Source organism: Mycobacterium ahvazicum (assembly GCF_900176255.2).
GTDB lineage: Bacteria > Actinomycetota > Actinomycetes > Mycobacteriales > Mycobacteriaceae > Mycobacterium > Mycobacterium ahvazicum.
Genome location: NZ_FXEG02000002.1, coordinates 1 through 224,346 on the forward strand (window position 1 = coordinate 1; position 224,346 = coordinate 224,346).

General features: G+C 67.3%; 222 protein-coding genes, 1 tRNA gene, 4 pseudogenes and 1 riboswitch (1 of these 228 only partly in view). Of the genes and pseudogenes, 128 read left to right on the forward strand and 99 right to left on the reverse strand.

Going from position 1 to position 224,346, the window contains the following annotated elements; translation table 11 throughout:
- Positions 1-311: 311 nt before the first annotated feature.
- Genes MAAFP003_RS02130 through MAAFP003_RS02145 form a run of 4 tightly spaced genes read right to left on the reverse strand, consistent with a single transcriptional unit; the run spans position 312 to position 5,273 of the window.
- Positions 312-2,486 carry an acyl-CoA dehydrogenase family protein gene (locus tag MAAFP003_RS02130; RefSeq protein WP_096284015.1) on the reverse strand — a complete coding sequence of 725 codons (2,175 nt, stop codon included), beginning with the start codon at positions 2,484-2,486 and terminating at the stop codon, positions 312-314.
- Positions 2,487-2,537: 51 nt separating this feature from the next.
- The gene (locus tag MAAFP003_RS02135; protein ID WP_243393740.1) at positions 2,538-3,521 is read right to left on the reverse strand and encodes a 2-hydroxyacid dehydrogenase; all 984 of its coding nucleotides are present in this window, start codon (positions 3,519-3,521) and stop codon (positions 2,538-2,540) included.
- Positions 3,497-4,630 (reverse strand): alpha/beta hydrolase, encoded by a 1,134-nt coding sequence (locus MAAFP003_RS02140; RefSeq protein ID WP_096284017.1) that lies wholly within the window; start codon positions 4,628-4,630, stop codon positions 3,497-3,499. The genes MAAFP003_RS02135 and MAAFP003_RS02140 overlap by 25 nt, the downstream gene beginning before the upstream one ends.
- Before the next feature lies 1 nt (position 4,631).
- Positions 4,632-5,273: a TetR/AcrR family transcriptional regulator gene (locus MAAFP003_RS02145; protein WP_423790877.1), complete on the reverse strand. Its 642-nt coding sequence runs from the start codon at positions 5,271-5,273 to the stop codon at positions 4,632-4,634.
- Between the two features lie 101 nt (positions 5,274-5,374).
- Here MAAFP003_RS02145 and MAAFP003_RS02150 point away from each other — a divergent pair, with 101 nt between their 5' ends.
- Both MAAFP003_RS02150 and MAAFP003_RS02155 read left to right on the forward strand, forming a co-directional pair.
- Entirely contained in the window at positions 5,375-5,956 is a 582-nt protein-coding gene (locus MAAFP003_RS02150; protein ID WP_096284021.1) for a VOC family protein, read from the forward strand.
- A 36-nt stretch (positions 5,957-5,992) separates the two neighbouring features.
- Positions 5,993-6,541 carry a hypothetical protein gene (locus tag MAAFP003_RS02155; RefSeq protein ID WP_096284023.1) on the forward strand — a complete coding sequence of 183 codons (549 nt, stop codon included), beginning with the start codon at positions 5,993-5,995 and terminating at the stop codon, positions 6,539-6,541.
- On the opposite strand, the gene MAAFP003_RS02160 is transcribed toward MAAFP003_RS02155, so the two are convergent.
- Entirely contained in the window at positions 6,474-7,178 is a 705-nt protein-coding gene (locus MAAFP003_RS02160) for a TetR/AcrR family transcriptional regulator (protein WP_096284025.1), read from the reverse strand. The two genes, MAAFP003_RS02155 and MAAFP003_RS02160, sit on opposite strands and share 68 nt — an antisense overlap.
- Positions 7,179-7,261: 83 nt before the next feature.
- Between MAAFP003_RS02160 and MAAFP003_RS02165 the strand changes: the two genes are divergently transcribed.
- The 15 genes and pseudogenes from MAAFP003_RS02165 (at position 7,262) to eccE (ending at position 26,797) form a co-directional block, all read left to right on the forward strand.
- Positions 7,262-8,170, forward strand: a complete 909-nt coding sequence (locus MAAFP003_RS02165; protein WP_096284027.1) for an oxygenase MpaB family protein — start codon at positions 7,262-7,264, stop codon at positions 8,168-8,170.
- A 165-nt stretch (positions 8,171-8,335) separates the two neighbouring features.
- Positions 8,336-8,821, forward strand: a pseudogene (locus MAAFP003_RS02170) (PPW family C-terminal domain-containing PPE protein); the annotation flags it as partial.
- A 130-nt stretch (positions 8,822-8,951) separates the two neighbouring features.
- Positions 8,952-9,857 carry a class I SAM-dependent methyltransferase gene (locus MAAFP003_RS02175; protein ID WP_096284031.1) on the forward strand — a complete coding sequence of 302 codons (906 nt, stop codon included), beginning with the start codon at positions 8,952-8,954 and terminating at the stop codon, positions 9,855-9,857.
- 209 nt (positions 9,858-10,066) lie between these two features.
- A complete protein-coding gene (locus MAAFP003_RS02180) occupies positions 10,067-11,566 on the forward strand; it encodes a PPE family protein (RefSeq protein WP_096284033.1) in 1,500 nt (499 codons plus the stop codon).
- Between the two features lie 536 nt (positions 11,567-12,102).
- Positions 12,103-13,956 (forward strand): type VII secretion AAA-ATPase EccA, encoded by a 1,854-nt coding sequence (eccA, locus tag MAAFP003_RS02185; protein WP_096284035.1) that lies wholly within the window; start codon positions 12,103-12,105, stop codon positions 13,954-13,956.
- Positions 13,953-15,554: a type VII secretion protein EccB gene (gene eccB, locus MAAFP003_RS02190; RefSeq protein ID WP_096284037.1), complete on the forward strand. Its 1,602-nt coding sequence runs from the start codon at positions 13,953-13,955 to the stop codon at positions 15,552-15,554. Before eccA ends, eccB begins: the two co-directional genes overlap by 4 nt.
- Positions 15,551-19,540, forward strand: a complete 3,990-nt coding sequence (gene eccCa, locus MAAFP003_RS02195) for a type VII secretion protein EccCa (RefSeq protein WP_096284039.1) — start codon at positions 15,551-15,553, stop codon at positions 19,538-19,540. Before eccB ends, eccCa begins: the two co-directional genes overlap by 4 nt.
- Before the next feature lie 34 nt (positions 19,541-19,574).
- Entirely contained in the window at positions 19,575-19,874 is a 300-nt protein-coding gene (locus tag MAAFP003_RS02200; RefSeq protein WP_096284041.1) for a PE family protein, read from the forward strand.
- A gap of 2 nt (positions 19,875-19,876) precedes the next feature.
- Positions 19,877-21,352, forward strand: coding sequence for a PPE family protein (locus MAAFP003_RS02205; RefSeq protein WP_096284043.1), 1,476 nt, complete (start codon positions 19,877-19,879; stop codon positions 21,350-21,352).
- A gap of 54 nt (positions 21,353-21,406) precedes the next feature.
- Complete coding sequence (gene esxG / locus MAAFP003_RS02210) at positions 21,407-21,700, forward strand: type VII secretion system protein EsxG (protein ID WP_096284045.1); 294 nt, start codon at positions 21,407-21,409, stop codon at positions 21,698-21,700.
- 32 nt (positions 21,701-21,732) lie between these two features.
- Positions 21,733-22,023, forward strand: a complete 291-nt coding sequence (locus tag MAAFP003_RS02215; RefSeq protein WP_025736523.1) for a WXG100 family type VII secretion target — start codon at positions 21,733-21,735, stop codon at positions 22,021-22,023.
- Positions 22,024-22,033: 10 nt separating this feature from the next.
- A complete protein-coding gene (locus tag MAAFP003_RS02220) occupies positions 22,034-22,903 on the forward strand; it encodes an ESX secretion-associated protein EspG (RefSeq protein WP_096284047.1) in 870 nt (289 codons plus the stop codon).
- Positions 22,904-22,974: 71 nt separating this feature from the next.
- Entirely contained in the window at positions 22,975-24,387 is a 1,413-nt protein-coding gene (eccD, locus tag MAAFP003_RS02225) for a type VII secretion integral membrane protein EccD (RefSeq protein WP_096284049.1), read from the forward strand.
- Positions 24,384-25,796 (forward strand): type VII secretion-associated serine protease mycosin, encoded by a 1,413-nt coding sequence (gene mycP, locus MAAFP003_RS02230; RefSeq protein ID WP_096284051.1) that lies wholly within the window; start codon positions 24,384-24,386, stop codon positions 25,794-25,796. Before eccD ends, mycP begins: the two co-directional genes overlap by 4 nt.
- On the forward strand, positions 25,793-26,797 hold the full coding sequence (eccE, locus tag MAAFP003_RS02235; protein WP_096284053.1) for a type VII secretion protein EccE: 1,005 nt from the start codon (positions 25,793-25,795) through the stop codon (positions 26,795-26,797). The genes mycP and eccE overlap by 4 nt, the downstream gene beginning before the upstream one ends.
- On the opposite strand, the gene MAAFP003_RS02240 is transcribed toward eccE, so the two are convergent.
- Positions 26,784-27,986: an alpha/beta hydrolase family protein gene (locus MAAFP003_RS02240; protein WP_243393741.1), complete on the reverse strand. Its 1,203-nt coding sequence runs from the start codon at positions 27,984-27,986 to the stop codon at positions 26,784-26,786. The genes eccE and MAAFP003_RS02240 overlap by 14 nt on opposite strands.
- A 144-nt stretch (positions 27,987-28,130) precedes the next feature.
- Here MAAFP003_RS02240 and MAAFP003_RS02245 point away from each other — a divergent pair, with 144 nt between their 5' ends.
- On the forward strand, positions 28,131-28,910 hold the full coding sequence (locus MAAFP003_RS02245; protein WP_096284058.1) for a trans-aconitate 2-methyltransferase: 780 nt from the start codon (positions 28,131-28,133) through the stop codon (positions 28,908-28,910).
- 7 nt (positions 28,911-28,917) lie between these two features.
- On the opposite strand, the gene MAAFP003_RS02250 is transcribed toward MAAFP003_RS02245, so the two are convergent.
- Positions 28,918-30,291, reverse strand: a complete 1,374-nt coding sequence (locus MAAFP003_RS02250) for a sulfatase family protein (RefSeq protein WP_243393742.1) — start codon at positions 30,289-30,291, stop codon at positions 28,918-28,920.
- Between the two features lie 172 nt (positions 30,292-30,463).
- Positions 30,464-31,210 carry a 5,6-dimethylbenzimidazole synthase gene (gene bluB, locus MAAFP003_RS02255; RefSeq protein WP_096284062.1) on the reverse strand — a complete coding sequence of 249 codons (747 nt, stop codon included), beginning with the start codon at positions 31,208-31,210 and terminating at the stop codon, positions 30,464-30,466.
- A gap of 49 nt (positions 31,211-31,259) precedes the next feature.
- Here bluB and MAAFP003_RS02260 point away from each other — a divergent pair, with 49 nt between their 5' ends.
- Entirely contained in the window at positions 31,260-31,544 is a 285-nt protein-coding gene (locus MAAFP003_RS02260; RefSeq protein ID WP_096284064.1) for a hypothetical protein, read from the forward strand.
- Here MAAFP003_RS02260 and MAAFP003_RS02265 read toward each other — a convergent pair.
- On the reverse strand, positions 31,528-32,010 hold the full coding sequence (locus tag MAAFP003_RS02265) for a hypothetical protein (RefSeq protein WP_096284065.1): 483 nt from the start codon (positions 32,008-32,010) through the stop codon (positions 31,528-31,530). The two genes, MAAFP003_RS02260 and MAAFP003_RS02265, sit on opposite strands and share 17 nt — an antisense overlap.
- A gap of 128 nt (positions 32,011-32,138) precedes the next feature.
- Here MAAFP003_RS02265 and MAAFP003_RS02270 point away from each other — a divergent pair, with 128 nt between their 5' ends.
- Positions 32,139-32,786, forward strand: a complete 648-nt coding sequence (locus MAAFP003_RS02270) for a phosphatase PAP2 family protein (RefSeq protein ID WP_096284067.1) — start codon at positions 32,139-32,141, stop codon at positions 32,784-32,786.
- Between the two features lie 74 nt (positions 32,787-32,860).
- The gene (locus MAAFP003_RS02275) at positions 32,861-33,541 is read left to right on the forward strand and encodes a L,D-transpeptidase family protein (protein ID WP_096290825.1); all 681 of its coding nucleotides are present in this window, start codon (positions 32,861-32,863) and stop codon (positions 33,539-33,541) included.
- A 3-nt stretch (positions 33,542-33,544) separates the two neighbouring features.
- Here MAAFP003_RS02275 and MAAFP003_RS02280 read toward each other — a convergent pair whose 3' ends face one another.
- Positions 33,545-34,024, reverse strand: a complete 480-nt coding sequence (locus MAAFP003_RS02280; RefSeq protein WP_207768440.1) for a nuclear transport factor 2 family protein — start codon at positions 34,022-34,024, stop codon at positions 33,545-33,547.
- A gap of 4 nt (positions 34,025-34,028) precedes the next feature.
- On the reverse strand, positions 34,029-34,649 hold the full coding sequence (locus MAAFP003_RS02285; RefSeq protein WP_096284071.1) for a TetR/AcrR family transcriptional regulator: 621 nt from the start codon (positions 34,647-34,649) through the stop codon (positions 34,029-34,031).
- A 38-nt stretch (positions 34,650-34,687) separates the two neighbouring features.
- Between MAAFP003_RS02285 and MAAFP003_RS02290 the strand changes: the two genes are divergently transcribed.
- The 4 genes from MAAFP003_RS02290 (at position 34,688) to MAAFP003_RS02305 (ending at position 41,481) form a co-directional block, all read left to right on the forward strand.
- Positions 34,688-35,917, forward strand: coding sequence for a hypothetical protein (locus MAAFP003_RS02290; RefSeq protein WP_096284073.1), 1,230 nt, complete (start codon positions 34,688-34,690; stop codon positions 35,915-35,917).
- A gap of 154 nt (positions 35,918-36,071) precedes the next feature.
- Positions 36,072-37,778 (forward strand): Hsp70 family protein, encoded by a 1,707-nt coding sequence (locus MAAFP003_RS02295; protein ID WP_096284075.1) that lies wholly within the window; start codon positions 36,072-36,074, stop codon positions 37,776-37,778.
- Positions 37,779-37,869: 91 nt separating this feature from the next.
- On the forward strand, positions 37,870-38,253 hold the full coding sequence (locus tag MAAFP003_RS02300) for a hypothetical protein (RefSeq protein ID WP_096284077.1): 384 nt from the start codon (positions 37,870-37,872) through the stop codon (positions 38,251-38,253).
- Between the two features lie 54 nt (positions 38,254-38,307).
- Entirely contained in the window at positions 38,308-41,481 is a 3,174-nt protein-coding gene (locus MAAFP003_RS02305; RefSeq protein WP_341477046.1) for an AAA family ATPase, read from the forward strand.
- Positions 41,482-41,485: 4 nt separating this feature from the next.
- Here MAAFP003_RS02305 and MAAFP003_RS02310 read toward each other — a convergent pair whose 3' ends face one another.
- On the reverse strand, positions 41,486-42,211 hold the full coding sequence (locus MAAFP003_RS02310) for a DUF3060 domain-containing protein (RefSeq protein ID WP_096284081.1): 726 nt from the start codon (positions 42,209-42,211) through the stop codon (positions 41,486-41,488).
- A gap of 66 nt (positions 42,212-42,277) precedes the next feature.
- On the opposite strand from MAAFP003_RS02310, the gene MAAFP003_RS02315 reads away from it, so the two are divergent.
- Positions 42,278-43,297, forward strand: coding sequence for an NADP-dependent oxidoreductase (locus tag MAAFP003_RS02315; protein WP_096284083.1), 1,020 nt, complete (start codon positions 42,278-42,280; stop codon positions 43,295-43,297).
- Between the two features lie 75 nt (positions 43,298-43,372).
- Here the strand turns inward: MAAFP003_RS02315 and MAAFP003_RS02320 are convergent, their stop codons facing one another.
- The gene (locus MAAFP003_RS02320; RefSeq protein WP_096284085.1) at positions 43,373-44,026 is read right to left on the reverse strand and encodes a hypothetical protein; all 654 of its coding nucleotides are present in this window, start codon (positions 44,024-44,026) and stop codon (positions 43,373-43,375) included.
- A 73-nt stretch (positions 44,027-44,099) separates the two neighbouring features.
- On the opposite strand from MAAFP003_RS02320, the gene MAAFP003_RS02325 reads away from it, so the two are divergent.
- From MAAFP003_RS02325 to MAAFP003_RS02335, 3 genes are all read left to right on the forward strand, one after another.
- The gene (locus MAAFP003_RS02325; RefSeq protein WP_096284086.1) at positions 44,100-44,306 is read left to right on the forward strand and encodes a hypothetical protein; all 207 of its coding nucleotides are present in this window, start codon (positions 44,100-44,102) and stop codon (positions 44,304-44,306) included.
- Entirely contained in the window at positions 44,287-45,141 is an 855-nt protein-coding gene (locus MAAFP003_RS02330; protein ID WP_096284088.1) for a glycoside hydrolase family 16 protein, read from the forward strand. Before MAAFP003_RS02325 ends, MAAFP003_RS02330 begins: the two co-directional genes overlap by 20 nt.
- A 121-nt stretch (positions 45,142-45,262) precedes the next feature.
- The gene (locus MAAFP003_RS02335) at positions 45,263-46,096 is read left to right on the forward strand and encodes a glycoside hydrolase family 16 protein (RefSeq protein ID WP_096284090.1); all 834 of its coding nucleotides are present in this window, start codon (positions 45,263-45,265) and stop codon (positions 46,094-46,096) included.
- Here the strand turns inward: MAAFP003_RS02335 and MAAFP003_RS02340 are convergent, their stop codons facing one another.
- Together MAAFP003_RS02340 and MAAFP003_RS02345 are read right to left on the reverse strand one after the other, a co-directional pair.
- Positions 46,097-47,599 (reverse strand): glycosyltransferase family 39 protein, encoded by a 1,503-nt coding sequence (locus tag MAAFP003_RS02340; protein ID WP_243393743.1) that lies wholly within the window; start codon positions 47,597-47,599, stop codon positions 46,097-46,099.
- A gap of 49 nt (positions 47,600-47,648) precedes the next feature.
- Positions 47,649-47,876, reverse strand: a complete 228-nt coding sequence (locus MAAFP003_RS02345; protein WP_096284094.1) for a hypothetical protein — start codon at positions 47,874-47,876, stop codon at positions 47,649-47,651.
- Positions 47,877-47,996: 120 nt separating this feature from the next.
- Between MAAFP003_RS02345 and MAAFP003_RS02350 the strand changes: the two genes are divergently transcribed.
- On the forward strand, positions 47,997-48,302 hold the full coding sequence (locus MAAFP003_RS02350) for a hypothetical protein (RefSeq protein WP_096284096.1): 306 nt from the start codon (positions 47,997-47,999) through the stop codon (positions 48,300-48,302).
- 12 nt (positions 48,303-48,314) lie between these two features.
- On the opposite strand, the gene MAAFP003_RS29020 is transcribed toward MAAFP003_RS02350, so the two are convergent.
- The gene (locus MAAFP003_RS29020) at positions 48,315-48,458 is read right to left on the reverse strand and encodes a hypothetical protein (protein ID WP_165796286.1); all 144 of its coding nucleotides are present in this window, start codon (positions 48,456-48,458) and stop codon (positions 48,315-48,317) included.
- A 115-nt stretch (positions 48,459-48,573) separates the two neighbouring features.
- Between MAAFP003_RS29020 and MAAFP003_RS02355 the strand changes: the two genes are divergently transcribed.
- Positions 48,574-49,266: a GAP family protein gene (locus MAAFP003_RS02355; protein WP_096284098.1), complete on the forward strand. Its 693-nt coding sequence runs from the start codon at positions 48,574-48,576 to the stop codon at positions 49,264-49,266.
- A 15-nt stretch (positions 49,267-49,281) separates the two neighbouring features.
- Here MAAFP003_RS02355 and MAAFP003_RS02360 read toward each other — a convergent pair whose 3' ends face one another.
- Positions 49,282-50,073: a hypothetical protein gene (locus MAAFP003_RS02360; protein ID WP_096284100.1), complete on the reverse strand. Its 792-nt coding sequence runs from the start codon at positions 50,071-50,073 to the stop codon at positions 49,282-49,284.
- A gap of 42 nt (positions 50,074-50,115) precedes the next feature.
- Here MAAFP003_RS02360 and MAAFP003_RS02365 point away from each other — a divergent pair, with 42 nt between their 5' ends.
- A complete protein-coding gene (locus tag MAAFP003_RS02365) occupies positions 50,116-51,606 on the forward strand; it encodes a bifunctional phosphatase PAP2/diacylglycerol kinase family protein (RefSeq protein WP_096284102.1) in 1,491 nt (496 codons plus the stop codon).
- 23 nt (positions 51,607-51,629) lie between these two features.
- Here MAAFP003_RS02365 and MAAFP003_RS02370 read toward each other — a convergent pair whose 3' ends face one another.
- The gene (locus tag MAAFP003_RS02370) at positions 51,630-52,418 is read right to left on the reverse strand and encodes an alpha/beta hydrolase family protein (RefSeq protein WP_096284104.1); all 789 of its coding nucleotides are present in this window, start codon (positions 52,416-52,418) and stop codon (positions 51,630-51,632) included.
- 145 nt (positions 52,419-52,563) lie between these two features.
- Here MAAFP003_RS02370 and MAAFP003_RS02375 point away from each other — a divergent pair, with 145 nt between their 5' ends.
- The 3 genes from MAAFP003_RS02375 (at position 52,564) to MAAFP003_RS02385 (ending at position 56,203) form a co-directional block, all read left to right on the forward strand.
- Positions 52,564-54,591, forward strand: coding sequence for a cyclic nucleotide-binding domain-containing protein (locus MAAFP003_RS02375; protein WP_096284106.1), 2,028 nt, complete (start codon positions 52,564-52,566; stop codon positions 54,589-54,591).
- A 47-nt stretch (positions 54,592-54,638) separates the two neighbouring features.
- Positions 54,639-55,481, forward strand: coding sequence for a carotenoid biosynthesis protein (locus tag MAAFP003_RS02380; protein ID WP_243393744.1), 843 nt, complete (start codon positions 54,639-54,641; stop codon positions 55,479-55,481).
- A gap of 188 nt (positions 55,482-55,669) precedes the next feature.
- Positions 55,670-56,203, forward strand: coding sequence for a hypothetical protein (locus MAAFP003_RS02385; protein WP_096284108.1), 534 nt, complete (start codon positions 55,670-55,672; stop codon positions 56,201-56,203).
- A 272-nt stretch (positions 56,204-56,475) separates the two neighbouring features.
- On the opposite strand, the gene MAAFP003_RS02390 is transcribed toward MAAFP003_RS02385, so the two are convergent.
- Positions 56,476-57,333, reverse strand: coding sequence for a L,D-transpeptidase (locus tag MAAFP003_RS02390; protein ID WP_096284110.1), 858 nt, complete (start codon positions 57,331-57,333; stop codon positions 56,476-56,478).
- A gap of 192 nt (positions 57,334-57,525) precedes the next feature.
- Between MAAFP003_RS02390 and MAAFP003_RS02395 the strand changes: the two genes are divergently transcribed.
- Entirely contained in the window at positions 57,526-58,167 is a 642-nt protein-coding gene (locus MAAFP003_RS02395; RefSeq protein WP_096284112.1) for a S1 family peptidase, read from the forward strand.
- A 22-nt stretch (positions 58,168-58,189) separates the two neighbouring features.
- Here the strand turns inward: MAAFP003_RS02395 and MAAFP003_RS02400 are convergent, their stop codons facing one another.
- The 3 genes from MAAFP003_RS02400 to MAAFP003_RS02410 all read right to left on the reverse strand — a co-directional run bounded on the left by MAAFP003_RS02400 (position 58,190) and on the right by MAAFP003_RS02410 (position 60,773).
- Positions 58,190-59,290, reverse strand: coding sequence for a ferritin-like domain-containing protein (locus tag MAAFP003_RS02400; protein WP_096284114.1), 1,101 nt, complete (start codon positions 59,288-59,290; stop codon positions 58,190-58,192).
- Positions 59,291-59,391: 101 nt separating this feature from the next.
- Positions 59,392-60,195: a mycofactocin-coupled SDR family oxidoreductase gene (locus tag MAAFP003_RS02405; RefSeq protein WP_096284116.1), complete on the reverse strand. Its 804-nt coding sequence runs from the start codon at positions 60,193-60,195 to the stop codon at positions 59,392-59,394.
- 95 nt (positions 60,196-60,290) lie between these two features.
- On the reverse strand, positions 60,291-60,773 hold the full coding sequence (locus MAAFP003_RS02410) for a MarR family winged helix-turn-helix transcriptional regulator (protein WP_096284118.1): 483 nt from the start codon (positions 60,771-60,773) through the stop codon (positions 60,291-60,293).
- Positions 60,774-60,870: 97 nt separating this feature from the next.
- Here MAAFP003_RS02410 and MAAFP003_RS02415 point away from each other — a divergent pair, with 97 nt between their 5' ends.
- Entirely contained in the window at positions 60,871-61,494 is a 624-nt protein-coding gene (locus tag MAAFP003_RS02415) for an NADPH-dependent F420 reductase (RefSeq protein ID WP_096284120.1), read from the forward strand.
- Here MAAFP003_RS02415 and MAAFP003_RS02420 read toward each other — a convergent pair whose 3' ends face one another.
- Positions 61,495-62,253, reverse strand: coding sequence for a class I SAM-dependent methyltransferase (locus MAAFP003_RS02420; RefSeq protein ID WP_096290827.1), 759 nt, complete (start codon positions 62,251-62,253; stop codon positions 61,495-61,497). It abuts the gene before it with no gap.
- Between the two features lie 131 nt (positions 62,254-62,384).
- On the opposite strand from MAAFP003_RS02420, the gene MAAFP003_RS02425 reads away from it, so the two are divergent.
- The 4 genes from MAAFP003_RS02425 to MAAFP003_RS02440 all read left to right on the forward strand — a co-directional run bounded on the left by MAAFP003_RS02425 (position 62,385) and on the right by MAAFP003_RS02440 (position 64,619).
- Positions 62,385-63,170: a Stf0 family sulfotransferase gene (locus MAAFP003_RS02425; protein WP_096284122.1), complete on the forward strand. Its 786-nt coding sequence runs from the start codon at positions 62,385-62,387 to the stop codon at positions 63,168-63,170.
- Positions 63,171-63,253: 83 nt separating this feature from the next.
- A complete protein-coding gene (locus tag MAAFP003_RS02430; protein ID WP_133160814.1) occupies positions 63,254-63,628 on the forward strand; it encodes a hypothetical protein in 375 nt (124 codons plus the stop codon).
- Between the two features lie 181 nt (positions 63,629-63,809).
- Positions 63,810-64,244 carry a tautomerase family protein gene (locus MAAFP003_RS02435; RefSeq protein WP_096284126.1) on the forward strand — a complete coding sequence of 145 codons (435 nt, stop codon included), beginning with the start codon at positions 63,810-63,812 and terminating at the stop codon, positions 64,242-64,244.
- 9 nt (positions 64,245-64,253) lie between these two features.
- Positions 64,254-64,619, forward strand: a complete 366-nt coding sequence (locus MAAFP003_RS02440; protein ID WP_096284128.1) for a winged helix-turn-helix transcriptional regulator — start codon at positions 64,254-64,256, stop codon at positions 64,617-64,619.
- An 82-nt stretch (positions 64,620-64,701) separates the two neighbouring features.
- On the opposite strand, the gene MAAFP003_RS02445 is transcribed toward MAAFP003_RS02440, so the two are convergent.
- A tRNA-Gly gene (locus tag MAAFP003_RS02445) sits at positions 64,702-64,775 on the reverse strand.
- 137 nt (positions 64,776-64,912) lie between these two features.
- Between MAAFP003_RS02445 and MAAFP003_RS02450 the strand changes: the two genes are divergently transcribed.
- The 8 genes from MAAFP003_RS02450 (at position 64,913) to rfbA (ending at position 73,739) form a co-directional block, all read left to right on the forward strand.
- Positions 64,913-65,560: a VldE C-terminal domain-containing protein gene (locus MAAFP003_RS02450; RefSeq protein ID WP_207768442.1), complete on the forward strand. Its 648-nt coding sequence runs from the start codon at positions 64,913-64,915 to the stop codon at positions 65,558-65,560.
- A 32-nt stretch (positions 65,561-65,592) separates the two neighbouring features.
- Positions 65,593-66,165 carry a dCTP deaminase gene (gene dcd, locus MAAFP003_RS02455; protein ID WP_096284132.1) on the forward strand — a complete coding sequence of 191 codons (573 nt, stop codon included), beginning with the start codon at positions 65,593-65,595 and terminating at the stop codon, positions 66,163-66,165.
- 108 nt (positions 66,166-66,273) lie between these two features.
- Positions 66,274-68,514, forward strand: coding sequence for a DUF7159 family protein (locus tag MAAFP003_RS02460; protein ID WP_165796288.1), 2,241 nt, complete (start codon positions 66,274-66,276; stop codon positions 68,512-68,514).
- 151 nt (positions 68,515-68,665) lie between these two features.
- Positions 68,666-70,252 (forward strand): DUF7159 family protein, encoded by a 1,587-nt coding sequence (locus tag MAAFP003_RS02470; RefSeq protein ID WP_423790848.1) that lies wholly within the window; start codon positions 68,666-68,668, stop codon positions 70,250-70,252.
- Positions 70,253-70,341: 89 nt separating this feature from the next.
- Positions 70,342-71,667 carry a UDP-glucose dehydrogenase family protein gene (locus tag MAAFP003_RS02475; protein WP_096284137.1) on the forward strand — a complete coding sequence of 442 codons (1,326 nt, stop codon included), beginning with the start codon at positions 70,342-70,344 and terminating at the stop codon, positions 71,665-71,667.
- Positions 71,668-71,696: 29 nt separating this feature from the next.
- Positions 71,697-72,452, forward strand: coding sequence for a maleylpyruvate isomerase family mycothiol-dependent enzyme (locus MAAFP003_RS02480; protein ID WP_096284139.1), 756 nt, complete (start codon positions 71,697-71,699; stop codon positions 72,450-72,452).
- Positions 72,453-72,504: 52 nt separating this feature from the next.
- Positions 72,505-72,855, forward strand: coding sequence for a nuclear transport factor 2 family protein (locus tag MAAFP003_RS02485; RefSeq protein ID WP_096284141.1), 351 nt, complete (start codon positions 72,505-72,507; stop codon positions 72,853-72,855).
- 17 nt (positions 72,856-72,872) lie between these two features.
- Positions 72,873-73,739: a glucose-1-phosphate thymidylyltransferase RfbA gene (gene rfbA / locus MAAFP003_RS02490; protein WP_096284142.1), complete on the forward strand. Its 867-nt coding sequence runs from the start codon at positions 72,873-72,875 to the stop codon at positions 73,737-73,739.
- Here rfbA and MAAFP003_RS02495 read toward each other — a convergent pair.
- From MAAFP003_RS02495 to iniR, 4 genes are all read right to left on the reverse strand, one after another.
- Positions 73,690-74,961: a YibE/F family protein gene (locus tag MAAFP003_RS02495; RefSeq protein WP_096290828.1), complete on the reverse strand. Its 1,272-nt coding sequence runs from the start codon at positions 74,959-74,961 to the stop codon at positions 73,690-73,692. The two genes, rfbA and MAAFP003_RS02495, sit on opposite strands and share 50 nt — an antisense overlap.
- Positions 74,962-74,982: 21 nt before the next feature.
- On the reverse strand, positions 74,983-76,272 hold the full coding sequence (locus MAAFP003_RS02500; protein ID WP_096284144.1) for a pyridoxal phosphate-dependent aminotransferase: 1,290 nt from the start codon (positions 76,270-76,272) through the stop codon (positions 74,983-74,985).
- 30 nt (positions 76,273-76,302) lie between these two features.
- Entirely contained in the window at positions 76,303-79,317 is a 3,015-nt protein-coding gene (locus MAAFP003_RS02505) for a (Fe-S)-binding protein (protein ID WP_096284146.1), read from the reverse strand.
- Between the two features lie 136 nt (positions 79,318-79,453).
- Positions 79,454-81,856 carry an isoniazid response ATPase/transcriptional regulator IniR gene (gene iniR / locus MAAFP003_RS02510; protein ID WP_096284148.1) on the reverse strand — a complete coding sequence of 801 codons (2,403 nt, stop codon included), beginning with the start codon at positions 81,854-81,856 and terminating at the stop codon, positions 79,454-79,456.
- 258 nt (positions 81,857-82,114) lie between these two features.
- Between iniR and MAAFP003_RS02515 the strand changes: the two genes are divergently transcribed.
- Positions 82,115-82,654: an Rv0340 family IniB-related protein gene (locus MAAFP003_RS02515; protein ID WP_096290829.1), complete on the forward strand. Its 540-nt coding sequence runs from the start codon at positions 82,115-82,117 to the stop codon at positions 82,652-82,654.
- A gap of 250 nt (positions 82,655-82,904) precedes the next feature.
- Entirely contained in the window at positions 82,905-83,750 is an 846-nt protein-coding gene (locus MAAFP003_RS02520) for an IniB N-terminal domain-containing protein (protein WP_096284150.1), read from the forward strand.
- Here the strand turns inward: MAAFP003_RS02520 and MAAFP003_RS29860 are convergent.
- Positions 83,747-85,156 (reverse strand): hypothetical protein, encoded by a 1,410-nt coding sequence (locus tag MAAFP003_RS29860; RefSeq protein ID WP_096284152.1) that lies wholly within the window; start codon positions 85,154-85,156, stop codon positions 83,747-83,749. The genes MAAFP003_RS02520 and MAAFP003_RS29860 overlap by 4 nt on opposite strands.
- A gap of 3 nt (positions 85,157-85,159) precedes the next feature.
- The gene (locus MAAFP003_RS29865) at positions 85,160-85,501 is read right to left on the reverse strand and encodes a hypothetical protein (RefSeq protein ID WP_096284154.1); all 342 of its coding nucleotides are present in this window, start codon (positions 85,499-85,501) and stop codon (positions 85,160-85,162) included.
- Between MAAFP003_RS29865 and MAAFP003_RS02535 the strand changes: the two genes are divergently transcribed.
- The 3 genes from MAAFP003_RS02535 to MAAFP003_RS02545 all read left to right on the forward strand — a co-directional run bounded on the left by MAAFP003_RS02535 (position 85,502) and on the right by MAAFP003_RS02545 (position 89,296).
- Positions 85,502-85,864 carry a hypothetical protein gene (locus tag MAAFP003_RS02535; RefSeq protein ID WP_096284156.1) on the forward strand — a complete coding sequence of 121 codons (363 nt, stop codon included), beginning with the start codon at positions 85,502-85,504 and terminating at the stop codon, positions 85,862-85,864. It begins immediately after the preceding gene.
- Positions 85,865-85,958: 94 nt separating this feature from the next.
- On the forward strand, positions 85,959-87,800 hold the full coding sequence (locus MAAFP003_RS02540) for a dynamin-like GTPase family protein (protein WP_096284158.1): 1,842 nt from the start codon (positions 85,959-85,961) through the stop codon (positions 87,798-87,800).
- A complete protein-coding gene (locus MAAFP003_RS02545; RefSeq protein WP_096284160.1) occupies positions 87,797-89,296 on the forward strand; it encodes a dynamin-like GTPase family protein in 1,500 nt (499 codons plus the stop codon). Before MAAFP003_RS02540 ends, MAAFP003_RS02545 begins: the two co-directional genes overlap by 4 nt.
- Here MAAFP003_RS02545 and MAAFP003_RS02550 read toward each other — a convergent pair.
- The 7 genes from MAAFP003_RS02550 to MAAFP003_RS02575 all read right to left on the reverse strand — a co-directional run bounded on the left by MAAFP003_RS02550 (position 89,290) and on the right by MAAFP003_RS02575 (position 96,526).
- Positions 89,290-90,942, reverse strand: coding sequence for an Hsp70 family protein (locus tag MAAFP003_RS02550; protein ID WP_096284162.1), 1,653 nt, complete (start codon positions 90,940-90,942; stop codon positions 89,290-89,292). The two genes, MAAFP003_RS02545 and MAAFP003_RS02550, sit on opposite strands and share 7 nt — an antisense overlap.
- Before the next feature lie 68 nt (positions 90,943-91,010).
- Positions 91,011-91,508 (reverse strand): oligopeptide transporter substrate-binding protein, encoded by a 498-nt coding sequence (locus MAAFP003_RS02555; protein WP_133160815.1) that lies wholly within the window; start codon positions 91,506-91,508, stop codon positions 91,011-91,013.
- A 97-nt stretch (positions 91,509-91,605) separates the two neighbouring features.
- Positions 91,606-92,100 (reverse strand): hypothetical protein, encoded by a 495-nt coding sequence (locus MAAFP003_RS28905; RefSeq protein WP_096284166.1) that lies wholly within the window; start codon positions 92,098-92,100, stop codon positions 91,606-91,608.
- A gap of 23 nt (positions 92,101-92,123) precedes the next feature.
- On the reverse strand, positions 92,124-92,630 hold the full coding sequence (locus tag MAAFP003_RS02560) for a hypothetical protein (RefSeq protein WP_423790878.1): 507 nt from the start codon (positions 92,628-92,630) through the stop codon (positions 92,124-92,126).
- Between the two features lie 179 nt (positions 92,631-92,809).
- Positions 92,810-93,319 carry a (2Fe-2S)-binding protein gene (locus MAAFP003_RS02565; RefSeq protein ID WP_096284170.1) on the reverse strand — a complete coding sequence of 170 codons (510 nt, stop codon included), beginning with the start codon at positions 93,317-93,319 and terminating at the stop codon, positions 92,810-92,812.
- Positions 93,312-94,196, reverse strand: a complete 885-nt coding sequence (locus MAAFP003_RS02570) for an FAD binding domain-containing protein (RefSeq protein ID WP_096284172.1) — start codon at positions 94,194-94,196, stop codon at positions 93,312-93,314. The genes MAAFP003_RS02565 and MAAFP003_RS02570 overlap by 8 nt, the downstream gene beginning before the upstream one ends.
- Entirely contained in the window at positions 94,193-96,526 is a 2,334-nt protein-coding gene (locus MAAFP003_RS02575; RefSeq protein ID WP_096284174.1) for a xanthine dehydrogenase family protein molybdopterin-binding subunit, read from the reverse strand. Before MAAFP003_RS02575 ends, MAAFP003_RS02570 begins: the two co-directional genes overlap by 4 nt.
- A gap of 52 nt (positions 96,527-96,578) precedes the next feature.
- Between MAAFP003_RS02575 and MAAFP003_RS02580 the strand changes: the two genes are divergently transcribed.
- Entirely contained in the window at positions 96,579-97,136 is a 558-nt protein-coding gene (locus tag MAAFP003_RS02580; protein WP_096284176.1) for a nucleotidyltransferase family protein, read from the forward strand.
- Position 97,137: 1 nt separating this feature from the next.
- Here MAAFP003_RS02580 and MAAFP003_RS02585 read toward each other — a convergent pair whose 3' ends face one another.
- Both MAAFP003_RS02585 and MAAFP003_RS02590 read right to left on the reverse strand, forming a co-directional pair.
- Complete coding sequence (locus MAAFP003_RS02585) at positions 97,138-98,088, reverse strand: amidohydrolase family protein (protein WP_096284178.1); 951 nt, start codon at positions 98,086-98,088, stop codon at positions 97,138-97,140.
- A 10-nt stretch (positions 98,089-98,098) separates the two neighbouring features.
- Positions 98,099-99,589, reverse strand: a complete 1,491-nt coding sequence (locus MAAFP003_RS02590) for an aldehyde dehydrogenase family protein (protein WP_096284179.1) — start codon at positions 99,587-99,589, stop codon at positions 98,099-98,101.
- A gap of 143 nt (positions 99,590-99,732) precedes the next feature.
- Here MAAFP003_RS02590 and MAAFP003_RS02595 point away from each other — a divergent pair, with 143 nt between their 5' ends.
- The gene (locus MAAFP003_RS02595) at positions 99,733-100,626 is read left to right on the forward strand and encodes a LysR family transcriptional regulator (protein ID WP_096284181.1); all 894 of its coding nucleotides are present in this window, start codon (positions 99,733-99,735) and stop codon (positions 100,624-100,626) included.
- A 1-nt stretch (position 100,627) separates the two neighbouring features.
- Here MAAFP003_RS02595 and MAAFP003_RS02600 read toward each other — a convergent pair whose 3' ends face one another.
- Positions 100,628-101,788 (reverse strand): sulfotransferase family protein, encoded by a 1,161-nt coding sequence (locus MAAFP003_RS02600; protein WP_096284183.1) that lies wholly within the window; start codon positions 101,786-101,788, stop codon positions 100,628-100,630.
- A 411-nt stretch (positions 101,789-102,199) separates the two neighbouring features.
- Here MAAFP003_RS02600 and dnaK point away from each other — a divergent pair, with 411 nt between their 5' ends.
- Genes dnaK through MAAFP003_RS02620 form a run of 4 tightly spaced genes read left to right on the forward strand, consistent with a single transcriptional unit; the run spans position 102,200 to position 106,363 of the window.
- Positions 102,200-104,062 carry a molecular chaperone DnaK gene (gene dnaK, locus MAAFP003_RS02605; protein ID WP_096284185.1) on the forward strand — a complete coding sequence of 621 codons (1,863 nt, stop codon included), beginning with the start codon at positions 102,200-102,202 and terminating at the stop codon, positions 104,060-104,062.
- Positions 104,059-104,736 carry a nucleotide exchange factor GrpE gene (grpE, locus tag MAAFP003_RS02610; RefSeq protein WP_096284187.1) on the forward strand — a complete coding sequence of 226 codons (678 nt, stop codon included), beginning with the start codon at positions 104,059-104,061 and terminating at the stop codon, positions 104,734-104,736. Before dnaK ends, grpE begins: the two co-directional genes overlap by 4 nt.
- Positions 104,737-104,789: 53 nt before the next feature.
- Positions 104,790-105,977: a molecular chaperone DnaJ gene (dnaJ, locus tag MAAFP003_RS02615; protein WP_096284189.1), complete on the forward strand. Its 1,188-nt coding sequence runs from the start codon at positions 104,790-104,792 to the stop codon at positions 105,975-105,977.
- Positions 105,977-106,363: a heat shock protein transcriptional repressor HspR gene (locus MAAFP003_RS02620; protein ID WP_096284191.1), complete on the forward strand. Its 387-nt coding sequence runs from the start codon at positions 105,977-105,979 to the stop codon at positions 106,361-106,363. The genes dnaJ and MAAFP003_RS02620 overlap by 1 nt, the downstream gene beginning before the upstream one ends.
- Here the strand turns inward: MAAFP003_RS02620 and MAAFP003_RS02625 are convergent.
- Positions 106,360-106,998: a HEAT repeat domain-containing protein gene (locus MAAFP003_RS02625; RefSeq protein WP_096284193.1), complete on the reverse strand. Its 639-nt coding sequence runs from the start codon at positions 106,996-106,998 to the stop codon at positions 106,360-106,362. The two genes, MAAFP003_RS02620 and MAAFP003_RS02625, sit on opposite strands and share 4 nt — an antisense overlap.
- Positions 106,995-108,311 (reverse strand): putative toxin, encoded by a 1,317-nt coding sequence (locus MAAFP003_RS02630; RefSeq protein WP_096284195.1) that lies wholly within the window; start codon positions 108,309-108,311, stop codon positions 106,995-106,997. The genes MAAFP003_RS02625 and MAAFP003_RS02630 overlap by 4 nt, the downstream gene beginning before the upstream one ends.
- 90 nt (positions 108,312-108,401) lie before the next feature.
- Here MAAFP003_RS02630 and MAAFP003_RS02635 point away from each other — a divergent pair, with 90 nt between their 5' ends.
- Positions 108,402-109,523 (forward strand): hypothetical protein, encoded by a 1,122-nt coding sequence (locus MAAFP003_RS02635; RefSeq protein WP_096284197.1) that lies wholly within the window; start codon positions 108,402-108,404, stop codon positions 109,521-109,523.
- Here MAAFP003_RS02635 and MAAFP003_RS02640 read toward each other — a convergent pair.
- A complete protein-coding gene (locus MAAFP003_RS02640; protein WP_165796289.1) occupies positions 109,498-109,788 on the reverse strand; it encodes a WXG100 family type VII secretion target in 291 nt (96 codons plus the stop codon). The genes MAAFP003_RS02635 and MAAFP003_RS02640 overlap by 26 nt on opposite strands.
- Positions 109,789-109,790: 2 nt before the next feature.
- Entirely contained in the window at positions 109,791-110,111 is a 321-nt protein-coding gene (locus tag MAAFP003_RS29030; protein WP_165796290.1) for a WXG100 family type VII secretion target, read from the reverse strand.
- Between the two features lie 48 nt (positions 110,112-110,159).
- Here MAAFP003_RS29030 and MAAFP003_RS29035 point away from each other — a divergent pair, with 48 nt between their 5' ends.
- Complete coding sequence (locus tag MAAFP003_RS29035; protein WP_165796291.1) at positions 110,160-110,597, forward strand: hypothetical protein; 438 nt, start codon at positions 110,160-110,162, stop codon at positions 110,595-110,597.
- Positions 110,598-110,601: 4 nt separating this feature from the next.
- Here MAAFP003_RS29035 and MAAFP003_RS02650 read toward each other — a convergent pair whose 3' ends face one another.
- The 4 genes from MAAFP003_RS02650 to MAAFP003_RS29495 are packed head-to-tail and all read right to left on the reverse strand — an operon-like array spanning position 110,602 to position 114,000.
- Positions 110,602-110,937 carry a YbaB/EbfC family nucleoid-associated protein gene (locus MAAFP003_RS02650; protein WP_096284202.1) on the reverse strand — a complete coding sequence of 112 codons (336 nt, stop codon included), beginning with the start codon at positions 110,935-110,937 and terminating at the stop codon, positions 110,602-110,604.
- A 5-nt stretch (positions 110,938-110,942) separates the two neighbouring features.
- Complete coding sequence (locus tag MAAFP003_RS02655; protein WP_096284204.1) at positions 110,943-111,833, reverse strand: aldose 1-epimerase; 891 nt, start codon at positions 111,831-111,833, stop codon at positions 110,943-110,945.
- Between the two features lie 16 nt (positions 111,834-111,849).
- A complete protein-coding gene (locus MAAFP003_RS02660) occupies positions 111,850-113,034 on the reverse strand; it encodes an FAD-binding oxidoreductase (protein WP_096284206.1) in 1,185 nt (394 codons plus the stop codon).
- A gap of 30 nt (positions 113,035-113,064) precedes the next feature.
- On the reverse strand, positions 113,065-114,000 hold the full coding sequence (locus MAAFP003_RS29495; RefSeq protein ID WP_243393746.1) for a DUF3060 domain-containing protein: 936 nt from the start codon (positions 113,998-114,000) through the stop codon (positions 113,065-113,067).
- Between the two features lie 122 nt (positions 114,001-114,122).
- On the opposite strand from MAAFP003_RS29495, the gene clpB reads away from it, so the two are divergent.
- A complete protein-coding gene (gene clpB / locus MAAFP003_RS02670; RefSeq protein ID WP_096290831.1) occupies positions 114,123-116,675 on the forward strand; it encodes an ATP-dependent chaperone ClpB in 2,553 nt (850 codons plus the stop codon).
- 82 nt (positions 116,676-116,757) lie between these two features.
- On the opposite strand, the gene MAAFP003_RS02675 is transcribed toward clpB, so the two are convergent.
- Together MAAFP003_RS02675 and MAAFP003_RS02680 are read right to left on the reverse strand one after the other, a co-directional pair.
- Positions 116,758-117,582 carry an enoyl-CoA hydratase/isomerase family protein gene (locus MAAFP003_RS02675; RefSeq protein ID WP_096284208.1) on the reverse strand — a complete coding sequence of 275 codons (825 nt, stop codon included), beginning with the start codon at positions 117,580-117,582 and terminating at the stop codon, positions 116,758-116,760.
- A 17-nt stretch (positions 117,583-117,599) separates the two neighbouring features.
- On the reverse strand, positions 117,600-118,031 hold the full coding sequence (locus MAAFP003_RS02680) for a DsrE family protein (RefSeq protein ID WP_207768443.1): 432 nt from the start codon (positions 118,029-118,031) through the stop codon (positions 117,600-117,602).
- Between the two features lie 118 nt (positions 118,032-118,149).
- Here MAAFP003_RS02680 and ttfA point away from each other — a divergent pair, with 118 nt between their 5' ends.
- Genes ttfA through MAAFP003_RS02700 form a run of 4 tightly spaced genes read left to right on the forward strand, consistent with a single transcriptional unit; the run spans position 118,150 to position 121,123 of the window.
- Positions 118,150-118,998 carry a trehalose monomycolate transport factor TtfA gene (gene ttfA / locus MAAFP003_RS02685; RefSeq protein ID WP_096284210.1) on the forward strand — a complete coding sequence of 283 codons (849 nt, stop codon included), beginning with the start codon at positions 118,150-118,152 and terminating at the stop codon, positions 118,996-118,998.
- 18 nt (positions 118,999-119,016) lie between these two features.
- Positions 119,017-119,550 (forward strand): orotate phosphoribosyltransferase, encoded by a 534-nt coding sequence (gene pyrE / locus MAAFP003_RS02690; protein ID WP_096284212.1) that lies wholly within the window; start codon positions 119,017-119,019, stop codon positions 119,548-119,550.
- 12 nt (positions 119,551-119,562) lie between these two features.
- Positions 119,563-120,462: a hypothetical protein gene (locus MAAFP003_RS02695; protein ID WP_096284214.1), complete on the forward strand. Its 900-nt coding sequence runs from the start codon at positions 119,563-119,565 to the stop codon at positions 120,460-120,462.
- 7 nt (positions 120,463-120,469) lie between these two features.
- On the forward strand, positions 120,470-121,123 hold the full coding sequence (locus MAAFP003_RS02700; RefSeq protein ID WP_096284216.1) for a TrmH family RNA methyltransferase: 654 nt from the start codon (positions 120,470-120,472) through the stop codon (positions 121,121-121,123).
- A gap of 82 nt (positions 121,124-121,205) precedes the next feature.
- Here the strand turns inward: MAAFP003_RS02700 and MAAFP003_RS02705 are convergent, their stop codons facing one another.
- Positions 121,206-122,171 carry a LysR family transcriptional regulator gene (locus MAAFP003_RS02705; RefSeq protein WP_096284218.1) on the reverse strand — a complete coding sequence of 322 codons (966 nt, stop codon included), beginning with the start codon at positions 122,169-122,171 and terminating at the stop codon, positions 121,206-121,208.
- A 24-nt stretch (positions 122,172-122,195) separates the two neighbouring features.
- Between MAAFP003_RS02705 and MAAFP003_RS02710 the strand changes: the two genes are divergently transcribed.
- The 8 genes and pseudogenes from MAAFP003_RS02710 to MAAFP003_RS02745 all read left to right on the forward strand — a co-directional run bounded on the left by MAAFP003_RS02710 (position 122,196) and on the right by MAAFP003_RS02745 (position 130,981).
- Entirely contained in the window at positions 122,196-123,365 is a 1,170-nt protein-coding gene (locus MAAFP003_RS02710; protein WP_207768444.1) for an XdhC family protein, read from the forward strand.
- 66 nt (positions 123,366-123,431) lie between these two features.
- On the forward strand, positions 123,432-124,310 hold the full coding sequence (locus MAAFP003_RS02715) for an FAD binding domain-containing protein (protein ID WP_096284220.1): 879 nt from the start codon (positions 123,432-123,434) through the stop codon (positions 124,308-124,310).
- A 59-nt stretch (positions 124,311-124,369) separates the two neighbouring features.
- Positions 124,370-124,858 carry a (2Fe-2S)-binding protein gene (locus MAAFP003_RS02720; protein WP_096284222.1) on the forward strand — a complete coding sequence of 163 codons (489 nt, stop codon included), beginning with the start codon at positions 124,370-124,372 and terminating at the stop codon, positions 124,856-124,858.
- On the forward strand, positions 124,855-127,263 hold the full coding sequence (locus MAAFP003_RS02725; protein WP_096284224.1) for an aerobic carbon-monoxide dehydrogenase large subunit: 2,409 nt from the start codon (positions 124,855-124,857) through the stop codon (positions 127,261-127,263). Before MAAFP003_RS02720 ends, MAAFP003_RS02725 begins: the two co-directional genes overlap by 4 nt.
- 61 nt (positions 127,264-127,324) lie before the next feature.
- Positions 127,325-128,023 (forward strand): annotated as a pseudogene (locus MAAFP003_RS02730) (XdhC family protein); the annotation flags it as partial.
- A 176-nt stretch (positions 128,024-128,199) separates the two neighbouring features.
- Positions 128,200-129,078 (forward strand): AAA family ATPase, encoded by an 879-nt coding sequence (locus tag MAAFP003_RS02735; RefSeq protein ID WP_096284229.1) that lies wholly within the window; start codon positions 128,200-128,202, stop codon positions 129,076-129,078.
- A gap of 13 nt (positions 129,079-129,091) precedes the next feature.
- The gene (locus MAAFP003_RS02740) at positions 129,092-129,784 is read left to right on the forward strand and encodes an SRPBCC family protein (RefSeq protein WP_096284231.1); all 693 of its coding nucleotides are present in this window, start codon (positions 129,092-129,094) and stop codon (positions 129,782-129,784) included.
- A gap of 6 nt (positions 129,785-129,790) precedes the next feature.
- Positions 129,791-130,981, forward strand: coding sequence for a vWA domain-containing protein (locus tag MAAFP003_RS02745; RefSeq protein WP_096284233.1), 1,191 nt, complete (start codon positions 129,791-129,793; stop codon positions 130,979-130,981).
- 13 nt (positions 130,982-130,994) lie between these two features.
- On the opposite strand, the gene MAAFP003_RS02750 is transcribed toward MAAFP003_RS02745, so the two are convergent.
- On the reverse strand, positions 130,995-131,876 hold the full coding sequence (locus MAAFP003_RS02750) for an SDR family oxidoreductase (protein WP_096284235.1): 882 nt from the start codon (positions 131,874-131,876) through the stop codon (positions 130,995-130,997).
- 85 nt (positions 131,877-131,961) lie between these two features.
- On the opposite strand from MAAFP003_RS02750, the gene MAAFP003_RS02755 reads away from it, so the two are divergent.
- Complete coding sequence (locus MAAFP003_RS02755; RefSeq protein WP_096284237.1) at positions 131,962-132,534, forward strand: TetR/AcrR family transcriptional regulator; 573 nt, start codon at positions 131,962-131,964, stop codon at positions 132,532-132,534.
- Here MAAFP003_RS02755 and eutC read toward each other — a convergent pair.
- Both eutC and MAAFP003_RS02765 read right to left on the reverse strand, forming a co-directional pair.
- Positions 132,505-133,245 carry an ethanolamine ammonia-lyase subunit EutC gene (gene eutC / locus MAAFP003_RS02760; protein ID WP_096284239.1) on the reverse strand — a complete coding sequence of 247 codons (741 nt, stop codon included), beginning with the start codon at positions 133,243-133,245 and terminating at the stop codon, positions 132,505-132,507. The genes MAAFP003_RS02755 and eutC overlap by 30 nt on opposite strands.
- Positions 133,245-134,651: an ethanolamine ammonia-lyase subunit EutB gene (locus MAAFP003_RS02765; protein WP_096284241.1), complete on the reverse strand. Its 1,407-nt coding sequence runs from the start codon at positions 134,649-134,651 to the stop codon at positions 133,245-133,247. The genes eutC and MAAFP003_RS02765 overlap by 1 nt, the downstream gene beginning before the upstream one ends.
- 181 nt (positions 134,652-134,832) lie before the next feature.
- On the opposite strand from MAAFP003_RS02765, the gene MAAFP003_RS02770 reads away from it, so the two are divergent.
- Positions 134,833-135,954 carry a glycoside hydrolase family 76 protein gene (locus tag MAAFP003_RS02770; RefSeq protein ID WP_096284243.1) on the forward strand — a complete coding sequence of 374 codons (1,122 nt, stop codon included), beginning with the start codon at positions 134,833-134,835 and terminating at the stop codon, positions 135,952-135,954.
- A 12-nt stretch (positions 135,955-135,966) separates the two neighbouring features.
- Entirely contained in the window at positions 135,967-137,313 is a 1,347-nt protein-coding gene (locus tag MAAFP003_RS29870) for a 3-oxoacid CoA-transferase (protein ID WP_096284245.1), read from the forward strand.
- Here the strand turns inward: MAAFP003_RS29870 and MAAFP003_RS02780 are convergent.
- Positions 137,248-137,961 (reverse strand): DedA family protein, encoded by a 714-nt coding sequence (locus tag MAAFP003_RS02780; protein ID WP_096284247.1) that lies wholly within the window; start codon positions 137,959-137,961, stop codon positions 137,248-137,250. The genes MAAFP003_RS29870 and MAAFP003_RS02780 overlap by 66 nt on opposite strands.
- On the opposite strand from MAAFP003_RS02780, the gene fbaA reads away from it, so the two are divergent.
- On the forward strand, positions 137,899-139,086 hold the full coding sequence (fbaA, locus tag MAAFP003_RS02785; protein ID WP_279304346.1) for a class II fructose-bisphosphate aldolase: 1,188 nt from the start codon (positions 137,899-137,901) through the stop codon (positions 139,084-139,086). The two genes, MAAFP003_RS02780 and fbaA, sit on opposite strands and share 63 nt — an antisense overlap.
- 81 nt (positions 139,087-139,167) lie before the next feature.
- On the opposite strand, the gene MAAFP003_RS02790 is transcribed toward fbaA, so the two are convergent.
- Positions 139,168-140,001 carry an Rv0361 family membrane protein gene (locus MAAFP003_RS02790; protein WP_096284251.1) on the reverse strand — a complete coding sequence of 278 codons (834 nt, stop codon included), beginning with the start codon at positions 139,999-140,001 and terminating at the stop codon, positions 139,168-139,170.
- Between the two features lie 45 nt (positions 140,002-140,046).
- Here MAAFP003_RS02790 and MAAFP003_RS02795 point away from each other — a divergent pair, with 45 nt between their 5' ends.
- A complete protein-coding gene (locus MAAFP003_RS02795; protein ID WP_096284253.1) occupies positions 140,047-140,460 on the forward strand; it encodes a DUF3151 domain-containing protein in 414 nt (137 codons plus the stop codon).
- Here the strand turns inward: MAAFP003_RS02795 and MAAFP003_RS02800 are convergent.
- Genes MAAFP003_RS02800 through MAAFP003_RS02810 form a run of 3 tightly spaced genes read right to left on the reverse strand, consistent with a single transcriptional unit; the run spans position 140,457 to position 142,830 of the window.
- On the reverse strand, positions 140,457-141,350 hold the full coding sequence (locus tag MAAFP003_RS02800) for a cation diffusion facilitator family transporter (RefSeq protein WP_096284255.1): 894 nt from the start codon (positions 141,348-141,350) through the stop codon (positions 140,457-140,459). The genes MAAFP003_RS02795 and MAAFP003_RS02800 overlap by 4 nt on opposite strands.
- Positions 141,351-141,390: 40 nt before the next feature.
- Positions 141,391-142,167, reverse strand: coding sequence for a site-2 protease family protein (locus MAAFP003_RS02805; protein WP_096284257.1), 777 nt, complete (start codon positions 142,165-142,167; stop codon positions 141,391-141,393).
- Positions 142,168-142,176: 9 nt separating this feature from the next.
- Positions 142,177-142,830, reverse strand: a complete 654-nt coding sequence (locus tag MAAFP003_RS02810) for a peptidase M50 (protein ID WP_207768445.1) — start codon at positions 142,828-142,830, stop codon at positions 142,177-142,179.
- A 138-nt stretch (positions 142,831-142,968) separates the two neighbouring features.
- Here MAAFP003_RS02810 and MAAFP003_RS02815 point away from each other — a divergent pair, with 138 nt between their 5' ends.
- Genes MAAFP003_RS02815 through MAAFP003_RS02835 form a run of 5 tightly spaced genes read left to right on the forward strand, consistent with a single transcriptional unit; the run spans position 142,969 to position 147,723 of the window.
- Positions 142,969-144,264 carry an adenylosuccinate synthase gene (locus MAAFP003_RS02815; RefSeq protein ID WP_096284259.1) on the forward strand — a complete coding sequence of 432 codons (1,296 nt, stop codon included), beginning with the start codon at positions 142,969-142,971 and terminating at the stop codon, positions 144,262-144,264.
- Entirely contained in the window at positions 144,264-144,905 is a 642-nt protein-coding gene (locus MAAFP003_RS02820; RefSeq protein ID WP_096284261.1) for a PaaI family thioesterase, read from the forward strand. Before MAAFP003_RS02815 ends, MAAFP003_RS02820 begins: the two co-directional genes overlap by 1 nt.
- 22 nt (positions 144,906-144,927) lie before the next feature.
- Positions 144,928-146,031, forward strand: coding sequence for an ATP-grasp domain-containing protein (locus MAAFP003_RS02825; RefSeq protein ID WP_243393747.1), 1,104 nt, complete (start codon positions 144,928-144,930; stop codon positions 146,029-146,031).
- A gap of 14 nt (positions 146,032-146,045) precedes the next feature.
- A complete protein-coding gene (locus MAAFP003_RS02830; protein ID WP_096284263.1) occupies positions 146,046-146,453 on the forward strand; it encodes a rhodanese-like domain-containing protein in 408 nt (135 codons plus the stop codon).
- Positions 146,454-146,505: 52 nt separating this feature from the next.
- Positions 146,506-147,723, forward strand: coding sequence for an O-succinylhomoserine sulfhydrylase (locus MAAFP003_RS02835; RefSeq protein WP_096284265.1), 1,218 nt, complete (start codon positions 146,506-146,508; stop codon positions 147,721-147,723).
- Here the strand turns inward: MAAFP003_RS02835 and MAAFP003_RS02840 are convergent.
- Entirely contained in the window at positions 147,720-149,093 is a 1,374-nt protein-coding gene (locus MAAFP003_RS02840) for an NAD(P)/FAD-dependent oxidoreductase (RefSeq protein ID WP_096284267.1), read from the reverse strand. The two genes, MAAFP003_RS02835 and MAAFP003_RS02840, sit on opposite strands and share 4 nt — an antisense overlap.
- Positions 149,094-149,320: 227 nt before the next feature.
- A complete protein-coding gene (locus MAAFP003_RS02845; RefSeq protein ID WP_096284269.1) occupies positions 149,321-149,518 on the reverse strand; it encodes a hypothetical protein in 198 nt (65 codons plus the stop codon).
- Positions 149,519-149,558: 40 nt separating this feature from the next.
- Here MAAFP003_RS02845 and MAAFP003_RS02850 point away from each other — a divergent pair, with 40 nt between their 5' ends.
- From MAAFP003_RS02850 to MAAFP003_RS02860, 3 genes are all read left to right on the forward strand, one after another.
- The gene (locus MAAFP003_RS02850; RefSeq protein ID WP_096284270.1) at positions 149,559-149,849 is read left to right on the forward strand and encodes a CDGP domain-containing protein; all 291 of its coding nucleotides are present in this window, start codon (positions 149,559-149,561) and stop codon (positions 149,847-149,849) included.
- Between the two features lie 125 nt (positions 149,850-149,974).
- The gene (locus tag MAAFP003_RS02855; protein ID WP_207768446.1) at positions 149,975-150,577 is read left to right on the forward strand and encodes a TetR/AcrR family transcriptional regulator; all 603 of its coding nucleotides are present in this window, start codon (positions 149,975-149,977) and stop codon (positions 150,575-150,577) included.
- Between the two features lie 75 nt (positions 150,578-150,652).
- Positions 150,653-151,054 carry a DUF4189 domain-containing protein gene (locus tag MAAFP003_RS02860; RefSeq protein ID WP_096284274.1) on the forward strand — a complete coding sequence of 134 codons (402 nt, stop codon included), beginning with the start codon at positions 150,653-150,655 and terminating at the stop codon, positions 151,052-151,054.
- Between the two features lie 9 nt (positions 151,055-151,063).
- On the opposite strand, the gene MAAFP003_RS02865 is transcribed toward MAAFP003_RS02860, so the two are convergent.
- The 3 genes from MAAFP003_RS02865 to MAAFP003_RS02875 are packed head-to-tail and all read right to left on the reverse strand — an operon-like array spanning position 151,064 to position 154,103.
- Positions 151,064-151,663, reverse strand: coding sequence for a hypothetical protein (locus MAAFP003_RS02865; protein ID WP_096284276.1), 600 nt, complete (start codon positions 151,661-151,663; stop codon positions 151,064-151,066).
- 17 nt (positions 151,664-151,680) lie between these two features.
- Positions 151,681-152,913, reverse strand: coding sequence for a serine hydrolase domain-containing protein (locus MAAFP003_RS02870; protein WP_243393748.1), 1,233 nt, complete (start codon positions 152,911-152,913; stop codon positions 151,681-151,683).
- A 5-nt stretch (positions 152,914-152,918) separates the two neighbouring features.
- On the reverse strand, positions 152,919-154,103 hold the full coding sequence (locus tag MAAFP003_RS02875; RefSeq protein WP_096284278.1) for an acyl-CoA dehydrogenase: 1,185 nt from the start codon (positions 154,101-154,103) through the stop codon (positions 152,919-152,921).
- Positions 154,104-154,170: 67 nt separating this feature from the next.
- On the opposite strand from MAAFP003_RS02875, the gene MAAFP003_RS02880 reads away from it, so the two are divergent.
- Genes MAAFP003_RS02880 through MAAFP003_RS02905 form a run of 6 tightly spaced genes read left to right on the forward strand, consistent with a single transcriptional unit; the run spans position 154,171 to position 159,562 of the window.
- Positions 154,171-154,542 carry a DUF3054 domain-containing protein gene (locus MAAFP003_RS02880; protein WP_096284279.1) on the forward strand — a complete coding sequence of 124 codons (372 nt, stop codon included), beginning with the start codon at positions 154,171-154,173 and terminating at the stop codon, positions 154,540-154,542.
- Positions 154,542-155,489 carry an SAM-dependent methyltransferase gene (locus MAAFP003_RS02885; protein WP_096284281.1) on the forward strand — a complete coding sequence of 316 codons (948 nt, stop codon included), beginning with the start codon at positions 154,542-154,544 and terminating at the stop codon, positions 155,487-155,489. The genes MAAFP003_RS02880 and MAAFP003_RS02885 overlap by 1 nt, the downstream gene beginning before the upstream one ends.
- A gap of 17 nt (positions 155,490-155,506) precedes the next feature.
- Positions 155,507-155,992 (forward strand): GNAT family N-acetyltransferase, encoded by a 486-nt coding sequence (locus tag MAAFP003_RS02890; RefSeq protein WP_096284283.1) that lies wholly within the window; start codon positions 155,507-155,509, stop codon positions 155,990-155,992.
- On the forward strand, positions 155,989-157,095 hold the full coding sequence (locus MAAFP003_RS02895) for an LLM class flavin-dependent oxidoreductase (protein ID WP_096284285.1): 1,107 nt from the start codon (positions 155,989-155,991) through the stop codon (positions 157,093-157,095). The genes MAAFP003_RS02890 and MAAFP003_RS02895 overlap by 4 nt, the downstream gene beginning before the upstream one ends.
- A complete protein-coding gene (locus MAAFP003_RS02900) occupies positions 157,092-158,210 on the forward strand; it encodes an LLM class flavin-dependent oxidoreductase (RefSeq protein ID WP_096284287.1) in 1,119 nt (372 codons plus the stop codon). Before MAAFP003_RS02895 ends, MAAFP003_RS02900 begins: the two co-directional genes overlap by 4 nt.
- Entirely contained in the window at positions 158,207-159,562 is a 1,356-nt protein-coding gene (locus MAAFP003_RS02905) for an NtaA/DmoA family FMN-dependent monooxygenase (protein ID WP_096284289.1), read from the forward strand. The genes MAAFP003_RS02900 and MAAFP003_RS02905 overlap by 4 nt, the downstream gene beginning before the upstream one ends.
- Here MAAFP003_RS02905 and MAAFP003_RS02910 read toward each other — a convergent pair.
- A complete protein-coding gene (locus tag MAAFP003_RS02910) occupies positions 159,537-159,872 on the reverse strand; it encodes a YnfA family protein (protein ID WP_096284290.1) in 336 nt (111 codons plus the stop codon). The genes MAAFP003_RS02905 and MAAFP003_RS02910 overlap by 26 nt on opposite strands.
- A complete protein-coding gene (locus tag MAAFP003_RS02915; protein WP_096284292.1) occupies positions 159,869-160,621 on the reverse strand; it encodes an MBL fold metallo-hydrolase in 753 nt (250 codons plus the stop codon). The genes MAAFP003_RS02910 and MAAFP003_RS02915 overlap by 4 nt, the downstream gene beginning before the upstream one ends.
- A gap of 29 nt (positions 160,622-160,650) precedes the next feature.
- Between MAAFP003_RS02915 and fgd the strand changes: the two genes are divergently transcribed.
- The 3 genes from fgd to MAAFP003_RS02930 are packed head-to-tail and all read left to right on the forward strand — an operon-like array spanning position 160,651 to position 164,939.
- Complete coding sequence (gene fgd, locus MAAFP003_RS02920; protein WP_096284294.1) at positions 160,651-161,661, forward strand: glucose-6-phosphate dehydrogenase (coenzyme-F420); 1,011 nt, start codon at positions 160,651-160,653, stop codon at positions 161,659-161,661.
- On the forward strand, positions 161,654-163,795 hold the full coding sequence (pta, locus tag MAAFP003_RS02925; protein ID WP_096284296.1) for a phosphate acetyltransferase: 2,142 nt from the start codon (positions 161,654-161,656) through the stop codon (positions 163,793-163,795). The genes fgd and pta overlap by 8 nt, the downstream gene beginning before the upstream one ends.
- Positions 163,788-164,939, forward strand: a complete 1,152-nt coding sequence (locus MAAFP003_RS02930) for an acetate kinase (RefSeq protein ID WP_096290836.1) — start codon at positions 163,788-163,790, stop codon at positions 164,937-164,939. The genes pta and MAAFP003_RS02930 overlap by 8 nt, the downstream gene beginning before the upstream one ends.
- Here MAAFP003_RS02930 and MAAFP003_RS02935 read toward each other — a convergent pair.
- Both MAAFP003_RS02935 and MAAFP003_RS02940 read right to left on the reverse strand, forming a co-directional pair.
- Positions 164,936-166,129 carry a DUF1501 domain-containing protein gene (locus MAAFP003_RS02935; RefSeq protein ID WP_096284298.1) on the reverse strand — a complete coding sequence of 398 codons (1,194 nt, stop codon included), beginning with the start codon at positions 166,127-166,129 and terminating at the stop codon, positions 164,936-164,938. The two genes, MAAFP003_RS02930 and MAAFP003_RS02935, sit on opposite strands and share 4 nt — an antisense overlap.
- A 10-nt stretch (positions 166,130-166,139) precedes the next feature.
- Entirely contained in the window at positions 166,140-167,456 is a 1,317-nt protein-coding gene (locus MAAFP003_RS02940; RefSeq protein WP_096284299.1) for a DUF1800 domain-containing protein, read from the reverse strand.
- 140 nt (positions 167,457-167,596) lie between these two features.
- Here MAAFP003_RS02940 and MAAFP003_RS02945 point away from each other — a divergent pair, with 140 nt between their 5' ends.
- A complete protein-coding gene (locus tag MAAFP003_RS02945) occupies positions 167,597-168,451 on the forward strand; it encodes an endonuclease domain-containing protein (RefSeq protein ID WP_207768448.1) in 855 nt (284 codons plus the stop codon).
- A gap of 90 nt (positions 168,452-168,541) precedes the next feature.
- Here the strand turns inward: MAAFP003_RS02945 and MAAFP003_RS02950 are convergent, their stop codons facing one another.
- The 3 genes from MAAFP003_RS02950 to glnX are packed head-to-tail and all read right to left on the reverse strand — an operon-like array spanning position 168,542 to position 173,117.
- On the reverse strand, positions 168,542-170,821 hold the full coding sequence (locus MAAFP003_RS02950) for a serine/threonine-protein kinase PknG (protein WP_096284301.1): 2,280 nt from the start codon (positions 170,819-170,821) through the stop codon (positions 168,542-168,544).
- Positions 170,821-171,798, reverse strand: coding sequence for a glutamate ABC transporter substrate-binding protein (locus MAAFP003_RS02955; protein WP_096284303.1), 978 nt, complete (start codon positions 171,796-171,798; stop codon positions 170,821-170,823). Before MAAFP003_RS02955 ends, MAAFP003_RS02950 begins: the two co-directional genes overlap by 1 nt.
- Entirely contained in the window at positions 171,798-173,117 is a 1,320-nt protein-coding gene (gene glnX / locus MAAFP003_RS02960; RefSeq protein WP_096284305.1) for a protein kinase G-activating protein GlnX, read from the reverse strand. Before glnX ends, MAAFP003_RS02955 begins: the two co-directional genes overlap by 1 nt.
- Positions 173,118-173,248: 131 nt before the next feature.
- Here glnX and MAAFP003_RS02965 point away from each other — a divergent pair, with 131 nt between their 5' ends.
- Positions 173,249-173,881, forward strand: coding sequence for an NUDIX hydrolase (locus MAAFP003_RS02965; protein WP_096284307.1), 633 nt, complete (start codon positions 173,249-173,251; stop codon positions 173,879-173,881).
- On the opposite strand, the gene thiE is transcribed toward MAAFP003_RS02965, so the two are convergent.
- A complete protein-coding gene (gene thiE, locus MAAFP003_RS02970; protein ID WP_096284309.1) occupies positions 173,853-174,536 on the reverse strand; it encodes a thiamine phosphate synthase in 684 nt (227 codons plus the stop codon). The genes MAAFP003_RS02965 and thiE overlap by 29 nt on opposite strands.
- A 154-nt stretch (positions 174,537-174,690) precedes the next feature.
- Here thiE and thiO point away from each other — a divergent pair, with 154 nt between their 5' ends.
- The 4 genes from thiO to MAAFP003_RS02990 are packed head-to-tail and all read left to right on the forward strand — an operon-like array spanning position 174,691 to position 177,517.
- Positions 174,691-175,707: a glycine oxidase ThiO gene (thiO, locus tag MAAFP003_RS02975; RefSeq protein WP_096290838.1), complete on the forward strand. Its 1,017-nt coding sequence runs from the start codon at positions 174,691-174,693 to the stop codon at positions 175,705-175,707.
- Positions 175,704-175,901: a sulfur carrier protein ThiS gene (thiS, locus tag MAAFP003_RS02980; RefSeq protein WP_096284311.1), complete on the forward strand. Its 198-nt coding sequence runs from the start codon at positions 175,704-175,706 to the stop codon at positions 175,899-175,901. Before thiO ends, thiS begins: the two co-directional genes overlap by 4 nt.
- Positions 175,894-176,703 carry a thiazole synthase gene (gene thiG / locus MAAFP003_RS02985; RefSeq protein ID WP_096284313.1) on the forward strand — a complete coding sequence of 270 codons (810 nt, stop codon included), beginning with the start codon at positions 175,894-175,896 and terminating at the stop codon, positions 176,701-176,703. Before thiS ends, thiG begins: the two co-directional genes overlap by 8 nt.
- Before the next feature lie 13 nt (positions 176,704-176,716).
- Positions 176,717-177,517, forward strand: coding sequence for an SGNH/GDSL hydrolase family protein (locus MAAFP003_RS02990; protein ID WP_243393749.1), 801 nt, complete (start codon positions 176,717-176,719; stop codon positions 177,515-177,517).
- Between the two features lie 3 nt (positions 177,518-177,520).
- On the opposite strand, the gene MAAFP003_RS02995 is transcribed toward MAAFP003_RS02990, so the two are convergent.
- Together MAAFP003_RS02995 and MAAFP003_RS03000 are read right to left on the reverse strand one after the other, a co-directional pair.
- Entirely contained in the window at positions 177,521-178,039 is a 519-nt protein-coding gene (locus MAAFP003_RS02995; protein ID WP_096284317.1) for a serine/threonine protein kinase, read from the reverse strand.
- A gap of 374 nt (positions 178,040-178,413) precedes the next feature.
- Positions 178,414-178,935 (reverse strand): serine/threonine protein kinase, encoded by a 522-nt coding sequence (locus MAAFP003_RS03000; protein ID WP_096284319.1) that lies wholly within the window; start codon positions 178,933-178,935, stop codon positions 178,414-178,416.
- Positions 178,936-179,272: 337 nt separating this feature from the next.
- Between MAAFP003_RS03000 and MAAFP003_RS03005 the strand changes: the two genes are divergently transcribed.
- The 6 genes from MAAFP003_RS03005 (at position 179,273) to MAAFP003_RS03030 (ending at position 185,212) form a co-directional block, all read left to right on the forward strand.
- Positions 179,273-179,602, forward strand: coding sequence for a CD225/dispanin family protein (locus tag MAAFP003_RS03005; protein ID WP_036466419.1), 330 nt, complete (start codon positions 179,273-179,275; stop codon positions 179,600-179,602).
- A gap of 61 nt (positions 179,603-179,663) precedes the next feature.
- Entirely contained in the window at positions 179,664-180,041 is a 378-nt protein-coding gene (locus tag MAAFP003_RS03010; RefSeq protein ID WP_096290839.1) for a DUF2752 domain-containing protein, read from the forward strand.
- A gap of 59 nt (positions 180,042-180,100) precedes the next feature.
- Positions 180,101-181,597: a M28 family metallopeptidase gene (locus tag MAAFP003_RS03015; RefSeq protein WP_096284321.1), complete on the forward strand. Its 1,497-nt coding sequence runs from the start codon at positions 180,101-180,103 to the stop codon at positions 181,595-181,597.
- Complete coding sequence (locus tag MAAFP003_RS03020) at positions 181,594-183,063, forward strand: M28 family peptidase (protein WP_096284323.1); 1,470 nt, start codon at positions 181,594-181,596, stop codon at positions 183,061-183,063. Before MAAFP003_RS03015 ends, MAAFP003_RS03020 begins: the two co-directional genes overlap by 4 nt.
- A gap of 103 nt (positions 183,064-183,166) precedes the next feature.
- A complete protein-coding gene (locus MAAFP003_RS03025; protein ID WP_096284325.1) occupies positions 183,167-184,663 on the forward strand; it encodes a neutral zinc metallopeptidase in 1,497 nt (498 codons plus the stop codon).
- Positions 184,664-184,705: 42 nt separating this feature from the next.
- On the forward strand, positions 184,706-185,212 hold the full coding sequence (locus MAAFP003_RS03030; RefSeq protein ID WP_243393750.1) for a DUF4190 domain-containing protein: 507 nt from the start codon (positions 184,706-184,708) through the stop codon (positions 185,210-185,212).
- 12 nt (positions 185,213-185,224) lie between these two features.
- On the opposite strand, the gene MAAFP003_RS03035 is transcribed toward MAAFP003_RS03030, so the two are convergent.
- The 3 genes from MAAFP003_RS03035 to MAAFP003_RS03045 all read right to left on the reverse strand — a co-directional run bounded on the left by MAAFP003_RS03035 (position 185,225) and on the right by MAAFP003_RS03045 (position 186,869).
- A complete protein-coding gene (locus MAAFP003_RS03035) occupies positions 185,225-186,097 on the reverse strand; it encodes an LLM class F420-dependent oxidoreductase (protein WP_096284329.1) in 873 nt (290 codons plus the stop codon).
- Positions 186,098-186,113: 16 nt separating this feature from the next.
- Complete coding sequence (locus tag MAAFP003_RS03040) at positions 186,114-186,551, reverse strand: MarR family winged helix-turn-helix transcriptional regulator (protein WP_096284331.1); 438 nt, start codon at positions 186,549-186,551, stop codon at positions 186,114-186,116.
- Between the two features lie 129 nt (positions 186,552-186,680).
- A complete protein-coding gene (locus tag MAAFP003_RS03045) occupies positions 186,681-186,869 on the reverse strand; it encodes a hypothetical protein (RefSeq protein ID WP_423790879.1) in 189 nt (62 codons plus the stop codon).
- A gap of 77 nt (positions 186,870-186,946) precedes the next feature.
- Between MAAFP003_RS03045 and MAAFP003_RS03050 the strand changes: the two genes are divergently transcribed.
- On the forward strand, positions 186,947-187,225 hold the full coding sequence (locus MAAFP003_RS03050) for a hypothetical protein (RefSeq protein WP_133160816.1): 279 nt from the start codon (positions 186,947-186,949) through the stop codon (positions 187,223-187,225).
- Positions 187,226-187,228: 3 nt separating this feature from the next.
- Here the strand turns inward: MAAFP003_RS03050 and MAAFP003_RS03055 are convergent, their stop codons facing one another.
- The 3 genes from MAAFP003_RS03055 to thiC all read right to left on the reverse strand — a co-directional run bounded on the left by MAAFP003_RS03055 (position 187,229) and on the right by thiC (position 190,363).
- Positions 187,229-187,849, reverse strand: a complete 621-nt coding sequence (locus tag MAAFP003_RS03055; protein ID WP_096284337.1) for an alpha/beta hydrolase family protein — start codon at positions 187,847-187,849, stop codon at positions 187,229-187,231.
- Complete coding sequence (thiD, locus tag MAAFP003_RS03060) at positions 187,846-188,673, reverse strand: bifunctional hydroxymethylpyrimidine kinase/phosphomethylpyrimidine kinase (protein ID WP_096284338.1); 828 nt, start codon at positions 188,671-188,673, stop codon at positions 187,846-187,848. Before thiD ends, MAAFP003_RS03055 begins: the two co-directional genes overlap by 4 nt.
- A gap of 37 nt (positions 188,674-188,710) precedes the next feature.
- Positions 188,711-190,363: a phosphomethylpyrimidine synthase ThiC gene (gene thiC / locus MAAFP003_RS03065; RefSeq protein WP_423790849.1), complete on the reverse strand. Its 1,653-nt coding sequence runs from the start codon at positions 190,361-190,363 to the stop codon at positions 188,711-188,713.
- Positions 190,356-190,466: riboswitch (TPP riboswitch) on the reverse strand. It overlaps the preceding gene by 8 nt.
- Before the next feature lie 255 nt (positions 190,467-190,721).
- Here thiC and MAAFP003_RS03070 point away from each other — a divergent pair.
- Positions 190,722-191,363 (forward strand): PAS and ANTAR domain-containing protein, encoded by a 642-nt coding sequence (locus MAAFP003_RS03070; RefSeq protein WP_243393906.1) that lies wholly within the window; start codon positions 190,722-190,724, stop codon positions 191,361-191,363.
- Here the strand turns inward: MAAFP003_RS03070 and MAAFP003_RS03075 are convergent.
- The gene (locus MAAFP003_RS03075) at positions 191,360-191,635 is read right to left on the reverse strand and encodes a hypothetical protein (RefSeq protein ID WP_096290842.1); all 276 of its coding nucleotides are present in this window, start codon (positions 191,633-191,635) and stop codon (positions 191,360-191,362) included. The genes MAAFP003_RS03070 and MAAFP003_RS03075 overlap by 4 nt on opposite strands.
- 62 nt (positions 191,636-191,697) lie before the next feature.
- Here MAAFP003_RS03075 and MAAFP003_RS03080 point away from each other — a divergent pair, with 62 nt between their 5' ends.
- The gene (locus tag MAAFP003_RS03080) at positions 191,698-191,952 is read left to right on the forward strand and encodes an Rv1535 domain-containing protein (RefSeq protein ID WP_090599496.1); all 255 of its coding nucleotides are present in this window, start codon (positions 191,698-191,700) and stop codon (positions 191,950-191,952) included.
- Between the two features lie 10 nt (positions 191,953-191,962).
- On the opposite strand, the gene MAAFP003_RS03085 is transcribed toward MAAFP003_RS03080, so the two are convergent.
- The 4 genes from MAAFP003_RS03085 to MAAFP003_RS03100 form a co-directional block, all read right to left on the reverse strand.
- Positions 191,963-192,400 (reverse strand): hypothetical protein, encoded by a 438-nt coding sequence (locus MAAFP003_RS03085; protein WP_096284340.1) that lies wholly within the window; start codon positions 192,398-192,400, stop codon positions 191,963-191,965.
- A gap of 170 nt (positions 192,401-192,570) precedes the next feature.
- Positions 192,571-193,377: an exodeoxyribonuclease III gene (locus tag MAAFP003_RS03090; RefSeq protein ID WP_096284342.1), complete on the reverse strand. Its 807-nt coding sequence runs from the start codon at positions 193,375-193,377 to the stop codon at positions 192,571-192,573.
- Positions 193,378-193,379: 2 nt separating this feature from the next.
- On the reverse strand, positions 193,380-194,150 hold the full coding sequence (locus tag MAAFP003_RS03095; RefSeq protein ID WP_096284344.1) for a GNAT family N-acetyltransferase, cg3035/Rv0428c family: 771 nt from the start codon (positions 194,148-194,150) through the stop codon (positions 193,380-193,382).
- Positions 194,150-194,743, reverse strand: coding sequence for a peptide deformylase (locus MAAFP003_RS03100; protein WP_096284346.1), 594 nt, complete (start codon positions 194,741-194,743; stop codon positions 194,150-194,152). The genes MAAFP003_RS03095 and MAAFP003_RS03100 overlap by 1 nt, the downstream gene beginning before the upstream one ends.
- A 233-nt stretch (positions 194,744-194,976) precedes the next feature.
- Here MAAFP003_RS03100 and MAAFP003_RS03105 point away from each other — a divergent pair, with 233 nt between their 5' ends.
- From MAAFP003_RS03105 to MAAFP003_RS03135, 7 genes are read left to right on the forward strand one after another with little or no spacing between them, the layout of a single operon-like run.
- The gene (locus MAAFP003_RS03105) at positions 194,977-195,285 is read left to right on the forward strand and encodes a nucleoid-associated protein NapA (RefSeq protein ID WP_096284348.1); all 309 of its coding nucleotides are present in this window, start codon (positions 194,977-194,979) and stop codon (positions 195,283-195,285) included.
- A gap of 19 nt (positions 195,286-195,304) precedes the next feature.
- Positions 195,305-195,787, forward strand: a complete 483-nt coding sequence (locus MAAFP003_RS03110) for a LytR C-terminal domain-containing protein (protein WP_096284350.1) — start codon at positions 195,305-195,307, stop codon at positions 195,785-195,787.
- Between the two features lie 32 nt (positions 195,788-195,819).
- Positions 195,820-196,515: a superoxide dismutase[Cu-Zn] gene (gene sodC / locus MAAFP003_RS03115; RefSeq protein WP_096284352.1), complete on the forward strand. Its 696-nt coding sequence runs from the start codon at positions 195,820-195,822 to the stop codon at positions 196,513-196,515.
- Positions 196,505-197,635, forward strand: a complete 1,131-nt coding sequence (locus MAAFP003_RS03120; protein WP_096284354.1) for a glutamate--cysteine ligase — start codon at positions 196,505-196,507, stop codon at positions 197,633-197,635. Before sodC ends, MAAFP003_RS03120 begins: the two co-directional genes overlap by 11 nt.
- Positions 197,635-198,258 (forward strand): LON peptidase substrate-binding domain-containing protein, encoded by a 624-nt coding sequence (locus MAAFP003_RS03125; protein ID WP_096284356.1) that lies wholly within the window; start codon positions 197,635-197,637, stop codon positions 198,256-198,258. The genes MAAFP003_RS03120 and MAAFP003_RS03125 overlap by 1 nt, the downstream gene beginning before the upstream one ends.
- Positions 198,259-198,305: 47 nt before the next feature.
- Positions 198,306-199,328, forward strand: coding sequence for a TIGR03617 family F420-dependent LLM class oxidoreductase (locus MAAFP003_RS03130; protein WP_096284358.1), 1,023 nt, complete (start codon positions 198,306-198,308; stop codon positions 199,326-199,328).
- The gene (locus tag MAAFP003_RS03135) at positions 199,325-200,143 is read left to right on the forward strand and encodes an enoyl-CoA hydratase-related protein (protein WP_096284360.1); all 819 of its coding nucleotides are present in this window, start codon (positions 199,325-199,327) and stop codon (positions 200,141-200,143) included. Before MAAFP003_RS03130 ends, MAAFP003_RS03135 begins: the two co-directional genes overlap by 4 nt.
- Positions 200,144-200,237: 94 nt before the next feature.
- Here the strand turns inward: MAAFP003_RS03135 and MAAFP003_RS03140 are convergent, their stop codons facing one another.
- The 3 genes from MAAFP003_RS03140 to MAAFP003_RS03150 all read right to left on the reverse strand — a co-directional run bounded on the left by MAAFP003_RS03140 (position 200,238) and on the right by MAAFP003_RS03150 (position 203,607).
- Positions 200,238-201,170, reverse strand: coding sequence for an SDR family NAD(P)-dependent oxidoreductase (locus MAAFP003_RS03140; RefSeq protein WP_096284362.1), 933 nt, complete (start codon positions 201,168-201,170; stop codon positions 200,238-200,240).
- Between the two features lie 37 nt (positions 201,171-201,207).
- Positions 201,208-202,629, reverse strand: a complete 1,422-nt coding sequence (locus MAAFP003_RS03145) for an MFS transporter (RefSeq protein ID WP_243393751.1) — start codon at positions 202,627-202,629, stop codon at positions 201,208-201,210.
- 162 nt (positions 202,630-202,791) lie between these two features.
- Positions 202,792-203,607: a DUF2867 domain-containing protein gene (locus MAAFP003_RS03150; RefSeq protein WP_096284364.1), complete on the reverse strand. Its 816-nt coding sequence runs from the start codon at positions 203,605-203,607 to the stop codon at positions 202,792-202,794.
- Between the two features lie 21 nt (positions 203,608-203,628).
- Here MAAFP003_RS03150 and MAAFP003_RS03155 point away from each other — a divergent pair, with 21 nt between their 5' ends.
- The gene (locus MAAFP003_RS03155; protein WP_096284366.1) at positions 203,629-204,225 is read left to right on the forward strand and encodes a TetR/AcrR family transcriptional regulator; all 597 of its coding nucleotides are present in this window, start codon (positions 203,629-203,631) and stop codon (positions 204,223-204,225) included.
- Here the strand turns inward: MAAFP003_RS03155 and MAAFP003_RS03160 are convergent.
- From MAAFP003_RS03160 to MAAFP003_RS03170, 3 genes are read right to left on the reverse strand one after another with little or no spacing between them, the layout of a single operon-like run.
- Positions 204,199-206,388: an AAA family ATPase gene (locus tag MAAFP003_RS03160; RefSeq protein ID WP_096284368.1), complete on the reverse strand. Its 2,190-nt coding sequence runs from the start codon at positions 206,386-206,388 to the stop codon at positions 204,199-204,201. The two genes, MAAFP003_RS03155 and MAAFP003_RS03160, sit on opposite strands and share 27 nt — an antisense overlap.
- On the reverse strand, positions 206,385-207,278 hold the full coding sequence (gene pssA, locus MAAFP003_RS03165; protein WP_096284370.1) for a CDP-diacylglycerol--serine O-phosphatidyltransferase: 894 nt from the start codon (positions 207,276-207,278) through the stop codon (positions 206,385-206,387). The genes MAAFP003_RS03160 and pssA overlap by 4 nt, the downstream gene beginning before the upstream one ends.
- Positions 207,275-208,006, reverse strand: a complete 732-nt coding sequence (locus tag MAAFP003_RS03170; protein WP_279304364.1) for a phosphatidylserine decarboxylase — start codon at positions 208,004-208,006, stop codon at positions 207,275-207,277. Before MAAFP003_RS03170 ends, pssA begins: the two co-directional genes overlap by 4 nt.
- Positions 208,007-208,139: 133 nt before the next feature.
- On the opposite strand from MAAFP003_RS03170, the gene MAAFP003_RS03175 reads away from it, so the two are divergent.
- The gene (locus MAAFP003_RS03175) at positions 208,140-209,297 is read left to right on the forward strand and encodes an MFS transporter (RefSeq protein ID WP_096284374.1); all 1,158 of its coding nucleotides are present in this window, start codon (positions 208,140-208,142) and stop codon (positions 209,295-209,297) included.
- Here MAAFP003_RS03175 and moeA read toward each other — a convergent pair.
- Positions 209,294-210,499: a molybdopterin molybdotransferase MoeA gene (moeA, locus tag MAAFP003_RS03180; protein WP_096284376.1), complete on the reverse strand. Its 1,206-nt coding sequence runs from the start codon at positions 210,497-210,499 to the stop codon at positions 209,294-209,296. The genes MAAFP003_RS03175 and moeA overlap by 4 nt on opposite strands.
- 77 nt (positions 210,500-210,576) lie before the next feature.
- Between moeA and MAAFP003_RS03185 the strand changes: the two genes are divergently transcribed.
- Both MAAFP003_RS03185 and MAAFP003_RS03190 read left to right on the forward strand, forming a co-directional pair.
- Entirely contained in the window at positions 210,577-211,056 is a 480-nt protein-coding gene (locus tag MAAFP003_RS03185; RefSeq protein ID WP_096284378.1) for a VOC family protein, read from the forward strand.
- Positions 211,047-212,489 (forward strand): flavin-containing monooxygenase, encoded by a 1,443-nt coding sequence (locus MAAFP003_RS03190; RefSeq protein WP_096284380.1) that lies wholly within the window; start codon positions 211,047-211,049, stop codon positions 212,487-212,489. Before MAAFP003_RS03185 ends, MAAFP003_RS03190 begins: the two co-directional genes overlap by 10 nt.
- Here MAAFP003_RS03190 and MAAFP003_RS03195 read toward each other — a convergent pair.
- Both MAAFP003_RS03195 and MAAFP003_RS03200 read right to left on the reverse strand, forming a co-directional pair.
- Positions 212,471-214,237 carry a CocE/NonD family hydrolase gene (locus MAAFP003_RS03195; protein ID WP_243393752.1) on the reverse strand — a complete coding sequence of 589 codons (1,767 nt, stop codon included), beginning with the start codon at positions 214,235-214,237 and terminating at the stop codon, positions 212,471-212,473. The two genes, MAAFP003_RS03190 and MAAFP003_RS03195, sit on opposite strands and share 19 nt — an antisense overlap.
- A 129-nt stretch (positions 214,238-214,366) precedes the next feature.
- Positions 214,367-214,858: a cupin domain-containing protein gene (locus tag MAAFP003_RS03200; RefSeq protein WP_096284384.1), complete on the reverse strand. Its 492-nt coding sequence runs from the start codon at positions 214,856-214,858 to the stop codon at positions 214,367-214,369.
- Here MAAFP003_RS03200 and MAAFP003_RS03205 point away from each other — a divergent pair.
- Positions 214,857-215,595 (forward strand): annotated as a pseudogene (locus MAAFP003_RS03205) (M24 family metallopeptidase). The gene MAAFP003_RS03200 and the pseudogene MAAFP003_RS03205 sit on opposite strands and share 2 nt — an antisense overlap.
- Here the strand turns inward: MAAFP003_RS03205 and MAAFP003_RS03210 are convergent.
- Positions 215,592-216,506 carry an SDR family NAD(P)-dependent oxidoreductase gene (locus tag MAAFP003_RS03210; protein ID WP_096284386.1) on the reverse strand — a complete coding sequence of 305 codons (915 nt, stop codon included), beginning with the start codon at positions 216,504-216,506 and terminating at the stop codon, positions 215,592-215,594. The pseudogene MAAFP003_RS03205 and the gene MAAFP003_RS03210 overlap by 4 nt on opposite strands.
- Before the next feature lie 102 nt (positions 216,507-216,608).
- On the opposite strand from MAAFP003_RS03210, the gene MAAFP003_RS03215 reads away from it, so the two are divergent.
- The 4 genes and pseudogenes from MAAFP003_RS03215 to MAAFP003_RS03230 form a co-directional block, all read left to right on the forward strand.
- On the forward strand, positions 216,609-217,175 hold the full coding sequence (locus tag MAAFP003_RS03215; protein ID WP_096284388.1) for a TetR/AcrR family transcriptional regulator: 567 nt from the start codon (positions 216,609-216,611) through the stop codon (positions 217,173-217,175).
- Between the two features lie 210 nt (positions 217,176-217,385).
- The gene (groL, locus tag MAAFP003_RS03220) at positions 217,386-219,011 is read left to right on the forward strand and encodes a chaperonin GroEL (protein ID WP_096284390.1); all 1,626 of its coding nucleotides are present in this window, start codon (positions 217,386-217,388) and stop codon (positions 219,009-219,011) included.
- A 231-nt stretch (positions 219,012-219,242) separates the two neighbouring features.
- A complete protein-coding gene (locus tag MAAFP003_RS03225; RefSeq protein ID WP_096284392.1) occupies positions 219,243-220,109 on the forward strand; it encodes an endonuclease domain-containing protein in 867 nt (288 codons plus the stop codon).
- 29 nt (positions 220,110-220,138) lie between these two features.
- Positions 220,139-220,939: pseudogene (locus MAAFP003_RS03230) on the forward strand (SDR family NAD(P)-dependent oxidoreductase); the annotation flags it as partial.
- Here the strand turns inward: MAAFP003_RS03230 and MAAFP003_RS03235 are convergent.
- The 4 genes in view from MAAFP003_RS03235 to MAAFP003_RS03250 are tightly spaced (at most 38 nt apart) and all read right to left on the reverse strand, a layout consistent with a single transcriptional unit that may run on beyond the window.
- Positions 220,928-221,488 (reverse strand): carboxymuconolactone decarboxylase family protein, encoded by a 561-nt coding sequence (locus MAAFP003_RS03235; protein ID WP_096284396.1) that lies wholly within the window; start codon positions 221,486-221,488, stop codon positions 220,928-220,930. The pseudogene MAAFP003_RS03230 and the gene MAAFP003_RS03235 overlap by 12 nt on opposite strands.
- 18 nt (positions 221,489-221,506) lie before the next feature.
- Positions 221,507-221,905, reverse strand: a complete 399-nt coding sequence (locus tag MAAFP003_RS03240; RefSeq protein WP_096284398.1) for a hypothetical protein — start codon at positions 221,903-221,905, stop codon at positions 221,507-221,509.
- Between the two features lie 31 nt (positions 221,906-221,936).
- Positions 221,937-222,776, reverse strand: coding sequence for a PPE family protein (locus tag MAAFP003_RS03245; RefSeq protein ID WP_096284400.1), 840 nt, complete (start codon positions 222,774-222,776; stop codon positions 221,937-221,939).
- A 38-nt stretch (positions 222,777-222,814) separates the two neighbouring features.
- Positions 222,815-224,346, reverse strand: partial view of an N-acyl-D-amino-acid deacylase family protein gene (locus MAAFP003_RS03250; protein WP_096284402.1) — the 3' portion only. Its footprint extends 199 nt past the window's final position; the window shows 1,532 of its 1,731 coding nt (coding positions 200-1,731); its start codon lies beyond the right edge, outside the window — the gene reads right to left on this strand; it ends in the stop codon at positions 222,815-222,817.

The following is a 224,346-nucleotide window of genomic DNA, read 5'->3' on the forward strand; positions in this document are numbered from 1 at the left end:
CCGCATGAATGCCCACAACCACACACACACGCCACCTCCACACTCAGTGATTTTATTTTTTTTAATCATCCCACCCACACAGAGCTCACCACACGGAGTCTCTTCGGCAGCGTCAGATGCTTATAAGCCCCTGGTGGTGAACCGCCGCGATCGCGGGGCCGGCCAGCCTCGTCCTGCCAGATACACAGGCAGGCCGACCCGCACGTAGGGGGGAACCCACGCCGGTCTGACGACCTCAGACCGGCGTGGCCCCCAAATCAATAGACGTCCATGCCGAACCGGGACCGGCCCCGGTTCGGCATGGATTTTCTTTACGGGTCGCGCGGCAGGCCCAGCAGCCGCTCGGCGATGATGTTGAGCTGCACCTCCGAGGTGCCGCCGTAGATCGTCGTCGCCCGGCTGGCCAACAGGTACTCGCCCCACTTGCCCGCCAGCTCATCGGGGTCGCCGATCGCACCGTCGGTACCGAACGAGGACACCGCGAATTCGGCGTAGCCCTGGCCCGTGCGCATCGACAACAGCTTGGAGATCGCCGCCGACGGCATCGCGTCACCGCCGGCCAGCGTCAGCAGCGTCGAGCGCAGGTTCAGCACCTTGGCCGCATGCCCTTCGGCGATCAACTGCCCGGCACGGTGCTGGGCGACCTGATCGAAGTGGCCATCGCGGACGAACTCGACGAACTGGGGCAGGGTGGCCAGGAAATTCGCGTCGCTGCTGCCGATCGACACCCGCTCCGCGGTCAGCGTGTTGCGGCTGACCTCCCAGCCGCGGTTGACCTCGCCCAGCACGCACTCGTCGGGGACGAACACATCGTCGATGTAGACGGTGTTGAACATCGCGTTCCCGGTCAGCTCACGCAACGGCTTGACCGTCACGCCTTCGCTGCGCATATCCAGCAGGAAGTAGGTGATGCCGTTGTGCTTGGGCGCCGAGGGGTCCGTCCTGGCCAGCAACGCACCCCACTGCGAGTACTGCGCGGCGGTGGTCCAGATCTTCTGGCCGGTGATGCGCCAGCCGCCATCGGTCCGCGTTGCCTTGGTGGTCAGCCCGGCCAGGTCCGACCCCGCGCCCGGCTCCGAGAACAGTTGGCACCAGACCATCTCGCCGCGCAACGTCGGCGGCAGCAGGCGTTGCTTCTGCTCCTCGGTCCCGAACGCGACGATCGACGGGATGATCCACGCGGCGATGCCGACCTGCGGCCGTCGGACCCGTCCGGTGGTGAACTCCTGGGCGATGATGACCTGCTCGATCGGGCTGGACGCCCGGCCCCACGGCTTCGGCAGGTACGGCAACACCCAACCGCCCTCGGCGAGTGCCACCGTTCGCGTCTCCCGATCCATCGCCTTGAACGCGGCGACCTCGGCGCGGATCTCGTCGCGCAGCTTCTCGGTCTCGGGATCCAGGTCGATGTCCACCGGGCGCATGCCGGTGGTGGTCGCGGTGTTCACCACCTTCTGCGGGTAGTCCGAGCTGCGGCCGAAGCAGGCGGCCAGCATCAGTGCGCGGCGGTAGTACACGTTGGTGTCGTGCTCCCAGGTGAAGCCGATACCGCCGTGCACCTGAATGCAGTCCTGCGTGCAGCGCTGGGCTGCCGCGGGCGCCAGCGTCGCGGCCACGGCGGCGGCGAACTCCACGTCCGGTGAGGCTTCGTCGATTGCGCGCGCCGCGTCCCACACCGCCGCGGTGGCCCGCTCGGTGTCGGCGATCATCTCGGCGCACTTGTGCTTGATGGCCTGGAACTGGCCGATCGGCCGGCCGAACTGCTCCCGGATCTTGGCGTACTGCGCCGCCGTGTCCGTCGCCCAGCGGGCCACACCGATCGCCTCGGCCGACAGCAGCGTCGACATCAGCGCGTAGGCGGTCGTCATGGTCAGGGTGCTCAGCAGGGCATCCTCGCCGACCTCGACAGCGTCGGCGCGTACGTGAGCAATCGGCCGCAGCGGGTCCAGGCTTTTCACCGGCTCGATCTCGAGCTCCTCGGCGCGCAGCACCACCCACTCGTCGCCGCTGTCGATCGCCACCGGCAGCACCAACACCGACGCCTGGGCCGCGGCCGGAACCGCGCGGACCTCGCCGCGGATCACCAGCACGTCACCCTTGCGGGTGGCGGTCAGCCCGGAGTCCAGGGCGTAGGCGGCGATGGCCGCACCCGACGCCAGCTCGGCGAGCACCTTGGCATCCGGGTCGTGCGATGCGATCAGGGCACTGGCGATCGCCGACGGAACGAACGGCCCGGGCACGGCGCCGTAGCCGAACTCGGCCAGCACAATGGCCAGCTCGAGCAGGCCGAAGCCCTGCCCGCCGACCGCCTCGGAGAGATGCACACCGGGCAGGCCTTGCTCGGCCGCCGCCTGCCAGTACGGCGGCGGGTTCTCGACCGGCGTCTCCATCGCCGCGTGCAACACCTCTGACGGCGCGACGCGCGCCACCAGGGACCGCACCGAGTCGGCCAGGTCTTGATGCTCGGAAATTATTGCGATCGGCACTGGTCGCCTTCCCATGCGTTCGGGGTTCGTTTCGGCCAAGCACTCTTCAATCTAATAACCGGTGGGTTGGTTGACCACAGGGGTCACCACGTGGGCCAGCGGCTCGCCGTCGCGCAGCCGACGGCAGTTGGCGACGGCCTCGACCAGGTAGCGCCGCATTGTGTCGACGGTGTACCAGGTGACGTGCGGTGTCAGCACGACGTTGTCCAGGCCGAACAGTGGATTATCGGGCGCGGCCGGCTCAACCTCGAAAACGTCGAGACCGGCGGCGGCCAGCCGCCCGTCGCGCAGCGCGCCGGCCAGCGCGTCCTCGTCGACGACGGCGCCGCGCGAGGTGTTCACCAGCACCGCGCTGGGCTTCATCAAGGCGATCGCATCCCTGTTGAGCAGATGATGGGTGTCGGGCGTCAACGGCAGGTGCAGCGAGACGATGTCGCTAGCGGCCAGCAGGTCGGTCAACGGGCGCCAGCCGGGATGTCCGTCGTCGCGGGTGCTGGTGTGCAGTACCTCGGCGCCCATCGCGCCGACGAAGGCGGCGACGCGCTTGGCGATGTTGCCGTAGCCCACCAGGCCGACGGTGCAGCCACCGATGTCGCGGACCGTCTCGCCCAGGTCGGGATCGAGCGGCCAGCCACGCCCCTGCCGGGTGGCGCGGTCCAGCTCCGGCAGCCTGCGCAGCGCGGCGAGCATCAACAGCACGGTTCCCTCGGCCACCGACGGCGCATTGGCACCGGGCATGTTGGCGACCGCGATGCCGCGGTCGGTCGCGGTCGCCACGTCGATGGTGTTAACCCCGGCCCCGAGCTTGTGCACCAGCCGCAGCTTCTCCCCGCGTTTCAGGTCTTCGCCTGACAACGGCCGTAGTACATGCCAAATCACTTCGGCTTCGGGCAGCTCGCGGTAGAAGCCGGCGTCGTCGTCGGCGGCACACCAGCGAATGTCGAGCCAATCTGCTTCGGCTGCAAGGAAATCGAGGACTTTGTCACCGGGAACGAAGTGGGCGAGAACTCTCAGCGCCACCGCTTGCTGATCCACCTGGCGATGGTATCCGCCTGCTCGCTGCGCGCGCCCGGGGTGGTGAAGTAGTGGTCGCTGTCGAGCGAGACCTGCAGCTTGTCAGTGCTCGCGAGCGCGTCGTAGATGCGTTGGGCGTCAGACGGAAACACGCCGGTGTCCGCCTCGGCGTTGATCACCAGGGCCGGGCAGGCGACACGGCGCAGGTGCGGCACGGCCCGGGTCTGCGCTACCCGCAGGCTCCACATGCCCAGCCAGTTACGCAGCGTGCAGGATGCGGCGATACCTTGTGCCGAGCGGTTGGCCCTGGCCGGCACGCCCGCGTAGCACAGGTTAGGCGGACGCTTGGTCGGCTCGATGGCCGGATCGACCATGCGGGGATCGGCCCAGGTTCGCATCACCGAGAACGGCCTATCCGAAAAGCCAGCCGCACGAACACGTTTGAGTTCCGTCTCGGCCCAGTCGGTGATGGCGTGGTTGCGCGCGAGCTGCGCCGAGCGATATCGGGTGATGAACTCCGGCGAAAACGGTGGGCCGTTGACCTCGTTGAACAGGTCGAGGTCCGGGTTGGTGGCGACGGGGTCGTTTTCGTCGATGACGGCGGCGTCCATCCAGGCGGTTAGCACCTCCGGGCGTCCGGGATGCGCCGCGGTGGCGATATAGCCGTCGGCGGGGAGCAACTCGGTCAGCCCGCTCGCCGGCCGCATGCCGGGCAGCGGGGTCACATTCGGCTCGACGGCCTGTGACTGGTAGGCGGACATCAACGATCCGCCTCCCGAATTGCCGAGCAGTACAACGGCATCCACGCCCTGAACCTCGCGTAGCCAGCGCACTCCCACGCCGATGTCGACCAGTGCGTGGTCGAGCAAAAAGTTGGTCTCGAAGCCGCGAAACCGGGTGTTCCAGCCGAGAAATCCGATACCCCGAATCGCCATGTAGTCGGCGAGATAGTGCTCGGAGAAGTCGATCTGGTAGTGCGTGGCGATCATGGCCACCTTGGGCTTGCGTCCCACGCCGCGGTGATACAGCCCCTGGCAGGGGTGCCCGCCCGCACCGGCGCGCCCGGCGGTGGGCGATTGGAGGCCGACGAACTCGCGGACAACCCCGGCGCTGCCGCTGGTAGGCGTCAATTCAGTGGCCTTCCTTCGAGTAGATCGCCCGGTAGTAGATGTTCGCCAGGGTTTGGATGCAGGCCCGGTCGTGGAGGTCCGCGTCGGTGGTTCGGCTGAGCTGGATGTAGCAGAACTGGTTGAACATCGCGACGATGGCCTCGGCGATCAGCCGCGGATCGTCGCCCGGGCAATACCCTTCGGTTTGCGCGCGACGGACTGTTTCGGTGATGAAAGAGGTTGGGATCTCACAGATTTCGGACCAGTACTGCGCGAAGTCGTCGTTGACCATAGCCAGCTGGGACACGCTGATCACCTCGGCCAGCCGGTTGCGGTAGGTGTACCAGTGCGCCGCGGCCGCCTCGTGGGCGCGTTCGCGGTGGGACAGGCCATGTCCGGTGACCGAGCGGGCGCGCTCATTGGCCTCGTCACGAAAGCGCAGCGCCCACTGCCGGACCATCGCCTCTTTGGAGTCGTAGTAGTTGTAGAAGGAGGCCGGCGAGCGGCCGGCTTCCGCGGCGATGTCGGCAATCGTCGTCGCCAGTATTCCCTTGCGCGCGATGACCGTTCGCGCGGCCGCGTCGATTGCCGCCTGTGTTCGCCGACCGCGGTGCGTCGGGAATCCGGCCGGCCGGCCGGCCGGGCCGTCGGATGCCGCCGCGATCGACACTGTATTCCTTCCTGGAGGGAAACTGAATCTGATGTTAGATTCAGTTCTACTGATTGGCCAGGCCCAACGCGCCGGGAATCCAGGGGAGCCGCAACATGATCAAGCCCGACAACCCCAACACCGAATTCGATCTCGGCGGAATCAATCACGTTGCGCTGGTGTGTTCGGACATGGCTCGCACGGTGGACTTCTACAGCAACATCCTTGGCATGCCGCTGATCAAATCGCTCGATCTACCGGGCGGCGCCGGCCAGCACTTCTTCTTCGATGCCGGCAACGGCGACTGTGTCGCTTTCTTCTGGTTCGCCGACGCACCCGACCGCGTGCCGGGCGTCTCCTCGCCCGGCGCGATTCCCGGTATCGGCGACATCACCAGCGCGGTCAGCACGATGAACCATCTCGCCTTTCACGTCCCGGCCGAGAAGTTCGACGCCTACCGGCGGCAGCTCAAGGACAAGGGAGTACGGGTCGGTCCCATACTCAACCACGACGAGAGCGAGATGCAGGTTTCGGCGACGCTGCATCCCGGCGTCTACGTGCGCTCGTTCTACTTCCAGGACCCTGACGGGATCACGCTGGAGTTTGCTTGCTGGGTCAAGGAATTCGGCGCGAGCGACGCCCAGGCCGTGCCGAAGACGGCGGCCGACCGGCGACCCCGGGAGCACGCCGTAACCTGAACGGCAAAACCGTTTGCCGAGCCGGGGGAGTCGATGATGACGGACGGCGTGTTGACCGACGAGCAGATCGCGGCGCTGACGCCCGCACAGCGGCGAGACTTGATCACGCGGCTGGAGGCACCGCTGTCGGAGGTGATCGACCCGGTGGTGATCGCCCGGATGAGACGTCTGCGGTTGGGCCTGATGATCGGTGGCTCGATCGCGATGATTCCCTGGCTGGCGTATCTCGCGCTGACCCTGCCGGAAAGTTACGTCGCGCACAACTGGGTACTGACCTGGGTCGGCTTCGACATCCTGTTGGTCGGATTCATGGTGGCGACAGCGGTTTTCGGTTACTTCCGCCGCCAGGTGTTGCTGTTCGCGGCCTTCACTTCCGGCGTGCTGCTGATCTGCGACGCATGGTTCGACCTGATGACCGCCGGGCCCGACGACATCTGGCTGTCGGTCGCGACCGCACTGGGCATCGAGGTGCCGTTGGCGATTTTCATGATCCGCGGCGCCCAGCGCATCATGCGGCTCACGATGTTGCGTCTGTGGCTCCTGGATCCCGGGATGCGGCTGTGGCAGGTGCCGCTGTTTCCGTGACCCCGTAAAGCCGCGGATGGGCGAGTTCGTCGAGCAGCACGGCCAGCTGATCGACGAGTTGATCGGGATCCAGCACCACGTCGCCGACCAGCCAGGCGCTGATCATCTGCCCGACCCCGCCCACCGCGAAGTGCGCGCCCGCCTTCATGCCGTCGTTTGCCGGAATCCGTAGCATGTCGCCGCCGTGCTGACCCAGCAGCATCGCGAACAGCGCGGTGGATTCGGCGCGTTTGCGCACGATCACCGCATCGGCGAGCTGCGTGCTGAACAGCAGCCGTCCGACCCGGGGATCCTCGGCGATGGTCCGCACGATGTTGGCCATGCCCGCGCGGGACTGTTCGGGTATCGGCACCGCCGCGACCGCGGCCTGGGTGGTGGCGGCCAGGTCGGCGATCACCGAGTCGAACACCGCGCTGACGAATGCGTCTCTGTCGCTGAAGCTTTCGTAGAAGTAGCGGGGGGTCAGGCCGGCGCGGCTGCAGACCGCGCGAACGGTCAACACCGAGGCATCGTGGCGGTCGGCGCCCAGCAGGTCCAGGCCGGCGGTCAACAGCCGACCCCGTCGCTGCGCCAGTCGCCGCGCGGCCTCGACGCCGCCGTAGGGGCGCTCGCGGGGGGTCTGGTCCATGAGCACCATCTTGACACCGGCCCGGTGCGCCGACAATATCAGGAAACAAGCGTTGTCACATTTAGCGTACGGAGCGGCGGAGGGTGTCCCGGATGGCGATTGACGAGACGGTTCAGCAGTCCATCCCGCACGTCGAACGCCCGATGTCCGACCCGCCCCGGCCACAGTCGAGGCGACGCAACCGGCTGGTCCCCGACGACTACGCACTGATGGGGGTGGCGCTGCTGGCCGGTCCGGCCAACGTGATCATGGAGCTGTCGATTCCCGGCGTCGGCCACGGCGTGGCGGAAAGCCGTGTCGAGAGCGGCCGCATCGACCGTCATCCGATCAAGCGGGCCCGCACCACTTTTACCTACATCGCGGTAGCCAATGGCGGGACCGACGAGCAGAAGGACGCCTACCGGCGCGCGGTCAATCGTTCGCACGCGCAGGTGTACTCCAGGCCCGGCGACCCGGTGCAGTACAACGCATTCGATCCGGAATTGCAGCTGTGGGTGGCGGCGTGCATCTACAAGGGCGGCATCGACATCTATCGCACCTTCATCGGCGAGGTGTCCGAGGAGGACGCCGACCGGCTCTACCGCGACAGCATGTCGCTGGGCACCACCTTGCAGGTGCCGCCGGAGATGTGGCCGGCGGACCGCGCGGCGTTCGACAAGTACTGGCAGGAGTCGCTGGAAAAGGTGCACATCGACGACACCGTCCGCGAGTTCCTTTATCCGATCGCCGTGTCCAGGGTGCGCGGTGTGCGCCTGCCGCGGCGGGTGCGGGAGCCGCTGGAGAACTTCAATCTGCTGATCACCACTGGCTTTCTGCCGCAACGGTTTCGCGACGAAATGCGGTTGCCGTGGGATGCCGCTAAGCAGCGGCGCTTCGACCGGCTGATGTCGGTCCTGGCGGTGGTGAACCGGATGCTGCCTCGGGTCGTCCGGGAGTTTCCGTTCAACCTGATGCTGTGGGACCTGGACCGCCGGATCCGGACGGGTCGCCCGTTGGTCTGAGCGCAGGGCGGCGCGCCGCCGTAACAGGTTCTGTTGATAACGACAATCATTTTCATTACGCTCAGGGCGACCTCATATCTGTCCAGCCCGAGGAGTTGCCGTGATGCCAGCTGGCGTTGTCCCAAGGAAGTATCGTCGGCAGCGTCAGAGGTGTAGAAGAGACCGCCCACGCCGCGTGCGGTCAGCGGCGCGGCGCCACCCGCGCCACCGGCTCCCGCCGGCCCCGGCTTTGCGCCCCCGTACTTCGTGGCGCCGCCCGGTGTCGGCTTCGGTTCCGGGATGAGCGCCGGTGCGGCCGCCGATGCGAAAAGACAAGCACCAGAACCGGATTCGGCCACCGCGTCCGCCGCGGCTACCGGCCGCGGGCAGGCCCGGGTGCGGCGCCGGGGACGGGCGCGCCAGCGCGGCGACGAGTTCATGCAGATGAACGTCGACGTCGACCCGGACTGGGTAGGGCCGGCGGTGTCGGAGGCGTCGGGCCGCGGCGCCGGGAGTCTCGGGTTCGCCGGCACGGCGCGTACGGCAACCGCTGAGGCGGCGGGACTGACCACTTTGGCCGTGAGTGAGTTCGGGGACGGCCCCCGGATGCCGATGCTGCCGGGCAGCTGGGACGCGCAGGGCGGTGACGTGCCGCACGACCGCGGCGACTAGCGGCGCGATGCCTGCCGTCGGCCGCGACTTCACCGTGCCGTCGACAGTTGGAAAGATGGGTCGCCGGCGCCCAATCCCGGTTGACCCCAGCGGGAAAGGTGTGTCGGCGCGGCGGCGTACTGTCGGTTGAGTGCGTAGCGAAGGTGACACCTGGGATATCACAACGAGCGTCGGATCGACGGCGTTATTCGTAGCGACCGCGCGGGCGTTGGAGGCGCAAAAGCCCAACCCGCTGGCCGTGGACCCATATGCGGAGGTCTTCTGTCGTGCCGTCGGTGGCTCGTCCGCTGACGTCCTCGACGGCAAGGAACGCGACCACCCGCTCAAGAGCGCCGACTTCGGCGAGCACTTCGTGAACTTCCAGGCCGCCCGCACGAAGTACTTCGACGACTACTTCCTGCGGGCCGCCGACGCCGGTGCGCGCCAGATCGTCCTGCTGGCGGCCGGGCTCGACTCGCGCGCCTACCGGCTGGACTGGCCCGCCGCGACCACGATCTTCGAACTGGATCGCCCGCAGGTCCTCGATTTCAAGCATCGGGTGCTCGCCGGCCACGGCGACCAGCCGCGCGCCGAGCGGCGGGAGATCGCCGTCGACCTGCGCGACGACTGGCCACAAGCGTTGCGGGACAGCGGCTTCGACCCTGCCAAGCCGTCGGCGTGGATCGCCGAGGGACTGCTGATCTATTTGCCGGCCACCGCGCAGGAGCAGCTGTTCACCGGCATCGACAGCCTGGCCGGACACGGCAGCCATGTCGCCGTGGAGGATGGCGCACCGCTGCAGCCCGACGAATTCGAGGCCGCCGTCGAAGAAGAGCGCGCGGCCGGCGCCCAGGGCGACAAGCGGCTGTTCTTCCAATTGGTCTACAACGAGCAACACGCCCCGGCCACCGAATGGTTCGGCCAGCACGGCTGGAAGGCGGTCGGCACCCCGCTGGCCGATTACCTGCGCGAGGTCGGCCGCCCGGTACCCGGGCCAGACACCGAAGCGGGACCGATGATTGCCCGCAACACCCTGGTCAGCGCCGTTCGGGCGTGAGTTCTCCGCGGTAGTCTCGCGCGACTCTTTCGCGGCGTCTTTCTCTGAGCTTTCGATGAGTTCAAGACGCGCGGGAACTAGTGCGCACTGTTCGCCGACTACTAACAGGCTGATAGGTGTGCCGTCCACTGCCCGGGCGTCGCCGATTCCGGCCAGGCGAGGAGTGCTGGGATGGCGCTGTCGATGCCGTACTCGGTCGGCGGCCGGGAATGACCGCACCGATATGGATGGGATCGCCTCCCGAAGTTCACTCCAGCCTGCTGAGCAGCGGTCCGGGACCCGGTGGTTTGCTGGCCGCCAGTGACGCGTGGGAGTCGTTGAGTGCCTCCTACGCCGAGACCGCGGACGAACTCTCCGCGATCTTGTCCAATACCCAGGCCGGGGCGTGGCAGGGGCCGACCGCCGAGGAGTATGTGGCTGCCCATGCGCCTTACCTGGCCTGGCTGACGAAAGCCAGCGCCGACAGTGCGGCGATGGCGGCCCAGCACGCGACGGCGGCAGCCGCCTACACGGCCGCGGTGGCGGCGATGCCGACGCTGCCCGAATTGGCCACCAACCACCTGGTACACGGCGTCTTGGTGGCGACCAATTTCTTTGGGATGAACACGATTCCGATCGCGGTCAACGAGGCGGACTACGCACGGATGTGGGTCCAGGCCGCCACCACGATGTCCACCTATCAGGCCATCACCAGCACGGCCCTGGCGGCCAGCCCGCAGGCCGATCCGGCGCCGGTGATCATGCAAGCCGACGACACCGGCAGCTCCGACAGTGGGAGCAATCTTCCCTACGACGACATCATCGACAACGACGACGGCAACCCGTACCAGCTGAGTTGGTGGATAAACCGCTTCCTCGAAATATTCCAGACGTTGGGCCGCGACTTAAAGTTATTCCAAACGAACCCGGCCCAGGCGTTCGCGCAGTTGTGGGCCGACATTGGGCTACTGGTCGCCGACGAGTTCACCCACGTCATCGAGGCCTTTCAGGCGTTCGCCCCGCAAATCGCGATCATTGTGGCGACCTCCAGCCTCGGATTCGCCGGAGCCTTGGCGAGCCTGGCGTCGCTCGCCGCGATCCAGCCCGACGTGGCCCCTGCCCCGGTGGTACCCGCAGCACTGCCCGATGCGCCTCGTCCGCCGGCCGTGCTGAGCGCCCCTGCTGCAGCGAGCGCCGCGGCTCCTACGCCGTCCCCAGCCCCGGCTTCGGCTCCCGCGTCCGCGCCGGCTTCGGCCCCGGCAGCCGGATCCCCGCCGCCGCCCGCCGGGATCGAGGGCGCGGCGTACCCGTACCTAGTGGGAGGCCCCGGCATCGGGTCCGGCTCGGGCATGAGCAGCGGCGCACAACGCAGAGCTCCGGAGCCCGATTCGGCGGCTGCCGCCGCCGCAGCCGCGGCAGCCGCGCGGGAAGAGAGCAAGGCGCGTCGGCGCCGGCGCGCAGCGATGAGGGGCCATCAGCCTGGCTACCGTTACGAATTCTTGGACGCCGATGATCAGGCCGGTCCTTTCGTCGACGAGCCGGTTGGAACTGGCCCCTCCGCGCCGTCCGAGCAGGGAGCCGGTGCTTTGGGGTTTGCTGGGACCGTCCGCAAGGATGCGGTGCCGGCTGCCGGATTGGCGACGCTGGAAGGCGACGGATTCGGAAGCGGCACGTCGGTTCCGATGGTGCCTGGAACCTGGCAGCTACCCAGCGATGACGGACCGACGTGAGACGCCCGGAGCGCAAACCGGGCGGGCGCCCAGCAGGGAACTTTTCCGGTCGAGTAGCCGACTATTAACTGCCTGCTCGCGGCGCCGCTTATCAGCTAAGGCGGTCGTTGCGCCCACCCGATCGGTTAGGAGTCGCTGCTGTGACCGCGCCGGTTTGGATGGCCGCACCCCCGCGCCGGCGTTTGGCGATCAACGACCACCGCGAATTCGAGTCGGCCCGGGAGCTTGCCGCCCGCCGGCTTCCAGCGTCAGCGCGCGGGTCTGGAGTCCCCGGCGACGTCGGGGCCACCGCCGCCCGGAGAAGCGCTTTGCTAATGAAAACCATTTTCAGTAGGCTCTGCCGTCGAGGGGAAGTGCGGCCAATGCCACAACTGGAGAGGTGGACCGGTGAACGCTCAGAAAACCCAGTTCAGGGGTGGAATCAGGGTGGGCAGGTGGTCGGTCGGACGGCCCCAAGAGCCTCGACACTTAGCTTATGCAATGCTAACTTCAGCAAATTAAGTTAGGGGAGACTATCTTCATGGAAAGTAGCGGCCGTGGAACTCGGTGACAGCGGTGTGCTCGCAGTCCAGCCCGGCACTTCCCGGGTGGACGCCAGAGTCGACGGCGACGTCGTCAGCCGTTTTGCTACGTGCTGCCGCGCTCTCGGTATCGCGGTATATCAGCGTCAGCGCCCCGCCGACCTGGCCGCCGCTCGCTCGGGCTTCACCGCCCTGACACGCGTCGCCCACGACCAGTGCGACGCGTGGACCGGGCTCGCGGCCGCGGGCGACGCATCCTTGCGGGTACTGGAGGCGGTGTCGCGCACCGCGGCCACGGCCGGGGTGCTGCAGCGGCAGGCCGATTTGGCGCCCGGAGCCCTGGGCTTCCGCTACGACAGCGGACTGTATCTACAGTTTCGCGCCGCCAACCCGGAGGAGTTTCACCTCGCCTTCGCCGCGGCCCTGGCCACGGCCGGACGGTTTGCCGAGGCCGACGAGATCGTCACCGGGCTGACCGCACGCCGTCCGAGCTGGCGTGAGGCGCGGTGGATCTCCGTGGTCATCAACTACCGCGCCGAGCGATGGTCCGACGTCGTGAAGCTGCTGACCCCGATCGTCAACGACGCCGATCTCGACGGCGCCTACGCGCACGCGGCCAAGATCGCGCTGGGAACCGCACTGGCCCGTCTGGGCCTGTTCGCCCCCGCGCTGTCCTACCTCGAGGAGCCGCAGGGCCCGGTCGAGGTGGCCACCGTCGACGGGACGTTGGCCAAGGCGCTCGTGCTACGTGCGCACGTCGACGAAGAGTCGGCGAGCGAGGTCCTCCAGGACCTGTACGCCGCGCACCCGGAGAACGAACAGGTCGAAACGGCCCTGACCGATACCAGTTTCGGGATTGTGACCACCAATGCGGCTCGCATCGAGGCCCGCACCGACCCGTGGGATCCGGAAACCGAGCCCAGTGCAGAGGATTTCGTCGACCCCGCCGCGCACGAACGCAAGTCCGTGCTGCTGCACGAGGCCGAACGTCAGCTCACCGAGTTCATCGGCCTCGAAGAGGTGAAAAACCAGGTATCCCGGCTCAAGAGTTCGGTGGCCATGGAGCTGGTGCGTAAGCAGCGCGGCCTGCAGGTCGCACAACGCGCCCACCACCTCGTGTTCGCCGGACCACCCGGGACCGGTAAGACCACGATTGCGCGTGTGGTCGCCAAAATCTATTGCGGCCTTGGGCTTTTGAAGAAGGAAAACATTCGCGAGGTGCACCGCGCCGACCTGATCGGTCAGCACATCGGCGAAACCGAGGCCAAGACCAACGCGATCATCGACAGTGCGCTGGACGGGGTGTTGTTCCTCGACGAGGCCTACGCCCTGGTGGCCACCGGCGCCAAGAACGACTTCGGCCTGGTCGCCATCGACACGCTGCTGGCCCGCATGGAAAACGACCGTGACCGGCTGGTGGTGATCATCGCCGGGTACCGGGCGGATCTGGACAAGTTCCTGGACACCAACGAGGGTCTGCGGTCGCGCTTTACCCGCAACATCACTTTCCCGTCGTACAACTCCCATGAGTTGGTGGAGATCGCGCGCAAGATGGCCGAACAGCGCGACAGTATCTTCGAGCAGTCTGCGCTCGACCACATGGACGACCTGTTCGAGAAATTGGCGACGGCCACGACCCCCGACTCCAACGGCGTCGAACGGCGCAGCCTCGATATCGCGGGTAACGGTCGTTTTGTCCGGAACATCGTCGAGCGCTCCGAGGAGGAGCGCGAATTCCGGTTGGACCATTCAGAGCAGGCGGGAACCGGCGCGTTCACCGATGAGGAGCTGATGACGATCACCGACCGAGATGTCAGTAATTCGGTAGAACCGCTGCTGCGCGGGCTCGGGCTATCGGTGCCGTCATGACCAATCCCGAACCTCAGGACGAACGACGTTCGTTCTCGTCGCGTACCCCCGTGAACGACAATCCCGACAAGGTGGTCTACCGCCGGGGGTTCGTCACCCGGCATCAGGTGACGGGCTGGCGTTTCGTGATGCGCCGCATCGCCTCGGGAATCGCCTTGCACGACACCAGGATGCTGGTCGACCCGCTGCGCACCCAGTCGCGCGCGGTGCTGATGGGCGCCCTGATTCTGATCACCGGCCTGGCTGGTTGTTTCGTGTTCTCGCTGATCCGGCCAAATGGTCAGGCGGGCAACAACGCGGTGCTCGCTGATCGGGACACGGCCGCACTGTACGTGCGTATCGGCGACGAACTGCACCCGGTGCTCAACCTGACCTCGGCCCGGCTGATAGCCGGCAAGCCGGTCAACCCCGCCACGGTGAAAAGCAGTGAGCTGGACCGGTTTCCGCGCGGAAACCTGATCGGCATCCCGGGAGCGCCAGAACGCATGGTGCAGAACACATCTCATGACGCGAACTGGACGGTGTGCGACGCGGTCAGTGAGGCGGCCCAGGGATCGCACGCCGTGCACAGCACCGGCGTGACCGTGATCGCAGGCACGCCCGACAGCAGCGGTGCCCGTGCGGCCACCATCGGGCCCGCCGACGCAATTCTCGTCGAGTTCACCGGCGACAAGGGTGCTAGCACCTGGCTGCTGTGGAACGGCAAGCGCAGCCAGATCGACCTGGCCAACCACGCGGTCACCAATGCGTTGGGGCTGAGTGCCGACCTGCCGGCACCGCGGCCCATCGCGGCGGGGCTGTTCAACGCGATCCCCGAGGCGCCCGCACTCGCGGCGCCCGGCGTCCCGAATGCCGGTACCCCGGCGACCTACCCGGTCCCGGCGCCGATCGGGTCGGTGGTGACGTCCTACGGCGTCGACCCGGGCAACGTGCGTTACTACGCGGTGCTGCCAGACGGTCTGCAGCCGATCTCGCCGGTGCTCGCCGCGGTCCTGCGCAACACCAATTCCTATGGCCTGGACCAGCCCCCGCGGCTGGGCGCCGACGAGGTGGCCAAGCTGCCGGTGTCGCGGATGCTGGACACCACGCGCTTTCCGGACCGCCAAATCGCCCTTGTCGACGCGGCCAGGAATCCCGTCGCCTGCGCGTACTGGAGCAAGCCGGCCGGGGCCGCGAGTAGCTCGCTGAGCCTGCTGGCGGGTTCCGCGCTGCCGGTGCCGGAGTCGGTTCGCACCGTGAACCTGATCGGCGGCGGCACGCAGGGGATCGCCACCCGGGTGGCCCTGGCACCGGGCACCGGCTACTTCGCGCAGAGCGTCGGTGGCGCAGCGACATCGCCGGGTGCGGGCTCACTGTTCTGGGTGTCCGACACCGGAGTGCGCTATGGCATCGACAACGAGGCCGAGAACGCCTCGCACGGCAAAACCGTTGAGGCCCTTGGCTTGACCACACCCCCCGTTCCCATTCCCTGGTCGATACTGTCGCTGTTCGCGACGGGCCCGACGCTATCGCGCGCCGACGCGCTACTTGCACACGACGGGTTGGCGCCCGACAGCAAGCCCGGACGTCCGGTGTCGGCCGAAGGAGGACCCCGATGAGCCGACTGATCTTCGAAGCCCGTCGGCGCCTGGCGCCGCCGAGCACCCGCCAGGGCACCATCACCATCGAAGCGCCGCCAGAGTTGCCGCGGGTGATTCCGCCGTCGTTCCTGCGCCGCGCGATGCCCTACGTGCTGGTGATTCTGATCGTCGGCATGATCGTGGCGCTGGTCGCCACCGGGATGCGGGTGATTTCCCCGCAGACCCTGTTCTTCCCGTTTGTGTTGCTGCTGGCCGCAACCGCGCTCTATCGCGGCAACGACAACAAGATGCGCACCGAGGAGGTCGACGCCGAACGCGCCGACTACCTGCGCTACCTGTCAGTCGTCCGGGACAACATCCGCACCCAGGCCGCCCAGCAGCGTGCCGCCGCGCAGTGGTCGCATCCCGAGCCGGCGGCTTTGGCAACGGTGCCCGGGTCTCGCCGCCAGTGGGAACGTGACCCGCACGACCCCGACTTTCTGGTGCTGCGGGCCGGGCGGCACCAGGTCCCCCTGGCCACCGCAGTGCGGGTCCAGGACACCGCCGACGAAATCGATCTGGAACCGGTGTCGCACAGCGCATTACGTAGCTTGCTCGATACCCAGCGCACCGTGCGCGACGTGCCCACCGGAATCGACTTGAGCAAGGTTTCCCGGATCACCATCCTCGGTGAACCCGACGAGGTGCGGGGGGCGTTGCGGGCCTGGGTCGCTCAGGCCGTCACCTGGCACGACCCGACCGTGCTGGGGGTGGCGCTGGCCACCCGCGATCCGGAGAACCACGACTGGTCCTGGCTGAAGTGGTTGCCCCACAGCGACATTCCCGGCGAGGTGGACGGTGTCGGCCCGGCCCGCTTCCTGTCCAGTGACCCCGATGAACTGGTCGCCCTACTGGGCCCAGCGCTGGCCGACCGGCCGGCGTTCACCGGCGATCCGGCCGACGCGCTGCGGCACCTGCTGATCATCATCGACGACCCCGAATACGACGTGAACGCCTCGGCGCTGGCACTCGGACGGGCCGGCGTGACCGTGGTGCACCGCACCACGACATCGCCTCACCGAGAACAGTATTCGGATCCGGAAAAGCCGATTCTGCGTGTCGTCGGGGGCGGTGGCCGGGCCATCGAGCGCTGGCAGACCGGCGGCTGGCAGCCGTTCATCGACAACGCCGACGCGCTCGGCGCCGACGAGACCGCCCACCTGGCGCGTCAGCTGTCGCGCTGGGATTCCAACCCGACTCACACCGGGCTGCGCTCGGCGGCCACCCGGGGCGCCACGTTCACGACGCTGCTGGGTGTTCCGGACGCGTCGCAGCTGGATGTGCCGACGCTGTGGGGACCGCGGCGTCGCGACGACGAGTTGCGGGTGCCGATCGGGGTCACCGCGACCGGCGAACCGCTCTACTTCGACCTGAAGGACGAAGCCGAGGGCGGGATGGGTCCACACGGCCTGATGATCGGTATGACCGGTTCCGGCAAGTCGCAGACCCTGATGTCAATCCTTTTGTCGCTGTTGACAACTCATTCGGCCGACCGGCTCATCGTGATCTATGCCGACTTCAAGGGTGAGGCCGGGGCCGACAGCTTCCGGGACTTCCCGCAGGTCGTCGCGGTGATCTCGAACATGGCCGAGAAGAAATCGCTGGCCGACCGGTTCGCCGACACGCTGCGTGGTGAGGTGGCACGGCGCGAAACGTTGCTGCGCGAGGCCGGCCGGCGGGTGCAGGGCAGCGCGTTCAACTCGGTGGTCGAATACGAGAACGCTCGGGATTCCGGCGCCCCCGGCGCCGAAGACCTGCCGCCGATCCCGACCTTGTTCGTGGTCGCCGACGAGTTCACGCTGATGCTGGCCGACTACCCGGAGTACGCGGAACTGTTCGACTACGTGGCGCGCAAGGGCCGCTCGTTCCGCATCCACATCCTGTTCGCGTCCCAGACGCTGGATGTCGGCAAGATCAAGGACATCGACAAGAACACCTCGTATCGCATCGGCTTGAAGGTGGCCAGTCCCAGCGTTTCTCGCCAGATCATCGGCGTGGACGACGCCTATCACATCGAATCGGGTAAGGAACACAAGGGCGTGGGCTTCTTGGTGCCCGCCCCCGGTGCCGCCCCGATCAAGTTCCGCAGCACCTACGTCGACGGCATCTACGAGCCGCCGCGGACCGCCAAGACCCTTGTGGTGCAGTCTGTTCCACAGCCCAAACTGTTCACGGCCGGACGGGTCGAGCCCGATCAGGGCACGGTGATCACCGGAGCCGACCAAGACGAGTTCGCCGGCCCGCCGCGCAAGCTGATCGCGACCATCGGCGAACAGCTGGCGCGCTACGGGCCCCGGGCGCCGCAGCTCTGGTTGCCGCCGCTGGACGAGCCGATCCCGCTGACGACGGTGCTGGCCAACGCCGCGGTGCCGGACCGGCAATGGCGTTGGCCGCTCGGTGAGATCGACAAGCCGTTCGAGATGCGCCGCGACCCACTGATTTTCGATGCCACGTCGGCGTCGGGCAACATGGTGATTCACGGCGGCGCAAAGTCCGGTAAATCGTCTGCGCTGCAGACGTTCATGCTGTCCGCGGCCAGCTTGCATTCGCCGCGCGACGTCACCTTCTACTGCCTGGACTACGGCGGTGGTCAGCTGCGTGCCCTGGAAGACCTGGCGCACGTCGGCAGTGTGGCGTCACCGTTGGAGCCCGAGCGCATTCGCCGCACCTTCGGCGAGCTCGAGCAGTTGCTGCTTTCCCGCCAGCACCGCGAGGCGTTCCGCGACAAGCACGGTTCGACTCACGACGATGGCTTCGGTGAGGTGTTCCTGGTCATCGACAACCTCTACGCCTTCGCCCGGGACAACACCGACCAGTTCAACACGCGTAACCCGTTGCTGGCCAAGGTGACTGAGCTGGTCAACGTAGGCCTTGCGTACGGCATCCACGTGATCGTCACCACCCCGAGCTGGCTGGAGGTGCCGTTGGCGATGCGGGATGGCCTCGGGCTGCGCCTCGAGCTCAAGCTGCACGACGCGCGGGACAGCAATGTGCGGGTGGTCGGGGCGCTGCGCCGCCCGGCCGACGCCGTGCCGGCCGACCAGCCGGGTCGCGGGCTGACCATGGCCGCCGAACACTTCCTGTTCGCGGCCCCGCAGCTGGACCAGATCGCCGCGATCAACGCCCGCTACCCGGGCATGGCGGCACCGCCGGTTCGGCTGCTGCCGACCAACCTGGCACCGGACGCCCTCGGGCCGCTGTATCGCGGACCGGAACAGGTCGTCATCGGCCAGCGCGAAGAGGACTTGGCGCCGGTCGTGCTCGACTTCGCGGAGAACCCGCTGCTGATGGTGTTCGGCGACAGCAAGTCGGGCAAGACCACCTTGTTGCGCCACATTATCCGCACCATCCGCGAGCACTCCACATCGGATCAGGTGGCGTTCACGGTGCTGGATCGGCGGCTGCATCTCGTCGAGGAGCCGCTCTTCGCCGACAATGAGTACACCGCCAACATCGACCGGATCATCCCGGCGATGCTGGGCCTGTCCAACATCATCGGATCGCGCCGTCCACCGGCGGGCTTGTCGGCAGCGGAGTTGGCGCGGTGGAGTTACGAGGGCCACACCCACTACCTGATCATCGATGACGTCGACCAGATTCCGGACGCACCGGCGATGAGTGGCCCATACATCGGACAGCGACCGTGGGCCAGCCTCATTCCGGAGCTGAGCCAGGCTGCCGATCTGGGGCTGAGGGTGATCGTGACGGCGCGGGCCACCGGCTCGGGGCATGCCCTGATGACCAGCCCGCTGCTGCGCCGGTTCAACGACTTGCAGGCAACCACGCTGATGCTGGCGGGCAATCCGCAGGACAGCGGGAAGATCCGCGGTCAACGGTTTGGCCGGTTGCCTGCCGGGCGGGCAATTCTGTTGGGAGACACCGAAAGCCCGACGTATGTGCAGTTGGTCAACCCGTTGGTTGGCGAGTCTGTTGTAGGGGGAGCCGACGAAGGTTTCGCCCGCTGATGGTGATTAGTGAAGCGCAACAAAAGGAGTCAATATGACGTTGCGAGTTGTCCCTGAAGGCCTGGCGGCGACGAGTGCGGCGGTGGAGGCGCTGACGGCGCGGTTGGCGAGTGCGCACGCGGCGGCCGCTCCGGCGATCACCGCGGTGGTGCCACCCGCGGCGGATCCGGTGTCGCTGACGACGGCAGCGGGATTCAGTGCCCAGGGCCAGCTGCACTCGGTGGTGGCCGCCGAGGGCGTCGAGGAGCTGGGCCGCGCCGGTATCGGCGTCGGCGAAGGCGGGGCGAGTTACCTCGCGGGTGACACCGCCGCGGCCGTCACGTACGGCGTCTGACAATGACCGCGCCTATCTGGATGGCGTCTCCGCCGGAGGTGCATTCGGCGTTGCTGACCGCTGGACCGGGACCGGGGCCGCTGTTGGCGGCCGCCGGTGCGTGGACCTCGCTCAGCACCGAATATGCCGACGCGGCAGCCGAACTCAGTGGGCTACTGGGGGAAGTACAGGCGGGCTCGTGGGAAGGGCCGACCGCCGAGCAATACGCGGCCGCGCACATCCCCTATCTGGCGTGGCTGATGCAGGCCAGCGCCGACAGCGCGGGGGTGGCTGCCCAGCACGAAGTCGCGGCGGCGGCCTACACCGGCGCCTTGACGGCCATGCCGACACTGGGGGAGCTGGCCGCCAACCACATGATCCACGGTGTGCTGGTGGGGACGAATTTCTTTGGGATCAACACGATTCCGATCGCGGTCAACGAGGCCGACTACGCACGGATGTGGGTCCAGGCCGCCATCACGATGAGCACCTACCAGGTGGTGTCGGACGCGGCGCTGGCCGGGGCGCCGCGGACGGACCCCGCTCCCAACGTGCTGCGTCCCGGTGCCGAGACCAACAACTTCTCGACGCTGGCCCAGCAGGGTGACTCGGATTCCGGGAACTGGTGGGAGAACCTCCTGCGGCAACTGCAGCAGTTCTTCCAGAACCTGAACGACATGATTCAGCAGTTCATGCAGAATTTGGGGCCGTTCCTGGTGGCAAACGGACCGCTGCTGTTCTTCCTCGCCTATCAGCTGGTCACCAACCTGCTCGGCTGGCCCACCTGGGGCGCGATTCTGACCGCCCCCTTCCTGATCCCACTGGTCATCGGCATCGGCGCCTACCTGTACTTGCAGAACCCGCAGGACCTGCCCGAGGTGCCGGGCGCGGTCGCGGTCCCGCCGGTGCTGCCCGCCCAGAGTTCATCCATGCCGCCGGTGGCAGCCATGGCCCCGCCGGCTGCGACGCCCGCGTCGGCTCCCGCGTCCGCACCCGCCGCGCCCGCCACCGCGGCGACCGCACCGGCACCCGCTCCGGTCGCCGGGACTTTCGGCTATCTGGTGGCCATGGGTAGCGATCCGGAAACCGGCTTCGGCCCCACCCTGGGCGGCCGCGGCGGGATTAAGGCACCGGCCGCGACCATCCCGGCGGCCGCTGCAGCGGTACCCGGCCGCGCGGCCGCGGCTCGACGACGCCGACGGGCCGCGATGCGCGATCACGGTGACGAGTTCCTCGACATGAACGTCGACGTCGATCCCGACTGGGGTGGCGCCGAGGGGGTCACGGCCGCAATGGCTTCGGGCAGTGGGGCCGGGCGGCTTGGATTTGCCGGAACCGCGCGCAAAGACGCGGATCTGCAGGCATCGGGACTGACCGAGCTGGCTGGCGATGAGTACGGCAGCGGCCCGCGGATGCCGATGGTGCCGGGAACCTGGGACCGCGACGGCGCGGGTCCCGATGAGCCCGATCAGGCGGGGGGAGGGGGCTCCGAAAGTTAGCAGTAGCGCAGTCAATAGCCGAAATCGTAAGGGACAGAAGAGAAAGGAAATGTCATGAGTCTTCTGGATGCTCACATTCCACAGTTGGTGGCCTCGCAGTCGGCGTTCAGCGCCAAGGCCGCCCTGATGCGCAGCACGATCAACGGGGCCGAGCAGGAAGCGATGGCCGCCCAGGCATTCCACCAGGGCGAGTCTTCGGCTGCGTTCCAGGCCGCGCACGCCCGGTTCGTGGAGATGGCGGCACGGGTCAACACCCTGCTGGACATCGCTCAGGCCAACCTCGGTGACGCCGCGGGCACCTATGTGGCCGCCGACGCCGCCGCCGCGTCCGGCTACACCTCGTTCTGAGCTGACCCCTAGTAACCGCGAAAGGACTTGAGATGTCGCAGATCATGTACAACTACCCGGCGATGTTGAGCCACGCCGCCGACATGTCGGGCTATGCCGGCACGATGCAGGGCCTCGGCGCCGACATCGCCACCGAGCAGGCCGCGTTGCAGAACGCCTGGCAGGGTGACACCGGTATGACCTACCAGGTTTGGCAGGCTCAGTGGAACCAGGCCATGGAGGCGTTGGTGCGCTCTTACCAGGCGATGGCCAGCACGCACGAAAACAACACCCTGGCCATGTTCGCCCGCGACACGGCCGAAGCCGCCAAGTGGGGCGGTTAGTCCTCCGTCGATGAGTGTCGAGCCCAATGCCGTCGAGCTGACGGTCGAAAACGCGTGGTTCATCGCCGAAACCGTTGGCGCGGGTACCTTTCCATGGGTTTTGGCGATCACGACGCCCTATCGCGATGCCGCGGAGCGGGACGCGTTCTTCAAAGATCAGAAGGACGAGCTGACCCGGATGGGTCTGATGGGGCCCGACGGTGTGGTGAACCGGGCGGTCGCCGACTGGATCAAGTTGGTGTGTTTTCCCGACCAATGGCTTGATCTGCGCTACGTGGGCTCCGGCGCAGCCAGCGGTGCCGGCGAGTTGCTGCGCGGTGTGGTGGCGCGGCGCGCCGGCGCCACCGGCCAGTCCGTCGTCGCGCTACGCAGCGCGCAGCTGGTCACGTTCACCGCCATGAATATCGGCGACGCGCGGGCACTGGTTCCGGTCCTCGGTGTGGGGCTGGGCCAGCGTCCGCCGGCGCAGTTCGCGGAATTCAGCATGCCGGCGCGTGTGGGAGCGCGCGCCGACGAACGACTGCGCTCCGGTGCGCCGCTGACTGAAGTCCTTGACTACCTTGGCATTCCGCAATCCGCCAGGGCAGTGGTGGAATCCGTATTCACCGGCCCGCGCACCTACGTGGAGATCGTCGCCGGTCGCCATCGCGACGGTCAGCACGCCACCACCGAAGTCGGGATGAGCATCGTCGACACCACCGCGGGCCGGATCCTGGTCAGTCCGTCCCGCGCGTTCGACGGTGAATGGGTCTCGACGTTCAGTCCGGGAACCCCGTTTGCGATTGCCGTCGCGATCGAGAACTTGACCGCCTGCCTGCCCGAGGGACACTGGTTCCCCGGTCAGCGGCTGTCGCGAGATCTATCCACCCAATACGCCTAAAACACAACAAGATAGAGAGAGAACACGATGTACCAGGCTGATTCGAGGGTCCGTTGACCTCCGGTGCGGTCATGCCGATCGTTCGCGTGGCCATCCTCGCGCACAGCAGGCTGACAGAAGTAGCCCTGCCCACCGAGCTGCCGCTGCGTGAAGTCCTGCCCGCGGTGCAGCGACTGGTGGTCCCGACGGCACAGAACGGCGACGGCGGTGACCCCGACAGTGCGCGCACCGGCGCCGTTTCCCAACTGAGCCTGGCGCCGATCGGGGGAGCGCCGTTCAGTCTGGACGCCAGCCTGGATACCGTCGGCGTGGTCGACGGGGATTTGCTTGCGCTGCAGCCGGTTCCGTCCGGTCCGGCCGCGCCCGGCATTGTCGAGGATATCGCCGACGCCGCAATGATCTTCTCGACGTCGAGACTCAAGCCGTGGGGCATCGCGCAGATCCAGCGCGGGGCGCTGCTGGCGGCGATCCTGGTGGCCTTCCTGGCCACTGGACTGGGGGTGACCTACCGGGTCGCCACCGGCGCACTGGCCGGACTGGTCGCGGTCAGCGTGATCGCGGCAGCGACCGCGATCGCCGGTTTGTTCGTCACGCTGCGTTCGGAGCGCACCGGGATGGCGCTGTCGATGGCGGCGCTGGTACCCGTCGGCGCAGCCCTCGCGTTGGCCGTGCCCGGGAAGTTCGGTGCGGCGCAGCTGGTGCTGGCCGCTGCCGGTGTGACCGCGTGGTCGCTGATCGTGCTGATGGTGCCGACCGCCGAGCGGGAACGCATCGCCGGTTTCTTCACCGCGACCGCGGTGCTGGGGGCCGGTGTCTTATTGGCTGCCGGTGCCGAATTGCTTTGGCGGCTACCGGTATTGACTATCGGCGCTGGGCTGATCGTGGTGGCTCTGCTGGTCACCATCGAGGCGGCCCAGCTGTCCGCACTGTGGGCACGCTTCCCGCTGCCGGTCATCCCGGCACCGGGGGATCCGACTCCGTCGGCGCCCGCGCTTCGGGTGCTCGAGGACCTGCCGCGACGGGTGCGCATCGGGGACGCCCACCAGAGTGGCTTTATCGCCGGCGCGGCGCTGCTCAGTGTGCTGGGATCGGTGGCGATCGCGCTGCGACCCGAATCGTTGAGCGGCTGGGGCTGGTACGTGCTGGCCGCCACCGCGGCGACCTCCGTGCTGCGTGCCCGCGTGTGGGATTCGGCCGCGTGCAAGGCGTGGCTGCTGGCCCAGCCGTTCCTGGTCGCCGGTGTCCTGCTGGTGTTCTACACCTCGACCGAACGTTTCCTGGCCGCCTTCGTCGCGGCGGCGGTGCTCGTTGCGCTGGTGCTGGCGTGGGCAGTGGTGGCCCTGAACCCGAGCATCGCCTCGCCGGACACCTACTCGCTGCCGCTGCGCCGCCTGCTGGGCTTCGTCGCGACCGGCCTGGACGCTTCGCTGATTCCTGTCATCGCCTACCTGGTCGGCCTCTTCGCCTGGGTGCTCAATCGATGATTCGTGCCGGATTCGCCTGCCTCACAGCGGTGTTGGTCTTCGCGCAGGCCATCGTCCCGTGGGGCTGTCCGCAGGCATCGGCGATCGGCCAGCCCGCGGTCGACCCGGGCGTGCAGCCGCCTAGCGGCGCTGCCGGACCGGTGCAGCCGATGGAGCAGCGCGGGCCGTGCGCCGCTTCCGGCGTCATCGGAGGCAGCGATCCCACGGCCGTGACGCCCAGTCAGGCGATGCTGAATCTGCCCGCGGCATGGCAGTTTTCCCGCGGCGAAGGTCAGCTGGTGGCGGTGCTCGACACCGGGGTGCGGCCGGGACCCCGGCTGCCGAATGTCGATCCCGGCGGCGATTTCGTGGAGACGACCGACGGCCTGACGGACTGCGACGGGCACGGCACCCTGGTCGCCGGGCTCGTCGCGGGCCAGCCTTCCTCCGAGGATGGCTTCTCGGGCGTCGCGCCCGCGGCCCGCGTGCTGGCGATCCGGACGGCGTCGGGCAAGTTCTCGCCGCGCGCACCGGGCGGCGACCCGATGGTGGCGCGGGTGTCCCTCGAGGTCGCGACGCTGGCCCGGGCGATCGTGCATGCGGCCGACCTGGGCGCACGGGTCATCGATATCTCGCAGGTCACCTGCATGGCGGCCGACCGGCCCGTCGATCAGGCCGCCCTCGGTGCGGCGATCCGCTTCGCGGCGGTGGACAAGGACGCGGTGATCGTGGCGGCGGCGGGCAACACCGGGTCCACCGGCTCGGTCGGCGGCGGAATGTCTTGCGAGTCAAACCCGCTCACCGATCTCGCCCGCCCCGACGATGCGCGGAACTGGGCGGGTGTCACGTCGGTCTCCATTCCGTCGTACTGGCAGCCCTACGTGCTGTCGGCGGCGTCCTTGACCGCGGATGGGCAGCCGTCGAAATTCACCATGTCCGGGCCGTGGGTCGGTGTCGCGGCGCCGGGCGAAAAGATCGTGTCGGTGAGCAACCGCGACGGTGGCGGCCTGGCCAACGGCCTGCCCGACGACCATCAGCAACTGAGCGCGCTAAGCGGCACCAGCTACGCGGCCGGCTACGTGTCGGGTGTCGCGGCGCTGGTCCGCAGCAAGTACCCCACCCTGTCCGCCACCGACGTGGTGCGCCGGATCACCGCGACCGCGCACAACGGTGCCCGGGCGCCGTCGAACGTCGTGGGCACCGGCAGTGTGGACCCGCTGGCAGCGCTCACCTGGGAACTGCCCGCGAGCACCGGGCCGGCCGCGACGCCGGCCAAGCCGGTCGCCGTACCCCCGGCACCTGCGCCGAAAGACAACACCCCGCGAACCGTCGCGTTCGCTGGGACCGCCGCGCTGGCGTTGATTGTCGCGGCGGTTGCCGCCGCGACCGCGATCGCCGGCGCGCGCCGACGGAAGGAGACCACCTCGTGAGCTCGATCCCGATCCCGGGGAGCGCCCGGATCGCCCTGGCGGCGTTGGCGGTAGTGCCAGCGGCGCTGGCCTACCCCTGGCACTCGACTCGTGACTACTGGCTGATCGGCGTCGCCGTCGTGGCGGTGATCGTGTTGTTCGGCTGGTGGCGCGGACTGCACTTCACCACGATTCTGCGGCGCCGGCTGGCCATCATGAGCCGCCGCTCCAACCCGACCGGGGAAGCCGACATCCAATCCGTCGTTGCCGCAAAGACAACCGCGTTGGTGCGGATCGGGCCGTCCAGTGCCGACGACGCCGTGCTGCCGCTGCAGCTGATCGCCCGATACCTGGACCGCTACGGCATCCGCGCTGACAAGGTCCGTATCACCAGCCGCGACAATGCATCCGACGCATCGCGACGCGAGACGTGGATCGGTATCACGGTGTCGGCGGCCGACAACTTGCCGGCGCTGCAGGCACGTTCATCGCGCATCCCGCTGCATGAGACCGCCGAGGTTGTCGCGCGACGGCTTGCCGACCACCTGCGCGAGATCGGTTGGGAGGCCAACGCCATCGCGTCGGATGACGTGCCGCGGTGGCTGACGGCCAATGCCCGCGAGAGCTGGCGTGCGGTGCAGCGCGGCACCTCGGATTTCGTTGCCGCATATCAGATCGTCGTCGATGCGGACCTGCCCGCGACGCTGGAGGCCATTCGGTCGCATCCGGCCCGCGAGACGTGCACCGCGCTCGAGATCGCACGCTCGGGTGAGCAGGACACGGTTGCGGTCGCGTGTGCTTTCCTCACCGATGCGCCCCCGGAGGGCGCGCCGCCGGTGGACGGGCTGATCCCGCAGCGCGGCAACCAGGCGCCGGCCCTGGCGGCACTGGATCTGTTGTCCACGCAACGACTTGACGGTCACACCGCGGAGCCCGACGGCCTGCTGGCGACCCTGGATTGGCCGACGCCGGTGACCGGCGCCCACCGCGCGGTGCGAACCGAGGCGGCTAGTTCAGCATAAAACCGTTCAGGAAGCTGGTCATCCGCCGCAGGTAGTCCAGCTGGCTGGTGTGCAGCACGTGGCTGCCCGGAAACCAGTGCAGCGCACAGCGATCCCAATGCTCCCAGAGCATGACCGCCTGTCCCGGGGGAGCCATCCGGTCGGCGAGGCCGGTGATGATCATCCGCCGGTCCTTGGGAAGTTGCGGCTGGTAGTTCAGCGGGCAATGGTAAGCCAGCCCGGCATTCAGGTCGTCGCGATTGATGTTGGACAACGCAAGCCCCAGGCCGACCATCTTGTTGGCCGGGAACCACTGGTCGAACATCGTCGCCGGCGTGACGACCGGGCAGTTGGGGATGACGGCCTCCAGCCGGTCGTCGACGGAGGCCACCAGCGCCGACGTGTAGCCGCCCAGCGAAAGGCCGGTCAGCGCAATGCGTTCGACGCCGGTGTGCCGCAAATAGTCGACGACGGACCGGAAGTCGTGCACGGCCTGGGCCATCGCTTCGGCGAAGCCGCCGAGCCCGCCGGCGAAGTAGCCGAAACCGCTGAACGGCGAGCACTTTTCGGCACGCTGGCCGTGGAACGGCAACGTAAACAGCAAGACGTCGTAGCCGGACCGGTAATACCACGGCATAGAGAAGAAGCGGCCATTGGCCAGATACGACGACCCCATGAAGCCGTGAATCACGCACAGCGTGGGACGAGGACCGTCGTCGTGGCGCCAATGCTGAGCGCGCACGATGTTGTTGGACCCCCACGCATTCCACCGCTCGCGCATCGCGGGATTGATCGCGGTGAAACTGCTGGGGAACGAGATGTTGTCGACGGTGCCGCGCGCGATCCATCGCGCGAGCGGGCCGGCGGGCCGCGACGACACCCGGGGCAGTTCGGTCGGAGCAGGGAATGACTGCGCCGGATCGTGCTCGGCGGCCAGCTCGGCGTAGAAGTTCAGGTTGGCGCGTTCGCTCCCGGACTTGCTGTGCCGCAACGTCGTGGCCACCACCGCCGGCGCGGCTGTCACGGCCAGCAGCGACGACACCCAGGTGCGCAATGCGACGTCGCCGGCGGCGCAGGCGGCGACCACCCCGCGTTCACGCGGCGGCAACGCCGACAGCGGGGGCAACCCGTCGGCGCCGGGTGGCACATCGGCACCGGGAACGTCGGGAACCGGAATGGGCGGATCGATCGGATCTGTGTCGGACCCCACGAATGCCGATGCTATCCCGGCCCGGCGCCCGATCCTGGCCATTTGACCCGATTACGGGGCCACTCGGGCGCCACGGGGGCACCATGCGGTAATACGGTTTGTCTATATCGCCGACCAGCCACGGCGTTGATCAGGAGGACCGACATGTGGGATCCAGACGTCTACCTGGCATTTGCAGACCATCGAAGCCGTCCGTTTTACGACCTGCTCTCGCGAGTGGGGGCCGAGCGGGCGCGCCGGGTCGTCGACCTGGGCTGTGGACCCGGCAACTTGACGAAATATCTCGAGAAGCGCTGGCCCGGCGCGGCCATCGAGGCCATGGACACCTCGCCGGAGATGGTGGCCGCCGCCCGGGAACGCGGAATCGATGCTTCGGTTGCCGACTTGCGGGACTGGAAGCCGAAACCCGACACCGACGTGGTGGTCAGCAACGCCGCGCTGCATTGGGTTCCCGAACATGCCGACCTGCTGGTCCGGTGGGCCGGCCAACTACCGGACCGGTCGTGGATCGCGGTGCAGATCCCGGGTAACTTCGAAACCCCGTCGCATGCCGCGGTGCGGGCCGTGGCGCGCCGCGAACACTACGCAAAGACGCTGAAAGACATACCGTTCCGGGTCGGCGCGGTGGTCCAGCCGCCGGCGCATTACGCTAATCTGCTGATGGACGCGGGGTGCCGGGTCGATGCCTGGGAGACGACCTACCTACACCAGCTGACCGGGGAACACCCAGTGCTGGAATGGATTACCGGCACCGCGCTGGTTCCGGTGCGTGAACGCCTCGACGACGCGGGCTGGGATCAGTTCCGCGAGGAGCTCATCCCGCTGCTCGACGACGCCTACCCGCCGCGGGCCGACGGCACAACGATTTTCCCGTTCCGGCGGGTATTCATCGTCGCCGAGGTCGGCGGCGCGGCCGCGGGGTAGCGGCTGTCTACTCTTCGACGCCGCGGTCGACGGCGATCGCCGACCGGTTCGCCGGTGTCGTGTGATGGATCCGTTGATACGTTTCGGTATAGCGCATCGCGATCCGGGTACCGGCGAAGTCCGAGGGGATTACGTCGCCGGTGCGCTGACGCCAATCATTAAGGCGGACAGCCAAATCCGCGGCGATCGCATCCATTTCCGGATCGCCATCGGCCAGTAGATTGGTGGTCTCGGTGGGATCGGTTCGCAGATCGTAGAGTTCGCGTTCCGGGCGCGCGGCTTTGACGAACGGTGCGACCGCCATCCCGGACGGGCTTTCTTCGATATCCCACGGTAGGTCCAGCAGCGGACGCGGCGCGTAGTTCTCGATGTAGCTGTATTCCTTTGTGCGGATTGCCCGAATCGGATCGAACGAGTCGTGATAGGTCTTCATCGTGTAGACCTGATCGCGCACCGGGTCGGCCGGCGTTTCGGGTGCAAGCAGGGCATGGGCGTGCGAGACGCCCTCTACCTCGGCGGGCACGTCGAGACCCAGCAGCTCCAGCAACGTCGGAACCAGGTCGACGCCGCTGAACAGTTCTTCGTAGACCTGGGGTGTCGCGGCCCGGTCCGCCGAAGTGGGCGGGCGGATGAGCAGCGCGATGCCTGTTCCGGCGTCGTACAGCGTGGATTTCGCCCGGGGGAAGGCCGGCCCGTGATCGGTGAAGAACACCACCCAGGTGCTGGTGTCCAGACCCGTCTCGGCCAGGGTGTCCACGATCCGGCCGACCGCGGCGTCCGCCGTGCTGATCGCGCCGTAGAAGTCGGCGAGATCGCCGCGCACCTCGGGTGTGTCGGGCAGGTAGTCCGGTGGATCGACGGCCGCGCTGTCGGCCGGCTCGTAGCGGTCCCGCGGGTAGGGGCGATGGGTCTCGAAGAATCCCGCCGTCAGCAGGAACGGCTGTCCAGCCCGCGCCGCGGCGTCGTTGCGCAGCCAATCCTGGACGCTGTCCACCACGTAGTCGCAATAGGAGTTCGACACGTCCACCTCGTCGAAACCCAGCCGCTTCGGGTACGAAGTCTCGTGCTGCATACCGAAAAGCGCTGAGTGCCAGCCCGATTCGGACAGGATCTGGGGAAGGGTCTGGACGCCGGCGCGGTATTCCCAGCCGTGATGGGCCAGGCCGACCAGGCCGTTGCTTTGCGGGTAGCGACCGGTGAACAACGAGCCGCGCGACGGTGTGCACAGCGGAGCGGTGGCATGGGCCCGGGTGAACAGGATGCTTTCACTGGCCAGCTGGTCCATGCGCGGGCTGCTGACGTCCGGGTGGCCGTAGGCGCCGAGATAGCGCCCGAGGTCGTGCCAGTGCACGATCAGTACGTTGTCGCCGGTCACTGCCACCTCCCTACCATGCCTTGCCGACCGGCGACGATACCGCAGTCGCCTGCCAAGGATCTGAATGCGTCGCCGCATTCCCGTCCGCCGAACGTGCTCTGAGGGCGGGTTTTCCGCGGTATTCCATCAGTGAGTGCACGTTCGGCGCGTGGGTATGCCAAAGTCGCCGATCCCCGCGTCACACCGGCGGGGACGGCACCGTGCTGGCCGTTCCGGTGTCCGACGCCGGCCGGGTGTCCGGCGGCTGAGTCCATCGGTTTTCGGAGACGAACTCCGAGAGCGGTCGCGCATGCGTCCAGCCGTCGAGCTCCAGCGCCGGCCGGTCGGGGAAGTCGGGCACCGGGCCGACGCACAGGATGGCCACCGGCTCGGCATCGGCGGGCATGCCCAGCAGCTCGGCCAGGGGTTGCGGATCGAACAGCGAGACCCAGCCGACCCCGAGACCTTCGGCCCGGGCCGCCAGCCACAGGTTCTGAATCGCGCAGGACACCGACGCGAGATCCATCTGCGGCAGCGTGCGCCGGCCGAAGATGTGGACGTCGCGTTTGTCGGCCAGCGCCACCACCAGCAGTTCGGCGCATTCGAGAATGCCTTCGACCTTGAGCCGCAGGAACTCCGCGCCGCGCGGTCCCAGCGCTTCCGCGGTGCGCGGGCGTTCCTCGTCGACCAGGGCGTGGATGCCGCGGCGCACCGCGTCGTCGGTGATCCGGATGAAACGCCACGGCTGCATCAACCCGACGCTGGGCGCGGCGTGCGCGGCCTGCAGCAAGCGGGCCAGCACTTCCTCGGGCACCACGGCGCCCGGCACGAACCGGCGCATGTCCCGTCGTTCGGCGATTACCCGGTAAACGACGCGACGATCTTGCGAGCTGAACGCGTGTTCGCTCACCGCGCCATCGGAGTATTCGCCGGCGGAGAATGGCATTAGCGTCAATGTATCGCGCAGTCCCACAACACCACCAAGGGAGCGTGCAGTGAAGTATTCCGACGTGCTCGAGCAGCTGCCCACCGACCGTCAGTCGGGGCGTGTCTACGGCGAACCCTTCGAGACCACCGACGGTGCCACCGTGATCACGGTCGAAAGGCCGGTCGGCGTCTTCGTCATTCGTCAGGGCCGGGCGACCTGGGTGCCCGCCGTCAACGCCAATCGCGTCGCGCTGATCGGAGTGCTCACCGGCCTGCTCGCCGCGGTCATCGGAAGCCTCGCGGTGCTCCGCCAGCCGCCGTGGCCGTTGATGACGATCACGGAGAATAGGTGACGCCGACCGCGCGGACGATGCAGTCCGGCGCCATGTCGAACGTCAACGAACGCAGCGGCAGCCCGCTGAGCACATCCGCCGGGATCGCGGTCTTGTAGAGCAGCGACAGTTCGCCGCTGAACTTGTCGTCGACCCGCGCGACGTCGACGTGTACCTCCAAACCGTCCGACGAGATCTCGGCCCGGGCCGTGCCGGTCTGCGGTGCATCCCAGGGCACGTCGACGGTCGCACCGGCCAGCTTCGGCAGCATCGACAGCGTCGCGAGTACCCGTTGCCGGGTGAGTACCAGCGAGCCCGTGTAGTAGGCGACGCTGCGCGGCAACCGCACACCGGGGATGGTGCCGCTGAACCGCCTGGTCACCGGGACGTAGTCGGCGAGGTAGAGCACGCCTTCGGTTTCGACCTGAGCATGCAGGTCCTCGGGTAGCTTGCCGATACCGAGCAACCTGCGGACAAAGACCGCCATGACGCCAGTATGACGCGGAACCGGGTGGCGTCGCCGCCGCCGAGTGTGGCGCCTATGGACGAATTTCCAGATGCGGATGTGCATAACCCCCACACTCGCCGTGGCAGACGCCCTGGTATCGCTTAGGGATGACCCGCTCGCGGCTCCCGATGGCTGTTTGCGCCGCTCTCGTGGCCGCCGCGGTCTACGCGCTGATGTGGGTGGGCTACCTGCAGAATTGGGGCTGGCTGCACCGGATCGATTGGTCGCTGTTGAACGCTTCGCACGACGCCGCCGTCAAGCATCCGGCGTGGCTGCGGTTCTGGGGAGTGGTGACGAATGTGCTGGGGCCGGTCCCGTTGCGGGTGCTCGACACGGTCGCGGCGGTGGCCGCGTTGGTACGGCGTGACGTGCGCGCGGCACTGGTGCTGGTGGCTTGTGGGCTGCTGAACGGATTGGTGACGCAGGCGGCCAAGAGCCTGGCGGATCGTCCGCGGCCGTCGACCATGCTGGTGCCCATTGCCCAGACGTCGTTTCCCTCGGGGCACGCGCTCGAGACGACGGCGTCCCTACTCGCCCTGCTGGCCTTCATCATGCCGATGATGAGCGCGATGCTGGGTCGCATCGCGATGTCGCTGACCGCGATCATCCTTGTGTTGGTGGGCTTTTCGCGGGTCGCCTTGAACGTGCACTACCCGTCCGACGTATTCGCCGGCTGGGCACTGGGATACCTGTACGTCCTGGTGTGTCTGGCAGTGTTTCGTCCTAAGCCGCTGCCGCGGTGGGCTTTTCGTTGATCACGGCGCCGTGACCCAACCGGGGCTAAAGCTTGACTTGACCTTGAGGTTGGCGTCGCCTGACGATGGAATGCATGCGCCGATTGCTGACTTCGCTGTGTGCTGTGGCGTGCTGCGTGTGGGCATCGCTGCTACTCGCGCCGGCGGGAACCGCCGCCCCAACGGGCAACCCGCTGGCCGGCACGCCCTGGTTCGCGAATCAGGTTGGCAATGCCACACAAGTGGTTTCGGTCGTCAGCACTGGCGGCTCCAACGCGACCATCGACATCTACCAACGCACCGCCGCCGGCTGGCAGGCGCTGCGTACCGGCGTTCCGACGCACGTGGGTTCGGCGGGGATGGCGCCGCAGGCCAAGAGCGGGGTACCGGCCACCCCGACGGGCGTGTACAGCCTCGACGCCGCGTTCGGCACCGCCCCGAACCCCGGTACCGGGTTGCCCTACACCCAGGTCTCCGGACCCAACTACTGGTGGAGCGGCGACGACCACAGCCCCACGTTCAACTCGATGCAGATGTGCCAGAAGGCGCAGTGCCCGTTCAACACCGCCGAAAGCGAGAACCTGCAGATTCCGCAGTACAAGCACGCGGTCGTGATGGGCGTCAACAAGAACAAAACCCCCGGCGGCGGTGCGGCGTTCTTCTTCCACACCACCGACGGCCAACCCACCGAGGGCTGCGTCGCGGTCGACGATGCTCAGCTGGTGTCGATCATGAAATGGCTGCGGCCGGGCGCAGTCATCGCGATCACCAAGTAACGCTCAGTCGACGGTGGCGATGGCGCGACCGGGCTTGAGCGTGAAGTTCATGCCCTCCAACGACATGGTGGCGTCGTAGGTCCGGTCGTAACCGGTGCCGCAGATCTTCCAGCCGGCATCGGTGCGCCGGTAGGTGTCGCGGTAGAAGGCGGCGCCGATCAGCATGAAGTTCAGGTCGGCGACGATCACCCGGTCCTGCAGATACCAACTGCCCGTTGCGGTGTCGCCGTCGACGACGATGTCCGGATGCGTCACCCGGTGTTCTGTGATGACGTTCGCGGGCAGCGACGTCCGCATGTACTCGACCAAGTCGGCGCGGTTGGCGAAGTGCAACTCGTTGCCGATCGACGGCCCGTAGTCGGCCTTGATGTCTTCGGCCAGGGTGTCGTTGAAATCGTCCCAGTGCTTGGTGTCCAGCGCGCGCAGATACCGGTACTTGACTTGCTTGATGGCTTCGATATCGGCCAGATCGTCGAGGGTCATCCCGTCATTGCAGCACACGGGTAACCATGTCGATCAGGGCCCGTCGTTCCAGGCTCCAATCGATGGCCGTTCCGGTGACCATCTGAGCCAGCACCACACCCCGCAGTGTGGCCCAAATGACCTCGGCCACACCCGCATTCGCCGGGTCGGTGGTGATCAGCCGGCCTAACTGGGCGATCGCGGAGTTCATCTCGAGCAGGTGGCGGCGCGAGGAATCGCCCAGGCTGCCGCGGGTTGCCCGCAGGATCTCGAACGCCGCCATCGACGTCGGGCTGCTGTAGCAACTCCACGCGGTGTCGATGACGACTTCGATGCGTTGTTGTGGCGGCAGCTCGCTGACGTCGGCCGACGACAGGCTCTCGATCAGCCGGTCCACCCCGTCGTCGACGACGGCCATCAACAGGCCGTTGCGGTCACCGAAGTGGTATTGGATCACGCCCCATGTGACGCCGGCGCGTTCGGCCACATGCTTGGCGGTGGCCGCGGCGAAGCCTTCCTCCTGGATGCAGCGGACCGTCTCGTCGATGATCTTCGCGCGGGTGTCATCGCCGCGTTTGCGCGGCGCACTGGTGCGCCGGGTCGGGCTGACCGGGCGCCCAGACGTCTGGCCTGCGGCAATGGACATTGTTGACTTTATAACATAGCCGAGTCTATTTTTGTGGCGTGAGCAGCCCCTCGCGATACGCGCAGTTGTCCCGTGCCGAGCTGGTCGTTCTGCTTCCCGAACTGTTACTGATCGGACAGCTGATCGACCGGTCCGGAATGGCTTGGTGCATTTCCTCGTTCGGCCGCGAGGAGATGGTGCAGATCGCCATCGAGGAGTGGGCGGGCGCCAGCCCGATCTACACCCGGCGCATGCAGGAGGCATTGAATTACGTGGGCAACGACGTGCCCACCATCTTCAAGGGCCTGCAGCTCGACATCGGCGCCCCACCGCAATTCATGGATTTTCGCTACACCGTGCACGACCGGTGGCACGGCGAATTCCACCTCGACCACTGCGGCGCGCTGCTCGACGTGGAACCAATGGGTGAGCAGTACGTGTTCGGGATGTGCCACACCATCGAGGATCCGACGTTCGACGCGACCGCCGTGGCGACCAACGCGAAGGCTCAGGTGCGTCCCATCCACCGCCCGCCCCGGACGCCGGCCGACCGGCACCCGCACTGCGCGTGGACCGTCGTCATCGACGATTCCCATCCCGAGGTGCAGGGCATTCCCGCCCTGGACATCGTTCGTCAAACACGCGCCGCGACATGGAAACTCGATCCCATCGATGCCTCGGACGAGGGGCAGGCGGATTACTCGGGTCCGCTGCTCTCCGATTTCGACTTCGCCGCCTTCTCGCATTCGGCATTGGTCCGGATGGCCGACGAGGTCTGCTTGCAGATGCATCTGCTGTTTCTGTCCTTCGCGATCGCGGTGCGGGCACGCGCCGCCGACGAGGCCGAAGCCGTTGCGGTCTGCACCAAGGGCCTGATCGGCATCGCGGGCCTAGCCGCGGAGCGCATTCACCGCGCGCTCAATCTTCCCGGCGGGATTGACGGCGTGCTGAAGGTCCTCGAATTGCACCCGCTGCTGAACCCGGTGGGCTACGTTACCGCAGAACTGGAATCGAACCGGCTGCACGTCTACGCGTCTGCGGCCCACGACGACGGTGCCTGGATCTCGCTGTGCTCACCGCAATCCGTGCAACCGCTGCAGGCGATCGCCACGGCGGTCGATCCGCGCCTCCGAGTGCGGGTTAGCGGAACCGACAATGACTGGACGGCCGAGCTAATCGAAACCGACACCGACGCTCAGGAGCTGCCAGAGGTTTCGGTGGTCAGGGTCAGTGGCGGAGCGACATTCCAGTTTGAGCCGAGGCGTTCGCTGCCGCTGACCGTGGTCTGACGCGCAGTTCTTTGTCAAGGGGTTTTTAGTACCACTTCGGTGACACAACCGCATCGGGGCGATACCAATGGCATTGCAAGCCATCGGCTTTGCGCGTGTCGGGGGCTATCGTTAACGCTGGCCACCGACCCCTATAGACGAAAGTATTCGCTCTATGTACGACCCACTTGGGTTGTCGATCGGAACCACGAACCTGGTCGCAGCACGTGACGGAAACCAACCGGTTTCACGTCGAGCGGTACTAACGCTGTACCCGCACTGCGCACCGAAAGTTGGTCTACCCGAGGAGAACCCGCAGCTCACCGAGCCCGGCATGTTGATGAGCGGGTTCGTCGACCGTGTCGGCGACTCGGTGGCACTGGTGTCCGTCGATGGCTCCGCTCACGACCCCGACCTCTTGATGGTCGAAGCACTCGACGCGATGGTGCTGGAGGCCGGTGCGGACGCCGGCTCCTCGGAGATCTCGATCGCCGTTCCGTCGCACTGGAAACCGAGCACCGCACAGGCACTGCGCAACGCACTACGCACACATCTGGGCTTTGTCCGAAGCGGTATGGCACCGCGCCTGGTTTCGGACGCGATCGCATCGCTGACCGCGGCGAACGCCGAGCTGTGCCTTGCCGCAACCGGTGTCGTCGGATTACTCGACTTCGGCGGCTCGGGTACCTCAGCAACCCTGATCGACCTCGCCGGCGATTTCAAACCGCTCAGCGCCACAATGCGTTACACCGACTTCTCCGGTGACGAGATCGACGCGGCCCTATTGCTCTGTGTGTTCGAGGAGCTGGGGCACGGCAGCGGTATCGACCCGGCCAGCACCGCCGCGGTCGGGCAACTGGCCCGGCTGCGGGAACAGTGCCGTACCGCCAAAGAGCAGCTATCCACGGACCGCACAACGGAATTCGCGGCTGAGTTGGGTGGACGCCGGGCCACTATGAGGTTCACCCGCGACGAGCTGGGCGACCTGATCCAGGACCGGCTCACCGGACTCATCTACGCGTTCGACGACATGTTGTGCCGACACCGCAAGGGCTGGAACGACCTTTCGGCGGTAATCACCGTTGGCGGCGGCGCCTGCATTCCGCTTGTCAACGAACGTCTTTCGGTGCACAGCCGTCGCCCGGTCATGTCGCCGGCGCAACCCGCATTCGCCGCCGCCGCCGGCGCGCTGCTGCTGGCCGCCCGTGGCGAGGAACTCGACCTACGCACCCGCACGTCGATCGGTCTGCTCACCGCGTCGTCGGGCAACGACATCATCGAACTGCCCGCCGGCGACCTGTTGGTGATCGACGAGGAAGCGCTCACCGACCGCGAGTTGGCTTGGTCGCAAACCGAATACCCCGGTGACATCCGGGTGCCCTACACGCCCGAGGCATTCGACGAAGACAGCAGCCCCGGCGGCTGGTCGATGCGGTTGAACGTGATCGAGCCGCCGCGGGAACGGGCGTGGCGCCGGGTCCGCCTGTCGCAGTTGGTCGTCGGGATGTTCGCACTCGTGGCCATGACCGCGATCGGCGGTGTGGCATATACGTTGACCGGGATCGAAAATCACCAGGCACCGCCGGCGCCCTCCGTCGTCCCCGTGCCGCTGCCGCCGGCCAGTACGCCGCCACCGCCCACGACGACGTCGCCCCCGCCCACCTCGACGACGGTGCCGATGACCACCCAGTGGATCCACGTTCCGCTGCTGCCGGTGCCGATCCCGATCCAGGTGCCGGCCAATCAGGCGCCGGCGAACCCGGCTCCGCAGTACCCGGCTCAGCAATATCCCGGGGAATATCCGGGCGGTGGCTACGGGGGCGGCTATCCCCCCAGCGGGGGCGGGTACTCGCAGAACCCGTTCCTGGGCCCGGGCTACTAGCGGTGAGATTTGGCTGCGAGCAAACTCCGTGGCGCATCACCGCGCGCGGGCGCACACTGGGCAGTAACGCTACGAGCTGCGAGGAGGCCACGTGGGCGAGCATGGACCATTCGGGTTTGATCCCGAGGAGTTCGATCGGGTGATCAGGGAAGGCAGCGAGGGACTGCGCGACGTGTTCGAGCGGATCGGCAGGTTTGCTGCTCCGGGCGCCCGCGGCGGCTTTTCGGCGTTCTTCGACGACCTGTCACGGCGGCCCCGATCCGGGCCGGAAACCGCGGGCGAGGCCGGCGACGGCGTCTGGGCGATCTACACCGTCGACGCCGCGGGCGGCGCGCACGTCGAACAGGTGTATGCCACTGAGCTCGACGCGCTGCGGGCCAACAAGAACAACGTCGACCCCAAGCGCAAGGTGCGTTTTCTGCCGTACGGCATCGCGGTCGGCGTCCTCGACGACGACGCGGAAGAGCAAACGTAAGTTGCCGCTTTCCGGGCGTTTCCACTAACCGGGATTCCGCCTAGGGTTTCAGTCGTGACGCCAGCAGCGCCGGTGTGCCAGGTGTGCGGTTCGCAGCCGCGCCAGGGTGCGCGCTTCTGCGATGCCTGCGGCAGTCCGCTGGCGCCGGCCGCCGAGCCCGCCGAGTACAAGCAGGTCACCGTCCTGTTCGCCGACGTGGTGCGCTCGATGGACATCGCCGCGGCATTGGGTCCCGAGCGGCTGCGCGAGGTGATGACCGAACTCGTCGATCAGTCGGCGGCCGTGGTCCAGCGTTTTGGCGGCACCGTCGACAAGTTCACCGGCGACGGCATCATGGCGCTGTTCGGAGCGCCGATCACGTTGGAAGATCATGCTTTTCGTGCCTGCCTTGCGGCGCTGGAGATCCAGGAGGTGGTCCGGGCGCTGGCGGTCGAGGTGGGCCGCCGCGACGGGATCGACCTGCGCTTGCGCGTCGGGCTGAACTCCGGCCAGGTGATCACCGGCGAAGTCGGCGCGACTCATCTCGGCTACACCGCGGTGGGCGAACAGGTGGGGATGGCGCAGCGCATGGAAACGGTGGCGCCGCCGGGCGGCATCATGCTCAGCGAATCCACCGCGCGGCTGGTCGAGGATCGCGCGGTGCTGGGCGAGCCCGAAACCGTGCACATCAAGGGTTTCGCCACCGCCGTGCCGGCCCGCCGGCTGCTGGCCGCCGACGGTGAGCGCCGCAAGGCGCGTCGCCAGTCCCGCCTGGTCGGGCGGCAGCAAGAGAAGGACGCCGTCGCGGAATTGCTGGACCAAGCCAGCCGGGGCGCGGGAAGCGTGATCACGGTCACCGGTCGCCCAGGCGTGGGCAAGACCCGGCTGGTCCGTGAGTCGTTGGCCATCGCGCGCAGTGCCGGGTTCGAGGTGCCGGTCGCCTACTGCGAATCCCATACCCGCGAGATTCCGTTCCACGTGATCTCCCGGCTGCTGCGCAGGGTCTTCGGGCTGGGCGGGCTCACGCTCGAGGTGGCGCGGGCGCGGGTGCGCGCCGAAATCCCCGAGGCGGGCAACGAGGATCTGGTGCTGCTCGACGACCTGCTCGGCATCCGCGACCCCGACATGCCCTGTCCGGACATCACCCCGGATGCGCGGCGCCGCCGGCTCGTCGACCTGATCAACACGATTTCACTGGCTCGGCCCGACTCCGCGCTCTACGTCATCGACGATGCCCAGTGGATCGACAGCGTCAGCGAGTCGCTGCTCACCGAATTCGCGGCGGCGGTACCCGGCATGCGCGCGGTGCTGCTGGTCGTCTATCGGCCCGAATACTCGGGGCCGCTGGCACACATCCCGGGCGCCCATCCGTTCATCCTTGAGCCACTGGGTAATTCGCACATCACCGAACTGATCAACGAGCTACTGGGGGCCGACCCTTCGGTGGCCGGATTACCGACGGTGATCGCCGGCCGGGCGGCCGGCCTGCCGTTCGCCGCCGAGGAGATCGTGCGTGACCTCGCCGAGCGAGGCGAGCTCGAGGGCACGCCGGGCGCCTACGTGTGCGTGCGCGAAGTGCGCGAAATCCAGGTTCCGGCAAGTCTTCAGGGCATTATCGGGGCGCGCATCGATCGGCTCAACGCCACCGCGAAGCGCACCCTGAACGCCGCCGCTGTCATCGGCGCGCAGTTCGACACCGAATTGCTGAAATGTCTGCTGGGCACGGTCGACGTGGCGCCACTGGTCCAGGCGTCATTGGTCGAGCAGGTCGGCTTCACACCGCACGAGACATACGCCTTCTGTCATCCGCTGATTCAGGCGGTGGCATACGAATCCCAATTGAAAGCCGGCAGAGCCGAGTTGCATCGACGGGTGGCGGCGGTATTGCAGCGCACCTACGGCGAGTTCACCGGTCAGGAGGCCTCGATCGTCGCCACGCAGTACGCGGCCGCCGGGGATCTGCGTCAGGCTTACGAGTGGTACATGCAGGCCGGGACGTGGTACGGCGGGCGGGATATCCGCGCGGCCCGGGCCAGCTGGCAACAGGCGCTGCGATTCGCCGACCGGCTGCCGGACGATCAGCCCGATCGGCTGGCCATGCGCATCGCACCGCGAGCCCTGCTGTGCGGCAGCGTGTTTCAGGTGGGCGGCACGCCCGAGGAGACCGGATTCGACGAATTGCGAACACTGACCGCCCAGGCGGGTGACAAGAGGTCATTGGCCGTCGGCATGGCCGGCCACCTCACCACGCTGACGTTCAACTCCCATCATCGGGAGGCGGCCGCCATGGCGACGGAGTTCGCCACGCTCGTCGACTCGATCGGCGACCCTGCGATGACGGCCGGCCTGTTCTATGCGGCCGCCCAGGCCAAGTGGGAGGTCGGCGAGGCGACCGAATGCCTGCAGTTGGCGCAACGGATCATCGACGTCGCAGCTGGCGATCCCACCATGGGCAACTTTGTGATCGGTTCCCCGCTGGCCTGGGCGACCACGTTAAAGGGCGCGGCCGGAATGTTTTTGGGTCGGCATGGCTGGCGGCAGGACCTCGAGGAGGGCATCGCGATGGCCCGCTCGTTCGACCCGACCACCCACCCGTTCGCGCAGTTGTACAAGTACGCGGCCGCGGTGCAGAACGGCGGGGTGCTGCCCACTGCCGAAGACGTGGCGCAGACGGCCGAGTCGTTGGACATCGCCCAACGTTCCGGCGACAACGCCGCATTGGCGTACGCATTGGTCAATCGTGCTAACGCGCTGCTCCACTGCAACGGCGAAAACGCGGGGGAGGGCTTCGAATACCTGGCGAAGGCTCGCGAGATGCTCGTCGACGAGAAGCTGATCGTGGCGATCCGCCGCATGACCGACGCCGAGATTGCCCGCGGGCGTGCCCGATCCGGCGATCTCGACGGCGCGGCCGACCTGGTGTCCCGGGTTCTCAACGCGCAGTTCGACGCCGGGACGATGATGTTCCGGGCGCCCGCGACCACCGTGCTGGTCGAGACACTGCTGGCGCGCGCCGGCCCCGGCGATGTCGAGGCGGCGCAGCGCGCGGTCGACCGACTCGAGGCCGTCCCGACCGAGCCGGGCTTCGTGCTACACGAAATTCCGGTGCTGCGGCTGCGGGCGCTGCTGGCCCGCGCCCGTGGCGACGAGGCTGCCTATCGTCAACTCCTGCAACGCTTTCGGGCCAGCGCGCACGACGTCGGATTCGAAGGCTACGTGGCGCTGGCCGATGCGATGGCCGCGAACTGAGCCCTCACCCCTGCGTGACGACGTTGTCGAGCCCGGAGTTGGAGATCTTCGGCGCGCCCGAGTGGAACGTCACCTGGTTGTTCATCCCGGACGCTTCGATGGTGTCGGCGGAATCGACGGTGACCGAGTTCTTCATGCCGGACACGGACAGGCTCGCACAATGGCCGGTGATCACGATCGTGTTGTTGATCCCGCTGACGGTGACAACGTTGTCGTTGCACGCGATCGTCTTGTTCTCGTCGATGCCGGACACGTCGAGCGGCGCGCCTTGCGGCGGCAGCGGCGACGCCGAAGGACCCGAACTGCGGGTCGGGCTCGTCGCGCTGGTCGTCGGCCGCGGACTGCGCGTCGTCGTGCGGGGTGACGGCGTCGCCGGCGTGGTCGTCACCTCCGACGAGATGATCGACCGGACAGTGGAAAGCTGGTGTGCGGCAAAGGCTGCGATGACGCCGGCGAGCACCAGCACGCCGATCACGATGATGGTGCCGACGATCCACCACATCCGGTTGCCCGAGGATTTCGGCGACGACCCGCCGTAGGGGCTGCCATAGCCGTACATGGGCGGTGGCGGCGGCGCCGCACCGTAGGACGGCGATGGCACCGGGCCCGGTGGCGGTGGCGGGTAGGCCTGACCCTGCGGTGCGCCGCCCAATTCGGACGCGCGCGCGGTCTCGGCCAGCGGGCGCTCCAGGTCCCGAATCCGTTTTTCCGGGTCGTCCTGCGATTCCATGGGACAGATGCTCCACCAGACGACGTCTCATAGGAAGTTTCGGCTTCAATCGGTAGTTTCAGCACCGTGCCCGACATGCCGAACCGCCAGATCCTCCTTCGTCGCCGCCCGAGCGGGCTGGTCGCACCCGACGACACCGAGCTGATCACCCGGCCGGCACCCGAACCCGGCGACGGTGAGGCGCTGCTCCGAACCACCTACGTCGGGCTCGACGCGGCCGTCCGGACCTGGCTGAACGATCAGCCGAGTTACCTGCCGCCGGTGCAACTCGGCGAGGTGATCCGGGCGGCCGGCATCGGCGAAGTCGTCGCGTCCCGGTGTGACGCCTATGCCGTCGGCGACGTGATCACCACGCTGACCGGGTTTCAGGAATACGTGATCATCCGCGATGATGTGTTCAGCACGCCCATTCCGGGCGAGGACGATCAGCTCGCGATCATGTCGGTGTACGGCCCCACCGGGGCCACCGCCTACTTCGGCATGACCGACATCGGTAAGCCCAAGGCCGGTGAGACAGTGGTGGTCTCGGCGGCGGCGGGCGCCACCGGGTCGGTGGCCGGGCAGATCGCCAAGATCGCCGGCGCCCGGGTGGTGGGCATCGCCGGCGGGCCGGATAAGTGCCGGGCCGTGGTCGAGGACTTCGGCTTCGACGCGTGCATCGACTACAAGAACGACGACGTGCCCGCCGCGCTCAAGCAGCACTGCCCGAAACGCGTCGACGTGTACTTCGACAACGTCGGCGGGCCGATCCTCGACGCGGTGCTCGGCCGGCTCGCCAACAACGCGCGCGTCGTACTCTGCGGCGTCATCTCCAGCTACCTGACCGGTGAGCACCCCGGTCCGGCGAACTACGTGAACCTGTTGTCGAAGACCGCGCTGATGCAGGGCTTCAACGCCCTCGACCAATGGGGCCGCTTCGACGAAGCCTTTGCCGCACTGCGTCAATGGGAGGCCGAAGGCCGACTCAAGCACCGCCAGACCATCTTTGAGGGCATCGAGTCGTGTGTGGACGCCCTCAACGGGTTGTTCACCGGGGCCAACATCGGCAAGACACTGGTCAAGATCAGCGAACCCTCGACCCCCTGAGGCGAACGCCCCGGCTGGCCGGGCGCTCGGGCGCATAGGCCCGGCCAGCCGGGCACTCGGTCACTCCCTGAGCCGCTAGTCCTCGCCGAGGACGCGGTGCAGCGTCTTCTTGGCCTCACGCAGCGCTTCGAGAACCTTGGTCCGGGCCTGCGCGAGCTGTTGCTTCTGCTCGTCGGTGCCGGTCCAGGTGATCGTGCGCGACAGGCCGGCGAGCTCGAACATCTCCCGGCGGATCTTGAAGACGTCGCCGAATTGACCCGCACGCTTGAGGAAAGCGTGTGCGGTCTCGCTGCTGACGCCCCGCCACTTCAGCAGGTTCTGGCCGAACTCGGTCAACGTCGCGACGCCGTTGTCGACCGTCACCACACCGCGGCCGTCGAGCAGGCCGATGGCCAGCTCCGCGATCTCCTGCGGCGGAGTGAGCGCGCCGTCGGTTGCGTCGGACACCCGCGCGACGATCTGCGCGGCATCGGCCGGCCCGTCGAGTAGCAGCGCCGCTGTCACAAACGCCGCGCGCTTGAGCGGCGGACGACCACCCGGACCAAAACCTGGGCCGCCCGGCCCGCCATGACCCCAACCGTGCTTACCCCAACCGCCCCCGAAACCGCCGGGGCCGCCGCCAAAACCGAAGCCGGGGCCGCCCCCGAAACCGCCGGGGCCGCCGCCAAAACCGAAGCCGGGGCCGCCCCCGAAACCGCCGGGGCCGCCGAACAATCCGTCACCAGACATCCTTGTCATTCCTTTCCGTATCGGACCATCAAGCTCCTTGATACCACCGACTCCGACAATGTCAACAAAGTTGATGGTTCCCGGGGTCGCCGCGGAACTCAGGCTGCGCGTGGCACCGGCCGGGCGCGCGATGCAGGATCGTCTGACGCGGCGTGGCAAAGCGCTGCCGAGGCGCGCGGACTCCGTCGCGGCGGAAGCCGAAACGCGAATTCTGGCCCGGCTCGCCGTCGAACAGCAAAGCCGGCTCAAAGAACTGCTTTATGCTGCGGGCATCCCTTGAACCGAAAGTGCCAGGTATGGATCGTCGCCGGATGATGATGCTGGCCGGATTCGGTGCCCTGGCCGCGACGGTCCCCACCGCGAGTGCAAGCGCCGCTCCGGCCCGGTCCGGGACGTACCTGTTTCACGATGAGTTCGACGGGCCGGCCGGTTCGGCGCCCGACCCCTCGAAATGGGTTGTGGCGAGCCAACGTACGCCGATCAAGAATCCGACCGGGTTCGACCGGCCCGAGTTTTTCGGGCAGTACCGCGACAGCCGGCAAAACGTGTTCGTCGACGGCAAGTCCAACCTGGTACTGCGCGCCAGCCGAGAGGGTGGCAACTACTTCGGCGGCCTGGTGAGTGGCACCTGGCGCGGCGCCATCGGGACGACCTGGGAGGCGCGCATCAAACTCGACTGCCTCACCGGCGGCTGCTGGCCCGCCTGGTGGTTGTCCAACGACGATCCCGGCCGTAGCGGGGAAGTCGACTTGATGGAGTGGTACGGCAACGGGCAGTGGCCCGCGGGCACCACGGTGCACGCAAACCCGGACGGCACGGCATTCCAGACCCATCCGATCGCGGTCGACGGCGGGTGGCACACCTGGCGCGTGGCGTGGAATCCGGGCGGCATGCAGTTCTGGGAAGACTATGCCGAGGGCGCCGAGCCGTACTTCAGCGTTCCCGCGACCGGCATCGAGGATCTGCATGACCCGATCCGGATGTGGCCGTTCAACGACGTCGGCTACATGATGTTTCCCATGCTCAACCTGGCGGTCGGCGGTTCGGGCGCCGGCGACCCCGCGTCCGGCACCTATCCGGCGGAAATGCTGGTCGACTGGGTGCGCGTGTTCTAAGTCCCGGGTGCGGGATGCACGCCATCGGCGCGCATGGTTGTATAACACCGTTTGCGGGAGTTGGCCGGGGGGGACCGTGCCGAGCCGGAGCTCCGGCGTCTAGCGATGGGTGGTAGTGCAGATGGATCGTCGCCGCATGTTGATGACGACAGGGCTCGGCATGCTGGCAGCGGCGGCATCGATGCCTCTCCCCGAAGCGCTGGCGGCCCCGTCGGCGCCGGCCGCACCGGCCGCCGGACCGGGTGGGCCCTACCTCTTCTCCGACGAGTTCGACGGCCCGGCCGGTTCACCTCCTGACCCGGGCAAGTGGACGATCCAGACCTGGCAGGACGACGTCTACCCTCCGGTCGAGGGGATCTACCGCGCCGATCCCCAAAACGTGTTCCAGGACGGGCACTCCAACCTGGTCCTGCGCGCCACACACGATTTCCTGGCCAACACCTACTACAGCGGCAAACTGCGCGGCAACTGGCGCGGCATGATCAACACCACCTGGGAAGCCAAGATCAAACTGGACTGCCTGACCCCCGGCCTCTGGCCGTCGTTCTGGGCGGTCAACGAGGACCCGCTGCCCGACGGCGAGGTCGACGTCTTCGAGTGGTACGGCAACGGCCAATGGGCCCCGGGTACCACCGTGCACGCGGCATCCAACGGAAAGACCTGGGAAGGCAAATCGATCCCCGGTCTGGTCGACGGTGACTGGCACACCTGGCGGATGCGTTGGGACGACAAGGGATTCGCGTTCGCGCGCGACGGCGCCGAGTACTTCAAGGTTCCGCCCAAGCCGATCCACGTCGCCGGCAATCCGCCGGAGGACATGCGCTGGCCGTTCAGCAATCCCGGCTACTGGATGACGCCGATGTTCACGCTGGCGGTCGGTGGCGTCGGCGCCGGCGATCCTGCCGGCGGGGTTTTCCCGGCGTCCATGCTGGTCGACTACATCCGCGTCTGGTGATCAGCGCGTCGCTTTGAGCACCTGAACAAGGTTGAACTGCCAGCGCTCGACGAGCCGGAAGCCCAGGTCGTGCGGGACCGCGAAAGCGGGTGTCGCGCCATAGCGTGGGCCCGGCGGCAGCGCCGAACCCTCCTCGTGGGCGGGCATCGACTCGTCGGCCTGGGTGATGATCCACACCACGGCGCACTGGCTGAGCGGCTTGGCGACGACCTCCGGGATCAGGTTGGTGTCAAAGACATCCCGGCGGTCGGTGGCCCGTTGCCACAGCGTGAGGTCGATCAGCTTGCGGTAGGCATCGGGGCGCGCGGCCATCAAAGGACGCATCGGTGCCGGCATAAACGTCACAGTGTCGTTAATCAGCAGGCAATCTCCCGGTGCCGCCTTGGCCGTGATTAGATCCGCGACCTGGCTGTAGTCCATGCCGTACTTGGCATACGGGCTATGTTGCACCCATAGGTAATTCGGCGCCGCCGCGACCGCGAACAGGGTGACGACAGCCGGTGCCACCCACGGTTTGGCCGCCAGTGCGCCAACGCAGACGCCCAGGACCAACGCGATCGCCGGCGCGGTGAAGCACAGGTAGCGCGGCGTGTAGATCGGGTGCAGCAGCGCCGACCACACCACGATCAGCGCGGTCGGTATCAGCACCCAGGCGCCCGCCAAGGTCAGCAACTGCCGATCTGTCGCAACGAGTTTCACCGATGTCCAGCGCCACGCGGCAATGGCCACCACGATCACCAGCGCGGAAAGCACCGCGAACGGCGGGCTCCGCTCGAAGTACTGCTGAACCGTCACGTCCTCGATCGTCCGGTGCCCGATCGGTGCGACCCAACTGATCTGGTGCACCTGCCCCGCGGCCACGAGCAGGAACGGCGCCACGGCACAGCTGGCCAGAACCGACGTGACGACGAAGCCGGCCACCACGGTTCGCTTGCGCAGGAACGCGCAGACGAACGCGAAGTGAACCGGCAACAGCAGCACCAGGTACACGTCGAGCACGACCGAAAATGCTTGGGCAACACCGTAAGCCACCCAGATCCAGCCGCGGTTGCGACGCGTCGCGCAGACGAACAGGACGGTTAGCCACACCGCGGCCATCATCGACATGGCGTACGGACGAGCCTCGATACCGGCCCACGTCGACCGCGGTAATACCGCGCAGATCACCCCGGAGGCCAGCGCCACGGTGCGAGACGAAAATAGGTTGCCCAGCACCACGACTCCGGCCGCGGCACCTCCGACTGCCAGACCGCTCGGCACGCGCGACCAGAACTCGGTCGGCGCGCAGAGCTGGAACCAGCCGTGCATCAACAGGTAGTACAGACCCTGCACGGCGTCGACGTTGCCCAGCATCTGCCACAGCTGAGCCAGGGAACGGCTGTATGCCGCCGAAATCGTCGCGGCCTCGTCGTACCAGAAGGAGGGACGGCCGGCGCCGACAAGACTTATCGCGGTGGCCAGTACGCCGACGATCAGCGGGTCCAGCACGCGACGCCCTGACACACCGTTATGGTGCCAGAAGCAACCCCGGACTCTTTTCCGGGCGCTCCTGCTAGTTGGTCAGGTACAGGTAGTACAGACCGTCCGCGTGCTGGCGGCAGTCCCAGTGCGTCCACAAGTTATCGTTGTGGGCCAGTTCGACGTGCGGGCCGTCCGCCTCGCATGCCCCCAGGGTCGAGTAGACGCCGTCGACCTGAATTTCATCGGCATTGGCGACGCCCACCGCAGTGGTCATCAGCCCGCCCAGGGCCAGTAAGCCCGTAGCGATGAGCCTGATCATGCGGATCTCCCCGGTTGTAGCGATCGGTTGCGAGGCGAACTATATCGATTTGCCGGGGTCGCGGAGGGGCAATTGACCGGACGCAACCTGACCTTCACTTTTCGAACGTATGATCGAACAATGAGACCGCTCGCGTCGATCGGATATAACGGGCAGCCGGTCCGCGACCCGTTTCGGCTGGTGCGTCCGCCGATCGCGGTGCTGATCGATCTGACGGTGCTTTTTCCGCGCGAGCCACATCGCTCCGGCCGGTATCAGCCCAATGGTCTGCAGCTGCACAAGGTCGTCGAGGGGCGGCTGAGCTGCTGGGGTCTGTGCGAGCAGGGCGACTGGTGGGGACTGGTGACCTATCCAATCGCCTACGGGTCCAGGCAAAAAACCGTGACGCACTGGATACCGGCCTGGACGCTGCGCCGAAAAGGCTAGCGGCGGTGTGGGTTACAGCCGACGGTCCTGCACATACGTGCCGGCAATAGACGTCTCACGTGTTCGCATCAGCAAGCCGAACAGGGTCTGGTCGCGCGCCATCGGCTCCGAGCTGTGGGTGAAAAATGTGCCCAAGATGAATCCGAGCCACATCATCGTCCCCTAGTGTTTTCCCCGTCGCGCCGCAAATCACATACAACCACCTGGGCGTGTTCAGCGACGGGCCCCGGACAGCGAGCGCGGCTCGTTCGGTAGCACGCCGGCGACGTCGATGAGAGGATTGCTGCCCGTGGCAGGAAGCTGGAGCTCGCTGTTACCCACCCTCATTCCGCTGGCGCTCGTTACCGCCGTCTCGCCGCTGTCGATCATCCCGGCCGTCCTGGTGCTGCACGCTCCGCAGCCGCGGCCCGCCGGGCTGGCCTTCCTCGGCGGCTGGGTCTTCGGGCTGGCCGCGCAGACCGTGATCTTCGTGGCCGGCTCGGGTGGGCTCGGCGACATACACAAGTCGTCGCCACCGGCGTGGGCGTCCTGGACCCGGGTGGTGCTGGGCTCCGCACTGATCCTGTTCGGTATTTACCGGTGGCTGACCCGGCACCGGTCCACCGAGTCCCCGGCCTGGATGCGGCACTTTGCCACGATGCGCCCGCGGCGCGCGGCCATCACCGGACTGGTCCTGACCGTGGTCCGCGTCGAAGTGTTGCTGTTGAACGTGGCGGCCGGCTTGGCCATCGGCACCAGTCGCCTCGACGATGTCGACAAGCTGTCGGCCGGCATAGTCTTCGTCGCGGTGTCCGCGTCGACGGTGGCGATCCCGATCCTGGCCTATGCGGCCGCGGGCCATCGTCTCGACGATCTCCTGGAGCGCGTCCGAAACTGGATGGAGAAGCACAATGCCGCACTGATGGCGGCCATCCTGATCCTCATCGGTATTATGGTGCTGCACAACGGTATTCGCGCTTTGTAGCAGGATGCTGCGTGGTTACCGGTAGCCGCCGTCGGCCAGCCCGGCCTGCGCCTCGAGCCGGTTCGTCTTGCCAAAGAGCCTGTCGCGGGCCAGTTCCCAGAGGTAGGCAATGATCATCCGGGAATGACCCTTAGCGGCCCACTGTTGGGAGTGCAGCTCCTCGTGGTGCAGGACCCGGTCGAGCGCGAGAGTGCTTTTTACGGGCCGGCCCTTGCGATCGGTGTACCACGCGTGTCCGGACTCGACGATCTGGCGCAGCCGCCGGGCGGCGGCGGTCGGGTCCGTGACGTCGACCGCGACGTTGACCATGAAGATGTCACCCCACGCGGTGCCACCCTGCTGGCTGAAGAGCCGCTGGATCCAGTTGCCGCCCAGGCCCATAAGCATGCCGTTCGGGGTGGTGACGAGGCGTCCGCCAGTGCGGTGGACGAATCCGACGTCCTCGTCGTAACTCCAGCGGTTCGCACGCTGGCGATCGACGATTCGCCGCACTTCGTCGGCGCAGTACGGCGTCTCGGGGAAGTCGGTGGGCGGGCTTGCCGGGCCGCCGTAACCGGTGCCCGCGTTGAGGATGTAGGTCATCAGCGTGGCCGCGCGCACCTCGTCGCCGGGGGTGCCCGCCGGGACGAGGAAGAACGATTTGCCATCCGGATCGTTGATCTCGGTCATTTCGGCAAGGACCCGAAAGCTCTCAGGGGTGATGCCGTGTTGCGCCGCGATCGCGGTGGTGACTGCGGCGGGCACGCCCAGACGTTCGGCATTGGCCAGCCACGTGTGGTGATGGTCCGGTGGCGGTCGCCTGGTCATAGTCCGTCAATTGTTATCAGTCCCACCGCTAGGGTGTAGCGAATGAGCAGGGGGCCCTGGCAACGCGCGCGCGGAATCAAACAGATCACCCGGGGTTTGGGCACCCTTGATCGCGAGTTGTTCGTCGCCGTGGCCGAAACCCCCACCCCGCTGCTCGACACGGTCATGCCGCCGCTGACGCGGGCGGCCGACCATTCCAAGCTGTGGTTCGCCATCGCGGCCGGGCTGCTCGCGACCCGGAAGCCCGCCGCGCAGCGCGGCGCGACGCGCGGTGTCGTGACGCTGGGCGTGACGAGCCTGTTCACCAATCAGATCGCCAAACGAATCCGCCCGCGCTCCCGACCGCTCTACGAGTCGGTGCCGGTGGTCAGAAGAGCCCACCGCCGCCCGACGTCCAACTCGTTCCCGTCGGGACACTCGGCCAGCGCCGCCGCGTTCGCCGTAGGAGTGGGTCTGGAGAGTCCGCCGTTGGGCTTCGCGCTGGCGCTGCTGGCCGGACTGGTCGGGTTGTCACGCGTGGCGACCGGCGCACACTACCCCGGCGATGTCATCGCGGGGCTGGGCGTCGGTGCCGGGATCGCCGTGCTGGGCGGCAAGCTGGTCCCGCCCGTCATCGAAACCGCTCTGCCGCAATCGGAACCGCTGCGCGTCGAGACGCCGGAACGGCCGGACGGCTGCGGCGTGGTGTTCGTGGTCAATCCGGCCTCGGGTAGCGGTACCGGGGCTCGCGTCGTCGAAGAGGTTCGCACCGAGCTGCCGAAAGCCGAGGTTGTCGAGCTCGGTCCCGACGATGACCCCGAGCGGGTGCTGCGCGCCGCCGCCGCGCGCGCCGAAGTGCTCGCGGTGGGCGGCGGCGACGGAACGGTGGCCACCGCGGCGGCGGTGGCGGTCGAGGCGGGACTCCCGCTGGCTGTCTTTCCGGCCGGAACGTTCAACCACTTCGCAAAGGACATCGGCTGCGACACCGTCGGCAAGACGGTTGAGTCGATCCGTCGCGGCAGCGTGGCTTGCGTAGATCTGGTGTGCCTCAACGAAAGTCGGATGGTGATCAACACCGCCAGCATCGGCGCGTATCCGGCGTTCGTGCAGCAACGCGAAAAGTTGGAGAAGCGGATCGGCAAGCCGCTGGCCGGCTTCTACGCGATGCTGCACACACTGCGCAGCGATCAGCCGGTCCGCATCCGCTACGACAACAAGACCCTGCTGACGTCGCTGTTCTTTCTGGGCAACTCTCTTTATCTGCCAACGGGATTCGCACCGTCACGTCGAACGCGCATGGACGACGGTCTGCTCGACGTGCGCATTCTCGAAACCGGTCGCCGGTTGGCAACGACCAGGATCCTGACCGCGCTGGCGCTGGGACGGCTGCGGCGCAGCCCGCTCTACCACGAGCTGCAGGTGCCCGAATTCAGCTTCACGGCCGTCGACGCGCCGACGGTGATCGCCCATGACGGCGAGGTCGGCGACGAGTACCGCGACGCGAGCTTCACCGCGAAGTACCGGGTGCTGCCGGTGTTCTGCCCGATTCGCTGAGCTGGCCGTTCGGCTGATCGAACTCAATTGCGTTCTGCCCGATCGCTTTCCGCGTCAACACCCAGGTAGGCGTCGGCCCAGGCGCCGATGATTCGCCCGGCTCGGTGAGCTTGGCCACGGGTGGTGAGCAGGTGATCGGAGCCCTCGAGCGAGACGAAGCTGCGCGGATGCCGGGCCAGCCGGAAGATCTCGCTGGCGTTGTCGATGCTGACGGTGTTGTCGGTCGGCGAGTGCAGGATCAGCAACGGCAGCCGTAAAGCCTGGATCTTGTCGTGCAGCCGGGCCGCGCGGACATCCTCGACGAATGCGCGCTTGAGCGTCAGCTTGCGCCCGCCGACCATCCACTCGACGCTGCCCTCGGCCAAGCATCGGTCGACGACTGCGTCGTAATGCTTTTCGACGTGGCTGGGGTCAAACGGTGCCGCCACCGTGACGACCGAGCGCACGCTCGGGGCGCGCATCGCCGCGGCGATCACCGCGGCGCCACCCCACGAGTGACCGACCAGGATGTCGGCCGGCGTCCCGCGGTGCGTCATGAACTCGCATGCCCGGACCACGTCGTCGACCTTGACGGTGAACGACCCGTCACCCCAGTTCCCATCGGATCCACCGAGCCCCAGTGCGTCGAAGCGCAGCATCCCGATGCCGTCGGCCGCCAGCTGCTTGCAGATCCGGGACGCGGCCGGAGAGTCCTTGCCGAGAGTGAACCCGTGCGCGAACACCCCCCAACCGCGCACCTGCGACTCCGGGACCTCGATGACGCCGGCCAGATTCGCGCCGCTGGCGCTTTGGAACGTGACACGTTCGCCCATAGTGCCGATCTAACTACGCGACGCCGGGCCTCCGCGACGGCTGCTGATCTTTTCCCCAGCGGTGCCTTGGCGCGAAAGATAGGAATCGCAAAGGAAATTAGCGGTGTGAGAAGCGGCCGGCACGCGCTCCCCATAAGGTGGATGCGTGGCCTTTGCTGCGAGTCGCATGCTGGCGCGAAACGGGCAATTGCGCATGCTCATGGCGGCCTGGGTGGCCTTCTACGTCGGTGCATTCGCCCATATGGTCCTGGTGATCGCCTTCACCTTCTCGGTCGGAGGCGCTGCCGCCGTCGGTGCGGCGACGGTGCTGGTGACGTTGCCGGCCGGGCTGGTCGGGCCGCTGACCGCGCCGCTCGCGGCGAGCGCACATCCGCAGCGTCATCTGGCGTTCGGGAACGGGATTCGTGCCCTGACGATGGCCGCGACCATTATCGCGGTGCTCAGCGAAGCGCCTATCGGTGTCGTGTTGGTGATCGTGGCCCTCGACTCCGTTTTGTCGGGGGCTGTGCGGCCGCTGCATGGCGCGATGGTGGTCCGACTCTCGACTACCGCCGCCGAGGCGGCCGCGGGAAATGCCATGACCAGCTCACTCGTCAGCGCCAGCGCGCTGGTCGGGCCGGCGGTGGCCGGAGTGGCGTTAGAACTCTGGGGTTTCGGGTGGGCCTTCGCTCTCCCGGCGATTCTGTTCGTTGCCGGTGCGGCCGCGGCGGCGCTGATCCGCGTGCCGAGTGCCGACAATTCCCGACCCCATACCTCTGGGCCGTCCAGGCCCGCGACGTCGGTGCTCCGTCTGCTGGGGGTCGGGTTTCGCGGGATCTTCGCAAGTCGTCCCGCTGCCGCGGCCACCGTGCTGTTCTCCGTCAACGTCATCGTGCTGGGCGTCTGGTTTGCCAGCAGTGCGTCGGTGGCCAAGGAGCAGTTGCGTCTGGGCAAGGATGGCGTCACGACCATCATGACGTTTTACGGCGCCGGTGGACTGTTCGGAGCCCTGGCCATGCTGTCGTTCGCCGCGCGTCGCGGCCTGGCTTCCGTGCTCGCCGGTTCGCTGCTGGGCCTCGCTGCCGTCATCGCCTCGCTGGGAATGATCAGTTCGCCGGTCGTCGGTCTGGCGCTGGCCGGCGGGCTGGGTGTCGCCGGTGCCGTCACGTACGCGATCGCGCCCACTCTGGTGCAGCGCGGCGTCGCACGCGAGTCGATGGTGCCGGCCGTGGCCACCCTGCAGAGCCTGTATTCGCTTGGCATGGCCTCCGGCGCCCTGGTCGCGCCGTTTCTCATCGATCCGTTGGGCCTTCCCGCCACCCTGGGCCTGGTGGGCGGTGTGGCCGGGCTGATCTCGTTGCTGGCCTGGCCACGACTGCGCGGCGCCGACCAGCTCAGCGCAGAAGACGCCGCCAAGCTGGCAGTCATTCGCGCCGTTCCCATGCTTGAGCCGCTACCGGCGCTGGCACTTGAACAACTCGCGCGGGCCGCGACGCGCCTGACGCTGCCCGCCGGCTGCGAGGTCTTCCGGCAGGGCGACCCAGGTGATCGCTTCTACATGATCGCTGCCGGCGTGGCGGAGGTCGCGGTCGATGGTCACCGCGTAGCCACGCTTGGTCCCGGTGGCTCGTTCGGTGAAATCGCCCTGCTGCACGACGTGCCCCGCTCCTCGACCGTGACGGCGCGCGAGGAGCTGGATCTGGTGGCCGTCGAACGCGCCGAGTTCCTCAGTGCGCTGTGCACCGATAACGTGTCGGTCGGTCGCCTCGGCCGAATTGCCACTACCCGCATGGCCACCCCGCCGGTCGCCGAGCGCCTCGTCGAGGTGAACCGCGACACGACGCTGAGCAGCGGGGCCGCCCGCCAGCTGCTGGCCTCGCAGCCTCCGATGGCCGCGATCGAGGCCACGGCGCTCGGTGAGCTTGCCGATACGGCGCGGGTGTTCGCGGCCGGCGACGGTGCGCTGATCACCCGCGAGGGCGACTACGGCGATACGTACTACGTGATAGTCGACGGCGCCGCAAAGGTTTTCGAGAGCGACGCCGAGATCCGTGAACTGCGGGCCGGGGACGGATTCGGTGAGCTGGCGATCCTGCGCGACGTTCCCCGCACCGCCACCGTGCGGGCGCAGGGCGACACCACGTTGCTGGCCGTGGACCGCGACGCGTTTCACCGCGCTCGGCAATCCGGGTAACAGCCGCTATGCTGGCGCAACCCTGGCCAACGGAGGTTGCGGCGCGAATGAAAATTTCCACGGCGCTGTGCTGGGTCTTGTTCATCCTCACATTGTTCGCCGCTGTAGTCATGGCGGTGTGTCCCTCGCTGACGGCCCAAGCCGGTGCTGCCCAAATGGGATTTCTCATCCTGTTCGTCGTGGTCCATGCGTGGCTGGGCTACTCCGCCCGCGGCATGATCACGTTTGTCGTCATCGCGTGCGTCGTCGCGTTCGCGTTGGAGGCAATCGGTGTGGCGACCGGTTTCCCGTTCGGCTCCTACGTCCATCACCTGCCAGGTCCGAAACCCCTGGGCGTTCCCCCGGTGGCAGTCGCAAGCTGGATCATGTTCGGCTGGCTGGCCTGGGCACTGGCCCGGGTGATCATCCGGGCCGAACCCGCGGTGGCTGGTGTTGGCGCCGAACGCTTTACGACACCCCTCGTGGCGACGTTCATTCTCGGCGGTTACGACCTTGTTTACGACCCGGTCGGAGCGACGGCACACGACTGGTATTCCTACGACCACCCGACCGGAGCGCTGGGTGTCCCGTTGACCAACTTCCTCGGCTGGCTTCTCACCGGCTGGCTGATCTTTCAACTCGCCGCGCTCGTCGAAAGCAGATTCCCCGTCCGGCCCGTCACCTCGGGGCGCGGCTACTGGCTGCTGCCGTGTCTATTCTGGCTGTCCACCGCCACCCAGGTATTCGCCGGCCTGATCCACCCGGCCGCCGGGACGGTGGTCCGGGGCGGCAAGACCATCCGGATCGCCGACGTGTACGAATCCGGCGCTTCGGCAGCGCTATTCACCATCGTCTGCACGGGGATCATCGCGCTGGTGCGGCTTTACAGCCGTCGGCCGTCACCTCGCTGATCCCCTTGGCGCGGCGCAGTATTCGCGCTACCGACTTGTGACGGCGTCGTGACGTCACCATTTGGAAACGGCGCGGTGCGGCGCGCGCTGTGCCGCCGGTCGCCCACCAACAATGGGGGCGGTCGTCGAGGGGCGACTTGGCTACGGCTATGTGGTTCTGCTGCGCGGAATGAAGGAGTTGGACGTTGATGACGATCTTTGATCGATTCAACATCGGTATTGTTGCTAGCGCTGGATTGTGCGGTGCCGCTATAGCGTTGAGCCCGGACGCTGCAGCCGTCCCATATATGACGGGTGGCGGTGCGTGCATGTACGGCCAGGCCGGCGAGGCCGGCGCGCCGGCCGCGGGGCCCGTGGGTGCAGGGGGCGCAGCCGGAGCGGCAGCGCCGTGTGCGGCCCCTTTGACTGACATGGCGGGTGTTCCAATGGTGGTGCCCGGTCCGGGAATTGTCCCAGTTCCGGCCGGTGCTCCGTTGATCGCGCTCGGACCGCCGGTGCCGGTGGTCCCCCCGTTGCCGTTTGCGCCTCCGGTGCCGATCGGTGCTCCGTTGCCGCTGGGTGCTCCGCTGGTTGCCCTCGGCGGGGTCGCGGATGGGCTTCCGGTCGCTCCGCTGATTGACATGTCAGGGGTGAAGGACGCGCCGACCGGACCGGCGCCCACCGGCGGGCCGGTGGCCGGCCAGCCGGTATCGCCCGGTCCCTCGCCGGTGCACGGAGGCTAAACCTCAGCAGTGAAAATGACCCGCCGGGCCGCACCCGGCGGGTCATTTTCATTGCGGGACATCGGGTTCCGCGTGGCGTGTGAAGCCAGGGCGTTGCGTGTGACGCGAGGGCGTTGCGTGTTAAGCCACGGCGGAAAGTCCGCCGAAATGCCGCCGGGAGCTCACATTCGACGCCGTGAGTTCACACTCGACGTCGCGGCGCAACGCTAGAGACCGCGAACCAACGCTAGAGACCGCGAACCAACGCTAGCGCCTGTCTCACAACGGTTTACTTACGACGAGGGCAGTTCGTTTGTGGCCTCGCGCACGACGACCGGGTCACCGACGTTGACCGTGTTGTAATACCACTCGGCGTCCTCGGGGCTCAGGCTGATGCAGCCGTGGCTGACATTCTCCAGCCCCAACGAATTGACCGCCCAGGGTGCTGAGTGCACGAAAAGACCATGGTTGGTGATCCGGACGGCGTAGTCGACGTTGACGAGATAACCGTCGGGATCGTTGACGGGAATGCCGACGCTGCTCGAATCCATTTGCACTGAGCGGTCTTTGGACAGAACGGTGTAGGAACCGATCGGCGTCGGGTACTCGGGTCTACCCAGCGAGGCGGGCAGCACGCCCTCTTGGCCGAAGTGCGGCCGGTGGTGCGGCGATGGCAGTGACGGCGGCGGTCCCGCCTCGACCCCGTCGATGCTCACGGTGAAGGTGTGCTCGGAGATGCTGGCGATGCCGATGACCCTCGGACCCGTCTTGATCTCGGCGTGTTGGCCTTCCACGGTCAGCGCGATCGTGGTGTGCGCGGGCCAGTATCGGTCGGGAACCCACTGCACCACTTTGTTGTCGAGCCATTCGTACTTGCCCGACATCGGCGGCGTCGACTTCACGTCGAGGGCGCGCTCGGCGGCATGCCGGTCGGTGACGGGGGAGCGGAAGGTCACTATCACGGGGTGCGCCACGCCGACCGCCTTGCCGCTGGTGGGCTGCACCGACGCGATGGGGAAGGGGGTATACGACTGACTGGCCGACACGAGGCTCAGATCGGCCGGCGCCGGCACATTCACGACGGCGGTCCCCGCGACCACGCTCGCGCCGACTCCGATGACAGCCACGGCACACCGAATACCCGCGCGCATAACCCCAATTCCTTTTAACTGACAGAGTTGCAATAGGAATGGTAAATGTCTGCTGAACTGCGGAAGCGTAAGGGCGCGTTAGCAATTGATCAAGTGTCTGTCACGATTTGGCCACAGCGGTCCGATCTGTCAACGTGGGTCATACGCAGGGCGGATGTCTGAGCACCAGTGTTGTCAGCAGAGGAGGACGGTGTGTCGGGGCGTTGGGTTCGTGGGGTTGGTCTGGCGGGTGCCGCACTGCTGTGCGCGGTCGCATTCGCGGGCACGGCGGTGGCCGCACCGCCTCCCCCGCCCGGGATTCTGGTCAGCGATGGAATCACCAAGTGCACAACGGGGTTCGCGGCCCAAAGCGGTGACGGCAGTTACTACTTGTTCACCAGCGGGCATTGTGACCACGGGGCGCCGTTCACTTACGACGAGAATGTCCCGCTCGGACACGTCACTTCCAGTGAGATGCTGGGCGACCTGAAGGACGCCGCGATCATCCGTCTCGACCCGGGCGTCGGCGCCCCGGGCGCTGACGTCGGCGGCCAACGCGTTCGGGGCGTCTTGAGCGCTTCCCAGATCAAGGCGGGCATGCCGTTCTGCAAGTTCGGTGCGATGTCCGGGGAGACCTGTGGCTCCGTCAAGAGCATCGACGGCGAAGTCGTCGAAGCCAACGTGTTCGCCCAGCCCGGCGACAGCGGCGGGCCCGGCTACGTGAAGAATCCGGACGGCACCGTGACCGCGGTCGGCCTGGTGATGGAGACGTCCCTCGCGGGTGACCCCAACACGACGTACTTCGTCCTGGTGCAGCCCCTGCTCGGCAGATGGGGTGTGCACCTCGTCAGCTGACGACGGCGCCGCCCCCGCGGCGTCAGCTCGCGCCCGCCGCGATCACCTGGTCCACCTCGACGGCCCGCTCTGCCATTTCGGCATGCGCCTTGTCGAGCGCTTCGGCCTGATCCTCGTCGGCCTTCATCAGCGACTCGATGTCGAAGCCGGCCATGTCCAGAACACCCATGTCCGAGAAGGCCTTCTGCACCTTGTCGCCCCACAGGCCGATGTCCTTGACGATCGGCACGATGCGGCTGAACAGGTGTGAGCGGAACTGGATCATCAATGGCGACGTGTCGACCCATTCCGCGCACGCTTTGACGTCGAGGTCGAGGGTCTCGAAAACCTCCTCGGCGCGGAACCGGTCGCGCATCAGGTAGCAGGCTTCCACGACGAACTCTTCGCGCTCGTCCCGCTCGGTCTCGGTCAGCGCGCAGTAGTAGTCCTTCAGCGAGATTCGGCCGAAGGCGACGTGTCGGGCCTCGTCCTGCATGACGTAGGCCAGCAATTGCTTGGCCAGCGAGTCCGGCGCCGCCATGTCACGCAGCACTCCGAACGCGGCCAGCGCGAGCCCCTCGATGAGGACCTGCATCCCGAGGTAGGGCATGTCCCATCGGGAGTCGCGCAGGGTATCGTCCAGCAGCGCGGTCAGGTGCTTGTTGATCGGATAGACCAGGCCGACCTTGTCCTGCAGGAACCGCGAGAACGCCTCGACGTGCCGGGCCTCGTCCATCGTCTGGGTGGCCGCGTAGAACTTCGCGTCGAGGTCCGGGACGACCTCGACGATCTTGGCCGCGCACACCATCGCCCCCTGCTCGCCATGCAGGAATTGGGAGAACTGCCAGGCTTGGGAGTGCAGGCGCATCTCGGCGCGGCGTGCGTCGTCGGCAGCCTCCCACATCGGGCTGCCGAACAGCGGATGGAATTCGTCGGGCAGCCCGACCGGATTCAGCGGGTCGACGTCTTGTGCCCAGTCGATGCGCGACTGCGCGTCCCACTGTTTGTCCTTGCCCTTCTGATACAGGGACAGCAGCCGGGCGCGGCCCTCGTCGTACTCCCAGGTGAAGCGCGCGTCGCCGGCGCTGGGGACTGCCCACGAATACGGCTCGGGGACGTCCGTGTACTTGTCTCTCGTGGTCATGGGCTGCCACCTCTCTCCGACGTGACCAGTGGTCATGTGATGGCTATCACAGTGCGCCGCGAGTGGCGGCACTGTCAACCCTTGACGAGCGAGCAAAACGATCAGTGCATGCGCGCGCTGCCGCCCAGGCCGATCTCGAGCACGCTGCCGGTGATGACCCCTGGATCGGTAACCAGATACACCACGCCGCGGCTGACGTCCTCGGGCTGTAGCCAGGGCTGGGGGATGGGGTTGGCTCGCATCATCCGGCGCACCAGATCGTCTGGGATGTCGTCACTTCCAGCCGGTTGCACCATCGGGGTTTGGACGGTGGTGGGGCAGATGACGTTGATCGTGATGCCCTCTTTGGCGACCTCTAACGCGGCGGATTTCGCCAGGCCGATGACACCCCATTTGGTGGCGTTGTAGGCGGCCAGCTCGGGAATGCCCATGCGGCCGCCCATCGAGGAGGTCACGACGATCCTGCCGAACCGCTGCTGGCGCATCACCGGTATCGCGGCCCGCAACGTGTGAAACGCACCGGTCAGGTTCGTGTCGATGAGCTGTTGCCAGACCACATCGCTGACGTCTTCCAGCAGCCCGGTGCTGACGATTCCGGCGTTGGCCACCACGATGTCAAGGCTGCCCATATCGGCGACGATCTGCTTGACCGCGGCGCCGACCGCGGCCGAATCGCGCACGTCCAGGGTTAGCGGCAAGCACCGCCCGCCCAATTCCTCAACGAGCTTCGTCGTCTCCCGCAGGTCTTCGTCGCTGCCCAGCGGATAGGTCAACTCCGCCATCGCTTCGGGGGCATCGGCAACCACGACGTCGGCTCCCTCTGTGGCTAATGCCAGCGCATGCGCGCGCCCCTGCCCCCGAGCTCCGCCGGTGATCAAGGCCACGCGTCCATCCAAAGCACCCATGGGGATAGAAGCTACCAGCGAGTCAGGCGCTTACCGGCGCGTCATGAAAGATGTTGCTGCGGAATATATTTCGTGGATCGCAGTCGGCTGGTGGTTTACGACGGCTCGCCTTCGGTGGGGGAGTCGTCGGCGTTGGCCAGGTGGTGCAGGACTCGTTCGTTGAGGGCGGCGAGGATGTCGAGCTCGGCCGGAGTGAGCAGGTCGATGAAGTTTCGGCGGACGTCCTCCACGTGCCCAGGCGCTGCCTTCTCGATGGCGTCGCGGCCGGCCGGCAGCAGGCAGACCATGGTGCTGCGGGCATCGTCGGGGTTGGGCTCGCGGCCGATCAGCCCGTCCTTCTCCATGCGCCGCACTTGGTGGGAGACACGGCTCTTCTCCCAGCCCAGCGTGTTGCACAGGTCGCGCGCGGGCATGCGATCCCCGTCGTGGCTGGTGAGCACCGCCAGGATCTCGTAGTCGGCCCCGGACAGTCCCGATGCCTGCAGTCCGCGGTTGAGCTGCACGTCGAGCTGATGGTGCGCGTGCCTGAACGCCCGCCAGGCGCGGTCTTCTCGGGGGTTCAGCCAGTTCGGTTCCATCAGTTGCCATGGTACTCGTTTGGTTGACGCATCAACAAAGAATGCATAAGGTTGAGGAATCAACCTTTCTCACCGATACCGTTAGACGGGATATCTCATGAGCAGCATCAGTATCATCGGCACCGGGAACATGGCCCGCACCATCGGCGCTCTGGCAGTGGCGGGCGGCAATGCCGTGCAGGTCATCGGCCGCGATCGGTCCAAGGCTGCCGACTTGGCCAAGAATCTCGGCGGCAGCGCCACGACCGGAGAGTTCGGCGCCGTCCCGGCCGGGGACATCGTCATCGTTTCCCTGCTGTACGCCAACGTCGTTCCGGTTGTAGCCCAATATGGAGACGCCCTCGCGGGCAAGATCATCGTCGACATCAGCAACCCGTTCAATTCCGCGGCCGACGGGCTCGCCATCCCGCATGACACCTCGGTCGCGCAGGAAGTTGCCAAGGCGGCTCCGGCCGGAGCCAGCGTGGTGAAGGCCTTCAACACAATCTTCGGCGTCGTCCTGGCCGAGGGCCGACCGCTCGACGTCTTCCTCGCGGGCGACGACGCGCGCGCCAAGAAGGCCGTGGCGGAGTTCATCGACAGCCTCGGGCTACGCCCGCTGGACGTCGGTGGCCTGAACATGGCGCACTGGCTGGAAGGAACGGGCCTGGTCATGATGGGTCTTGCGCGCCACGGCGTGGGGAACTTCGACTTCGCCCTCGGCGCCGCCGTTCCCGGCTGATCACCCGGGCTTACGGACCTCGACGAGCAGCCGCGTCGAGTGCGCGACGAACGGCCCCTCGGCCTCGATGTGTTCGTGAAGTTGGCGTAGCCGGTTCCGATAGCGCTGCACGGTGAAGTCCGGCACCGTCCAAATCACCTTGCGCAGGAAGTAGACGACGGCGCCGATGTCGAAGAACTCGGCGCGCAGCCGCTCCATGCGCAGGTCCACGATCTGCAGGCCTGCAGCCTGTGCCTGCGCGCGCACGGTGTCCGGGTGCAACTCGGCCCATATCTCTGGCCGCGGCGCGGTGAAATACTCGACCAGCTCGCGCACCGTGGCGGGCCCGATGTGTTGCGCGAAGTAGGTGCCGCCCGGCCGCAGCACCCGACGGATCTCCGTCCACCACACGGAGATCGGATGGCGTGTGGTCACCAGGTCGAACGCTTCGTCAGCGAACGGCAACGGCGGCTCATCCCGAGTCGCCACGAGCACCACGCCGAGCGGATGTAAGCGTTTGGTTGCCAGGGCCGCGTTCGGCGGCCAGGTCTCGAGCGCCGCCATCGTCGGGGGAAATGGTCCGGCGCCGGCCAGTACCTCCCCGCCTCCGGTGTGAATGTCCAGCGCGGCCGACACCGTCGCCAACCGGCTGCTCAGCTGCCGCTGGTAGCCCCAGGACGGCCTTTCCTCGGTCGCACGGCCGTCGAGCCAGGAGAAGTCCCAGCCGTCAACGGATACCGAATCGGCTTCGGCCACCAGATCTTCGAATGTTCGAGACATCATTGCCTTCTCGTCAAAGTGTCGAGCGAACGTCCTGGAAGCGATCGTAGGCATGCTCGACACAAGGGCAATGGCCGCTGAAACTCTAGGTAGCGGCGTGCGGGTATGGGAGCAATCGCGGAGGGTCGAAGGTGACGAGACACGCGACTTATGTCATCGCCTCCACTCCCCGTTCGGGCAGTTCACTTCTGGCCGCCGGCCTGGTGGCGACCGGAGTTGCCGGGCGGCCCGAGGAGTACTTCACGCCCGAGCACATTGCGTCCTACAAGGAAGACTTGAACCTTCCCGCGAATTGCTCATGGGACGAATATCTGGCGAAGGTTATGGCGTTCGCGACGACGGAGAACGGTGCTCGGGGCGTGAAAATCCATTGGCGCCATGTCGTTTCGCTAGCGCAAGCCCTGGATATTCGTGGCGATCCGGCAGCTGTTCTCGAAAAGCTTTTTCCCGCAGCGGCTTTCGTCAATATCGTCCGTGCTGATCGGCGTGCGCAGGCCCTATCGCTGTTTCGCGCCGAAGCGACTGGCGAGTGGTTTCGTTCGCACGGCGCGTCAGGAAGTGTGCGCCCGTGGGGGCTCTATATGGCTCGGTCCACTCCTGGCGAGGGCGCGGCCGATCTCAGCGGCGTCGCGCCGACATACGAGCAGATTATCGAGATAGAACGCAATCTTGATGTCGAGCAGGCAGCGTGGATCGATTACTTCACTACTCGCCGTCTGAAGGTTTTGACCGTCCAGTACGAAGAGCTCGACGCGAATTATCGCGGTGAGATTGCGCGAGTTTTGCAGTTCCTCGGCGCCGAACCCGCGCGCGCCGCCGGCTTGCCCAAACCGCCGCTCGAGCGTCAGTCCGACCACATCAACGAAAGCTGGCGCCGACTAATCGACCGGCGGCAGCGCGAGTTTCGCGGCTCGTGATAGCAGCGTCGATGTTGGGATCGGTAGCACAACCTTCGGTGTGCACTTACCGCGACGAGATCATTCGCCCCGAGGGAGTTCCCATGAGGTTTGCCGCCATCGCACTTGCCGGCCTTTTGGCCGGCACATCGCTGACCGCGAGCACCGCCCACGCCGACATGGTGCCTGGGCCGGTGCCGGCCCACATCTATCCGCTGCAGCCACCGCCCGGTCCCGTTGTCAACCCCGATCCGGTGGTGGCGGTGCAGGACTTTCAGCGCCACATCTCCGATCTGCACGACAACTGGGACGCTCTGAGCCCGGACGAGCGGAATCAACGGCTGAAGGCCCTACAGCAGGAGGCCCCGATGGTCGAGGCCGAGACTCGCAATCTGCCGCCGGGTCAGCAGCTGCAGGTCGAGGGCATGCTCTTGTCGGCGATGTTTCAGCTGACTGATCTTCTGCGGCGCATGCGATAACTCGGGTGGAGCCGATGGCGGTCGAGTCTCGCGCTTGCGCGCTCATTGAACTATTGATTTAATAGTCTAATTACTTAAAGATAGTTTCAGTCAGCGTTAGCGGTACTCCGACCCGGCGGGTTGGCACTGCTCATGTTGATCGACCTATCCCGCCGCCCAGTTCTCGCGAGAGGGGCCCTCCATGCCCGTGTATCAATGCGTCAGTACTGCGGGGCTGGTGTCCGCCGACGCCCGCGCCCGCATCGCGGAGGGCATAACGCGCTTACATTGCGAAGTCACTGGCGCACCAGCAGCTTTCGTCAATGTGCTGTTCTCGGAATACGTCAGCGGTGAGTTGTTCACCGGCGGCCAACCGTCCCAGAATTCGTTCATTGCCGCAGAAATCCGGGCGGGCCGCGACTTGGACATCCGCCAGGCACTTCTACGGCAACTGAGTGCAATTTGGACCGAGGCGACGGGTCAGAACGAAGCCCAACTGCTGGTCGCGATCAAGGAGACTCCTGCCGAGAATGCAATGGAGGCCGGACTGATGTTCCCCAGGCCGGGCGAAGAAGCGCAATGGATGAGCGAAAACAGCGACAAGCTGGCTGCCCTCGGATGGACCGTCTCCACGTAGCATGCCCAAATGACCAGCGCGCCAGGTAGCAAGGGCTGGCTGCCGTATTGCCCTTACTACGCAGTGGCCGGCGACATTCTGAGCCAGCGATGGGCCGCGCTGATTCTGCGAGTGCTGGTGGCCGGCGCGGCACGTTTCGGCGAGATCTCTTCGGCGATCCCTAACATGACCGACCGACTGCTGTCTCAACGACTCAAGGACCTTGAAGCGGCCGGGCTTGTCGAACGTGCCCTCGGCGACGGCCGTCCAGCGCGAGTTCAATACCAGCTCACCGAGAAAGGCATCGAGCTTGGCGCGGTCCTGCTCGAACTCAACCGATGGGCCCTCAAGTGGGTGGACCCCGAGGAAGTGGAGTGGCCGACGTCCGTCGACTGAACTCTTTGGCGCCACTCCGTCGCGCGTAGCGCGTTATGCAGAATCGTCGGCTGATGGCCGCGGTTGCTGAGCTGCGGTTTTATGGAGCCGATGACGGGAATCGAACCCGCGTATTCAGCTTGGGAAGCTGATGTTCTGCCATTGAACTACATCGGCGCGGTTGCCCAAGAAGGCTAGCACCCGGGCGCGCAACCAGCCGCGACGGTCGAATGCCGACGCGTTATTGCGGCTATCCACCGAAATTTAAAATGCTCACATTTATTCTTTCGTTATCATGCCGTAATGTGCCGTGAGTGGGTCGGCACAGGTTAGCCAAGAAGCGGCGGAAGTCGCCGGTTGTCCTGGCAGCGATGCTTGCCCCGGCTGCGTTGTTCTTCGCGGTGGGCGGAGACGTCGGCCCAATTGCCGCGCCGGCAGAGGCCAAGGCCGTTATTGGTGACGTGGCTCCGAGCCGATTGGAAATCGTCGCTGCGGAAGCGAACTTGCCGCGCAGCTGGGCAGCCGCGGGTGCTCCCGATCGCCAGCCGATGGCATCTCGGTATCACGTTCGATCCCGCTTCTTGCCCGTCGGGCTCTGCTCGGAACAGGGCCTGCAGGTGCGCACGATCCTGGCGTCGCGCGCCATCAGCGCGACATTCCCCGAGATTCACGAAATCGGCGGTGTGCGACCGGATTCGCTGCCCTGGCATCCGCTCGGCTTGGCGCTGGACGTGATGATCCCGAACCCCCAGAGCGCGCAGGGCATCGCGCTGGGCAACGCGATCGTCGCGTACGTGCTGAAGAACGCGAACCGATTCGGCATCCAGGACGCGATTTGGCGCGGCGTCTACTACACGCCCACCGGTGCGCAAACGAGCAGGCTCGGCCACTATGACCACGTCCACGTCACGACGACCGGGGGCGGCTACCCCAAGGGTGGCGAAACGTACCTCGCCGACTGAGCGCGGGACAACGCAGCGGATAGGCTCGTCGCGTGCTGCTCTCCGATCGTGACCTCAGGGCCGAAATCTCCGCCGGCCGGTTGGGCATCGACCCGTTCGACGACACTCTGGTACAGCCCTCCAGCGTCGATGTTCGCCTCGACAGCATGTTCCGCGTGTTCAACAACACCCGCTATACCCACATCGACCCCGCCAAGCAGCAGGACGAACTGACCAGCCTGGTGGAACCCGCCGAGGGGGAGCCGTTCGTGCTGCACCCGGGCGAGTTCGTGCTGGGCTCGACCTTGGAACAGGTCGCGTTGGCCGACGACCTCGCCGGGCGCCTGGAAGGCAAGTCGTCGCTGGGCCGGCTCGGCCTGTTGACGCACTCGACCGCCGGATTCATCGATCCCGGCTTCACCGGTCACATCACCCTCGAGCTGTCCAACGTCGCCAACCTGCCCATCACGCTATGGCCAGGCATGAAGATCGGGCAGCTGTGCATCCTGCGTTTGACCAGCCCGGCCGAACACCCTTACGGCAGTTCCCAGGTCGGTTCGAAGTATCAGGGGCAGCGCGGACCGACACCTTCTCGCTCCTACGAGAACTTCATAAGAACTACATAGCTCCGGCGGGCTGCCCGCACGGTATTTGTAAGGAAGTATGTAGTAGTCGGGGTCGTTTCTTCCGCCCCGGGCATAGCTTGTCTTGCAACGCTTTTGGAGTGGTTCGCTTTGGATATCGTGCTCGGGGTATCGATCGCGCCGACTTCGGTTCAGATGGTCGTGGTCGAGGGCGAGAACGCCGACGGCGCCCTGGTCGAAGAGGATCAGTTTCCTCTCGGCGCCGTCGATGACACCCAACCCACAGCCGTTCCCGATCGGGTGATTTCCGCGATCCTCGGCACCCGCGAGGGTGCCGCCGATGCCGGGCTGGAACTGTCGTCGATCGGTGTGACGTGGACCGACCAGGCGCATGCGGCCGTGCTTCGCGACGCGCTGGCCTCCTACAAGCTCGAGAACGTGATGTTGGTCTCGTCGTTCCTCGCCGCTGCCGCACTCGGCCAATCCGTCGGCGGCGCAATGGGTTACGACACCACGGCGGTGCTGTTCGTCGAGCCCGACACCGCGACGCTGGCCGTCGTCGAAACCTCCGACGGTTCCATCACCGAGGTCTACAAAGAACAGATCGTCGCCGAGTCTTACGACGAGGCCACCGCACAGCTGACCGGGATGATCTCCTGGCTCGACGAGCTCTACACACCTCCCGGCGGGGTGTTCGTGGTTGGATCGGGTGTCGACGTGGGCCCGATCAAGCCGGCACTGGATTCCGCGACCTCGCTGATCGTGAATGCGCCGGAAGAGCCGGCAACGGCCCTGGCCCGCGGGGCCGCGCTGGCATCAGCCAACGCGCCGCTGTTCGCATCGTCGACCGCGGCGCTGGCCTACGCGCAAGACCCGGGCACCGGTGCCGTCCATCCGGATGCCGGGCCCGAATACCTTGGCGTGACGTATCTTTCCGATGCGACGCTCGGTCGCGACGAGCTCGCCTACAGCCTGGTGTCCGACGAGGACGCCGACGCGCCAACCGTCGTGATCGATCCGTCCGACTTGGGTGTGCCGAACGCCGGAGGACCTCGTCGCAGGCCGGTGCTGTTGGTCGGCAGTGGGATGGCGGTGATCGCCATCAGCGCGGTGGTCGCACTGGAAATCGCACTGGCCATCGGCATCCGCACCACGAACGTCGCGGTGCAGCCCAGCCCCAACCAAAACCTCATCGTGCCAACACAACCCGCGTCCGCGCCCCCGCCGGCCGAGGCGTCCGTCGCGCAGCCGAAGATCGTCCTGCCCGCACCCGTCGCGGCGCCCAAGCCGTTGCGTCCGGCGTTGGCGGCACCGTTGCCGGCAGCTCCTGCTCCCGTTGCGCTGCCGCCACTGCCCGCGGCTCCTGCTCCGATTGCTCCGGCGGTCCCAGCTCCGGTCGTGGTGCCGATCCCGGTGCCCCAGATCCGCATGCCGGCTCCGGAATGGCTGATGAGTCCGCCGGTGATCCAGGCCCCACCGCGACCGGTGTTGCCACCCGTGGTGGTGCAGCAACCGCCCCCGGTGGTGGTGCAGGAACCGCCGCCGGTGCACATTCCGGAGCCACCACAGTCACCACCGCATCAGACGCCTCCAGAATCTGGCCCGCGCGGCGGCCAGAGCGGTGGCCACCTTCCACCTCCCGGTTCGGGTTCGGGGGGCGTTAACGGTGGCGGCTCGGGTGGTCTTCCCGGTTCGGGTCCGGGTAGTCCTGGCGGTGGGCATGTTCCGCCTCCCGGATCGGGTTCGGGTGGGGGCCACGGTTCGGGTGAGCCGTCTGGCGGTGGTCCGTTCGGTGGTCGCGGCCATGGTGGTGCTGGTCCCATTGGCGGTGGACCCGTCGGCGGCGGTCCGGTTGGTGGGGGCCACGGTTCGGGTGGTCCGGTTGGTGGTGGTCCGGTTGGTGGTGGTCCGTTCGGTGGTGGCGGTCCCGTTGGCGGTGGGCCGATTGGCGGTGGTCCCGTTAGTGGTGGTCCGTTCGGTGGTGGCGGCCACGGCGGTGGTGGACCCATCGGCGGCGGGCCAATCGGTGGTGGATCAACTGGTGGTGGTCCGTTCGGTGGGGATGGCCACGGTGGCGGCCCGATCGGTGGCGGACCCGTAGGCGGCGGCCTCGGCGGTGGTGGACCCATAGGCGGCGGCCACGCCGGAGGCGGCTTCGGCGTAGGCGGCGGACTTGGCGGCGGTGGACTCGGCGGCGGCCACACAGGAGGCGGCTTCGGCGGCGGCGGACTTGGTGGCGGCGGCGGACTCGGCGGCGATCACAGCGGCGGCGGCCATGCAGGAGGCGGCTTCGGGGGCGGCGGAGGCGGCGGCCATAGCGGTGGTGGCTTCGGCGGCGGCGGCGGTGGCGGTCATAGCGGCGGTAGTGGCGGTGGCGGCGGCCATCACTAGTCATCGCGGCCCACGCGACCGAGCTCGAAGGCGCGTAAAGTCGGGTCGCTAGGGGAATACAGGGTGGGGAATCACGTCGTCTCGAGGCAGCCGGAGTCTGCGATGACGACGTCCTCCAAAACGCTGTCTAGCAAACGACTATGGGGGAGCAGTGGACACCGTACTTGGGGTGTCGATGGCGCCGACGGCAGTCCGGATGGTTCTGGTCGAAGGCGAAAATGGCGATGGCGCCACCGTCGATGAAGACAATTTCGACGTCGCGTCCGACGACGACGCGGCAACGACCAGCGCTGCCGATCAGGTGGTTTCGGCGATCCTGGGAACCCAGGAGGGTGCGGCCCAGGGCGGCTACCAGCTGACGTCGACCGGCGTCACCTGGACCGACCCCATCGAAGCCGCCGCCCTGCGCGATGCACTGGCCGCGCACAAGGTCGAGAATGTGATGTTGGTCTCGGCCTTCCTGGCCGCAGCCGCATTGGCGCAGGCAGTCGGCAACGAAACCAATTACGCGCAGACCGCGCTGCTGTTCATTGAACCCGACACCGCGACCTTGGCGCTTGTCGATACCGCCGACGGGTCGATTGCCGACGTGCACCGCCAGCCCCTGCCCGAAGACGATGACGCCGCGGTCGCGCAGCTGGCCACGATGGTCTCGGAGGCCGAGACGCTGGATACCCGCCCGGGCGCGGTGTTCGTCGTCGGCTCTGGTGTCGATGTTCCGCTGATCAAGCCGGCCCTGGAGGCCGCGACCACGCTCCCGCTGGCGATGCCCGAAGAGCCTGAGACGGCGCTGGCTCGCGGCGCCGCCCTGGCGTCGGCCCACGCCCCGCTGTTCGCCTCCTCCACCGCCGCACAGGCCTACGCCCAGGACCCCGGCACCGGTGCCATCGACCCCTTCGCGATAGCCCCCGGGTATTTCAACAGCCCGGCCTCCGAAGAGGGCGCCCTGGCATACAGCGCCGTTCCCGAGGACTTCGTCGACCCCTTTACGGGCGAGCACACCGCCGCCACCTCGCTCACCGATTACCAGGAACGCAGGTCTTTCGGGCTGGTGGGCAGTGTGGTGGCGTCGATCTTCATCGTCGGCGTAGCGGCACTGGTCGTTTCGCTGGCGGTAGCGATCCGGCCGACGGCCGGTGTGAAGCCCGTCCCCAGCCACAACATCGTCGCCCCAGCCACCCCGGCGCCGGCGGCTCCAGCTCCGGCGCCCGCCGCCCCGGCACCGGCTCCGGCGGCTCCCGCGCCCGAGGCGGCCCCGATCCCGGCTCCGGCACCCGTTGCTCAGGTGCCCGCTCCTCAGGCGCCCGCCCCGGCTCCGATACCGGAGGCCCCGGCACCGGTTCCGGTCCAGGTCCCGGACGCGCCTGCGCCGATACCCGACGCGCCCGCGCCGATCCCGGTGCCGGCAGCTCCGGCGCCCGCCCCCGTGGCGCCGATTCCCGTTCCGATCCCGCTCCCGATACCTCCGGTCATCGGAGTGCCTGGCGTCCCGATCGGGCCCGGCGGGGGTGGCTTCCCGAATAACCCAGGCCGCGGCGGTGGCGGGTTCCCCGGCAATCCTGGCCATGAGGGAGGCGGCTTCCCCGGCGGCGGCGGTCACCCTGGCGGCGGGTTCCCTGGTGGTGGCGGCTTCCCCGGCGGCGGCGGTCACGGGGGTGGTGGCGGCTTCCCGGGCTTCGGCGGTGGTGGCGGTCACGGCGGTTTCGGCGGCGGACACGGCGGGTTTGGCCGCCATTAGGTCTCCGAGAGCCAGCTGTCACCTCCCGTTTGCCTCCCGCTTAACGGAGCGATGCAGTTAGCTCATCGCGGCCCCTTACACACGGTGGTATGCGATGCACCGTCTTCGGCACTGGATATCTGGGTGCCACGCACGCAGTCGGCATGGCCGTGCTGGGACACGAGGTCGTCGGGGTCGATATCGACCCGGGCAAAGTCGCCAAGCTCGCCGCGGGTGACATCCCCTTCTACGAGCCCGGTCTCCGGGAGTTGCTGACAGACAACCTGGCTGCCGGCAGATTGCGGTTCACCACCGACTACGACTTGGCGGCCGATTTCGCCGACGTGCACTTCCTCGGCGTCGGCACGCCGCAAAAGAAGGGCGAGTACGGCGCCGACCTCAGCCACGTCAACGCCGTTATCGACAATCTCGTACCCCGGCTGACCAGGCCGGCGGTGCTGGTCGGCAAATCGACTGTGCCAGTGGGCACCGCGGCCGAGCTCGGCGAGCGCGCCGCTGCGCTGGCGCCCGCAGGGGTCGACGTCGAAATCGCGTGGAATCCGGAGTTCCTGCGTGAAGGACACGCGGTGCATGACACCTTGGAGCCGGACCGCATTGTGCTTGGTATACAGCAGGATTCGGTGCGCTCCGAGATCGTCGTCCGCGAGCTGTACGCACCCATCCTCGACTCCGGTGTGCCTTTCCTGGTAACCGATTTGCAGACAGCGGAATTGGTCAAGGTCTCGGCTAATGCCTTTCTCGCGACCAAGATTTCGTTCATCAATGCCGTCTCCGAGGTGTGTGAGGCCGCAGGGGCGGACGTCACGCTGCTGGCCGATGCGCTCGGTTATGACTCCCGCATCGGGCGCAAATTCCTCAACGCGGGCTTGGGTTTTGGCGGTGGCTGTCTGCCCAAGGACATTCGGGCTTTCATGGCCCGCGCCGGGGAGCTGGGCGCCAACCAGGCGCTGACGTTCCTGCGCGAAGTCGACAGCATCAACATGCGCCGGCGCACCAAGATGGTTGAGCTGGCGACCGCCGCGTGCGGCGGTTCGCTGCTGGGCGCCAACATCGCCGTGCTCGGAGCGGCTTTCAAGCCCGAATCCGACGATGTCCGGGATTCACCGGCGCTCAACGTCGCCGGCCAGCTGCAGCTCAACGGCGCCGCGGTCAACGTCTACGATCCGAAGGCTTTGGAGAACGCGCGCCGCCTGTTCCCGACGCTGAACTACGCGGTGTCGGTGGCCGAGGCCTGCGAGGGCGCGGACGCGGTCCTGGTGCTGACCGAGTGGCAGGAATTCACCGACCTCGACCCGAACGACCTCGCCGACCGGGTGCGGGCTCGCGTCGTCGTCGACGGCCGCAACTGCCTGGACGTCGAGCGCTGGACGCAGGCGGGCTGGAAGGTGTTCCGGCTCGGGGCGCGACGTCCCTAGACCGCACCCTTGACGAGTAGCCTGATCGCGTGGACTACGCGGCAGCCTTTCTCGACGAAAACCGCTCTTTTTCGGAGCTTTTCCGCGATGTCGACGAATCGCTCCCGGTGCCGACCTGCCCGGAGTGGAGCCTCAAGCAGCTGTTCCGTCACGTCGGCCGCGGCGATCGTTGGGCGGCGCAAATCGTGCGCGACCGACTCGATGAACGGCTCGACGTGCGCAGCGTCGAAGGCGGCAAGCCGCCACCGGATCCCGCCGACGCGATCTCCTGGTTGCACGGTGGAGCCCAACGATTGCTCGACGCCGTTGAACTGTCCGGCGTCCAGACAGCGGTATGGACCTTTCTCGGTGCGCGCCCGGCGAATTGGTGGATCCGACGCCGACTGCACGAGACGTCGGTACATCGCGCCGACGCGGCCATCGCGCTCGGGCGTCAATTCACCCTCGATCCCGCGGTCGCGGCCGACGGGATCACCGAGTTCCTCGAGCGCATCGTCGTCCAGGCCGGAAGCGACGGCGCCCCACTGCCGCTCGAGGACGGCCAGACCCTGCACCTGCACGCGACCGACCCTGGGCTGGGCGAAGCCGGCGAATGGACGATCAGCGTCTCCGACGGTGGCGTCGTCTGGTCACACGAGCACGGCAAGGGCAGTGCGGCGTTGCGCGGCGGTGCCACCGAGCTGTTGTTGGCGATGGCGCGCCGAACTCGGCTCGCCGACACCGGCATCGAGATGTTCGGCGACGACACCGTCTGGCAAACCTGGCTGCAGCGCACGCCTCTTTAGCAACGTCGGGGAAACGACGTGCCGAGAAGTGGTACACGGTAATTTTTAGTCCATGACCACATCGGAGATTGCCACCGTGCTGGCTTGGCACGACGCTCTCGCCAGCGCGGACATCGAGACCTTGGCCGCCCTGTCCAGCGATGACATCGAGCTGGGGGACGCGCACGGAGCAGCGCAGGGCCACGAGGCGCTGCGCACCTGGGCCACGTCCAACCCGGCGACCACCGAACTCGGCGAGATGTACGTGCACGACGGTGTCGTGGTCGCCGAACAAACGGGCGGCGCTCCCGGTGCGCTGGCGTTCCGTGTTGTCCACGACCATGTCACCTCGGTGTTCCGTCATCAGGACTTGGCGTCGGCACTGGCAGCCACCGAACTCACCCGGGACGACCTCGTCACCTAGGACTTAGGAGCCACTACATGCGCGGAATCATCTTGGCCGGCGGTTCGGGCACTCGCCTGCACCCGATCACGATGGGCATCAGCAAGCAGTTACTGCCGGTTTACGACAAACCGATGGTCTACTACCCGTTGTCCACCTTGATGATGGCCGGAATCCGCGACATTTTGGTGATCACCACCCCGCACGACGCGGCCGGCTTTCAGCGGCTGCTGGGCGACGGTTCGCAGTTCGGCATCAACCTCAGCTATGTCAAGCAGGAGAGTCCCGATGGCCTGGCGCAGGCTTTTGTCCTGGGCGACAAGCACATTGGCAATGACTCGGTGGCTTTGGTATTGGGGGACAACATCTTCTACGGCCCGGGACTGGGCACCAGCCTTGATCGTTTCCAATCCATCGACGGTGGAGCTATTTTCGCGTACTGGGTGGCCAACCCGTCGGCATACGGTGTGGTCGAATTCAGCCCCGACGGCCTGGCGTTGTCACTGGAGGAGAAGCCGGCCACGCCGAAGTCGAATTACGCGGTGCCCGGGCTGTACTTCTACGACAACGACGTCATCGAGATCGCCAAGGGTTTGCAGCCGTCGGCACGAGGCGAGTACGAGATCACCGACGTCAACCGGATTTACCTCAACCGCGGCCGGCTCGCGGTCGAGGTGATGGCCCGTGGCACCGCCTGGCTGGACACCGGAACCTTCGACTCGCTGCTCGATGCCAGCGACTTCGTGCGCACCCTGGAACGACGGCAAGGCCTGAAAGTCAGTGTGCCCGAAGAGGTTGGGTGGCGGCGGGGCTGGATCACCGACGACGAGCTGGCCACCCGTGCCCGCACGTTGCTCAAGTCCGGCTATGGCGGCTACCTGCTGGAGATGATGGAACGGGGCTGAGCTCGCCCGGTTTGGCGAGCACGGCGGCGATCGCCGTGGTCAACGGGACCGAGAGCGCGAGCGCGATTCCGCCCACCGCGGAGCGCACGAGTTCGATGGCCACGCTTTCGCTGATCAGCACGTCGCTCAGCGAACGGTTCGCGACGCTGAAGAGCAACAGCAGCGGCAGCGAGCTGCCGGCGTACGCCAGCACCAGGGTGTAGACGGTGCTGGCGATGTGATCGCGCCCCACCCGAATCGCGCTCAAGAAGATCGTCCGCCGCGAGGTGTCACCGCCGACATGAGCGAGCTCGAAGACGGTCGACGCCTGCGTGACCGTCACATCGTTGAGTACACCCAGCGAGCCGATGATGAACCCGGCGAGCAGCAGCCCACTGATCGACACACTGCCCAGATACGCGCTGACCGCCGAGTTCTGTTCATCCGACAATCCGGTCAAATGGGCTAATTCGATTGCCCCCCAAGATAATCCGGCTGCCAATAGCAACGCCGACAAGGTGCCCAGCAGGGCGGCACTGGTGCGCAGGTTGACGCCGTGGGCGAGGTAGATGACTACGTACAGGATCGCCGCCGAGGCCACCAGGGACACCGGAACCGCGGGTGCGCCGTCGCGCAGCGCCGGGAGCAAGAAGACCACCAGCACCAGAAACGCGACCACGATCCCGACCAGCGCCAGCAACCCGCGCCAGCGCGCGACCGCGACGATGACCAACGCGAACGCCAGGGCCAGCCCCACCAGCGACCAGCCGCGCTCGAAGTCGTAGAACGCGTACGTGGTGGCGCCTTGCGGGTCGACCTGCCGCACCACCCGGATGTGGTCGTCGGCTTTGAATTGCGGCTGGCCGGGGCCGGGCGAGAATTCCAACAGGGTTTTCGCGCCGGCATTGGGCCCGGAATCGATTGCGACCAACGTCTCGACGCATCGTCCCGCGCCCGGCGTCCCCGGCTGCGGAGCCGTGGTGAGCACCTGACTGGCCGACGGGCTGCCGCAGTCAGCCAGCCCGCTGGACAGCACGTGCGCGCGCTCGGTGGTCACCGCCCCGCCGGTCGCGCTCTGAAACGGCATCGGGATGGCGACATGCTGGCGGCTCGGCCACAACAACGCCGCACCCGCAATCACGGCGATCCCGATCGCCACCAACAGCCCGACGACGATTTTGGCGGGCAGCGGACCCAGCGGGGACGGTCCTGACGACAGGTTGTGCGAGTGCGAGTGGGTCACCCGCTCCACCGTAGAGGCGGCCTACTGCCGGTAGGCGGTCAGGAAGTTACCCAGCCGCTCGATCGCCGCCGACAGGTCGCGTGCCCACGGCAGGGTCACGATGCGCAGGTGATCCGGGGCCGGCCAGTTGAAGCCGGTGCCCTGACCTACCAGGATCTTCTCCTGCAGCAGCAGGTCCAGCACCAGCTGTTCGTCGTCCTCGATGTCGTAGACCTCGGGGTCAAGCCGCGGAAACGCGTACAGCGCGCCATCCGGCTTCACACAGGACACCCCGGGGATCTGGTTGAGCTTGGTCCACGCGACATCGCGTTGCTCGAGCAGTCGGCCGCCGGGCAGCACCAGGTCGTCGATGCTCTGGTAGCCGCCGAGGGCGACCTGGATCGCATGCTGGGCGGGCACGTTCGGGCACAGCCGCATGTTGGCCAGCAGGCTGATTCCCTCGATGAAGCTGCTGGCGTGATCCTTGGGCCCGGTGATCGCGAGCCAGCCGGCCCGGTACCCGGCCACCCGGTAAGCCTTCGACAGGCCGTTGAAGGTCAGGCACAGCAGGTCCGGCGCCAGCGTGGCCAGGCTGATGTGCTTGGCGTCGCCGTAGAGGATCTTGTCGTAGATCTCGTCGGCCAGCAGCAGCAGTTGGTGCTTACGCGCCAGCGCGACGATCTGGGTGAGGATTTCGCGGCTGTAAACGGCGCCGGTGGGATTGTTCGGGTTGATCACGACCAGCGCCTTGGTGCGCTCGGTGATCTTCGACTCCATGTCGGCGATGTCGGGCTGCCAGCCCTGGGTCTCGTCGCACAGGTAGTGCACCGGCGTGCCCCCGGCCAGCGACGTCGACGCCGTCCACAACGGGTAGTCGGGCGAGGGAATCAGCACCTGATCGCCGTTGTCGAGCAGGGCCTGCAGTGTCATCGTGATCAGCTCGGAGCACCCGTTGCCCAGGAAGACGTCGTCGACGTCGAATCGCGGGAAACCGTCTACCAGCTCGTAGCGGGTGACCACCGCGCGCCGGGCCGGCAGGATGCCCTGCGAATCCGAGTAACCCTGCGCGTAGGGCAGCGCCTGGATCATGTCGCGCATGATCACGTCGGGCGCGTCGAAGCCGAACGGTGCCGGGTTGCCGATGTTGAGCTTGAGGATGCGGTGGCCCTCGGCCTCCAGACGCGCGGCATGCTGGTGCACCGGGCCGCGGATTTCGTACAGAACGTCCTGAAGCTTGGACGACTGCGCGAAGATCCGCTGCCGGTGGTGGCCGGGGCTGTGCACGGGCACCTGGTGAGTGGTCACGTCACCAATGGTGCCATCGGCGTCCACCGATTTTTTCTGATAGAGCCCAATCTGTGATCAGCGCTTCCCCGGGGGGCGGGCCCCGCGTGCGATCCCGAGCCCCTTGACAGGGGCTGCCGGGGGCGCCGCGTCACCGTTGGTGTCCTCGGACGGCTCCGGCTCCGGCTCCGGCTTCGGCTCGGGTTTAGCGTCGGCCTTTTGCTCGGCGGGTGCGGGGGCCTCTGCCTTCGCTTCGGCGGCCGGGGCCGCGGCCTTCTTGGCGCCTGGTCGCTTGGCCCCTGCGGCGATGCCCAGGCCCTTGACGGGCGCGGCCGGCGCCTTAGGCTCTGAGGGCTCTGAGGCCTCAGAGGCCTCGGCCTTTGGTTCGGCGGCCGGCGCGCTCTCCGGCTCGGCTTCGGTCGCCGGGGCCGCAGCGGCCGGGGCGGCTTTCTTGGCACCCGGCTTTCGGGCGCCGGCGGCCATGCCGAGCCCCTTGACGGGTGCGGCCGGTGCCTTGGCCTCGGCGGCGTCGGCCTTTTCCTCGGCCGCGGCTGCCGAGGCGGCCGGGGCGGCTTTCTTCGCGCCCGGCTTTCGGGCGCCGGCAGCCATGCCCAGGCCCTTGGCGGGAGCGGCTTCCGTCTTGGCCTCCGCAGCCGGTTCCTCTGCTGCCGGGGCCGCGGGCTTCTTGGCACCGGGACGCTTGGCACCGCCGGCGATCCCCAGCCCCTTCGCCGGCGCCGCGGCCTTGGCCGGCTGCTCGGGCTCGGCGGCCGCGGGCGCTTGGGCCTCCGCGGGCGCCTCCTTCGCCGGTGCCGTCGCGGCGGGAGCAGCGGCCGTGGGCTCAGCCTTGGCGGCCCGCTTCTCTGCTTCCTTTGCGGCCGTGCCCTTCTCCGGCAGCGTGGCCTTGTCGTACTCGAGGGACCCGAGCAGAATCTGCGCCACGTCGAGCACCTCGACCCCGCTGCGGCCGGCCTCCTCCTGTCGGTCGTTGACACCGTCGGTGACCATCACGCGGCAGAACGGGCAGCCGGTCGCGATCGTCGCGGCGTTGGTGGCCAGCGCTTCGTCGACGCGCTCGTGGTTGATGCGCTTGCCGATGTGCTCTTCCATCCACATGCGCGCACCACCCGCGCCGCAGCAGAAGCTGCGGTCGGAGTTGCGCGGCATCTCGGTGAGATTCGCCCCGGCGAAGCCGATCAGCTCGCGCGGCGCCTCGTACACCTTGTTGTGACGGCCCAGGTAGCACGGGTCGTGATACGTAATGTCTTGCGAGACAGGCGTTACCGGCACCAGCTTCTTGTCGCGCACCAACCGGTTCAGCAGCTGGGTGTGGTGCAGCACGCTGTAGTTGGCGCCCAGCTGGCGGTATTCCCTGCCGATGGTGTTGAAGCAGTGCGGGCAGGTGACGACGATCTTGCGGTCGACGGTCTCCACGCCCTCGAAGACCCCGTCCAGCGTCTCGACGGCTTGGGCGGCCAGCTGCTGGAACAGGAACTCGTTTCCGGACCGGCGCGCGGAGTCACCGTTGCAGGACTCCCCGGTGCCCAGCACCATGAACTTCACCCCGGCGATGGCCAGCAGCTCGGCGACAGCCTTTGTGGTCTTCTTGGCCTTGTCGTCGTAGGCGCCGGCGCAACCCACCCAGAACAGGTACTCGTAGCCGTCGAAGCTCTCGACGTCCTCGCCGTAGACCGGGACGTCGAAGTCGACCTCGTCGATCCAGTTGGTCCGGTCGCCGGCGTTCTGGCCCCACGGGTTGCCCTTGGTCTCCAGGTTCTTGAACAGCACCGACAGCTCGGACGGGAACTCCGACTCCATCATCACCTGGTAGCGGCGCATGTCGATGATGTGATCGACGTGCTCGATGTCCACCGGGCACTGTTCGACGCAGGCGCCACAGGACACGCACGACCACAGCACGTCGGGATCGATCACACCGCCCTGCTCGGCGGTGCCGACCAGCGGGCGCGCCACCTGCTCGGGTCCGTGGCCGGGAACCCGGCCGAAGCCGGACTCCGGAACGTGGTGGCCTTCTTCTTCGACCGTCTCGAGGTCCAGACCTTCCATCGGCTCGGCGGTCTTCTCACCCAGGATGTAGGGCGCCTTGGCCATCCAGTGATCGCGCAGATCCATGATGACGAGCTTGGGCGACAACGGCTTTCCGGTATTCCAGGCCGGGCACTGCGACTGGCAGCGCCCACACTCGGTACAGGTGGCGAAGTCGAGGTTCGCCTTCCAGGTGAAGTCCTCGATCTTGCCGCGACCGAAAACGTCGTCCTCGCCCGGATCTTCGAAGTTGATCGGCTTGCCGCCGGATTCCATCGGCAGCAGCGGACCGAGGCCGTCGGGCAGGCGTTTGAAGGTGACGTTGATCGGGGCCAGGAAGATGTGCAGATGCTTGGAGTGCAGCACGATGATCAAGAAGAACAGCGCCACGGCGATGTGAGTCAGCAGCGCGAAGGTCTCGATCCATTCGTTCGCGGTCACGCCCAGTGGTTGCATGAGCGCACCCATGGCGTGGGAGAAGAACGCACCCCGACCGTAGGGGAAGTTGCCGGTGACGACAGAGGCGCCGCGGAAGATCGCGAAGCTGATGATGACCAGTGAGATCATGAACAGAATCAGCCAGGCGCCACCGGTGTGGGAGCCGTAGAAACGCGATGAACGGCCGTGTTCCTTTGGCTCACTTCGCAATCTGATGATCGCGAAAGTGATGATGCCGGCCAGCACGGCGAGCGCGATGAAGTCCTGCAAGAAACCCAGTGCATCCCAGCGGCCGACGATCGGGATGTGGAAGTTGGGTTGGAACAGCGTGCCGTACGCCTCGATGTACACCGTGATGAGGATGAAGAAGCCCCACATGGTGAAGAAGTGCGCAAGGCCGGGGATCGACCACTTCAGCAGCTTGCGCTGACCGAACACCTCGGCGATCTGCGTCCAGATGCGGGTGCCGACGTTGTCGGTGCGACCGCTCACCGGCTGCCCGGACATGATCAGTCGATACAGCCACCAGACGCGTTTGAGTGCGAACAACGCCACGACCGCGGTCAGGCCCAGCCCCAACACCAATCTGATGATCGTCTGCGTGGTCACCGAAGGTCTCTCCCCATTGCATCGTCGCTCAACGAAAATTCGTTCGATCTTTGCTAGCTCATAGTGACATCTGGGCTGCTACCGACGCGAGAAAGGTTGCCCTAACTGCGACTCCCGAAAGCCTTTGACCTGCGGCTTAGCCTTCCGGGGTGAGCATGGCACGTAACATAGACAACATCTCCGAGCGTGAGCCGGCGCCCAGCCGACGGCGAATACGGGCCACGTGATGCTCGACGGTCTTCGCCGAAATGAAGAGTTGGGCGCCGATGTCGCGGTATGGCATGCCCAGCAAGAGGAGTTCGGCGACTTCGCGTTCGCGCTGTGACAGCGGTGATCCCGAGGTGGGCTGATGGGAGGGCGACGAAGCCGCGCCGTCCGGCTCGTCGCCGGTCAACCCGGTGGGCAGGCCGCCCGGGTCCGCGCCCAACTTGAGATCTCGGGCCAGCTGCAGCATCGCGCCGGACACCCTGCCGTCGGGTGTTTGCAGCGCGGCCTGCCCGGCCAGCCGAGTCGCGTCGGACGTCAGCCCGACATGCGCCAGCGCCCGCGCGGACGCGGTGACTTCGTCGGCGTCGACCTGGTTGGCCAGGACCCGTAACCAGGTGCGGCCGGAATTCGACAGGGCCTGCGCCAGGGTGCTGGATCCGGCCGACGCTCCTAGGGCTTGCCCATGCGGGGCGACCAAATCGGGTGCGTTGGCCAGGATTCCCGCGTGCACGCCGGCCCAGTGCAGTGGGATTGACCACAAGATCGGGTTGCCCAGCGACTCCAGCAGGGTAAACGCCTGTTCCAGGGCGTGGCGTAGCTGATCGACCTGGCGTATCCGGGCAGCGCCCACCCACAACTCGCCCAACGGCAGCAGCGCGAACAGGTCGATGGAGTACTCGGACAGCACCTCCATGCCTGCGTACCAATGCTTTTGAAGTGCACCGGTGTCACCGCTGCGACGCGCGATCGCCGTCTGCAGGGCCGCTGCCCACAATGCGTCGCGCCGGTGTAAGCCGGTCGAACCGACCGCCGTGACGTCCGCACTGGCCGACGGCAGCTGCCCGTCCTGCATCTTGATCCAGCCGGACAGCAAGGTGTGCCGAGGCGCGAAGAGTGCGTCGCCGTCGGTGCGCACGGCGCGGCCGATCACGCTGCGGGCACGGACCGGATCGCCGCCGTGGATCGCGGCCAGGGTTAGCAGTGCCGCCGGACTGTCCGGAATCACTTCGCTCGCAGTCTGTTCGGCCGCGATCGCCTGGCCCAGTTTCGCGATCGCGGCCGGATACGGGTGGTCCATCGTCAGCAGTAGTCCCTCGGCCAGGCTGCGCGCCGTGCGGGCGGCGATCGTCGGTGGGCCGGCGTCCTTGAGGCGCAACGCGGCACGCGCCGTCACCAGATCACCGGTCGAGGCGAGCGTAATCGCGGCCGCCGCGGCAACCACCGCGTCCGGGTGCGGGCCCAGCCAGCTGAACAATTCCGCTGCCTGATTCGCGTTGCCCTCGTGGGCTGCAATGCTGGCCGAAATCCGAACCGCTGCAGCGCGTTCGGCTGAATCAGGTGAGCTCAGCAGCGCGTCGGCCAGTGCTGCCGCGGCGGCGCAGTCTCCGTTGAGGGCCAGCGCGTCGGCGACCCGAGATGTCAGCCCTGCGGCTCCGGCTGCAACGGCTGCCTGGTAAAGCCTTGCGGCCCTGGCGGATACGCCGCGCGATGCCGCGGCGTGCTCTGCGAGGATGGCCGCCAGCCGGTCGTCTTTGAGCCCGTGCTCGGCGAGCCGCAACGCGAACGGCAGCGAAACCGTCGACATGTCCAGTTGTGAACGCAGCAGCGCGGTTTCGACCTCGCGGTGGTGGGCATTGCCGACGATCTGGGTGATCGCGGCGTGGACCAGCTGGAGGAATTCGGGGGAGTGTGAGGGCTCAATCAGCCCGCTGGCGCGGGCCCGATCGACCGTCCGACGTGCATCTGCCGCTGAAATACCCAGTGCCGCAGCCACATCGGCTGGCCCTAGCTCTTGGGTCAGCGACATGATGAGAAGCGTGTCCAGGTCCGGTTCGTCGAGCCGACGCAATCGCGCGATCAGCGCGAAGGTCGCTGCCTGGGCCGGTGTGTCGGTGCCCTGGGACGTCGCGTGCACCAGAAACGGGAGTCCCGCAGTACACCCCAGCAGGCCTTCGTCGACGGGAAGGGGGCCCAGCGATATCGGCGGTCGATCCCGTTCCATCGCCACGGTCAGTTCCCGCAGGCGCTCCTGCGGCTCGGCGGCCACCACCACGGTGGCCCGCGGGTCGGCGACGCAGTCGGTGAGGCTGAGCAGTTCGGGCTCGGTCAGCAGGTGAGCGTCGTCGATCACCAGCGCGGCGTCGGGCGAATCGCCGGCCTGGGGTGGCCGGGTGAGCACGGTCAGTCCGGCACCCCGCAGCGCGTCGCGGGCGGCGGCCAGGGCGGTCGTCTTGCCGGCCCCGATGCCGCCACGGATCATGAGCTTCACCGGCTTTGTCGACGCGTCGGCCACGGCCCGGACGACCTGTTCGAGCATCGGGGAGTCGCTCATGTCGCGTCCCCCTAATCGGTGCTGCACTGGTGGTCAGGAGCAGTTTTTCCACCATAGCCCCACGAACCCCCGTATCCGGGGAGTCATCCCCGTAGCCACGCGATTCCCCTACAGTGCCACCCCCTAATGCTCTCGGGCGCCTGGTGGGTTGTGCACCGATCACAGCACTGGGTCGGACGGATAGCATCGTGGTAATTGACTGGGCGGTCCCTGTAAATGCCGCCGGCAAGGGCAACGAACGGCGAGGAGGTGTGCCCGATGGCAAACTCGTTGCTCGACTTCGTGATCTCGCTGGTCCGCGACCCTGATGCTGCGGCGCGTTACGCGGCCAATCCCGCGCAGTCCATCGCGGAGGCCCACCTTACCGATGTGACCAGCGCCGATGTGAATAATTTGATTCCGATGGTGACGGATTCGCTGTCGATGGGCACTCCCGCCGGTCCCGCCTCGGGCGTGCCCGCCCCCGATCACGGGAATGTCTGGGCAAGCGGTGCGGCCGCGGCCGCCCTGGATGCTTTCACGCCGCACACCCCCACTGGGATGGTCGATTCGCATGGCCCGGCGAGCAGCGTGATCCATCCGCCGTCGATTCCCGCACCCGTCGAGGCGCCGGTCGATCCGCGGCCCTTCGGCATTGAGTCTCCTGGGGCATCGGTGCAGCTCGCAGGCTCTGAAACACCGGATAACCCGGTCGATCACGGGGCATTCCCGGCGCACGACCTGAGCCTGTGGGATCACCAGGTCACCCACCCGCACCCCGGCGAGCCGGAGCACCACGACTTTGGCCTGCACGGCTGATCCTTCGCCGCCGCGGTCGCATCCTTGCCGTTCTGAGCTGCGCTAACGCTGTCCGATAGGGGCCTCTTGGGTGCTGCGTCGGGGTTGTGGCGCACATCCCCTAATCCCCTAACGCTCCGCCCCCACGGATCCCGGTGAGGCACCGATCGCCTGGGGGATCCGTCCCCGATTCCGAGGAGGGGCGGAATCCATAGCGTGTATTGCAGAACGCCGGTCGATCCGGCGCAGGGGATGTGAAGGGGAATCAATCATGGACCGGCTGATCCAATACATCATGGGTTTGTTTGGCAACCCGGACGCCGCCCGCGCTTTCGTTGCGGGCCCCGGGCAGGCCATGACCGACGCAGGCCTGGTCAACGTGGCTCCGGAGGAGTTCTCCTCCGCGGTGGCCAGCGCTCTTCCTGGTGTGCCCCTTGGCGCGGGCGACCCGATCGGTGGGTTGCAGCAAGTGCTGACCGACCAGTACGGCTTTGCCCCGGGTTATGACGGCTACGGCTACGACCAAGGCTACGGCGGCTACGACCCGGGCTACGGGTACGGTCCCGTCGGCCTTGTCGGCGAGGTTGCCCAGGGCGCGGGCGCGCTGGTGGGTGACGCAATTGCCCCTGTGGTCGACGGCGCCGACGCCGCTCTCGGTCTGGGAAGCGCGATCGTCGGCAATGTGGGTGGCGGACTGCTCGGCGCTGTCGACGCCGGACTCTACGGCGCCAGCTACGGCGGGTTCGGCCTGCAACCTGGCTGGGGCTTTGGTCCCGGCACCGGCGGGTTCGGTCCCGGTTTCGGACCTGGCTGGGGCGGCTTCGGTCCGGGCTGGGGCGAGCCGGGTTGGGGACATGGCTGGGGTGACGGGCGGCCTGGTTGGGGACACACGGTTGGGGTGACGGGCGGCCTGGTTGGGGTCATGGTTGGGGTGACGGGCGGCCTGGCTGGGGACACGGTTGGGGTGACGGGCGACCCGGCTGGGGACATGGCTGGGGTGACGGGCGGCCTGGTTGGGGACATGGCTGGGGTGACCGGCCTGGCTGGGGACATGGCTGGGGTGACCGGCCTGGCTTCGGTGAATTCGGCCATGGCACCGGGTTCGGTACCGGCTTAGGGGGCGAGTTCGGTCTGGGTGGTGGGATCAATGCCGGCCTGGGTCTTGGTGGTGGCTTTGGCGGACACACGGGCTTCGGTCTTGGCGGCGGCGGCCTGACGGGCATCGGGTTGGGTGCGCAGACCGGATTCGGCGGCCGTGCGGGACTTGGTTTCGGCGGCGAGAACGGCCTTGGCCTCGGTGGTGGCTTCGGCGGACACACCGGCTTCGATTTGGCCAGTGAGGTCGGCCTGGGCGGTCGCACCGGTATCGGCGTCGGTGGTGAGGGCGGCTTTGGTGGTCACGCCGGCTTCGGTGAGGGTGTCGGCCTGCGGGCCGGTGGTGGAGTTGACGGTGGCGCTGGGTTTGGTGGTGGCGCGGGTCTTGCTGGTGAGGGCGGTCTTGGTGGTCACGCCGGCTTCGGTGAGGGTGTCGGCCTGCGGGCCGGTGGTGGAGTTGACGGTGGCGCTGGGTTTGGTGGTGGCGCGGGTCTTGCTGGTGAGGGCGGCTTTGGTGGCCGCACCGCCGTCGGTGCTGGTGCTGGATTCAACGGCAGTAGCGGATTTGGTGGCGACGCCGCCGGCCACGCCGGTGTCGGTCTGCGGGGTGAAGCCGGTGGTGGTTTCGGCGCGGGCGGTCAGATTGGCGGTGGCTTTGGCGCCGGTAGTCAGATCGGTGCCGGCCTCGGTGCGAGCGGACAGGCTGGGGGCGGCTTTGGTGCTGGGGCTGGTAGCCAGGTCGGTGGCGGCTTGGGCGCTGGCGGTCAGGCTGGTCTGGGCGGTCAGGCCGCTCTGGCGAGCCAGGCGGGATTCGGTGCCGGTGGTCAGGCTGGTGGTGGCTTTGGCGCCGGTAGTCAGATCGGTGCCGGCCTCGGTGCGAGCGGACAGGCTGGGGGCGGCTTCGGTGCTGGCGCCGGCAGTCAGATCGGTGCTGGCCTCGGCGCTGGCGGTCAGGCTGGGGGCGGCTTTGGTGCTGGGGCTGGTAGCCAGATCGGTGGCGGCTTGGGCGCAGGCGGTCAGGCTGGTCTGGGCGGCGCGTTCGGTGCCGGCGGTGGACTGTCCGGCGGCAGCAACCTGGGCGGTCAAGCTGGTTTCGGCGGCCAGGCTGCTCTCGCGAGCCAGGCGAGTTTCGGTGCTGGCAGCCAGCTGGCGGGTGCCGGCAATGCGGGTGCACTCGCCGGTGCAGGCGGTAATGCAGCCCTCGGGGTAGGCGGCAACGCGGCCCTCGGCGCGAGCGGTCAGGCGGGGTTGATCGCTAGCGAGGGGGCCGCGCTCAACGGCGCCGCCACTCCCCACGTCGCCGGCCCGCTTGGGGGTGTCGGTGTCGGCGGTCAGGGGGGTGCCGCCGCGGCCGGCGGCGCTGGACTTGGTATCGGCGGCGCTCGCAGCACCGGCTCGTTGAGCGGTGAGGGCGGGTTGGGAGGCCACGCCTCACCGCAATCCGCGGCCGTTGCCGGTGGCGCCGGCCTGGGCAGTCACGCTGAAGTCGGGGGGACCGGCGGCGCTGGTCTGGGCGGCCACGCTGGAGCCGGCGGTGCCGCGGGGGCAGGCGTCGGCGGTGGCTTCCCGTCCGGCGGAGCCGGCGGCGGCATCAACGCGGGTGCCGGCGGGGGAGCCCACGGCGGCATCCTCGGCCCGGAGGGTGCGACGCTCGGTGGCGGCGGCGGTGTCGCCGGGGGTGGCGGCATCGGCGCTCACGGCCCGGCCGGGCCTGCTGGACAGGCCCCGGTAATTCAGGGCGGCGGCGGTGCGGCAGGCGGTGTCGGCGCTCACGTGACGCCGCCGTCGAACCCCGGCTCGGTCTTCCAGGGTGGAGGCTCGGGCGCTGCCGGCGGCCACGGCAGCGTGGGCGGACCGGTGATCCATGAGCCGGCGCAGCAGGCCCCGGTGCAGCACTCGCCGGCCCCGGCTCAGCATGCGCCGATCGAGCACTCGCCCGCGCCGGTGCAGCACTCGCCGGCCCCGGTGCAGCATTCGCCCGCGCCGGTGCAGCATTCACCGGCTCCGGTCGAGCACGCTCCGGCGCCGCACAGCCCATCGGTGTTCGAAGGCACTCCGCACGCTCCGGCTCCGGTGCACGAACCCGCGCCGGCACCGCACGCGTCGCCGTCGCACGTCGGCGGCCCGCACGGGTAACGCGCGCGGACCTAGCGAAACGGCGGGGATCTTTTGATCCCCGCCGATTCGCGCGCATACCGTAATCACAGATGCGAGAAAGTGGGGAACCGCGGTGACTCAAGCCAGTGATCCGAGGCGCGTCAGCGTGATCGTCGAGCTGATCGACCACACCATCGCAATCGCCGAACTCAACGACCGCGATGACCTCAAAGAGCGCCTCATGCGCGCCCGCGAACGCATCACCGACCCGCAGATCCGGGTGGTCATCGCCGGGCAACTGAAGCAGGGCAAGAGTCAGCTGCTCAACTCGTTACTCAACCTGCCGGTGGCGCGCGTCGGCGACGACGAGGCCACCGTGGTCATCACCGTCGTCAGCCATGGCGACCCGCCGTCGGCCCGGCTGATCGTGGCCGCGGGCCCCAACGGCGAGCCCGTGCCCGTCGACATCCCGATCGACGACATCAACACCGATCTGCGACGAGCGCCGCAAGCCGGCAACCGGGAAGTGCTGCGCGTCGAGATCGGCGCGCCCAGCCCGCTGCTGCAGGGCGGGCTGGCGTTCATCGACACCCCGGGTGTGGGCGGCCACGGGCAGCCACACTTGTCCGCCACGCTCGGACTGCTGCCCAACGCGGACGCACTGATCATGGTCAGCGACACCAGCCAGGAATTGACCGAGCCCGAGATGTGGTTCATCCGGCAGGCGCATCGGATCTGCCCGGTCGCAGTGCTGGCGGCCACCAAGACCGACCTCTATCCGCACTGGCGCGACATCGTCGACGCCAACACCGGGCACCTGCAGCGCGCCGGGGTGGTGATGCCGATCCTGCCGGTCTCGTCACTGCTGCGCAGCCACGCCGTCACGCAGAACGACACCGAACTCAACGAGGAATCCAACTTCCCGGCGGTCGTGAAGTTCCTCAGCGAGCGGGTGCTCTCCCGAGAGAGCGAGCGGGTGCGGGACGAGGTTCTGCGCGATATCCGTTCGGCAGCAGAACAATTGACGATGGCTGCGGGCTCAGAACTCGCGGTCGTCAACGACCCGGGGCTTCGTGACCGCCTCGCCGCCGACCTGGAGCGGCGCAAGCGTGACGCGCTGGACGCGCTGGAGCAGACCGCGCTGTGGCAGCAGGTGCTCAACGACGGCTTCACCGACCTGAGCACCGACGTCGATCACGACATGCGGGCCCGCTTCCGCGCGCTCACCGAGGACATCGAGCGACAGATCGATTCGTGTGACCCGACCCGGCATTGGGCCGAAATCGGCAGCGACGTCGAGGAAGCGGTGGCCACCGCCGTCGGGGACAACTTCGTCTGGGCTTACCAACGCGCCGAGGAGCTGGCCGACGACGTGGCGAATTCGTTCGCCGCGGCAGGGCTGGATTCGGTGCTGACGCCCGAGCTGAATCAACGCGCGATGGGCGAGGACTTCGGCCAGCTCAAGTCGGTATCCGACCTGGAGTCCAAGCCGGCGGGCAAGGGCCAGAAGATGGTGAGCGGGCTGCGTGGTTCCTACGGCGGCGTGGTGATGATCGGCATGCTGTCCTCGGTGGCGGGGCTCGGCTTGTTCAACCCCTTGTCGGTGGGCGCCGGGCTGATCCTGGGCCGCATGGCCTACAAGGAGGACAAGGAGAACCGGCTGCTGCGGGCGCGCGCCGAGGCCAAGACGAACGTGCGGCGCTTCGTTGACGACGTCTCATTCGTGGTGGGCAAGGAATCTCGCGACAGGCTCAAAATCATCCACCGCACGCTGCGCGACCACTACCGCGACATCGCCAACGAGATCTCCCGTTCGCTCAACGAATCGCTGCAGTCCACCATCGCCGCGGCGCATGTGGAAGAGGCCGAACGCGAGAACAAGATCCGTGAACTCGAGCGGCAGTTGAATATCCTGAACCAGGTCACCGACAATGTGGACAAACTGATGCCCCAGGTGACCGTAGGACGGGTGTGAGCACTAGCGATCGAGTGCGTGCGATTTTGGGCGGGACCATCCAGGCCTACCGTGGCGAGCCGGCATTCCGGAACCGACCGGAAGTCTTCTATGAACTGGACCGCATCGGCGCGCGGCTGAACGAGCCGATCCGCATCGCCCTGGCCGGCACGCTCAAGGCCGGGAAGTCCACTCTGCTCAACGCTTTGGTGGGTCAAGACATCGCCCCGACCGATGCCACCGAGGCCACCCGCATCGTGACCTGGTTCCGGCACGGTCCCACGCCGAAGGTAACCGCAAACCATTGGGGTGGAAGGCATTCCAACGTGCCGATCAACCACAGCGCCGGGTTGACCTTCGACTTCCGGACACTCAACCCGGCCGACGTGGCCGATCTGGACGTCGAGTGGCCCGCCGAAGAGCTGGTGGAGACCACGATCATCGACACCCCGGGAACGTCGTCGCTAACGCGGGAGGCCTCGGATCGCACGCTGCGGCTGCTGGTGCCCCCCGACGGGGTGCCGCGGGTGGACGCGGTGGTCTTCCTACTGCGCACCCTTAACGCCGCAGATATCGCCCTGCTCAAGCAGATTGGGCAACTCGTCGGCGGATCCGCGGGTGCCCTGGGCATCGTCGGTGTGGCATCCCGGGCCGACGAAATCGGTGCAGGCCGCATCGACGCGATGATGTCGGCGGCCGACGTGGCGCAGCGGTTCACCAAGGAGATGAACGAGACGGGCATCTGCCAAGCCGTGGTGCCGGTCTCGGGGCTGTTGGCGCTGACCGCGCGCACGCTGCGCCAAAGCGAGTTCATCGCCCTGCAGAAGCTGGCCGCGGCCGACAAGACCGAACTCAGCAAGGCCATGTTGAGCGTGGACCGTTTCGTTCGTGTCGAGAGCCCGCTGCCCGTCGACGCGGCCACCCGCGCCCAGCTGCTGGACCGGTTCGGCATGTTCGGGCTGCGGATTTCCCTCGCGGTGTTGGCCACGGGTGTCGCCGACGCGGCGGGGCTGGCCGACGAATTACTCGAGCGCAGCGGGCTAATGACGCTGCGTGAGGTCATCGATCAGCAATTCGCGCAACGCTCCGACATGCTCAAGGCGCACACCGCGCTGGTGTCGTTGCGCCGGTTCGTGGAGGCGTTCCCGATCGTCGCGACGCCCTACGTCATCGCCGACATCGACCCGCTGCTGGCCGACACGCACGCATTCGAAGAACTTCGGCTTCTCAGCCAATTATCCTCTCGCCCAACATCTTTAAATGAAGAAGAGCTGGCGTCGCTGCGCCGGGTCATCGGGGGATCGGGCACCCGCCCGGCCAGCAGGCTAGGCCTGGACCCCGAGAATGCAGACCCCGGGGAGGGGCCGCGGGCCGCGTTCGCCGCGGCGCAGCGCTGGCGCCGCCGGGCCGAGCATCCGCTCAACGACCCATTCACCACCAAGGCGTGCCGTGCCGCGGTGCGCAGCGCCGAGGCGATGGTCGCCGACTTCGCCGCGCACGGCGCCCGGCCTCAGTAGCGCCGCCACGGCCAGTGCGGCCTCTCCCGTTCGGTCGGCGGCGGCGGCGTAAAGGTGGTCGTGGGCGGCGGGGCCGTGGTGGTGCTTGGCGGCTGATAGGTCGTGGTGGGCGGCGCCTCGGTTGTGGTCGTTGTCACGGGTGGCGCCTCGGTGGCGGGGGTCGACGGTGGCGGCGGTGCCTGCGTCGTCGTCGTGGCCGGGTTGGTGTTCGACTCGGTGATTGTCACCGTCTGCTCCGGCGAGGGGGCAGTCGGTTGAGTAGGCGGGGTCTGTACCGGCGCGGGCTTCTCCTCGCCGAGCGTCAACGCCAGTATCACGGCCACCAGGATGGCCGCGGCCGCGGCAGCCAGGCTCAACACCACGGCGGGACGCTGGTACCACAGTGGCGGGGCGGGGTAAGGGCCGTCGTCGCCGTCCTCGAAATCCATTGCGTCGCGGACATATTGGCCGCTGTGCTCGGGACCGGTGTAGGGGACGGGATCTTCCTCGTCGTCGTCCTCCGACCACGCCAGCGGACGCTCTTCTTCGACCCGGGCATTCGGCATGACCTGGGTCATGTCGGCCGGCGCCGCGGCGGCCAATTGCGTCGGGTTCTCGGCGACGGGACTCGCCAGCGCGCTCGGGGAGGGATGCTGTTGACCGAAGACGGCGGCGCCGAGTGCGGCGGTGAGCCCGGGCTGCGGCGCGGTGCGCACCGGCACTCCGAGACGTTCGGAAAGGCGGGTGGCCAGCAGCGGGATGGCAGCGCCACCACCGACCGTGGCCACGGCGGTCAGGCTGGAGGTCGGAATTTCGTTGCGCCGCAGAATATTTTCGATGCCCGTTACGAATTCGTCCAGCGGACCGGAGATCAGTTCTTCAAACTCGTTGCGGGACAACTCGACATCCTCGCCGGTGACCGCGGGCAGTGTGGTCGTGGTCGCTGTCGACAGTTCTTCCTTGGCGCGGCGGCAGTGTTCGAGCAGGCGGGCCATCGAGCCCATCCGTGTCGTGCTGGCCACGCCGCCGCTGGTGTCGGCCGGAATGGCTTCACGCAGGTGATCGAGGATGAGCTCGTCGATCCCGTCGCCGGAGAATTCGGTGTACCGCACCGACGGCCCGATCTGCGCAAGGTCCGACCCGGCGTCGCTCAGCGTCACGGTGGTGCCGCCGGCGCCGAAGTCGCACAACGCGACGATGCCCGCGGTCGGAAAGTCGGGTTCGGCCCGCAGCGCGGTGAGTGCGGCGGTGGCATCGGAGATCAGCGCCGGCGGTACGCCGCCCGGCGCCAGGCCCGGCTGGGCGAAGAATTCCTCACGCAGGGCCGCGGCCTGCGCCGGCGACCAGTACGCGGGGACCGCGATCGTGACCGGTGTTCCGTAGTCGACGGTCCGGGCCATCGCCTCGAGCGCTTCGACCGTCAGCGCGTCGCCGAGGTACTTCGTCCCGTCGGCTGCCACCAGCGGAGTGCGGTCCCCGACCCGTTCGACGAACCCCCGCATCACCAGGCCGGCGTCGGCCGGATCCAGACTTTCCTCGGGCAGGCCGACTTCGGATGCCCGCTGGTCGAACAGGCTGAGCACGGATCTGCGAGTCACCACGTCACCACCGGCACGGGCCGCGACCAGGTTGGCCATCCCGATGGACAACCCAAGCGACTCGGACATCTGGCGTTCCCCTGTGCGTTGTCGTAAATGTGGCTGTGGGTTCCCGCGAGTCTAGGTGGGAGCCCGTTTCACAGACCGGGCGGCAGCGTGATCTCGGTCGGTAGCCCGGGCAGCGGGGGCAGCGTGATCACCGAGGGCAGCTGTGGCACTGGGTACGCATCGCCCGACGACGTGGTCGCAGTGGTGGTGGCGGTCGACGGCGGCGTGTCCTCGGTGGACGCCGTGGGGGTGTCGGTGGGTGTGGTGGCCGGCGGCTCGCTCGACACCGTCGGCGCCGCGCTGGTGGTGTTGAACGACCGAGGCGTCGTGGTGGAGGGAACCAAAGTGGGGCCCGTTACCGGCTCCTGCGGAGGGGCGCCATGCATGAGCTGGATGATGCCCCAGACGATCAGCGCGATCAGGACCGCGATCAGCACGCCCCACCCGGCCAACGCAATTGGTCTACGCCAACCCGGAATCGGGTCGTCAGGGTCGGGCTGGGCGGTGCCGTACGCGTCGTCACCGTAGTGGATGTAGACGGTCGGTTCGTCGTCGACGAACTGGTCTGCCGGCGCTTGCCTTGCCATGGTCGCTGAGACTATCGGGGCGGTGTCGGCCGAGGTGGGACCCACACGGGCAGGTTCCGATCGGCCGTCAAACGTTGACTTAATTGCAACCAACTCGTTAGGGGATCGCGGGGATGGTCGTCGGTAGCCAGGATGGCCAATGACGCCGACGCGTCGGTTCTTGGCGAGTCGGCTGTGGGGCCGGCGACTCGACGGGGCCGCTGGTGGGTGGCTCGGTGGTCGTGGTGGCCGATGGCGGACTCGTGGTCGTGGTGGTCGTGGCCGTGCTCGTTGTGGTCGGCGTTGTGGTCGGCGTCGTGGTGGTCGTCGTGTGGGTGCTGGGGGTGTTACTGGTGCCCTGGTCCCCGATGAGCTCGATGATGCCGTAGACGATCAGGGCGATCAGGATCAGCACGGACAGGCCCCAGATGATGAGCCCTACCGGTTTGCGGTACCAGGGGGTGGGTTCGGTGTCCTCGTCGAAAGGATCGAGCGGGGGCTCCGCCGGGTCGGGAGCGGGCGGCGGCGGTTCATCGGCCGACGGGTGATCGCCCCTACCGACGCCTCTATACCGCGTCGGTTCATTGTTGAAGTCGTCCGGGGGGCCTGCCACGGCACCGATCGTACTGACCGGCCTCAGAAGGTGGTGACCTTCTCCACGCTGACGAACATGCCGTGTCCGGTACGCGCGTTGGTGAACTTGGTACCGGCCTCGGACGCCTCGATCGTCCAGCCCTGCGCGTCGTAGGTCTTGTAGTCGATCGGGACCGTGGGAATGGCACCCAGGTTGCCCAAGATCCACTGCACGGAACCGGCAGAGGTGATGTGGACACCGTTGGCGTGTTCACCATCCTGCATGGGTGAGTCGGTGAACGGTGCCTCGCACCCGACGCTGTCCTTATTGATCTGGCAGCGCGTGACTCCGGACTTGGTCTCGATGAAGACGTAACCGTTCTGGTCGGGCGGCAGCGGAATCGCGCCGGCTGGTGCGTTCGGGTTGACCGGCGTCGTCGGTGGGATCCCGGTGGGGTACGACGGCGCGGCGCTGGGTCTCGGTGCGGGAAAAGCGGGTTCGGTCGGTCCGGCGCCCGGCGCGGCGACCGGTCTGCCCTCGATGACGGACGAACAGCCGTTGATCAGCATGGGACTGATCACCAATATGGGCGAAAGCAGCAAGGTTCCACCGGCAAGACTCCACCGTGTCCTCTGCGAAAACCGCACGCGTCGCTCCCGAATCTTGGAGATATCAGAAGCAGACTACGCAGCAGACGGCGCTATGTGCTGGGGCGACGCGCGTTTGGAATGCCGTCGATAGCAAAGTGTTATCGCTGGACGGCAGACTCCGGCGCGTCGCGCGCCTCGCGCGTAATCTCGGCGGCGCGATGCGCGGCGGCGACGATGCCCTGATACCCGGTGCATCGGCAGAAGTTGCCGGACAGGCCTTCCCGGATTTCCCCGTCGGTCGGATCGGGATTGTCACGCAACATCGCCGTGAGCGACATCACGAAACCCGGCGTGCAGAATCCACATTGCAGGCCATGGCACTCCCGCAGCGCCGACTGCACCGGTGACAGGGTGCCGTCCGGCGCCGCGATGCCCTCGACGGTCGTCACCTCCATGCCGTCCACCTGCACCGCGAACATCAGACACGACCGCACCGCATCGCCGTCCAGCAGCACCGTGCACGCGCCGCAGGCCCCGTGCTCGCAGCCGAGGTGGGTACCGGTCGGCCCGCACTTGTCGCGCAGGAAGTCCGCCAGCGTCATGCGTGGCTCGACGGTGGCGACGAACGGAGTTCCGTTGACCGACAAGCGGACTGATCGTTCATGCATGTCGTGCTCCCGCGGCGTGTTCGATGGCTTTGGTCCAGGCGCGTGCGGTCATCGTGGCGCCCACCTGCCTGCGATATGACGCCGACCCCTGCAGATCGACCGGAATCGCGTCGAGTCCCGTCATCGCGGCCCGACCCACCTCTTCGGCGGCCACGTCGCCGGCCGGCCGGCCGATCACCGCCTGCTCGGCGGCGGTGGCGCGCAGCGGCGTGGGACCCAGTCCCAGCAAGCCGATTGCACAGCGCGATATCCGGGCACCGTCATCGAGCGTCACCGCGACCAGCGCGCCCGCGATCGCGAAATCGCCGTGGCGGCGCGAGAATTCGTGCATCGAGAATCCGGATCTGCCGTTCCAGAGGGGGAAGCGGACTCCGGTCAGCACTTCGTCGGATTCCATCGTGGTCTCCCACACCCCGGCGAAGAAGTCCGCGGCGGTGATCTCGCGACGCCCGCGCGGCGAAAGCACCTCCATGGTCGCGTCCAGGGTCAGCGCGACGGCCGGGTACTCGCCCGCGGCGTCGGCGTGCGCGATCGAGCCGCCCAGGGTGCCGCGATTGCGGATCTGGAAGTGCCCGATGAACGGTGTCACCTGAGCCAGTAACGGAACCGATTGACGGACGCGGGGATCGGCGCCCACCTTGGCCTCGGTGGTGCCGGCGCCGATCCACAGCTCGTGGCCCCGATGGTCGATGCCCTGCAGTTCGGTGAGCCGGGAAATGTCGATCAGGTGGTCGAAGTAGGCCAGCCGCATCGACAGCATCGGGATCAAGCTCTGCCCGCCGGCCAGGATTTTCGCCTCGTCGCCGAGGTCGGCCAGCAGACCCACCGCCTCTTGGATCGTGGCGGGCCGGTGGTAGTCGAACGTCGCGGGTTTCATTGATTTCCCTCGGCCACCAATGCGGCAATCGACGCCGGGGTGGCCGGCAGCCGGGTGATCGCCACTCCCAGCGGAGCCAGCGCGTCGTTGATCGCATTGATCACCGCCGGCGTCGAGCCGATCGCACCACCCTCGCCGGCACCCTTGTACCCGCCCGGCCCGGGGCCGGGGATCTCGACGTGACCGAACTCGATTGGCGGCACCTCCGTGGCCGTGGGCAGCAGATAGTCGACGAAAGTTGTTGCCAGCGGGTTGCCGTCGCCGTCGTAGACCATGTCCTCCATCAGCGCGCCGCCAATGCCCTGCACCGTTCCGCCCGCGATCTGGCCCTCCACGATCGCGGGATTTATCATCGGCCCGACGTCTTCGCTGACGATGTAGCGCAACAACGTGACCTTGCCGGTCTCGATATCCACCTCGCAGGTGCAGGCATGAGTCGCGTTGGACCACAGGATCGGCGCCTTGGCGACGTAGCGTGCGGTGGCCTCCAATGACGTCCCCGGCGGCAGCTGCTGCGGTGAGTAGTAGGCGGCGTAGGCCAGCTCGGCGAAGCTCAGCTTCTTCGACGAGTCACCGCGCACCGAGGCGGTCGAATGTGCCAGTTCCACTTCGGATTCGGTGACCTTGAGCTGGTGTGCGGCCAGCGTCACGAGTTTTTGCCGCAGGATCGCCCCGGCTTCTTCGACCGCCCCGGCGGTCATCGGCCCGCTGCGGCTGCCCTGCGTCCCGGCGCCGTACGGAGTGATCGCCGTGTCGCCCTGGATGGTGGCCACGTCGTCGATGTCCGCGCCCAGTGCATCGGCGGTTAGCTGAATCACGGTGGTTTCCAAGCTGTTTCCGCTCGAGCCGCCGTTCACGTAGACGTTGATCCTGCCCGTCGGTTCCATCGTCATCGTGGCGCCTTCGGTCGCCAGGTGACCGGTCGCCGCGCCGGTGGGCTCGATGTACGCCGAGAACCCGAGGCCCAGGTAGCGGCCCCGAGCCAGCGCCTCGCGCTGTTCCTTGCGAAAGCCTTCGTGGTCAAGGATTTTCACGGCCTGCTCGAAAGTCTCGGCCGGGGCGACGTGATCGTAGGGCATGCCGTTGGGGTTGAAGTAGGGCATCTCGTCGCGGCGCAGCAGGTTTCGCCGTCGCAGATCGACGGGATCCAGGCCCATCTTGCGGGCGCCGATGTCGAGAAGTATTTCGCGGGCCAGCGTTTCGTACTGCCAGGGGCCGCGGTAGGCGGCCAGGCCGCTGGTGTTGGAGAACACCGTCTTGTAGTTGAAGCTGGCCTTGGGCACGCGGTAGGGCCCCGGGAAGAACATGCCGATGGCCGCGGTGGTCAACACCGGATACGGCGTCGGATACGCGCCGATGTCCTGGATGAAGTCGATGTCGGCGGCCGCGATGTGGCCGTCCGCGTCGAATGCCATCCGGGCGGTGCCGTTGACGTGGCGGGCTTGTCCGGCCGACATCAGATTCTCGCGCCGGTCCTCGATCCACTTCAGCGCCGCCGGAACCTTGCGGGCGGCCAGCATGATGCACATGTCTTCCCGCATCGGAACGACCTTCTGGCCGAAACCGCCGCCGGTGTCGCGCATGATGACCCGAACCCGTTGTGCCGCAATGCCTAACAAGCGCGCGCAAAATGCGCGCAGTTCGTGCGGGGTCTGGGTGGACGCCCACAGGGTGAGCTCTCCGGTGGCGGCGACCCACTCGACTACCAGGCCACGCGTCTCGATCGGCACCGGCGCGTAAATCTGTTGGTAAATCTCCTCTTTCACCACGCAGGCGGCCGAGCCGAAGATCTCTTCGTCCGGCGGCGCGCCGCCCATCCCGCCTGCGACGTTGTCGGCGTACGTCTGGTGCACCAGCACGTCGGAAGTCTGCGCTGCGGTGAAGTCGGAAACCGCGGGCAACGGCTCGTAGTCGACGTCGACCAGTTCGAGCGCGTCCTCGGCGACGTAGCGGCTCTCGGCGACGATCAGCGCGACCGGGTCGCCGACGAACTTCGCCTCGCCGTCGGCCAGCGGCGGCCGCGGGGTGTCCGCGACGTCCTTACCGGCGACGGCGTGCCAGGACTCCTTGACGTCGGCGTTGAGGTCGGCTGCGGTGAACACCGCATGCACGCCGGGCAGCGCCAGCGCCGCGGCGGCGTCGATACCGTTGATCCGGGCGCGGGCGAACGGGCTGCGCACAAAGCAGGCGTGCAGCATGCCGGGCCGCGAGATGTCGTCCACGAAGGTGCCGTGGCCGGTCAGCAACCGGCCGTCCTCGACCCGCGGCACCCGGGTCCCGGCATAGCGGGGCGGCGGGGCGGTGGGCGGCCGTTGCACATCCTGAGTCATATCGCTCCATGGGGCTGTCGCTGAGCGAGAAGGTGAATGCCATCATAGGAGAGTGCGGTTACCGCGGTTCACCGATCCGCCACACCACGTCGCAGTCTTGCTGGCCGCCGGTGCCGGTCGCCGGTACGGGAAGCCGAAAGTCCTGGTCGAGGGCTGGCTGGACATCGCGGTCCGGGCGCTGCGCGACGGGGGATGCGCCGATGTCGTCCTGGTCTTGGGGGCCGCGCAGGTCGTGGCCCCGCCCGGCGTCACGGCCATCACCGCGCCGCAATGGCACGAGGGGCTCAGCGCGTCGGTGCGCGCGGGCCTGGCCGAGGCGGATCGGATGGGCGCCGACTACGCGGTCGTGCACGTGATCGACACTCCCGACGTGGGCCCCGACGTCATCGCGCGGGTGCTCGGCCGGGTCACGGACACCGGGCTGGCGCGTGCGTACTTCGGCGACCGGCCCGGGCATCCGGTGGTCATCGCGCGCCGGCACTGGCCCGAGGTGCTGGCCCGGATCTCCGGAGACAAAGGCGCCGGGGCGTATCTGCGCGGCCGCCACGACGTCGAGATCGTCGACTGCAGTGACCTCGCCGGCGGTCACGACGTCGACGAGCCCGGTTAAGTCACAGACCCAGTAGCTTCTCGGCGTTGCGGTGGCTGATGCGCGCCCGTTCGTCGTCGGTCAGCTCGAGCCCCTCCAGGAACGCGCGGGCGGCCTTCATCGACCCGAACGGGTAGTCGGCCGAGAACGCCACCCGGTCGATGCCGACCTGGGCGACCAGGTTGGCGTATGTCGCTTCGTCGTTGAAGTTGGCGAACGTGTAGTGCACGTTGCGCCGCAGGTAGGTGCTCACGGGGTGGTCGAGTCCGGTCAGTTCCGGCCTCAGCGTCGCGTCGAAGCGCGGCAGCATGAACGACGTCGACTCCCCCATGTGCCCGATCACGATCTGCAACTGCGGGTAGCGGTCGAATACGCCGCCGAGGATCAGCCGCAGCAGGTGTGTGGCGGTGTTGATGTGCCAGCCCCACCCCACGGTCGCGAAGGCAAACGTGACCTCGGGGGAGAACCCCGCGTAGCTGGACTCGATGACGCCCGCCGGCGGGATCGTCGGGGGCAGATAGACCGGAGCGGTGAGCGCCGCCGCGCGATCGAGAATCGGCTCGAAGAACGGGTCGTCCAGATAGCGACCTTGGCTGTGCCCGTTGATCCCCGCGCCCACGAAGCCGAGCGTGCGCATCGCCCGCTCCAATTCGTCGGCCGCCGCGTCGGGCGCGCTGACCGGCACGCAGGCGAAGCCCGCCAGCCGCCCGGGGTACCGGGCGACCGCCGCGGCGAGTTCGTCGTTGCATTCGCGGGCCAGCGGGACCGCTTTCGGGCCGTCCAGCTGCTCGACACCGGGCGCGGCCAGCGACAGCACCGCCAGATCGATACCCGCCTCGTCCATCGCGGCGATGCGGCCGTCGCCGAGATCGGCGATGGGCTCGATCACGCCCGCGCGCGATGCGAGCCAGCTCCCCGGGCCGCTCAGGAATCCCGCTGTGGCGTAATGCTCTTCGAGTGCGATGGTCCGCACTTGGTCGTCCTCAGCTCTCCAGGACGCGGTTGGCCGCGGTCCAATACGGCAGTTCGTCGCGCTTGGCCGCCCACCGAATCGTCTTGGTGTAGCCGTATTCGGCCAGCGTCTCCTCGGCGTGCTCGCGTCCGAAGCCGCTGTGGCCCACCCCGCCGAATCCGGTGCCGATCGCGATCCGGACATAGTTGTTGACGAAGACGGCGCCGGCCCGGATCTGCCGGCTCACCCGCAACGCGCGGTCGCCGTCCTGGGTGAACACCGCCGCCACCAGTCCGAACGGAGTGCTGTTGGCGATCCGCACCGCCTCACCCTCCTCGGTGAACGGGATCAGGGTGACGACCGGTCCGAAAATCTCCTCCCGGGCGACCCGCATCCGCGGAGTCACATCGGTCAGCACGGTTGGCGACACGTAGAACCCGTCGGCCAGGCGAGGGTCGTCGGGCAGCGGCGCCTGGGCGGCGATACGCGCGCCCTCGGCCACGCCGAGCTTGAGGTAGTCCAGCACCTGCTTCTGCTGCGCCCGGGTGACCAACGGTCCGACATCCGTCGTGGGATCGGCTCCGTCGCCCACCCGCAGCTTTGTCACCGCCTTGCACAGCTTCGCGGCGAACTCGTTATAGATCTTGTCCTGCACCAGGATTCGCGACGACGCGGTGCACGCCTCGCCTTGGTTGAAGAAGCCGCCGTCGATGGCCGCCATCAGCGCCTCGTGCATGTTGGCGTCGTCGAAGACGATCAGCGGGTTCTTGCCGCCCAGTTCCATCAGCGTCGGGGTCAGGTTGCAGGCGGCATTGCGCATCACGGCCGAACCCGTCCGCGGCGACCCGGTGAAGGACACCTTGCCCACCAGGCGATGTCCGGCGAGCGCAGCACCCACCTCGCCCTTGCCCGGCACGGCGTGCACCACGCGGTCCGGCAGCACCGACTGAATCAGCTCGACCATGCGCAGCACGACCGAGGGGGTCTGCTCCGGTGGCTTCAGCACGACGGCGTTACCGACGGCGAGTGCCGGAGCGATCTTCCCGGCGGTGTGGATGGGTGGCCAGTTGAACGGCACAATGGCCGCGATCACGCCGTACGGCTCGAGCGTGGTGACGTCCAGGACGGTGTCGTGGTCGCGCGCCTTGTTCGGCAGGTTCTCCACGATGCTGCTGAAGAACTCGAAGATCGAGATCGCCGCTTCGAGGTCGAACTGGCGCGCCTGGGCGATCGGCTTGCCCATTTCCCGAGACTCGAGCACCGCGAGTTCGTCCGCGTGCGCGCGGATGACTTCGGCGATCTGGCGCAGATAGCCCCCGCGCTCCCGGGCCGGCCGCTGCTTCCAGCGCAGGTGTGCGGCGTGGGCTTTGCGCACCGCCTGGTCGACCTCGTTGGGTCCCGCTCCCTGCACCACGGTGACGGTTCGGCCCGTCGCGGGGTTCTCGACGACGAATTGGTCGTCGGTGGAGGCAGACGACCAGCGTGTTCTGGTCCTGGTCAGGGCGGGAGCTTGCAGAGTCATTGGCACGTCCAGCAAGGTTGGGGGGTGGGGGCGGTCGACGGGCGGTCAGTCACGCTCGACGTCGTCGACGCTACGTTTAGCTGCGGCATCAGGGCCAACGAAATGTTCTGATGGGTACTAGCACGGGCGGTGATAATTGCTGCATGGAGCTGCGTCATCTGGAGTACTTCCTCGCCGTCGCGGATAACCGGAGCTTCACCGAGGCCGCAAAAAAGTTGCATGTCGTCCAATCGGGGGTGTCGGCGACGATCAAGGCCCTGGAGCGAGAACTCGACGCAGAGCTATTCGTCCGGGGTTCGGCGGGCGTCGAGCTGACTCCGGCGGGGGAGGAGCTGCGACCCCGCGCCCGCGAAACCCTGGATGCCGCCCGCGCGGCCAAGGACGCCGTCAACGCCACCCGCGGCTCGATCCGCGGCACCGTCACGGTGGGGATTCTGACGTCGATCAGCGTGATCGACATGCCCGCGGTGCTGGCCGAACTGCATACCCGGCATCCGGGGGTGACGGTGCACTTGCGCGCCGCCAGCGCCGGATCGGCCGGCCTCGCCCGCCAGCTGCGCGACGGCGATCTCGACGTCGCCTTTCTGGTCTTCACCGGCCCGCCGCCGGCCGACCTGAACGCCCGGCTCGTCGCGGCTGTTCCGCTGCTTTTGGTCGTACCGGCCGATCATCCACTGGCTCAACGTGATTCGGTGCCGCTGGCCGAACTGGAAGGCATGTCGTTCGTCGACAGCCCGCCGGGATACGGCACCAGAACCGTGATCGACAACGCGTTCACCGCCGCCGGTGTGGAACGGACCGTCGCGGTGGAGGTCGCCGACCTCGGCACGGCCGCGACCTACATCCGCAACGGCCTGGGGATCGGCTTCCTCAGTTGGACCATCCTCGACGAGATCGACGATTTCGGCCTGGCCACGCTGCGCGTCAGCGACTACGACCTCGAATGGCGATTGTTCGTCACCACGTCCTCGGCCCGGTCGACCAGCGCGGCTACCCGCGCCGTCCTCGCGCTGATCGACGAAGTCGCTTCCCGCTGAATCAGCTTGCGATGGCTACCTGTTCAAGCACAGCGTCCTCGGCCACCGCCCCGTAGCCGTAGCGTTCGATGACCTCGGCCCAGCGCTTCGCGATGATCGCGCGCTGTTCGGCCGTCACTTCGTACTCGTTCGTCCGGTAGGAAGCCTTGTCGTCGAGGTATTTCCGCAGCCGTGGCAGGTACCGATCGAAGTCACCCAGCTCCAGGTGCTCGTACATTTTGCGCAGCTGACCTTCGGGATCGCCGATCAGATCCTCATAGCGCAACTCGTAAAACCGTGCCGGGTCAACGAGTTCGCGTCCTTCGTCCAGCTTGCGATGCAGGTCGAGGTAGTTGGACAGGACGTTTTCATCCAGTCCCTGGAACGTCGGCCGCTGCAGCCCGTGCACCAAGGAGAACGACTTGAACAGGTTCACGGTCGAGGGATAGACGACGTACGGATCCCGGACGATGTGGATGAACTTCGCCTGCGGAAATATGTCCAGCAGCACCTTGATCCGGAAACTGTGCGTCGGACTCTTCAGGACGATTGCCTTGCGGCGGCGGAAGTACACCTGCTGGACGAACCGGAAAAAGGTCTGCTTCCAGGTTTCCAGTTCTCGGGCGCTCAACTTGTCCATGTCCAGGTAGTGCTCGTCCTGGGTCGGCCGGTTCGGGAACGCGATGGTGAGGTAGGGCGAGGGCAGTCCCAGCATGCACCAGGCGAATTCGTCTTCCTGTGGGTGCGCCATGCTCATGTCCATGTTGTCCATCGCGCGATGCTTCGACGTCAGGAATTCGGCGAAACGGGCGAACCGCTCGGTCAGCAGAAAATGATGCGGCGCAATGCATTCGTAAGTCGTCGGACCGGTGTGATGCTCGTCGAGCACCATCATTTCGTGCAGCATGGTGGTGCCGCTGCGCCAGTGCCCGATGATGAAGATCGGCGCATGGCCGACCGCCGTGTTGGCGACTCGCCTGCTGAACACGATGTTCTGCCACGTCCCCAGGAAAGAGTTGACGACGGACAGGCCCGTGTAGAGCACGGCGTAGTGCCAGCGGCTCCAGTGCACTGCGAAGCGGTTGCGGATCAGCAGGCGCATCCAGGCGGTGAAGTTGCAGCCGATCCACAGCGGGGCGGCCCACTCGTGCCACCATCGCGAGGTCGAACAGCCGGCCTTCATCGCAGGTTGAGCCGACACTGTTGGGTGGCGCGTCGGGAAACGACGACCCAAGGAGCAGTCATGACGCATCGCCCTTCTGGCGGAGGAACTTGGACACATGTACTGGACAAGTGCGGACGCTACGGATTCGTTGTGCTACGCATGCGTAATTAACAAGAACGTCATTTCAACGACACGGCGAGTTTGGGAATCGCGCCGTATCCACTGGTACCCGGGCTGATCAAACCCGTCGCAAAAATCGTAAAGCCCCCGGGAACAAGCTCCCGACACCAATCGTTAGCATCATCGACAAGTTGAGTGACCCAGACTCAATACTGGGTTGACAGGTCGGCACCCTCGGGGGCAGGCTTGAGCGGGGTTCACTCAGCATAGTGGCACCAAAGAAGCTCTACACAATCAGGAGGAATCACTATGGCTCGTGCGGTCGGTATCGACCTCGGGACCACCAACTCCGTCGTCGCAGTTCTAGAAGGTGGCGACCCCGTCGTCGTCGCGAACTCCGAGGGCTCACGCACCACGCCGTCAATCGTCGCCTTCGCGCGCAACGGTGAGGTGCTCGTCGGCCAGCCCGCCAAGAACCAGGCGGTCACCAACGTTGACCGCACTATCCGTTCGGTCAAGCGGCACATGGGCACCGACTGGTCCATCGAGATCGACGACAAGAAATACACCGCTCAGGAGATCAGCGCCCGCATTCTGCAGAAGCTGAAGCGCGACGCGGAAGCGTACCTGGGCGAGGACGTCGCCGACGCGGTCGTGACCGTGCCCGCGTACTTCAACGACGCCCAGCGTCAGGCCACCAAGGAAGCCGGCCAGATCGCCGGCCTCAATGTGCTGCGCATCGTCAACGAGCCGACCGCGGCGGCATTGGCCTACGGCCTGGACAAGGGCGAGAAGGAACAGACCATCCTGGTCTTCGACCTCGGCGGCGGTACGTTCGACGTCTCGCTGCTCGAGATCGGCGAGGGTGTGGTCGAGGTCCGCGCCACCAGTGGTGACAACCACCTCGGTGGTGACGACTGGGATGACCGTGTCGTCGAGTGGCTCGTCGACAAGTTCAAGGGCACCAGCGGAATTGACCTGACTAAGGACAAGATGGCGATGCAGCGGCTGCGTGAGGCCGCCGAGAAGGCCAAGATCGAGCTCTCGAGTTCGCAGAGCACCTCGATCAACCTGCCTTACATCACCGTCGACGCGGACAAGAACCCCCTGTTCCTCGACGAGCAGCTGACCCGCGCCGAATTCCAGCGCATCACACAGGATCTGCTCGACCGCACGCGTCAGCCGTTCCAGTCGGTTATCAAGGACGCCGGCATCTCGGTGTCCGAGATCGACCACGTGGTGCTGGTGGGTGGTTCCACCCGCATGCCCGCGGTGACCGAGCTGGTCAAAGAGCTCACCGGCGGCAAGGAGCCCAACAAGGGCGTCAACCCCGACGAGGTCGTGGCCGTGGGTGCCGCGCTGCAGGCGGGTGTCCTCAAGGGTGAGGTGAAAGACGTTCTGCTGCTTGACGTCACACCGCTGAGCCTTGGCATCGAGACCAAGGGCGGCGTGATGACCAAGCTGATCGAGCGCAACACCACCATCCCGACCAAGCGGTCGGAGACCTTCACCACGGCCGACGACAATCAGCCGTCGGTGCAGATCCAGGTCTTCCAGGGTGAGCGCGAAATCGCTTCGCACAACAAGCTGCTCGGCTCGTTCGAGCTGACCGGTATCCCCCCGGCTCCGCGCGGTGTCCCGCAGATCGAGGTCACCTTCGACATCGACGCCAACGGCATCGTGCACGTCACCGCGAAGGACAAGGGCACCGGCAAGGAGAACACGATCAAAATCCAGGAGGGCTCCGGCCTGTCGAAGGAGGAGATCGACCGGATGATCAAGGACGCCGAGGCACACGCCGAGGAGGACCGCAAACGTCGCGAAGAGGCCGACGTTCGCAACCAGGCCGAGTCTTTGGTCTACCAGACCGAGAAGTTCATCAAGGAGCAGCGCGAAGCCGAGGGCGGGTCGCAGGTTCCCGAGGAGACGCTGGCCAAGGTCGACGGCGCGATCGCCGAGGCCAAGTCGGCGCTGGGCGGCACCGACATCTCCGCGATCAAGGCGGCGATGGAGAAGCTGGGCCAGGAGTCTCAGGCGCTGGGTCAGGCGATCTACGAAGCCACTCAAGCGGCCGGCGGACAGGCCGGCGGCGCCGAGTCCGGCAGCTCATCCGGCTCCGCTGATGACGTCGTGGACGCGGAGGTGGTCGACGACGACCGGGAGTCCAAGTGACTCAAGGAAATCAACACGGCAATCCGCAAGAGCAGGTAACTGTCACCGACAAGCGGCGGATCGATCCCGAGACCGGAGAAGTACGCGATGTCCCACCCGGCCCCCAAACTGCTGGGGCGCCGGGCGGGGCAGCGTCCGACTCGTTCGCCGGCGAAACTCCGGAGGAGGCGGGCAAGGCGGCCGAACTGATCGCCGACCTGCAACGGGTTCAAGCCGACTTCGCGAACTATCGCAAGCGTGCGCTGCGTGACCAGCAGGCCGCGGCGGATCGGGCCAAGGCCACCGTTGTCAGCCAATTACTGGGCGTGCTCGACGATCTCGAGCGCGCGCGCAAGCACGGTGACCTGGAATCGGGCCCGCTGAAGTCCGTTGCCGACAAGCTGATGAGCGCGCTGACCGGACTTGGTCTGGTCGCGTTCGGCGCCGAGGGCGAGGATTTCGACCCGGTGCTGCACGAAGCTGTCCAGCACGAAGGTGATGGCGGCGAGGGGTCCAGGCCAGTGATCGGCACCGTGATGCGCGAGGGCTACAAACTGGGCGAGAACGTTTTGCGTCACGCTCTGGTTGGCGTTGTTGACACGGTCTCGGGCGTGGGCGATGAAGCCGGCGCCTCGCCAAGCGCGGACCCCGGCGCGAGCGACACCGACGAAAATGCCGACACTGCCGGTGGTTAAGGCACAGAATCAGCACAACAGAAACAGCGAAAGGTGAAGGGAGGTGACGCGACATGGCCCAGCGTGAATGGGTCGAAAAGGACTTCTATAAGGAGCTTGGCGTCTCCTCCGACGCCAGCCCCGAAGAGATAAAGCGCGCCTATCGCAAGTTGGCGCGTGACCTGCATCCGGATGCGAATCCCGACAACCCCGCCGCCGGTGAACGGTTCAAAGCGGTGTCGGAAGCGCACAACGTGCTGTCGGATCCGGCCAAGCGCAAGGAGTACGACGAAACCCGTCGGCTCTTCGCCGGTGGTGGTCTTGGCGGTCGGCGGTTCGACACCGGCGGCTTCGGGGGGTTCAACGTGGGCGGCTATGGCTCTGATGGCGCCGAGTTCAATCTCAACGATCTGTTCGACGCCGCGGGCCGCAGCGGAGGCACCAACATCGGCGACCTGTTCGGTGGCTTATTCGGACGCGGCGCGAGTGGCCGCCCGAGCCGGCCCCGGCGTGGCAACGATCTGGAAACCGAAACCGAGCTGGATTTCGTCGAGGCCGCCAACGGCGTCGCGATGCCGTTACGGTTGACCAGCCCGGCACCATGCACCAATTGCCATGGCAGCGGCGCACGTCCGGGTACCAGCCCGAAGGTGTGTCCCACCTGTAACGGCGCCGGTGTGGTCAGCAGCAACCAGGGTGCATTCGGTTTCTCCGAGCCCTGCACCGACTGCCGGGGCAGTGGCTCGATCATCGAGCACCCCTGCGACGAGTGCAAAGGCACCGGCGTCACCACCCGCACCCGCACCATCAACGTGCGAATCCCTCCCGGCGTCGAAGACGGACAGCGGATTCGGCTGCCCGGGCAGGGTGAGGCGGGGTTGCGCGGAGCACCCTCGGGCGACCTCTACGTGACGGTGCATGTGCGGCCGGACAAGGTCTTCAGCCGCGACGGCGACGACCTCACCGTGACGGTGCCGGTCAGCTTCAGCGAATTGGCCTTGGGATCAACGCTTTCGGTTCCCACGCTGGACGGCAAGGTTGGCGTGCGGGTGCCCAAGGGCACCGCCGACGGCCGGATCCTGCGGGTGCGCGGACGCGGTGTGCCTAAGCGCAGCGGGGGCAGCGGAGATCTGCTGGTCACCGTGAAAGTCGCTGTGCCACCGAACTTGGAGGGCGCCGCGCAGGAGGCCCTGGAGGCCTACGCGGAGGCCGAGCGCGCCAGTGGGTTCAACCCGCGCGCGGGGTGGGCGGGTAACCGCTGATGGCGAAAAACTCCAAGCGAGAGGATGCCCGCACCTTTTTGATCTCCGTGGCGGCCGAGCTGGCCGGCATGCATGCGCAGACCTTGCGCACCTACGATCGCCTCGGGCTGGTGACACCGAGCCGCACTTCCGGTGGCGGACGGCGTTATTCGCAGCACGATGTGGATCTGTTGCGTGAGGTGCAGCGGCTCTCCCAGGACGAAGGCGTCAACCTCGCCGGCATCAAGCGGATCATCGAGCTGACCAATCAGGTCGAGGCACTGCAGTCGCGGCTCAAGGAGATGGCCGAGGAAATCGCCATGCTGCGCGCCAACCAGCGCCGCGATGTCGCGGTGGTGCCCAAGAGCACCGCGCTGGTGGTGTGGCAGCCCCGTAAGCGGCGTTAGTCCTCGGGCAGTTTGTCGAGAGTCTTTCGCGCTTCCTTGCGCCAGACCTCGTGCTCATCGTCGAGGTACACGGCCACGGCATCGCGCACGCCGGTGGCCTTCTGGCGCACCAGGGCTGCCATGGCCGCATCACGCGTCGCGGGATTCGAAAGCTGGCTAACGGCGAGCTCTTTGGCTTCCGCGGTTTTGAATCGACCGATCCAGCGCACCAGCCACGATTTGGTAGGGAAATCCCGCTCAGAGCGGATCGCGGCAGCGACCCGCGGGAAATCGGAGCGTTCAAGGATCTCGAAAAGCGCATATCCAACGGGCTCAAGTTCAAACCTGCCCAGTGGGGGGTCGATCTCGATTTGTTGAAACAAGACGTCGATCGCGGCACGATTACCTTTGGCGTTCTTCGTGATCAGGTTGCGAATCAGCCCCTCGCGCAATGCGTTCCGCTCTTCCCCCGGCGGGACACGCTCATCAAGATGTTGTAGCCAGTCTACGATGATGGGCACTGCCTGCGGGTAGTCGATCTTCGAATTTACTAACTGCCAGACGGTGTCTTCGGGAATGCCCGCCTCATTCAGTTCGCGTTTCAGTGCCCGTCGGTACTCGGGCCAGGCCTCTGGGTCTTCGTTGTGTCCACTCACGACAAGTTCCTGCTGTCATCGATCTCTACCTGTAAGCCCTGATAATCCCTTTGCAAGGTCTCTAATGCTCCCTGGTAGTCGGTGCGACCCTTGTCCACGACGATGACGAACTTGAAGCCACGTTCCTGCGCGTATTCGGCGAAGTCGCGAATCTGCTGCGTGACGCGGAGTTTCTGGACATTCTTTACCTCTCGAACCACGTGGTTGTCCCGGTCGAGCTCGTCAGGAATGCGGTATCTGGTTTTACCAGTGTTTGGATCGACTATCTGGATCCGTTGCTTCGGCACAGTCTGGTCGATGCCGGCGATCTCTTCGGCGCGACGGCCCTTGCGCCGGTTGTCGTTGACCCGCTGCGTCGGCGTGGGAGTAACGCTGCGCGGCACCAGCGCCAGGATCGACTTGACCGCCGGCAGTGCGGTGCCCATCGCGGTACCCGCTACTCCCAAGTCCTTCATCGACGCCGTGGCCGTCACCCGCAGCGCGGCGTTGAGCCCGTTGATCTGAGTGACGGCCGTTGCGATGAACGTGTTTTTGATGGCCTCGGCGATGAGATGCAATTGCGGCGGGTAGGCATCCAGGGCCGTCACGATCAGGTAGAGGCATTTGACGATGAATGCCATGTCGTCCTTGACCGATTTCAGCTCGTTGCCGTAATCCTTGGCCGCGCGCGACATGTCGCCGCATGCGCCCGCGATATCGGTGCTGACCATGCGCGCTTCATTGAGTCGGTCTATGACAAAGGCGATTTCAGCCGCCTCGACGTCGACGATCAGCCGTTGTTCCTCCGGCCCGGGTTGATCGTCGATGCCCACCAGGTCGTGGCCGAAGGTCTCCCACGCCGCCGAGGCCGATAGCGCGTGGTCGGGGTGACCGTCCGGCCAGCCGTCGGTGATCTGGCCGCGCACCAGGTCCCAATGCGGCGGCTCGGGATCGCCGCCTCCCGCAACCGAACTCACCTTTACGGCCGCGTCGATAAAGGTTCCCGCGGATTCACCCGGCGGTGTAACCGGCGCCCCGTAGGCATCCCGCTGGTTGAGGGTCGAGGCATCTTCGGTTTCGTCGTGGTTGACCCCGTCTTGGCGCAGCAGGCTGCCCAGATTGTGAAAGGCATTCACCAGCCGGTACGCGACCTGCCCGACTTCGTCGGCGGCGGCGTCGTAGGCCGTTGCCCACTGCGGGCCAACGCCGTGCGTGCCGGCCGCGTTGGCGGCGTCCACCCCGGTCAGCTTGTTCAGCGCGGCGGCGGTATGGTCGCTGTTCTCCTTATAGGCAGCGGCCGCATCGTAGAACAACTCTGGATCGACGTCCGTCACCAGTGGCCCCGCCCCACTCTCACGCTTGGCGGTTGAGTCTATGGCAGCCTGGGTCTACGCGTTAGTCACCTGAGCAGGAGCGTCGACGCAATGTCCTACGACCTGACGATCTATGCCCCATCCAGCATCGACGCCGACGAGCTGGACGCGATCGTCGCAACCATTCCCGGCCTGACCGTCGGCGAACGCGGTGACCGCGAGGTGAGTGTGCTGCGGGGCAAGCAGGAGAACTATGCGTTCACCGTGTTCGGTCCGTACGAGATCGATCCCGAGGATGTGCCCGACGACGTCATGCCGCACGTGCTGGAGCCCACCACCAGCTGGCAGGTCATCGTCGAAGGCAGCAACCCCGCCGAGACCAAGCCCGCCCGGCGCTTCGCGAAAGCCCTGGCCGTGGCCGCGGGGGGCGTGGCGATCGACGAGCAGACCGAGGAGATTCTCGGTGCCAAACGGGCCCGCAAAGTGCCGCGCCCCACATCCGAGCTGATCCGCATTCTCGACCTGCATTGGTACTCGCCGGAATCTGCACCCAGTGCCCCCAGGATCTGGCTGGAACTTGCCAGAAAGCTTCTGCCCGAAGCACTTCCACGCCGGTTTGGCAGCTACTATCCCTATCAACACCGGCTGGACCGCGATGGTGACGACGAATTCGTCTCCACCTATTCCGATGTAGCCTGGTTCACCGCGACGCTGCCGTGCCTGGACGGTGGGCTGTACTCAAACGTGTACGGCGGCAACATGGTCGACCATCTCAGGGTGGTCGCCGAGCCGTTGGACGAACCGCAGTGGCGGAACACGGTGCGGCGCTTCTTCGTCGAGTACGCCCGACGACGCGGCAGCTTGCTGGCCACCGGCGAAGTGCTGCGCAACCACAAACTGTCCGGACCCCCGGACCTCAGCTGGGACCGCAGCGGCACCCTGCGCGGCGCCGACGGAATTCTCGGCTTACCGGACCCGCCGATCTGGTGGACCTGGCTGGGCAGTGACTACCTGCCGTTGGTCGGTGACTACTTGCCGCCCGAGGACACGACATATTACGACGAGGGCGCCATGTATGTGCCCATCGACGAGCCCGCCGATCGCGGCCAACTGGCCGCACTGCCCGATCCTTTCCCGAAGTCGTTGCGCGTCACAGCAATTCCCTCTGAATACGGGCCGTCGAACCTGCCGACCAACAGCCCGGCAGCTATCCGCCCCACATCGCGGTGTTGACCTCCGCGTTGTGCACGTAGTTGCGATGGGCGATATGCGCATTGAGGTGCATGTCGAACACCACCTCGCTCATCTCGTCGGCCCAGCGTTGCCAGTGCTGCAGCCGCTCGAGGAACGCGTCGAATCCCACACCGTCCCAGGTTTGTTGCAGGCCCTTCAAATCGGTGGCGACTTCGTTCAGGCGGTCCTTCATCGTCTGACAGAACTGCCGCAATGCGTCGGCCGCATCCACCAGCTCGGCCTCGTTGACGGTGCGCCGCGCCACGATCAGAGCCCGCTCGCCGGAGGCGCGATGCTGCCGAGCGCGTCGGCCCCGGTGTCTTCCATTTTCGCGTAGGCCGCGGCCGCAGCGGACAGCGATTCTCCGATCCAGCGCAAGTCGCCGAGCATGTCGCCGCACTCGTCGTTGATCTCGGCCCAGATGCTCAGATACGCGCTGGCCGCCTGTCCGGTCCAGGTGCGGCCGAGGCCATCCAGCTGTGTTCCGAGCCTGGCACGCAGGCCCTCGATCTCGTCGGCCGCATCGGTGGCCACCTTGGACGCGTGTGTCAACCCCGCACAGTAGGCCCGTAGCTCATTCCCCGCCATCCCCCGCACCTTTCGAAAGAGGTCCTGGCTCAGGCTACCCTCAAACGCATGGCCGGTTGGCGTGACAACGTGACAGCAGAAGCCCAGGCCGATCTCGATGACCTGGTCGACGCCGCCGTCGATTTCGCGCTGGAACGCATCGCGTCGGCGGGGGAGTTCCTGCCCTTCACCCTCGCGGTGTCCATCGACGGCGAACGCCAAGCCCTCCAACCCAACTATCCCCGCGGCCAAGAGGTGCCGATCGGCGATCAGCTCGCCGCGCAGTGGCGCGCCGTCGCCGATCTGAAGGACAGCCTGCGCGCCGCCGCAGTAGCACTGAATGTGACTCTGCCCGAACGGAATCGGGACGGCATCGAGATCACCGTCGAACACCGCGACGGGGTGGCCATCGGACTGATATTTCCCTACGCCATCGACGCCGACGGCGAGGCAGAGTTGGTGGCGCCCACCGCGCACCGCGAAGAGCCGCGGGTGTGGACGGCCTGAGCCGTTACCGCGCCGGCGGTAAATCTCGCAGCTTCGCCAGCGCCTCGACGACCCGGCTCTCCAGTTCGCCCACTTCGGCATCGACATTTTCATTCGCGAAAACCATTGCCTCGCTCAGGGCTTCGTTGATGCGTTCGGACACCTCCCGAGCGCCGAGGCCCATAATCCCCGGATCGATGCGTAGGTCCACCAGGCGCAGCTGACCGTTGACGGTAACCTCGACGGTGCCGGTCTGATCGCTGACCGCGAAGGCCTCGGTGCGCATCCGCTCGACCTGCTCGTCGAGTAGTGACAGCACCGAGTTCCATTGCTGCAGCAGCTGCTCGACCTCCGGGCGCACGACTGCTAGAACCGGATGGAGAACACCGAGACCGCCGGCTCGCCGGGGCGCGCCGTGCGGTAGCCGCCGCGGCTCAGCGCGTCCGTAGGCGCGGTCATCGGCTCGAAGCAGACCAGGTCCTCGCCGGGTGGGGCGAAGATCTGGGTCGCCGAATACCCTTGCTCGAAGTGCACTTCCAGCCGGCGTCCGCCGCCGGACACCGCGAACACCGCACCTTTGGCCACCTGGTCGTAGGCATCGTCAAAAGCATTGTCGCCCAAGGGTTCTTTCTTGGCCGGCTGCTGGGAGAATCCGCCGGTGGGCAGGCCGCGCTCGTCGAGGCCCAGATGCCGCAACGGCGGTGTCTCGATGATCCACTCGCCGCGCGCCGCGTCGGGCACCCGAAGATACGGATGGAAGCCGAAGCACAGCGGCACCGCGGTCTCACCGGTCGCGGTGACGGTGGTGCGCACGGTCAGCGTCCGTTCGGCCAGTCGCACCGACACCGTCAGCAGGTGCGGGTACGGGAAGCCGGCCAGCAGCCGCGGCTCGGCACCGAAGTCGACCTCGACGGTCAGCTCGTTGGCCGACTCGGCGGCCACCCGCCAGTCGGGGTAGGCGGCCAGAGTGCCGTGGATCGGCAAGCCGTTGGGATCCGCGCGCACCCCGTTTTCACCCGGTGTCAGCTCGACGGTCACGTTCTCAGCGGTATAAGTGTTGCTGCTCAACCGATTTGCCCAGGGATACAGAATCGGGATGCCCATGGTCTTGCCGGCTTCGATGTAGGCATCCAGGCCGCGCCGCTGGCCGAGCAACTCCACTCCGGAGTCGGTCAGCGAGATGCCGATCATGCCCGCGTCCGGCACGAATTGTGCGGCCGCCGATGACGTGGGGTCGCGCAGGGTCACCACATGCACGCGGCCAGCCTAGCCGTTAGCGGCTGAGCGGGTCGTGCTGAATGCGCTCCGCCGGGGTGCCTTTGGCGATCAGTGCGGCCGTGGTCGCCTGGACCATCTTCGGCCCACCGCAGATCAGGATCTGCCGGTCGCCCCAACCGCCGTATTTGGTGACCACCTCGGGGAGTTGGCCGATCTGGTGGACATGCAGGCCGCGCGGCGGTGTGACGTCCGGGTAGTTCGTGGCCCACGCGGGATCGCTGTTGTATTCCGACACCGGCGAGACCGACAGCCAGGGGTTGTGGGCACAGACCTGCCACAGCGTCGGCAGGTCGTACAGCTCGCAGCGGTAGCGCGCGCCGAAGAACAGGTGTACCCGCGGGTTGTTCGCGTGGCGCGTCAGGTCCATGATCAGCGCGCGCAGCGGTGCCAATCCGGTGCTGCCGGCCACCATCAGGACGTCGCCGCCGTCGCGGTCGACGTGTAGGCCACCGTGCGGGCTGGACAACCGCCACCGGTCACCAGGTCGGCTTTCGTTGACGATCGCGGTGCTGACCAGGCCGCCGGGGACCTGACGGACGTGGAACTCGATCCCGCCACCGGGGTCGGCGGGAATGGCAGGACTGAGAAACCGCCACCGTCGCGGGCATTGCGGAACCTGGGCGTTGACGTACTGACCCGGGTGATAGTGCATCGGGCGGTCGAGTCGCAGCCGCACCACCGCGAGGTCCCGGGATACCCGCTGATGTTCTATGACGGTGCCGTCCCACCACGCGGGTCCCTCTTCGGCGTCGGCGGCCCCGCTCATCACTCCGGTGATCAAGTTCAGCGACTGGTTGGCGGCTTCGTCGACGGCATCTGTCCAGGCCCCGGGACTATGTTGGCCCAAGTGGGCGCGCAGTGTTGTCCGCAGCGCCCGCCGCAGCGACTCGTAATGTGCCGGCAGCACACCGTATTTGCGGTGATCCCGGCCGAGCTGGGCGAGAAAGGCTACCGGCTCCTGGGCGCGCTGCTCCACCAGCTCGCCGTAAACCCAGTGCAGTGCGTGGCCGAAAGCGGCTCGCTGAGCGGCCATTTCGGGCGGGAACAGGTCGCGCACCGAGCCGTCGATCGCGAACCAGTGCGTGTAGAAGCGATGGACCAGCTCGCCGCCGGCGCCCGAGTCGTCCGGGGCCAGCGCGTCGCGCAGTACCCGCAACGCAGCGGAGTCCTCTAATCCCACGGGGCCCGATTCTAGGCTCGCCCAGGCACGTCAGCCCTGGCCGACGGTGTTCGACGTTCCGGTGTTGGCGACATTCGGTGAGCCCCAGTGATACGTGACGATGTTGTCGGTGCCCGTCGTGCTGATCGCGTCCGTGCTGTCGATCGTGACGCGATTCCCCTTGCCGGCGACGCTGAGGCTGGTGCAGTGGCCGGTGACGGTGATCGTGTTATCCACGCCGCTCACCGAGAGATAGCCGCCGTTGCAGGGGATCGTCTTCGTGGTGCCGGACCCGTTGACCTGCAAGGTGCCGTAGCTGGGGACGTTCGTGGGCAGGCTGCCGCCGGCCAGGCCGGTGCGGGTCCCGGTCGCCGCCAAACCCGCCACGACCAGCCAGCCGATCACGATGAGAAACCAGCAGGCCATCCCCACCCGCAGCCGTGGGCTAAGCGTGCCGGCCCAATTGCCGTTCTCGTCGCGGTCGAGGTCGTAGGCGAAAGCGGTCACGCAGCGGGCCCGCGCCGGATTGCGCGTGTCGGCCAGGATCACCCCGTCGACGTATTCGCGACCGCGCGCCACCAGCTCGCCCCGGTGGCCGTCGAGTGTGTAAAACACCTCGGTCGTGGTGTTGGGACCGCTCCAGCGCTCCCGGGTGACCGTCCAATCATGTGCCATCGGCAGTCGTGTGTTGAAATGCTGTGCACGCGAGAGCTTTTCAGTGCGCGTGACGGTTGCGACCCGGCCCCACTTGAGCAATCCGATTCGCACCCGCGCGCCGAACAGCTGCACGGCATAAATCCCGGCCAGGGTGATTACCGCCGCCGCGGCGAAGGCCGCGGGCCGCCGGATCCACAGCACGACCGGGACGATCGCAACCGCGAGCAGCGTCCAGACGTACCACCAGCGAAACGGCAGCAGCTCGGCGAGCCAGAAGGTGGCCGGAACCCCGCGCGGCGGCGGCGCGAGGTCCTTATCCGTCTGATTCATGGACCAAAGTCCCCTATCGCATCGAGCCGAAAAAATCTAAACTTGAGCGGAACAGACTCAACCTTGACGGCGTTGAACAACGGGACAAGCATTTCCCCTATACCCGAACGGAGGTGTCTCGGTTGGCCAGCGACTCTTTTAACCCGACCACCAAGACGCAAGCGGCTCTGACGTCGGCGCTACAGGCGGCCAGCGCCGCCGGTAACCCCGAGATCAGGCCGGCTCATCTGCTTTTGGCGCTGCTGACACAAAACGATGGGATCGCGGCGCCGCTGCTGGAAGCTGTCGGTGTCGAGCCCGCGACCATTCGCGCCGAAGCCGAAAAACTTCTGCAACGGCTGCCGCAGGCCAGCGGATCCAGCTCGCAACCGCAGCTATCCCGCGAATCGCTGGCGGCGATCACCACTGCCCAGCAGCTGGCCACCGAGATGGACGACGAATACGTCTCCACTGAACACCTGATGGTGGGCCTGGCCACCGGCGACTCCGACGTCGCCAAACTGCTCACCGGGCACGGTGCCTCCCCGCAGGCGCTGCGCGAGGCGTTCGTCAAGGTCCGCGGCAGTGCCCGGGTCACCAGCGCCGATCCCGAGTCGACCTATCAGGCGCTGGAGAAGTACTCCACCGACCTGACCGAGCGGGCCCGCGAAGGCAAGCTCGATCCGGTGATCGGCCGCGACAACGAGATTCGCCGGGTGGTGCAAGTGCTTTCCCGCCGCACCAAGAACAACCCGGTGCTGATCGGTGAGCCCGGCGTCGGCAAGACCGCGATCGTCGAGGGCCTGGCTCAGCGCATCGTCGCCGGCGACGTGCCGGACAGCCTGCGCGACAAGACCGTCGTCAGCCTGGACCTGGGCTCGATGGTGGCCGGCGCGAAGTACCGCGGCGAGTTCGAGGAGCGGCTCAAGGCCGTGCTCGACGACATCAAAAATTCCGCCGGACAGATCATCACGTTCATCGACGAGCTGCACACGATCGTCGGCGCCGGCGCGTCCGGCGAAGGCGCGATGGACGCCGGCAACATGATCAAGCCGATGCTGGCCCGGGGTGAACTGCGGCTGGTGGGCGCCACCACGCTCGACGAGTACCGCAAGTACATCGAGAAGGACGCCGCACTGGAGCGCCGCTTCCAGCAGGTGCTGGTCGGCGAACCGTCGGTGGAGGACACTGTGGGCATCCTGCGCGGGCTCAAGGACCGCTACGAGGTGCACCATGGGGTGCGGATCACCGACTCCGCGCTGGTGGCCGCGGCCACGCTGAGCGACCGCTACATCACCGCCCGCTTTCTGCCGGACAAGGCCATCGACCTCGTCGACGAGGCCGCTTCCCGGTTGAAGATGGAGATCGACTCGCGGCCCGTCGAGATCGACGAGGTCGAGCGCCTGGTGCGCCGCCTCGAGATCGAGGAAATGGCGTTGGCCAAGGAGGAGGACGAGGCGTCCAAGGAGCGGCTGGAGAAGCTGCGTGCCGAGCTGGCCGACCAGAAGGAGAAGCTGGCCGAACTGACCACCCGGTGGCAGAACGAGAAGAGCGCCATCGACATCGTCCGCGACCTCAAGGAGCAGCTCGAAACGTTGCGCGGGGAGTCCGAGCGCGCCGAGCGCGACGGCGACCTGGCCAAGGCGGCCGAGCTGCGCTACGGGCGCATCCCCGAGGTGGAGAAGAAGCTCGACGCCGCACTGCCGCATGCCGAGGCCCGCGAGAACGTGATGCTCAAGGAGGAGGTCGGACCCGACGACATCGCCGATGTCGTGTCGGCGTGGACGGGCATCCCGGCCGGCCGGATGCTGGAGGGCGAGACCGCCAAACTGCTGCGGATGGAAGACGAGCTGGGTAAGCGCGTCATCGGGCAGAAGGCGGCGGTGACCGCGGTGTCCGACGCGGTGCGCCGTTCCCGCGCCGGGGTCGCCGACCCCAACCGGCCGACGGGGTCGTTCATGTTCTTGGGCCCGACCGGTGTCGGTAAGACCGAGCTGGCCAAGGCGCTGGCGGAGTTCCTGTTCGACGACGAACGCGCGATGGTCCGCATCGACATGAGCGAGTACGGCGAGAAGCACTCGGTGGCCCGCCTTGTCGGTGCCCCGCCCGGCTACATCGGCTACGACCAGGGCGGTCAGCTGACTGAGGCGGTGCGGCGGCGTCCGTACACGGTGATCCTGTTCGACGAGATCGAAAAGGCGCACCCCGACGTGTTCGACGTGCTGCTGCAGGTGCTCGACGAGGGCCGGCTGACCGACGGGCAGGGCCGCACGGTCGACTTCCGCAACACCATCCTGATCCTGACGTCCAACCTCGGGTCGGGTGGCAGCGAGGAGCAGGTGATGGCCGCGGTGCGCTCGGCGTTCAAGCCGGAGTTCATCAACCGCCTCGACGACGTCATCATCTTCCACGGGCTCGAACCCGGCGAACTGGTCTCGATCGTCGACATCCAGTTGGCCCAGTTGCAGAAACGGCTGGCGCAGCGTCGCCTCACCCTCGAGGTGTCGCTGCCGGCCAAGCAATGGCTGGCCCAGCGCGGGTTCGACCCGGTGTACGGCGCCCGTCCGCTGCGCCGGTTGGTGCAGCAGGCCATCGGCGACCAGCTGGCCAAGCTGCTGCTGGCCGGCGATGTCCACGACGGCGACACCGTTCCGGTCAACGTCAGCCCGGACGGCGACGGCCTGATCCTCGGCTGATCCCCTTGACGCCGAACGTGCTCTCACGGCGTGAATTGAGCAGCGATATTTCCGCTCTCAGAGCACGTTCGGCATGTTCCGACTAGCGGCGCCGATCGCCCAGCTCGAAGTCACGGGTCTGGGCGCCGGCGTCGATTACTGCCTGCAGCAGTTCGCGGGCTTTCGGCTGTGCGAGGGTTTCGCGGAACAGCTGATCCTCGATGCGCAGCCCGGTCGGCAGGTCTGTGGTGGCGGCGTCGACCGCACGCTTGGCGTTGGCGATGGCGACCGCGTGCGACGACGCGATGCGGGCGGCGAGCTTGTCGACGAATCGCCGCAGCTTTTCGGCAGGCAGCGCGCGGTTCACATATCCCCAGGCCTCGGCGGTTTCGGCGTCGATGTCCAGGCAGCCGAGGATGACTTCCAGGGCGCGCGCCCGGCCCACCAGCCGGGGCAGCCGCTGGGTACCGCCACCGCCCGGGATGATGCCGACCGCCAACTCGGGATGACCCAGGACCGTCGCGCCGATCGCGGCGAATCGCATGTCGAAGGCCATCGCGAACTCGCAGCCACCGCCGCGGCAGACGCCCTCGATGACCGCGATCGTGGCCTTGGGCAGGGTCCGGATCCGCTCCGTCATGGCGTGAAACGGCGTCAGCTCGTCGTGCAGCCCGACGTCGTCTCCGGTTTTGCAGGCGGGCAGGTCCAGGATCAGCCCGACGTCCGCGTGGGCAATGAAGATTTCCGGGTCGGCGGAGTCGACGATCAGCACGCGCACCTCGTCGTCGGCCGCGACCTGGCGGGCCAGCCGGTCGAACTCGTTCAGTAGCGGCACGTCCAGCAGATTGATCGGAGGGTTGTCGATCGTCGCCCGGCAAACACCGTCGGCAGCGGCGACGCGAATCAGCTGATAGCCCTGGTAGCCCATGGCCGAACCCTACGGGTCTAGGACTCCGAAATCTTCACGTATCCCCGCTGCACGAGCCGCGCCATCGCATTGCGGTTGATCTTGATTCCGGGGATCAGGTCGGCGTTGCCCCAGCCCATCGCATTGGCCGTGGCGCCGCAAAGCTCGACCTGCGCGCCCTTTCGCGCGAGTTCGACGATGACCGCCTTGTACGGGTTGCCGGTTGCGACGTGCCGGTTGGCGTTGTACGTCGGATCGTCGAGGGTGGCGTGCCCCGCGTTGGTGTGGAAAACGATGACCACGTGCGGCTGCACCTGCCATTCGGCGGCATCTGCGAGGGCGAGCCCCGCGTGCAGGAGCACGGCCGGCATATCGCCCTCGAAGGACAGCGATGCCACGCTGAACACGACGTTCACCTCGTCGAGCTCGACGGGGACGTCGATATGCAGCGAATCGTCTTGACCTGACACTTCTTACTTCCAATCGGCCGGCAAACCGATCGGACACGCAGCGTCCTGGCAAACCTTAATGTGGTTGTGACCAGGTCGCATTCTCGGTTCGGGCGGGGTAGCAGATACGCTACTTAGGATGGTCCCCCTTTGGTTCACGCTCTCCGCGCTGTGCTTCGTCGGCGCGGTGGTGTTGCTGTATGTCGACGTCGACCGTCGGCGGGGGCGCAGCAGGCGCCGCAAGTCGTGGGCTCGCTCGCACGGATTCGACTACGAGCGCGAATCGACCGACATCCTCAAGCGCTGGAAGCGGGGCGTGATGTCGACGGTGGGGGACGTTTCCGCCCACAACGTCGTGCTGGGGCAGATCCGCGGCGAAGCGGTGTACATCTTCGATCTCGAGGAAGTCGCCACGGTGATCGCGCTGCATCGCAAGGTGGGCACCAACGTGGTCGTCGACCTTCGGCTCAAAGGACTGAAAGAGCCGCGCGAGAGCGACATCTGGCTGCTGGGCGCGATCGGCCCGCGGATGGTGTACTCGACCAACTTGGACGCGGCCCGGCGGGCCTGCGACCGGCGGATGGTCACCTTCGCGCACACCGCGCCGGACTGCGCCGAGATCATGTGGAATGAGCAGAACTGGACGCTGGTCGCGATGCCGGTGTCCAGCACGCGCACGCAGTGGGACGAGGGGCTGCGCACGGTGCGGCAGTTCAACGATCTGCTCCGTGTGTTGCCGCCGGTGCCTGCCGACAGCGACGAGCCGGCCGGACTGCGCAGCGCGGCGCCCAGCCGTCCGCTGGCGCCGGCCGGACGGGCGGAATTGCCGCCGCGGCGCTCGGCGCAGGATGTTTCCGGGTTGCTCGGAGACGCCGCGCGTCGTGCCCCGGAGTCCACCCGCCACGACGAGGGCCGTACCGAAGCCATCCGGCGCCCTCCGTCGTCGACCGGGCGCAACGGCCAGCAGGCCAGCAACTTCCAGCGCTGAAAGCCCTTGCGCCGCAATATGTCTGATCGCGACGAACTAGCCGAACTGGTGCGTCAATTGTCAGTGGTGCACGGCCGGGTGACCCTGTCGTCGGGCAAAGAGGCCGACTACTACGTCGACCTGCGCCGGGCCACGCTGCACCACCGAGCTTCCGCCCTGATCGGGGTGCTGATGCGCGAACTCACCGCCGACTGGGATTACTCGGTCGTCGGCGGGCTGACGCTGGGCGCCGATCCGGTCGCCACCGCCATCATGCATGCGCCCGGACGCCCGATCGACGCCTTCGTGGTGCGTAAGTCCGCGAAAGCCCATGGCCTGCAACGCCTTATCGAGGGCTCGGAGGTATCGGGACGACGGGTGCTGGTCGTCGAGGACACCAGCACCACCGGTGGCTCGGCGCTGACGGCGGTGCATGCCGTGCAAGACGCGGGAGCCGAAGTCGTCGGCGTGGCCACCGTGGTGGACCGCGCCACCGGCGCCGCGGAGGCCATCCAGGCCGAGGGCCTGCTCTATCGCAGCGTGCTGGGCCTGGCCGATCTGGGGTTGGGCTAGGGCTTCGTCGCTGTGCGCCGGTTCCTTGCGATAGCAATCTGTGCGGCCACCTGCCTGACAGGCTGCTCGGGTTCCAGCCACGCCGTTGCGCCGTACGGAGCGCAGGGCGCGCGACTGGGTGAATCGCTGGCGCTGCTGGGCTGGAACATGTCGGTGTCGAACCTGCGCTGGGACGGCGACTACGTGTTGGTCGACGTCGACGCCTCACCCGCCGATCCCAAGGCGCCGCACGCCAAACCGGAGGACATCCGGTTCGGGCTCTACGGCGCGCTCGCCCACCCCATGGAAGCCGCCGGGCTGGGCAGCTGCGACAAAGCGATGGCCACCGCGAACGACATCCGGACACCGCTGTCGGCGCCCCCCGACCGGCTGACCGGCGCGGTGTGTTTGGGCCCGCTGACCGACCGCAGCCAGGTGCGCGGCGTGTACAGCTACTCGGAGCGGGACCGGATCGCCGACACCTCCGCGGCCTACCCCGCGGCTTTTCCAGTGGGGCTGATGCCGACCAACGTCAACGACACCGGCCTGGTCGTCAAGACCACCAGCCTGTCGGCCTGGCACGGCGACGGTAAACCAGTGACCAACGCGCAACTCGGCGATCCGGGAGCCTTCAGCGGCGCCGGTTACATGCTGCTCGGGCTCGAGGCCGAGGCGGTCGCGGCCCGTTCCCGCGACGACTCCGCCCGCCGCGGCGGCCCGATGATGCTGCTCGCCTCGCCGACGGTGCCCGGCCGCGGCCTGAACCCCGCTTGTGCCGTGTACGGGTCGTCGGTGCTGATCTTGCCCGACGCCTCGCTGGATGCGGTGCGTGTCTCCGCGTCGTTGTGCACCCAGGGCGAAATCAACCAGGCGTTGCTGTATGCGACGGTCGCGATCGTCGGCACCCACGCCGGGGTGTGGACCTCGCGATGAGCGAGCGATGAGCGAGCCCGGGCCGGGGCCCACCGAATGGGCGGTTCCACCGGCCGCCGGCGTCGGGCCCTGGGCAGGCGAGCCGCCCGACGACCCACGGTATGACCCAATTCTGTTGCGCGACGGCGACACTCGCAACGTCGTCGACGCTTACCGGTACTGGACCCGGGAGGCGATCATCGCCGACATCGACCGGCGCCGGCACCCGCTGCACATCGCGATCGAAAACTTCGGCCACGACGCGAATATCGGTTCGGTGGTGCGCACCGCCAACGCGTTCGCGGTCGACACCGTGCACATCGTCGGGCGGCGCCGCTGGAATCGCCGCGGCGCCATGGTGACCGATCGCTATCAACGGCTGTGCCATCACGACAGCACCGCCGAGTTGCTGGATTTCGCGACGGTTGCCGGGTTGAGCGTCGTCGCGGTGGACAACGTGCCGGGCGCCGCACGCCTCGAGGAAGTCGCACTGCCGCGCGAATGTCTGCTGGTGTTCGGCCAGGAGGGGCCGGGCATCACCGACGACACCCGCCTCGGTGCGGCGATCACGGTGTCGATCGCTCAGTTCGGGTCGACCCGCAGCATCAACGCCGGCGTCGCCGCCGGGATCGCGATGCACGCGTGGATCCGCCAGCACGGGGACCTCAGCCGCGCGTGGTGATCACCGCGTCTGCCGCGTCCTGTGTGCGCTCAGGGTGTCGAGTGTGCGCTCAGGGCGCCGTCAGCGCACACGCGAGCCGCCGTCAGCTCCACAGCGTGACGTGCACCTTCGGGCGAAACCTGGTCACCCCGACACCGGAGCCGCGAATCATCGCCTGGATGCACCGCGGCGTGGTGATGAAGCGGACCAGCTCCGACACCGCGGGCTGACGCGCCGTGGGCGCGAGCGTCGTCGCGCACCACTCGCCCGACCGGTCCAGGCCCGGCCCGTTCACATGCACCAGCCTGCCCGCGGCGAGGTCCTTGGCGACCGCGAAACCAATCGTCAGCGCGACACCGCCGACCCGCTGCACCTCCTCGAGCGCCGCCGCGTCGCTCTGGAAGATTCGCTGCTGTGACTCCGGAATTGCCAAGCCGCGCAGCATGTTTGCGATTTCTCCGTCCACGCTGCCCGCCGACGGCCCGAGCATCCACTGCTGCTGACGCAACAGCCCCGGCGACGGATTACCCGCGGCCAGTGGACTATTCGGCGTGACGACGGTGATGATCTGATATTTGAGGAAGGGCCGCAGGAAGATCGACTCGTCGGGCGGCGCCGAGTTCTCACTGGCCGGACCGATCGCGATGTCGACGGCGCGCGATGCGATCAGCTCACGGAAACGGCTCGTCAGGTGCACACTCAACTCCACCGACAGGTCGTCGGCCCGCGACGAGAACAACTCGATCAGGCCGGGCGCGGCGTGTTCGGCGAACGCCGTCGACGCCGCGATGCGCAGCAGCCGGCGCCCGTGCGCCGCCTCGGTGACCTCGATCGCGGTTTGCTGCTGCAGGCCCAGGATTTCGACCGCGCGGCTGGCCAGCCGCAGCCCGCCCGGCGTGAACGCCAGCCCCGCACCGGTTCTGGTGAACAACGGGTCGTCGAGTTCCTTGCGCAGCGCCGCGACATGCATCGAGATCCCGGCGTCGGAAACGCCCAGTTCCGCGGCGGCGGCTCGCACCGAGCCCAACCGAACCACCGCCGAATAGGCCCGAAGTTGAGCCGGAGTCATGCTTGTGAGCCTACTTTGGGATTTGTGCGAGACGTGCTTGCCGAGTTGATGAAGATTTGGCGTGCTGGTGGCACCGCTGGTGTGGGAACCGTGGTGCGCACCTTCCGCTCGGCGCCGCGGCTGCCCGGAGCCTCGATGGTGGTCGGGCCGGACGGGTCCGTGAGCGGTTCGGTGTCGGGCGGATGCGTGGAAGGCGCTGTCTACCAAGCGGCCACGGAGGTGACGCAGACCGGGACACCGCGGCTGGAGCGCTACGGGGTCAGCGACGGCGACGCCTTCGCGGTGGGCCTGACATGCGGCGGCGTCATCGACATCTTCGTCGAGGCGGTGTCGCAGGCAACCTTTCCCGAACTGGAGACGCTCTGCGAGGACGTCGACGCGCAGCGCCCAGTCGCGCTCGCGGTCGTCATCGCCCATCCCGATCCGCAGCGGATCGGCCGGCGCCTCGTCATCCGTCGCGACTCGGAGGCGGGATCGCTGGGATCGGCGCGCGCCGACGCCGCGGTCGCCGACGACGCGCGCGGACTGCTCGCGGTGGGTCGCAGCGAGGTGCTCAAATACGGGCCCGACGGGCAACGGCTCGGCGAGGGCATGGAGGTGTTCGTCGCCAGCTACGCCCCGCGGCCGCGGATGCTCGTCTTCGGCGCCATCGACTTCGCCGCCGCCCTCGCGCAGCAGGGCGCGTTCCTCGGCTACCGCGTCACGGTGTGCGACGCGCGTTCGCTGTTCGCCACCCGCGCCCGTTTCCCGGCGGCCGAGCATGTCGTCGTCGACTGGCCGCACCGCTACCTGGCCGCCCAGGCCGAGGCGGACGCCGTCGACGAGAGCACCGTGATCTGCGTGCTCACCCACGATCCGAAGTTCGACGTCCCTGTGCTCGAGGTGGCGCTGCGGCTGCCGCGGGTCGGCTACCTGGGAGCGATGGGCTCGCGGCGCACCCACGACGACCGGATGCAGCGGCTGCGGGCGGCCGGGCTGACCGACGCCGAGCTGAGCCGGCTCGCCAGCCCGATCGGGCTGGACCTGGGCGCTCGAACGCCGGAGGAGACCGCGGTCTCGATCGCGGCCGACATCATCGCCAGACGGTGGGGCGGCGGGGGCTTGCCACTGGCCCAACTGGCCGGCCGGATTCACCACGACGCGCCGGAGCAGCAGGTCACAGGCGAGTTCGAGGCGACTTCAACGATCCCTTAACTCGCTATTGACGCCCCTGTCAGAGCGGCCGACACTTGGGTTCCCCGTCCAAGTGAGGTGCGTCACATGCAGGTGCCCGGGCCCTTCGAATACGAACGCGCAACCAGTGTCGACCACGCCATCGGATTATTGGATCGGTTGGGGGAGGGGGCACGAGTAGTCGCCGGCGGGCACAGCCTGCTGCCGATGATGAAGCTGCGCATCGCCAACCCCGAATACCTCGTCGACATCAACGACCTGGCGCTCGAACTCGGGTACGTGATCACCGATCCCACCCTGGTCCGCATCGGTGCCATGACCCGTCACCGCGAGCTGCTGGATTCCGATCCGCTGGCCGCCGTCTGCCCGATCTTCCGCGACGCCGAACGCGTGATCGCCGACCCGGTGGTGCGCAATCGCGGCACCCTCGGGGGCTCGCTGTGCCAGGCGGATCCGGCCGAGGATCTGTCGACCGTGTGTGAGGCGCTGGACGCGGTGTGCCTGGCCCGCGGGCCGTCGGGCGAACGTGAAATACCGATCGACGACTTCATCGTCGGCCCGTACGAAACCGCACTCGCCTTCAATGAGATGCTCGTCGAAGTGCGAATCCCGCTGCGGCACAATACGTCCAGCGCATACGCGAAAGTAGAACGGCGCGTTGGTGATTGGGCCGTCGCGGCGGCGGGCGCGGCACTCACCCTCGACGGTGACGCCATCGCCGGCGCGCGGCTGGGCCTGACCGCCGTCAATGCCGACCGCAGTGCGCTGGCCGACGTCGCGGCCGGGCTGGCCGGGCGGCCGGCCACCGACGAGGTGTTCGCCGACGCGGGACAGCGGGCCGCGCAGGCCTGCGACCCGGTGACCGATGTGCGCGGCACCGCCGAGTACAAGCGGCATCTGGCCGCCGAATTGACCACTCGCACCTTGCGCACCGCCGCCGAGCGAGTGCGTGCCGGAGGGAATTAAGGCGATCGCCAGCGCGGCCGAGCCGGGTGCAGCGGGTCGCCGACAGAAAGGAATTAGCAATGCAGGTGAATATGACCGTCAACGGCGAGCAGGTAAGCGCCGATGTCGAGCCCCGGATGCTGCTCGTGCATTTCCTGCGAGACCACCTGCGGCTCACCGGGACTCACTGGGGCTGCGACACCAGCAACTGCGGAACCTGCGTGGTCGACGTCGACGGCGTGCCGGTGAAATCCTGCACGATGCTGGCCGTGATGGCCTCGGGCCACAGCGTGCGCACCGTCGAGGGCCTGGCGAGCCCGGGTCCCAGTGGCCGGCTGGACCCGGTGCAGGAAGGCTTCATGCGCTGCCACGGCCTGCAATGCGGCTTCTGCACGCCGGGCATGATGATCACCGCCCGCGCCCTGCTGGACCGCGCCCCGGACCCCGACGAAGAGACCATCCGGGAAGCGATTTCGGGGCAGATCTGCCGTTGCACCGGATACACCACGATCGTGCGGTCCATCCAATGGGCCGCATCGCACTCAGCTCCCGTGGAGGCCGGCTCATGACCACCTTTAAAGGGGAGGCATCTCGCCCGCCGTCACCGGAAGACCTGGCCGACAACGACCAGAAGCCCTGCGGCTACGGCCGGATGATGCGCAAGGAAGATCCCCGATTCATCCGGGGCCACGGCAATTACGTCGACGACGTCGTGTTGCCGGGCATGCTGCACCTCGCGATCCTGCGCTCGCCGTACGCGCACGCGCGCATCGTCAGCATTGATGTGACTGCCGCACAGGCACATCCGAAGGTAAAGGCGGTGGTCACCGGTGCCGACCTGGCCGAGAAGGGCCTGGCCTGGATGCCGACGCTGTCCAACGACGTGCAGGCGGTGCTGGCCACCGACAAGGTGCGCTTTCAGGGTCAGGAGGTGGCGTTCGTCGTTGCCGAGGACCGTTATTCGGCACGCGACGCGCTGGAACTCATCGACGTCGAGTACGACCCGCTCGATCCCGTGGTCGACGTGCGCACCGCGCTCGATCCGTCCGCGGCGGTGATCCGCACCGATCTGGAAGGCAAGACCGACAACCACTGCTTCGACTGGGAGACGGGCGACGCGGCCGCCACCGAAGCCGTGTTCGCCAAGGCCGACGTGGTGGTCAAGCAGGAGATCGTCTACCCCCGGGTACACCCGGCACCGATGGAAACCTGTGGTGCGGTGGCCGATTTGGACCCGATCACGGGAAAGCTGCGGCTGTGGTCAACCAGCCAGGCGCCGCACGCACACCGCACGCTGTATGCGTTGGTCGCCGGTCTGCCCGAGCACAAGATCCAGGTGATCTCGCCGGACATCGGCGGCGGATTCGGCAACAAGGTGCCGATCTATCCCGGCTACGTGTGCGCGATCGTCGGCTCGCTGCTGCTGGGCAAGCCGGTCAAATGGATGGAGGACCGCAGCGAGAACCTCACCTCGACGGGCTTCGCGCGCGACTACATCATGGTCGGCGAGATCGCGGCCACCAACGAGGGCAAGATCCTGGCGATCCGCTCCACCGTGCTGGCCGACCACGGTGCCTTCAACGGCACGGCGGCCCCGGTGAAGTACCCGGCGGGCTTTTTCGGGGTGTTCACCGGCAGCTACGACATTGAAGCCGCCTACTGCCACATGACCGCGGTGTACACCAACAAGGCGCCCGGCGGCGTCGCCTACGCGTGTTCGTTCCGGATCACCGAGGCGGTGTACTTCGTTGAGCGGCTGGTGGATTGCCTGGCGTTCGACCTGAAGATGGACCCGGCCGAGCTGCGGCTGCGAAACCTGCTGCGGCCCGAACAGTTCCCGTACCGGAGCAAGACCGGCTGGGTGTACGACTCCGGCGACTACGAGACCACGATGCGCAAGGCCATGGACATGATCGGCTATGACGCACTGCGGGCCGAGCAGAAGGTCAAGCGGGAGCGCGGCGAGCTGATGGGCATCGGCATGTCCTTCTTCACCGAGGCCGTCGGCGCCGGCCCGCGCAAAGATATGGACATCCTCGGCCTCGGCATGGCCGACGGTTGCGAGCTGCGAGTGCACCCCACCGGCAAAGCGGTGGTGCGGCTTTCGGTGCAGACGCAGGGCCAGGGCCACGAGACGACGTTCGCCCAGATCGTCGCCGAGGAGCTGGGAATTCCGCCGGACGACATCGACGTGGTGCACGGTGACACCGACCAGACGCCGTTCGGGCTGGGCACCTACGGCAGCCGCTCCACGCCGGTGTCCGGGGCGGCCGCCGCGTTGGTGGCCCGCAAGGTCCGCGACAAGGCGAAGATCATCGCGTCGGGCATGCTCGAGGTGTCGGTCGCCGACTTAGATTGGGAGAAAGGCAAATTCCACGTCAAGGGCGACCCGTCGGCAGCGGTCACCATTCAGGACATCGCGATGCGCGCACACGGCGCCGGCGACTTGCCCGAGGGCATCGAGGGTGGGCTGGACGCGCAGATCTGCTACAACCCGGAGAACTTGACCTACCCTTACGGCGCCTATTTCTGTGTGGTGGATATCGATCCGGGCACCGCGGTGGTCAAGGTGCGGCGCTTCCTCGCCGTCGACGACTGCGGCACCCAGATCAACCCGATGATCATCGAGGGTCAGGTCCACGGCGGCATCGTCGACGGTATCGGGATGGCCCTGATGGAGATGATCGCCTTCGACGAGGAAGGCAACTGCCTGGGTGGATCGCTGATGGACTACTTGATCCCGACCGCGGTCGAGGTGCCGCATCTGGAGACCGGGCACACCGTGACGCCGTCGCCGCATCATCCGATCGGCGCAAAGGGCATCGGCGAATCGGCGACGGTCGGTTCACCACCCGCGGTGGTCAACGCGGTGGTGGATGCGTTGGCGCCGTTCGGAGTTCGCCACGCTGACATGCCGCTGACACCGTCGCGGGTCTGGGAGGCCATGCAGGGTCGCGCCAAACCACCCATCTAGCCGCGCCGGCGACGACGCAGACCGAGGGACGAGCGATGAGGAGGAGCGGCGCAATCCAGCCATGACAACGATCAGCCAGCGGGCTCAGGAATTGTTGGCGGCGCGGACACCGTTCGTGCATGCCACGGTGGTGCGTGCCCAGCCGCCCACGTCGGCGTATCCGGGCGACGAGGCAATCCTGTTGGCGGACGGGACAATTGAGGGGTTCGTCGGCGGGCAGTGCGCGCAGAATTCGGTGCGCAAGGCGGCGCTGGGTGTGTTGCAGGCGGGCGAGAGCGTGCTGCTGCGCGTGCTTCCCGACGGCGACGTGCATTTTCCCGAGGCCGCCGGCGCCTGCGTGGTGGTCAACCCTTGCCTGTCGGGCGGGTCGCTGGAGATTTTCCTGACGCCGCAGCTGCCGGCTCCGCTGATCCGGATCTACGGCGCCACCCCGATCGCCGACGCACTGATCGACGTGTGCGAGGTGCTCGGCTACGACGCGCGCCGTGACACCGATCTGTCCGACACCACCGCGGTGGTGGTCGCCAGCCACGGCGGACCGGAAGCCGAAATCATCCGTGCCGCACTGGATAACGGAGTCGGCTATATCGGCCTGGTGGCCAGCAAGGTCCGCGGCGAGTCGATCCTCAACGATCTCGAACTCTCCGAGGCGCAGCGGGCCCGCATCCATACCCCGGTCGGACTGCGGATCGGCGCCAAGACCCCCGCGGAGATCGCGGTGTCGATCGCGGCCGAACTGATCGCCGCCGTGCGCGACGGCAGCCTCGCCCGGCTGAGCTTCCCTGCGACCAGCGCACCGGCCGAGGCCGTCGATCCGGTATGCGGCATGACGGTGCCGACCGGCCCCGGTACCGAACACCTGGAGCTGGAGGGCGCCGACTACTGGTTCTGCTGCCCGGGCTGCCGATCGGCGTTCGCCGCCGACAAGGATGCCCAGTGACGTTCGACAGCCCCGAGGACGTGGTGCGCCAGTTCGATGCCGAGGACTATCTGCTCGACACCGGCACCGCGTCAGCGATCTATTTGGCGATCACTCTCGGCCGGCCGCTGCTGCTCGAGGGTGAGCCGGGCGTCGGCAAGACCACGGCCGCGAAAACCCTTGCGGCGGTGCTGAACACCCCGATGGTGCGGCTGCAATGCTACGAAGGCCTGACCGCGCACGAGGCGCTCTACGACTGGAACTACCAACGCCAGCTGTTGTCCATCCGGCTGGCCGAGGCCCGTGGTACCGGCATCGAGGAGGCCGACCTCTACACCGAGACCTATCTGGTGGACCGGCCCATCCTGCAGTGCGTGCGCCACGGCGGGCCGACGCCTCCGGTGCTGCTGATCGACGAAATCGACCGGGCCGACGACGAATTCGAGGCGCTGCTGCTTGAGTTCCTCGGCGAGTCCGCGGTGACCGTCCCCGAGCTGGGGACCTTTGTCGCCGAGCGCCCGCCGATCGCGGTGCTGACCTCCAACCGCAGCCGCGACCTGCACGACGCGCTGCGCCGGCGCTGCCTGTACCACTGGATCGACTACCCGGAACCGGCCCGGGCCGCCGCGATCGTGCGGCGCACGGTGCCCGGCGCGGCCGCGCCATTGATCGAACGGGCCACCCAGTTCGTCGGCAGCACGCGCGATCTCGACTTGGACAAGCCGCCCGGGGTGGCCGAGACCATCGACTGGGTCGCTGCCCTGGTGTCGCTGGGCGTCGCGGACCTCGTCGACGATTCCGCCGTCATGAGCCTGGGGGCGCTGGCCAAGACACCCGACGACCGTACGCTGATTCGCGACGCGTACCACGCCTTTACCGAATACAGCCGCACCTGAGAGGACCCGCAGCATGAAGATCGCCAACCAGTTCACCGTCAGCGCGCCCATCGACCGGGCCTGGGATGTGCTGTGCGACCTGGAACAGGTGATCCCGCTGATGCCCGGCGCCCAGCTGACCGGCCATGAGGGTGAGGACTACCTGGGCAAAGTCAAGGTCAAGGTCGGGCCGGTCACCAGTGAATTCAGCGGCAAGGTGCGCTTCGTCGAACAGGACCGCGAGCAGTACCGCGCGGTCATCGACGGCAAGGGCAAAGAAGCCCGCGGCACCGGCAACGCGGCCGCCACCGTCACCGCGCAGCTGCAGGCCGACGGCGAGACGACCAGCGTCACCGTCGACACCGACCTGAAGATCGTCGGCAAGCTGGCCCAATTCGGCAGCGGCATGCTGCAGCAAGTGTCGGAGAAACTGCTGGGCCAATTCGTGGAATCGCTGGAAGCCAAGTTGGCCGCCGAGAAGACCGGCGCCGTGGCGACGGCCGAGACCAACGGCGCCGCGGCAACAGCCGAGCCGACGTCGCAGGAGTCGATTCCGGCCTGGCCGGCCAATCCCGTCCCGGGAACGCGGCAGGCGCCCGTCACCGAGCCCGAGCCGATCGATCTGTTGCAGCTGGCCGGTGGCGACCAGCTCAAGAAGTACGCCGTCCCGGCGCTGGCAGCGCTCGCGGCGCTGGTGCTCATCTGGGTGCTGCTGCGGCGGCGTTAGCGACTCGTGGACACCCCCTTGCTGCTGCGGGGCGTCGACCGGGCGGCCCTCGCCACGGCGCTGGTCGCCCGGCTGCGCGGTGCCGGGGTGTCCGTTTCCGCCAGCGGTCCGGCGAGTTTTGTGCAGGCGTTGCGAAAGCTGGCCCCGGATAACACCTCCGCGTTGTACTGGGCGGCCCGGCTGACGCTGGTCAACCGGATGGAGGATCTGGGCGCCTTCGACGAGGTCTTCGCGGCGGTGTTCGGAGCGGTCGAACTCGACGGCACCGGCGGCCCCGATTCGCCGCTGCCGTTGCCGGGGCGCAAGACGCCGGCCGCCGGCACGGTGCGACCGGGCGGCAGCGGGTCCGGGTCGACCGAAAAGTTGCCCTGGGTGACGCGGGGCAGCGCCGCCGCGCACGACTCGGCAAGTGCGAGCCTGCTGCTGCCCGACCTGCTACCCGGCCGGATCGCGGCCCTGGCCGACGAGTCGTTCGACCGCTTCGATCCCGAAGATCTTCGCCTGCTTGGCATGTGGCTGGAAGAGACGGTCGCGCGCTGGCCGCGCCGCCGCAGCCTGCGGTCAGAGCCCAGCCCGGCCGGCAAGCGGATCGACCTGCGGGCCACCATGAACGCGTCGCGGTCGACCGGCTGGGAATCGATGGTGCTGGCGCGAACCCGGCCGCGCCGCCGGCCGCGGCGAGTCGTCCTGCTCTGCGACGTCAGCCGCTCGATGCAGCCGTACGCCGCGGTGTATCTGCATTTGATGCGAGCAGTGTTGCGCCAGCAGGGAACTCGGCCCGAGGTGTTCGCGTTCTCGACGTCGCTGACCCGGCTCACCTCGGTGCTGTCGCACCGATCGGCCGAGGTGGCGCTGCAGCGGGCCAACGCCAAGGTCGTTGACCGTTACGGTGGCACGTTCATCGGCCGCAGTGTGGCCGGCCTGCTCGCGCTGCCACACGGCAACGCGCTGCGCGGCGCGGTGGTGATCATCGCCTCCGACGGCTGGGACAGCGACCCGCCCGACGCGCTGGAGCACGCGATGGCACGGCTACGACGCCGCGCCGAACTGCTGGTCTGGCTCAATCCTCGCGCGGCACAGCGGGAATTCCAGCCGCTCGCCGGGTCGATGGCGGCCGCCCTGCCGTACTGCGATTTGTTCCTGCCCGCGAACTCGCTGACCGGGCTGCGCGACCTACTGCGGGCGCTGGCGGGTTGAGGCCAGCCCGTCATTACTCGGGATAGTCGCCGACTTCCAAGTCTTCGAGCAGGCTCGGATGTGTTGGCTTCCAGGCGAACCGCTGTTGCGTCAGGGCGCTCGACGACGGCTGGTCGACGCCGAACATCGCGCCCAGCGGACCGAAGTTCTCAGCCGGGGCGGATTCGACGGGCACGCCGAGCCGGCGGCCGATCACTTCGGCGATCGCCCGCATCGGGTCGCCTTCGTCGCCCACTGCGTGCAGCACTGAGCCGGGCGGTGCTTCTTCGAGGGCAAGCCGGAACAACGCCGCGGCATCGTCGCGATGCACTGCGGGCCAGCGTTGGGTGCCATCGCCGACGTAGGCCGATACGCCGGTGTGGCGGGCGGCCTGGATCAGCAGGCTGGAAAAGCCATAGCGCCCGCCGGCATCGTGCACCGACCGCGGCAACCGCACGACAGCGGATCGGACCCCGCGTTGCGCGAGATCGATGACGGCCTGGCCGGTACGGCCGCGTCCGGCCACCGGGCCCCCGGCGTTGAACGGGTCTTCTTCGGTGCTCACCCGCCCGGGCACCGCCGGGGTTCCGCTCGCGAGCACCAGCGGCTTATCGGTGCCGATCAGCGCCTCGCCCAACGCGGCGGTCGCGCGGGCTTCGTCGCCGACCGCGTCCCCGGCGGCGGTGAAGTCGTGCGAGAACGCCAAATAGACAACGCCGTCGGTGTCGCGGGCCGCCTGCTGCAAGACGGCGAGGTCGGTGATGTCCCCGCGCAGCGGCTCGGCGCCGAGTGCGCTGATGGTTGCGGCCGAGGCGTCGGATCGGGCCAGGCCGACGACGTGATGACCGGCGGCGATCAGTTCTGAGACGACGGCCGAGCCGATTCCTCCGCTGGCGCCGGTGACGAATACACGCACGAGCAGCTCCCTTCATGGTGATGCGACTATGGTCCCATCACGATACACAGTGATGGGACGACAGTCGCATCACTAGGGTGGGGTCATGGCTCGTTGGCAACCCGATGCGCGCGAACGCTTGGTGGCGGCGGCGCTGGACCTGTTCAACGAACGCGGATACGACCAGACGACCGTCGCGGAAATCGCCGAGCGCGCGGGCCTGACGAAGAGCACGTTCTTTCGGCACTTCCCCGACAAGCGTGATGTGCTGGCAGCCGGCCAGGACGCCATCGCTCAACTGCTGCGCGAGGGCATTGCCGCGGCGCCTGCCGACGCGACACCGCTGACCGTGGTGTGCTGCGGCTTGAAGTCGGCGGCGGCGGCGTTCACGTCGTTCAACAAGGAACTGGCTCCCCGGCTCAAGGCCGCGATCGCGGCCAGTGCTGAGCTTCAGGAACGTAACGCGCTCAAGCAGATTGGGCTGGCCCTCGCGATGGCTGAGGCGCTGCAATCTCGTGGCTTCTCCGAATCGACCGCGGAGTTGGCCGCCGAGCTCGGCTCCCTGGCATTCAAGAAGGCCTATGCCCGCTGGGCCGAACCCGGCGAAGACCTCGACCTCGGTGCCATGGCGTGCGAAGAGCTAAACGAACTACACACCGCCGCAACCGATCTCAGCTGAGCTGAACCGGTCTTTCAGTGCGATGCCGGATCGGCCCAGCGTTCGCGCCCCGGCGACCAACGCGGCGGCGACGGCCGCGGCGGTGCGGTAGTCGAGGCCGTCGGGCGGATGGATGTTCGAGATGCAGTTGCGTTCCGCGTCGGTGAGTCCCGGTTGCGGTCGGTGCGTCAGGTAGATGCCCAGGCTGTCGGCGACCGAGAGCCCGGGGCGTTCGCCGATCAGCACTAAAACCGTTGTGACGCCTAATGCGTGGCCGATGTGGTCACCGAGTGCGACACGCGCCTGGGTGGCGATCACCGGCGGCGCGATGCGATAGCGGCCGTCGAATGCGCGGACCAAAGCATCGACCATGCTCGCGGCGTGGTCGGTCAGGGCGCGCGGCGACAACCCGTCGGCGAGCACAAAACCGATGTCCGCCTTGGCTTTTGGCAGGACAGACAGATCCGCGGGGAGTCGACCGAGATCGGGCCGGCGCAGGTACTCACCGCGTGAGGTCGCTTGGCTGCGCACCCGCAGCGGCTGGCAGACGCCGATGCCGTGCAGCTGCTCGGTCAGGTCGTCGATGTCGGGAGGTTCGTTGACGGCGTCGCGCGCCGCGGCGTGCGCGGCCTGGAACTCCAGCACCCGCCGGGTGGGTAGCGAGTTTCCGGCCCGCCCGAGCCCGATGCGCGCCTGCGTGCTGGCCCGCAGCGGCGCCCAGAGGTCGCTCATCAGCCGGCCGCCAGGGCGCGCAGCGGCGACGTCGCGAGGTCGACGGGAAGAACCCGGCCGCCGGCGTCGACCATGCCCAGGCTGGCCAGCCACGCTTCGAATTCGGGTGCGGGCCGCAGCCCCAACGCTTTTCGGACGTAGAGCGCGTCGTGAAAAGACAGGCTCTGATAGCCGAGCATGATGTCGTCGGCACCGGGAACGGCGATCACGAATGCGGTGCCCGCCGCACCGAGCAGCGTCAGCAGCGTGTCCATGTCGTCCTGATCGGCCTCGGTGTGGTTGGTGTAGCAGACGTCGACGCCCATCGGCAGGCCGAGCAGCTTTCCGCAGAAGTTGTCTTCCAGCCCGGCGCGGATGATTTGTTTTCCGTCGTACAGGTATTCGGGCCCGATGAAGCCGACCACGGTGTCGATCAACAGCGGCTGCAGCGCCCGGGCCACCGCGTAGGAGCGTGCCTCGAGCGTCTGCTGATCGACCGGCTTGCCGCCGACCCCGAGATGCGCCCCGGCTGACAGCGCCGAACCCTGTCCCGTCTCCAGGTACATGACGTTGTCGCCGACGGTGCCGCGGCGCAGCGACCGGGCCGCCTCGTTGGCCTCGGTCAACATCGCGATCGAGGTGCCGAAGCTGGCGTTGGCGCCCTCGGTCCCGGCGATCGACTGGAAGACCAGGTCGACGGGCGCGCCCTGTTCGATCAGCTCCATCGTGGTCGTCACGTGGCACAGCACGCACGACTGCACGGGGATGGCGAATCGCTGGCGAATGTCGTCAAGCAGGTGCAGCAGGTCCGACGCCGCGCGCGGCGAGTCGGTCGCGGGGTTGACGCCGATCACCGCGTCGCCGCAGCCCATCAGCAGGCCGTCGAGCAGCGCCGCGGCGATCCCACGCGGGTCGTCGGTGGGGTGGTTCGGCTGCAGCCGGGTGGCCAGCGTGCCGGGCAGTCCGATCGTGGTCCGAAAGGCGGCGGTCGCCGTCGCGGCGGCGGCCACCAGGATCAAGTCCTGGTTGCGCATGATCTTCGACACCGCGGCCACCATCTCGGGAGTGAGCCCGGCGGAGACGGCGGCGATCCGCGCGGCACTGTCGTCGCGCGACGCCGCTTCCAGCAGCCAGTCGCGGAAGCCGCCGACGGTCAGATGCGCGATCGGGCCGAACGCCTCGCGATCGTGACTGTCGATGATGAGCCGGGTGACCTCGTCGGTCTCGTACGGCACGACCGCGTCGTGCAGAAACGTCGCCAGCGGTATGTCTGCCAGCACCCACGCCGCCGCGGCCCGTTCGGCGTCGGAATCGGCGGCGCACCCGGCCAGCTGATCACCGGAGCGCAGCGGCGTCGCCTTCGCCAGCACGTCGACCAGCCCCGCGAAGGAGTACGTGGTCCCCGAGATGGTCTGCCGGTAGCGCATATTCAACAGTAAGACACCTTCGGTTCAGCAGCAGGTCAACTCCGCCGTGCGGCCTCGGCCTCGAGTGTGGGCGGCGACACGCCGCGCCGCCACCGTGGGCGCACGCTCGAAGCCCTGGATACACACTCAAGGCCCTAGACGCCCACGCCGGCTCTGGCGCCATGAGGCAGGATCGGTAGGTATGGACCAGCTATGGGCCAACCGGGCTGCCAGCTCCGAAGCCGCTGTTACGCAGCGCCACCTGAAACGGTTGTGGGGGTTACCGGGAACGCAGCTGGGAGTGGTGGCGTGGCCCGCGACGCGGCAGGCTCGGCTGTTCGGCACCTGGCATTACTGGTGGCAGGCGCATCTGCTGGATTGCCTGGTCGACGCGGAGCTGCGTGACCCACAGCCGCACCGGCGCACCGAGATCAACCGGCAGGTTCGCTCGCACCGGCTGCGCAACAACTTTCGCTGGACCAACAACTATTACGACGACATGGCGTGGCTGGCGATCGCGCTGGAACGCGCCGCCCGGATCGCCGGCGTCGAGCGTGGCCGCGCGCTGCCGAAACTCGCCGACCAGTTCATGAAGGCGTGGGTGCCCGAGGACGGCGGCGGCATCCCGTGGCGTAAGCAGGATCAGTTCTTCAATGCCCCCGGCAACGGGCCGGCGGGGATCTTTCTGGCCCGGTACGGCGAGCACCTGAAACGTGCCGCGCAGATGGCCGACTGGATCGACCAAACGCTGATCGACCCCGAGACCCATCTGGTGTTCGACGGCATCAAGGCGGGCTCGCTGGTGCGCGCGCAGTACACCTACTGCCAGGGTGTGGTGCTCGGTCTGGAGACCGAGCTGGCGAACCGCACCGGCGCCGAGGCCCGGGGCCGGCACGCGGCGCGGGTGCACCGCCTGGTGGCCGCCGTCAACGAACACATGGCGCCGTCGGGCGTGCTGAAGGGGTCCGGTGGCGGCGACGGCGGGCTGTTCGCCGGCATTACCGCTCGCTATCTCGCGCTGGTCGCCACCGCACTGCCGGGTGACTCCGCCGACGACGCGGTGGCCCGCGACACCGCGCGCACCATCGTGCTGTCGAGCGCGAAATCGGCCTGGGATTACCGGCAAACGGTGGACGGGCTGCCGCTGTTCGGCGCGTTCTGGGACCGCGACGCGACATTGCCGACGACCGCGGGCGCCCAGGCGCAATTCGTCGAGGGTGCGGTGAACGCCTCCGAGACTCCGGAGCGCGACCTTTCGGTGCAGCTGTCGGGGTGGATGCTGATGGAGGCCGCATGTAACGTCACGGCCGAATCGTCGCATTAGAAGGAGCGATCCGTGAGTAAAGTCCACCCCGATGCCGAGGCGGCGCTGCGGGACCTGCTGAAGGACGGAATCACCATTGCCGCAGGCGGATTCGGCTTGTGCGGTATCCCGGAGAATCTGATCCTGGCGCTGGTGGACAGCGGCGTCAAAGAGCTGACGATCGTCGGAAACAACGCCGGCGTCGACGATTTCGGCATGGGTCTGTTGCTCAAGGGGCGTCAGGTCAAGAAAGTTATTGCCTCCTACGTAGGAGAAAACAAGGAATTCGAGCGCCAGGTGCTGGCCGGTGAGCTAGACCTGTCGCTCACCCCGCAGGGCACCCTGGCCGAGAAGTTACGGGCCGGCGGCGCGGGGATTCCGGGTTTCTACACCCGCACCGCGTTCGGCACCCAACTCGCCGAAGGCAAGGACATGCGCGTCTTCGACGGCACCGAATACGTCCTGGAGGAAGGCATCCAGGCCGACGTCGCGATCGTCAAGGCGTGGAAGGGTGATACCGCCGGCAACCTGATCTATCGGAAGACGGCGCGCAACTTCAACCCGATGATCGCCACCTGCGGCAAGGTGACGGTTGCCGAGGTCGAGGAACTGGTCGAGGTCGGCGAGCTGGATCCCGATCAGATCCACACCCCCGGCATCTACGTCGACCGCATCATCGCGGGCCCCAGCTACGAGAAGCGGATCGAATTCCGCACCACCAGCGGCGCCGCCGCGGCCAAGCACGAGAGCCCCATCCGCGAGACCATGGCCAAGCGCGCCGCAAAGGAACTGCGCGACGGCTACTACGTGAACCTGGGCATCGGCATCCCGACGCTGGTCGCCAACTACATCCCCGACGGCATCAACGTGACGTTGCAGTCCGAGAACGGTCTGCTCGGCATCGGGGCCTATCCGGCCGACGACGAGGTGGATCCCGACTTGATCAACGCCGGGAAACAGACCATCACCACGATCAGCGGCTCCAGCTTCTTCAGCAGCGCCGACTCGTTCGCGATGATCCGCGGCGGGCACATCGACCTGTCCATCCTCGGCGGCCTGGAGGTGGCCGAGAACGGCGACCTGGCCAACTGGATGGTGCCCGGCAAGATGGTCAAGGGCCCGGGCGGTGCGATGGACCTGGTGTCCGGGGTCAAGCGGGTGATCGTCGTGATGGATCACACCGCCAAGGACGGCAGCCCGAAGATCCTCAAGCAATGCACGCTGCCGCTGACCGGGAAGGGCGTGGTGGACATGATCATCACCGACCTGTGCGTGTTCGACGTCGACCCGGAACGCGGGCTCACGCTGACCGAACTACATCCCGGGGTGACGGTCGACGACGTCCGTGCCAAGACCGGTTGCGATTTCGCCGTCGCCTGAACCCGCTTTGGCACGTCGTCGTGCCAGGTAGCCGCGCGTGGCAGCGATGAATGCCGGCAGCATCGAGACGAACAGGATGACCAGGATGATCTTTTCCAGGTTGTGGTGCACGAACGGCACGTTGCCCAGGAAGTAGCCGGCCACCGTCACGCCGCCGCCCCACAGCACCCCGCCGACGATGTCGAACGCCAGGTACACCGGATAGCGCATGTAGGACACCCCGGCCACCACCGGCGTGAACGTCCGGATGAACGGCATGAAGCGGGCCAGGATGATGGCCGCGGGTCCGTACTTCTCGAAGAAGGCGTGCGAGTCGGTCACGTAATGCTGCTTGAAGAACCGGGAATCTTCCTTCTTGAACAGCGCCGGCCCGATGCGGCGGCCGATGAAGTATCCGGTCTGGTCGCCCAGCACCGCCACCACGGCGACCGCCGGCGCCAGCACCCAGATGTTCAGCGTTCCGTGCGCGGCCAGCAGACCGCCGGTGAACAGCAGCGATTCGCCCGGAAGTAGCGGAAACAGCAATCCGGTCTCGACGAAGACGATGACCAAGATGGTCGGCAACACCGCGGAGGCGAACAGGCCTTGGGGCCCGATCCAGAACATCGGATCGATGATGTCGGGCAGGGCCACGACGGCGGTGCTCATGGTGCCTCAACATACCGGCCCCGAGGTGGGTGCCCGCCGTCAACGTCGGGTTGCGATACTGGGACAACTGAAGTCTTCAGGAGGAATTTCATGCCCATCGCAACCCCCGAGGTCTACGCCGAGATGCTGGGACGCGCCAAGGAGAACGCGTACGCATTCCCGGCCATCAACTGCACCTCGTCGGAAACCGTCAACGCCGCCATCAAGGGCTTCGCCGACGCCGGCAGCGACGGCATCATCCAGTTCTCCACGGGCGGTGCGGAGTTCGCCTCCGGACTCGGCGTCAAGGACATGGTCACCGGTGCGGTCGCGCTGGCCAAGTTCACCCACCACATCGCGTCCAAGTACCCGATCAACGTCGCGCTACACACCGACCACTGCCCGAAGGACAAGCTGGACACTTACGTGCGCCCGCTGCTGGACATCTCGGCCAAGCGCGTGGCGGCCGGCAAGAATCCGCTGTTCCAGTCGCACATGTGGGACGGCTCGGCGGTGCCGATCGACGAGAACCTCGTGATCGCGCAGGAGCTGCTCAAGGCGTCGGCTGCCGCCAAGATCATCCTGGAGATCGAGATCGGCGTGGTCGGCGGCGAGGAAGACGGCGTCGCCCACGAGATCAACGACAAGCTGTACACCACCCCGGAGGACTTCGAGAAGACCGTCGAGGCGCTGGGCACCGGGGAGCATGGCAAGTATCTGCTGGCCGCGACGTTCGGCAACGTGCACGGCGTCTACAAGCCCGGCAACGTCAAACTGCGCCCCGACATCCTGGATCAGGGCCAGAAGGTCGCGTCGGCCAAGCTCGGCCTGCCCGAGGGGTCCAAGCCGTTCGACTTCGTCTTCCACGGCGGTTCGGGCTCGCTGAAGTCGGAGATCGAGGAGGCGCTGCGCTACGGCGTGGTGAAGATGAACGTCGACACCGACACCCAGTACGCGTTCACCCGCCCGCTGGCCGGCCACATGTTCACCAACTACGACGGTGTGCTCAAGGTCGACGGCGAGGTCGGCAACAAGAAGGTCTACGACCCGCGCAGCTACCTCAAGAAGGCCGAAGCGTCGATGACCGAGCGCGTGATCGAGGCCTGCAACGACCTGCACTGCTCCGGAAAGTCAGTCAGCGCCTAGTCGATGTCGGGCCAGGTGCCCGGCTGGCCGGGCGCTCGACGCCGAACGGGCGGCTGGCCGGGCGCTCGGCGGGCGAGATGACTAGCCGCTGGGGGACTGGCAGATCTTCCACTGGTCGTCGCGGTATTGCAGGTCGAGGCTGCGCGTCGAGCGGACCTGCGGGTCGTAGGCCATGAAGGTGGTGACGTTGGCCTCGGCGTGCTGGCCGTTGACGACGATCTGGTCGATGCTGGCGATCACCGGATACTGTTTGGCCGCCGAAACCCGTTGGTAGGTCTCGTTCCACGAGTGCTCGTCGTAGTCGACGTAGCCGTCACGGGTGGTGCCGCAGGTGATGCTGCGCAGCTGGGTCAGGTCGCCGCGCTGCACCGCGGTGTCGAACGCGTGGATCGATTGGCGCACCATGTCTTCCTGCGAGACGTGCGAGTGCTTGCCGCGGGTCAACAGCACGGTGCCCAGGATGGCGATCGCCGCCAGGGCCAACACGATCACCGTGATCGCCAGCACCCAGCCCCAGTTGAAACCCCTGCCCGACGGCTGCGGCTTGGTGCCGTCGCGGCCCGGAATAGATTGCGGCACAGCAGGTTTCGGAGGCATCGGGGGCTGTCCAGGCAGTGGCGGCTGTCCCGGCGGGCCGGCCGGGGTCGAGAACACCTCCGTCGCGGGCTCCGGCGCGGTGTGGATGATCGCCGTTTCCTTCGCGTCGAAGCCCGGCGCGGTGAAGCGACGTTCGGGTTGTTGGTCGTCCGGATTGGCCGCGGGATCGGTGCCGGGATCGGGCTTGTCGATCACCACGGTCTCGGTCTCGGGATCGGGAGGAACCATCGGATGGGCCTCGGTTGCGTCGTCGGCCTGCTCCGCGGTCGGGTCCACACCCGGCGGGGTGCCGCGGTCGGGCTCCGGTGGGTTAGGCATGAGTGGGAGCTTAGTCATCCGCGGCGGGACGGCAGAATAGAACGCATGACACCAATGGGTGATCTCCTGGGACCCGATCCGATCCTGCTACCCGGCGACAGCGAAGCCGAAGCCGAACTGCTCGCCAACGAGCATCCGGGCATCGTCGCGGCGGCGCATCCGTCGGCGTCGGTGGCCTGGGCGGCGCTGGCCGAGGAGGCATTGGCCGACGACCGGGCCATCACCGCGTACGCGTACGCCCGGACCGGCTACCACCGCGGCCTGGACCAATTGCGCCGCAACGGCTGGAAGGGCTTTGGCCCGGTGCCCTATTCGCACGAGCCCAACCGCGGCTTCCTGCGCTGTGTGGCCGCGTTGGCCAAGGCCGCCGACACGATCGGCGAGACCGACGAGCTGAACCGCTGCCTGGACCTGCTCGACGACTGCGACCCGGCCGCCCGCAAAGAGCTGGGCCTCTAGCAGTTCTCCGAGCAGTCGCTGTCGCGGCTCTCCACCTGCACGGTGGCGTGCTCGAGCCCGCGCTCGTGCAGCACCTCACGCGCGTCGCTGAGCACGGCGGTGGAGTCGGTGGAGCTGATCAGGTGCACGGTGCACATGTCCTTGCCCGGGGATAGCGTCCAGACGTGCAGGTCGTGCACCTCGGTCACGCCGTCGACGGCACCCAGGGCCGACCGCAGCTCCTCGACGTCGATGTGGGCCGGTGACGCCTCGGACAGGATCCGCAGCGCGGCGCGCGCCAGCGAGAATGCGCGGGGCAGCACCCAGAGGGCCACCAGCACGGCGACCACGACGTCGGCGTACGGCCAGTGCGTCGTGACGGTCACGACACCGGCGATCAGCACGCCCAGGCTGCCGACCGTGTCGGCGATCACCTCCATGTAGGCGCCCTTGACGGCCAGGCTGCCCTCGGAGTGCGACCGCAGCAGCATCGCGACCACGAAGTTGGCGATCAGCCCGGCCAGCGCCACGACGATCATCGGTATACCGGGGACATCCGCTCCGGTACCCAGTCGCTCGATCGCCTCGTAGAGGATGAACGTCGCCACGCCGACCAACAGCACCGCGTTGGCCACCGCGGTGAACACCTCGGCGCGGTGCCAGCCGTAAGTGCGATTCGGCGACGTGCTGCCGCGCTTGGCCAGGATCACCGCTCCCAGCCCCATGAACACCGCGACGACGTCGGTCAGCATGTGCCCGGCATCTGCCAGCAGCGCAAGGGAATTGATCAGCAGCGAGGTGGTCAGCTCGATTACGAAGAACGTCGCCAAAATCCCGGCGGCCATGATCATGCGGGGGATCATCCGAGACGCGTCGGCCTCGGCGGGGGTGTGACTGTGTCCTGCGCCCATGGCCAACAATATATGCGCGGCAACGCATATATTGCAAGACCTAGAACCAGCGGCTCCAGAAGCGGGTCAGCGAGTTGCCGGCGCTGGCCAGCAGGTGCGGCACCCCGGAGAAGTCGAAGAGCCAGTCCACGACCGCGAACAGCCACTGGTTGACTGCGGGCGCCAGCAGCAGGAACAGCAGAATGAACACGCCATACTGCTTGGCCGGCGCCACGGCGCGCTGCGTCTCCGGGCTCAGATGAGGTTCCAGGGCGTCATAGCCGTCCAGCCCGGGGACGGGCAGCAGGTTCAGCACCACCGCCATGATCTGTAGGAGGCCCAGAAACGCCACGCCCGCCCACAGCACCCAGTGCTCCGGGTCGAAGAACAGCCGGGTCAGCGTCAGCAGCAGCACCGCCAGCACCAGGTTGGCGGCCGGGCCGGCCAGGCTGACCAGGGTGCGGCGCGCCGGCGACATGAACCAGGTGCGCACATACACCGCGGCGCCGGGCAGGCCGATCCCACCGAGCGCGATGAACACCATCGGCAGCAGCAGCGACAGCCCGGGATGGGCGTAGCGCCGCGGGTCCAGCGTCAGGTAGCCGCGGACCTCCTCGTCGTGGTCGCCGAACCGCCACGCGGTCGCCGCATGGCCGAATTCGTGTAGGCACAACGAAACCAGCCAGCCGGCGACCACGAAGATGAACACCCCGGCGTAGGACATCGGCTTCACGGTCGTCCCGGACAGCCAGGCCAGCACACCGCCGACGGCTGTCAATGCGACCAGTGCCAAGAAGATTGGGCTCGGCCGCACCGATGCGTGCCCGTGTGAGTCCACCGGTCGAAACTACCGGACCAGCAACCAGCCTTCGACGTGACGGTAGAAGGTCGATCGCCTGGCCGGGCGGGGCGCGGCGACACCGTCGCGCACCACCAGCACGCCGGTGCTGCCCAACTGGACGGCGCGCCCGGCCACCCAGCGACGCCAGCGTCCGTGCACCGCGGCGCGCAACCCCGGCACCGCGAGCGTCGGCTCGATGTACGCGCCGGTGATGTGGCCGTCGAACAGCTGCGTGTCGTCGACGACGGCCTCGCCGTGGATGTGCCGTCGGTCGCCGGGTGGTTGCCAGCCGGCGCGGCCGACGATCACCGCGCCGGTCTCGTCGCGTACCAAGGTGACTCGCCCGGATGTGCCGCGCCGGGCCCGACGGACCGCTCGTCGTCCCACCGGCAAGCGGTAGACGCGGGTGGCGCGGGTGCGGCGACGCGGCACGTAGGCCACTTCGACGTCGAGTCGCCCGGCGCGCAGCAGCCGGTTCAGCACGGCGGCCAGTTCGGCGTCGGCGCCGAGCACGATCAGCCGTCGATAGGGCCCGATCGCGGCGTCGATGTCGGCCGGGTCCTCGACCCGATGAACGGGCAGCCCGTGCAGCGGACCAGGCAGTCGCCGGTCGCCGAACCACAACACGGCCATGTCGGCCGTGTCCGTGGCGATATTCATGGGCTCCTCGCGACCTGCTGGGCTCGAGCAAATTTGCCCGGTTCCTCAGCGGGCCGAAAGACGCCCGCATCGTCACCGGACTAAGGTAAGTCCCCGGCTGGACCACAATAAGCAGGCGAGACCAGGCGGGAGCATGTCATGCCGGCAATCGTCCTCATCGGCGCCCAATGGGGCGACGAGGGCAAAGGTAAGGCCACTGACCTGCTCGGTGGGCGCGTGCAGTGGGTGGTGCGTTACCAGGGTGGCAACAACGCCGGGCACACCGTCGTCTTGCCCACCGGGGAAAACTTTGCGCTACATCTGATCCCGTCGGGCGTGCTGACGCCCGGCGTCACCAATGTCATCGGCAATGGCGTGGTGATCGATCCCGGCGTGCTGCTCGACGAGCTCAAGGGCCTGGAGGATCGCGGTGTCGACACCACCAAACTGCTGATCTCCGCCGACGCGCATTTGCTGTTGCCCTACCACGTGGCCATCGACAAGGTCACCGAGCGCTACATGGGCAACAAGAAGATCGGCACCACCGGCCGCGGCATCGGACCGTGCTATCAGGACAAGATCGCCCGTCAGGGCATCCGGGCCGCCGACGTGCTCGATCCCGAGCAGCTGGCCCAAAAGGTCGAGGGCGCCCTGGAACTCAAGAACCAGATCCTGGTCAAGATCTACAACCGTAAGGCGCTGGATCCGCGGCAGGTGGTCGATGCCCTGCTGAAACAGGCCGAGGGTTTCCAGCACCGCATCCGCGACACCCGGCTGCTGCTCAACACCGCGCTGGAGGCCGGCGAGACCGTCCTGCTAGAGGGCTCGCAGGGCACGCTGCTCGACGTCGACCACGGCACGTATCCCTATGTGACGTCCTCGAATCCGACCGCGGGCGGCGCGGCCGTCGGGTCCGGCATCGGCCCGACCCGGATCACCACGGTGCTGGGAATTCTCAAGGCCTACACGACGCGGGTGGGTTCGGGCCCGTTCCCGACCGAATTGTTCGACGAGAGCGGCGAATACCTGTCCAAGACCGGCGGTGAATTCGGGGTCACCACCGGGCGCCGGCGGCGCACCGGCTGGTTCGACGCCGTCATCGCCCGCTACGCGACCCGGGTCAACGGCATCACCGACTACTTCCTGACCAAGCTCGACGTGCTGTCCAGCCTGGAAACCGTGCCGGTGTGCGTCGGCTACCGCGTCGACGGCGTGCAGACCGACGAAATGCCGATGACGCAAACCGATTTGCACCGCGCCGAGCCGATTTACGAAGAGCTGCCCGGCTGGTGGGAAGACATCTCGGCGGCCCGCGAGTTCGACGACCTGCCCGCCAAGGCGCGTGACTACGTGCTGCGTCTGGAAGAGCTTGCCGGAGCACATGTTTCGTGCATCGGAGTCGGGCCGGGACGGGATCAGACCATCGTGCGCCGCGACGTCCTGGCGGCGCACTAGTGAGCGATCCCGATCCAAAAGAACTCGATCCCGAATACGAACACCACGGCGGTTTTCCCGAATACGGCCCGGCCACCCCGGGCCCGGGTTTCGGCCGGTTCGTGGCGGCCATGCGCCGGCTGCAGGACCTCGCTGTCTCCGCCGACCCGGCCGACGCCATCTGGGACGACGCGGCCGATCGGGTGGTTGCGCTGACGGAGTTGCTGGGGCCGTTTCAGGCCCAGGTGGAAGGTCAGGCGCCGGCGGGCCGCACGCCTGGTCTGCCCGGCATGGGCAGCTTGCTGCTGCCGCCGTGGACCTTGACGCGCTATTCGCCCGACGGCGTCGAAATGACGGGCCATTTCACTCGTTTCCACGTGGGCGGCAACTACGCGGTGCACGGCGGTGTGCTGCCGTTGTTGTTTGACCACATGTTCGGGATGATCTCGCACGCCGCGGGACGTCCGATCAGCCGCACGGCCTTTCTGCACGTCGACTACCGCAAGGTCACGCCGACCGACGTGCCGTTGCTGGTGCGCGGGCGAGTGACCAGCACCGAGGGCCGCAAGGCGTTCGTCTCCGCCGAATTGGTCGACGGTGACGAGACGCTGCTGGCCGAGGGCAACGGCCTGATGGTGCGGTTATTGCCCGGTCAGCCCTGACGCGCGCCCGTAGCATGCACTTGTGACCGAAGGACGACGCGAGACCGCAGGGGTGCCCCGGGTGTTGTTGCTGGGTTCCGGCGAACTCAGCCGCGAGCTGACGACCGCGCTGCGCCGCCTGGGCGCGGAGGTTCACGAGCACTCGGACATGGACACCGTGTCGGGGGTGATCGACCGGCTGCAACCCGACGTCGTGGTGACCGCCGCCAGCCCGGTCTCCGTCCCGGCGCTCGAGGCGCTCGCGGCCCGCTCCGACAACGACGGCATCGAATTGGTGCCTAACCTGCGCACCGTCCGGTTGACCAACGACCGGGAGGGCCTGCGCAGGCTGGCCGCCGACCAGCTGGGTCTGCCCACCGCGCCGTTCTGGTTCGCCGGCTCGCTCGACGACCTCAAGGCGGTGGCCGCACACGGCGGCTATCCGTTGCTGGTCGAGCCGCTGGGCGGGACGGCCGGGCGCTCGATGGTGTCCGGCCCCGACGACATCGAGCCCGTGTGGCGGCGGGCGACGGGGCAGGCCGAGCAGCCGCGCGTGTTGGCCGAAACGGTGGTGGAGGTCGAGTTTTACGTCACGCTGCTCGCAATCCGCAGCGAGGGTCCGAGCGGGCCGGTGATCGAGTTCTGTTCGCCGATCGGGCACCGTCGCGCCGAACCCGACGTGCTGGAATCCTGGCAGCCCCAGCATTTGAATCCGGCGGCCCTCGATGCCGCCAAATCGATCGCCGCGCGCATCGTCAAGGCGCTCGGCGGCCGCGGCGTGTTCGGTGTCGAATTGATGGTCAACGGCGACGAGGTGTACTTCTCCGACGTGAGCGCCGTTCTGCCGCATAGTGTCTGGGTGACCGTGCGCAGCCAGCGGATTTCGGCATTCGAGTTGCAGGCCCGGGCGATTCTCGGCTTGCCGGTGGATGTCCTGATGATTTCACCGGCCGCCGCGCGCACGAGTCACCCGGCGCCCACCGCCGAGGCACTGACCGCGGCGCTGGCCGTGCCGGAAAGCGACCTTCGCATCTTCGATCCGGGGCCGGGACCGCGGCGTGGGGTCGCGCTGGCCACCGCGCCGGATGTGGCATCCGCCCGCGACCGGGCCCGCGACGTGGCCACCGCGGCGGCCAAGGGACGTTAACTAGACTCACGAGAATGAGTTACGCAGGAGATATCACGCCGCTTGAGGCATGGAAGTTGCTCAGCGACAACCCGCAGGCGGTCTTGGTCGACGTGCGCACCGATGCCGAATGGCGGTTCGTCGGGGTGCCGGACTTGTCGAGCCTTAACCGCGACGCGGTCTTCATCGAGTGGAACACCTCGACCGGGCACAACAACAACTTCCTGGCCGAACTGAAGGACAAGCTTCCCGCGCAGGCGGGACCGGTGGTCTTCCTGTGCCGCTCCGGCAACCGCTCGATCGGTGCCGCCGAGACCGCGACCGAGGCGGGTATCGAGCCGTCCTACAACATCCTCGACGGTTTCGAGGGCAACCTCGACGCTCAGGGACATCGAGGTGAAACCGGTTGGCGGGCAGTCGGACTGCCCTGGAAGCAGCAATGACCCGCATCGACGACGATGATGCCGGCGCAGCCGGGATCAAGGAGCGACGGTAATGAACAATGTTCCGTCGGTTCGCATTCCGAAGGCACTGCCCGACGGCGTCGGCCAAGCCACCATCGGCGTGCGCGGGGGGCTGTTACGGTCCGAGTTCGACGAGACCGCCGAGGGGATGTTCTTGACCTCGGGCTACGTCTACCCGTCGGCGGCGGCGGCCGAGCAGGCGTTCTCCGGCGAGCTGGACCGCTTTGTGTATTCGCGCTACGGCAACCCGACCGTGTCGATGTTCGAGGAACGGCTGCGGCTGATCGAGGATGCGCCGGCGGCGTTCGCGACGGCCAGTGGCATGGCCGCGGTATTCACCTCGCTGGGCGCGCTGCTGGGCGCCGGCGACCGATTGGTGGCCGCCCGCAGCCTGTTCGGATCGTGCTTCGTGGTGTGCAACGAGATCCTGCCGCGCTGGGGTGTGGAGACCGTCTTCGTCGACGGCGACGACCTCGCCCAGTGGGAACAGGCGCTATCGGTGCCCACCCAGGCGGTGTTCTTCGAGACGCCGTCGAACCCGATGCAGTCGCTGGTGGATATCGCCGCGGTGACCGAGCTTGCGCATGCTGCGGGTGCAAAAGTGGTGCTGGACAACGTCTTTGCCACTCCGCTTCTGCAGCAAGGCTTTCCGCTCGGGGTTGACGTGGTGGTGTACTCCGGCACCAAGCACATCGACGGCCAGGGCCGAGTGCTCGGTGGTGCCATCCTCGGCGATCGCGAATACATCGACGGCCCGGTGCAGAAGCTGATGCGGCACACCGGCCCGGCCATGAGTGCCTTCAACGCCTGGGTGCTGCTGAAAGGCCTTGAGACACTGTCGGTTCGGGTAAATTACAGCAATGCCTCGGCGCAGCGGATCGCGGAGTTCCTGCAAGAGCATCCGGCGGTGAGTTGGGTGCGCTACCCGTTCCTGACATCGCACCCGCAGTACGACCTGGCCAAGCGTCAGATGTCCGGTGGCGGAACGGTGCTCACCTTCGAGCTCAACGCCCCCGGCGGCGCCAAGGAGCGGGCCTTCGAAGTACTGGACAAGCTGCGGCTGATCGACATCTCGAACAATCTCGGTGACGCCAAATCGCTTGTCACACATCCGGCTACGACCACACACCGGGCGATGGGGCCGGAAGGGCGCGCCGCGATCGGCCTCGGTGACGGCGTCGTCCGCATCTCGGTCGGCCTGGAGGACACCGACGACCTGATCGCCGACATCGACCAAGCCCTGAGCTAGCCGGCTCTCTGCTCGGCGGTCTGGCGTTCGGCTTCGGTCATCGCTTCTTGCGTTTGTGCTTCCATCCAGTTCGTCACGACTCGGGCGTACATCATCTGGTTGGTGATGGCCATCTGGCTGCGCCCGTCGCCCAGGAAGGTGATGAACCAGGCGATCACGGTGGTGAACCGGTTCTTGAAGCCGACGAGGTAGAGCAGGTGCAACCCCAGCCACGCCAGCCAGGCGATGAAGCCGCCGAACTCGAGCTTGCCGACCTGCGCGACGGCACTGAATCGCGAGATGGTGGCCATGCTGCCCTTGTCGAAGTAGTCGAAGGGCTTGCGGTTTGCCGGATCGTCGGTGCCCTTGACCATGTGCTTGATCAACGTCGCCGCGTAATGCGCGCCCTGAATCGCGCCCTGGGCCATCCCGGGCACGTCGGGCACCGACATCAGGTCCCCGACCACGAAGACGTTCGGGTGGCCTTTGATGGTCAGGTCGGGCTCGACGACCACCCGTCCGGCCCGGTCGACCTCGGTGCCGTCGGACTGGTCGGCGAGGATCTTGCCCAGCGAGCTGGCCTGCACGCCCGCCGCCCACACCTTGCACGCGCATTCGATGCGCCGCTTCGTGCCGTCCTTCTCCTTGATCGTGAGGCCCATGTAGTCCACGTCATCGACCATCGCGTTGAGCTGGACTTCGACCCCCATCTTTTCCAGCCGCTGCTGTGCCTTGAGGCCCAGCTTCTCGCCCATCGGCGGCAAGACCGCGGGCGCGGCGTCGAGCAGGATCACCCGGCAATCGCGGGGCTCGATGGTGCGAAACGCTTGCTTGAGGGTGCGGTGGGCGAGCTCCTTGATCTGGCCCGCCACCTCGACACCGGTGGGTCCCGCGCCGACGACGACGAAGGTCAGCCGGCGTTGCCGCTCGACGGGATCGTGGGTGAACTCGGCGGCCTCGAACGCACCGAGGATCCGGCCGCGCAGCTCGAGGGCGTCGTCGATGGTCTTCATGCCGGGCGCGTACGTCGCGAACTGGTCGTTGCCGAAGTAGGACTGCTGGGCACCGGCCGCCACGATCAGGCTGTCGAACGGTGTCACCGTCTCCATGCCCATCAGCTTCGACGTCACGGTGCCGGCGGTCAGGTTGATGTCGTAGACCTCGCCCAGCAGCACCTGCACGTTCTTCTGCCGCTGCAGGATCAGCCGGGTCGCGGGCGCGATCTCGCCTTCGGACAAGATGCCGGTGGCCACCTGATAGAGCAGCGGCTGGAACAGGTGAGTGGTCGTCTTGGAGATCAGGGTGACGTCGACGTCGGCGCGCTTGAGCGCCTTGGCCGCATTGAGCCCCCCGAACCCGCTTCCGATGACGACGACGCGATGGCGCGACATGATTCTCCTTCAGGTCCTGTGATCCGTCTGGCTCCTACAGTCTCCGCAGCGCATCTCCACCGTACGACTTCGGCGGGATGAACGTTGGGTGTGGCCGCAGGGTTGCTGGTGCCGGCGCCGTCGCGCCGCCGCCAAGAGAGACCGGTTCGGACCTTGATCTGTTGCCTACACTGCCGTCGGCCAGGGCCGCGGTGCCCTAATGGGTGGCATTCCAATGCGAGCTCCGATCACCGCTGTGTCACTCGGACCAGTTCGGCGTGCTCCAGCACCTGCATCGCCTCGTCTACCACCGCGTAGAGCTGCTCCGCCGGCCGTGACACCTTGTTGGCGCCGCGGTGCCGGTGCAGGAGCCCGCTGACAAGCTGTAGTCCTGCGCGGCGCGCGACATCCGCGTCATCGCCAATCGCGAACGGCCGCCGATCCACCGAGTAGTGTCCGTCCCAGCGGCCTGTTCAGGAGAGATCAATGAAGCAATTTGGCTTGGTCGGAACGGTTGTCGCGCTTTCGGTCGGCGCACTGATTGCCTCGGCGCCCCCGGCCGGCGCCGGCTGCCAGTTGGGCGGCGTCGTACTCAGTAAGTGCGACGGACCCGTCCAGCCCGACGGCACCTGGCAACGCTGCGTCGTGTTTCCCCCGGCCGGCGGGCGTGACGGTTCTCCCGTTTACGTCGCCAACACGAATTGCCAGACGTTGGGTCCCGACCAACATCCGGCTGGCGTCGCGTTCACTGACCCACCGACGCACATCGACGACTAGGACCCCGGCGCTCGGCTGCTGACGGGAGCGCCGTCTCCCGTATTTCCCGGACAGTTGGCCTACTTTCACGCCACGTTGAAAAGAGTCTCAACGCAAGGGGAATTTCACGCTACAATGAAACTCTTATGCCGAACAGATCGATAACCCCGGGGCCCCGAGATGAACGGGGGGTGCTCGCGGCGCGGATCACGGCGGCCGCTCGCGACGAGTTTGCCCAGCACGGCTGGGCGGGCACCACGATCCGCGCGGTCGCACGGGGGGCCGACGTCGACCCGGCGCTGGTCTACCACTACTTCGGGTCCAAGGAAGGTCTGCTGGACGCGGCGACGAACCCGCCGCAAAAGTTCCTGGAGAATGTCGCCAAGGTGTGGACCACGCCCGTCGATCAGCTGGGTGTCGCGCTGATCACCTTGTTGCTGGGGGCTTGGGCCGACGACGAAGTAGCGCCCACCTTGCGGGCCATCCTGCAGACCGCCGCGCACGAACCGGCCACCCACGAGAAGCTGCGCCGGATCGTCGAGGGCAGCCTGATGGGTGTATCGAACCTCGGTGTCGACGAACGCGACCGGATGATCCGCAGCGGGCTTGTCTCGACACAGATGATGGGGTTCGCGCTGATGCGCTACATCTGGAGGATCGAGCCGATCGCATCGATGACCGAAGGCGAAGCGATCGCGGCGATCGCCCCCAATCTGCAGCACTACGTCAGTGGTGACCTGACGGCGTGACCGGGCCGGGCCGTTCTCACGGGCCTCAGAACTACCTCATAAGCCCTGCCCAGCTGCGGCTGCCATCGTCTGACCATGAAGCACGTTGCGCCATATGCGATTATCGGCGTCCTTGCGGCCACCGGATCGGCACTGACCGCGCCGGCGGCGAAGGCTGACATCTCGCTGTATCGCCGACCGGGATGCTGGGGCGCCATCGCGGCGTCGCAGTCGACCGGCGAAGAATCAATCCGCACCGGCTACCCGACTCAGCAAAAGGCCGAGGACGCGGCCGTGATGTGGTGCGACGTGATCGGGAAAACCAACGACTGCCAGGTGGTCATCTCGGGGTTGGGCTGTCTGTCGATCGCGGAGAGCCCCGACGGGAAAATCCTGGCGGGGCGCCAGGCCTTCACCCAAGACGCCGCCGATGCCGCGGCGCGCGACGGCGCGGGGCCGGGTTCGATCATCGACCTCGACGGCTGCAGCGGCTGGTGAGTACCCGGCTCACGGCCACGGCGAGGCGGAGCTCTTGTAGTTCCCGTTGAGCGCGGTGCAGAAGTCGGAGTTCGTGCCGGCGAGCAACACGATGAAGTCGCCGCCCTTGTCGTTGAATGTCTGTGGTGGATAAGCCCATCCGCTGTTGCACATCTGGGTGGGGCTGCCCATCGATGGCCGGCGCCAGTTGGACATCTCGCACGCTTTCATGGCGGCGACGTCCGGGTAGGCGCTCTTGGCGATTACGAGCATCGCGCCTCCCCATTTCCCGTCGTTGCGGCGATAGCCGCGCGCGCCGAACCCGGCGTTGTTCTTCTGGCACCCCAGCGCGCGCTGCAGCGCCATGAACGGCAGGGCGAGGTCGCGATCACTGATACCGGCTGCGGCAGCGATGAATTGCGCCGCGTCGGGACCGTCGACTTCTTGGACGTTCGGATCGTTGAGGCTCTTGAGTTGCTGCGACATCTGCGACGCGGCGCCCCCGCCGCCGATGATCGGTCCGCCGTTGGTGGCTGTCATGGGCGGCAGTGTGCCGGTGGGATCGGCGACGGCGGTCGGCACCGCCAACGCGTTCAGCGCCAGCATGCACGCGATAGCGAGAATCCGCATACCTCAAACTCCTTCGCTCATCTCCCCGGTGGCATCGGTGGGGCCGCGTTCGGGGCCATCACCGCGCCGATCTTGCGGAACAGTATGTCGGCCTGATTACTGTAGTTGCCCTGGTCGTCGAATGCTTCCGGAGCGTAGGTGACCGCGACGGCGATCGCGATCTTCTGGGCCGGCAGATAGGCCTCGACGCCCGCGCAGCCGGAGAACAACGGGTTCTGCATCAGCCAATCGCCGGAGATGATGATGCCCAGGCCGTAGGTATAGCCCTCGCTTTGGTCGAAGCAGGTCGGGCAGCCGGGTTGGGCGTGGGTCTTGCCGCGCAGCGCCGTCGAGACCATCCTCCGGTACGAGTCGCCCGAGAGTAGCCTGCCCGAGCCGATCCCGACGGCGGTGGCTTCCATGTCGTCGATGGTGGTGGTCTGAATGGCACCGTGCGTGATCGTCCAGGACGGATTCCAGTAGGTGGACTCTTCGTAAAACGGTTCCCCCGCAGGGATTTTCAGCGCCTGGCGCCGTTCAGAGCTGAACGTGTGCAAGACGGGCCACGGGATTTCGGCCGTCTCGGCGTTCGCGGTGTGCTTGAGGCCGAGCGGGCCCAGCACCTCATTGGCCAGCAGCGTCGGCATGTCCTGGCCGGTGGCCTTTTCCAGCGCCAGGCCCAGCAACACGTAATTGGTGTGCGCGTAATTCCAGTTGGTTCCCGGCTCGTAGAGCAGCGGCCGCCCGGAGATCTGGGCCAAGATGTCTTGAGTTGTCCACTGCTGGAACGGGTTCGCGTATGACTCGTTGGCGAATTGTTCGTTGCCGATGACGTAGTCCGGATAGCCCGACGTCATCTGCGCCAGCTGCCCCAGGGTGACTCGTCCGGAATTGGGGAAGTCGGGGAGCCATTTCGACAACCGGTCATCAAGGCTCAGCTTCTTCTGGTCGACCAGCTTGAGCAGCAACGTCGAGACGTAGGAGATCGCGACCGCGCCGTTGCGGAAGTGCATGTCGGTGGTGGCCGGCACCCCGGTCATCGAATCGCCGACGGCCCGGGTGAGCACCTCCTTGCCGTCCACCGTGACGCGAACGATCACGGCCTTCAGGTGCGCCTGCGTCATGAAGTTTCCGACCACCCGCAGCACGGCATCGGCCTTGGCCTGGTCCGCGGAGCCCGCGTGCGGGGGCGTCGACGGCGGCTTGGGCCCACAGCAGGCCACCACCAGGCAGGCGATCACCAGCCAGGTGACAGGGCGCAGCTGCCGCACGCGCATCAGCGGAAGGCGTCGCTACCGGTGAATGCCTGGCCGAGCACCAGCTGGTGCATCTCGGGAGTGCCTTCGTAGGTCAGCACCGACTCCAGGTTGACCATGTGCCGGATCACCGGAAATTCCAGTGATATTCCGTTGCCGCCCAATATGGTTCGGGCGGTCCGGCAGATCTTGAGCGCCTCACGGGTGTTGTTCAGCTTGCCGAAGCTGACCTGTTCGGGGCGCAGCCCGACGCTGTCCTTGAGGCGGCCCAGGTGCAGCGACAGCAGCTGTCCCTTGTGCAATTCGACGGCCATGTCGACGAGTTTGGCCTGAGTCAACTGGAATCCGGCGATCGGCCGGCCGAACTGGGTGCGCTGCGCGGCGTATTCGAGCGCGGCCTGCCACGCCGTGCGCGCTGCGCCCATCGATCCCCAGATGATGCCGTAGCGCGCCTCGGACAGACACGACAGCGGCCCGCGCAGCCCCTTGGCGTCGGGCAGCATCGCGTCGGCGGGCAGTCGCACGTCGTCGAGCACCAGCTCACTGGTGATCGAGGCCCGCAGCGACAGCTTGTGGTGAATTGTGTTGGCGGTGAAGCCCGCGGTACGGGTCGGGACGATAAAACCGCGGATCCCGTCATCGGTGTTGGCCCACACCACCGCGACGTCGGCGACCGAACCGTTGGTGATCCACATCTTGCGACCGTTGAGCACCCAGTCCGAACCATCCAGTCGCGCATGGGTTTTCATCGCCGCGGGGTCGGATCCGGCATCGGGTTCGGTGAGCCCGAAGCAGCCCAGCAGCTCACCGGCGGCCATGCCGGGAAGCCACTGCTGCTTCTGCTCCTCGGAGCCGAAGTTCCAGATCGCGAACATCGCCAGCGACCCCTGCACCGAGACCATCGACCGCACCCCGGAGTCGGCCGCCTCCAGCTCGGTACAGGCCAGGCCGTAATGCACCGACGAGGACCCGCCGCATCCGTAGCCCTCCAGGTGCATACCGAGCAGCCCGAGCTCGCCGAACTGCTTGCCCAGTTGGCGCACCGGCAGGTCGCCGATCTCGAACCACTCCGCGATGTACGGGATGACGTGCTCGGCGCAGAATTTCCGGACCGTGTCGCGCACCGCGATCTCATCGCTGGACAGCGACGCGTCCAACCCAAGCGGGTCTTCTCGGTTGAACGCGGGAGGTTTGTGTGTGCTCATACCAGTCAGCCTGCCACCGCGTCCGACGCGAAGAACAGCCTCCGGTGCAGCCCGGTAGTCTCGCTCTATGCAACGGCTGGGGTGGCTGGCCTACCTGTTGTCAGACGTGGTGGGCGTTTTGGTGTTCTGCGCCGTGGGACGCCGCAGTCACGACGAGGGGCTCAATCTCGCCGGCATCGCGACGACGGCCTGGCCGTTTCTCACCGGCACCCTGATCGGGTGGCTGGTGTCCCGGGGGTGGCGGCGTCCCACCGCCGTCGCACCTACCGGGGTGATCATCTGGTTGTGCACCGTGGTGATCGGCATGGTGTTGCGCAAAGTCAGCTCCGCGGGCGTGGCCGCGAGTTTCGTGGTGGTCGCGGCGACGGTCACCGCGCTGCTGTTGCTCGGTTGGCGGGTGGCGGTCGGACTAACGGTGCGGCGCCGCTCCGACGTCTAATGGCACGGTCCGACGACGACAGCTGGGGTCCCGACGGCGGCGTCGGCATGACCGCGACGTTCGGCGCGGTCGCGCGGGCACTGGCCACCACGAAGGGTCTGGTCCACGACCCGTTCGCCGAGCAGTTGGTGCGCGCCGCGGGGGTGCAGTACTTCACCCGGATGCTCGACGACCAGCGGTACGTCGACGACGGCGGCGACAACGCGATCATGACCGGGCTCATCAGCCTGCTCGGGGCGCACACCCGATTCCTGGATGAATTCCTCGCCGAGGCCGGACGGGCGGGCATCGCCCAGGTCGTGATCCTGGGCTCGGGCCTGGACACCCGGCCGTATCGGCTCTGGTGGCCAGCCGGGACCACGGTGTACGAGATCGATCAGCCGGACGTAGTCGACTTCAAGACCGCCGTGTTGCGTCGGCTGGATGCCGAACTGACCGCGCACCGCCGGGCGGTCGGCGTCGACCTGCGTCGCGATTGGTTGACGGCGCTGCACCGGTCGGGGTTCGATGCCGCCCAACCCACGGCGTGGGTCGCCGAGACGTTGCTGATCGGGTTCCTGCCTCCCGACGGGCAGAGCCGGTTGCTCGACGACGTCTCGGCCGTCAGCGCGCCCGGCAGCCGGTTCGCCGGCGATCACCTGCCCACCTGGTCCTCCTTCCAGCTGGAGGCCGCGCAGACGTTCGTCAACACCTGGCGCCGATTCGGCCTCGACGTCGACCTTGCCGGTCTGACCTACCCCGGCGAATATCGCGCGGTCCCGCAGTATCTGGCCGACCACGGCTGGCAGACCGTGGAACGAAATGTCGCCGATTTGTTCAGTGCGATTGGAATGGCCACCCGCTGGCGCGGCACCCCCGATGACAACGCGATTACGCCTCGATATGTCACCGCCACACGATCAGCCGGGACCAGGGCAACACCCGGCTGGAATGCATCCAACTGGTAGGCGTTAGAGGTGAGGTGATGTCCAAGACCCAGCTTCGGTTTGTGCCGGCCGCGTTGGACGACGCGTTGGCGCAGCCATTGCTGGCCGAGCTGGCCGTCGAGTACGCGCAGCGTTACGAGAGCACACCACCAACCGTGTTGGCGTGGCTCAAGGACAACCCCACCGACGAGTTCGCGCCACCGGACGGGGGCATGTTGATCGGCCTGTTGGATGGCCGCCCGGTGACCGGCGGCGGATTTCGCCGCTTCGACGCCGAGACGGCCGAGCTCAAGAGAATCTGGACCGATAGCCGGCATCGTCGCCGCGGCTACGCGATGGCGCTGCTGGCCGAACTCGAGGCCGCGATCGCGGCACGTGGCTACCGGCGGGTCTATCTGATGACCGGCAACCGTCAGCCCGAGGCCGAGGAGCTGTATCAGGCCACCGGATACATCCGCCTGGACGCGCCGTTGCCGTCCGAAGGTCCGGTCTTCCCGATCGCTTTCGAGAAGTGGCTGAAGTGACCGGCGCACTGCATCTGGGCGTCGCGCTGGACGGATATGGCTGGGACCCGCTGGCGTGGCGAGCCACGTTGGCGGCCGACCCCAGCACCCCGTCGCAGCTGAGCGGACGTTACTGGGTCGGCCTTGCGGCCACCGCCGAGCGCGGGCTGCTCGACTTCCTCACCATCGACGACACCCTGATGCCGCAGCCCGGTCGCCGCGAGCGGATCGACCCGCGACGGCTGGCCGGCCGTGGCGACGCCGCCCTGGTCGCCGCGCGCATCGCACCCGCGACCCGGCACATCGGGCTGATCCCGGTGGCGACGGTGACCCATACGGAGCCGTTCCATATCTCCAAATCCATTGCCACGCTTGATTATGTATCGCACGGCCGGGCCGGTTGGCAGCCTCGCGTCAGCTCCACCACGCACGAGGCGGCGTTGTTCGGCCGCCGCGACGTATCGCTGGACGGCCTGTCGGACCTCTTTCCAGAGGCCGCCGACTACGTCGAGGTGGTGCGCCGGCTCTGGGACAGCTGGGAGGACGACGCGATCGTCCGCGACGTGTCGACCGGCCGCTACGTCGACATCGACAAGCTGCACTACATCGACTTCAGCGGAAAGTTCTTCTCGGTCAAGGGGCCGTCGATCACCCCCCGCCCGCCGCAGGGCCAGCCGGTCGTGGCGGTGCTGGCCCACCAACTACCGGTCTACGAATTTGCCTCTACCAGTGGCGATCTCGTGTTCATCACGCCAAAGGACGAGGCCTCGCTGCGCGGCATTCTGGACGAGGTGGCCGCTGCCGGCGGTGCGCGGCTGAAGGTCTATGCCGACGTAGTGGTGTCCTTTGGGGGCGACGGCGATCCCCGCTCCGATGCGCTCAACTTCACCGGCGGCCCAGCGGATTTGGTGGACCTGCTGCTCGATTGGCAGCGCCTCGGCATCGACGGCGCGCGGCTGCGACCTGCCGTTAATGCCACCGATCTGCCGGTGATCGTCGACCAGGTGGTCCCGCTGTTGCAGCGTGCCGGCCGATTCCGGGAGGCCTATCAGGAGGGCGAGACGCTGCGGGCCCGGCTCGGCCTGCCGGTCGCGCCCAACCGATACGCGGCGGTCCGGCGATGAACGCTGCGCTGTCCATCCTCGACCTCTCGCCGATCAGCGCCGGAAGCGATGCGGCGACGGCGCTGCGCGACACCGTCGAACTGGCCCAGCGTGCCGAAGACTGGGGCTTTCGCCGCTACTGGGTGGCCGAACATCACTTCGTCGGTGTCGCCAGCGCGGCGCCCGCTGTGTTGATCGGACAAATCGCGGCTGCTACCAACAGGATTCGGGTCGGCGCCGCCGCGGTGCAACTGGGCTATACCACCGCCGTCGCGGTGGTCGAAAGCTTCGGCGTGCTGGAGGCGTTCTATCCCGGACGCATCGACCTCGGTATCGGCCGGTCCGGGCAGCGCCGTACCGAAGAGCAGAAGCCCAAGAAGCCGAAGGAACCCCGTCCGCCGCGGGTGTGGCACGAGGTGGACGGCGTCGTCGTTCCGACCCCCTTCGACCTGCGCGGGCTGCTCGATCTCGAGCAGCTGCAAGCCACGATGGGGATCCTGCAGCAGCCGCAGGCCCTATCCCCGGACTTCGCCGAACAGGTCGACGATATCCTCGCGCTGCTCGAAGGCACCTACCACGTCGGTAGGTTCGACGTGCATGCCGTGCCGGGCGAACGAAGCGGATTGCGGCCGTGGGTCTTCGGCAGCACCCGGGGACAAAGCGCGCGGGTGGCCGGTGCCCGGGGGTTGCCGTTCGTGGCGAGCTATCACATCACGCCGGCCACCGCCCTAGAGGCGATCGAGGCCTACCGCGACGCGTTTGTGCCGTCGGCGGCGCTGGCCGAACCCTACGTCGTGGTGTCGGCCGACATCGTGGTGGCCGACGACTCCGATACCGCTAGGCACCTGGCCGCCGGCTACGGCCATTGGGTGTACTCGATCCGCAGCGGCATAGGTGCCATGCCTTATCCCGAACCCGGCAGCCTGCCGCCCCTGACCGACGAGCAGTTCGACCTGGTAAAGGACCGATTGGCAACGCAATTCGTCGGTGATCCCGACGAGGTGGCCGAGCGGCTGGAGGCACTGCAGCGGGTCACCGGCGCCGACGAACTCGTGGTCACCTCGGTGACGCACCGGTTCGAGGACCGGTTGCGGTCGCACGAGCTGATCGCCAAACGCTGGGGTCTGACGCAATGAACATCAGAAACGGTAAGCACCGCAAGCCGATTCATCTGGCCGCCCATTTCCCGGGTGTCAACAACACCACGGTCTGGACCGATCCCGGCGCGGGCAGCCAGATCGAGTTCGACTCGTTCGTCCACCTGGCCCGCACCGCCGAGCGTGGGCTGTTCGACTTCTTCTTCCTGGCCGAAGGGCTGCGGCTGCGCGAGCACCGCGGCCGGATCTACGACCTCGATGTCGTCGGGCGCCCGGACACCTTCGCGGTGCTGGCCGCGCTGGCCGCTGTCACCGACCGGATCGGGCTGACCGGTACGATCAATACCACCTTCAACGAACCATTCGAGGTGGCAAGGCAATTCGCCACGCTCGACCACCTGTCGGAGGGCCGCGCCGGCTGGAACATCGTCACCTCGTCGGATGCCTTCACCGGCGCCAACTTCCGCCGTGGCGGCTTCCTGAAGCACGCCGACCGGTACCGGCGGGCCGAGGAGTTCCTCACGGTCGCGCGCAGATTTTGGGACAGCTGGGAAGCCGACGCGGTGCTCGCCGATATCGAAAGCGGAACGTACGTCGACCCGTCCCGGATTCACGCCGTCGAGCATCGGGGCCCCGACTTCAACGTCCGGGGCTTCGGCACCCTGCCGGTCGGGAGGCAGGGTCATCCGATCCTGCTGCAGGCCGGTGACTCCGACGAGGGGCGGGCATTCGGCGCCCGGTACGCCGATGCGTTCTTCACCCTGCACGGCTCCTTGGAGGATGGTCAGCGCTACTACGCCGACGTCAAGGGCAAGGCTGTCGCGTCGGGTCGAGACCCCAACCAGCTCAAGGTTTTTCCGGCCGCGACCTTCGTTCTCGGTGACACCGACGCCGAAGCGCAGGACAAGGCGCGCCACATCCGTTATCAACAGGTCAGTGGCGCCACGGCAATCGCGATGCTCGAGCAGGTATGGGGCCGTGAGCTCTCCGACTTCGACCCCGACGGGCCGCTTCCCGAATTCGATCCGGTCGTCGACAGCGACATCACCCAGGGCCGGGTCCCCCACGTCGACCCGGTCAAGGTGGCCGGCGGGTGGCGCGAACGCGCCAGGGCCGAGAAGCTGTCGATCCGTGAGCTGATCATCGCGGTCACCAGCCGGGAGCAATTCGTCGGCACCGCATCCCGGATCGCCGAGGAGATCGACGAATACATCCAGGCCGACGCCTGCGACGGGTTCATCCTCGTCCCGCATCTGACGCCGCACGGCCTCGACGAGTTCGTCGACCGGGTGGTGCCGCTGCTGCAGGAGCGCGGCGCGTTTCGCACCGAGTACACCGGCGAGACGCTGCGGGATCACTTGGGGCTCAGCGAGTTCGCGGCGCATACATGATGACGGCCACGCCCAGCAGGCAGATCAGCGCGCCGGTGACATCCCAGCGATCGGGGCGGAACCCGTCAAAACCCATGCCCCACAGCAGCGATCCGGCCACGAAGATGCCGCCGTACGCGGCCAGGATGCGACCGAAGTGGGTGTCGGGCTGCAGGGTGGCGACAAAGCCGTAGCCGCCCAGCGCGATCACGCCCCAGCCCACCCACATCCAGCCGCGGTGTTCGCGCACCCCCTGCCATACCAGCCAGGCGCCGCCGATCTCGAAAAGTGCGGCCAGGACGAACAACGCGATCGACTTGGCGACGGTCACAACGCGCCTGCTTTTTCCAGCGCCGCATCGGTCGCTTCGCGGATCGGGCCGCGCCATAGCGGGCCGTGACCGGGCGCCAGCACCTCGGTCTCCAACAACGCCAGCGCCGAAAGCGTTCGGATGCAATCCTGCTGGCTGTAGCTGAAGATCGCCGGCAGCAGCTGCGGCCCGTCGTGCCGTATCAGCGGGTGCCCGGTGATCAGCGCGTCGCCGCTGGCCAGCACACCGTCGACCAGGTACGAGCAGTGGCCGTTGGTGTGGCCGGGGCTGAAAACGGGTCTGGGGTGGCCCGGCAGCGCCGCGGCGATTTCGGGCGTCAGCGGCCGGGTGGTCGGAATCCCGTCGCGGATCAGGCCGCCGCTGCGCACCACGTGCGCGGTCCACACCGCCCACCGGGGACGCCAGATGCGCAGCGCCAGATCGATCACCGAGACCTGTTCGAGGTACTCACGCTTGGCGTGGCCGACTTCGTCGGCGTGGCAGTAGACCGGAGTGCCGTGCTCGGCGGCGAACCAGATCGCCGAGCCCAGATGGTCGATGTGGGCGTGCGTCAGCAGGATCGCGCGCACGTCGCCGACGCCGTAGCCGAGGGCTTTCAGCGAGGCCAGCACCGCTGCCCGGTCACCGGGATAGCCGGCGTCGATCAGCATTACGCCGCTGTCGTCGGTGACCAGCGTCCAGTTGACGGCTTCACCCTGGGCGAGGTGCACGGTGTCGGTGACTTGAACAAGTGTTGGCGCTGGTGCCATGCCCGCGAGTCTAGGAGTAGAAAGAACGGGTGGCTGAACTGAAACTTGGATACAAAGCGTCTGCTGAACAATTCGCCCCGCGCGAGCTCGTCGAACTGGCTGTGGCCGCCGAAGCACACGGCATGGACAGCGCCACCGTCAGTGACCACTTCCAGCCGTGGCGGCACAAGGGCGGACACGCCCCGTTCTCACTGGCCTGGATGACCGCGGTCGGCGAGCGCACCGAGCGGCTGGTGCTGGGCACGTCGGTGCTCACCCCGACCTTCCGGTACAACCCGGCCGTCATCGCCCAGGCCTTCGCGACGATGGGTTGCCTGTACCCGAACCGCATCTTCCTCGGCGTCGGCACCGGAGAGGCGCTCAACGAGATCGCCACCGGATACGAGGGCGACTGGCCGGAGTTCAAGGAGCGCTACGCGCGGCTGCGCGAGTCGGTGAAACTGATGCGCGAACTGTGGCTCGGCGACCGCGTCGATTTCGAGGGCGAGTTCTACAAAACCAAGGGCGCCTCGATTTACGACGTGCCCGAGGGCGGTATCCCGATCTACATCGCCGCGGGCGGACCGCAGGTGGCCAAGTACGCCGGGCGCGCCGGCGACGGGTTCATCTGCACATCCGGCAAGGGCGAGGAGCTCTACAAGGACAAGCTGATCCCCGCGATGCGCGAGGGTGCCGAGGCGGCGGGCAAGAACCCGGACGACATCGACCGGATGATCGAGATCAAGATCTCCTATGACACCGACCCCGAACTGGCCCGGGAGAACACCCGGTTCTGGGCGCCGCTGTCGCTGACCGCCGAGCAGAAGCACTCCATCGACGACCCGATCGAGATGGAGAAGGCTGCCGACGCGCTGCCGATCGAGCAGATCACCAAGCGCTGGATCGTGGCGTCGGATCCCGACGAGGCGGTCGCCAAGGTCAAGGACTACATCGACTGGGGCCTGAACCACCTGGTGTTCCACGCGCCCGGCCACGACCAGCGCCGGTTCCTGGAGCTGTTCGAAAAGGACCTTGCGCCCAGGCTGCGGCAACTTGGCTGATACCGCTCGACCTGCTTCAGGGATTTACATCGCGGCGCCCGAGCCCGAGACCGGCAAGTCGACGATCGCGCTGGGGCTGCTCAACCGACTGACGGCCACCGTCGCCAAAGTCGGGGTGTTCCGGCCGATTACCCGGCTCGACGGCGATCGCAAGCGCGGCGGAGCCGGGCGTAGCGGGTCGCCGCATGATCCCGGCGAGGATCGCGACTATATCCTGGAGCTGCTGCTGACCCGTGCCACCGCGGGCCTGACCTACGAGGAATGCGTCGGCGCCACCTATCAGGAAATCCACGCCGATACCGACGCGGCGATCGCCGCCATCGTCGACGCCTACCACGCGATGGCGCAGGCATGCGACGCGGTGGTGATCGTGGGCAGCGACTACACGGATATCGCCGGTCCCGCTGAGCTCTCGGTCAATGCCCGCGTCGCAGTCAATCTCGGTGCGCCGGTGCTGTTGGCGGTGCGGGCCAAGGACCGCACCGCCGATCAGGTCGCCGGGGTCATCGAGGTGTGTCTTGCCGAGCTCGCCGCGCAGCGCGCCCACACCGCGGCTGTGGTGGCCAATCGGTGTGATCCGGCCGAATTGGGTGCAGTTGCCGAAGCGCTGCACCGCTTCGCCCCGCCCAGTTACGTACTGCCGGAAGACCCGTTGCTCTCGGCGCCGACGGTCGAGGAGTTGCGGCAGGCCGTGCACGGGACGCTGGTCAGCGGCGACGCCGAGCTGGTTCGGCGCGAGGTGATGGACGTACTGGTGGCCGGGATGACCGCCGACCACGTGCTGGAGCGGCTACGCGACGGCATGGCGGTGATCACCCCCGGCGACCGTTCCGACGTCGTGTTGGCGGCCGCCAGTGCCCATGCGGCCGAGGGGTTTCCGTCACTGTCCTGCATTGTGCTCAACGGCGGATTCCAACTGCATCCGTCCATTGCGGCACTGGTCGCCGGGCTGCACCTGCGGCTGCCGATCATCGGAAACGACCTGGGGACCTACGAAACGGCCAGGGCGGCGGCCTTGGCCCGCGGCCGCGTCACGGCAACCTCGCAACGTAAGATCGACACCGCAGTGGGGCTGATGGAGCGCCACGTCGATATCGCGGATCTCATTGCACAGCTGGCTATTCCGATCCCTACGGTCACCACCCCGCAGATGTTCACCCATCAGCTCACGCAGCAGGCGCGTGCCGATCGAAAGCACATCGTGCTGCCCGAAGGTAACGACGACCGCATCCTCAAGGCCGCCGGCCGGGTACTGAAACGCTGTGTCGCCGACCTCACGATCCTGGGTGACGAATCTCAAATCCGTTCGCGTTCAGCCGAACTCGGAGTCGACCTGCACGACGCCACGATCATCGACCCGTACGACGACGAACTGTGTGACCAGTTCGCCGCGCAGTACGCCGAACTGCGCAAGGCGAAGGGCATCACCGTCGAGCAGGCCCACGAGATCATGCACGACGTCTCGTATTTCGGGACCATGCTGGTGCACAACGGCATGGTTGACGGCATGGTGTCCGGCGCCGCGCATACCACTGCCCACACGGTTCGGCCGGCATTCGAGATCATCAGGACCGTGCCCGACGTCTCGACGGTGTCCAGCATCTTCCTGATGTGCATGCCCGATCGGGTGCTGGCCTTCGGCGACTGCGCGATCGTCCCGGACCCCACACCCGAACAGCTCGCCGACATCGCGATCAGTTCGGCGCGCACCGCCGCACAGTTCGGCATCGATCCGAAGGTGGCGATGCTGTCTTACTCCACCGGTGATTCCGGGACCGGAGTCGACGTCGACAAGGTCAGGAAGGCCACGGAATTGGTGCGTGCCCGGGATCCGCAGCTATTGGTCGAGGGGCCGATCCAGTACGACGCCGCGATCGAACCCTCGGTGGCCGCCACCAAGCTGCGCGACTCCGCGGTCGCCGGTCACGCCACCGTGCTGATCTTCCCCGACCTCAACACCGGCAACAACACGTACAAGGCGGTGCAGCGCAGTGCCGGGGCCATCGCGATCGGACCGGTGCTGCAGGGGTTGCGCAAGCCGGTGAATGACCTGTCTCGTGGCGCTCTGGTCGAAGACATCGTCAATACCATTGCGATCACCGCGATCCAGGCGCAAGGTGTCGGACATGGCTGAGCGCACTGTGCTCGTTATCAATTCGGGCTCATCGTCATTGAAATTCCAGCTTTTGCAGCCTGATTCGGGAATCACCCGGGCGCGCGGCGTGATTGGCGAGATCGGCGAGCCGTCCGGGCGGGCCGCCGATCACGAGGAGGCGCTGCGTCTGGCGTTTCACCAGCTGGCCGAGGATGGCATCGACCTGAAGTCGAGCGGCCTACTGGCGGTCGGACACCGGGTCGTGCACGGGGGCAGTGATTTCTACCGCCCGACGCTGCTCGACGACGAGCGGATAGCGGAGCTCGAGAAGCTGTCGGAGCTTGCACCGCTGCACAATCCGCCCGCGCTGCAGGGCATCAAGGTGGCACGCAAGCTGCTGCCGGATGTCGCGCACATCGCCGTGTTCGATACGGCCTTCTTCCACCACCTACCGGCCGCGGCCGCGACGTACGCGATGAACCGGGAGCTGGCAGAGCGATACCGGATACGCCGCTACGGTTTTCACGGCACGTCGCATCGCTACGTGAGCGAGCAGGCCGCCGCCTTCCTGGGCGCCTCGCCGGACAGCCTGAACCAGATCGTGCTGCACCTGGGCAATGGCGCCTCGGCCTCGGCGATCGCCGGCGGCCGGCCGGTCGACACGTCGATGGGCCTGACCCCGTTGGAGGGTCTGGTGATGGGCACCCGCAGCGGCGACATCGACCCCGGCGTCATCAGTTACCTGTGGCGCAGCGCGAACATGGACGTGGAGGCGATCGAGTCCATGCTCAACAACCGGTCGGGCGTCTGGGGCCTGGCCGGTGAGCGCGACTTCCGCCGGCTGCACGCGATGATCGAATCAGGCGACAGCTCGGCACAATTGGCGTACGACGTATTCATCCACCGGCTGCGTAAGTACATCGGCGCCTACCTGGCGGTGCTGGGGCACACCGATGTGCTGACGTTCACCGCCGGCATCGGCGAGAACGATGCTGTGGTGCGCCGTGATGCCGTAACCGGCCTCGAGGAGCTGGGCATCGTGCTGGACGAGGGTCGTAACCAGTCCAAAAGCAAAGGCGCACAGCGGATTTCGGCTGACCATTCGCCGATCGCCGTGCTCGTCGTCCCGACCGACGAAGAGCTGGCGATCGCACGCGACTGTGCGGAGCTGTTGGCGAGTTAGAGGAGGCCCAAGCTGGTGCGGCCCGCCCCCACCGACGGCGTCGGGTCCGTCCCAATCGTTTGCACGAGCAGCTCGTGGTAGATGTCCCGAAAGTCGGTGGTGAACTTGAGATCTCCGTGGTCGAGGTTGGTGAGGCTGGGCTCTTCGCCGTAGAAGCCACCCTTGACGGGCACACCCGCGATGAAGACCGGGCCCGCGGTGCCGTGATCGGTCCCCTGTGACGCGTTGGCCACCACGCGGCGGCCGAACTCCGAGTAGGCCATCAGCACGACGTTGCGTCCGCGGCGATCTGCGGCCATGTCCCGCAGGAACGGGGCCAGCGCTTCGTCGAGTCTTTGCAGCAGACGCTGTTGGGTATCGCGCTCGTTGGCGTGGGTATCGAAGCCGCCCAGCGTGACGGTGTACACGCGGGTCGGGACGCCGGCGCGTACCGCGGCGGCAACCATATTCAGCTGCGCGGCCAGCGAATTACCTTCCTTATCAGCGGGTTTGATCGCCCCGAACGCCTTACTGGTGGTGCCGCTGGCGCGATAGGCCTTGCGAACCGCCGCCATCGCCGGGGTGTCAACGGGGTCGTCGTCGCCCAGCGCGCTGATGATGGCTTCAAAGCGATCCGCCTGCTGCTCCGGTGCCCGCGCCGGTGAAAGCGCTGCCGCCGTGTACTTTTCGCCGACCGCCAGCGGCGGCAACACAGGTCCGATGTTCACCGCGCGCAACGGATCGTCGCCGGTGGCATCGAGCCAGCGGCCGATCCATCCGGTCGGGACCGGTTCGGCGGGCGACGCCGTCTGCCAGATGTCCATCGACCGGAAGTGACTGTGGTCGGGCTTCGGATAGCTCACACCGCGCACGATCGCGAGTTGGCCCTGGCCCCACAACTGGGCCAGGCCCTTCATCGCGGGGTTGAGGCCCAGCCGAGAATCCAGGTGCAGCACCTCGCCCGGGGTATAAGCGAGCTCGGGTCGGGAATCGTGGTATGCATTGTCGGAGTAGGGGATTAGGGTGTTGATGCCGTCGTTGCCGCCGTAGAGCGTGACGATGACCAGCACCCCGGCACCGTCGGCGAGCGGCCGGTCCTCGGCGGCGCGCATCAGGTCGGGCCAGCCGACTGCGACCGCTCCGGAGAGCAGCCCGGCCGCGCCCACCCCGGCGCTGGCGATCAGGAATCTGCGGCGATTGATCTCGGGCATGGCACTCTCGTTACGACGTCAGGTATTCGGGTGTGTTGACCGCGGCGGCGATCAACTGTGGCGGCCTGCGCACCAGGGGTTCGAGCGCGTCGGCGGACCGGTCCGACCAGGAGCCGATGCCGAGCCAATAGCCGACTGCGTCGATGCGGTCGGCGGGGGCCACACTCTCGATGCCCGACAGGTCGCCGATGTGTGCCAGCCGGGCGGCCGCGCGCAGCCGCGCCTCGGCGCTCGCGGTCGTCAGCCATACCTGACCGTGCGGCCAGCCGCCGACGCTCGGCGGGTAGAACGGCCGCTGCCCAAGGGCTTTCAACGTGGCGTCGGCCATCTTCAGGACCTCCAGCTTGTCGATCGGAACCCGCAGCGCCCGCATCACACCGACCAGCCACTCGATCGGAGTGTTGACGACGGTCGCGCGGTTGGCGGTGAACTCGTCGTCGGTCAGGATGGCCCGGGTCAGCGCACGCAGATCGCGCCCGGAGCCGTAGGCCGAGACCAGCCGGCCGAGCACCTGAGGGGAGGCTGGTTCGTCTGAGGCCAGCTGCTGCCACAGCCGTCCGGTGACATATTCCGCCGACTTCGGTTGCGCCAGCACGGTATCGCAGAATCCGGCGGCGTCGAAATCGCGGGTTTGGCCGAACAGTGTTTTGCCGCCCGGGTCGTGTCGTTTGGGGGTCAGCGAGGTTTGGCCGTCGGGGTCGATCACCCAGCCCGTCAACGCCCTGGCGCCGGCGCGTACGTCGTCCTCGGTGTAACCGTTGCCATGGCCCAGCGCGAACAGCTCCATGAATTCGCGGGCGAGATTTTCGTTGGGCGCCTTGGCGGTATTGCTCTGTCCGTCCAGCCAGCGCAACATCGCGGCATCGGTCAGCAGCGCGTAGGCAAGCGCGCGGAAATCGCCCAGCGACAGGGTGCGCAGCTTCTCGTTCTGCGCCGCCATGTGTGCGGCGGACCGGACTTTCTGCGCGGAGGTCGCAAAGTGGTTGTGCCACAGCACGGTCAGTTTCTCGTGCACCGGCTGTTGTGCGTAAACCATGCGCCGCAACCACCAGTCCGACAGCATGCTCTGTTGTTCGGAGACCTGGTGGTTGAACTCCTTGCGGGCGGCCGGGGTCGCGCCCTTGCCCGGCGCGCGCAGCGGCTCCAGCCGCGGCATCGGGGTGGCGGTCGCACCGGGATCCGTTTCGGGGTCGCCGGCCAGCATGGCATCGACATACGACGGCCAGTTCCAGCGCACCGCCACGTCGACCTCGGGTCCGGTCACCCCGAAGCCGGCTCGTCGCAGCACGCGGGCCGCTGCGATCCACTGGCTGGACTGCCCCGGCATGAATTAACTGTGCGGCATGGAGCTATGAATCAGCTGTGCATGCGTGGCGTCCAGTGTGCGCTCAGGGCACCCTAGCCGCCCATTAGTGAGCCTGTGGATAGCCGAAATCACGGCAGGCACCGACGTGCGAGTGTTCGTCAATGCTCTATCTGGGAAGACCGTTCATCGGCAGCGAGGCCCTGTCGGATGGCGCGCTGACTCGCCATGAACTGCAGACGCAATACCGCGCGCTCTTTCCAAACATCTACCTATCAAAAGATGCCGAGGTATCACTGGAACGGCGCATCGTCGCCGCCTGGCTGTGGTCGAAGCGCAGAGGAATTATCGCCGGCGCAGCGGCTGCCGCATTACACGGCGCTAAATGGATTCCCAATGCTGTCCCGGTAGAGCTGATTTACGCCAACTCGCATGCACCGCCGGGGGTGCTGACACGGCGTGATGCACTGCTGGACAACGAGATGCAGCTGCTTGGCGGACTCGATGTGACGACACCGGAGCGCACTGCCTTCGACGTCGGCCGGCGCGGAGCGGTCCACTCCGCGGTTGCCCGACTGGACGCGCTCGCGCGTGCAACGGGTTTCAAAGTTGACGACGTGTTGCAGCTGGCCGAGTGCCATGCACGCTCACCCGGAGTTCGTCGCTTGCAGGCCGCGCTTGATCTCGTCGACGCGGGGGCGCAGTCTCCGCGGGAGAGCTATTTGCGGCTGCTGCTCATCGACGCGGGTCTGCCGCGGCCGCAGACCCAGATACCAGTCCTCGGGATGGACGGGATACCAGTCGCCTACCTCGACATGGGCTGGCCGGAGTGGATGGTCGCGGTCGAATACGACGGTGACCAACACCGAACCGACCGACGGCAATACGTCATAGACATCCGACGGCTGGACATGCTCGAGCAGATGGGATGGAAAGTCGTCCGGGTGGTGGCAGAAGACGGCCCGGCCAATATCCTGCGCCGGGTGCGGGAAGCGCTGGGCGCGTCGAGTGTGAACTGAGGCCGTCGAGTGTGCACCCAGGCCGACAAGAATGCACACGCAACGCCGAAAGCGGTGCTGTTCGACGCAACGCCGAAAGCGGCCCCGAGATTAGAACGTGCTGGTCGGCCGGACCCTGTTGGCCATGTCGACGAGCGTGTAGCGATGCCGCTGGGTGGGCGCTACCCGGGCCAGGCTGCGCAGCGATGCCTCGACCCCGAGCCGCAGCCCGTGCTGGGTGAACGGGAAGCCGAGGATGTGGTTGGTGCTGGCCTGGTTGTCTTCGAGCCAGTCCATCGCACCGCCGAGCACCAGCGCCCGGATCTGCAGGACCCGCGGTTCGGTGGGGGGCAGCGCCTCGACCCGTCGGGCGGCGTCGCGGATCTGCTCTTCGGTGACTTCGTTCGACGAGCGGCCGGACAGCAGCATCACCGCACTGGTCAGCCGCGCGGTGGTGAAATGTCGTGATGTCGGCGGCACCTCGTCCAGCGTGCGCACCGCGCCTCGCCGATCGCCGGCGGCCGACAGGGATCTCGCCAAACCGAACGCCGCCGAGATCACGCCGTCGTTCGTGCGCCACACCGTCTTGTAGAACTTGTCCACGTCGACATTGCCGGCGAGTTCGCCGGTGGCGGCCAACGCCAGCTTCGGCGCCAGCTCGCCGGGAAAGGTATCGAGCACCTCGGTGAAATGCTTGATGGCGGAGTCGTAATCGCCGGTGAGCAACTCGGCGACGGCCCGGAACCAGACCAACCGCCAGCGCCAGCCCACTCGCTCGGCCAAGTCGTCGAGTTTGCGGGTCGCCTTGGCCACATCGCCGAGATCCAGCAGCGCGCGCACCTCCATCAGCGGCAACTCGACGGACTCCGAGACGTCGATGCCCTCGGCGGCCAGCGAGCCGTGCCGCGCCGCGCGCAATGAGTCCAGGGTCTGCACCGGCTGGGAGAGCACCGTCGCCTGCAGCACCGGGGCGGCGACATCGGTGGGATCGACCAGCGGCACCGACAGCGCGGTCACGATCTCCCGGGCGGTCAGCTTCTCCGAATGCACCTGCCCGTCCAGGTAGACGTCGGTGTGCGCGAGCGACAGGTCGACGCCGAAGGTCGAGCGGCTCGGGCTGAACAGCGTCGACAACCCGGGCCGCGGCACTCCGGAATCCTGTGCGACGACTTCCCGCAGCACGCCCATCAACTGCGTTGAGATCTCCTCGGCCGAACCGAACCGGCGCCGCGGGTCGGGGTCGATCGCGCGGCGCAGCAGCCGGCCGAACGAGTCGTAGGTCGACAGCACCGGGTCGTCTTCGGGCAGCCCGTCCACGTAACGGCCATTGCGGGTGCGCAGGTTCAACGTGAGCGCGGCCAGCGTGCGCCCGACCGTGTAGATGTCGGTGGCGATCGTCGGGCCGGTGCGCACGATCTCCGGCGCCTGATAGCCGGGTGTGCCGTAGAGGTAGCCGAACGAATTGATTCGCGACACCGCGCCCAGGTCGATCAGCTCCAGCTGCTCCTCGGTGAGCATGATGTTCTCCGGCTTGAGGTCGTTGTAGACCAGGCCGATGGAATGCAGATAGCTCAGTGCCGGAAGAATTTCCAGCAGGTACGCGATGGCTTCGGCGACCGGTAGCCGCGGGTCCTTCTTGCCCCGCTTGAGCGACTGGCCACCGATGTACTCCATGACGATGTAGCCGACCGGATCGCCGTGCCGGTCGGTGTGCTCGACGAAGTTGAAGATCTGCACGATCTGCGGGTGCACGACCTCGGCGAGGAACTGCCGTTCGGCCATCGCAATCGCCTGGGCCTCGGCGTCACCGGAATGCACCAGGCCTTTGAGCACCACCGGGCGGTCGTTGACGTTGTGGTCGACGGCCAGGTACACCCAGCCCAGCCCGCCGTGTGCGATGCAGCCCTTGACCTCGTACTGGTTCGCGACGATGTCGCCCGGATTCAGTTGGGGCAGAAATGAATACGGACTCCCGCAGGACGGGCATTTGCCTTCCGACTCGCCCTTGCCCGCGGAGCTGGACCGGCCCACCGGCTTTCCGCAGTTCCAGCAGAACCGCTTGCCCTCCGGCACCACCGGATTGGTCATCAGCGCTTCGAGCGGATCGATGTCGCGGACCCGGGGGATTTCGACCAGCCCACCACCGAGCTGCCGGGTAGGCGGTAGCACCCGCGTCGCGACCGTCATCCGGTCCTGCGGTTCGGTGTCTAGGCTCCCGATTGTGATGTGCGGCAGGTCGTCGTCGTCATCGTCGTCCCAGTCGGGCCGGAACAGTGCCTGGGTGGCATGCGCGCGCCCGGTCGTCGCGCCGGTCTGCGCTTCCCCCGCGTCGGTGCCCGGGTCGACGTCCTCGGTGTCGGCCTCGGTGTCGGTGTGTTCGGCCTCGGTCATCAGTCCACATACTTCGGTACGGGCGGGGCGGGCGCCGGTCCGAGAACCGTTAACCACTTGCGGTACAAGGTGTTCCAGGTACCGTCCCGGCGGATGCGTTCCAGTGTGCCGTTGACGAACCGGACCAGCCCGGTGTTGTCCAGGTTGATCCCGATGCCGTAAGGCTGGGTCGCCATGTTCGGTCCGACGATGTGCAGATACGGGTCTTCCTCGACCAGTCCGGCCAGGATCGAGTCGTCGGTGGACACGGCGTCGATCTCCCGCTGTTGCATCGCCACCAGGCAGTCCGCCCAGTTCACCACCGAGACGATGATCGGGGGCGGGTCGATCTGGCGGATCCGGTGCAACGACGTGGTACCCCGGGCCACGCAGACCCGCTTGCCGGACAGGTCGCCCACTTTGGCGATCGGCGAGTCGCGCGAGGCCAGGATCCGCTGGTTGGCGTCGAGGTAGACGGTGGAGAAGTTCACTTGCTTACGGCGCTCGCAGGTGATGGTCATCGTCTTCACGACGATGTCGACCTCGGAGTGCTGCAGTGCGGTGATGCGTTCGTCCGACGACAGGATCCGGTACTCGACGTGCGACGGGGCGCCGAAGATGTCGCGCGCGATCTCGCCGGCGATGTCGACGTCAAAGCCGGTGATCTCGCCGGTGATCGGGTCGCGGAAGCTGAATAGGTTGCTGCCGATGTCGAGCCCGACGATCAGCCGGCCGCGCGCCCGGATGGACGCGACCGCGGCGTCGGCCTCGGGCTTGGTGGCGAAGGGGCGCAGGCTGGCGGTGGCGTTGCAGTCCTGGCCGGTCTCGTCGGGCGGCAGCGGTGGCTCCGACGACAGCTGCTCCATGCCGACCGGGGTGGGCGGCGGCAACGTCGGCGCGGTGGCGACGGTCAATGTTTCCGTGTGCCCGCACCCCGCCAGCACGATCGCCGTGGCCAGCACGGCGGACGCCCGGCGGATCCTGGGCAGCGGGGTCATTATCGATACTCTTTCAGCCGCGGCCACAGACCCAGGGCGACCGCGATGGCGGCACCCAGGCTGAGCACCACGCCGCCGACCTGGGCGCCGGACAGCCCGCTGCGCGCGTTGATCACGTCGTTGCGCAGGTGCGTCCGGCACTGCGTCATGGCCTTGCCCAACTGGTCTTCGAGCTTGTCGAACGCGGGGGTGGAGTCGTCCTCGGCGCTGCCCAGCGCGATCTGGGTGGCCGAGCGGTAGTTACCGACCGAGATGTAGGAGTTGATGCGGTCGTTGGCCTGCCGCCACCGGACCAGCAGCTGGTCGGCGCCCTGCAGGTCGGGTTTGTCGACGGCATCGCTGCGGGCCATGTACTGGTCGATCTGCTGATGCATGAAGTCGATGCGCTGATAGAACGACTGTTTGCGGATCTGTTCGTCGCCACGCCGGATCAACGACAGTGTCTCGTCGGCCCGGGCCTGCTGCGCGGTGATCGCCACGCTGGTCACGGTCTTGAGCGACTCGGCCGCCGTGTTTTTGGCGCTACGGCTGGCAGTCGTGGAGATTGTTAGCGCAGTCCCGACCCACACCACCATGACGAGGATACCGAGCGCACCCACGACCAGCCCGGGATTAATTCGGCGCCGGGTGCGCCGGGCCAGCCAACGATGCGAGAACGCCCCGAAGACGACGGTGGTCGCGATGACGAGGACCACCGGAGCCGGAAAGTGGGTGGACGCTGTTGTTTCGGCGTCCACCCGTTCCGACGTCGCCTGATAGAGCTGCGCCGCGTCGGGCAGGATCGTCGACTGCATCAGGCCCGACGCTTCCGACAGGTACGACGAACCGACGGGGTTGCCTTCCCGGTTGTTGGTCCGCGCTATTTCGATCAGGCCGGTGTAGACGGCCAGCTCGGCGTTGATCTTGCCGAGTAGCTGGACCAGCGGTTCATCGGTCAGGCCGCTGGACGCCCGGGTCACCGCGACCGCCGCGTCGGTGATGGCCTGTTCGTAGCGCATCCGCACCGGCCACGGCTCGGCCTGGGCGATGAACGCGGTGGCCGCCGCGGCGTCGGCGACCGACAGCGTGGTGTAGAGCCGCCCGGCCGCGAACGCCAGCGGCTCGGTGTGGTTGAGCACGGTGGACAGCACTTGCTGGCGGTGGTTGATCGTCGTCGAGGTGGCGAACGCGCTGGAGACGCCGAGCGCCGCCAGCACGATGCCGATCGTCAGGATGCGGCCGGGTGTGGTCGAGATGAACCACCAACGGGGGTGGGCCGGTTCGCCCGGCGACCGCGACCCCAGCGGTTCGGTCGACGGGTGCGCCAGCTCAACCGTCACGTGTTTTCAGACCTCAACTTTCGGTCGATGGAATGCGCCGCTCGTACCTGTATAAGCGAATTCTAAGAGGATGTCGGCGCGGATGGGGGGAGGCGGCCCAATTTCGGTGATCGGCTGCATATCCTGAACGCGTGCATGGCGACGGTGACGGATGGGTGATATCCGACAACGGCGCCCACTACTGGGGTCGGTTCGGCGCGGCGGGTCTGCTGCTGCGGGCGCCACGGCCCGACGGTACCCCCGCGGTGTTGCTGCAACACCGTGCGGTGTGGAGCCATCAGGGCGGCACCTGGGGGTTGCCCGGCGGCGCCCGGGATAGCCACGAAACCCCGGAGCAGACGGCGGTCCGTGAAGCCCACGAGGAGGCCGGGCTGCGCGCCGAGCGCGTGGCCGTGCGGGCGACCGTGGTCACCGCCGAGGTTGCCGGGATCGCCGGTACCCGCTGGTCCTACACCACGGTCATCGCCGACGCCGGCGAGTTGCTGCACACGGTGCCCAACCGGGAAAGCGCCGAAATGCGCTGGGTCGCCGAGAACGAGGTGGCCGACCTGCCGCTGCATCCCGGCTTCGCCGCCAGCTGGGATCGGCTGCGCACCGCGACCGCGCTGATTCCGCTCGGCCATGCCGACCAACGGCGTCAGCACCTGCCGCGCACGCTCGAGATCGATGCCGGGGTCTTCGTCTGGTGCATGCCAGTCGACGCGGATCAGGCGCCGTCGCACCTGAGTCCCCGGATCAGCTCGCTGCTCGAAGCGCTGAACTGAGCTGTTCGGCCGCGGCGCGGGGGTCGTCGGCCGCGGTGATCGCCCGCACCACCACGATTCGCCGGGCCCCGGCCCCGAGCACCTCGGGCAGCCGTTGCGCGTCGATGCCGCCGATTGCGAACCACGGCTTGGCCGGGTTGAGCCGGGCGGCCGTCTCGACCAGCGGCAACCCCGGCGCCGAACGGTCGGGTTTGGTGGGAGTGGGCCAGCACGGGCCGACGCAGAAGTAGTCGACTTCCCCTGTTTCCAAGGCCGTCGTGGCGTCTTTGACCTGGTCGGCGTCGTGGGTGGACAGGCCGATCAGCGGGTGGGGCCCGGCGATGTCGCGGGCCACCTCCGGTGGCAGATCGCCCTGGCCCAGGTGCAGCACATCGGCCCCGGCCGCGCGGGCGATGTCGGCCCGGTCGTTGACCGCGAACAGCGCGCCGTGCCGGCGGGCCGCGTCCGCGAGGATCTCGCAAGCGGCCAGCTCCTCGCGCGCCTCCAGCGGGCCGAACCGCCGTTCACCGGCCGACCCCTTGTCGCGCAGCTGGATGATGTCCACTCCGCCGGCCAGGGCGGCCTCGGCGAACTGGGCCAGGTCGCCGCGCTCGCGCCGCGCGTCGGTACACAGATAAAGGCGGGCGCCGGTAAGACGGGTAACAGGATCGTGCACACCGCGACGCTAGCGCGCTAGCGTAGAACCCGAACAACGAGAGACACGGGAGTCCCGAGCGACCTGCGGGGCTGAGAGTGGGCACAGCCGGCGAAACCGGAGCTGCCCTTACCGTCACACCTGATCCGGGTCATGCCGGCGAAGGGAGCGGAAGATGCCTTCGGATGTAGGGACGCTGGCCGTGATCGGCGGCGGCGTCATCGGGCTGTCGGTGGCGCGCCGGGCGGCCCAGGCCGGGTGGTCGGTGCGGGTGCACCGCACCGGCGACCACGGCGCGTCCTGGGTCGCCGGTGGCATGCTGGCTCCGCACAGCGAGGGGTGGCCGGGCGAAGAGCACTTGCTGCGGCTGGGCCTGGAGTCGCTGCGGCTGTGGCGCGAGGGCGGCTACCTGGACGGGCTGCCGCCGGAGGTGGTCACCGCCCGCGAGTCGCTGGTGGTGGCCGTCGACCGGGCCGATGCCGCCGACCTGCGCACGGTCGCGGACTGGCTGGACGGGCAGGGCCATCCCGTCATTTGGGAGCCGGCCGCACGCGATGTCGAACCTCTTCTCGCGCAAGGCATCCGGCATGGCTTTCGGGCACCCACCGAACTGGCCGTGGACAACCGCGCGGTCCTCGACGCGCTGGCGGCGGACTGCGAACGTCGCGGCGTCGCCTGGGCGCCGCCGGCGCAGGACCTGTCGCGGGTCTCCGGCGACGCGGTGGTGATCGCCAACGGCATCGACGCGCCGGCGCTGTGCCCGGGCCTGCCGGTGCGCCCGGTGAAGGGCGAGGTGCTGCGACTGCGCTGGCGGAAGGGCTGTATGCCGTTGCTGGGCAGAGTGATTCGCGCACGTGTGCACGGCCGTCAGGTGTACGTGGTGCCGCGCGCGGATGGGGTTGTGGTGGGTGCGACGCAGTACGAACACGGCCGGGACACCGCCCCGGTGGTATCCGGAGTACGTGATCTGCTCGACGACGCGTGCGCGGTGCTGCCGGCGCTGGGTGAGTACGAGCTGGCCGAGTGCGCCGCCGGGCTGCGCCCGATGACACCGGATAACCTTCCTCTGGTACATCGCCTGGACGACCGCACCCTGGTCGCGACCGGACACGGCCGGTCAGGCTTTCTGCTGGCACCGTGGACCGCCGAACAAATTGTGTCCGAACTCGTTCCGGTAGGAGTCCAGTCATGATCGTGGTAGTCAACGCAAATGCGGTCGAGGTCGAGGGCCCGACCACGGTCGCCGGGTTGCTGGAATCGCTCGGATTTCCCGAACGGGGGATAGCGGTGGCCATGGACGATGCTGTGCTGCCCCGGTCCAGTTGGACCACAAAGCTTTTCGACGGTGCTCGGCTCGAGGTAGTGACGGCGGTGCAGGGTGGCTGATTCCAAGCTGACGATCGCGGACCGCAGCTTCGCTTCGCGGCTGATCATGGGGACCGGGGGAGCGACCAGCCTGGCGGTGCTGGAGGAGGCGCTGAGGGTCTCGGGCACCGAGCTGACCACCGTCGCGATGCGCCGGGTCGACGCCGAGGGCGGTACCGGATTGCTCGACCTGCTCAATCGGCTGGGTATCACGCCGTTGCCCAACACCGCGGGGTGCCGCAGCGCGGCCGAAGCGGTGCTCACCGCACAGCTGGCACGCGAGGCGCTGAACACCAACTGGGTCAAACTCGAGGTGATTGCCGACGAGCGCACGTTGCTGCCCGACGCGGTCGAATTGGTCCGGGCGGCAGAGCAATTGGTCGACGACGGATTCGTCGTGCTGCCCTACACCAACGACGACCCGGCGCTGGCCCGCCGGCTGGAGGACACCGGATGCGCGGCGGTGATGCCCTTGGGTTCACCGATCGGAACCGGGCTGGGCATCACCAACCCCCACAACATCGAGATGATCGTCGCGCGGGCCGGTGTTCCGGTCATCCTCGATGCCGGCATCGGCACCGCGAGTGACGCCGCGCTGGCGATGGAGTTGGGTTGTGAAGCAGTGCTGTTGGCCACCGCGGTGACCCGGGCCACCGATCCGCCCGCGATGGCTGCGGCGATGGCGGCCGCGGTCACCGCAGGCTATCTGGCCCGGCGCGCCGGGCGGATCCCGAAGCGCTTCTGGGCGCAGGCATCCAGTCCGCGCCCGGCGCCGATGCGGGCCGCGGACCGGCTCGCGCAGGAGCGGGCCATCGAGCGATGAGAACAGCCGGGCGATGAGCGAACCGAAGAGTCGATCGAAACGATATGTAGCGCTGGGCAGTTCGATGGCCGCCGGTCCGGGCATCCAGCCGCGCGTTCACGGCGCTCCACGATGGTCGGGCCGATCGGCGCGCAATTATGCCCACCTGCTCGCCGAGCAGATGAACCTCCAACCGGGCCGGGAGTTTGTCGATGTCACCTTTTCCGGCGCCACCACCGCCCACATCCTCACCGATCGTCAGCACAGCGCGCCGCCCCAGATCACCGCGTTGGACGGCTCGGAGAACCTCGTCACGATCACGATCGGCGGCAACGACGTCGGCTACGTTCCGCTACTGATGGCGGCAGCCCTGCCACGGGCGACGCGGCGGCTGCCGCTGCTGGGGGCGCGGATCGCCGAACTGCTGGACCGTGGGGTGCGCGACCGGGCCGTGGCAGAAGTGTCCGAGTCCTTGTGTGCGGTCGGCAAAGCCGTGTGTGAACGGGCCCCGCACGCACTGGTCTTCTTCGTCGACTATCTGACGATCCTGCCGCCCGAAGGCGTGCCGGCACCGCCGATCTCGGACGAGGATGCGGCCCTTGGCCGCCGCGTGGCGGCGGCGCTGGAACGGCTCACGGCCGACGCCGCCGCTGCATCCGGCTGCGGGGTGGTCAGCGCCGCCGCGGCCAGCCGGGATCATCACGCGTGGTCTGCCCAACCGTGGACGACCAAACCGGCGAAATACATTGTGCCGCTGCCGGGTCGGCCGGCCCCGCTACATCCCAACGGCGCGGGGATGAAAGCGGTGGCCGAACTCGTTGCGGCCCAGCTCTAAAACTCAGCCGTTGGACTGCCACCACTTGTACAGGGCGGCCGTGTCCCCGTTGGACGCGCGGATGAAGGCCAGCACGTTCTTCGCGTCGACGGTCCAGAGGACCTCTGCCTGGCCGGAATCCGTCCCGCAGGCCACCTGTCCGGCGGAGTCGGAGCTGCCCTGGTGCCATGTGGTGGGCGACTTGGCGTCCCCGCAGTTGGCGAGGGTGTCACTGCTGATGAGCTTGGTGAACGAGCTGGCCGTGTCGGCGCTGTTGGCGAACAGGAAGTACTTGCCGCCCATCGGGCCGCTGGAATCGGTGTTCTGTCCGCACTGCAGGACCGCCACCACCGTGGCGGTAAACGAGCCCTGCACGTCGGACACCGCCTGAGAGGAGCAGTTGCTGCTGCTGTAGCCCTTCGAGAGGGCGCTCAGGAGCGTGGCGTTGTTGTCTGCCATCGCGGTGGGAGTGGCGACGCAGAAGAAGGTCGCTGTAAAGGCTGCGGCCGTCACGGCTCGCAGCGTCTTGGCCGGGTGAGGCATCCTCGCTCCTGATATTGGGGTAACCGCCTGAAAAGGCTGCGCCGACGATATTTGTCTTTGCCAGAATGATCGTAGGGGCAAACCACAGCTATGCAACCCATTCCGCCGAATACGGTTTACACCGGCATCATTTTCGGCGGCATGAGCGTGGAACCTGTTGCGGCTCAAGTCCGATCAGTCGTTGTCCTGCCACCGCCCGCGGAGCGAGGGCACGTCGCTTCTGGAAAGCTGGAACAGCTGAGGTTATCGGCGCTCGGGAATAGCTGGTAGACGGCGGACAGCCGGAGGCAACCCGTTGGGTCGCATACCGTTTGCACTGGCGAGATTCTCACCAACTCGACTCTGGAAACGGTTGCGGCCCAACCGCAGAAGGCTCAGCCGTTGTCTCGCCACCACGTGTAGAGCGACGGTACGTCGTTGCCGGCGGCACGGATCACGCCCAGCATGTTCTTGGCCTCATTGGTCCAGATGATCTCGGCATGGTTCTGAAAAGTCCCGCACGCCACCGATCCCGCGCTGGCGGTGGAACTGCCCTGGTGCCATGGCGTCGGCGAGGGGGCATTCCCGCAGTTGCTCAGGGAGTCACCACCGATGAGGCGCTGAAATGAACTCGCCAGCGCGCTGTGATCGCTGAAGAGGAAATATTTGCCGAGCAGCGGCCCGCTCGGGTCCGGGCTCTGTCCGCACTGCAGGTAGGCCAGCGCGCCGCTGGGAACCCCCTGGGCGACGCAGTTGTTGAGGCCGTATCCCTTCGACAGCGCGCTGGCTAGTGTGTTGATATCCGCGCCGCTTCCGGTGTTGGGGTCCGCGGTCGCTGTCGCGGTGCCCGCAAACGCCAAACCACCCACGAGAACCGCGGCCGTCGTGGCACGCAGCGGGTAACTGCGAGGTGACATCCGGCGACTCCTTCCGGCGGTCGCGGTGGCGTGTGGCTACCGCAATCGTAGGGCTATATCGGGGCTGTGCAATACATTCCGCCGCGCCATTTCTTTATGCGCATTATTCGGTCCTGACCTGGGCAATTCCGGGGCGACAACGGGAAGGCGATCCACACAACGCATTTCGTCGATAAGCCGCGGATCGAGCCGGCCCAGCCATCGGGAGAGGCGCTGCGGCGGCAACGATGTCGGGGGTTCGGACGAACTGATTTTTGCGTACATAGTGCCCTCGCCACTCCGCTCATGTATGGTAAGCACGCTTCACGCCAGCTAACTTCTCGCGACTGGAGAATTCATGACTGCACAACCGCCGCCCCCGGGTTACCCGCCCCAGCAGCCCGCCGGGCAAGCACCGGATAACTATCTGGTGTGGTCCATCTTGGCGACACTGTTCTGCTGTCTGCCGTTCGGCATCGTGGCCATCGTCAAATCCACTCAGGTGAGTGGGTTGTGGGCGCAGGGTCAGTACGCCGAGGCGCAAGCCGCAGCGGACGCCGCCAAGAAGTGGGTGAAGTGGTCGGTCATCGCCGCCGTCGTTAGCGCCGTCCTGTACGGCATCGTGCTGGCGATCATCGCCATGACCGCCGACACCTCGACCCCCGCGGCCCTGGCCGCAATGCTGTAACGGGGTTGCACGGACGGTGACCCTCCAGCGGCCGCTCACGCTCGGTCTCGGCGCCCCGCTCATGGTCGCCGCGTCGACGACGTTGGTGTGCGCGGCCACCTGGGCGGGCGATCCGACCACCCCGGGTGGCCCGCTGCCGGTGTGTCCCACCAAGGCTCTGCTGGGAATCGACTGTCCCGGTTGCGGCAGCCTGCGGATGATCTATTCGCTCTTGCACGGCAACGTGATGGCCGCCGCCAGGTTCAACGCGTTGGGCTTGGCGGCGGTCGTGCTGTTGGTGTGGGCCTACCTGGTCTGGACCTACGGCCGGGTGACGGGCCGGCGGATCAGGAGCTGGCAACACCACCGCTGGGCCGCCATGGTGACGCTCTCGTTGGTATTGGTTTGGTTTGTGGTGCGCAACATTCCGTTCGCCCCCTTCAGCGGGCTATACGTCTGACCTCACGCCGCGGTGAGCCGAGTGCGCCCAGGCGCGACGGGCGTCTAACCTTGGGCGCGATGGTGAACAAATCCCGAACGATGGCGGCGCTGCTCGCCACGGTCGCCCTCGCCGTGGTCGTGACCGGTTGCTCGCACCGGGCGGCGAACTCCCAGCAGGTGAGCGATCCCGCCGCGGCGGAGTTCGCCAACACGGTGCACAACAAGGTCACGGCCGACGCGATGATGGCGCACCTGACCAAGCTTCAGGACATCGCCAACGCCAATAACGGCACCCGGGCGGTGGGCACGCCCGGCTACGACGCCAGCGTTGACTATGTGGTGAACACGTTGCGCCACAGCGGTTTCGACGTGCAAACCCCCGAATTTTCGGCGCGGGTTTTTCATTCCGAGAAGCCCACGGTGACGGTAGGCGGTAAGACCGTCGAGGCGCACGCGCTCGAGTTCAGCCTCGGCACCGGACCCGACGGGGTGAGCGGCCCGTTGCTGACGGTGTCGACCGGCAACGGCCAGGCCTGCGCGGCCTCGGACTACGACAATCTTGCGGTGCAGGGCGCGGTGGTCCTGGTTGACCGCGGCACGTGCCCATTTGCGCAGAAGGAGGACGCCGCCGCGCAGCGCGGAGCGGTGGCGTTGATCGTCGCCGACAATGTCGACGAGGAACAGATGGGCGGCACGCTCGGGGCGAACACCGTCGTGAAGATTCCGGCGGTCGGTGTCACCAAATCCACCGGTATGCAGCTGCGCGCCCAGCCCGGGCCGGTCACGATCAAGCTGGACGCCAACAGTCAGAGCTTCAAGGCGCGCAACATCATCGCGCAGACCAAGACGGGCTCGCCCAACGACGTGGTGATGGCGGGCGCACACCTGGACAGCGTGCCGGCGGGACCGGGCATCAACGACAACGGCTCCGGCGTCGCCGCAATCTTGGAAACCGCAGTGCAACTTGGGAATTCGCCCCAGGTGCACAACGCGGTGCGCTTCGCGTTCTGGGGTGCCGAGGAACTCGGACTGATCGGATCGCGCAACTACGTCGAATCACTGAATTTCGAAGACCTCAAAAACATTGCCCTGTACCTGAATTTCGACATGCTCGCCTCGCCGAACCCCGGTTACTTCACCTATGACGGTGACCAATCCCTGCCGGCCGACACCCGCGGCCAACCGGTGGTACCAGAAGGTTCGGCAGGCATCGAGCGCACGCTGGTCGCCTACCTGAAGGCGGCCGGCAAGACCGCGCAGGATACGCAGTTCGACGGACGCTCCGACTACGACGGCTTCACCCAGGCCGGTATCCCGTCGGGCGGCTTGTTCTCCGGTGCGGAAGCAAACAAGTCCGCCGACCAAGTCAAATTGTGGGGCGGGACGGCAGATGAGCCGTTCGATCCGAACTATCACAAGAGCACTGACACGCTCGACCACATCGACCGCACCTCGCTGGGCATCAACGGCGCCGGTGTGGCCTACGCGATCGCTCTGTACGCCCAGGATCTCACCGGACACAACGGGGTCCCGGCCATGGCTGACCGCACCCGCCACGTGCTCGCAAAACGATGATCCGCCACCTGTGCTCGGTGGTGGTGCTGATCGGGCTGGTGGCAGGGTGTTCGTCGCCGCGGCATCCACCGCCGGCGGCCGCGCCGGACCTCGGCCGGGTGCTGGCTGGAAAGGTCACTGCCGACGGGATGTTCGTGCACCTGCGGGCGCTGCAGGACATCGCCAACGCCAACAAGGGGAACCGGGCAGAGGGGACACCGGGCTATGACGCCAGCGTCGAATATGTCGCGAAAGCGTTGCGCAGCAAGGGCTTCGAGGTGGCAACGCCACAGTTCGACCGGCTGTACGCGGTGTCACCGGGTAAGCCGTCGCTGACGATCGCCGCCAACAGCTATTCGGTGGACCAGGCCTCGCTGCTGGTCCGGACACCGCCGGGCGGTCTCAGCGGCCAACCGGTGAAACCCACGCAACCGTCGGGCTGCGCGGCGGGTGATTACCCGGCCACGCTGCCCGCGGGCGCCATCGCCGTCGTCGACGACGCGCGCTGCTCGGTGGTCGACAAGCAAAACAGCGCGAGGGCAAAGGGAGCCGCGGCAGTGATCGTGGTCAGCACCGCCACCGGCGAAGGAGCTCCGCCCACGTTGTTCACCGCGGGCTACTACAAGCAGCTGACCATGCCGGTCGCCGTCGTGAGTAGCTACGGTGGCAGCGCGCTGTCGCACGCCACCGCACCGGTGCGGCTGGTGCTGGACGCCGAGAACGTCAAGATCACATCGCGAAATGTGCTGGCGCAGACCAAGACCGGCTCGACGAACGACGTGATCATGGTTGGCGCCCACCTCGACGGTCCGCGCAGCGGTGCGGGCATCAACGACAACGGGTCCGGGGTGGCCGCGGTGCTGGAAACCGCCCTGCAACTGGGCCCGCTGGCGCCGGTGAACAACGCGGTGCGGTTCGTGTTCTGGGGGGCCGACGAGGACGGGCTCAACGGCGTCATGGATTATGTGTTCGGCCTGGACGACCAGCAGCTCAACGACATCGCGATGTACCTGGACTTCAACCTGCTCGGTTCGCCCAACGCCGGGTTCTTCACCGATGACGGCGATCAGTCCGGGCCGCCCGGACAGGGGATCGCGTCCGCTGATGTGCCCGAGGGGTCGGCGGGTATCGAGCGCACGCTGTCCGGCTATCTCAATCTGGCCGGTAAGCGGCCCGCCGACATGCCGTTGGGCCCCCGGACCGACTACCACCCCTTCATGATCGCGGGGGTGCCGATCGGCGGCATGAGCACCGGCGCATCGCAACTGAAATCGCCTGTGCAAGCGCGCCTGTGGGGCGGCAGGGCCGGAGTCGGATACGACCCCAATTTTCAAACCCCCCGGGACACGATCGACAACATCAACCGGGAAGCATTGGCCGTCATGGGTTCTGGCGTGGCATACGCGGCAGGCAGCTACGCCATGTCCATTTCCGGTGTCAACGGCGTCCCGCTCCACGACAAACGGCATCGGACCCGATTGCCCTAGCGGCGTTTGCTGGGCCGCTGGTTTTCGCTACGCTGTTCAACCAGCGGACCTAGAATGAGAACCCTTTGATGCTGCCGTGCAGCCGGTCGGGATGAGGTTGGGCATGATGAACCGCGGGCAAGGTCGACTTCGGCTGCAGGGCAGTCGCAGGCGCGTCATCGGCGGTTCGCTGAGGGCGGCAATTGCCTGTGCAGCGACGGTGTTCGTGGTAGCGGGGTGTACCACAGTCCTCGACGGGCGGCCCCTGTCGATGCTCAACGACCCGTTCCGGGTGAGCGATCTGCTCGCCACCGACGGCCACAGCGGAATCCGCGAGAACCCGGCGCCACCGAGCGGCACGGTGATCAACACCGACAACGGGCTGATCGACAAGTTGTCGTTGCTGTCGGTTACCGACATCGAGGACTACTGGAAATCGGCGTACAGCCAGTCGTTGCAGGGCACGTTCCTGCCCGTCGCGAAACTGGTCTCCTACGACTCCAACGATCCGAGCAGTCCGATCGTTTGCCACAACGAAACGTACAAGCTCGTCAATGCCTTTTTCACGTCCCGCTGCAACTTGATCGCCTGGGACCGCGCGGTGTTCATGCCGGTCGCGCAAAAGTATTTCGGCGACATGTCGGTCACCGGCGTGCTGGCGCACGAGTTCGGCCACGCCTTGCAGCAGATGGCGAAGCTGGTGACCAAGCGCGACCCGACCATCGTCCGTGAGCAACAGGCCGACTGCTTCGCGGGGGTCTATCTGTATTGGGTGGCTGCCGGGAAGTCGCCGCGTTTCACGCTGAGCACCGCCGACGGCCTCGACCACGTGCTGGCCGGGATCATCGTCACCCGTGACCCGGTGATGGATGCCGAAACCGAGAACGACGACGAGCACGGGTCGGCGCTGGACCGGGTCGGCGCCTTCCAGATGGGCTTCATCAGCGGCGCGTCGGCGTGCGCGGGAATCAACCAGCAGGAAATCGCACAACGGCGCGGAGACCTGCCCAAGGGTTTGCAGACCGATCCCAACGGAGACCCCGAGACCGGCGAGGTCCCGATCAACGAAGACACACTGTCGACACTGATGGACTTGTTGAGAAAGGTGTTCTCGCCGAAGAGCGCGCCGACGCTGTCCTTCCACCCGAGTGCTTGCCCGGACGCGAAACCCAGTCCGCCCGCGTCCTACTGCCCGGCGACCAACACGATCATGGTCGACCTGGCCGGCCTGGCGGCGATGGCGAAGGTCTCCGACGAGAAGGAACACACTCTGCCGCAAGGTGATGACACCGCCTTGTCGATCATCATGTCGAGATACGCGCTTGCGGTACAACACGAACGCGGTCTACCGATGCAGAGCCCGTGGACCGCGTTGCGGACCGCGTGCCTGACCGGTGTGGTGCACCGCAAGATGGCCGAACCGATCGACACCCCCTCCCACAAGGAGCTGCTGCTGACTGCGGGTGACCTAGATGAGGCCGTCGCCGGGTTGCTCACCAATCACATGGTCGCCAGCGATGCGGACGGGACCAGTGTGCCCGCCGGCTTCACGCGCATAGCGGCGTTCCGCGGCGGCGTGGCCGGCAACATGGACGCTTGCTACACGCGGTACCCCGGCTAACCAAGGCGTAGAGTATGGAACCACTTGACCTCAGGAGGCGTCGTGACGGAAGAACCGCCTAGCTATCCGCCCCCACCCGGCGAATCCGGTTATCCGCCGCCGGGGCAGGGTTATTCGCCGCCTCCGCCGGGACCGAGCTATCCGCCGCCGGGAGGAAGTTACCCGCCACCGCCGCCGGCGCCGGGCTATCCGCCTGTGCCGGGAGGCGGTTACCCACCCGCAGCAGCCGGTACCAACAGCATGGCCATCGCCTCGCTGGTCTGCTCGTTGTTGGGATGGCTCTGCGGCATCGGGCCGATTCTCGGCATCATCTTCGGCATCATCGCCCTGGGCAAGATCAAGCAGACCGGTGAAGGTGGCCGCGGGTTGGCCATTGCCGGCATCGCGATCGGCGCGGTCCTGATCGTGGTCGGCATCGTCGTCGGGATCCTCAGCGCGATCACCGGGACGGTGGAGCGGGATCGGTATCACGACAGGTATTCGGGCGCTCCCGCCACCGTTTACGTCGACAGCGTCGACTTGCCGGCCATCCCGGGTCTGGCTGCCTGAACAGGCTGGCGCTCAACCGATCTCGGCGAGCCTCGGAACCAGCTCGTCGCCGAAGCGGCGGATGTAGCCGACCGGATCGGGGTTTCCGGGTAGCGGGCCGATGTTGATCAACGTGAATCCCAGCTCGGCGTACCGTTCCACGTTCTTCAGGTAGCCGTCGACGTCACCGAACGGGTCGGCAAGAATGCCAACGGTTTTGCGGATGTCACCGGAGTCCCGGCCCACGGTGTCGCAGTGCCGGTTCAGCACGTCGACCTTGCGCCGCAGCACGTCGACCTCTTGGACCGTGCTGTTCCAGATGTCGGCGTACTGCGCGACCATTCGCAGCGTCTTCTTCTCACCGTCGCCACCGATCAGGATCGGCGGGCGTCGAATCGGTTGCGGCTCACAGATTGTCTCGGCCAACTGGTAGTGCTTGCCGGCGTAAGGCCCGTTGTCGTCACTCCACATCTGCCGACAGATCTGCAGCGTCTCCTCCAGCATCTCGAAGCGTTGGCTCACCGGTGGGTAGGGAATGCCCAGGGCGGCATGTTCACGGTCGTACCACGCCGCGCCCAGTCCCAGCATCGAGCGGCCCTGCGACAGCACGTCCAAGGTGGTGACTGTTTTGGCCAGCACACCCGGGTAGCGATAGGTGACTCCGGTGACCAACAGGGTGAGGTCGATCGTGCTCGTTTGTCCGGCAAGGAAACCCAGCGATGTATAGCCCTCGAGGAATGGATCCTCGGCCGGGCGCCCAGTGTTCTCCATCTGCAGGAAATGATCGGCCAGGGTGAACATCGTCGCGCCCGCTTGCTCGGCGGTCGTGGCCGCGTTGGCCAATGTCGGGCCCAGCTCCGTGGTGTCGCCGGGTAGAAAGTCGATAAAGTGCACACCTATTTCCATTGCCACCAATGCCCTTTCAGGATTCGGTCAATCGTTCAAGCAGTGCCAGCGCATCGACGATGATGCGGCGTTCGGCTTCGGAGTAGCGGTCCTGCAACTCGCGCGCCAGCCACTCCTCCCGCACTTGGCGGTCGCTTTCGGCACGCTGACGGCCCGCCTTGGTCAACGAGACCACTTGGCGCCGACCATCTTCGGGGTCGGGTGTGCGCTCGATGAATCCGCGCTGGCCCAAGGCGGCCAGGATGGTTGCCATCGACTGGGGACGCACCCGCTCCGCACCGGCCAACACGCTGGCCGACGACGCGCCTTCCTTCCAGAGTCGGGTGAGTACCGCTGTCTGTGACGGGGTCAGGTCGTTGCGGACCTCGACATCGCGCAACCGACGTCGTAGGCGGCTGAACACCACTCGAATGTCTCGGGCGGCGGTTGCAGCGGACTCGCCGATGCCATCCATGCCACCACCGTAAACTAGACAGTCCAAACTGTCCAGTTCCAACTGTCTAAATAGACTACCGCGAGACTGCACCTACCGGCAGCGCGTCTTGCGGAAACGGGTCGGTAGGTGCAGTCTCGCGGGAGCGGGTCAGGTCATGCAGACGTTGGAGAACAGCAGCACCGGCCAGGACACGATCGAGCCGAGAAACGACACCACCAGGTCGGCGCCCTGCATGCCGCGAAGATGGTTGGTGTGTGTCGATGACCAGATCAGCCCGACAATCGAGTAAGGAATGCCCAGCAGCACCGCGAGTGCGATCCACTCGGCCACCGTCATCTCGTAGTTCAACAACTGCCGCAGCTTGGCGATCAACCGACTGACTCCTTCCGGGTACCTGGCCTATCGTTGCGCATATGGCAGCGCTGGCGGCAGGGATGGCCCGCATTCGCAGCGGGCTCGCGCGACGGGTCTCGGTCCAGGCGCTCATCGAGTTGGCCCTGTGGCTCACCCTGCCCTACCTCCTGATCGGCTTCTTCTGGGCCACCATCCACCCGGACCGGGTGCGCGACCTGCAAGCCGAATGGGCAAAAGTGACCCCGATCAGTCCGGACCTGGTCGCCTTCGGCGAAGCCGCCGCGCTGTGGCCCGCGATCCTGCTGCTCCCCACCACCTGCACCCTGCCGGGGCAGTGAACCTCAGCCCAACAGGCGCAGCGCCGCATCGACCGCGAGCGCGGGCACGTCGAGTGTCTTCGAGCGCAAATCGTGTCGTGCGCCGGCGATTTCGACGACCTCGGTCGTCGCGGGGATCAACGCCGCGGCATCACGCACCTCGGTCGGCGTGCCGAAGGGATCCGAGGTGCCGTGGGTGAACACGGTGGGCACCCGAATAGCGGGCAGGTGTTCGGTGCGGAGTCGTTCAGGCTTTCCCGGTGGATGGACCGGATAGGAAAACAATGTCAACGCCCCGACCTGGAGCGGGTCTGCCTCGGCGACCACCATCGACGTCTGCCGGCCGCCGTAGGAATGTCCGCCCGCGATCAGCGGGCCGTCGGCAAGGGTGCGGCACAAGGCGATTGCCTCGTCGATTCCGGCGCGGTCGGTGGCCGCCGAGCCGGACGGCGGGCCCTTGGGGCGGCGCCGCCGGTAGGGCAGGTTGTACCGAACAGCCAGCCAGCCGCGCCGCGCCCACTCGTCGCAAACCCGTTGCAGCAGCTCCGATTCGCGGTTGCCGCCGGCGCCGTGCGTGAGCACCACGACACCGTGCGCGATGCCGTCGGGTTGGTGCGCTATACCCGCGATCTGGTCGAGATTCACGACAGCCGGAACAGTGGCGAGACCGGGCCGTGGCCCCGGCCGAGTGGGTAGGCGGCACGCAGGCATTCGGTGACCCAGCGCTTTCCGAATGCGACGGCCTCGGGAACGGTCAACCCGTGGGCCAGCGCGCAGGCGATCGCGGCGGCCAGCGTGTCACCGCCACCGTGGTCGTTGCCGGTCGCGATGCGCTCGGTATCGAACTCGTAGAAATCGGCGCCGTCATAGAGCAGGTCGCAGCTGCGTTGCGACGAGCGTAGGTGACCACCCTTGACCAGCACCCACTGCGGGCCCAGCGCGTGCAGTGCCTTGGCCGCCGCGCGCTGCGACTCGGCGTCCACCACGTCGAGTCCGACCAGCAGCCGCACCTCGTCGAGATTCGGCGTCACCAGCGTGGCCAACGGAAACAGTTGCGTGCGAAGCGAATCCAGGGCCGCCGGCGCCATCAGCGCATCGCCGTGCATGGACGCCGCCACCGGGTCGACAACCAGGGGCACCGTCAATTCGAGCCGGCGCCAGGTGGCGGCCACGGTGTCGATGATGCGCGGTGATGCCAGCATCCCGGTCTTGGCGGCCTGAATGCCGATGTCGCTGACCACCGCTTCGATCTGACCGGCGACCACGTCTTCGGGGATCTGATGAAAGCTCTTGACTCCCAACGTGTTCTGCACGGTCACCGCGGTGACCGCGATGCAGGCGTGCACCCCCAGCAGCGCAAAGGTGCGCATGTCGGCCTGGATGCCCGCACCACCGCCGGAGTCCGAGCCGGCGATGGACAGCACGCGGCGCGGCGTCGCACCCGGCGGTGCCAGGGGCAGGTAGTTCACTGTGCCGGATTGCCGCGACCCGGGCCCCGCGTCCGTGTCACGGCTGCGTGATCGGTAGATACACCCGGTTGCCGTGCTCGGCGAACTCGCGTGACTTCTCGGCCATGCCGTTCGCGAGCATGGCTTCGATGTCTTCTTCGGTTTCCAGGCCGTGCTTGGCCGCGTAGTCGCGGACGTCCTGGGTGATGCGCATCGAGCAGAACTTCGGCCCGCACATCGAGCAGAAGTGCGCGGCCTTGGCGGGTGCGGCGGGCAGCGTCTCGTCGTGGTACTCCCGCGCGGTGTCGGGATCCAGCGACAGTGCAAACTGGTCGTTCCACCGGAACTCGAAACGCGCCTGGCTCAACGCATTGTCTCGGTCCTGAGCGTGCGGATGCCCCTTGGCGAGATCACCTGCGTGGGCGGCGATCTTGTAGGCGATCACACCGTCCTTGACGTCCTTGCGGTCCGGCAGCCCGAGGTGCTCCTTCGGTGTGACGTAGCAGAGCATCGCGGTGCCGGCCTGGGCGATGATCGCCGCGCCGATCGCCGAGGTGATGTGGTCGTAGGCCGGCGCGATGTCGGTGGCCAGCGGGCCCAGCGTGTAGAAGGGGGCCTCTTCGCACAGCTCCTCTTCGAGCCGCACGTTCTCGACGATCTTGTGCATCGGGACATGCCCGGGGCCCTCGATCATCACCTGCACGCCATGGGCTTTCGCGATCTTCGTCAGCTCGCCCAGGGTGCGCAGCTCGGCGAACTGCGCGGCGTCATTGGCGTCGGCGATGGATCCCGGCCGCAGTCCGTCGCCCAAGGAGAAGGTGACGTCGTATTGGGCGAAGATGTCGCAGAGTTCTTCAAAGTTGGTGTACAGGAACGACTCTCGGTGGTGAGCCAGGCACCAGGCCGCCATGATCGACCCGCCGCGGGACACGATGCCGGTGACCCGCTTGGCGGTCAGCGGCACATAGCGCAGCAGCACGCCAGCGTGCACCGTCATGTAGTCCACGCCCTGCTCGCACTGCTCGATCACGGTGTCGCGGTAGAGCTCCCAGGTCAGTTCGGTCGGGTCGCCGTTGGTCTTTTCCAGCGCCTGGTAGATCGGCACGGTGCCGACCGGAACCGGCGAGTTGCGCAGGATCCACTCGCGCGTCTCGTGGATGTTCTTGCCGGTGGACAGGTCCATGATGGTGTCGGCACCCCAGCGGGTCGCCCACACCATCTTGTCGACCTCTTCGGCGATCGATGACGTCACGGCGGAGTTGCCGATGTTCGCGTTGACCTTGGTCGCGAACGTCTTGCCGATGATCATCGGCTCGATCTCGGGATGGTTGTGGTTGGCCGGGATGACCGCGCGTCCGCGGGCGACCTCGTCGCGCACCAGCTCGGCGGGCATGCCCTCGCGCGCGGCGATGAACGCCATCTCGGCGGTGATCTCACCGGCGCGGGCCCGCTGCAGTTGAGTGCCGCGGTCGCGGACCACACCGGGTCGTGGCGGTAGCCCGGCACTCAGATCGATCGTGGCGTCCGTATCGGTGTAGGGCCCGGAGGTGTCGTACAGATCGAAGTGCTCGCCGTTGGAGAGGTTCACCCGGCGCAACGGCACCCGGGCTCCGGGAACTCCCTCGAGCTCCCGATACACCTTTGTGCTGCCCCAGATCGACCCGGTGGTCACGGAAACGGTGTCCACGGTGGTGGAAATAATGTCAGTCATATTTTCATCTCCCTACGCCGGCATTATCCGGTCAGGTTCGTACGGTCGACGGCCCCAAGCCGTCCTCTCAGCACACTCGGCGTGCGCTCCCGCGGTTGTTTACTTTTCGGTGGCTAACGCCCGCACGCGACGTTACCCCCACCCCGGGCCATCCGCGCCGCACGGGAGCGCCCAATCGGTCCAGATTGCGAAAATATCGACGGGGTCAACGGCGGAAACAGGTTCCAATCAGCGGATTGCTCTTCCGTGAATTTCCCGGAGTGAGATGATGAAGGACGTGCAGCAGCCTAAGCAAGCGGGTGCCGCGACATTCACCCGGACTCGGAAGCAGCCGACGAAGGGGACCGGGGGCCCCGCGATTTCATACCTGAACGTCGGCAGCTTCAAGTTCTGGTTCGACGGGGAACGCTGGGAGTGGTCCGACGAGGTCGCGCGAATGCACGGCTACGAACCCGGGACGGTCGCGCCGACAACGAAACTGATGTTGTCCCACAAACATCCCGACGATCGGGAGCACGTCCGCGATCTGCTCCACCATGCGTTGCACTCCGGGGAGTCCTTCTCGAGTCGGCACCGTTTTGTCGACACATCGGGCGCGGTGCACGATGCGATCGTCGTGGCGGACCGCATCGTGGACGACGAGTCGGGTGCGGTGCGGGGGACGGCGGGCTACTACATCGACCTGAGCGGCATCGACGAAGCCCGTCACGAAAGCCGCCAGGAAGTTCTCGACGAGGCGCTGCCGGATCTGTTCGAAAACCGAGCGGCCATCGAGCAGGCCAAGGGCGTGATGATGGCCATCTACCGGGTCAGCGCCGACCAGGCGTTCCGGGTGCTGCAGTGGCGTTCGCAAGAAACCAACATCAAGCTGCGCACGCTGGCCAGGCAACTGATCCAGGAGGTCAGCGACCTGCCGCCGATGTCAGCGGTGGTTCAGAGCCAGGTCGACCATCTGCTGTTGACGATCCACGAGCGCATTCCCGCAGAAGCCGATCGCTAGACCTCTTCCATCGCTTCGCCGATTTCTTCCAGCAGCTTGTTGTGGTGGTTGCTGGCCAGGATGTGTCCGGCGGCGATGACCAGGGCGACCGGCCAGTCGATCAGTTCGAGTGCGGCCAGGGCGGCCAGGCCGCCGTAGTAGGCCAGCTGTTCGGGTCGCGGAATCTCGGTCTGCCCGATCACGGGCAGCTTCACCACGAAGGTTTCGCCCGCGCGAATTTTTTCTACCGCTTCGCGTTGAGATGTTGCACGGCGAGTTTTCTTTTCCGCCATCATTTGCCTTTCAGTAACGAAGGGTTTCCCAACTCGCCTAGTGACTTGGCCACCGTCGGTCTATGTCGACGACCGACTCCCTGGCCGATCCGATATTTTCGTCTGTTGCTTCGGTGCTACGCGTGCCGTTGCTCGAACTCTATGCGCTGCTGTGGCGCGTCGGGATCGTGGAGATCGTCCAGCCCGATCGGACGCATCGCAGGCCACCGCGCTTTTCGTCGCGAGTGATTTCGCGACCCCGGGCGACGATCTGCCCCGACCCCTCCGCACACGCTGCCGGGCGGCCGCACGGCCGGCCGCAACGAGCGTCCGCGTAAGTCAAGCCCTCTAGTTGGTACTGCGCAACGCCGCGGCGCCGGCGCGACGTCCGGCCGTCTTCTTGGCGGGGGCCTTGCCGGCGGCCTTCGGCGGTGCCGACTTTGGCGGCGCCGACTCGGTCGGTACCGGCTTGAGCTGGGCTTTCGCCGGGCCCTGGGGCTTGCGGTTGAGCCGGTGCAATACCAGCGCACTGCCGCCGACCGCCAATAGCAGCGGCCACTCGACCAGCCCGGCCACGCCCAACGCGCCGATGGCCAGCGCGGCCGCCGGGGTCGAGTGACTGCCCGAGTTGATCCCGCGCTTGATGCCCTCGGCCGCTCCGGTTACCCCACCCACGATTCCATTGATTGCCGCGCCTCCGACGGCGCCCGCAGCGGCGGTGGTGGCATCCGCCGCGCGATTGACAGTTTTGCCCGCGCTGCGGACTGCCCCTCCGACGACACCCATGATGACTCCCTGATTCCTTGGTCGCTCTGGTTGCGACCGCGTAGCAACATGTATACCCGCCGAACGGGCGGTTAACAGCAGCCACGAAAATTGTGCACGTATCTAACAACGCAAAATGGTGCCACGTCGGAAACGTCCTCACAACGCGAAGTCGCCTGGAATTTGCGCGGTTACCCGGGATTCAAGTCGACTAATACCGGAGCGTGATCGCTGGGCGCCTTGCCTTTGCGTTCGTCCCGGACGATCTGCGCATCGGCGACCCGCCCGGCCAGCGCCGGTGAGGCGAGGATGAAGTCGATGCGCATACCCTGCTTCTTCGGGAACCGCAGCTGGGTGTAATCCCAATAGGTATAGACGCCGGGGCCCGGGGTGAAAGGCCGTACCACATCGGTGAATTGCGCCTCGACAATCGCATTGAACGCCCGGCGTTCCGGCTCGGACACGTGGGTGGCGCCGGCGAAGAATTCGGTGCTCCAGACGTCGTCGTCGGTCGGTGCGATGTTCCAGTCGCCGACCATCGCGATCTGTGCGCCGGGATCGTCGCGCAGCCAGCCGGCGGCCGTATCGCGCAGGGCGGCAAGCCATTCCAGCTTGTAGGTGTAGTGCGGGTCGGTCAGCGTGCGGCCGTTGGGCACGTAGAGGCTCCACACCCGCACGCCGCCGCAGGTCGCGCCCAGGGCGCGGGCTTCGGCGGTTGCGGCCACCTCCGGCTTGCTGCTCCAGGTGGGCTGGCCGTCGAATCCGACCTGCACATCGTCTAAGCCCACGCGAGACGCGATCGCCACGCCGTTCCACTGGTTGAAGCCGACGTGGGCGACCTCGTAGCCCAGTTCCACGAACGGCAGGGCGGGGAACTGGCTGTCGGAGCACTTGGTCTCCTGCATGGCCAGCACGTCGACCTCGGCGCGGGCGAGCCAATCGGTGACGCGGTCCAGACGGGTGCGAATCGAGTTGACGTTCCAGGTCGCTAGTCGCACAGCTAGACGGTATCCCAGCCGGGCGACCGGGCCTCGAAGTAGCGACGGCGGTGGTGCAGCCGGAAGCCAAGGTTGTCGGCGCGGCCGGCGGTTGCGGTGTCGCCCTCGGCAAGGACGATGTATGCGCGGGTGGCGCCGCGGCGGGCCCCCCAGGCCAACTGGTCTTCGCGCGGCGCCGAAAGTCCTGCCCAGCGGGTGCCGTCGGGCGCATCGGTCACGACGGCACCCTCGCCCGTGCCCGGCTCTGGGGTGATGCTCGGCACGTCGCGGACCAACACGCGCTCGGTGTGATCGGCCACCGCGGTGCGCGGCGGGGTCAGCAAGCGTTCCGGGATGGCCAGCAGCGGGGATCGGCCGCGACGCTCGTACCAGGCGACGATCGCCAGGACGGAGCTGAACCGGGCTGAAATATCCAGTGGCACTGCCGAATTCGAGGCAAAGCCGGCTTCGTCGCCGTCCCCCTCAGCCGGGCGATGGTCCAGTCGCAGCAGCCAGCCATCCAGCCAGGCGTGTTCGAGGCCGGGCCGGGCGGCCGCGGCGGCGTACTCCAGCGCGCGGATCGCCGACGTGCGCACCGGTGCGTCGGTCAGTACCCGCAGGGCCACCGCGTCGGCGGCGGCGAATTCGAGGACCGCTCCTGTCTTCGTCTGCACGCGCACCACCGGATCGGTCGCCAACAGGTGTCCGACCGCATCCGAGAGTGGCGGAACCGAGCCGGCCGGACGCCGGTAGCGAACCGTCACGCGGGTTCCGAGGTCCGGCCACGAGACCATCAGTGACCGAACGGATCCGGTCCCTCGCCGGGCGTCCAGGACAATCCCGGCACACCCCAGCCGTGGGATTTGACGGTGCGCTTTGCGGCGCGGGCGTGCCGTCCGATCAGGCGGTCCAGGTAGAGGAAGCCATCCAGGTGCCCGGTCTCGTGCTGCAGCATCCGGGCGAACAGTCCGGTGCCCTCGATGGTGATCGGTTTGCCCTCGGCGTCCAGCCCGCTGACCCGCGCCCATTTCGCGCGCCCGGTGGGAAACGACTCGCCGGGAACCGACAGGCACCCCTCGTCGTCGTCGCTCGGGTCGGGCATGGTCTCGGGTATCTCGGAGGTTTCCAGGATCGGATTGACGACCACGCCGCGGCGGCGCTCGGTCATGCCGCGGTCGTCGGCACAGTCGTAGACGAACACCCGCAGGCCGTGTCCGATCTGGTTGGCGGCCAGCCCGACGCCGTGCGCGGCGTCCATCGTGTCGTACATGTCGGAGATCAACGCGGCGAGGTCGGCCGGCAGCGAACCGTCGGTGTCGACGGGTACCGGTGTGGTCGGTGTGTGCAACACCGGATCGCCCACGATGCGGATTGGTACGACTGCCATGGTCGGCTAGCTTAAGCCCGCCGACGATGCGCGCCGCAAAGCGGCGGGCTGAGAAGGTGGGCAATCAGGATCAGGGCCGCGAAGTAAGCAATGAAGGCAATCCGCCGACTCGCGGGTCTGGATGAGGGCTTGAGGGTTCGCGGCGTGATTCAATATTCGCCGAAACATGCCCCGGTGTAAGTCAAGTCAGCAGAGCTACAGGGAATTCGGCGGAAGGGTCCAGGGGAAGCGATATGGACAGCGCCATGGCGCGGGCAAATCGATCGGGGGACGATCCTGAAGTCGCCGATGGGCTGACCCGACGCGAACACGACATACTGGCCTTCGAGCGTCAGTGGTGGAAGTTCGCCGGTGTCAAGGAAGACGCGATCAAAGAGTTGTTCTCGATGTCGGCAACGCGGTACTACCAAGTGCTGAACGCGCTAGTGGATCGGCCAGAGGCGCTGGCCGCCGACCCGATGCTGGTGAAGCGGTTGCGGCGGTTGCGGGCCAGCCGCCAGAAGGCGCGTGCGGCCCGGCGCCTCGGCTTCGAGGTGACCTGACTAGCTACAGTAGGGCTCGATGAAAGAGCGTGTGCCCGATTCCACCGGGCTCCCACTGCGGGCCATGGTGATGGTGTTGCTGTTTCTCGGCGTCATCTTTTTGCTGCTCGGGTGGCAGGCGCTGAGCTCCTCCGGGAAATCCGACGACGACTCGGCCTCGGCGGCCTCGAGCGCCACCAGCACCAGCAGCACCGCCTCTTCGACCGCGACGAGTACCAAGCCCGCGGCCACCGATGCCGACGTCCACGTGTTCAACATCTCCGGCAAGGAAGGTGTCGCCGGGAAGACCGCGGACCAACTCAAGGCCGGCGGCTTCAAGGTCGTCGACGTCGGAAACCTGACGTTGCCCGAAGTGACCGTCACGACCGTGTACTTCACCGATGCCGGTAGCGAGCACGCCACCGCGGACGCGATCGGCAAGAACCTGAGCGCGCCGGTCGAACCGCGCATCCCCGCGCTTAGCGGAGAACCGCCCGGCGTAATCGTCTTGGTCGCGGGCTGACTCTGAGTCGCGAGCCGGGTTAGGCTCTCGCTATGCCTACGCTTGCCGGTCATCGCAACGTCGTTGTCACCCTGTCCGCAGCCACCAGTATCGTTTTGCTGGGCGCGTGCTCCTCGCCCCAACACGCCTCGTCGGTCCCGGGTACCACCCCTGCCATCTGGACGGGATCACCCGCGCCGTCGGCAACCGCGGGAGCCGCGAGCGAGGGCAGGCGGAGCATCACGACCCATCTGCGCGCACCCGACGGCACGCAGGTCGCGACCGCGACGCTCGAGTTCGCCAATGGCTACGCCACCATCACGATCGCGACGACCGGGGCGGGCCAGATCGCGCCCGGCTTCCACGGCGTGCACATCCACAAAGTCGGCAAGTGCGAGGCCAATTCGGTTGGCCCCACCGGCGGTGCACCCGGCGACTTCCTGTCCGCGGGCGGCCACTTCCAAGCACCCGGCCACTCCAACGAGCCCGCCAGCGGCGACCTCACCTCGCTGGAAGTTCGCAAAGACGGTGCCGGGACGTTGGTGACCACCACCGACGCCTTCGCGATGGAGGACCTGTTGACGGGTGAAAAGACCGCGATCATCATCCACGCGGGTGCGGATAACTTCGCCAACATCCCGCCGGAGCGATACAGCCAGACCAACGGAGCGCCGGGTCCGGATGCGATGACGATGAGCACTGGCGACGCCGGCAAGCGAGTGGCGTGCGGTGTCATTGGTGCCGGCTAACAGGCCTCTCGCGCATATCGATTTCGCCCGATCGCCGCGGCCGACGCTCGGTGTGGAGTGGGAGTTCGCCCTCGTCGACGCGCAGACTCGCGATCTGAGTAACGAGGCCACTTCCGTCATCGCCGAGATCGGCGAAAACCCGCGTGTGCACAAGGAATTGCTGCGCAACACCGTCGAGGTGGTCAGCGGCATCTGCGATAGCACCGGGCAGGCGATCGAGGATTTGCGCGAGACGTTGGGTCCCGCGCGTCAGATCGTCCGGGCCCGTGGCATGGAGCTGTTCTGCGCCGGGGCACACCCGTTCGCGCAGTGGAGCACCCAGAAGCTCACCGATGCGCCCCGCTACGCCGAGCTGATCAAGCGCACCCAGTGGTGGGGACGCCAGATGCTGATCTGGGGTGTGCACGTGCACGTGGGAATCTCCTCGGCGCACAAGGTGATGCCGATCATGACGTCACTGCTGCGCTACTACCCGCACCTGCTGGCGCTGTCGGCCTCCTCACCGTGGTGGACGGGTGTGGACACCGGTTACGCGAGCAACCGGGCCATGATGTTCCAGCAGTTGCCCACCGCCGGGCTGCCGTTCCAGTTTCAGACCTGGCCGGAATTCGAAGGGTTCGTCTACGACCAGAAGAAGACCGGCATCATCGACCACGTCGACGAAGTCCGTTGGGATATAAGGCCTTCGCCGCATCTGGGCACACTCGAAGTGCGAGTCTGCGATGGCGTGTCCAACCTGCGTGAGCTGAGCGCGCTGGTCGCGCTGACACATTGCCTGGTGGTCGACCTGGATCGCCGGCTGGAAGCCGACGAGACCTTGCCCACCATGCCGCCCTGGCACAACCAGGAGAACAAGTGGCGCGCGGCGCGCTACGGCCTGGACGCGGTGATCATCCAGGACGCCGACAGCAATGAGCGCCTGGTCACCGACGACCTCGTCGATGTGCTGAACCGGCTGGAGCCGGTCGCCAAGTTGCTGCACTGCGCCGACGAACTCGCGGCGGTGGAGGACATCTGGCGCCACGGTGCTTCCTATCAGCGACAGCGGCGGGTGGCCGAAGAGCACGACGGCGATCTGCGTGCTGTCGTCGATGCGTTGGTGGGAGAGCTGGAAATCTGATGGAACTGGCGATGTTTCCGCTGGAGGCGGCGATGCTGCCGAACCAGGATCTGCCGTTGCGCATCTTCGAGCCACGCTTCGTCGCACTGGTGCGGCATTGCCTCGACACCGGCGAACCGTTCGGCGTGGTGCTGATCTCGCGTGGTCGCGAGGTCGGCGGCGGCGATTCGCGCTGCGACGTCGGCGTCCTGTGCACGATCGAAGAATGCGTCGAGCAGGGCGTCGAGCGGTACTCGGTGCGCTGCCGGACCGGCGAGCGGATTCGGGTGTCCGAGTGGCTCGCCGACGATCCCTACCCGCGGGCGTCGGTGCAGCCGTGGCCCGACGAACCCGGCGACGCGGTCACCGTGGCGCAGCTTGTCGACATCGAAGACCGGATGATGGCCTTGTTCGAGCGGATCGCCGAGGCGCGCGGCACCATGCTGCCGGAGCGCGAGGTGCTGCTGGGCCCCGACGAAGCCGACGCGGGACAGCGGCTGTACGCGTTGGCCACTCGTATCCCGATCGGCGCGGCCGATCGCTACAGTGTGCTCGCGGCGCCGTCGGCGGCCGACCGGTTCGCGGCACTGGGTGAGGCGGTCGACGCGATCGCCGAGATGGTGGAGTTCCAGCTGTCGGAGTAGCGGTGTGCTTTCCTATAGGGAAAATGATTGCGCGACTGGACGGTTGAGTGAAAGTACATCTGCAGGTACACGGATCGCCCACCGGTGCGTCGGCGAGTGCGGCCGAGATCGCCGAGACCGGTGCCGACGGCCTGTTCACCTTCGAGGGTCAGCACGACGTGTTCTTTCCGCTGCTCATCGCGGCCAAAGAGACCAACCTGGACATAATGACCAATGTCGCGATCGCCGCGCCGCGCAGTCCGCTGCATATGGCGCACGCCGCCTACGATTTGCAGGTTTACAGCGGCGGCAAGTTCCGGCTCGGGCTGGGCTCGCAGATCAAGGTTCACATCGAAAAGCGCTACGGCAGCACCTGGCATCGGCCGGCCGCGCGGATGGCCGAAACCATCGCCGCGATCAAGGCGATCTTCACGGCCTGGGAAGGCCAGTCCCCGTTGAACTTTCGCGGTGAGTTCTTCACCCACACCCTGATGGCACCCAACTTCAACCCTGGCCCGAACCCATTCGGGCCGCCTCCGGTTCTGATGGGGGCACTGGGCCCGATCATGACGCGCACCGCCGGCGAAGTCGCCGACGGCCTGTTGGTCATGCCGTTCAACAGCGCCCGTCACTTCGCCGACCGCACCGTCCCCGCGATCAACGAAGGACTGCGCCGTTCGCAGCGCTGCGCCAACGACTTTCAGGTGATCGCCCAGGCCATGGTCGCGGTCGGCAGCAACGAGGGAGACCTGGCGGCGGCGGTCGACGGCGTCGCGTCGCTGATCGCCTTCTACGGCTCCACGCCGGCCTACCTGCCGGTGCTCGAGGTGGAGGGCTGGGCGGATGTCCAACCGGAGCTCAACGCGCTGTCCAAGCAGGGACGCTTCGCCGAGATGCGGGCCCTGATCACCGACGACATGGTGGCCCGGATCGGAATCGTCGGGACACCGCAGCAATGCGCGCAGCAGATCGCCGAGCGGTTCGGCGATCACGTCGACGAAGTGTGTTGCTACTTCCCCTACTACACGCCGGTTAACGCCGACCTTGCCGGCCTGATCGAAGCCCTGCACCGAACGCCCGCCCGACGATGAGCAGCGACGTGGTGGTCGACGTCGACGCGGGCGTGGCGGTGCTCACCCTCAATCGGCCCGAGCACCTCAACGCCTACACCGCCGAGATGGGCGCGCTGCTGAGCCGGGCGTACCGGGAGTGTGACGAGAACGACGACGTCCGCGCCATCGTGGTCACCGGGGCGGGCCGGGCGTTTTGCGCCGGTGCCGATTTCTCCGGCGGCGCAACGCTATTCGACAGTCCGCAAGACGTTGCGGGTTTTTCCGCGTCGCCCATCGACCCGCCGGCGTTCGAATTGCGCAAACCGGTGATCGCGGCCGTCAATGGGCACGCCATCGGTATCGGGTTGACGATCGCGCTGCAGGCCGACATCCGCATTCTCGCCGAGGACGCCAAATACGGCGTGGTGCAGGTGCGCCGCGGAGTGATTCCCGATTGCATGGCGCACTGGACATTGGCGCACCTGACCAATCTCGGTGTGGCGGCCGAGGTGCTGCTGACCGGGCGCACGTTCGACGGGCCCGAGGCCGTCGCGTACGGTATCGCGAATCGGTCGGTGCTGGCCGCGCAGGTGCTCGACACCGCGCTGGAGATGGCCCGCGACATCGCGGTCAATGTGGCACCGATGTCGGCGGCATTGTGTAAGCGGCTGTTGTGGGACAGCGCGATTTACGGCTATACGCCGCGACAGGTTGCCTCGCTGGAGACGCGGTTGCATCACCGGGTGATGGGCACCGACGACGCTCGTGAAGGTGTCGCCGCGTTCCTCGAGGGGCGGGACCCGCGGTTCGGCTCGCAGCTGTCCCGGGACTGGAAACCGCTGCCGGAACCGTGAGTCGTCGGCCGAGCCTCGTCGAGTGTGTAATTTCGCAGGCTCGCACTCACACTTTGTCTGCGGATTTACCGCCTCGGCACAATGTGGCCCGAGCTTATGCGCTGGCACAAAGCTTTTCGGAGAGCAGCCAGAATTCGGCGGCGCGTTGGGGATCGCTCGCGTACGGGGCGACGTTTTCGCTGATTCGGCAGTCTTCCAGGTACAGCGCACCGCGCCCGGCGAGCTCGGGACTCACCGCGGCCCACACCTGGGTGGCCGCACCCTGCTCGGGGGTGGAGAAGTCGAGACGCCCGTCGCTGGTCTGGCCGCGCAGTGCGCTGTTGTCCACGACGAGCTTGCGAAGATCGGAGAAGTCCTCGCGTGACATGTATCGCGCCAGCGCGGTGGCAACCGTGCCGGGATGTACGGCGTAGGCGCGAATACCCAAGTCGCGCAACCGCCGATCGGCTTCGATCGCGTGCAGGACGTTCGCCGTCTTGGAGGCGCCGTATGCCACGAACTTGTCGTAGTCGCGGTGCTCCCAGTTCGGATCGGCGAAGTCGACGTCGCCCATCACGTGGCCCCCGGAAGACAGGATCACCACGCGGGCGCCCCGCGCGGCCCTCAGCTGTGGGACCAGCAATCGTGTCAGCTCGAAGTGCCCGAAATGGTTTGTCCCGATCTGCAATTCGAACCCATCCCGGGTGCGGCCGAACGGGGTGAACATGACACCGGCGTTGTTCATCAGTATGTGCACCGCCGGCACGATGTCGCCGATCGCGCTGGCCGCCGCGCGGACACTGGACAGCGCGGTCAGGTCGAGCTCGACAGCCGAGGTCGTCGCGCCCGGTACTTCGTCGCGCACCCACCGGGCGGTTTCGTCCAGGGCGTCGGAGTTGCGGGCGGCCAGGATCACGTGGGCGCCCGCGGCGGCCAGTGCCCGTGCCGACTCCCGTCCCAGGCCCGACGAGGCGCCGGTGATCACACATACCTTGCCGGACAGGTCGATTCCCTCGACGACGTCGGACGCGGTGCGGCGTTCGCTCATCGGGTCAGCGTAGGCACGCGGTCGAAGCGCCGGGCTTTCAGGCTACGGCTGTGACGTCCTCGAGCACGGAATCGGCGGCGTGGCGTGGATTGACAACGCAGACGGTGGCGATCAGGGCGGCGATGAAGAACAGGGCCGCGGCGATCTGCAGCAACCGGGTGAAACTGGCATCGGTGAGCGTTCCCGCGGCGATCAGCCCCACGCTCGCCACGGAGGTCAGCGCCGATGTCCGGCCCACCGCGTTTTGGATGGCCGCCGCGATCCCGCTGCGGGTGGCGTCGACCGAAGACAGGTTCAACGCCCCCAACGGTGTCGTGGTCAGGAGCAGTCCGATGGCCAGCACCGTCGTCCCGGGCAGCAGATGGGTGACGATGTTGAATCCGGCACCGGGCCGGATCAGCAGCAGTCCCAGTCCGGCCAGGATCGGGCCCGCCGTCAGGAACACGTGCGGTCCGATGCGCGCGGCCAAACCGCCGACGCGCTTGGCGAACAGAAACGACAGGATCGGGTTGGGCAGGGTGGCCAGGGCCGCGACCGTCGCGCAGTAGCCCGCGACCTCCTGGGTGTAGAGCGCGACAGCCAGGGAGGCCATCGCGATGGCGCCGTAGACGAAGGCGGTGACCAGGTGGGCGGCGGCGAAGTTCCGGACGGTGAACAGGCGCAGCGGAATCAGCGGGTGCGGGGCACGCCGTTGCCAGCTCACGAACGCCAGCAGGGCCGCGATCCCGACGATCAGCGTGGCGACGATGCGGCCGGACCAGCCGTGCTGGCCGGCCTCGATCAGGGCATCGACGGTGGCGGCCAGCCCCAACGCGGCCAAGACCGCCCCGCGGACGTCCAGGCTGGCGCGGTGGGCCGGCCGGGGCACCGGGCGCAGCCAGAACGTCAAGGCGAAACCGATGACTATCGGGACGGCCGACAGCGCATAGATCCATCGCCAGCTCAGCAGGTCCACCGCCAGACCGCCCAGCAGCGGGCCGATCGCGAAGGCGGTGCCGGTCCAGCCCGTCCATGCTCCGATGGCTCGGTGACGGTCCGTGGGGGCGAATGTGGAGTTGATCATCGCCAGCGATCCGGGCACCAAAAACGCCGCCCCCAGACCTTGGATGACACGGCCCGCGATCAGCATCACCGGCGAGGTCGCGCTGGCCGCCAGCACCGAGCCGGTCCCGAAGGTGGCCAGCCCGAAACGCATAACCGGCACTCGACCGAACAGATCGGAGATGGAACCGCCCGGCAGGATCGCGGCCGCCAGGGCCAGCAGGTAGCCGTCGACAACCCACTGCTGCAGGCACAGGCCGCCGCCGAGTTCGCGCTCGGTGGCCGGCAGTGCCAGGTTCACCACGGTGCTGTCGAGGAAGGCCACCATCGACACCATCACCGCCACCACCATGACCCGGGTGGTGGGCGCCGTCTCGCGCAATTTCGCGAGCCGGCGCGCCCGGGGTGCGGGTTGCATCGCCGCACGAGACGGCTGGGTCACGAGCACGACGGCCTCGCGGGGCGGTTGCTCATCCGAGTCCTCCTCGAGGCACGCCGGAACGTGTTGGGCCGACGGCCTCTTTAGCATGATGTATGCGAAGTGGTTACGGACCAGCGCCGTGAAACGTTCAGGCCGAACTCATATGACCGCCGCCCGGCGTGGATCGGACTCGGCGGCGTGCTGCATCAGCCGCGGTGCCACGGCCCGATGCAGCGGGGCGATCACCGCCCAGACCATGCGGGCGGACAGTCTGCGGCGATAGTGCACTCGCGTGGTGAGCGTGGCCCGCCGGCCGTCCGGGCGCCGCAGCGTCAGCTCCCCGCGCATCAGCGGCCCGCGCGCGGTCAGCACCAGCTCGTCGGGATCCGAATGCTCGATCTGCCAGCCGATCAGGTGGTGGGTCGAGGAGTGCAGCTGAAATCGCAAGACGTGGCGGTGGATCCACGACACCGCGCCGCCACCGCGTTGCTTGCCGAGCGCGTCACGGAACATCTGTTCGGCGGTGCGCGTGTCGCCGGGTGCGATCGGGACCTCGAAGACGTCGGTGTAGTCGGATGCGGTCTGGCCGCTCTCGTTCTGGTCGCGCAGTGCCGCGGCCGCAATGCGTTTCAGCGTCGCGTGCGCCACCACCCGGTGTGCACCGGTGCCGATGACCAGGGCGCGATAGATCCTTCCCCGCACACCCGGGAAGACGGCCCACGTGGTCGCGCGCAGCCGGGTGCGGCCCGCGTTTCCTGCCTCCAGCACGAACACCCACCGGTACACGGCGAACAGGTGGCGGCCCACGAGTGCGAAGCGTTCGGGCTCGCGGGCTTCGTCGAGCACGAATCCGATTGGCACCGTGAAGGGATCGCGCGGGTCGCGACACATCACCCGCAACAGCGCCGACCACGTTTCTTCCCGATCCGCGTCGATGGTTATGGCATGCTCGTCGATATAGGGTAATCGTTCCATATAGAAGGAATGTACTAGATCATGGCGCCTCCGCGGAAGCATGAAACCGACGTGATCCTCGATGCGGCCCGAACACTGGTGCTTGACGGCGGACCGCGCGCGGCAAGTGTCGCGGCGATCGCGAAATCCAGCGGCGCGCCGGCCGGCACGTTGTATCACCGCTTCGGCAACCGCGACGGCATCCTGACGGCGGCGTGGTTGCGCGCGCTGGAACGCTTCCAGTCCCGGGCGATGTCCGCGGCTGCCGATACCCCGACCGAGGTTGCGGTGGCGATGGCAGTGTCCGCGATCAGCTTCGCGCGCGAACTTCCGGCGGACGCGCGGCTATTGCTGACCATCCGACCGGCTGACCTGCTCGACGACCAGCCCGACGCGCAATTCCAGGAGACGGTGGCCGCGATGAATGCGCCGCTGATCGAGCGGGTCGGCGTGCTGGCTCGAGAATTGTACGGGCGCAAGGATTCCCGGTCCGTTGACGCTGTCTCGCGCGCGATCGTCGACCTGCCCTATGCCGTGGTCCGGCGGCACGCGCGCGACGATCCGATGCCGGCCTGGCTGGAGGACGATGTCGCGGTGTCGGTGCGTGCGGTGCTAGAAAGCTTTGGCGAACGCGCGTAGCGATGCCACCTGGACGGGATCCAGGGAGGGTCGCACGGTTTTGCGGGCCGCCTCGAGGTCGGCGGCGGTGACGTCGGCGGCATTGATGGAGCGCCGCATCGCGGTGAGTGCGGCCTCGCGCAGCAGAGCCACGCAGTCGGCCGCGCTGTACCCGTCGAGTTCGGCGGCGATGTCGTCGAGATTGACATCCGCGCTCAGCGGGATGGATTTTGCTGCGGTGCACAGGATTTCGCGGCGGGCGGCCCCGTCGGGCGGCTCGACGAACACCAGCCGCTCCAGGCGGCCCGGGCGCAGCAGCGCGGGATCGATCAGATCGGGCCGGTTGGTCGCGCCCAGCACCACGACGTCACGCAGCGGGTCGATGCCGTCGAGCTCGGTCAACAGCGCGGCCACCACGCGATCAGTGACGCCGGAGTCGAAGCTCTGCCCGCGCCGCGGCGCCAGCGCGTCCACCTCGTCGAGGAAGACCAGCGACGGCGCCGAATCCCTTGCCCGCCGGAATAATTCGCGAACAGCCTTCTCCGAGGCGCCCACCCACTTGTCCATCAGCTCGGAGCCCTTGACCGCATGCACGCTCAGCTGCCCGGTGCTGGCCAGCGCCCGGACCACGAACGTCTTGCCGCAGCCCGGTGGCCCGTAGAGCAGCACGCCGCGTGGCGGATCGACGCCGAGGCGCGCGAAGGTGTCGGGATGCTGCAGCGGCCACAACACCGCTTCGGTCAGCGCCTGTTTGGCCTCGACCATGTCGCCGACGTCGTCGAGCGTCACGTTTCCGACGGTCAGTTCCTCGCTTGCCGAACGGGACAGTGGCCGGATGACCGACAGCGCGCCGACCAGATCGTCTTGACGCAGCGTCGGCGGCCGGCCTTCGGCGCTGGCCCGCGACGCCGCCCGCAGCGCCGCCTCCCGGACCAGCGCGGCCAGGTCAGCGGCAACGAAACCCGGTGTACGGCCAGCGATTTCATCGAGGTTCAGCTCGCCGGTCGGCACGGATTTCAGCAGGGTCTCCAGCAGTGCTTTGCGGGTCGCGCCGTCGGGCAGCGTCAGGCCGAGCTCCCGGTCGCACAGCTCGGGGGAGCGCAACCGCGGATCGAGCTGGTCGGGCAGCGCGGACGTGGCGATCAGGGCCACGCCATCGGTGGCCACCGCGGTGCGCAGCTCGGCAAGGATCAGGGCGGCCACCGGCTCGGCGGTCGCGGGCAGCAGCGCGTCGGCATCGGTGATCAGCAGCACGCCGCCGCCGTCACGAATCCCGGTCACCGCGGCGGCTACCGTCTTGAGCCGGTCTTCGGCCGCCAGCGCGCCCACCTCGGGGCCGTCGAGTTGGATCAGCCTGCGGCCGGCACACACCGCCCGCACCATCGTCGTCTTGCCGACTCCGGCCGGGCCCGACACCAATACGCCCAAATTCGTGGTGGCGCCAAGGGTTTTCAGCAGGTGGGGTTCGTCGAGCGCCAGCTTGAGCCATTCGCTGAGCTTGCCGGCCTGTACTTGGGAACCCTTGAGATCGTCGACTCCGATGGCGGGATCCGCAACGGCGACCGGTTCCGGCCGGGCCGCGGCGGCGCCGACCGGAATCCCGTCGCCCCAGGAGACCAACGAGTTCGGTTGCACACTCACCGGCCCGTCGGGATCCACGCCGGTGACCGTGAGCAGCTCCGAGGTCCAGCTGATCCCGACCGCCGACGCCAGCGCAGTGGCAGCCGCCCGGCTGCCAGGAGGAGCCGAGGTGCCGGGCCCGAGGTCGCGGGGCAGCAGCGAGACCGCGTCGCCCACGGTCATCACCTTGCCGAGCAGGGCCTGCCGCAGCGTGGCCGAGGTGATCGATTGGATGGCAAGCGAAGAGCCGCTCAGCGTCACCGATCGCGCGCCGTACACCGTGACCGCGCTGACGATCACCGCGGTGCCCTCGCGCAAGCCCGCGTTGGACAGCGTCACGTCGTCGAGCAGCACCGTGCTCACCGGAATCGTCGTTTCGGCCAGCCCCGCCACCGCCGCGGTGGTTCGTGATCCCGTCAGCGACACCGCATCCCACTCCCGAATGCCAAGGGCGGCAACGGCGTTCGGGTGCATTCGGATGACGCCGCGGCGCGAGTCGACGGCCGAGGTGTTCAGCCGGGCGGTCAGCGTCAGGTGTCCGGACCCCGCGCCGGGATCCGTCATGGCAAGCGTCCACCCGGCTTACGCAGCCCCAGCCGCGCCATCGATCGTCCGTCGGGCCGTCCCAGCCGCACAATCGGGCGCCGGTGGGGCTGTGCGCGGCGGTTGGCGCGCCGCACGGCGCGCTGTTGCTCGGGCTTTTCGCCCCACACCTCGGGATGCGCGGCCAGCCAGCGCTGGTTGCGCACCGCGAAGGGAACGTGGCACAGGTAAGCGACGATGATGACCCAGATCAGGACGTAAGGAGCCAGCACCGCGGCCGCCGCGCAGATCGCGAGGATGGCCAGCAGCGGCGCCGCCCAGTTCGGTGGCACCGCCGCGGCGTGCATCTTGCGCATCGGGATCTTGCTGATCATCAACATCGACGTCCCGGTGATCCAGAGGCAGAGGAACACCGTCGACGACCACCAGCCATCGCCGAACTGCAGCTTGAGCCCGATCAGGCCGATCATCGAGATCGCACCGGCCGGCGCGGGCATTCCGACGAAGAACTCGTGCGCGTAGGCGGGCTTGGATCCGTCGTCCTGCAACGCGTTGAACCTCGCCAGCCGCAGCACCACGCAGACCGCGTACAACAGCACCACGATCCAGCCGGCCGGCGACGTCGACAACAGCGTCACGTAGAGCACGATCGCCGGAGTCACCCCGAAGTTCACCGCGTCGGCCAGCGAGTCGATCTCCTCACCCATGCGCGACTGCGCGTCCAGGATGCGGGCCACCCGGCCGTCCAGCCCATCGAGAATGGCCGCCGCGGCGATCAGCGCCATCGCCGCCTTCGGCTGATGTTCCAGCGCGAACTTGATCGACGTCAGGCCCGCGCAGATCGACAGCACCGTCATCGCGCTGGGCAGGATCTGCAGGTTGACCGCCCGGCCCCGAATCTTGTTGCTCATCGCAGATCGGCCAATACCGTCTCGCCGGCCACCGCGCGCTGGCCGACCGCGACGATCGGCTGGCTGCCCGGCGGCAAGTAGGTGTCCAGCCGCGAGCCGAACCGGATCAGTCCGTAGGTTTCACCGATCGACAACTTGTCCCCGACGTGCGCGTCGCAGACGATGCGGCGCGCGACCAGCCCGGCGATCTGCACCGCGACCACCTCGGCGCCACTGTCGGTCCGGATCCGCACGCTGGTGCGCTCGTTCTCGTCGCTCGCCGACGGCAGGTCGGCCGACCCGAAACGGCCGGGGCGGTGTTGCACGGCGATCACCTCGCCGCCGACCGGGGCGCGTTGCACGTGGGCGTCCAGGATCGACAGGAAAATGCTGACTCGCGGCAGCGGCGCGTCTCCCATGCTCAGTTCCGCGGGCGGGGCCGCGGCGTCCACCAGGCAGACGACGCCGTCGGCGGGGGCGACCACGACGCCCTGCCGCGTCGGCGGCACCCTGGGCGGGTGCCGGAAGAATGCCGCACAGGCACCCGCGGCCAGCAGGCCGACCCGGCGCGGCCACCGGTGGTTGCGGCCGACCAGCGCGAGGGCCAGGCCGGCGGAGATGAACGGCAGCCCCGCGGGATGCACCGGCGGCACGGTTTCTCTCACCAGCTGCAGCATGTGCCGTGGGCTGACGGCAGGGCCCTGGTAGGACAGGCCTTCGTCGGCGGAATGGCGGGGGCGTCGTGCCACCCGCGTCATCTTACGGAGCCCGGGTGGCGGCGCGCTTCGTGCGGGCCAGCAATGCAAGCATTGGTCTTTCACGCGCATAGGGGGTGTACGGATCTCGACTCGATCGCAGACTCCTGACCGCGCGGCGACGCGGCTGCGCCGCGCAAAAACAACCGTCACCATCGTCTTCACGGCTCACGCGGTGCTGGCCTCGGCCTGGGTCGCGTATATCCCGCAAGTCAAAGCACAGCTCGGCCTGTCCAATGCGGCGCTCGGCACCGCGCTCTTCGGTATGCCGCTGGGCTCGGTGGCCGCGATGATGTTTTGTCATTGGGCGCTGCCCCGATGGGGCAGTCACCGGTTGGTGCCCACCACTCTCGTCGGCTACGCGCTTGCCGGACCGGCCATCGGGCTGGCCTCCGGTGAGCTGTCGCTGTTCTCGGCGCTCACGGTGTGGGGTGTCTTTCAGGGTGCGCTGGACGTCGCGATGAACACCCAGGCCGGCACCGTCGAGCGGCTCGTCCGGGCACCGATCATGGCCCGCTTCCATGGCATGTGGAGCACCGGCGGACTGCTCGGAGCCAGCACTGGAGCGGCGTGTGTGGGCGCCGGAGTCGGTCTTGCCCCGCTGCTGGTGGCGGTGGGGGTGGTCGTGCTGGTTGTCGCGGTACCGTTCCTGCGTTACCTGGTACCGGATCAGGCAACGGCCGACGTTTCGGCTACGCGCTCCGCCAAGCGCTTCGGGTTGACGGCTGCCGTCGCCGTGCTGGCGTTGGTGTCGTTCGCGTCATTCCTGTCCGAGGGTGCCGCGGCCGACTGGTCGGCCACCTACTCGCGCAACGTCGTGGGGGCCAGCCCGGGCGTCGCCGCGCTGAGCTACGCCGCGTACACGTTGCTGATGGTCGTCACCCGGCTGGGCGCGACCCGTCTGCAGACGCGGCTGTCGGCGCGCCGGCTGCTGCCGGCCGTAGCGGTATTCGCGGCGATTGCGATGTGCGTGACGCTGGCGCTGGGCAACCCCGTCGTCACGGTGCTCGGGTTCGCCTGCCTGGGCGCCGGTGTGGCGCTGTTGGTGCCCACCGCGTTCAGCGCCGCCTACTCGGCCGGCAACGCCGGTTCGGCCATCACGATCGTGGCCGCCAGCGGCTGGCTGGGTTACCTGCTCGGGCCGCCGTTGATCGGCCATCTCGCCGACTGGATCGGGTTGCCGGCGGCATTGGTGACCATTCCGGTGATGGTCTGCGTGGCCGCAATCGCGATCCGCTGCACCACGGCGTTCGACGCCGCCGACGAGTTCCACCGGCAGGCTTAGCTCAGATCCCAGACCTGCAGCTCGGTTCCGGCGGACACCTCCACGACGTCCTCGGGGATGTCCAGCAGGCCGTTCGCGGAAGCCAACCACCGCAGATGGTGCGAGGCCGGCGGGCCGTAGCTGAGCACGCTGCCGTGGGCGGTGTCCAGAATCGCGCGCCGGAATTGACGCTTACCCTTCGGCGAGGTCAGCGACTCGGCGAGCACCGCGGGCCGGTGCGGGCGGTGCGGATCCGGCAGGCCCATCGCCGTGCGCAGCGCGGGACGGATGAACACCTCGAAGGACACCAGCGCGCTGACCGGGTTGCCGGGCAGGGTGACGATCGTGGTGCCGGCCACCCGCCCGATGCCCTGCGGCATCCCGGGTTGCATCGCCACCTTGACGAACTCGACGCCCTGGTCTCCGTCACGTCCGAACGCGTCCTTGACGACCTCGTAGGCGCCGGCGCTGACTCCGCCGCTGGTGATGATCAGGTCCGCGTCGGCCGCGTGCTTGTCCAGAATCGAGCTGAACTGCGCGACATCGTCTTCGGCGGTCGCGACGGCGATCACGTCGGCGCCGGCCTCACGCACGGCCCCGGCCAGCATGATCGAGTTGGACTCGTAGATCTGTCCGGGCTGCAGCGGGGTGCCCGGCGTCACCAGCTCCGTCCCGGTCGAGATCACCAGCACCCGCTGGCGCGGGATCACCGGCAGCCCCGGCAATCCCAGCGCCGCGGCCAGGCCCAGCACCGCCGGCGTGACGACCTGACCCTTGCGCAGCACGGTGGTGCCCGGCGCCACGTCTTCGCCCGCCCGCCGAACGTGCTTGCCCGGCTCCGCGCGTGCACGGATCGCCACCGAGTCCACACCACCGTCGGTGTTCTCCACCGGCACAACGCCCGTCGCCCCGGTCGGCATCGGCGCGCCGGTCATGATGCGGTGCGCGGTTCCGGGTCGCAGCGTCAACTGATCGGTGCGCCCGGCGGGAATGTCCTCGGCGACCGGCAAGACCACCGGCCGGTCGGGTGTGGCGCCCTCGGTCTCCTCGGCGCGCACCGCGTATCCGTCCATCGCGGAGTTGTCGAAAACCGGCAGCGCCAGCTCGGCAACCACGTCATCGGCCAGAACCAGGCCCTGCGCCTGCGTCAGGGGCACCGTCACGGCGGGGCGGGCGCCGATCATGGCAGCTACGACGCGCTGATGTTCCTCGACTGACCGCACTTGGCCATTATCGGCCTGCCGGATTCCGGAGCTGGTACTGCCCGCCTCAGGGGTCGCGCCGACGTAGAGTCGAGAACGTGATTACCGGGTTGGCCCACACCGGCGTGTGCGTACCGGATTGTGAGGCCGCAGTGGCCTTTTACCGTGACGTGTTAGGCCTGCGTGTGGTCTCGCCGCCGTGTGTGATGGGCGGTAACGCCATTCGCAACGACATGGGTGAGCTGGTGGCCGATCCCACGATGAAAGCCGCCATCGTCGGCTTCGACGACGGCAGCGACCGCGTCCTCGAGGTGATCGAATACCTCAACGTCGACGGCGGCGATCAGCGGGCCGCCGCGGCCCTCACCGATCACGGGCTCTCACACGTCGGGCTGATCTGTGCGGATCTCGAGGCCACCCGCGCCGAACTCGAGAGCAAGGGAGTCCGGTTTCTGGTGAGCGGAGTCGCCGACGTCGCGCGAGTGCGCACCAGCTGGTTCGTCGATCCGTGGGGTGTGGTGTTCATCCTGGTGGAGAAGAGCCGGCCCGGGCGACCCTACTTCGCGCAATGGGACTGAAGCCGCGCGTCGGGGTCATCGGCGCGGGCGCCGGTGGCATCGCAATGGGAATCCAGCTCGCCGAGGGTGGCTACGACTTCACCATCTTCGACCGCGCCGACGGATTCGGCGGTACCTGGCGGCACAACACTTTTCCGGGGGCGGCCTGCGATGTGCCGTCGCATCTGTACTCGTACTCGTTCGCGCTGAACCCGCGCTGGAGCAAGACCTACGCGAACCAACCCGAGATCCTGGCCTACCTGGAACGGGTGGCCACCGAGCGCGGGCTGGGCCCGCACCTGCGGCCCCACACCTCGATCACCACCGTGCGGTGGTCGGACAGCCGCCGGCGCTGGACACTCGTCACCGGTGACGGCGATGCGCACGAGTTCGACGCAGTGGTCAGCGCGGTCGGGATGCTCGACGTGCCCAACGTTCCGGATATCCCTGGGGCGCAACGGTTTCAGGGCAGGCAATTCCACTCCGCGCGGTGGGATCACAGCAAGTCGACGGCAGGTGAGCGGGTCGCGTCCATCGGCACGGGTGCCAGTGCGATCCAGTATGTTCCGGCGATCGCCCCGAAAACCGCACATCTCACCGTGTTTCAGCGAACCCCGATCTGGATCTCGCCCCGATTCGACTTTCCGTTCACGCCGGAACAACACGCGGAGTTCGAGCGCGATCCGGCGGCCGTGCAGAAGCTGCGCGACGAGGCATTCGACGCCTACGAGTCGTCCAGCTTCGACGTCGACGCGATTCAGACCCGCGAGGCCACCGAGCTCGCCCGCAGTTACCTGATGCGCAAGGTCGCCGACCCCGCGCTGCGCGCCAAGCTGACGCCGGACTACCCGGTGGGCTGCAAGCGGCCGCTGATGTCGCGCGAGTGGTACCCGACGTTCGGATTGCCGAACGTCAGTCTGGAAACCGGCGCGATCACCGAGATGACCGAGCGCGGGGTGCGCACCGCCGACGGCGTCGAGCACCGCGTCGACACCATCATCTACGGCACCGGCTTCAAAGCCGCCGACTACCTTGCCAGCATCGACGTGTACGGCAGCGGCGGCCGTGCGCTGCGCGAGGACTGGCGGGACGGCGCGGAAGCCTACCTCGGCACGTTGATCGCCGGATACCCGAACTTCTTCACGCTGTACGGCCCCAACACGAACGGCGTCAACTCGATCATCTACATCCACGAGGCGCAAACGACGTTCGTCCGCCGGCTGCTCGACGTGATGGGTGATCGCGGGGCGCGCACCATCGAGGTCACCGGGGATGCGCAGCGCCGCTACAACGACGAGATCCAGGCCGCGATGCAGGGCAAGGTCTGGCTGGCCTGTACCAACTACTTTCGCCATCCCAGCGGCAAGGTTGTCACTCAGCTGCCCTACAGCGGGCGGACCTTCTTCGAGCGCACCCGCACGATGGTGGAGCAGGACTACGCGCTGCGCGCGTGAACTACCGGCAACAGCAGCCGCGATGACGATCGAACGGTGTTGATCGTGCTGGTGCCGACGGGCGCATGCCGGAAGTCCATGATGGCCGGAACGTCGGGATTCTGGTCGTCGCTGGTGAGTGTCAACCGGATGCGGTGCCCGCGGCGAAATCGTCGGGCGTTGGGCAGCAAGGGGATTCGGTACACGACGTCCTCACCGATCGGTATCCCGACTGCTGTCCGGCACCGTAGCACCGGCGCGCCGGGACGGCTGGCGTCGTCGTCGACCTCACGCAGACTGGCCCGAAGCCAGCCGCTGGTGAGATGCTCGACAGCCGAGCCGTCTTCGGCAATGTCGGACACGGTCACGATCCATCCGGTGTCCAACGCCGTCGCCGAGGCGACCAGTCGCAGTTCGATGTCACCCGCCACATCCAAGTCTTCGTCCAGCGGCGCGGTGGTCCAGGTCAGCAGCGACGGCGGATCGATCTCACTGGGCTTGGCGCGGTTGAGTCCTGTTCCCAGGGACCAATATTCGCGACTGCCCGGCTCGCCCTCGTCGACGGCGAGGCCTGCGTCGGCGCGCAGGGCGAACTCGACATGTGAGCTGTCGGGCGGCGGCCACGACTCCTGAGCCTTCCACTCCTCGGCCACCGGCAGGAAGTAGCGGAAGGCGGGACCCTCGAGAATTCCGGTGTCCTGTCCCTTGAGCCAGTGGTCGTACCACGCGAGCGCTTCGATGTGCATGCTCTCCCACGGCCAGGTAAGGCCGTATTTGCCGAGCATCGCGACCCGGACGCACGGGCTCTTGGTCAGGTTGCGCAGCGTGGAAAAGGTCGACGGCAGGTGCAGCGGCACGTTCTCCCAATCGCATCCCAAATAGACTGGTATATCGATGTTTTCGAGCAGATCAGTCAGGTCCCGTTCGTCCCACCATTCGTCGCGTATCGGATGTCTGACGACGGCGTTCTGCCACAGCTCGTCCCATGGCCGCGGCTGATGGGGCAGTTTCATCAGCAGGTTGAGCATGCCATTGGCCGATTCGCCGTTCATCGTGGCGAACTTCTTGTGTATCGGCGCCAGATTCAGCAGCCGGCGGCCAATGGCGAAAGGTGCACTGCGGTAGAACCGGTCACTCTTGGGTGCCGTCAGCCCGAGCATCGACAAAAACGAACTGACGAATTTCGTACTGGGCAGGCCGTGGTGCGTCGCGCCATCGTATAGATCGCTGGTTACGGCGAACGGAAAGATGGCCTTGAGGTGTGGCGGTCGCTCGACGGCTGCCTCGAGTTGGGTCATGGCGAAGTAGCTGATGCCCAGCATGCCGAGATTGCCGTCACACCATGGTTGTTCGGCGACCCACTCGATCACGTCGTGCATGTCGCGGCGCTCTTGGCTGTCGAAGAAAGCGAAAGTCCCACCGGAACCGCCGGTTCCGCGCAGGTTGACGATGACGTGGACGTAGCCGCGCGGTACCCAGAAGTCAGTGGCGCCCGCCTCGATGAAGCCGGCTGGGGCGCCGAGGTCTTGTATCTGCCGGGCGTAGGGGGATGCGGCCACCAGTGCCGGAAACGGCCCGTCGGCGTCCGGGCGGTAGATGTCGGCCATCAGCTCGATGCCGTCGCGCATCGGGATCTTGACGTTGAGGTGCCGACGCGTGCCGTACTTCGGTTCGCTCAGGTTGCGGAATTCGCGCCCCGACGTCTGCGGTCCGTTCAGCCGGCGCTGGCCCGGTTCGATTCCGGCGACGCGCTTCGAGGTAGTGATCATGGCCTTCTCTCCCATTTTTTCACGGATCGTTGAAACTAGCTTCACGCTACGGTGAAACTAGTTTCAACGCAACAGGAAATTCACGCTGTGGTGAAACTTGACGTGAAAAATGCGCTAACGGCTGGCGCGTCAGACCCAGAAGTTGTCGTGCCGGACGAACCACTCGCTGCGCTCGTCGTCAGTCATGGCGGCCAGCGCGCCAAAACCTTCGAAGTACGTCTCGCGCGGCGCGCCGGGCGCGAACAGCATCAGGATCGACGCGGGTCCGTCGGCCTCGTTGCGGAAGCCGTGGATCCCGCCCGGCGGGACGTAGAGGAAATCGTGTGCGCGGCCGTCGACCCACTCGGTGCCGTCGTAGAGCTTGATCGTCCCGGACAGCACGAAGAAGGCCTCGGACATGGCCCGGTGATAGTGCGCCGGGGGTCCGCCGCCGGCCGGGGCGATATCGACCCGGTACAGGCCGTAGTCGCCGTCGGTGGCCTGCTGATTGGCCAGGTAGTGGTAGTTGACCCCGGCGGTCTCGTAATCCGGTGGCGCATCACCGCGTTTGAGCCAGGCGCTGACTTCCGGCCGGTCGGCGGTGTAGCGGGGCGATGGATACGGCGGCACGACGAGGGACATGGAATCCAGCCTGCCAGTTAGCATCGCCAGAGTGGAGGTCCCGGAAAGGGCGCCCGAAGAGGTGCGAGTAGCGCGCCTCCTGGACGCCGAGGCCAAGGCGGCGCGACTGTTCGGCGAGATCGAAGCTCGCGCGATGGTCCGCCCCGGTGTGGGGGAGCGGGCGCTGTCCGACGAGATCCGCGACCTGGCCGCGGAGATGTTCGGGGCGAGCCGGCATTGGCACCGGCGCATCGTGCGAGCCGGCGAAAACACTTTGTTGCCCTTCAAGGAGCATCCGCCGGACCGGGTGATCGGCGACGACGACATCGTGTTCCTCGATTTCGGGCCGATCTTCCAGCAGTGGGAGGCCGACTTCGGGCGCACTTTTGTGGTGGGCGGCGACCCGGCCAAAATCGCTGTCCGCGAGGCACTTCCGCGGGTGTGGCGGGCCGGGCGCGAGTATTTCGACCAGCATCCGGCGGTCACCGGAGCCGAGTTGTTCGACTTTGTCGTCGGCGCCGCCCGCGCCGCGGGTTTCGAGTGGGGCAGCCCGATCGCCGGCCATCTGGTGGGCGAGTTTCCGCACAAGAAGATCTCCGGCGATGGCGTCCAGTGCTACATCACGCCCGGCTCGCGCAAACCGATGCGGCGCGCAGACGCCGGCGGGCGGCCGTGCCATTGGATCCTGGAGGTCCATCTGGTCGACCGCCCGCGTGGTTTTCGGCGGCTTCTACGAGCAGTTGCTCGACTTGGCCTAGTCGATGCGAAAGACGACGCCGGTGAGCTCCTCGGAAACCGCCCACAACCGGCGCTGCCGCTCGGTGTCGTGCGACTTGGCGCTCGAGGCGACGACTTTGGGGTAGCCGCGGGTCTCGGCGAACCCGTCGGGGCCGTAGTACTGGCCGCCGAGGACGCCCGGGTCGGTGGCGGCACGCAGCGTCGGGAGCGCGCCCATGGCCGCGTCCTGAGCGATCACCGAGAAGAACACGTTGACGAGCGGCCGGAACAAAGCGGGCGTGTAGCGGCCCAGCTCGGTGTTCGACCCGCCGGGGTGGGCGGCGGCGGCGATCGTCGTCCCGTGCGGGGCAAGGCGTCGCTGCAGTTCGTAGGTGAACAACAGGTTGGCGAGCTTGGCCTGCCCGTAGGCCGCCACCCGGTTGTAGGAGCGCTCCCACTGCAGGTCGTCGAAGTGGATATCGGCCAGGATGCGATGGCCGACGCTGCTCACCGTCACGACCCGCGATCCGGGGACGGGCAGCAGCCGCTCCAGCAGCAGGCCGGTGAGCGCGAAGTGGCCCAGGTGGTTGGTGCCGAACTGCATCTCGAAGCCGTCTTTGGTGGTTTCCTTCGGCGTGTACATCACCCCCGCGTTGTTGATCAGCAGGTCAATGCGGTCGTAGTCGGCGTTGAGCTGTCCGGCGGCCGCGCGGACGGAGTCCAGCGACGTCAGGTCGAGCTCCTGCAGCGCGACGTCGGCGTGCGGGCTCCGGGCGGTGATCCGTGCGGCGGCGTCCTTGCCCTTGTCGAGATTGCGTACCGCGAGCACTACGTGGGCGCCCCGCTCGGCGAGCGCGGCGGCGGTTTCGTAGCCCAGGCCGGTGTTGGCTCCGGTGATGACGGCGACGCGGCCCTTCTGGTCGGGAATGTCCGCTGCTGTCCACTTGGCCATGGCAAACTCCTTTACGGATAAATTAAACGGGGCGAGCGCTCCGGTTGATTCGTACTATACGGAACGTGCGCCCCGCTTTGTCAACCGATGGGTGGTGAATAGATGGCGCAGCCTGAACGTCGGTTGCGTGCCGACGCGGCCCGCAACCGGGCGCGAGTACTGGAAGTCGCCTATGACACCTTCGCGGCCGAGGGCCTGTCGGTGCCCATCGACGAGATCGCCCGCCGGGCCGGCGTCGGGGCCGGCACCGTGTACCGGCACTTTCCGACCAAGGAAGCGCTGTTCCAAGCGGTCATCGAGGACCACATGCAGCACCTCGTCGACGAGGGGTACGCGCTGCTGGAATCCGCCGGCCCGGGCGAGGCGCTGTTCGCCTACCTGCGGTCGCTGGTGCTGCAGTGGGGCGCGGCGGATCGCGGCCTGGTCGACGCTCTGGCCGGTTTCGGCATCGACATCGCTGCCGCCGCCCCGGATGCCGAGGATGCCTTCCTGGCGATGCTTGACGAGCTGCTGCGCGCCGCTCAGCGGGCGGGCACGGCGCGGCCGGACATCGGCGTACGCGAAGTGAAGACGATCATGGTCGGGTGTCAGGCCATGGAGGCCTACAACGCGGAGTTGGCCGAGCGGGTTACCGACGTCGTCGTCGACGGTTTACGCGCTAAGCGATAGCCCCCGACAACCGCGGCCCCGTTCTTGCACTCGGCATGGGCGAGTGCTAAGAATGACGTTGGCACTCGCAGTGTGCGAGTGCTAGGTCGGGACGGTGAGGCCAGCTCTGGTCGTCCGTCGCGGGCACTGCGCCCGGCCAGCGTAAGTAACGGGGTATGCCGCCATCCGGCGGCCTCCGTTTCATTCCCAATCCGGAGGAATCACTTCGCAATGGCCAAGACAATTGCGTACGACGAAGAGGCCCGTCGCGGCCTCGAGCGGGGTCTGAACGCCCTCGCCGACGCGGTAAAGGTGACGTTGGGGCCCAAGGGTCGCAACGTCGTCCTGGAGAAGAAGTGGGGCGCTCCCACGATCACCAACGATGGTGTGTCCATCGCCAAGGAGATCGAGCTGGAGGACCCGTACGAGAAGATCGGCGCCGAGCTGGTCAAGGAAGTCGCCAAGAAGACCGACGACGTCGCCGGTGACGGCACGACGACGGCCACGGTGCTGGCTCAGGCGCTCGTCAAAGAGGGCCTGCGCAACGTCGCGGCCGGCGCCAACCCGCTGGGCCTCAAGCGCGGCATCGAGAAGGCCGTCGAGAAGGTCACCGAGACCCTGCTGAAGTCGGCCAAGGACGTCGAGACCAAGGAGCAGATCGCTGCGACCGCGGGCATCTCGGCGGGCGACCAGTCGATCGGTGACCTGATCGCCGAGGCGATGGACAAGGTCGGCAACGAGGGTGTCATCACCGTCGAGGAGTCCAACACCTTCGGCCTGCAGCTCGAGCTCACCGAGGGCATGCGGTTCGACAAGGGCTACATCTCGGGCTACTTCGTCACCGACGCCGAGCGTCAGGAAGCGGTCCTGGAGGACCCCTACATCCTGCTGGTCAGCTCCAAGGTGTCGACCGTCAAGGACCTGCTGCCGCTGCTGGAGAAGGTCATCCAGGGCGGCAAGCCGCTGCTGATCATCGCCGAGGACGTCGAGGGCGAGGCCCTGTCGACCCTGGTCGTGAACAAGATCCGCGGCACGTTCAAGTCGGTCGCCGTCAAGGCCCCCGGCTTCGGTGACCGCCGCAAGGCGATGCTGCAGGACATGGCGATCCTGACCGGTGGCCAGGTCGTCAGCGAAGAGGTCGGCCTCTCCCTCGAGACCGCCGACATCTCGCTGCTCGGTAAGGCCCGCAAGGTCGTGATCACCAAGGACGAGACCACCATCGTCGAGGGCGCCGGCGACACCGACGCCATCGCCGGCCGGGTGGCCCAGATCCGTGCCGAGATCGAGAACAGCGACTCCGACTACGACCGCGAGAAGCTGCAGGAGCGCCTGGCCAAGCTGGCCGGCGGTGTTGCGGTGATCAAGGCCGGAGCTGCCACCGAGGTGGAGCTCAAGGAGCGCAAGCACCGTATCGAGGACGCGGTCCGCAACGCCAAGGCCGCCGTCGAGGAGGGCATCGTCGCCGGTGGTGGCGTGGCCCTGCTGCAGTCGGCCCCGGCTCTGGACGAGCTCAAGCTCAAGGGTGACGAGGCCACCGGTGCCAACATCGTCCGCGTGGCGCTCGAGGCTCCGCTGAAGCAGATCGCCTTCAACTCCGGGCTGGAGCCCGGCGTTGTCGCCGAGAAGGTCCGCAACTCGAAGGCCGGTACCGGCCTGAACGCGGCCACCGGCGAGTACGAGGACCTGCTCAAGGCCGGCGTTGCCGACCCGGTCAAGGTGACCCGTTCGGCGCTGCAGAACGCCGCGTCCATCGCGGGGCTGTTCCTGACCACCGAGGCCGTCGTGGCCGACAAGCCGGAGAAGGCCGCCGCTCCCGTCGGCGACCCGACCGGTGGCATGGGCGGTATGGACTTCTAAGAAGTCGCATAGCGAAGAAGCCCGGTTCCCCTGGAAACCCCAGTGGGCCGGGCTTTTTCGTGTGTCAGGGCTGTTCGAGACGCAGGCAGTCGTCCTTGTAGCCCGTCGTGCCGGGCATAGGCCGCGAGTGTGGGGTGTATGGACGTCCACACAACGAAATCCGTCCACAGGTCCCACGCTCGACACCTCAGCATTGGATGATCGGTCGGCACGGCGGCCGAACATGCCGCCATGGAGGACATTCCGTTTCGCGGCAGTGAGGCGCTCGGAGCCGGTGCCATCACCCGAAGTCAGTTGCGCAGCCGCTACCGAGCGGTGTTCCGCGACGTGTACATCGGCAGGGATGCGGAGCTGACGGCTGCGACCAAGGCGCGTGCGGCTTGGCTGTCGACGGGTGCGACCTTGGCAGGCTTGTCCGCCGCCGCGGTGTTGGGGACGAAATGGCTTGACGCCGCTAAGCCCGCTGAGATCGTGCGCGGTGACCGGCACGGTCAGCCGGGCATTGTGGTCCGCAGCTATCAGCTGGCCGATGACGAGATACACACCGTCGGTGGGATGCGGGTGACGACGGCGGCCCGAACTGCTTACGACATCGGCGGCGGCCTGCCGCTTGCCGCGGCAGTCCCGATTCTCGACGCATTGCTCAACGCGACGGGTATCAAACCCGCGCACGTGATCGCTTTGGCCGATCGGCGCCCGGGATGCCGCGGCGTTCGGCGGCTGCGGCTCGCGTTGGCACAGGCCGACGGCGGTGCGGAGTCACCGCAGGAGACCAGAGTGCGGTTGCTGCTCGTCAACGCCGGACTTCCAAAGCCTGAGACGCAGATCGAGTTTCGGGACCTGCACATCCGGGTCGACATGGGATGGCGCGAGTGGCAGCTCGCCGTCGAATACGACGGTGTTCAACATTGGGAGAACCGATATCAGCGGTCGTGGGACATCGAGCGAATCGCCTTGCTAGAAGCGGCCGGCTGGGCTGTGGTCAGAGTCAGCGCTGAGATGCTGTCGCGTCGGCCAGAGGCGATCGTTCAGCGCGTGTGGGACAAGCTTCGCGAGCGTGGGGCCTATGGACGAATTGACGGCTGTCCCCGTACCTAGGGCCCACACTCGGCGTCCTAGGGTAATTCACCAGCACCGCCGTCGTCACCGGGGCGTCGTCGGGCATCGGCGCCGCGATCGCCCGCGAGCTCGCCGGTCGCGGGCACGGCGTCACCCTCGTCGCGCGCCGCGAGGACAAGCTGCGCGAGCTGGCCGACGAACTGGCGAGCCGGGTTCGCGTCGAGGTGGTCGGTTGCGACGTCGCGGATTCCGCCGCTCGCGCCGGCCTTCTCGGCGAGGTCGAGCGTCGCGGGCTGACGGCCGAGATCCTGGTCAACAACGCCGGCATCGGCACCATCGGGTCGGTGACCGACGCGTCGGTCGACGACGAGATCGCCCAGGTCCGGGTCAACGTCGAGGCCGTTATCGACCTCACCACCCGCGCGGTCCAGCAGATGGTGCCGCGCGGGCGCGGTGCAATTCTCAACGTCGGATCCACCGCGGGCTACCATCCCTTCCCCGGCCAGGTCGGCTACGCCGCGACCAAGGCGTTCGTGATCAGCTACACCGAAGGACTGCGCGGCGAACTGGCCGGCACCGGTGTCACCGTCGCGCTGCTCAACCCCGGGCCGGTGCGCACCGACTTCCTGAAGAACGCCGGCATGGACGAGCGCAAATTCGCCGACGCGTTCCCGAAGTTCATGTGGCTGCCCGCCAGCGAAGTGGCGCGCGCCGGAATCGACGCGCTCGACGCCGACCGCGGATCCGTGATCCCCGGGCTGCCAAGCCAAGTCAGCACCCGGCTGTTCCAGTTCATGCCGCGACGTGTGCTGCTGCCGCTACTGAAAAAGCAGCATCCCGGCCTCAAACGGGACCGCTCAGCGACCTAACGGCCAGCGCCGCATCCAGCCCTCCACCGGAAGTGCGAGCGCGTTGCACAGCGTGCAAATGGTGCGATACCAGCCGACGGCCGTGAGCAATTCGATGCGCTGCTCGTCGTCGAGGTCGCGGCCCAGCGCGGCCCACGTCGCCTCCGACCACGAACCGGTGCGCTCCAGCTCGTCGACCGCCGCGATCAGCGTCCGCTCGGCCGGGTCCCACCGCGGGTCGTCGGGGCCGCCGGTCACCAGCGCGTCACACTCGTCGTCGCTGACTCCGGCGATCGGTCCCCAGAACGCCGCCTGCCCGCCCCACTCGTACTCGCAACCGACCAGCGCGCAGCTGCGCAGGATCGCGATCGTCCGGGTCCGCGGAGGCAAAAGCGCTGCGATATAAAGGGATTCACCGAGCTTACGCAGCCGGCCGGCCAGCGCTGGATGGCGCTGCAGGCAGCGCACCAGCAGCAGCGGCTCATACGAGCGGTCGGGGTGGCCCCAGCTGTTGATGCTGTGGGCGTCTTCCTCGCTCCACGGCGGGGCTAGCGGCGCGACGCGACTCATGCGACTGACTGTACGAGGTCACGCCGGCAGGGAGAACACCACGCAGTCGTGCAGGGTGCCGGTGGCCGCGGAGTCGGGATCGGCGTCGCGGTGCAGGAGCGCGCGGGTCGGCACCACATCCAATCGGACTGTCTCGGAGTCGGACTCGGCGACTTCGGCGTGGCCGTCGACGATCAGCGAATAGCCGCCCGGCTCGCGCGGCGGCCACAGCAGGGTGACGTCGCCGCGCCGGCTGAGGTTTTCGCGGGTGCGGCCGCCGATGAGTCCGACATCGAGGACGGCGCCGTCGCGCAGCCGCGGCTCGACCGTCACGGTGTGAACGCGGTATTCGTCGTCGACGGTGATCAGGTACGCGAACGGGAAGTCGGGCAGGGCGGCGGCCAGCCTGTCCAGATCCACCCTCTTCTTGGTGCGCATGATGTCGAGGATAGGCGCCGCGGGCGTGTCGTCAGTCCGCCGTCAAACCCGTCGGTATGGTGCCCGAGCCCAGATTGCTGAGCAGGCCCAGGTTCGCGGTTCCCGGGTTGAAACCGGTGCCGGCGGTCGGTGAGTTGAGCAGGCTCGCGCTGAAGTCCGCCGAAGCCGAACTGCTCGGCACGGTATGGGCGAATCCGGTGCCGGGGGTGTCGGTCAGCCAGGACCCGATGTGGCCGCCGGTGTGATCGAGACTGGCCAGTGTGTTGATGTGGTGCGCCAGGCTTCCGGTGCCCGAGTGGGGTCCGAAGATCAGGTCGCCGTTGTTGAATTGCACGCCGAGGTTCTGCATGACCTGCTGCCAGGGCGCCAGCTGTTCGGCGGCCGCCGAGGCGTCGGCGTGATAGCCGGACATCGCTGCCACGTCGGTGGCCCACATCTGTTCGTAGGCGGACTCGATGTCCATGATCGTGGGGGCGTTTTGGCCCAGGTGGTTCTGCGAAGCCAGCGCCCGCACCAACGCGCGGTTGGCCGTCACCACCGCCGGCTGCACCGTGGCCGACAGCGCCGTCTCGAAGGCGCCCGCGATGGCCGAGGCCTGGCTGGAAGTCGCCTCGGCCTGGGCGGCCGCCGCCTTGAGCCAGCTCACGTATTGGGTCGCGACGGCCAGCATCGCCGACGCCGAGGGACCCTGCCACGAACCGTTGGCCAGATCGGAGGCCACGGAGAAAAACGAGGACGCGGACGAGGCCAGGTTCTCGGCAAGCCCATCCCAGGCTTCCGCGGCAGCATGCAGCGGCGCCGATCCAGGACCGGCGTAAAGGAGGGCCGAATTGATCTCTGGCGGCAACCACGCGTAATGCGGGCTCGTCACTGCAATAACTTAACCGGGACAGGGCCTTCTTCGTGGCGTTATGGCGTGGGCGCGGGCGCTGTTTGGCGGCCGCGGACCAGCTTGCCGGGACGCGCGTCGGTGGGTTTGCCGTTTTCGGCGATCACTTCACCGGACACGATCGTGGCCACATACCCGTCCGCGGTCTGGTCCAGTCGACGCCCTCCGGCGGGCAGGTCATAGGTGATCACCGGCTTGTGCAGGCGCAGCCCGGCGTGGTCGATCACGTTGAGATCGGCCTTGTACCCCACCGCGATTCGCCCGCGATCGGCCAGCCCGGCGACCCGGGCCGGTACCGACGTCAGCTCGCGGACGGCCTCGGAAACCGTGAACCGTCCGGACGCCCGGTCCCGCGCCCAGTGCGCCAGGAAGAACGTCGAGTAACTGGCGTCGCAGATCATGCCGTAGTGGGCGCCGCCGTCGCCCAGGCCGAGCACCACGTCGTCGCGGTGCAGCAGCTCGCCGACCGTGTTCAGCGAGTTGCGCTCCATATTGCTGGTCGCGACCAGCAGCATGGCACGGCCGTCGTCGTCGAGCAGCCGGTCGTAGGCCTCCTCCATCGGGTGCACGCCGCGGGCCCTGGCCCGGGCCCCGATGCTGTCCGCCGGGTCCGGCTCGTAGTTGGGGTGCTCGCCGAGCGGGAAGATCCAGTCCCACATTTGCGCGACGTAGAGGATCGGGTGCCCGTGGCCCGGCTTGTCGGCCAGGATGCGGGCGCGGACCTCGGGCTTGCGCATCTCGGCGACCCGCTCGGCCAGTGGCAGATGCGCGATCTCCTGGTAGCTGGGGTAGAGCACGAACGGGTTGGCGGTCAGTTGCAGCCCGATGATCAACCCGATCGGGCGGGGCAGCAGCTGCGCGGTGATATCGCCGCCGGCGGCGTTCGCCTTCTCGATCATGTTGATCGCGTCGGGCCACGTCGGATCCCCGGCGTTGGCGACGACGAGGGTGAAGGTGACCGGCAAGCCGACCTCCTCGGCGACGTCGAACACCGTCTGCAGCACCGGCTGGTAGCCGCCGGCCGGAATATCGGGCACGAACTGCAGCAGCCCGCCACCGCCGTCGACGACGCCCTTGGCGATCTCCTCGATCTCCTCGCGGGCGGCTTCGTAACTCGGTATGGGCGAACCACTTTCGGTCTTGTGGATGGTCAGCCGCGACGACGCGAAGCCCAGCGCCCCGACTTCCATGGCCTCCTTGGCCAGCGCCCGCATCTTGGCCAGGTCGTCGGGGGTGGCGGCTTCGCGGTCGGCGCCGCGCTGGCCCATCACGTAGACGCGCAGCGGCGAATGTGGCAGGTAGGCCGCCACATCGATGTCGCGGCGGCCCGCTTCCAGCGCGTCGAGGTATTCGGGGAAGGTCTCCCAGGTCCACGGCAGGCCGTCGGTCATCACCACGCCCGGGATGTCTTCCACCCCGGCCATCACGTCGACGAGGACGTCGTGGTCTTCCTGGCGGCAGGGCGCGAACCCGACGCCGCAGTTGCCCATCACCACGGTGGTCACTCCGTGCGCCGAGGACGGCGTCAGGCGCTCCGACCAGATGGACTGAC

Bases quoted from the DNA above. Each gene is read 5' to 3' on its own strand.
- MAAFP003_RS02150 (WP_096284021.1), top strand. From the start codon at position 5,375: ATGATCAAGCCCGACAACCCCAACACCGAATTCGATCTCGGCGGAATC.
- MAAFP003_RS02155 (WP_096284023.1), top strand. From the start codon at position 5,993: ATGACGGACGGCGTGTTGACCGACGAGCAGATCGCGGCGCTGACGCCC.
- MAAFP003_RS02160 (WP_096284025.1), bottom strand. From the start codon at position 7,178: ATGGTGCTCATGGACCAGACCCCCCGCGAGCGCCCCTACGGCGGCGTC.
- MAAFP003_RS02165 (WP_096284027.1), top strand. From the start codon at position 7,262: ATGGCGATTGACGAGACGGTTCAGCAGTCCATCCCGCACGTCGAACGC.
- MAAFP003_RS02180 (WP_096284033.1), top strand. From the start codon at position 10,067: ATGACCGCACCGATATGGATGGGATCGCCTCCCGAAGTTCACTCCAGC.
- eccB (WP_096284037.1), top strand. From the start codon at position 13,953: ATGACCAATCCCGAACCTCAGGACGAACGACGTTCGTTCTCGTCGCGT.
- eccCa (WP_096284039.1), top strand. From the start codon at position 15,551: ATGAGCCGACTGATCTTCGAAGCCCGTCGGCGCCTGGCGCCGCCGAGC.
- MAAFP003_RS02200 (WP_096284041.1), top strand. From the start codon at position 19,575: ATGACGTTGCGAGTTGTCCCTGAAGGCCTGGCGGCGACGAGTGCGGCG.
- MAAFP003_RS02205 (WP_096284043.1), top strand. From the start codon at position 19,877: ATGACCGCGCCTATCTGGATGGCGTCTCCGCCGGAGGTGCATTCGGCG.
- esxG (WP_096284045.1), top strand. From the start codon at position 21,407: ATGAGTCTTCTGGATGCTCACATTCCACAGTTGGTGGCCTCGCAGTCG.
- MAAFP003_RS02215 (WP_025736523.1), top strand. From the start codon at position 21,733: ATGTCGCAGATCATGTACAACTACCCGGCGATGTTGAGCCACGCCGCC.
- MAAFP003_RS02220 (WP_096284047.1), top strand. From the start codon at position 22,034: ATGAGTGTCGAGCCCAATGCCGTCGAGCTGACGGTCGAAAACGCGTGG.
- eccD (WP_096284049.1), top strand. From the start codon at position 22,975: ATGCCGATCGTTCGCGTGGCCATCCTCGCGCACAGCAGGCTGACAGAA.
- mycP (WP_096284051.1), top strand. From the start codon at position 24,384: ATGATTCGTGCCGGATTCGCCTGCCTCACAGCGGTGTTGGTCTTCGCG.
- MAAFP003_RS02245 (WP_096284058.1), top strand. From the start codon at position 28,131: ATGTGGGATCCAGACGTCTACCTGGCATTTGCAGACCATCGAAGCCGT.
- bluB (WP_096284062.1), bottom strand. From the start codon at position 31,210: ATGCCATTCTCCGCCGGCGAATACTCCGATGGCGCGGTGAGCGAACAC.
- MAAFP003_RS02265 (WP_096284065.1), bottom strand. From the start codon at position 32,010: ATGGCGGTCTTTGTCCGCAGGTTGCTCGGTATCGGCAAGCTACCCGAG.
- MAAFP003_RS02270 (WP_096284067.1), top strand. From the start codon at position 32,139: ATGACCCGCTCGCGGCTCCCGATGGCTGTTTGCGCCGCTCTCGTGGCC.
- MAAFP003_RS02275 (WP_096290825.1), top strand. From the start codon at position 32,861: ATGCGCCGATTGCTGACTTCGCTGTGTGCTGTGGCGTGCTGCGTGTGG.
- MAAFP003_RS02280 (WP_207768440.1), bottom strand. From the start codon at position 34,024: ATGACCCTCGACGATCTGGCCGATATCGAAGCCATCAAGCAAGTCAAG.
- MAAFP003_RS02285 (WP_096284071.1), bottom strand. From the start codon at position 34,649: ATGTCCATTGCCGCAGGCCAGACGTCTGGGCGCCCGGTCAGCCCGACC.
- MAAFP003_RS02295 (WP_096284075.1), top strand. From the start codon at position 36,072: ATGTACGACCCACTTGGGTTGTCGATCGGAACCACGAACCTGGTCGCA.
- MAAFP003_RS02310 (WP_096284081.1), bottom strand. From the start codon at position 42,211: ATGGAATCGCAGGACGACCCGGAAAAACGGATTCGGGACCTGGAGCGC.
- MAAFP003_RS02320 (WP_096284085.1), bottom strand. From the start codon at position 44,026: ATGTCTGGTGACGGATTGTTCGGCGGCCCCGGCGGTTTCGGGGGCGGC.
- MAAFP003_RS02325 (WP_096284086.1), top strand. From the start codon at position 44,100: ATGGTTCCCGGGGTCGCCGCGGAACTCAGGCTGCGCGTGGCACCGGCC.
- MAAFP003_RS02330 (WP_096284088.1), top strand. From the start codon at position 44,287: ATGCTGCGGGCATCCCTTGAACCGAAAGTGCCAGGTATGGATCGTCGC.
- MAAFP003_RS02335 (WP_096284090.1), top strand. From the start codon at position 45,263: ATGGATCGTCGCCGCATGTTGATGACGACAGGGCTCGGCATGCTGGCA.
- MAAFP003_RS02345 (WP_096284094.1), bottom strand. From the start codon at position 47,876: ATGATCAGGCTCATCGCTACGGGCTTACTGGCCCTGGGCGGGCTGATG.
- MAAFP003_RS02350 (WP_096284096.1), top strand. From the start codon at position 47,997: ATGAGACCGCTCGCGTCGATCGGATATAACGGGCAGCCGGTCCGCGAC.
- MAAFP003_RS29020 (WP_165796286.1), bottom strand. From the start codon at position 48,458: ATGATGTGGCTCGGATTCATCTTGGGCACATTTTTCACCCACAGCTCG.
- MAAFP003_RS02355 (WP_096284098.1), top strand. From the start codon at position 48,574: ATGAGAGGATTGCTGCCCGTGGCAGGAAGCTGGAGCTCGCTGTTACCC.
- MAAFP003_RS02360 (WP_096284100.1), bottom strand. From the start codon at position 50,073: ATGACCAGGCGACCGCCACCGGACCATCACCACACGTGGCTGGCCAAT.
- MAAFP003_RS02365 (WP_096284102.1), top strand. From the start codon at position 50,116: ATGAGCAGGGGGCCCTGGCAACGCGCGCGCGGAATCAAACAGATCACC.
- MAAFP003_RS02370 (WP_096284104.1), bottom strand. From the start codon at position 52,418: ATGGGCGAACGTGTCACGTTCCAAAGCGCCAGCGGCGCGAATCTGGCC.
- MAAFP003_RS02380 (WP_243393744.1), top strand. From the start codon at position 54,639: ATGAAAATTTCCACGGCGCTGTGCTGGGTCTTGTTCATCCTCACATTG.
- MAAFP003_RS02385 (WP_096284108.1), top strand. From the start codon at position 55,670: ATGACGATCTTTGATCGATTCAACATCGGTATTGTTGCTAGCGCTGGA.
- MAAFP003_RS02390 (WP_096284110.1), bottom strand. From the start codon at position 57,333: ATGCGCGCGGGTATTCGGTGTGCCGTGGCTGTCATCGGAGTCGGCGCG.
- MAAFP003_RS02400 (WP_096284114.1), bottom strand. From the start codon at position 59,290: ATGACCACGAGAGACAAGTACACGGACGTCCCCGAGCCGTATTCGTGG.
- MAAFP003_RS02405 (WP_096284116.1), bottom strand. From the start codon at position 60,195: ATGGGTGCTTTGGATGGACGCGTGGCCTTGATCACCGGCGGAGCTCGG.
- MAAFP003_RS02410 (WP_096284118.1), bottom strand. From the start codon at position 60,773: ATGGAACCGAACTGGCTGAACCCCCGAGAAGACCGCGCCTGGCGGGCG.
- MAAFP003_RS02415 (WP_096284120.1), top strand. From the start codon at position 60,871: ATGAGCAGCATCAGTATCATCGGCACCGGGAACATGGCCCGCACCATC.
- MAAFP003_RS02420 (WP_096290827.1), bottom strand. From the start codon at position 62,253: ATGTCTCGAACATTCGAAGATCTGGTGGCCGAAGCCGATTCGGTATCC.
- MAAFP003_RS02430 (WP_133160814.1), top strand. From the start codon at position 63,254: ATGAGGTTTGCCGCCATCGCACTTGCCGGCCTTTTGGCCGGCACATCG.
- MAAFP003_RS02435 (WP_096284126.1), top strand. From the start codon at position 63,810: ATGCCCGTGTATCAATGCGTCAGTACTGCGGGGCTGGTGTCCGCCGAC.
- MAAFP003_RS02440 (WP_096284128.1), top strand. From the start codon at position 64,254: ATGACCAGCGCGCCAGGTAGCAAGGGCTGGCTGCCGTATTGCCCTTAC.
- MAAFP003_RS02475 (WP_096284137.1), top strand. From the start codon at position 70,342: ATGCGATGCACCGTCTTCGGCACTGGATATCTGGGTGCCACGCACGCA.
- MAAFP003_RS02485 (WP_096284141.1), top strand. From the start codon at position 72,505: ATGACCACATCGGAGATTGCCACCGTGCTGGCTTGGCACGACGCTCTC.
- rfbA (WP_096284142.1), top strand. From the start codon at position 72,873: ATGCGCGGAATCATCTTGGCCGGCGGTTCGGGCACTCGCCTGCACCCG.
- iniR (WP_096284148.1), bottom strand. From the start codon at position 81,856: ATGAGCGACTCCCCGATGCTCGAACAGGTCGTCCGGGCCGTGGCCGAC.
- MAAFP003_RS02515 (WP_096290829.1), top strand. From the start codon at position 82,115: ATGGCAAACTCGTTGCTCGACTTCGTGATCTCGCTGGTCCGCGACCCT.
- MAAFP003_RS02520 (WP_096284150.1), top strand. From the start codon at position 82,905: ATGGACCGGCTGATCCAATACATCATGGGTTTGTTTGGCAACCCGGAC.
- MAAFP003_RS02550 (WP_096284162.1), bottom strand. From the start codon at position 90,942: ATGTCCGAGTCGCTTGGGTTGTCCATCGGGATGGCCAACCTGGTCGCG.
- MAAFP003_RS02555 (WP_133160815.1), bottom strand. From the start codon at position 91,508: ATGGCAAGGCAAGCGCCGGCAGACCAGTTCGTCGACGACGAACCGACC.
- MAAFP003_RS02560 (WP_423790878.1), bottom strand. From the start codon at position 92,630: ATGCTGATCAACGGCTGTTCGTCCGTCATCGAGGGCAGACCGGTCGCC.
- MAAFP003_RS02565 (WP_096284170.1), bottom strand. From the start codon at position 93,319: ATGCATGAACGATCAGTCCGCTTGTCGGTCAACGGAACTCCGTTCGTC.
- MAAFP003_RS02570 (WP_096284172.1), bottom strand. From the start codon at position 94,196: ATGAAACCCGCGACGTTCGACTACCACCGGCCCGCCACGATCCAAGAG.
- MAAFP003_RS02575 (WP_096284174.1), bottom strand. From the start codon at position 96,526: ATGACTCAGGATGTGCAACGGCCGCCCACCGCCCCGCCGCCCCGCTAT.
- MAAFP003_RS02590 (WP_096284179.1), bottom strand. From the start codon at position 99,589: ATGACTCTGCAAGCTCCCGCCCTGACCAGGACCAGAACACGCTGGTCG.
- MAAFP003_RS02595 (WP_096284181.1), top strand. From the start codon at position 99,733: ATGGAGCTGCGTCATCTGGAGTACTTCCTCGCCGTCGCGGATAACCGG.
- MAAFP003_RS02600 (WP_096284183.1), bottom strand. From the start codon at position 101,788: ATGAAGGCCGGCTGTTCGACCTCGCGATGGTGGCACGAGTGGGCCGCC.
- dnaK (WP_096284185.1), top strand. From the start codon at position 102,200: ATGGCTCGTGCGGTCGGTATCGACCTCGGGACCACCAACTCCGTCGTC.
- dnaJ (WP_096284189.1), top strand. From the start codon at position 104,790: ATGGCCCAGCGTGAATGGGTCGAAAAGGACTTCTATAAGGAGCTTGGC.
- MAAFP003_RS02620 (WP_096284191.1), top strand. From the start codon at position 105,977: ATGGCGAAAAACTCCAAGCGAGAGGATGCCCGCACCTTTTTGATCTCC.
- MAAFP003_RS02635 (WP_096284197.1), top strand. From the start codon at position 108,402: ATGTCCTACGACCTGACGATCTATGCCCCATCCAGCATCGACGCCGAC.
- MAAFP003_RS29030 (WP_165796290.1), bottom strand. From the start codon at position 110,111: ATGGCGGGGAATGAGCTACGGGCCTACTGTGCGGGGTTGACACACGCG.
- MAAFP003_RS29035 (WP_165796291.1), top strand. From the start codon at position 110,160: ATGGCCGGTTGGCGTGACAACGTGACAGCAGAAGCCCAGGCCGATCTC.
- MAAFP003_RS29495 (WP_243393746.1), bottom strand. From the start codon at position 114,000: ATGAATCAGACGGATAAGGACCTCGCGCCGCCGCCGCGCGGGGTTCCG.
- MAAFP003_RS02675 (WP_096284208.1), bottom strand. From the start codon at position 117,582: ATGGGCTACCAGGGCTATCAGCTGATTCGCGTCGCCGCTGCCGACGGT.
- ttfA (WP_096284210.1), top strand. From the start codon at position 118,150: ATGGTCCCCCTTTGGTTCACGCTCTCCGCGCTGTGCTTCGTCGGCGCG.
- pyrE (WP_096284212.1), top strand. From the start codon at position 119,017: ATGTCTGATCGCGACGAACTAGCCGAACTGGTGCGTCAATTGTCAGTG.
- MAAFP003_RS02700 (WP_096284216.1), top strand. From the start codon at position 120,470: ATGAGCGAGCCCGGGCCGGGGCCCACCGAATGGGCGGTTCCACCGGCC.
- MAAFP003_RS02705 (WP_096284218.1), bottom strand. From the start codon at position 122,171: ATGACTCCGGCTCAACTTCGGGCCTATTCGGCGGTGGTTCGGTTGGGC.
- MAAFP003_RS02715 (WP_096284220.1), top strand. From the start codon at position 123,432: ATGCAGGTGCCCGGGCCCTTCGAATACGAACGCGCAACCAGTGTCGAC.
- MAAFP003_RS02720 (WP_096284222.1), top strand. From the start codon at position 124,370: ATGCAGGTGAATATGACCGTCAACGGCGAGCAGGTAAGCGCCGATGTC.
- MAAFP003_RS02725 (WP_096284224.1), top strand. From the start codon at position 124,855: ATGACCACCTTTAAAGGGGAGGCATCTCGCCCGCCGTCACCGGAAGAC.
- MAAFP003_RS02740 (WP_096284231.1), top strand. From the start codon at position 129,092: ATGAAGATCGCCAACCAGTTCACCGTCAGCGCGCCCATCGACCGGGCC.
- MAAFP003_RS02755 (WP_096284237.1), top strand. From the start codon at position 131,962: ATGGCTCGTTGGCAACCCGATGCGCGCGAACGCTTGGTGGCGGCGGCG.
- eutC (WP_096284239.1), bottom strand. From the start codon at position 133,245: ATGAGCGACCTCTGGGCGCCGCTGCGGGCCAGCACGCAGGCGCGCATC.
- MAAFP003_RS02765 (WP_096284241.1), bottom strand. From the start codon at position 134,651: ATGCGCTACCGGCAGACCATCTCGGGGACCACGTACTCCTTCGCGGGG.
- MAAFP003_RS02770 (WP_096284243.1), top strand. From the start codon at position 134,833: ATGGACCAGCTATGGGCCAACCGGGCTGCCAGCTCCGAAGCCGCTGTT.
- MAAFP003_RS02780 (WP_096284247.1), bottom strand. From the start codon at position 137,961: ATGAGCACCGCCGTCGTGGCCCTGCCCGACATCATCGATCCGATGTTC.
- MAAFP003_RS02790 (WP_096284251.1), bottom strand. From the start codon at position 140,001: ATGCCTAACCCACCGGAGCCCGACCGCGGCACCCCGCCGGGTGTGGAC.
- MAAFP003_RS02795 (WP_096284253.1), top strand. From the start codon at position 140,047: ATGACACCAATGGGTGATCTCCTGGGACCCGATCCGATCCTGCTACCC.
- MAAFP003_RS02800 (WP_096284255.1), bottom strand. From the start codon at position 141,350: ATGGGCGCAGGACACAGTCACACCCCCGCCGAGGCCGACGCGTCTCGG.
- MAAFP003_RS02810 (WP_207768445.1), bottom strand. From the start codon at position 142,830: ATGAATATCGCCACGGACACGGCCGACATGGCCGTGTTGTGGTTCGGC.
- MAAFP003_RS02815 (WP_096284259.1), top strand. From the start codon at position 142,969: ATGCCGGCAATCGTCCTCATCGGCGCCCAATGGGGCGACGAGGGCAAA.
- MAAFP003_RS02830 (WP_096284263.1), top strand. From the start codon at position 146,046: ATGAGTTACGCAGGAGATATCACGCCGCTTGAGGCATGGAAGTTGCTC.
- MAAFP003_RS02835 (WP_096284265.1), top strand. From the start codon at position 146,506: ATGAACAATGTTCCGTCGGTTCGCATTCCGAAGGCACTGCCCGACGGC.
- MAAFP003_RS02840 (WP_096284267.1), bottom strand. From the start codon at position 149,093: ATGTCGCGCCATCGCGTCGTCGTCATCGGAAGCGGGTTCGGGGGGCTC.
- MAAFP003_RS02850 (WP_096284270.1), top strand. From the start codon at position 149,559: ATGAAGCAATTTGGCTTGGTCGGAACGGTTGTCGCGCTTTCGGTCGGC.
- MAAFP003_RS02855 (WP_207768446.1), top strand. From the start codon at position 149,975: ATGCCGAACAGATCGATAACCCCGGGGCCCCGAGATGAACGGGGGGTG.
- MAAFP003_RS02860 (WP_096284274.1), top strand. From the start codon at position 150,653: ATGAAGCACGTTGCGCCATATGCGATTATCGGCGTCCTTGCGGCCACC.
- MAAFP003_RS02865 (WP_096284276.1), bottom strand. From the start codon at position 151,663: ATGCGGATTCTCGCTATCGCGTGCATGCTGGCGCTGAACGCGTTGGCG.
- MAAFP003_RS02875 (WP_096284278.1), bottom strand. From the start codon at position 154,103: ATGAGCACACACAAACCTCCCGCGTTCAACCGAGAAGACCCGCTTGGG.
- MAAFP003_RS02880 (WP_096284279.1), top strand. From the start codon at position 154,171: ATGCAACGGCTGGGGTGGCTGGCCTACCTGTTGTCAGACGTGGTGGGC.
- MAAFP003_RS02885 (WP_096284281.1), top strand. From the start codon at position 154,542: ATGGCACGGTCCGACGACGACAGCTGGGGTCCCGACGGCGGCGTCGGC.
- MAAFP003_RS02890 (WP_096284283.1), top strand. From the start codon at position 155,507: ATGTCCAAGACCCAGCTTCGGTTTGTGCCGGCCGCGTTGGACGACGCG.
- MAAFP003_RS02900 (WP_096284287.1), top strand. From the start codon at position 157,092: ATGAACGCTGCGCTGTCCATCCTCGACCTCTCGCCGATCAGCGCCGGA.
- MAAFP003_RS02905 (WP_096284289.1), top strand. From the start codon at position 158,207: ATGAACATCAGAAACGGTAAGCACCGCAAGCCGATTCATCTGGCCGCC.
- MAAFP003_RS02915 (WP_096284292.1), bottom strand. From the start codon at position 160,621: ATGGCACCAGCGCCAACACTTGTTCAAGTCACCGACACCGTGCACCTC.
- MAAFP003_RS02930 (WP_096290836.1), top strand. From the start codon at position 163,788: ATGGCTGAGCGCACTGTGCTCGTTATCAATTCGGGCTCATCGTCATTG.
- MAAFP003_RS02935 (WP_096284298.1), bottom strand. From the start codon at position 166,129: ATGCCCGAGATCAATCGCCGCAGATTCCTGATCGCCAGCGCCGGGGTG.
- MAAFP003_RS02940 (WP_096284299.1), bottom strand. From the start codon at position 167,456: ATGCCGGGGCAGTCCAGCCAGTGGATCGCAGCGGCCCGCGTGCTGCGA.
- MAAFP003_RS02945 (WP_207768448.1), top strand. From the start codon at position 167,597: ATGCTCTATCTGGGAAGACCGTTCATCGGCAGCGAGGCCCTGTCGGAT.
- MAAFP003_RS02950 (WP_096284301.1), bottom strand. From the start codon at position 170,821: ATGACCGAGGCCGAACACACCGACACCGAGGCCGACACCGAGGACGTC.
- MAAFP003_RS02955 (WP_096284303.1), bottom strand. From the start codon at position 171,798: ATGACCCCGCTGCCCAGGATCCGCCGGGCGTCCGCCGTGCTGGCCACG.
- thiO (WP_096290838.1), top strand. From the start codon at position 174,691: ATGCCTTCGGATGTAGGGACGCTGGCCGTGATCGGCGGCGGCGTCATC.
- thiS (WP_096284311.1), top strand. From the start codon at position 175,704: ATGATCGTGGTAGTCAACGCAAATGCGGTCGAGGTCGAGGGCCCGACC.
- MAAFP003_RS02990 (WP_243393749.1), top strand. From the start codon at position 176,717: ATGAGCGAACCGAAGAGTCGATCGAAACGATATGTAGCGCTGGGCAGT.
- MAAFP003_RS02995 (WP_096284317.1), bottom strand. From the start codon at position 178,039: ATGCCTCACCCGGCCAAGACGCTGCGAGCCGTGACGGCCGCAGCCTTT.
- MAAFP003_RS03000 (WP_096284319.1), bottom strand. From the start codon at position 178,935: ATGTCACCTCGCAGTTACCCGCTGCGTGCCACGACGGCCGCGGTTCTC.
- MAAFP003_RS03005 (WP_036466419.1), top strand. From the start codon at position 179,273: ATGACTGCACAACCGCCGCCCCCGGGTTACCCGCCCCAGCAGCCCGCC.
- MAAFP003_RS03010 (WP_096290839.1), top strand. From the start codon at position 179,664: ATGGTCGCCGCGTCGACGACGTTGGTGTGCGCGGCCACCTGGGCGGGC.
- MAAFP003_RS03015 (WP_096284321.1), top strand. From the start codon at position 180,101: ATGGTGAACAAATCCCGAACGATGGCGGCGCTGCTCGCCACGGTCGCC.
- MAAFP003_RS03020 (WP_096284323.1), top strand. From the start codon at position 181,594: ATGATCCGCCACCTGTGCTCGGTGGTGGTGCTGATCGGGCTGGTGGCA.
- MAAFP003_RS03025 (WP_096284325.1), top strand. From the start codon at position 183,167: ATGATGAACCGCGGGCAAGGTCGACTTCGGCTGCAGGGCAGTCGCAGG.
- MAAFP003_RS03035 (WP_096284329.1), bottom strand. From the start codon at position 186,097: ATGGAAATAGGTGTGCACTTTATCGACTTTCTACCCGGCGACACCACG.
- MAAFP003_RS03040 (WP_096284331.1), bottom strand. From the start codon at position 186,551: ATGGATGGCATCGGCGAGTCCGCTGCAACCGCCGCCCGAGACATTCGA.
- MAAFP003_RS03045 (WP_423790879.1), bottom strand. From the start codon at position 186,869: ATGACGGTGGCCGAGTGGATCGCACTCGCGGTGCTGCTGGGCATTCCT.
- MAAFP003_RS03050 (WP_133160816.1), top strand. From the start codon at position 186,947: ATGGCAGCGCTGGCGGCAGGGATGGCCCGCATTCGCAGCGGGCTCGCG.
- thiC (WP_423790849.1), bottom strand. From the start codon at position 190,363: ATGACTGACATTATTTCCACCACCGTGGACACCGTTTCCGTGACCACC.
- MAAFP003_RS03075 (WP_096290842.1), bottom strand. From the start codon at position 191,635: ATGGCGGAAAAGAAAACTCGCCGTGCAACATCTCAACGCGAAGCGGTA.
- MAAFP003_RS03080 (WP_090599496.1), top strand. From the start codon at position 191,698: ATGTCGACGACCGACTCCCTGGCCGATCCGATATTTTCGTCTGTTGCT.
- MAAFP003_RS03085 (WP_096284340.1), bottom strand. From the start codon at position 192,400: ATGGGTGTCGTCGGAGGGGCAGTCCGCAGCGCGGGCAAAACTGTCAAT.
- MAAFP003_RS03095 (WP_096284344.1), bottom strand. From the start codon at position 194,150: ATGGTCTCGTGGCCGGACCTCGGAACCCGCGTGACGGTTCGCTACCGG.
- MAAFP003_RS03100 (WP_096284346.1), bottom strand. From the start codon at position 194,743: ATGGCAGTCGTACCAATCCGCATCGTGGGCGATCCGGTGTTGCACACA.
- MAAFP003_RS03105 (WP_096284348.1), top strand. From the start codon at position 194,977: ATGGACAGCGCCATGGCGCGGGCAAATCGATCGGGGGACGATCCTGAA.
- MAAFP003_RS03110 (WP_096284350.1), top strand. From the start codon at position 195,305: ATGAAAGAGCGTGTGCCCGATTCCACCGGGCTCCCACTGCGGGCCATG.
- sodC (WP_096284352.1), top strand. From the start codon at position 195,820: ATGCCTACGCTTGCCGGTCATCGCAACGTCGTTGTCACCCTGTCCGCA.
- MAAFP003_RS03125 (WP_096284356.1), top strand. From the start codon at position 197,635: ATGGAACTGGCGATGTTTCCGCTGGAGGCGGCGATGCTGCCGAACCAG.
- MAAFP003_RS03135 (WP_096284360.1), top strand. From the start codon at position 199,325: ATGAGCAGCGACGTGGTGGTCGACGTCGACGCGGGCGTGGCGGTGCTC.
- MAAFP003_RS03140 (WP_096284362.1), bottom strand. From the start codon at position 201,170: ATGAGCGAACGCCGCACCGCGTCCGACGTCGTCGAGGGAATCGACCTG.
- MAAFP003_RS03145 (WP_243393751.1), bottom strand. From the start codon at position 202,629: ATGCAACCCGCACCCCGGGCGCGCCGGCTCGCGAAATTGCGCGAGACG.
- MAAFP003_RS03150 (WP_096284364.1), bottom strand. From the start codon at position 203,607: ATGGAACGATTACCCTATATCGACGAGCATGCCATAACCATCGACGCG.
- MAAFP003_RS03155 (WP_096284366.1), top strand. From the start codon at position 203,629: ATGGCGCCTCCGCGGAAGCATGAAACCGACGTGATCCTCGATGCGGCC.
- MAAFP003_RS03160 (WP_096284368.1), bottom strand. From the start codon at position 206,388: ATGACGGATCCCGGCGCGGGGTCCGGACACCTGACGCTGACCGCCCGG.
- pssA (WP_096284370.1), bottom strand. From the start codon at position 207,278: ATGAGCAACAAGATTCGGGGCCGGGCGGTCAACCTGCAGATCCTGCCC.
- MAAFP003_RS03190 (WP_096284380.1), top strand. From the start codon at position 211,047: ATGGGACTGAAGCCGCGCGTCGGGGTCATCGGCGCGGGCGCCGGTGGC.
- MAAFP003_RS03195 (WP_243393752.1), bottom strand. From the start codon at position 214,237: ATGATCACTACCTCGAAGCGCGTCGCCGGAATCGAACCGGGCCAGCGC.
- MAAFP003_RS03200 (WP_096284384.1), bottom strand. From the start codon at position 214,858: ATGTCCCTCGTCGTGCCGCCGTATCCATCGCCCCGCTACACCGCCGAC.
- MAAFP003_RS03210 (WP_096284386.1), bottom strand. From the start codon at position 216,506: ATGGCCAAGTGGACAGCAGCGGACATTCCCGACCAGAAGGGCCGCGTC.
- MAAFP003_RS03215 (WP_096284388.1), top strand. From the start codon at position 216,609: ATGGCGCAGCCTGAACGTCGGTTGCGTGCCGACGCGGCCCGCAACCGG.
- groL (WP_096284390.1), top strand. From the start codon at position 217,386: ATGGCCAAGACAATTGCGTACGACGAAGAGGCCCGTCGCGGCCTCGAG.
- MAAFP003_RS03225 (WP_096284392.1), top strand. From the start codon at position 219,243: ATGGAGGACATTCCGTTTCGCGGCAGTGAGGCGCTCGGAGCCGGTGCC.
- MAAFP003_RS03235 (WP_096284396.1), bottom strand. From the start codon at position 221,488: ATGAGTCGCGTCGCGCCGCTAGCCCCGCCGTGGAGCGAGGAAGACGCC.
- MAAFP003_RS03240 (WP_096284398.1), bottom strand. From the start codon at position 221,905: ATGCGCACCAAGAAGAGGGTGGATCTGGACAGGCTGGCCGCCGCCCTG.